Here is a 213127-nt window from a genome sequence, read left to right as displayed (position 1 = left end):
CTCCAGCAGCGGCAGGGGCGCGCCTCGGCCGCTGCCGGTGCCCGCGCGGACACGCCGACGCCGCCGCCCGCCCCGCAGGGGGTCGGTGGCGGCGTCGGACCTGCCGTTCGGGAGGGTCACGGCTCGAGGAACCCGGCCCCGGTCAGGACCTTCCGGCCCTCGGCGGACCGCACCAGCGCGATGAACGCCTCGGCGGCGTCGGCGCTCTGGGCGTCCTTGAGCCGGACGATCGGGTAGTCGTTGACGGCGTCGGCGGACTCGGGGAATTCCACGCCCTTCACCTTGCCATCTGCCGCGCGCACATCGGTCTTGTAGACGACGGCGGCGTCGGCCTCCTTCAGCTCGACCTTCGTCAGCGCGGCCTTGACGTCCTGCTCGTAGGAGACGGGGGTGAGCTTCAGCCCGCTCGCGCCGAGGGCCTTCTGCGCGGCCGCGCCACAGGGCACCTCCTTGTCGCACAGCACGACCTTCAGGCCCGACCTGGTGAGGTCCTTCAGAGAGGTGATCCTGTCGGGGTTGCCCGGCGGGGTCGCGATCTCCAGCTGGTTGCGGACGAAGGTCGCGGGCGTGCCCGACGCGTCGCCCGCGTCCGTCACGATCGCCATCGTCTTGGGGCTGGCCGAGGCGAACACGTCCGCGGGAGCACCGCCGGTGATGCTCGCGGCGAGGGAGTCGCTGCCGCCGAAGCTGAAGGTGACGGTGGTGCCGGGGTGCTCCTTCTCGAACCGCTTCCCCAGGGTCGTGAAGCTCTCCTTCAGTGACGCGGCCGCGAAGACGGTCACCGTCCCGGTCACCTTCCCCGACGACGAGGCGTCCGACGACGAGGCGTCCGACGACGAGGCGGACCCGGAGGAGTCCTGCTTCGCCGACGAGGAACCGTCGGGGGACGAGCAGGCGCTCAGCGCCAGCAGCACGGTCGCCCCCAGCGCGACCGCGCGCGCCGCTCGACGGGTCCGGGGCACGGTACGGGTCGTCACGGGTCCACTCCCTCTGGTTCTGATGGGCATCAGCATACTGTCGCAGATGCCATGATGATGGCGCCCACAGGAGGGCAGAGGCAGTCTGTTGTCCCTGTTGGGGTTGCATGTGCGGAGGCGAGAGGCGCCGTGTCGGATGTGGTCGGCGCGGGACGCGCGACCGTGGGCGGGCGCGGTTTTCCCCAGCTCGCGCCCTTGCCGGAGTGCCCGTGTGGGCCATCAGAAGATTTCTGGCGAACCGGGGGCAACCATCCGTCCCGTCCGAGGGTCACATCAAGTGTGAGCAAAGCGCTCCAAGGACCCAAGGGGGAAATATGCGAAAGATCCGCAATGTCGCGACCGTCGGCGCCTTAGCGGCACTGGCGGTGGGCGCCGGGACGGCGTTCAGCACGACCGCCTCCGCCGCACCCAACGTCACCCCGCAGGGCGTCTGCGGCAGCAGCTACAAGACGGTCAACTCCGCGCCCATCGGGACGCTGGGCACCGTCTACCTGACGTACAACTCCAAGAACGGCAAGAACTGCGTCGCGACGATCCGCACCAACCCGGGCACCTACAAGAACATGTCCACGTACATCTACGTCCCCGCCACGGACGAGTACGACGAGGACTACGGCAGCTACACGTCGTTCGCCGGGCCGGCCTACGTCTACGGCAAGGGCTACTGCGTGAGCTGGGGCGGCAACATCGACAACGTGTACGTGACGGTGGACAACTCCAACTGCGCGTCCCTGAAGGAGCACCGGACCACCGAGGTCCGCTGATCCACCTGACCGACCGTCCGAGAGTTCCCGCACCGCCCCCTCCCGTGGTCCGACGTCGCCGGGGAGGGAGTTCTGAGCCGCAGGCGGTGCGGGTTCTCCCGGAGGGGCACGACCCACCGATGAGCGTGCGCGTCCTTCACGGCCCGCTCGCGCCACCGGCCGCCGCCGAATATCGGGTGCGCGGCCGGCGGCGTACAGGGGAAACTCCTCGGCATGGTCGACATGGGCATGTTCAGGGACGAGGTCGCGGGCTGGGCGGCCGACGGCTCCGGCCGGGCGGCGGGGGAGCTCGCGGAACTCCTGGGGGTGCACACGGCGGTCCTGCTGGAAGGGCTGAGCGACCTCGCCGCCGTCGAGGCGCTGGCCGCCCGGCGGGAGCGCGACCTCGCGGGCGAGGGGGTGTGCGTGCTGTCCATGGGCGGGGCGATGAGCGTCGGACGCTACGCGGGGATCCTCGGAGCGCCGGGCCTCGGCCTGCGTCTGATCGGGCTGTGCGACGAGCGGGAGAAGCCCTTCTACGACCGGGGCCTCGACCCGGCCTGGACACCCCGCCCGAGCGTCCACGTCTGCGCGGCGGACCTGGAGGACGAGCTGATCCGCGCGCTCGGCACGGCGCGCGTCGAGCAGATCGTCCAGGAAGCGGGCGAACTGCGTGCCTGGCAGACCTTCGTACGACAGCCCGCCCAGCACGGCCGCTCCCGGCACCAGCAGCTGCGCCGCTTCCTCGGTACGAAGAAGGGCCGCAAGATCCGCTACGGCCGCCTCCTCGTCGAGGCCCTCGCCCCCGAGCAGGTGCCCGCCCCCCTGGACGACCTCTTCGCCGACCTGTGACTTCTCCCACCCGCTCTTGCCGGAACCGGGAACGCTTCCCTACGTTCGGTCGCATGTCCCACCACGGCCACGCCCTCCCCGGTGAACCGGACGGACCCGCCACGGCGAGCGATCCCGCCGCGGGACGTCCGGGCGTCCCCCCGACGACCGACCTGGTCCTCGACCTGAGTGCCCACGAAATGCTCCGGCGCGCGCACGTCCTGGACGCCCTCGGCGCGGACTGGGACCCCGTGGCCGCGCTGCGCGGCGAGGAGGCGGCGTACGAGCTGCTGTACTCCGGCCTCGACGCGGAGCAGCAGCGTGTGTACGACGACCTGGTCGCGGCCGGTGTGCTGCCCCGGAGAGGCGGTGGCCGTGCTGCCGCTTGACCCGCAGGCCGACATCGGCCGTCGTGCCTGGGTCGCCTGCCCGAACTGCGACGACCGGCGCGGATGCGACACCTGTGAGCAGGGCCGTACCTGCTCCGAGCACTGGCGCTACCTGCTCTCCAACGTCGGCAGCCTGCTGCATCTGCAGTGCCGGTCGTGCACCCACATCTGGACGCACGAGACCCATTTCGGTGCCACCCGCTCCCCGTGGGAGCGCATCACCAGCGGCCTGCGGCGACACTGACCGGGCGCGTACGGCGGCCGATCCGGTGAGCCCGGCCGTCGCGGGCGCGGGCCGGTGAGGCCGGACGGCCGATGGGCGCTCGCTTTCGGATGACCTCACCGTCTGTCGCCGGGAGCGGCGGGCCGCCGGGGCCGAGGATCTCGGTCGGCGGACATCCCTGCCTGCCTCGTCCGCCCGGAGGCAGCCGTGCACATCCTGCTCCTAGCCAGCGCGTTCAACAGTCTCACCCAGCGCACCCACGCCGAACTGCGCGATCGCGGCCACACCGTGGCCGTCGAACTCGCCCTGCCCGACAGCCCGTTGCCGGATCTCGTGCGACGGCACGCACCGGAGCTCGTCGTCGCGCCGATGCTGAGGACGGCGATCCCCGAAGAGGTGTGGAGGGCCTGCACCTGTCTGATCGTCCATCCCGGACCCGTCGGCGACCGGGGACCGTCCTCCCTGGACTGGGCGATCCACGACGGCGCCGACGCGTGGGGTGTCACCGTCCTGCAGGCCGAGGAGGAGATGGACGCCGGCGCCGTGTGGGCCTGCGTGGCGTGCCGGATTCCGCCGGTCTCCAAGAGCGAGCTGTACCGCGGTGAGATCGCCGACGCCGCGATCGAGGCCGTCATGCTCGCGGTGGAGCGCTTCGCCGGGGGCACCTACACACCGCGCGAGCAGGACACGACAGGTATGGCCGCCGCCCGCTCCGGTGAGTCCGACGCCCGCCCGGTACCGCGGACGCGGCCGTACCTCGACCAGAGCGTCCGGCGGATCGACTGGGCCGGGGACTCCACCGAGGACGTCCTGCGCAAGCTGCGCGCGGCAGACTCGCAGCCCGGTGTGCTGGACGAGCTGCTGGGCGGTGAGTGGTACCTGCACGGCGGGCACCCCGAGGGCGAGCTGCGCGGACGGCCGGGCGAGCTGCTGGCGACCCGGGCCGGGGCGGTCTGCCGGGCCACCGGGGACGGCGCGGTGTGGATCCCTGAACTGAGACCCCGGCGCGAACCGGGGCAGCCGCCGACCTTCAGGCTGCCCGCCGTACGGGCCCTCGGGGACCGGCTGCCCCCGCTGCCCGAACACACCCTGCCCCGGCTCCCCTGGGCAGGGGACGACCGGACCTGGTCCGACATCCGCTACCGGGAGGACGGGCGCGTCGGGTTCCTGTCGTTCTCCTTCCCCGGCGGCGCCATGAGCACGGAGCAGTGCCGCCGGCTGCTGGACGCCTACCGGGAGGCGTGCGCGCGGCCCACGTCGGTTCTGGTGCTGGGCGGCGAACGGGACTTCTTCTCCAACGGGATCCATCTCAACGTCATCGAGGCCGCCCCCGACCCCGCCGCCGAGTCCTGGGCGAACATCAACGCCATCGACGATCTGGTCGAGGCGGTCCTCACGACGACGGACCGCCTGGTGGTCGCCGCGGTCGCGGGCAACGCGGCGGCAGGGGGCGTCATGCTCGCCCTGGCGGCCGACGAGGTCTGGTGCCGGTCGGGAGCCGTGCTGAACCCGCACTACCGGCTGATGGGCCTGTACGGCTCGGAGTACTGGACCTGCACGCTGCCGCGCCGGGTCGGTGCCGCCACGGCAGAACGGCTCATGCGTGAGGCCCTGCCGGTCAGCTCGGCGAGCGCGCTGCGCCTCGGCCTCGTCGACCGGATCCTCGACCGTGCTCCCGACGGGTTCGCGCGGGAGGTGGCGGCGCTGGCCGGGCGTCTGGCCTCGCTCCCGGCGACGGAGACACGGATCGCCGCGAAGAAGACGGAGCTGGACCGGCTGGAGAGCACGACGCCGTTGGCCCGGTTCCGCGCCGAGGAGCTGGCCCGGATGCGCCGTACCTTCGACGACCCGGCCGCCCCCTACCACGCGCTGCGCCGCGCCTTCGTCCACAAGGAGCGGCCGGCGTGCACCCCGCCACACCTCGGTCCCGCCCCGGTTGCGTGAACCGGCCCGATCGGCAGTGGCATCGGCGTCACCGGAACGGCCCCCGTCGGCATCCCATCGCGGCCGTACGGCTGCTACGAAGAGGAGCGAAGGCCGAAAAAGAGGCTTTCATCCCTTACCTCCCCAGGAGGCGGTCCCATGACTGAGGCGACGCCGGCAACGGTCGATGCCGCGAACGCGGGCGGCGCACCCGCCGACGAGGCGCCCACGATCCACATTCTCTGGATCAACGCGGGCCTGAGCTGCGACGGTGACTCGGTCGCGCTGACGGCGGCCATGCAGCCCAGCATCGAGGAGATCGTGCTCGGTGCACTGCCAGGGCTGCCGAAGATCGCCGTGCACTGGCCGCTCATCGACTTCGAGTGCGGCCCGATCGGCGGCTCGGACACGTTCATCGAGTGGTTCTTCAAGGGGGAGCGGGGCGAGATCGACCCGTTCGTCCTGGTCGTCGAGGGCTCCATCCCCAACGAGGCGATCAAGCCCGAGGGCTACTGGTGCGGCTTCGGCGACAACCCGGAGACCGGTCAGCCGATCACCACCAGCGAGTGGATCGACCGGCTCGCCCCGAAGGCGCTGGCGGTCGTCGCCATCGGCACCTGCGCCACCTACGGCGGCATCCACGCCATGGCCGGCAACCCGACCGGCGCGATGGGCGTGCCGGACTACCTCGGCTGGGACTGGAAGTCCCACGCCGGTATCCCCATCGTGTGCGTCCCGGGCTGCCCCATCCAGCCCGACAACTTCTCCGAGACGCTCACCTACCTGCTCTACCAGGCCGCCGGCTCCGCGCCGATGATCCCGCTGGACGACAAGCTGCGTCCCACCTGGCTGTTCGGGGCCACCGTCCACGAGGGCTGCGACCGCGCGGGCTACTACGAACAGGGCCAGTTCGCCCTGTCGTACGACTCGCCCACCTGCCTGGTCAAGCTCGGCTGCTGGGGCCCGGTCGTCAAGTGCAACGTGCCCAAGCGCGGCTGGATGAACGGCATCGGCGGCTGCCCCAACGTCGGCGGCATCTGCATCGCCTGCACGATGCCCGGGTTCCCCGACAAGTTCATGCCGTTCATGGACGAACCCCCCGGCGCCAAGTTGTCCAGCGGCGCCAGCGGCGCGTACGGCGCCGTCGTCCGCAAACTGCGGTCCATCACCGCCAGAACCGTGGACAAGGAGCCCAAGTGGCGCCGTACCGGAGACAAGATCACCACCGGATACCGGCCCCCGTGGTGAGCAGCCGCCGCATGTAGTCCGCACCGGCTTCGCGCACCCCTACCCCAAACCTCCCGCGCAGTGACGCAACGAAGGGCACGCACACTGATGGCACCGAAGACGACGACGGCCGGCGACGGCAGTGGCCTGGTGGAGATGGCCTGGGACCCGATCACCCGGATCGTGGGCTCCCTGGGCATCCACACGAAGATCGACTTCAAGCAGAAGCGGGTCGCGGAGTGCTACAGCACGTCGTCGGTCTTCCGCGGCTACAGCGTCTTCATGCGCGGCAAGGACCCCCGCGACGCCCACTTCATCACCAGCCGCATCTGCGGCATCTGCGGCGACAACCACGCCACCTGCTCGGTGTACGCGCAGAACATGGCGTACGGCGTGAAGCCCCCGCACCTCGGCGAGTGGATCATCAACCTCGGTGAGTCGGCGGAGTACATGTTCGACCACAACATCTTCCAGGAGAACCTGGTCGGGGTCGACTACTGCGAGAAGATGGTCAAGGAGACCAACCCCGGCGTCCTCGAACTCGCCGAACGCACCGAGGCCCCGCACGCCGCCGAGCACGGCTACCGCACGATCGCCGACATCATGCGCTCGCTCAACCCCCTGGAGGGCGAGTTCTACCGCGAGGCGCTCCAGGTGAGCCGCTACACCCGCGAGATGTTCTGCCTGATGGAGGGCCGCCATGTGCACCCCTCCACGCTCTACCCGGGCGGCGTCGGCACCATCGCCTCCGTCCAGCTGTTCACGGACTACATGAGCCGCCTCATGCGGTACGTCGAGTTCATGAAGCGCGTCGTGCCCCTGCACGACGACCTGTTCGACTTCTTCTACGAGGCCCTGCCCGGGTACGAGGAAGTGGGCCGCCGCCGGGTCATGCTCGGCTGCTGGGGCGCGCTCAACGACCCCGAGCACTGCGACTTCACCTACGCCAACATGACGGACTGGGGACGGAAGATGTTCGTCACCCCCGGTGTCGTCGTGGACGGCAAACTGGTCACCAACGACCTCACCGAGATCAACCTCGGCATCCGCATCCTGCTCGGCAGCTCCTACTACGAGGACTGGCAGGGCCAGGAGCAGTTCGTCACCCACGACCCGCTCGGCAACCCCGTGGACCCGCGCCACCCGTGGAACCAGCACACCATCCCGGCCCCGCAGAAGCGGAACTTCGACGACAAGTACAGCTGGGTCATGTCCCCGCGCTGGTTCGACGGCAAGGACCACCTCGCCCTGGACACCGGCGGCGGCCCCATCGCCCGCCTGTGGTCCACCGCCCTGTCCGGGCTCGTCGACATCGGCTACATCAAGGCCACCGGCCACAGCGTGGTCATCAACCTGCCCCGTACCATGACCAAGCCGGAGACCACCTTCGAGTGGAAGATCCCGAAGTGGTCCAACGCCCTGGAACGCAACCGCGCCCGTACCTACTTCCAGGCCTACGCCGCGGCCGTCGCCCTGCACTGCGCGGAGAAGGGCCTGGCGGAGGTCCGTGCCGGACGCACCCAGACCTGGGAGAAGTTCGAGGTCCCGGACCAGGGCATCGGCGTCGGCTTCACCGAGGCCGTCCGCGGCGTCCTCTCCCACCACATGGTGATCCGCGACGGCAAGATCGCCAACTACCACCCGTACCCGCCGACCCCCTGGAACGCCAGCACCCGCGACACCTTCGGCACACCCGGCCCGTACGAGGACGCCGTGCAGAACACACCCATCTTCGAGGAGAACACCCCGGAGAACTTCAAGGGCATCGACATCATGCGCGCCGTCCGCAGCTTCGACCCCTGTCTGCCCTGCGGCGTCCACATGTACGTCGGCGGCGGCAAGACGGTGAAGTCGATGCACGTGCCCACCGGCCTGAGCGGACTGGGCGGATGAGCGCGCCGACGACGGCCCGGCCCGTCGACGCCGAACAGACCGGACGCCGCGTCGAGGAGGTGCTCGACCGGCTCACCACGAGCGGCGACCCCGCCGCAGCCGAGGCGGCCGAGGAACTCGTGCGCTCCCTCATGGACTTCTACGGCGCCGGCCTGGCCCGCATCCTCCACCTGCTGTCCTCCGCGCCCGGTGAGCCGTCGGCGGGACTGCTCGGGGACGAGGTCGTCGCGAGCCTGCTCGTCCTGCACGACCTGCACCCCGAGGACCGCGACACCCGCATCGCCCGCGCCCTCGACAGCGTCCGCGAACACACCCTGGACGTCGTGGACTTCGACGAGGACAGCGGCACGCTGCGGGTCCGCGCCCGGGAGAGCGGCGGCTGCGGTTGCGGCTCCGGAGCGGACGCCCGGCAGGCGGCCGAGGCGGCACTCGCCTGCTTCGCCCCCGAAGTGCGGGCCGTCGACGTCCAGGCCGCACCCGCCGGGCCCACACTCCTGCAGATCAGCACGGCACCCACGGGGGCCCGATGACCGCGACCGTCACCGGTCTGAAGAGGTTCCTGACAGCACGCCCGCCCCGGCCCGAGCGGTGCGAACTGTGCGCGGTGGCCGTCCCCGGCGACCACCGCCACCTCGTCGACACCGACAAACGCGCCCTCGTGTGCGCCTGCGCCCCCTGCGCGCTGCTGATGGAACAACCGGGCGCCGCCGCGGGCCGCTTCCGCACGGTCCCGGCCCGCTACCTCACCGACCCCGGCCACCAGCTGGACGACACCGCGTGGGAGGCGCTGCAGATCCCCGTCGGCGTCGCCTTCCTCTTCCGCAACGCCGTGCTCGACCGGCTGGTCGCCCTCTACCCCAGTCCGGCCGGCGCCACCGAGAGCGAACTCGCACCGGACACCTGGGCCGCCGTCCTCGGCGACAGCCGGCTCGCCGCACTCCTCGAACCCGACGTGGAGGCCCTGTTGCTGCACCGCACCGACGGCCGCTGCGAGACCTACCTCGTCCCGATCGACATCTGCTACGAGCTCGTCGGCCGCATGCGCCTGTCGTGGCAGGGCTTCGACGGCGGAGCCGAGGCCCGTAGCGCCCTGGACGCGTTCTTCGCGGACGTCACCCGCCGCGCCCGGCCCGTGGACGTCACACCGGACGCGGCCCAAAACCCGCGGCATCCGGCACGGACGGCGGTGCGCCCGTGACCGAGTTCTCCTTCGCCTGCACCGGCGTCCGCGCCGACCGGTACGCCGCCGGACCCACCCTCGTCTTCCGGCTGCGCGTCACCGCCGCCGGCAACGCGCCCGTGCACGCGGTCGCCCTGCGCTGCCAGATCCGCATCGAGCCCGCCCGCCGCGGCTACGAGCCCGCCGAGGCCGCCGGTCTGACGGACCTCTTCGGCGACCGCTCCCGCTGGGGCAGCACCCTCCAGCCGGTGCAGTTCGCCCAGGTGTCCGTCATGGTCCCGAGCTTCACCGGAGAGATCGAGACCGACGTCGTCGTGCCCTGCACCTACGACATGGAGATCGCCGCCACCCGCTACCTCACCGCCCTCACCGACGGCGAGGTCCCCCTGCTGATGCTGTTCTCCGGCACGGCGTTCACCGGAGCCGGCGGCTTCCGCGTGGAACCGGTCCCGTGGGACCAGGAGGCGGCCTTCCGGATGCCGGTCACCGTCTGGCGGGAGATGGTCGAGCAGCACTTCCCCGGCTGCGGCTGGATCCGGCTGCCCCGCGACACCATGGACGCCCTCCTCGACTACCGCTCACGGCACGCGCTGCCCTCCTGGGAGGCGACCCTCGAGGCCCTGCTCGACGAGAGCGCCGCCGAACCGCCCGCGCACGACCCGCTGCGCGCCCTCACCGGCACCACCGGAAGGACCGACTCGTGACCCTGACCGCGTTCGCCGCCGAGACCGAGGAGCGGTTCGCCCTCGCGCGCCAGGTGGCCGACGCCGTCCTCTTCGAGGGCTACGTCCTCTACCCCTACCGCGCCTCGTCGGCCAAGAACCGGCTGCGCTGGCAGTTCGGGGTGCTCGTGCCGCCCGGCTGGGGTGCCGACTGCGAGGAGCACGACTTCCAGCACACCGAGTGCCTGATGGAACCGAAGGCGGGCGCGACCCTCTCCGTCGAGGTGCGCTTCCTGCACGCCCGGCGGCGCACGGTGCAGCGGGCGTGCCCGGACGGCGGCTTCGACACCGTCACCGAACTCGACCTGGACGACCGGGTGCTGGTGCCCTGGGACGAGGGGTTCGAGGAACGCGTCGAGGTGATCGCGCCGGTGGACGCCCTCCTCGGCGACGGCGTCACCCATCCCTTCCGGCTCCCGGCGAGGGAGGACACCGCACCCGTCCTCGACGCGGCGGGCCGTACCGTCGGCCGGCTGCTCCGCCGGAGCGAGGCGGTCAGCGGGACGGTGCGGCTGTCCGCCCGTGAACTCGACGGCCCCTACCGGACCCTGCGGCTGACCGCCGTCGTGGAGAACACCAGCGACTGGACCCCGCCCGAGGGCCGCGCCGCCGACCGGGACGCGGCGCTGCCGCACTCCCTGGTGGCCACCCATCTGCTCATGGCCCTCAGCGCCGGATCGTTCCTGTCGATGACCGATCCCCCCGAGTGGGCGAAGGGTGCGGTCGCCGCCTGCCGCAACCTGCACACCTGGCCCGTGCTCGCCGGTGAACCCGGCCGGGCCGACCTGGTGCTGTCCTCGCCGATCATCCTGGAGGACCATCCGGCCATCGCCCCGGAGAGCCCCGGCGCGCTCTACGACGCCACCGAGATCGACGAGATCCTCGCGCTGCGCACCGCCGCCCTCACCGACGAGGAGAAACGCGAGGCCCGCGGCACCGACGAACGCGCGGCGGCCGTGATCGAGCTGGCGGAGTCGATGCCGGCCGAGGTGCTGGAGCGGCTGCACGGGGCGGTGCGCAGCGTGCGGGAGGTGACCGGCCCCGGCCGCCCCGCCGATCCGGGCGTCGGCTTCCCCGACGAGTTCGGGGTGGGGCGTCCCGACACCCCCTGGTGGGACCCGGCGAGCGACGCCGGCTTCGCCCCGGAGCGGGACCACGTGGTCGTCGACGGCCGCCCGGTGGGCCGGGGCAGCCGGGTCGAACTGCACCCGGGCCTGCGGCGCACCGACGCACAGGACATCTTCCTGCGCGGCCGCACCGCCACCGTCGAGGCCGTTCTGCACGACGTCGACGGCGGCGTGCACCTGGCGGTCACGGTCGAGGGCGACCCCGGCGCCGACATCCGCCGCGAGCAGGGCCGCTTCCTGTACTTCCAGCCCGACGAGATCACACCGCTGGAGGACGGTTCATGAACGCCTCCGCGCGGCCCGGCCCCAGAACCCTGGTCGCCGGCATCGGCAACATCTTCCTCGGCGACGACGGCTTCGGTGTCGAGACCGTACGGCGGCTCGCCGCGCTCGGACTGCCCGCCCACGTGGAGACCGCGGACATCGGGGTGCGGGGCGTCCACCTCGCCTACCAGCTCCTCGACGGCTACGACACCCTCGTCCTCGTGGACGCCACGGCGCGGGGCGGAGCCCCCGGCACGCTGTACGTGATCGAACACGAGGCCGCGGGCCCGGATCCGGAGCCGCCGGCACCTGCCCTGGACGGTCACCGGATGACCCCCGACACCGTCCTGGCCCTGCTGGCGACCCTGTGCGCCGGCACCGACGGCGACCCACCGCGCCGCGTCCTGGTGGTCGGATGCGAACCGGCCTCGGTGGAGGAGGGCATCGGCCTCAGCGCGCCGGTGTCCGACGCCGTGCCTGAGGCGGTCCGCCTGATCGAAGAACTGCTGCGGGACGACGAGCCGTCCGCGGCGCAGGCCTCAACCGCTGAGGCCTCGACATGAGGAGAACGGGATGAAGAAGATCGTCATCGGGGGAGCGGCCCTCGCCGCCGTGGTCGTCCTCGCCGCCGAGGTGCTGCCGGACGTCCGGCGCTATCTGCGGATCCGGCGCATGTGAGAAGCGTGGGGAGCGCGGGCTCCCGAGCGGTTGGGTCGAACGGTGTACCCGCCGGCCGGTCACGGCGTGCCGGGCCGTTCGACCCGGCTCCACCCCCCTCTAATGAACCCCGGTGCGAGGCAGGCAGCCGGCGGAAGGACGAGAGCCCATGCACGAGATGTCCGTCGCGCTGGCCGTCGTCGACCAGGTCGCCGAGGCCGCCGACCGGGCCGGGGACGTCACGGCGGTGCGCACGGTACGGCTCCGGGTGGGCGAACTCGCCGGTGTCGTACCCGACGCCCTCGCCTTCAGCTTCGAACTGGCCTGCGCCGGAACCCTGTTGGAAGGCGCCGAACTGGCCACCGAGACGGTACCGGGGCGGGCCCGCTGCACCCCCTGCGCCCACGAATGGGCCGTCGGCATGCCGCCCCGGCTGACCTGCCCGGCGTGCGGCGGAACACGGACCGACCTGCTCGCGGGCCGGGAACTGCAGATCGTCGACGTGCGCTGGGAGAACGACAGAAGCACGCACCCGCCCACCCGCGAACCGATCTCCGAGGAGCGCTGAACCATGTGTCGTGTCACGGACCTGCGCCAGGCCGTACTCGCGAAGAACGACGCGAGCGCCCGGGAGCTGCGCTCGTGTCTCGCCGCCCGGGGCACGGCGGTCGTGAACCTGCTGTCCAGCCCGGGCAGCGGAAAGACCGCGCTGCTGGAGCAGGAACTGCTGCGGGCACGTGAACGGTCCGTTCCCGTCGCGGCGCTCAGCGCCGATCTCGCCACCGAGAACGACGCGGTCCGCCTGGCGCGGTCGGGTGTCCCGGTCAAACAGGTGCTCACCGACGGCCTGTGCCATCTGGAGGCGGGCATGCTCGCCGGCCACCTGGACGGATGGCTGCCCGACGGCACGCGGCTGCTGTTCGTGGAGAACGTCGGCAACCTGGTCTGTCCCGCCACCTACGACCTGGGGGAGACCTTGAGGGTCGCCCTGGCCTCCGTGACGGAGGGAGAGGACAAGCCGCTGAAGTACCCCACCGCCTTCGGGCTCGCGCACCTGGTCGTCGTCACGAAGACCGACTTGGCGGAGGCGGTCGAGTTCGACGAGGTCGCGTTCCGCGCGCACGTGGAACAGGTCAACCCGGGAGTCGAGATCGTCATGACCTCGGCACGCCGGGGGCGGGGGATCGGCGCTCTGCTCGACCGGGCGATGGCGGCCGCGGACGGCGCCCCCGTCCACACGCCGGTCATGGCCGGCCAGCCCCGCACCCCCGGGCACGTCCACCCCCACGAGCACACCCACGCCCACGACGACGGTCACGCCCACGCGCGTCCGGAGGCCGACGGCGCCATGGCCCACACCCACCCGTGAGCGGTCCGCAGACCCCGTCCGCCGTCGCCGGACCCGCTCCGCTGCGCCGCCGGATCGTCGTGCGGGGAGTGGTGCAGGGCGTGGGCTTCCGCCCCTACCTGTACGGCCTCGCCACCGAACTCGCCCTGGCCGGACACGTGACCAACACCGCGGAGGGCGTCGTCGTGGAGGTCGAGGGCGCCGCCTCGGCCGTGGCCCGGTTCTGCGACCGGATCGCCGCCCAGGCACCGCCGCTCGCCCGAGTCGAGTCCGTCGAGCACCGCGAGATGCCCGCCGTCGGCGACGGCACCCCGTTCACCATCCTCGCCTCCCGCGGCGGCGGCCCGGCCCGCACCCTGGTCTCCCCGGACTCCGCCACCTGCGCCGACTGCCTCACCGAACTGGCCGACCCGGCGGACCGGCGCCACCGCCACCCGTTCGTCAACTGCACCCACTGCGGCCCGCGCTTCACGATCGTCACCGGTGTGCCCTACGACCGGGCCGCCACGACCATGGCCGGCTTCCCGATGTGCCCCGACTGCGCCCGCGAGTACGCCGACCCCGCCGACCGGCGCTTCCACGCGCAGCCCGTCGCCTGCCCGGCCTGCGGACCGAGACTGCGGCTGATCGCCGGACCACGGCCGAGGCTCGCCGCGGGCGACGGGGCGGACCCGGTCGGCGCGGCGCGCGCCCTGCTCGCGCGGGGCGCGATCCTCGCCGTGAAGGGCCTGGGCGGCTACCACCTGGCATGCGACGCCACGAACCGGACGGCCGTCGCCCTGCTACGGCGCCGGAAGGCACGCGGCGACAAGCCGTTCGCCGTCATGGCGCGGACGGCGGACGACGTCCGGCACCTCGTACGACTGAGTGCCGAGGAGCGCAGGCTGCTCGAAGACGCGGCGCGGCCGGTCGTTCTGGTCAGGCGTCTTCCGGACCCCTCCGGAGAGCCCCGGCCGGCCGAGGAGGTCGCGCCCGGCAGCCCCGACCTCGGCCTGATGCTGCCGTACACCCCCCTGCACCATCTGCTGCTCGGCCTGCCCGGCGATCCGGACGGGCCCCGTCTGCTCGTCATGACCAGCGGCAACGTCTCCGGCGAGCCGATCGTCACCGACGACACCGAGGCGCTGCAGCGGCTCGCGCACCTGGCCGACGCCTGGCTCACCCACGACCGGCCGATCCACGTCCCGTGCGACGACTCCGTGGTCCGGGTCTGCGACGGGCAGCCGCTGGTGATCCGCCGTTCGCGCGGCTACGCCCCGCTGCCGCTGCCCCTCCCGCTGCCCGTGCGGCCCGCCCTCGCGGTCGGCGGAGACCTGAAGAACACGTTCTGCCTGGGCTCGGGCCGCCGCGCCTGGCTGTCGGCGCACATCGGGGACATGGACGACGTCAGCACGCAGCGGGTGTTCGAGCGCGCGGCGGCGCAGTTGGAGTCGATCACCGGGGTGCGGCCCGAGACCCTGGTGTCCGACCGGCATCCCGGTTACCGCTCCGCACACTGGGCCGACCGGAACGCGGCAGACCGGCCCGTCACCCGCGTCCAGCACCATCACGCGCACATCGCCGCCGCGATGGCCGAGCACGGGCTGGACGGCACCCGGCCGGTGATCGGCGTCGCCTTCGACGGCACGGGGCACGGCGACGACGGTGCCGTGTGGGGCGGTGAGTTCCTGCTCGCCGACTACGACCGCTACGTCCGGTTCGGGCACCTCGCCTACGTCCCGCTGCCCGGCGGCGACGCCGCGGTGCGCCGGCCGTACCGGATGGCGCTGGCCCATCTGTGGGCGGCCGGACTCGCCTGGTCCGGCGACCTCCCCTGCGCGGCCGCCTGTCCCTCCGACGAACTCCGGCTCCTGGCACAGCAGTTGGAGCGCGACGTGAACTGTGTTCCCACGTCCAGCATGGGCCGGCTGTTCGACGCGGTGTCCTCGCTGGCCGGTGTGTGCCACCGCGCCGGATACGAGGCGCAGGCCGCCGTCGAGCTGGAGGGCGCGGCCCTGCACGCGCCGGCGGGGGACACCGAGACGTACGTCTTCGCCCTGCGCACGGCCAGAGAGGGCGGGGCCGGGGCCGTACGGGCCGATCCGGCGCCCGTGCTCGCGGCGATCGTCGACGACCTGCGCGCGGGCATCGCGCCGCCCCTGATCGCGGCCCGCTTCCACCGGGCCGTGGCCGCCCTGGTGCGCGCCATGTGCGGACGGGCACGCGAGCGGCGCGGACTGGACACGGTCGCCCTGACGGGAGGCGTGTTCGCCAACACGCTGCTCTCCTCGGCCTGTGCCGCCGGCCTGCGCGAGGAAGGCTTCACGGTCCTGCGGCACCACCTGGTGCCCCCCAACGACGGCGGCCTGGCCCTGGGGCAGTTGATGGTGGCCGCCCGGACCACGGCCGTCGCCCCCGCGCCCGCCGACTGAGCGGCGCGCGACCCACAGCGAGGAGAGGCTCATGTGCCTGGCGGTACCCGGCAGAGTGCTGGACATCGAGGAACGGGAGGGCACCCGGATGGCCACCGTCGACTTCGGCGGTGTGGTCAAGGAGGTGTGCCTGGAGTATCTGCCCGACCTCCAGGTCGGCGAGTACGCCATCGTCCACGTCGGGTTCGCCCTGCAGCGGCTGGACGAGGAGTCGGCGCGGCAGACGCTCGAACTCTTCGCCGAACTCGGCATGCTGCAGGAGGAGTTCGGCGACCCATGGGAGATGGCGGCGGCGGAGGCGGGCATGGACCCGGTGGAAGAGGTGCGCAACCCGTGAAGTACATCGACGAGTTCCAGGACCCGGAGCTGGCACGGCGGCTCCTCGACGACATCCACGCGACGGTGACCAGGCCATGGGCGCTGATGGAGGTGTGCGGAGGACAGACGCACAGCATCATCCGGCACGGCATCGATCAACTGCTCCCGGAAAAGGTCGAGTTGATCCACGGGCCGGGCTGCCCCGTGTGTGTCACCCCGCTGGAGGTCATCGACAAGGCGCTGGAGATCGCCTCCAGGCCGGAGGTGATCTTCTGCTCGTTCGGGGACATGCTGCGCGTGCCCGGCACCGGCCGCGACCTGTTCCAGGTCCGCGGGGAGGGCGGTGACGTGCGGGTCGTCTACTCGCCGCTCGACGCGCTGCGGATCGCACGGCAGAACCCGGACCGCGAGGTGGTGTTCTTCGGCATCGGCTTCGAGACGACGGCGCCCCCCAACGCGATGACGGTCCATCAGGCCCGCAAACAGGGGATCAAGAACTTCAGCATGCTGGTGTCCCACGTCCGCGTGCCCCCGGCCATCGAGGCGATCATGTCCTCGCCGAGCTGCCGGGTGCAGGGCTTCCTCGCGGCCGGGCATGTCTGCAGCGTGATGGGGGTGGGGGAGTACCCGGAGCTGGCGGAGCGTTTCCGCGTACCGATCGTGGTGACGGGCTTCGAGCCGCTGGACATCCTCGAAGGCGTGCGCCGCGCCGTCCACCGGCTGGAACGCGGCGAGCACGGCGTCGACAACGCCTACGCCCGCGCTGTGCGGCCGGAGGGCAACGCGGCCGCCCGGGCGATGCTGGAGGACGTCTTCGAGGTCACCGACCGGGCCTGGCGCGGGATCGGCGTGATCCCGGACAGCGGCTGGCGGTTGGCGTCGAAGTACCGCGACCACGACGCCGAGCACCGCTTCGCCGTCGAGGGCATCCGCACGGTCGAACCCGAGGCGTGCCGCAGCGGAGAAGTCCTCCAGGGGCTCCTCAAGCCGCACGAGTGTGAGGCCTTCGGCACCCTGTGCACCCCCCGCACCCCTCTGGGGGCCACCATGGTGTCCAGCGAGGGTGCCTGCGCGGCGTACTACCTCTACCGGCGCCTGGACATGCCCGCCGCGACCGAGGCCCGGGAGGCGAGCCCCGTTGTCTGACACCACCGATCTCCCCACCCCCGCCGTGCTGGACATCGAGGCGTGGACCTGCCCCGCGCCCGTGCGGGACCGCCCCCGGGTCGTCATGGGCCACGGCGGCGGTGGAGTCCTCTCCGCCGAACTGGTCCAGCAGATCTTCGCGCCCGCCTACGGGGGCGAGGCACTGGCCCAGCTGGGCGACGCGGCCGTCGTCTCCCTGGGCGGCGCACGGCTGGCGTTCTCCACCGACTCCTACGTCGTACGGCCGCTGTTCTTCCCCGGCGGCAGCATCGGCGACCTGGCGGTCAACGGAACCGTCAACGACCTCGCCATGGGCGGCGCCCGCGCCGCCTACCTCTCCTGCGGATTCATCCTGGAGGAGGGCGTCGAGCTGGAGACGGTCACCCGGGTCTCCCGGGCGCTCGGCGAGGCGGCGCGCACCGCCGGTGTGGAGGTGGCCACCGGTGACACCAAGGTGGTCGAGGCGGGCCACGGCGACGGGATCTTCATCAACACGGCGGGCATCGGCCTCGTACCGGCGGGTGTCGATCTGCGGCCGCAACGGGTCGTCCCCGGCGACGTGGTCATCGTCAGCGGTGCCATCGGCGTCCACGGGGTCGCGATCATGAGCGTGCGCGAGGGCCTGGAGTTCGGCGTGGAGATCCAGAGCGACTGCGCGGCTCTCGGCGGCCTCGTCGAGACGATGCTCGCCGTCACCCCCGACCTGCACGTGCTGCGTGACCCCACCCGAGGGGGCCTCGCGGCCGCCCTCAACGAGATCGCGGCCGCCTCCGGCACCGGGGTCGTCATCCGGGAACGCGAGGTGCCGGTTCCGGAGCCCGTGGCCAATGCCTGCGCCATTCTCGGGCTGGACCCGATGTACATCGCCAACGAGGGCAAGCTCGTGGCCTTCGTCCCGCGCGAGCACGCCGACGCCGTTCTGGAGGCGATGCGGGCGCATCCCCTCGGCGCCGACTCCGTGATCATCGGGGAGGCCGTCGAGGCCCATCCCGGCATGGTCGTGGCCCGTACCGGGCTGGGCGGAACACGAGTGGTCGATCAGCCGATCGGTGAGCAGTTGCCGCGGATCTGCTGACACCGCCGCGATGCCGGCCGGCACCTCCTCGACGGCTCCGCCCGTCGAGGAGGCTGTCGTCCGGGCATCGGCAGGCCCTCGCCCTACCGGTGGTCCGACGGTGGTGAGTCCTGGGGGTCCACGCCGGTGGAGGAAGAGGCGTCCCTGGCGCCGCTGGGGCGCTGGGAGCGGCCCCTGCGTCCGGTGTCGCGACGGCCCTTCTCGTCCGCGTCGCCGTATTCCTCGCCCCGTGTTCCGTGACTCTTCGCGGTGTCGCCGGGGACGGACTTCGTCTCCTGCGCCGACTTCGTGCGGCCCCGGCCTCTCTTCTCGGCGTGCTCGGCCGTTCGGAAGGAGCGGGGGGCGCTGGGGTTGTCCTGCTGACGTGTCTCATCCACGTCGGGCGACCAGCCGTGCTGCCCGGTGCCCTCGTGACGGCTCGGGCCCTTTCCGTGCGGAGGCTCGGACGCTCGTGTGTGCTTCGACATGGGCCGACCTGCCTGTTCCTGGTCGATGGGACGCCGGTCGTGGCGTCGTCGCGCTGAACGAAGTACCCCTCTCACGGACATTTAATTCATATCGGCACATATTCGGCAGTCGGGTCGTGCCGGGCGCCGTGACGGGCCGGGCACGATCCGTCAGTCGTGCCGGAGGGCGTTCAGCCGGGCCGCCCGGAGGGTGAGGTGGTCGCGCTCGGCGAGGTTGGGCGCCTTGCGCGCCGCCTCGGCGTACAGCTGTGCCGCCGTCGTCAGGTCGCCGTCGCGTTCGTGGAGGTACGCCGCCACCGCGGTGTGCCGCGGCAGCGAGTCCTCCAGTACGGCGAGCGCCGCCAGCCCGGCACGGGGGCCGTCGGCCTCACCGACGGCCACCGCGCGGTTGAGCCGCACGACCGGACTGTCGGTCAGTCGAACGAGTTCGTCGTACCACTCGACGATCTGCACCCAGTCGGTCTCCCCGGCGGTGGGCGCGTCCGCGTGCAGCGCGGCGATGGCCGCCTGCGCCTGGAACTCGCCCAGCCGGTCACGGGCGAGGGCCGCCTGGAGGATCCCGATGCCCTCGGCGACGGACACGGTGTCCCACCGGCCGCGGTCCTGCTCGGCGAGCGGCACCAGACTGCCGTCGGGCGCGGTACGGGCGGCCCGCCGGGCGTGGTGCAGCAGCATGAGGGCGAGCAGCCCCGCCACCTCGGGGTGGTCGATCGCGGCCGCGAGCTGCCGGGTGAGCCGGACGGCCTCGGCGGCGAGGTCGACGTCCCCGGAGTAGCCCTCGTTGAAGACCAGGTAGAGGACGCGCAACACGGTGGCGACGTCGCCGGGCCGGTCGAGACGCACGGTGGAGACGGTGCGCTTGGCCCGGCTGATGCGCTGCGCCATGGTCGCCTCGGGCACCAGATAGGCCTGCGCGATCTGGCGGGTGGTCAGCCCGCCCACGGCGCGCAGCGTGAGCGCCACCGCCGACGACGGCGTGAGCGAGGGATGGGCGCACAGGAAGTAGAGCTGGAGCGTGTCGTCCGTCCCGGGCGCGGAGCCGGGCGCCGGCTCCTCCTCGACGAGGTTCTCGCGCCGGCGCCGGGCGGCGTCCGCGCGGGTCGCGTCGAGGAACCGGCGCCAGGCCACGGTGATCAGCCAGCCCTTCGCGTCCCGCGGCGGGTCGTCCGGCCAGACGCGGACCGCCTCCGTGAGCGCATCCTGTACGGCGTCCTCGGCCGCCGCGAAGTCTGCTCCGCGGCGGACGAGGACGGCGAGCACACCGGGGGTGAGGCCCCGCAGCAGTGCCTCGTCCATCGATGGGGTCACTCCGTGATGGTGGGCGGAGCGGACAGGAACGGGCGCAGCTCCAGCCACTCGTGGATCGGCTTCCCGCCCGCCCCGGGGGCGGCCGACAACTCCCCGGCCAGCTCCACGGCGCGTTCATGGCTGTCGACGTCGATCACCATCCAGCCGGCGATGAGGTCCTTGGTCTCGGCGAACGGGCCGTCGGTGACCGGCGGACGCCCCTCGCCGTCGTACCGGACCCAGGTCCCCTCGGGGGCGAGCGCCTGGCCGTCCACGAACTCGCCGGTCTTCTCCAGCCGGGCCGCGAAGTCGTTCATGTACTGGATGTGTGCCGAGATCTCCTCCGGTGTCCACTGGTCCATCTGTACGTCGTTCACCGCGGCCGGTGCGCCGCGGTAGTGCTTGAGCAGCAGGTACTTGGCCATCGTGGTTCTCCTTGGTACCGGTGCGCCCATTGTGGTCGCGTTCGCACCGGGGACGGAGCCGGATGCGGGTTCTCGACATCACCGGCCAAGATTTTTTCGGAAACTTCCGAAGGGGCCCGCGGCGGCTTCGGCAGGGAGGCCGTCCGACGTCGGCCGAGGGCCCTGTCCAACCCTGCCGAGTGCCCCGCTCGCGGGCATGTATTCAGCCCCGGGCGGTATCTTTTCGGGGTGGCGCGGATCCCCGGATCAGGCTTTGGTTGTCGGACGACAACTGAGTTAACCTTCACCGAATTTTCTCATCGGGCGGATTCGTGAACTGCGGAAACGTGGGTGATGAGCGGGCCTGTCAGGGCCCGGCGCGGGTTCCGAGTCCTCGGCGCGGGGGCTCTTGGGGAGCGGAACGAGGGTGCGCATGAGCAGCAAGACGATCGAGGTCGCCGACCGGGCGCCCGGCGAGCAGGAGCTACGCCAGCTCCTGGCCGGACTGACCGCCGTCCGGGACGGTGACTTCGGGACCCGGCTGCCGTCCGACGGTGAGGGCCTGCTCGGTGACATCGCCACGGTCTTCAACGGCATGGTGGACCAGCTGTCCGTGTTCACGTCGGAAGTGACACGGGTGGCGCGGGAGGTCGGCACCGAGGGCACCCTCGGCGGTCAGGCCGAGGTGCCGGGCGTCTCCGGCACCTGGGCCGACCTGACCGACTCGGTCAACGCCATGGCGGGCAATCTGACGACCCAGGTGCGTGACATCGCGCAGGTGGCGACCGCAGTCGCCAAGGGCGATCTGTCGCAGAAGATCGACGTACCCGCGCGCGGCGAGATCCTGCAGCTGAAGGAGACCGTCAACACGATGGTCGACCAGCTCTCCGCGTTCGCCGACGAGGTCACGCGCGTCGCCCGTGAGGTCGGCAGCGAGGGACGGCTCGGCGGTCAGGCGCAGGTGCCGGGCGTCGGCGGTGTCTGGCGCGACCTGACCGATTCGGTCAACTTCATGGCGGGTAACCTCACTTCCCAGGTCCGCAACGTCGCCCAGGTCACCACGGCGGTGGCGCAGGGTGATCTGTCGCAGAAGATCACCGTGGACGCGCGCGGCGAGATCCTGGAGTTGAAGAACACCATCAACACGATGGTGGATCAGCTGTCCGGTTTCGCCGACGAGGTCACGCGCGTCGCCCGCGAGGTCGGCACCGAAGGACGGCTCGGCGGGCAGGCGGACGTCCAGGGCGTCAAGGGCACCTGGCGCGACCTCACGGACTCCGTGAACTTCATGGCGGGCAACCTCACCGCGCAGGTCCGCAACGTCGCCCAGGTGGCCACGGCGGTGGCGCAGGGTGATCTGTCGCAGAAGATCACCGTCGATGCGCGGGGCGAGATCCTGGAGTTGAAGAACACCATCAACACGATGGTGGATCAGCTGTCCGGTTTCGCCGACGAGGTCACCCGCGTCGCCCGCGAGGTCGGCACCGAGGGCAACCTCGGCGGACAGGCCATCGTCCGGGGCGCGTCGGGGACCTGGAAGGACCTGACGGACAACGTCAACGTGATGGCGTCGAACCTGACCGGACAGGTTCGCTCGATCGCCCAGGTCGCCACCGCCGTCGCGCGCGGCGACCTCTCCCAGAAGATCACCGTCGAGGCCAAGGGCGAGGTCGCGGCCCTCGCGGACGTCATCAACACCATGGTCGACACGCTCTCCGCGTTCGCCGACGAGGTCACCCGCGTCGCCCGCGAGGTCGGCACCGAGGGACGCCTCGGCGGCCAGGCCCACGTGCCGAACGTCGCGGGCACGTGGAAGGACCTCACCGACAACGTCAACTCCATGGCCAACAACCTCACCGGCCAGGTCCGCAACATCGCCCTGGTGACGACGGCGGTGGCCGGCGGCGACCTGTCGAAGAAGATCGACGTCGACGCCCGCGGCGAGATCCTGGAGCTGAAGACCACCATCAACACGATGGTCGACCAGCTGTCCTCGTTCGCCGCCGAGGTCACCCGCGTCGCCCGCGAGGTCGGCAGCGAGGGCCGGCTCGGCGGCCAGGCCGAGGTCGAGGGCGTCGAGGGCACCTGGAAGCGCCTCACCGAGAACGTCAACGAGCTCGCCGGGAACCTCACCCGCCAGGTCCGCGCGATCGCCGAGGTCACCAGCGCCGTCGCCGAGGGCGACCTGACCCGCTCCATCACCGTGGAGGCGTCGGGCGAGGTCGCCGACCTCAAGGACAACATCAACTCCATGGTGGAGTCCCTGCGGGAGACCACCCGGGCCAACCAGGAACAGGACTGGCTCAAGACCAACCTGGCCCGGATCTCCGGCCTGATGCAGGGCCACCGCGAACTGCCCGTCGTCGCCGAACTCATCATGGACGAGCTCGCGCCCCTCGCCTCCGCCCAGTACGGCGCCTTCTACCTCGCCGAGGACACCGAACGCGGTCCGGAACTGCGGCTGGTGGGCTCCTACGGCTACCCCGACGACACCGACCGGCCCGAGCGCATCCCCGTCGGACGCTCCCTGGTCGGCCAGGCCGCCCGCAACCGCCGCCCCATCAGCGTCGAGGAGCTGCCGCCGAACTACGTGACGATCTCCTCCGGTCTCGGGGAGGCCGTGCCCAGCGCCCTGGTGGTGCTGCCCATCGTGGTCGAGGACCAGGTCCTCGGTGTCATCGAACTGGGCTCCGTCACCCCCTTCACCCAGATCCACCAGGACTTCCTCTCCCAGCTGATGCCGACCATCGGCGTCAACCTCAACACCATCGTGGCCAACGCGCGCACCGACGAGCTGCTGGGGGAGTCCCAGCGGCTCACCGCCGAACTCCAGGCGCGCTCCGAGGAGTTGCAGGTCCAACAGGACGAACTGCAGCGCTCCAACGCCGAACTGGAGGAGAAGGCGTCCCTCCTGGCCTCGCAGAACAGCGACATCGAGGCCAAGAACCTGGAGATCGAGCAGGCCCGGCAGGAACTGGAGACCCGCGCACAGCAGCTGGCGCTGGCGTCGAAGTACAAGTCCGAGTTCCTGGCGAACATGAGCCACGAACTGCGCACCCCGCTCAACAGCCTGCTGATCCTGGCCCAGTTGCTGGCCCAGAACCCCTCCCGCAACCTGACGCCCAAGCAGGTCGAGTACGCGGGCATCATCCACTCGGCGGGCTCGGACCTGCTGCAGCTGATCAACGACATCCTCGACCTGTCCAAGGTCGAGGCGGGCAAGATGGACGTCACCCCCGAACGGGTGCCGCTGCGCAAGCTGCTGGAGTACGTCGAGGCGACGTTCCGCCCCATGACGACGCAGAAAAGCCTGGACTTCACGGTCGCCACCGCGCCGGGCACCCCCGTGGACCTGCTCACCGACGACTCCCGGCTGCGGCAGATCCTGCGCAACCTGCTGTCGAACGCCGTGAAGTTCACCGAACACGGCGGTGTCACCCTGCGTATCGAGCCCGCGGCCGACCGGGAGGTGCCCACCGGCGTCCTGCGCGGCGGCGCCGTCGTGGCCTTCCGGGTGAAGGACACCGGCATCGGCATCCCCCAGCAGCAGCTGGAGACGATCTTCGGAGCCTTCCAGCAGGCCGACGGCACCACCAGCCGCAAGTACGGCGGCACCGGCCTCGGCCTGTCCATCACCCGGGAGATCGCCCATCTGCTCGGCGGCGCCGTCACCGTCGACAGCACGCCCGGCCAGGGCAGCACCTTCACCCTCTACCTGCCCGTCGCCCGCGCGGACTTCGAGGAAGTGCTCGACGGCGGCGGCGCGCTGACGGACCACCCGCACACCGACGGCCGTGAACTGCCCCCGGCCGACCGCCCGGACACGGCCGCTCCCACGGCACACGAACAGCGTCGCCGCCGTCTGCTGGTGGTGGAGGACCGCCCGCGCGGGCTGCTGACCCTCGTCGCCGAACGCGCGGTCGCGGACCTCGCACCCGGCGACGACCCGCCCGGGGCGATCGACATCATCACCGCGATCGGCGCCCAGGAGGCGGCGAGCACGCTGGCCGCCGAACCCTGCCACTGCGTGGTCCTCGAACTCGGCATGCCCGACGGCGAGGGCGCCCGCCTGCTGGAGGCCATGGAGGGCGACTCGGCGCTCGCCAGCGTGCCCGTCCTCGTGCACACCGGTCACCGCGTGGACCTGGCACACGAGCAGACCCTGCGCACCCGCGCCGAGGGCCGCCCGCTGGACTTCCTCTCCAGCCTCGACGAACTGCGCGAACGGATCACCCTGCACCTGTCCGCCGAGGAGCCGGGGGACGTGCTGTCCCTGGTCCGCGCCGACGAGTCCCAGCGCCCTCCCGCGCAGGTCGTCGACGGCGCCTTCCTCGGCCGTACGGTGCTCGTGGTCGACGACGACGCGCGCAACCTCTTCGCGCTGAGCGGCATGCTGGAACTCCACGGCTTCCAGGTCCTGCACGCCGACAACGGCCGCAGGGGGATCGAGATGCTGCTCGCCCACCCGGACATCTCACTGGTGCTGATGGACGTGATGATGCCTGAGATGGACGGGTACTCGGCCACCTCGGAGATCCGCTCCATGCCCCAGTACGCCGAACTGCCCATCATCGCCGTCACCGCCAAGGCCATGCCCGGCGACCAGGAGAAGAGTCTCGCCTCGGGCGCGAACGACTACGTCACCAAGCCGGTCGACACCAACGACCTCATCGGCCGCGTCCGACGCTGGCTGTCCGTATGACGAGGACACCCGCCGCCCCGCGCACCAGCCGACCCCGTGGTGTCCACGGACACCCGAGCCGAGGAACAGGTCGAACGTGAGCACTCCCCATCAGCCGGCCGAGCCGCAGGACACCGGCGCGTCGACGGACGGGCCGTCCGCCGCCGACCCGACGGCGGACGTCGGCCTGCTGTCCGACGACCCCTTCGACATGCTGTCCGTCGCCCGCGACGACCTTCCGGCCGCGACCCGCCCGAAGGAGGGCGAGGAGGCGGAGCAGAGCGGGACGGACGGGACGGAGACGGACGAGAGCGCGGACGACGGCACAGGGCCCTCGTCCCCCGTCGGCCGGCTCGCCGCGACCGTGGAGCGACTGCGCCGCGAGGTGCAGGAGGCCCAGGCGGAGGCCGACGGGCGGGCCCTGATCGAGCTGGCGAAGGGCATCCTCGTCGAGCGGCTCGGCTGCGGGCCCTCGCAGGCGGCACGGCAGCTCACCGAGCTGACCGAACAGGCGGGCGTGACACCCCTCGAATTCGCCGTCGACGTCATCAACCAGGCCGCGCGCGACCGGCTCTCCGAGGTCACGACCACCTTCCTCGCGATCACGGAGGGCCGCGCCGACGCCCCCGACCGGCCGGGGGGCGGCTCCCCGGCCGTACGGCTGCGGACCGCCGAGAGCGGCGCGCTGGCCGCCCACGACGCCCAGGCCGTGGCCGACTCCCTGCTGGAACACGCGCTGACCCCGCTCGGTGCGGAGGCGGTGGCCATCTGGGCGCTGGGTGCCGACGGCTCCCTCACCCTGGCGGGCAGCGCCGGCTTCCCGGCCGCTGAGGCGGCCCGCTGGCGGTACGTCCCGCCGGGGGTCGCCACGGTGGCCCGTCACGGGCTCGGCGAGCGGAGGGGCCACTGGATCGGCTGCCTGTCGGAGACCGGCCTGCCCTCCATCGGCCGGCACCACCACCCCGACGGAGGCCGGGCCGCCGTACCCGCGGGCGCCGGAGGCCGCATCCACGGCGTGCTGGAGATCGTCTGGCCCACCCCGCTGCAGCCCCAGCCCCCGCAGATCGTCCGCCAGATCGAGGCGCTGGCCGAGCTGTGCGCGCACGCCCTGGAGACCTACGTCCCGGACCACGCCGACGGGCAGACCCGGGCCGAGACCAAGCCGGACGTCGCCGAACTGATCCACCTCGCCGACGGTCTGCACGACCCCGCGCTGGTGCTCGTCCCGTACCTGGACGCCACCGGGGAACTCGTCGACTTCCGCATCCAGCACGTCAACAGCCGCTTCCTCGACCCGGCCGGCCGGCCGCGTGGGGTCGTCAACGGAGCCCTGCTCCTGGAGACGTATCCGATGGCCGCCGGCGAGAGCGAGCTGTTCGGGCAGGTCGAGCGCGTCTACGCCACAGGTGAGCCGTTCCGGGCCCGCCGTATGCGGCTCACCTCCCTGGTGGACGAGGTCCCGCTGGCGGCGGTCGCCGACATCAACATCAGCCGGCACGGCGGCAGCGTGCTGCTCATCTGGCGTGTGGAGGACGAGACCGCCCGGCTGGCGAGCCTGCTGCAGCACGCCCAGCGTCTCGGCCGCATCGGGGGCTTCGAGGAGAACCTCCTCACCGGCGAGATCACCTGGAACGGCCAGCTCTACAGCCTCTACGGCAAACCGTCCGTCAGCGGCCCGGTCCCGCTGGAGGACCTGCCCGCCCATGCCCACCCCGACGACGCCGTCGCCATCGGCAGGTTCCTGCGCACCCTGCTGCACCATCGCCGCCCCGCGTCCGCGGCCTTCCGTCTCCAGCGGCCCGACGGCGTCACCCGGCACATCCGCGTCGTGGCCGAACCCGTCCTCGACTCCGACGGCCGGCTGTTCGTGGTCCGCGGCGCCTACCAGGACATCTCCGCCCACCACTGGACGGAGGTCGCCCTCGCCGCCACCCGTGACCAGCTCGCCCATTCCGAGCAGCAGGCGAGCGAACGCGACCGGCTCACCCTCCAGCTCCAGCACGCGATCATGCCGCCGGCCCAGGCACCCCTGGAGGCCCCCGGGCTGCGCGTGGCCGTGCGTTACCGGCCCGCCGAGACCCAGAACCTGGTGGGCGGCGACTGGTACGACGCGGTCGTCCTGCCGTCCGGGCTGGTGCTGCTGTGCGTGGGAGACGTCGCCGGACACGGCATAGAGGCCGCCACCAGCATGGTGGTCCTGCGCAACGCGCTGCGCGGACTCGCCGTGACCGGCGCGGGGCCGGGCCAGCTGCTGTCCTGGCTCAACATGGTGGCCCACCACCTCACGGGAGCGGTCACCGCCACGGCCGTCTGCGGCCTGTACGACCCCGACCGCCACACCCTGCGCTGGGCCAGGGCCGGCCATCTGCCGCCCGTCCTGGTGCGCGCCGGTGAAGCGACACCGCTGCCCTTGGTCAAGGGCCTGCTGCTCGGCGCGCTGCCCGAGGCCACCTACGAGGAGCACGAGGCCCAACTGGCCGTCGACGACACCCTGCTGATGTACACCGACGGCCTGATCGAACGCCGTGACCGGTCCGTGGAGGAATCACTGGCCCAGCTGCTGACGGCCGCGCGCACGGTCCCGCCGACGCTCGACCAGCAACTGGACCGCCTGCTCACCCACAGCAAGTCCGACACGGACGACGACACCTGCCTCGTGGGCGTCCAGGTGGCCTAAGGCCCTTGTACCGCCTGCCGACCGCGACCGCGCGCCCGCACCCGGGCGACGGCCCGGATCCGGACGTTCACGACCTCTCCGCCCGACGGGACGTCTGTGAACGCGAGAGACGGGCACTCGGACCGTACGACGACGGTTTCGAGGACGGTTCGAGGACAGAACGGGGAAGCCGGTGACGATCAAGGCGAAGGGCTGGGCACATTCGTTTCCCGTGTCCGGGGGAGTACGGGCCGGCCGGCGGTGGACACGCAGGACGTTGGAGTCCCTGCCGTGGACCGCCGCCGAGCCGCAGACGGTGGACGCCATCGTTCTCGCGGTGTCCGAACTGCTCACCAACGCCCATGTGCACGCACACAGCGACGCGCGTCTCATCCTCACCTGGGACGGTGAGTGCCTCCAGGTGAGCGTCCACGACGAGGACCCCACACTGCCGCGCCAGCGCAATCCGCAGGCCGGTGAGGTCTCGGGCCGCGGCGTGGGCATCGTACGGATGCTCGCCGACGAGCTGGAGATGACGTGCCAGCGGCACGGCAAGACGGTGTCGGCGTGTTTCCGTCCGGCCGGTACCGGCCGGACGGAGGACGACGGCTGAACGCGGAGGCGACCGGTTCAGTTCGTGGTGAGCATGCCCCGGCGCAGGCGGGTCAGGGTGCGCGAGAGGAGGCGGGAGACATGCATCTGCGAGCAGCCGAGGTGTTCGGCGATCTGGGCCTGGGTGAGTTCCTCGACGAACCGCAGGTGGATGATCCGCCGGTCGCGGTCACCCAGCTCGGCCAGGAGCGGGGCCAGGGCGTGGAAGTCCTCGACGAGCTCCATGCCGGCGTCCTCGCTGCCGATGAAGTCCGCGAGCGCCGCCTCCCCGGTCTCGTCGCCGCCGATGGCGGCGTCGAGGGAGGAGGAGTTGTAGCCGTTCGCGGCCAGGCGCGCCTCGATGACCTCCTCCTCGGAGAGGTTCATCAGCTCGGCCAGTTCCCTGACCGTCGGGCCGCGGCCCAGACGGCTGCTGAGTTCGTCGGTGGCGCGGGCGAGTTCGACACGGGCTTCCTTCAGACGCCGGGGCACATGGACGGCCCAGGAGGTGTCGCGGAAGAACCGCCTGATCTCGCCGACGATGTAGGGGACGGCGAAGGTGGTGAACTCCACCTCGCGCGAGAGCTCGAACCGGTCGATCGCCTTGATCAGGCCGATCATGCCGACCTGGACGATGTCCTCCATCTCGTCCGCGCCCCGGCTGCGGAACCGGCCGGCCGCGTAGCGGACGAGGGAGATGTTCATCTCGATCAGGGTGTTGCGCGCGTACTGGTACTCGCGGGTCCCCTCTTCGAGGACGGTCAGCTGCTCGAAGAACAGCTTCGACAGGGAACGCGCGTCCCGGGGCGCCACCTTCAGCGGATCGGAGACTTCCGGCAGCCGAACGGTGGTGTGACCGACGTTCGTCCCCACAGTCGTTGTCGCCGTCATCCTTGCTTTCCTCTCTCGCTGGTCAGCCGGCCTCCGTCCGTGGACTCGGCCGCCGGCGTGGCGCCTACCCCGTCTGCCCGCGGTCATGCCTGCGTGTTTCGCGAACGTTCCGGGGCATCCGAGGGGTATCCGCACGGGTTATACGATGACGTGTCCGTAGCTCGCTGGGGCAGCCTGAGGCAGGGAGAGAGAACGTGGACGTCTCTCACGGCGCGGACAGGACGGTGCCCGGGTCGTCGCGTGGCGGCGCGGTGCTGGAGATCCGCTCTCTGCCCGGTCGTCCTGGTATTCGTGCTGCTGGAGAAGTCAACGTGATCACCCGATCGTCCTGGGAAGAAGGACTGGAGGGTTTGGCAAGCGTCCACACGGACGTCTCGTTCGTGGAACTGTCCGACCTGATGTCCATCGACGTCGGCGGCGCGGCGGCGCTGGCGGTCACCGCGCAGCGGCTGGACAGCGGCCGCATCGTCGTGGACCGCCCGCCGCCGGAGCTGGAGCGCATCCTGCACATCTTCTGGCCCGGCCATACGAGGATCGAGGTGGCGGCACGATGAGTACGGCCACTTCCGGTGAACGCTTCGTGCACCCGGCGCTGTTCTACCGGGGCCCGGAGCAGTACCTGGCCGGCACGGTGCCGTTCCTGGCGGAGGGTCTGGCCGCCGGAGAGGCCGTCGCGGTCGCCGTTCCCGGCCCCAACCTCGAACGGATCAAGGCAGGGATGGGAGCGAGCGCCGCCGAGGTCGAGTTCCTCGACATGACCCGGGTGGGCCGCAACCCGGGGCGGATCATCCCCGGTGTCCTGCGTGCCTTCGCCGACGCCCATCCGACGCGCCGGGTACGGATCATCGGAGAGCCGATCTGGGCCGGCCGCTCGGCCGCGGAGTACCCGGCGTGCGTCCAGCACGAGGCACTCATCAACGCCGCCTTCCAGGGCCGTGAGGTGACGATCCTCTGCCCGTACGACGCGGACGGCCTGAAGCCGGAGGTGCTCGCCGACGCCCACGCCACGCACCCCGTCGTCATCGACACCGGCGTCGAACGGACCAGCGACGCCTACGATCCCGACCGCGTCGTCGCCCACTACAACCAGCCGCTCGTCCACCCACCCGGGGCCGCGTCCCTGTCCTTCGACGCCGAAGCGCTCCCCGAGGCCCGCACCTTCGCGGTCCGCGAGGCCCGGCAACTGGGCCTCGACGAGGACCGACGGCAGGATCTGATGCTGGCGGTGGCGGAACTGACCACCAACAGCGTGGTGCACGGCGGTGGCACGGGAACCCTGCGGATCTGGGCGGACGGCGAGCAGATCGTCTGCGAGGTCCAGGACCGGGGCCGGCTGACCGATCCGCTGGCCGGCCGTCGGCCACCGGCCCGTGACCAACTGGGCGGGCGAGGACTGATGCTGGTCCACTACGTCGCCGACCTCGTACGCCTCCACACCGCGCCGGACGGCACCACGGTCCGCTTCCACCTCCACCGCTGACGGACCCGCCCCGTCAGCCGCGACCGCCCCGTCCACCTCGCCCACGCCGGGCGGGGATAGGGTGCGCGGATGTCATCGATCAGGCAGTTCCAGGTCACCTTCGACTGCGCGGAGCCCGAGCGCCTGGCTCGCTTCTGGTGCGAGGTGCTCGGGTACGAAGTACCGTCCCCGCCGCAGGGATTCGGCACATGGGACGAATTCCACCACTCCCGGTCCCCGGAGGACCGGGGCTCCTGGTTCGCCTGCGGCGACCCCTCGGGTGTCGGCCCGCGACTGTACTTCCAGCGTGTTCCCGAGGGCAAGATCGCCAAGAACCGGGTCCATCTCGACGTGCGGGTCGGCACCGGACTCGTGGGTGAGGAACGCCTGGCCACGCTGGAGGCCGAGTGCACGCGCCTGCTCGCGCTGGGCGCGGTCCGTGTGCGGCTCCTGTACGACGGCACCGATGCGTGCATCGTGATGCAGGACCTCGAGGGCAACGAGTTCTGTCTCGACTGAGTTCTTCCTCGCCTACCCGGCCGCCCCTTCCGTGAGGGGAACCTCCCAGGGACAGGGGCCGGTGCCCTCCGTCCACGAGCGAAGGGCCTCCCCGTCCACGCAGACGATCCCGCACTGTTCGGCGTACTCCAGGGCCGGCGCGGTGAAGTCGCTGGTGGTGACCAGTGCGGCCACGTCGGCCTCGTGGACGGTGAAGCAGGTACCGCCGAAGCGCTGCAGATCCTGGGAGCCGACCCGGTGCGAAGCGCCGTACTGCTTGCACTGGATGACGATCCGGCTCCCGTCGGGTGCCGCGGCGACCACATCGGCGCCGAGGTCCCCTGCCCCGCCCACGACCTCGACGGCGGTGCAGCCGTCGCGTTCGCAGAGGGCGGCGACCGCCTCCTCGAACTCCTCGGGTGTCAGGGCGTCGTAGTCGGCATCGACGGTGTCGTCGGCGGCCGGGCGCGGACGGGGAACCGTCAGCGCCTCGGTCTCGGCTCCGGCCCGGGCTTCGGCCTCGGCCTCCAGACAGGCGGCGGCTTCCCTCGCCGCACGGTCGAGTGCCCCCGCCGCTCGGCGTGCCGCGCTCGCCACGTGCCACCGGCGCCGCAGACGCAGGGAACCCACGACACCCGCGACAGCCACCACGACCAGGACGAACACCCAGGCAGGGCGCCGCTCCAGAGCGCCGGCCACCGTGTGGACCGCGAAGCCCACCATGCTGACGACCATGGCGAGAAGGACGAAGAACAGGGCGGTGGTGCGGAGGTCGAACCCTCGTCGGCGGTTCGCAGGCGCTGTACGTCGCGTGGGTGTGGTCACGGCATGCCCCCTCGTAGGACCGATGAGAAGATCAACTCACCGTGTGCCCAAGATCGAGAAGTTCACCGTCCCGCCGCCGCACCGGGCGACGGCGGGTGCTCCGCCGGCCTCGTTTCCGAGTCAACTCAGCGTCCATATACGGATGGTGTCGCCGGTGTCGGAGACGGTGTACCAGGTGCCGTCACCGAGTGCCCTCGGCGGGCCGGACACCGGCTCGGGGTAGACGACCCGGTCGCCCAGGCCCGTCCGGGTCAGGTCGATGAGCCAGTGCCGGCCCTCTCCGTGCTGCTCGTCGCTCTCGACCGTCCCGGCGATCGCGGTCGCCTCGTCGACGAAGCCTCCCTCGTAGTCCCAGAAGGCCTCGGTCTCGGTCTCGATCTCCTCGTCGTCCGCGCCGGTGTCCGTGTCGGGGTGCCCCGGAACGGCCTCGGCGCTCAGCTCGGACCGCGCCGAACCGTCGGCCACCGCGTGCACGGCGAGGGTGTCCTGATCATGGGACACCGTCAGGAGACGGTCGCCGCACGGGCTCACCGCCATGAGGATCCTGTCCTCGCCCCCGTCCTCCTCCTCGAAGTACGAGACGCGGAGCGTCCGGCCGTCCCAGCGTCCCCATCGCAGCCGGGAGCCGTCCTGGCCCTCACCGATGGACAGGCCCATCTGCGCGGGATCCGGATGCGGTACATGGACCGATCCGGCGGCCGTCGCCCGTGCGTCCGCCCGCGCCAGCACATGCCCTTGGGCGGCGTCGACGACCAGCCACTCCTCCGCCGGCGGCTCGGTCGCTTCCTCGTGGTCCTCGGCCAGGGGTCCGAGGACATGAACCCAGACCACGGTTCCGTCCGACGAGAACGCGGCCGATCCGCTGTTCGCGTACCGGTGGTCGCCGCTGTCGGCGTACTCGTCGTACGACTGGTGCCTCTCGTGCGGCTCACGGCCGGAACCGGCCCAGCAGCGGTGCCGGATCTCCCATTTCACAGCGCCGGTCCGGTCCACCGCCCGCACCGCGTCGACCCCGGTGAAGACGGCCACGCCGAGGTCCGGGGACACGGCGCACCCACCGAACCGGCGGGGCCAGGGCGCCGGAAAGCGGATCGGCGCGGACCCGTCGGACCCGTCTGCCGACTGATCCAGGACCAGCGCCACCAGCTCGGTGTCGCCGCGCTGCACCAGCAGCCGCCTCCCCGGCCACTGCTCCACATACGGGGCCCCGGCCTCGGCGGGGTCGAGCGGGGCGGCGTGCGTGGCGACGGGACGAGCCGATGCGGTCACGGGTTCTCCGACGTACGAAGGGATCTTGCGGACACCCTACGAGGGGGTACCGACAACGCGTTCGCTCGGGCGGAACGCATCGCTGGAGACCCGCTCCGCCGTGAGAACCTTGCCCTGATCATGATCGGCGTCGAGCCCGGAGTGTGGGACATGACCGTGAACCGGCCGGGGCTGCCCGGGGATCTGCCGTCGGCGGAGGTGCTGTGGGCGCGCTGGGCGCTCATCGCCGTGCTGGAGGCCCGTACGGCGGACGAGCGTGCGGGGGGCCACCGCACGGGAACCTGGGTGGACGGCGAAGGGCTCCACCTGGACGACGCCGGCTGTACGTGGTGGGGCTTCGCACGGCGGGGCGCGGACCGGTACGTGCTCTTCGGCGAGGACGAGTCGAGTGCGGTCAAGTGGCACAGGCCGCCGGTCGACATGCTCGGCGACGCCCCCGAATGGCTCCCGCACGAGCGGCTGCGGGACCTGCTGGACGGGTACGAACTGGGCTGCGTCTACTGGTACGAGAAGGGCACCTGGGCCCGTGCCCCGTACCCCTCCACGCTGGACGACGACGGGCTCGACTGCGGCATGAGCCGCTTCGTCGACAGGAAGGACGTCCTGCGGGTGATCGCCGACGAGGACCACGGCGCCGTGCCGGCCCACCACGCCGAGACCCTGCTGGAACACGCCGAGACCTACCGGCTGACGCCGGACGTCCTGCTCTCCCTGGTCACCGGGCCCGGCTGCGCGGAACAGGCCCGTCCCGCGATGCTCAGGGCGCTGGAGGCGGCGGGCCTGCACCGCCCGTAGACCTGCGGTCCTCGCGGTGCAGCGTCCCTTGCCGTCGGCGCCGTGCATGAGGGAGGATCCGATGTCCGCCGGGCCACGGTGATCAGGCGGGCACGCCGTTGGAGGGCTGCGGTCATGCGCTGGGGAGAGCCCGGGTGGACGGACGACATGGCATGGAGGAGACGGTTCGGTCTCGCCATGGTGGCCGTAGGCGCGTCGATCATGCTGCTGGTGCCGCTGGCGCGATGGCACGTGCAGGCGGAGTCGTCGAGCCCGTCGGAGCGGTCGGACGCCAGGCCCGACCTGGTGACCGGCGCGCAGGGCGCCTTTCCCGCTCCTCTCGGAACGACGGCGCCCCTCGCGCCGGACCACGTCGCCCGGCCCACGACGACCAACGACGCCATGGTGCACGGGCTGGGCATCAGGGCGACGGACACCGGTGTGCGTGCCGTGAACCTGCGAACGGGCAAGCAGTACTGGCGTTATGAGCGCCGGAGCAAGGGCGTCTGGTACCCGTGGGTCGAGGTGTCGGAACGTACCGTGGTGGTCTGGTTCTCCGACGGGAGAATCACCGCCGTCGACCTGCGGACGGGCAAGCCGCTGTGGCACAAGCGGAGTCGGCTCGCCGTGAGCGAGCGGACCAGGCTCGGCCGGATCGTCGGCGGGCAGGTGGTCACCGAAGTGCCGGGCGGCGTGAGCGCCTTCGCCGAGCGCGACGGCCGGACTCTGTGGACGGCACGGCCGCGCGGCTCTCGCGGTGACGGCACGTGCGACGAGACGCCCGTGAGGGCCGTGCACGCGTTTCCCGATCATCTGAGTACCGTCATGGTGAGCTGCGACACCCTGACCACCAGGAAGCAGCGCATCGATCCCGACGAGGAGTCGCCGGAGATCGAGGTCGACGCCGACAAGAGTTTTGGCATCCTGCTCGGTGTCGACAACCGTACCGGCGACGTCCTCTGGCAGCGGCGCTCCGGTGCCGACGAGGAGTTCGGCAAGGGCGACGACAACACGCTGGTGGCCCTCGATCCGTACGGGTCCACGCCGCGCATCGACCTGCTCGACGTGGACCGCGCGGGTGCGTCCCGGCGCGCCGGCATCACCGTGAAGGAGGAGTGGCTGAGTGCCGCCGGCGACGGCGTCGTGGTGTCGACCATCGACCCGGAGGTCTACGCGTTCGACTCGAACACCCTCCTGAGCGTCCACGACACACAGGACGGGCGCCTGCTGTGGAAGCTGCCCGCCCCGTCCCGTCAGGTGTACGGCCACCCCGTGGTGGCCGACGGCCGGGTGTACGTCGTACGGCAGGCGGACCTCGTCTATGGAGACGTGCACGATCTGTCCGACGCCGACCTGCTCGTTCTCGACGCGCGTACCGGACGTCCGCTGCACACCGTGCGGCTGCCCGCCTTGGCCAAGCCGAAGAAGGCCGGCAGCAGTACCGTCCTGGATCTCCATGTCGGCGACGGGGTTGTCCGCGTCAGGTGGGCGGGCGGGGAGAAGGACCTGTTCCTGGTCACGGACCGACCGCTTCGGCCGGTTCCTCGGCTCCCCGGCTGATCGGTCTCCCGCCTCCTCGGATCAGAGGGGAGCACGTGTGGTGAGGTCCTCCTCCGTGATGGCGCGTACCACCCGGCAGGGGGTCCCCATGGCGACGGTCATCGGGGGAACGTCGCGGCTGACGACGCTTCCGGCGCCGATGACCGACCCGTAGCCGATGCGGACGCCGGGCAGGACCACGGCATTGCTGCCGATCCACACCTTGTCCTCGATCACGATCGGTTCGGAGAACCGCCCGAAGTCGGTGCGTCGGGAGGGATGCACCGGGTGGCCCGTCGTGGTCAGCGTGACGCTGGGAGCGATCATGACGTCGTCGCCTATGCGGATGTCGACGTCGTCGACGAACGTCAGGTTCACGTTCCCGAAGAAGTCGTCGCCGATGTGTACGTTGCTGCCGAACCCGGCGTGGAACGGCGGCAGCAGCACCGTGCGCTCGCCGACCGAGGCGAAGATCGCGACGAGGAGCGAGCGCCGCTCGTCCGTCGCGCTCGGTGGAGTGTGGTTGTACTCGAAGATCTGCTCCGTACGGCGCCGAGGGGCCTGAAAGGCCGCTTCCGACTCGGTGTAGACGAGCCCCTTGGCGATCCGGGCCAGGACTTCTTCCTCGTGCGAGTCCGTCACAACGGGACGCTCCCTCGGTCGACTTGCCGGGTACGGACCCTACGCGGCCGGCTCGATCAGGGGGAAGCGGCCAGGGCCGGCCCCTCCGGCGCGCGCCGAGGTCGGTGGACGTCACGGGCGAGCCGTTCGACCCGGGCGTGCAGGTCCTCGACGTGGTGCTCCGACTCAGGCTTCATGAGAACGCTGCGCAGGATGCGGGCGCCGTCGCTGTCCGCGGTGATCTTGGGGTGCCGTGCGGTGAAGGCCTCGCGGTCGGCCCTGAAGGTGCTGAGGAAGACGGGGTCGGGGCCGGTCATGCCGTCGGTCAGGATGCGGGCGGAAGCCTCGTCGACGGCGGTCAGGGTGGCCGGGTCGGCGGTGGGGAAGTAGCTGACGATGTCCAGCTCGGGCCGCTGGTAGAGCGCGAGGTGGTCGGACTCGTCGATGAGCCGTGCCCAGTCCAGCGCCGCGCGCCGGCCGGCCGCCAGGACCTGTCCGAGGCCGGCCGGTGTGGGCGGGAGCAGCTGGAAGGTGAGCCACAGGGCGGCGGCCGAGGCGCCGGCGCGTGAGCACTCCAGGCTGATCTCGCCGAGATGGAGGTCGGCCGAGGTGAAGTAGGTGTAGGGCGAGTCGTGGAGGTAGAAGCGGCCGACCTCGGGATCGCGGAAGAGGACGGCGCCGCAGCCGTAGGGCTGGAGGCCGTGCTTGTGGGGGTCGACCACGAGGGAGTCGGCCCGGGCGATGGCCCGCCAGGGCTCGGGGGGCAGTCCCGCGGGGCCGTCGGCGCCGGCGAGGAGGGTGAAGAACCCGCCGTACGCGGCGTCGACGTGGACCCGGACGCCGTGGCGTCGGGCGAGGGGAAGGATCTCGTGGACGGGGTCGACGGCACCCAGTCCGGTGGTGCCGGTGGTGACGACGACGGTGCCGACCTCCCCGGTGCGCAGGACGTCCTCCAGTGCGCCGAGGTCCATACGGCCCCGCTCGTCGGTGGGCACGGGACGACCCTGCATGCCGAGGACGTGGCCCATGCGGCTGTGGGTGTAGTGGGCGTCGGCGCTGTACGCGATCCCCCGGCCGGGGTGGAGTTCGCGGGCCACGAACAGGGCTTCGAGGTTGGCGATCGTGCCGCTGGTGGTGAGGTGGCCCAGGTGGGTGTCGAAGCCGAACATCGCCGCCAGCTGCCCGACGACCTCCCGTTCCATCGCCGCGGTGGCGGGGCCGCCGTCCAGGGCGTGGTTGTTGGGGTTGATCAGCATCGCCGTGAGGTAGCCGACCACGGCCGCGGGGTGCGGCGGCTTGAGCATCTGGCCCGCGTAGTGCGGGTGGAAGAAGGGGTAGTTGTCCTTGAGGCGTCCGGTGAACCGGGTGAAGGCCTCGGCGAAGCGGTCGTCGTCCACCTGGAGGGACGGGTGGGGCTGGTAGGGGCCGAAGGTGTCGGCCCAGTCCTGTATCGCCTGGGCGGCTCGGCCCAGCCAGTGCTGCAGGTCCATCGACTCCATTGACGTCCCTCTCACGGTCGCTCTCGGGGTGCTGGGGTGTGGGGGAGAATTTAGTTGACTAAGCAGCGATTGACTAGTCAGCAATTGAAGCGACAGTGGATGATCAAGCAGTAGGTGATCCGGCAGTAGGTGACCAGTAGACTCGCGACGATGAACGACACACCCGAGCCGAACGCTGCGGCGGCGGCCGCACGGGCCGCCAACAGCGGGCTCGTGCGGGACTTCGGCCTGCTGATCAAGTCCGCGACCCGTATGGAACAGCGGATCGATGCCGCGCTGCGCCGCGAGTGCGGCATCAGCCACACCATGCTGGAGGTGCTCATCCGGCTGTGCCGACGGCCCGGAGAGGAAGTCTCGCAGCGGCAGCTGGCCGACGACCTCACCCTCACCAGCAGCGGCACGACCCGCTTGATCGACCGGATGGAGGGGGCCGGCCTGGTCCGCCGTGTGCCTGCGCCCGGCGACCGGCGGGTGGCCCTGGTGGAGCCGACCACCGAGGGCCGTACGACCTTCCTCCGGGGCGCCGCCGTCCACGCCCGCGTGGTGGAGGAGTTCTTCGTGAGGCCACTGGCCGCCGCGGACTACACCCGGCTGACCGGCGCCCTGAGCGAGATCGACCGGGCGCTGCGCGAGGCCACCGACTGACAGGGCGGTCGCGAGGGCGTCCGCGCCCCCGCCTTGCCCGAGGGAGGGGACCGCTGGCGGACCGGTGGCGACGGGACGGCGTGCGAAGGTCGACCACGCGTGGCCCGCACGTGACGACGACCGCGCCCCGGGCGGCGGACGGCCGGAACGCCGGGCGGCGGGCCCCGGCGGGCGGCGGGTGCCCGGTGGCCGGCAGCCGGAAGGCGCCGTTGATCCACTCGTCGTCTGCCGCGTAGGTTCGCTCGCATGACGAACGTACGGATCGGTGTGATGCACGACCGGGACTGGGCCCCGGAGGGACTGCCCGACTTCGCCCGGCGGGCCGAGGCGCTCGGTGTGGACGACCTGTGGGTGGTGGAGGACCTCGGCTGGAACGGCGGTGTGTCCGCGGCGGCTGTGGCCCTGGGGGCGACGCGGCGCCTGCGGGTGGGCATCGGTATCGCCCCGGCCCCGTTGCGCAGCCCGGCACTGCTGGCGATGGAACTGGCTACGCTGGCGCGGGTGTTCCCCGGGCGACTGGTCGCCGGCATCGGGCACGGTGTGCGGGAGTGGATGGCCCAGGTCGGCGTCGCACCCCGCTCCCCCCTGGCCCTGCTGGAGGAGACGATCACCTCCGTGCGCGCGCTGCTGCGCGGTGAGCGTGTCGACCTGGCCGGACGTGAAGTGCGGCTGGACGGAGTGAAGTTGGTGCATCCGCCGGCCGAGGTGCCGCCGGTCGTCGCGGGGGTCGTGCGCGCCCGCTCCCTCGAACTGTCCGGCCGGGTCGCCGACGGCACGCTGATCGCCGAGGGCCACGGTCCGCGCGATCTCGAACGCATCCGCGAGCTGACCGCCAAGGGCGCCACCGGCGACCACACCCTGACGGTCTTCGCCTTCGCCTGCGTCGGTGACGACCCCGACGCGGTGGCCCGCACCCTGCACCCCCATACCGAGGGCCACGGTGCCTGGCTGGGCCGCCCCCAGGAGGAGGTCTTCACCGTCTCCGGCGACGCCGCCGGTGCCGCCGCCGGGATCCGTGAACTCGCTGAGGCCGGCGCGGACACGGTCGTCCTGCGCTTCGTGGGCGAGAACCCGCTCGGGCAGCTGGAGGCCGTACTGACGGCCCGGTGATCATTGTCGGCCCGAGACGCCACGGCCGGGTGACCTTCCCCGGGCCGCACACGAGGCGAGGCGCACGTCCGGTACGCCGACCGTGAGGCGGGGTCCGGCCCGATGTCCCGGGCCGGACCTCCGGTACCGAACGGTCAGCGTTCGGGGGCGACCGGAGGGGTGTCCGTGCTGTCCGTGCTCTCCTGCCCCGGGTCGTTCTCCTGGCCCTGGTTCTCGTCGTCCTGGGGCCCGGCGGCGGGGCGTGAAGCCTTGGCGCCCACCTTGAAACGCTCCAGTGTGCGCGTCAGTTGCTGGAACGCGGACATCGCCGGCGCCCCGGACGGCCGGTGCGGCGCGGGAGCGGCCTCGGCGGCCTCCCGATAGGCGGCGAGCGCCTCGTGGGCACGCTCGGTCGCCTCCCGGTACAGGTCCCGGGACTCCGTCATGACCCTGAGCGCCTCGGCGTACGAGGCCACGCGTTGCCGTTCCCGAATCAGCTCCTCCTCCAGCGTGAGGACGTGCCAGTCCTTGCGCAGCGCGGAGAGGGCGTCACCGGCCCCGTCCGGCAGCGGCCGGAGCAGGGAGTCGAACCGCGACACCGCCGCGACGAGGTCGGCCGGCTCGGAACCGTCCAGGAACACCGTCCGTACGGTGAAGTCCTCCGCGTCGTACCCGGACGGGGCCGGGGAACCGGGCAGCACCGCCGCGCCGCCGCGCGGAACCTCCACGCCGAACTCCCGCAGCGCCCAGTTCACGACCCGCAGCTGATGCGGCGCGGCCCGGTGCTCGACGATCCGGTGCCGCAGGCTCGGCGGCAGCCACCGTGCCAGGGGCAGCCGACCGCGCTCGTCGGTGGTCATGGCCTCGTGGACCACGACATGCACGCCCCAGCCGCTGCGCCCGGAGTCCCTGAGCACACGGCGTACGTCCTTGTCGTCCTCGGGCAGGGCGTTGATCCTGCTCAGCGACAGGCCCGTCGCGGCGTCGTGGTCCCAGTCGCCGTACTCCGGCCAGAACCGGGTGACGGGGGACGGCCACGCCGGGTCCCACGGCTGTTCCGCCTCCGCGAGGAGGGTCCACTCCCGCCCGCCGCCCGCGTCGGCCGCGAGGCCGAGTCGGGCACGTACGGTCACCTCCTCGGCCACCCGCCAACGGGCCTCGAAGACCCGCTCCGACGCGTCGCCGTCGGCGTCCGGCACTTCCAGGAAGTCGTCGATGACTTCACTGTCCTTGAGCTGTCGCAGGGTGCGGCGGAGTACGTCCTCCGCGTCGGGCCCGACATGGCGGCCGCGAGCCGGCCACACCGTCGGAGGAGTCGTGGGACGAGCTGGGGAAGTCGGCATGAGTCCATCGGGGAGCAGGGGCACCTGTGCGTACACCAGTATCGTCACCGCGATACGCCGAGATCACCCGGGGTCCCGCCCGGCCGCCCCTTGTGCCGCGCACACTGCCCTGCGGAGGGCGAACGCTGCCCGCCCTCCGGGCCAGGAGGTGTGCTCCGACCAGGAACGCGCGCCCGGAGACCCACGGCGGCCGTGGTCGTTTCGCCCGTCAGTTCGTCGCGTCCGACAGGGTGGAGCGCGCCCGCCGGGTTGACCGGGGCCTTGCTGGCGATCGGCCGCGGCCGGCGCCGGTACGCGCACGGCGGGCCGCGGGATCGCCACCCCTCCGCGTATCGTGCGAGGGCACCGTCCTCGCCCCTGCCGGGCGAGGCTGACGCCGACCGGAAGGCATGCTGCACATGACCGGGCAACGCGATCGCTGGGCGGAACTGACCGGCGGACGGGCCGGAGAGGAGTACGCGCGGCGTTTCGCCCGGCTCGCCGAGTCGGGCCAGGACGTCCACGGCGAGGCGGCTTTCTGCACCACGCTGCTGGACTCCCCGGCCCGGGTACTCGACGCCGGCTGCGGCACCGGCAGGATCGCGATCCGGCTCGCCGAGCTGGGCCACGCGTGCACCGGCGTGGACGTGGACCCGTCGATGCTGGCCGTGGCCCGGCGCAACGCCCCCGCACAGGAATGGCTGCTGGGCGATCTGGCCCGCCTCGACACCCTCGGCCTGAAGCAGGACTTCGACCTCGTCCTCGCCGCCGGAAACGTCATCCCTCTGTTGGCTCCCGGCACCGAACCGGCCGTCGTCCGGCAGTTGGCGGCCGCACTGCGTCCCGGTGGACTGCTGGTCACGGGCATGGGTCTCGACGCGGCACACCTGCCCCTGCCCGAACCACCGCTGACACTGGGGGATTTCGACCACTGGTGCGCCGAGGCCGGCCTGACTCTGCAGCAGCGCTTCTCCACCTGGAGCGCCGAACCCTACGCCGACGGCTGCGGCTACGCGGTGAGCGTGCACGCCCGTCCCACCACCTGAGTCCGGTGCGTGCCCCTCCGCGCCCGGCGCAACGGCGGAGGCCTGGTCCCTGCGGGCTTTGGCGCGTTCTCCTCGTCGGCCGGGCAGCGGGCGGCACTAGAGTGCGACGGTGACTGCTCTGCCGCAGGACCGGACTCCACCGATCAGCGACGAGGACCGCGACACCGCCGTGCGGCGCGTCCAGGAGGCGTACGCCGAAGGACACTTCTCGCACGACGAACTGGAGGAACGCCTCCACCAGGTTCTCACCGTCACCACGCACGGCGCACTGGACGCGGCCCTGGCCTCGCTCCCGGAAGGGAGAGCGGCGACCACGTCCACGATCGCCGCCGCGAGTGGACGGATTCGGCGGCGGGGCGGGTGGCGGGTTCCCCGGTTCCTGAAGGTCGAGTCCGCATTCGGCAGGGTACGGCTGGATCTGTCCCGGGCGGTCATCGAGCACGCGGTGGTCGACATCGAGCTGCAACTCGGCACCGGCGGGGCCAGGATCACTGTTCCTCGCGACGCGGTCGTCGACCTCGAGGATCTGCGCACCGGGTGGAAGGACTCGCGCTACAGGCCTCCGCGGCGTTCCACCGGCGACGGGCCGCTGATCCGGATCTCCGGGACCATGGGGTTCGGACGGTTGAGGATCCGCCACGCACGACGCTGAGCCGTCGATTCCCTTCGGGGTCGCGTCACGTACATCTCCCACTGTCCTGTCGGGGGGCCGGGGGGCCGGGGGGCAACCCCCGGGCCCGCACCCAGGAGTGCAGCCGCTGCGCGTGCGGTGCCGCAGCCGGGCGGTCAGGGGGCCTGGCGCGAGGGGGTGCTGAAGGGGACGGGGATGTCGTGCGCCCGGAGAGCCTCGGTGTAGCGGGTCAGCAGGTCGTCCATGCCGGACAGGAGGATGGCTGCCGCCTCGCGGGCCTCGCCGATGTCGCCCTGGTCGCAGGCTTCCACGATGTCGGCGACGTCGGAGCGGATGATCGACAGGGAGTCGCCCTGGATCAGTACGCCCGGGTAGCGGCGCTGGGGGAGACGGACGACCGCGTCGTTGCCCGGGTCCGTGAACAGTTCAGCCTCGATACGTTCCATCCGGTCATCCAATCGCACTCTGTCGGGTGTCGGGTGTCGGGTGTCGGGTGTCGGGTGTCGGCGTCGGTGTCGACACCGGTGCCGGCGGCTGACGGCCGTCGGGGTCCGGGGGCCGCCGCGACGACGGCCGGGAGCGGCCCGGGGCCAGAGGGGTCACAGCTTCGTCCCATACCCTCAGGCGTGAGGATGGTGACGTCGGATGCCACCACGGACCCACATCGAGGAGGCGGCGGTGTTCGGAAGGGGCACGCGGTTGTTCGCGGGTGCCGTGGCCGTGGCCTGTGTGGCGCTCGTCGGTCCGAGCGCCCCTGGTGACGGCCTCTTCGTCAGGTCGCTTCCCGCGGACGCCGTCAAGCAGGTCCACCCGGACCGCGTCATGACGTGGAACATCTGCAACCCCTGCGACGAGAGCAACGTCGACCGGGCCGCGGAGATCGCCGCGGTGGCGCCCCAGGTCATCGGCCTGCAGGAGGCGTGCGTGCGCGACGTGGAGAGGATCCGGGAGTATCTGGAGACCTTCCACGGCCTCGTGTACCACGTCGAGTACGGCTCGGTTCTCGGGAGTTGGAGCCGGTGCGGGGGAGCGCCGTGGCGCCCGGGAGGCTTCGGGCAGGCCATCCTGTCGGCGGCGCCGTTGACGGACCGGGTCGGCGTGGAGTACCCGGAGGGCGGGTCGGAGGACCGTGGGTACATGGCGGTCACCGCGATGGTGGACGGTCAGCCGGTGCGGGTCTTCAACACGCACCTCGCCCAGCGGCGCCAGGAGGCGATCCGTGCGGACCAGATCGACGTGCTGGCCGAGGAGGTGGCCCGGTACGACCGCGCGATCGTACTGGGTGACTTCAACGCCGTGCCGGACGCTGCCGAACTGGCCCCGATGTGGAAGGTGGCCACGGACGCGGACACCGCGTGCCGACCCCCGTCCCGAGGGGAGTGCGGTCTGACCACCGACTGGCAGAGCAAGTTCGACTACGTTTTCCTTCGGGGTGTCTTGCCGCTGGCCCAGCGGGTGCGGCTCTCCGAGTCCTCGGACCACAATCTGGTGTACGCCGACGTGGACCCGACCTGAGCCGGTGTGACGGTCGTGGGAGCCGTCGGGCTGCCGAGGAGGCTTCGGGGACAGCCGCCGCTCTCAACGTCGGCATCAAGCCGCTGCCGACTGGCCGGCGATCACCGGGTCCGTCTGTGCTCCCACCTCAACTCCGTTTGCCCACAGGTGACTTGACGTCATCGCGTCGGGCGGCAGGGTCAGGTGTGCGACCAGTCGGAGCAGCGGAACGGTGCTGAAGTGTCAGGAGGGGTGGGCCGCAGAACCCCTCCCCGGACCGGTGACGCCGTTCTGCCGGTCGAACACGAACCGGTCCCGGTCCTCCCATTGCTCCCATCAATGGCATGGACCCGCCAAATATGCCCGGCGTGACTCTCCCGACGTTTCCGTTCATCCGGCCGGTTCGCGCCCGCCGAGCGGGTGACGGACGCCTCGCCCGCCGACGTCGGCCGGCCTCTGTACGAAGCCGTCCGGCACTCCTGACCACGCCTGCGGGAGACGTCCGCGGCGACGGCCGAGTCGGCACGCACCACGGTCGGGCAGGGACGCAAGCGGTAAACCGGACCGGCCGAAAAGAGGGACCCCGCACAGCGGTGAGCAGAGCGGCTGATCTGAGGCTGTTTCGCATGTTCCCGCCCCGCCTAGGTTCGCTGTGCTCCGCACACTGATCGGTCATTCCGTCAGAAACACGCACTCCGACGACTGTCGAAGGAGAAGTTCGTGCGCAGTCTCAGACACTCCATACTTCCGCTGGCCGCGGCCACCGTCCTCGCCCTGATCGGTGCCGGGACGGCCGAAGCGGCACCCGCCCTGGCCGAGGCCCGAACCGGGATCGACGCCCGTGCCGCCGCCGGGAACGACACGACCAGCGTCGACCGGACCGCACGGCTGTCCAACGGGGCCGCGGTCGATTCGGCGAAGGACGCCGCGGCGCTGGCGCGTTACTGGACACCGGAACGGATGGCGAAGGCCATCTCGCTCGACAAGGTGGCCACCACCCCGCGGAAGGGCCTCTCCGAGCCGGCCGGGCCCACCGGGGCGCCCGGCACCGTTCCGTCCGCCCCCGCGCGCTCCAGCGCCGCGTCCACGCGTATCAACGAATCCGCCGCGGTGGGCAAGGTGTTCTTCACCAATCCCAGCAACGGCGGCACGTACGCGTGTTCCGCGAGTGCGCTCAACAGCGGTTCGAAGCAGATGGTCGTCACGGCCGGGCACTGCGTCCACGGCGGCAGTGGCGGCACATGGATGACGAACTGGGTCTATGTGCCGCGCTACCGCTCCGGAGCCCGTCCGTTCGGCACGTTCGCCGCCAAGCAGATGCGCACGTTCAACGCCTGGATCAACAGCAGCGACCTCAGGCGTGACGTCGCGATGGTGACCACCTGGCCGCTGAACGGCAACAAGGTCGTCAATGTCACCGGCGGACACGGAATGAGCTGGAACTTCTCCCGCACGCAGCCCATCACCATCCTGGGCTACCCCGGGAACTTCGACAGCGGGGAACTCCAGTGGGCGTGCACGGGCACGACACGCGCGGCCGCCGATGGAGGCATCGAGCTCCAGTGCAACTTCGGCGGCGGCTCCAGCGGTGGGCCGTGGCTTCGGGAGTTCAACGACTCCAACGGTCTCGGATCCGTCAACGGAGTGATGAGCACCGTCACTTCGACCGGCTGGAACGAGGCAGCCTACTTCGATGACGCGGTCAAGGCGATGTACGACGCCCAGGGCGGCGTCACCTGACAGACCGCACACCCGACCCGACCCCGCACAGTGGACGAGGAGCCCTTCCATGCGTCGCAGCAACCTGAGCCGCTGGGCAGTGGCCGCCGCACTCGTCGCCGCCGTCGTGGCGGTGGCGGCCTGGCGCACCGCGGCCACCGCCTCGGAATCCGAGTCCCGGCCGGACCCGGGAACGACGGCCAACGAAGTACGGCAGGACCCGGAGGGGCTCCGCGACTACTGGACGCCCGAGCGCATGCGTGAAGCCGAGGACGCGCCCATGCCGAAGCGCGACTGAGGGCGGGCCGGTCCGCGACCGGCACGGCACCAGGGTCGCGGGGAGGCGAGGGCGACCTCACCTCCCCGCGATCCGGGGCCAGTTGGCATGATTCTCCCCGCGCGCACACCCCGAGCCGCACCTGCTCGGAGACCGAACCCGGCTACCGTTGCTCCTCATGACAGTCACCGAGTCGGACATCACCGAGGACCTGATCCGGGATCTGCTGCGCGAGCAGTGTCCCGACCTGGCGGATCTTCCCCTGAAGCTCGGAGCACTCGGCTGGGACAACCAGGTGTGGCGGCTCGGCGACGACCTCGGCGTCCGGCTTCCGTGGGCGACACAGACCGCGGACGCGCTGCTCCACAAGGAACACAGGTGGCTGCCCGGCCTCGCCCCGAATCTTCCTCTGCCGATACCGGTGCCCCAGCGCCTCGGCGAGCCGTCCGAACGTTTTCCGCGCCCCTGGCTCGTCACCACCTGGGTCCCCGGCGATCCCGCCGACCACGCCCCCGCCACCCGCACCCCGGACGCCGCCGTCGCCCTCGCCGCCTTCCTCACCGCCCTCCACCACCCCGCCCCCGACGGAGCGCCCGACGGCCGGGACCGCGGTGGCCCGCTGGCCGGCACCGCCGAGAACCTCACCCGGGGACTCGCCTCGGCCACCGAGCTGGGGCTGATCGCGAACCCGGACGCCGTCCGTGCCGTCTGGGAGGACGCCGCGGCCGCACCCGAGTGGACAGGCCCGGGACTCTGGCTCCACGGCGACCTGCACGCGGCCAACATCCTCACCAGGAACGGCACCTTCTGCGGTGTGATCGACTTCGGCGACCTCTTCGCCGGCGACCCGGCCTGCGACCTCGCCGCCGCCTGGACCCTGCTGCCGGACGGTGCCGTCGACCTCTTCCACCAGGCCTACCGGCCGGCCCCGGACGCCGCGACCCTGCGCCGCGCCCGCGGCTGGGCGGTGCTGCGTGCCCTCGGCGGCATCCACATCGGACACGCCGGAGTCCACGGCCGCCCCGGGGGCAAGGCCACCTGGGGTCCACCCGCCCACGCCGCACTGCGACGCCTCACCGCGTCGGCCTGAGCCGCAGGAACACCCACCGGCTCCTCGGAGTCCGTTGCGCGGCACGGCGGATGACGGCTGCGCGTCGTCGGCGGCCGGAGGTCTGTCCCGGCGATACGGGGGCACACGGACGTCACCCGTACGAAAGGAACCGCTCCATGCTGGGTATAGCCGCGGCAGTACTGTTCTTCTTCGCCTTCCTGATCGACGCAGCCGAGATCTCGACGAACGACGTCTTCTCCTCCACGAACGTCATGCTCCTCGGCCTGATGCTCCTGGCCCTGCACGTCGCGGGCATCGGGAGTGGCTGGTCCGGCCGCAGACGCTGACGGAGTGTGAGCCCCGGGGTGGGAGCGGACGCGACGGCGTCCCGCTGCCACCCCGACGCCTGTCCGGACAGACGGTACGGGCGTTCGTGGCCGATGGCCGATGGCCGATGGCGCAAGGCTTTTTGCGGGTGCGGGGCCGGTGATTCCGGGAGGGACGGGGGTACACGGGCGGCATGCCACCGACGAATGATCACCTCCTGCCCTCGCGGGCCGTGCGACAGCTGCGCCGGATCCGCGCGTTCTACGCGACGGCCGTCTCCGTGTGGGCGGCCTTGGCCGCCTGGGAGGGGTGGCAGCATCCCGGCAGCCGGCCCATGTGGGTGTCCGTGCTCCTGTTGGTGGTCTTCACCGGGCTCCTCTCCGTGACCTCCCTGTGGCTGTGGCGGCACCAGTCGGCCGTCGCCACTGCCGCGGGCGAGTCCACCCGTCGTACCGCTCCGAGGAGGATCGCTCGCGCGGAGGGAGCCGCCTAGGTTCCGGTAGGTCCAGGGCGGGTGGGGGGTGTCGCACGTCAGGCCGCCTGGCACGTGAGGCGGCGACGGCGCCGATCACCGGGCCGTGACCCCCTGCCACGGCTCCCCGGCGCGCTCGGCCCATGCGCCGGCCGCCTCCGGGCGGCCGGTGAGCAGCAGGAGCTGGGCCGCGATCGGACCGCGGACCTCCTCGCCGCTCCCGCGCGTCCACTCGATGTCGGTGGCGACGAGCCGGGCCCTCGGCAGGGGCCAGGGACGGGGCGGCATCCGCATGGTCCACACACGGTCGGCGGCGTCACGGGCGGCGGCCAGGGGCATTGGACGGGTCCGGCCGAGCGCGAGCGCGATGTCCTGGCCGTGGACGAGGAGGTCGATCAGCGGCTCCCGAGGAGACGTGGTGGGCGCCAGGCGGCGGGACCCGACGATCGAGCGGAGGTTGGCGACGATCTCGGCCACGGGCAGCGATCCCTCGCGCACGGCCGAATCGTGGATGAGACGGTTCCAGTTGCCGCGGGCCCGGATCATCTCGCGTACGACCTGTCCGTACGAGAAGCGCGCCGCGATGGTCAGATGCGCGGCCACGTCCCGCACGCGCCAGTCCCCGCACCCGGTGCGTGTCTCCCACTCCGTGGGGCTCAGGCCCTCCAGCAGATCGGCCAGGCTCGTCCGTTCCTGGTCGACGATCCGCCAGAGCTCGTCGGTCTTCAGTGCTGCACCCACGGTGATCACCCACTCAAGTGGTAAGATTCTCTGACTAAAGTAGTCAGTGTGTCTGACCAATGTCAAGGAGGGGGAGCGTGGGTGTCGACGAGACCGAGGGAGGTGGGCCGGTCATGGTGAGGGCCGACGAACCCAACACGGGCGTTCTGCTGTTCCTGCCGTACAGGGCTCTGGAGAACCGGGTCTTCGCCGCGCTCGCCGAGGCCGGGTTCGACGACTTCACGCCCGCCCAGGCGCGGGTCATGCAACGCATCGGCCCCCACGGCACCCGCCTCACCGAACTCGCGGAACAGGCCCAGATCACCAAACAGACGGCGGGCTTCCTCGTCGATCAGCTGGAGAAGGCGGGCTATGTCACCCGGGTCGCCGATCCGACCGACAGGCGGGCCAGGCTGGTGTGCGGTGCGGCCAAGGCGAGGGCGGCCAAGGAGGTCGCCGACGCGGTGGTCGCCGAGGTGGAGAGGGAGTGGGAGGAGCACCTCGGCAAGCGGCGGACGAAGCAGCTCCGGGAGGCCCTGCTTCTGCTGCGGGAGATCACGGATCCGTGGCGTTAGGGCCGTCGTCCGGCGGCCCTCAGAATGGTGCGATGGATCATCACTTCGTAGGCATCCCGGAGTTGAGCGGCGTTCCGCGCGTCGCGGTCGTCATCGACGTCATGCGCGCCTTCACCGTGGCCGCCTGGGCCTTCTCGCGCGGCGTCGAGAAAGTCGTCCTGGCCCCGACCGAGAACGAGGCACTCGCCCTGAAGCAACGCCACCCGGGCTGGCTGGCGTTGAAGGACGGGGCACCGGCGGCGGGCTTCGACGCGGTGAACTCGCCCGGCCTGCTCAGGACACGGGACTTCACCGGGCGCACGCTGGTGCAGAAGACGACGGCGGGAACCGTGGGCGCGCTGGCCGTCGCGAACGCACCGCTGGTCCTGTGCGCGAGTTTCGTCGTGGCCGGGCCGACCGCGCGGTTCCTGCGGGACAAGGACATGGGCCCGGTGACGTTCGTCGTCACCGGAGAGGACGGCCGGGCCGACGAGGACCTGGCCTGTGCCGAATACATCGGCCGGCGGATGGTCGAAGACGACGTCGCGCCGGATCCCTACCTACGCCGCGCGAGGAACTCCCGTGCCGCGGCCGACCTCGCCGCCGGTCTGCGGAGCGGCTGGCACCCGGACGACGTCGATCTCTGTCTGGACGTCGACCGGTTCTCCTTCGCGATGATGGCCGGCCGGGAGGAGCGACTGACGGTGCTCCGACCCGTCGTCGCCCCACCCCTCCCATGACACCCTTTACCTCGCGGGGGGTTGGGCATCCCGGGCGGGCTCGGGCCCGGCGGCGCACACCATGGCGGTCACGGCAGCCGGTAGACGGCCTCGCCCGGGTCCGGCCTGACGATGACCCCGTCCTCGGCCAGGGCGCGGAGCTGAGTGCGGGCCGCCTTCTCCGCCGCCTCCCGGTCCTTCGGCTCGTGTCCGGCCACCCGCAGGGCCAGCACGGCACGTCGCGTGTCCCACGTGCCCCCCAGCGCCCGAATCACCGCGGCGAGCGACTGCTTGTGCGTCAGCGGTGTGTCGGTCATCGCATCTCCCCCTCCGGAATCGGTCACAGCATGGCACGGCGAAGCGGCGCCCGCACGGGCCGGTGACCGTGCGGGAGCCGCGCCGAGTATCTCCACCCGACCGCTCAGGACCGCTTCTCGAGGTCCTTCACCGACGTCGGCCCCAACTGCTTGGCACTGGCGTACTCCGGCATCGTCATGGGCTTGTCGAACAGGAAGAACGATTGGTTCGTGCCGGCCGTGAACTCCGTGTACGCGCCCGTCGTGGCGTCGAAACCGTAGTAGGCGTTGCAGGTCGAACCGGAGGTGTACGTGCCGTCCATGCCGGGCTGGGCGAGGACCGCGATGCCCTCGGAGGAGGACTCCACCTTCTCCGTCGGCGTGAGCATCTTGCAACGCGGCACCGGCAAGGCCTTCATGATGAAGCTTTGCCGCTGCCGGCCGCCGGTACCGAAGGCGCCCTGCCCGCGCCGGATGCCCGGCGCTCCCCGCTGTCCGCTCTGCGGTAACAGCTGTTACCATGCCGTCATGGCGAAGAAGCAGCTGGGCGCGCGGGTGGACGAGGATGTGGCGGACCTCGCCAAGCGGCGTGCCGCCGACCTGGGACTGAGCATCGGGGACTATCTGGCCCGGCTGGTGCACGAGGACGCCAGTGGCCTGCGCGCCCGTGGGGTGGAGGCGGCCGCCCGCTTCCTGGCCGAGCACCAGGCGGTCTTCGACGAGGCCGAGGAAGCGGAGCAGGCACCTCGGGGAGCGCGCGCCGCCTGATGGAGCTGCATATCGACGTTCCCTGGATCCTGCAGGTCGCCGAGGCCGCCGGGGCGAACGATCCGGCGCCCGACGACTACGGCGTCCCGATCTCGGCCGTCGCCCGCCACCGTGCCGAGCTGTTCGAGCAGCCCGTCTACGACGGCCGCTACGCCAAGGCCGCCGCCCTGGTGCACACCCTCGGACGGTGCCGCTGGCTGGAGCGGTCCAACATGGCCGTCGCCGCCGCCACCGGCGTCATGTACCTCGAAGCCGCGGGGATAACGGTCAAGCCCGCGCGCGAGGACGCCGTCGCCCTCAAGGACCTGCTCCTCGACCCCACCTGTACGGCCGGCAAGATCGCCGACCTGCTGCGGACCTGGCCCACGGCCACCTGACAGGGCGCGACCGCGGCGCCTGCGCCGGCCACGGCGCGGGCGGGCTGCCACTGACGCCCGAGGACCCGTGCGAGACCGTACGGCCGCGCAGAGAGGGACGGACCCCCGCGGCTCGCCGGGGTCCGTCCAGGGTGTGGTTCGTCAGTGCCGGAAGACGTCCTTCGTCTTCTCCTTGGCCTGGCGGGCATCGCCCTTCGCCTGGCCGCCGCGGCCTTCGGTCTCCATCTGCTCGTTGCCCAGGGCGCGGCCCGCCGCTTCCTTGGCCTTGCCCTTGATCGTTTCCTTCTTCGCCTTGGCCTTCTGCTCTCGTGCCACCGTTCATCACTCCCTGACAGGTCTGACCTCGGTGTCACTACGGCAAGTAGCCCTCAGCCCGGCGGCCAAACGCCCACGGCGGGGCGCCTTCGGCCTCGGCGCGTGTCCGAGGGCACCCGGGCTGTCCGGCCCGATGCTGTTCGGTCGGCGGCACGCGGCGCGCGAAGGAGCACTCGTGGCCGCGCTGAGCTCGCTGCTCGCCGGGGTGGCCGCGGCCCCGGGCGGACCGGACGTGCCCGCCGACGCCGAGGAGACCGTGCTCGATGTGCCCGGCCGGCTCGCCGACGGGCGCACGGGAGGGCGGCCGGTCCCCGACGCCCGCCGCTCCTTCCGGCGGAGGACTGCATCGACCGGCATCTGCGCGACCCCGGTCTCGGAGCGCGGAGGTGGCGGGGGCGGTGGGGGTCTCGGTACGGCAGCCGGGGAGGGTTCTCGCTTCCATCGGCAGGTCTCCGGCACGGCACATCACCGAACGGCGCCTGGCGGCGGCACGCCGGGAACTCACCGGTCCCGAGAGACCACGATCGCCGACATCACACACCGCTGGGGGTTCTCCAGCCAGGCCCATTTCGCCCGGTTCTTCCGCTCCCGGTTCGGTGCCGCTCCGGCGAGGCCCCCGTGCGGCGGCGGGGTCGCCGACGCGTCCGGACCGCCCGCCCGGCGCCCTCGGGGGTCCCGGCCGTCCTCTCTGGCCGGGCGCCTCGGGCCCGTACGGTCCACGTCACCCGCCCGCGGTGTCCTCGGCCTCCCAGCGCAGCAGGTCGCCCGGCTGGCAGTCGAGCACCTCGCACAGCGCGGCGAGCGTCGCGAAGCGGACCGCCTTGGCGCGGCCGTTCTTGAGCACCGCCAGGTTGGCCGGTGTGATCCCCACGCGGTCCGCCAGCTCCCCCACGGACATCTTCCGCCTGGCCAGCATCACGTCGATGTCGACGGTGATGGGCATCAGATCACCTCGTCCAGCTCGGCCTGCATCCGCGTGGCCGCGACGTCGCGCGCGACGGCCTGGGCGAGCAGCATCCGCAGGACCAGCACCAGGAGCGCGACCCCGAGGATGGCCACGCCGACACCGGCCATGATGACGGTGACGCCCGGGTCCTCCCGCTGGCCCGGCGCGTTCAGGGCCGTGACGGCGAACCACATCAGCGAAGCGGCCACGATCGCTCCGATCACGGCGTCCACGTACCGGAAGGCGGCGTGGGAGAACACGGTGCCGCGGCGCACCATCGTCACCAGCCGCCAGACGCAGACCAGGACGACCTGGGCCGCCACCATGCCCAGGACCGTGATCACGCGCAGCGGGGTCAGCGGGAGCGATCCGTCCTCCGGGTCGTTGCCGCTGACCAGCGTCCACACCATCGACACCTGTACGAACACGGTGCCGACGAGCACCACCACGAGCACGGCGCGCAGCGCACCCACGGTCAGCTTTCCCATGACCTGTCCTTCCATCGAGTTGCGATGGGAATCTATCGAATCTCGATAGGTTGGGCAAGGGTGGGAGAGGGGATCCGGGATGTCGCCGCCGTCAGGGTGCGGTGACGCGGGCGTTGACCCGTCGCATCCAGTCGCGGTCGGTGTGCCACACGGGGTGGTGCGGGGCCGCGTCGGAGGTCAGGACGACGCCCTGGAAGCCCGCGGCGAGGCAGCGGTCGACGACGAACGCGGCGATGTCATTGCCGACGGCGTCCTCCTCGAAGCGGGTCAGCAGCGGGATGTACCCCACGACCCCCTCGCCGAGGACGGCCGGGATGCCGCGGCGGGCGGCGAACTCGGCGACGGGGTCGACCCACGAGGCCGGCGTCTCCCGCATGGCCTGCCGGTGTGCGGCGTAGTTCTCGTAGAGCCACAGGTCCCAGCGGTCGGGGTCGACCCGGTCGTGCGCGTAGAACAGTTCGCGCGGGATGCCGGTGGCGGCCAGGCGCCAGGGCTCGTCGGGCTGGAAGTCGGCGAGGGCGGGTGCGTCGGGGCGCAGCATGGCGGCCAGTTCGGGGGTGGGCCAGATGGTCGTCCCGGGGGCGGCTTCGGTGCCGCGGCCGAGTCCGACCGCCCCGTACAGCGATGGGCGCCCTCGCCGTCGGCTCACCCCTGGTCGGGGACGCGGCCGACGGTGGCGACCTGGAGCCACTGCGCGCCCGCGCGGCCGAGTTCCGCGAGGTGACCGGGGGAGAGGCGCCGTGACGGCACCGGCAGACCTGAACGGCCCGAGGTCGTCGCGTTCGGCGAGACGATGGCGGCTTCCGCGCCCACGGCGCACTACGGCTCGGCGGCAGCCTCGGACTGTCCGTCGCGGGCGCCGAGTCCAACGTCGCCATCGGCCTCGCCCGGCTCGGACACCGGGTGAGCTGGGCCGGCCGGGTCGGCGCCGACGAACTCGGCGCGCTCGTCCTGCGCACCCTGCGCGCCGAGGGCGTCGACACCGGCCACGCGAGCACGGACGACACCGGCCGCCTCACGGGACTGCTGATCACCGAACCCCGCATCGGCACGCTCACCCGGGTCCAGCCACTACCGTGCCGGATCCGCAGGGTCGGCCCTCACCCCGGCCGAGGTCCTGCCCGCACTGACTCCGGGCCCTCGCATCCTGCATCTGACCGGCATCACACCGGCGCTCAGCGCGCCGGCGGCCGAGGCGGGCCGGCTAGCGAAGTGTGTCGAGCGTGCGGATGACGTCCTCGGCGTCGGTGTCCGGGTTGACGAAGGCCAGGCGCAGCACCGTGGCGCCGTTCCACAGCGTCGGCACGCACAGCATCGTGCCCGTCTCGGCGGCCCGGGCGGACCAGGCCGCGTACTCGCTCGGACTCCAGCCCGGCCGGTCGAAGAGGACGACGGACAGCTCGGGCTCGAGGGCCAGCCGCAGGTGATCGGCGGCGCGCACGGCATCGGCGACCAGACGGCTGGTGGTGAGCGTCCGCTCCACGGCGTGCGTGTACCGGTCGGTGCCGTGGACGGCCAGGCTGAACCAGAACGGCAGACCACGGGCCCGGCGGCTCAGGTGCAGGGCCAGGTCCGCCGGGTTGTGGGCATCGCGGTCGATGGCGTCCAGATAGCTCGCCGACTGACTGTGCGCGGCGCGAGCCGTGGCCGGGTCCCGGTAGAGCAGTGCGCAGCAGTCGTAGGGCGCGAACAGCCACTTGTGCGGATCGACGATGAAACTGTCGGCCCGCTCGACGCCGGTGTAGAGATGCCGCACGCTGGGCGCCGCCAGGCCGGCTCCGCCGTAGGCGCCGTCCACGTGGAGCCACACCTGGTGGCGTTCGCAGGCGTCGGCGATGCCGTCGAGGTCGTCGATCAGTCCGGCGTTGGTGGTCCCCGCCGTCGCCACCACGGCGAAGACACCGGTGGCGGACTCCAGAACCGCGTTCACGGCGGATCCGGTGAGGCGACCCCGCCCGTCCACGGGCGCGGTGACGATCTCCACGTCCATCGCGCGGGCGGCGGACGCGACGGAGGAGTGGGCGCTGTCGGCGCACACGATCTTCCAGCCGTCCGTCGGCCGGCCCTGCGCGGCCAGGGCGGCGGCTCGGGCGGTGATGAGGGCCGAGAGATTGCCCAGGGTGCCCCCGCTGACGAAGCATCCTGCCGCGGTGCCGGGCCATCCGAGGAGCCGGGTGAGCCAGTGCAGCGCCTCGTTCTCGGCGTGGATGGCGCCGGCCCCGGACTCCCAGGTTCCCGCGAAGATGTTCGCCGCTCCGGTGACCGCCTCGAAGGCGAGGGCGGCACGCGTGGGCGCCGCCGGGATGTACGCGAGGTTCGTCGGCCCGTTCTGGGCGCGGGTGGCGGGTGCCAGGACCTGGTCGAACAGTCTGAGCACCGCGGATCCGCCCATGCCCCGGGGGGTGATGGCCGCGCCGGCCGCGACGGCTAGGTCCCTGGCGGGGCGGGCGCTCGCCACCGGATCGGGAGCCTGCATGATGCGCCGCCACGCGTAGCCCATGGCGGTCGCCACGACCTCGTCCTCATCGCCCCACAGCCGGTTGTCGACCAGGGGCGCCGCGTGTGTCGGGCTGCTTTCACTCTGAGCTTTTTGCATGGCGAGAACCTAGAAACAGGCTTCTTACTGCGCAATATGTGGCATAAATATTGCGCAGAATGCTCAATCTGATCTGCCAGCCGTGTGCGACGATGGGCATCATGCGACCCGCCGACACGCTCGACGCTCTCGACGCCCGGATCCTCCTCGCGCTCGACGCGGATCCACGGGCCACGACGCTGGCCCTGGCCGACCGGCTCGGTCTGGCGCGCAACACCGTGCACGCCCGCCTCAAGCGGCTCGAGGAAAGCGGCCTGCTGAAGGAGCCCAGCAGGCGCGTGGACCCCGCGGCTCTCGGCTATCCGCTGCTGGCGCTGATCACGATGTCGATCAGCCAGCGGGTGGGCGCGCCCACCAGAGAGGCGATCCTCCGCATCCCCGAGGTGGTCGAGCTGCTCGTCACGACCGGTGACGGCGACCTGCTCGCCCGGGTCGTCGCCCGCGACACCGAGGACCTGCACCGCATCACGAACCTGGTGCTCGAAGCGCCCGGTGTCGTCCGCTCCAACACCACGATCGTCCTGCTGGAGGTACAGCCGCACAGCGTCCGTTCCCTGCTGCGGCGCCACGCCGGCACCTGACCTCCCGCGCCCGCGGGCGGCAGCGGCCCGCCCGTGGCCGCTGTGGTCCCCTCCGTGGCCGCAACGGTCAGTTCCCGGCCGCCGTGCGCTGCGTAGGTTCCCACTCCAGGAGCATCGGAGAAGGGAGCGAAGCGGTGAATGAGGACCAGGACGACACATGCGTGATCGGTGCGGGACCCGCGGGACTGGCGGTCGCGAGGGCACTGGCCGAGCGGGACCTCCCGTACACGCACATCGAGCGCCATACGGGCCCCGGCGGCCTGTGGGACATCGACAACCCGGGCAGCCCGATGTACGAGTCGGCCCACTTCATCTCCAGCAAGACCCTGTCCGGCTTCGGCGGCTTTCCGATGCCGGACCACTTCGCCGACTACCCGCCGCACCGGCAGATCCTGTCGTACCTGACGTCGTTCGCCGAGGCCTACGGACTCCGTGACCGGATCGAGTTCGGCACCGAGGTCCGCGGCGTCGACAAGAACCCGGACGGCGGCTGGACCGTCACCCGGGCCGACGGCCGCGCCAGTACGCACCGGCAGGTCGTCGTGTGCACGGGCGCGCAGTGGCACCCCAACGTCCCCGAGCTGCCCGGCGACTTCAGCGGCGAGATCCGGCACACGGTCACCTACCGCAGCAGCGCCGAACTGCGGGGCAAGCGGGTGCTGGTGGTCGGCGCCGGCAACTCCGGACTGGACATCGCCTGCGACGCGGCGCGCTCCGCCGACCACGCGGCGATCAGCATGCGCCGCGGCTACTGGTTCATCCCCAAGCACCTGTTCGGCAGGCCGGTGGACACCATCGCCGCCGGCGGACCCCACCTCCCGATGTGGCTGCAGCAGAAGCTGTTCGGCGGCCTGCTGCGACTGCTCAACGGCGACCCGCGCAGGCTCGGTCTGCAGAGGCCGGACCACAAACTGTTCGAGACGCACCCGGCCCTCAACTCGCTGCTGATCCACCACCTCCAGCACGGGGACATCACGGCCCGGCCGGGCATCGCGCGCACCGAAGGCCGCACGGTCCGCTTCACCGACGGCACCAGCGACGAGTTCGACCTGATCCTGCTGGCCACGGGATACGTCCACAAGGTCCCGGTCGCGCAGACGTACTTCGGCGACGAGCAGCACCCCGACCTCTACCTGTCCTCCTTCTCCCGCGAGCACGAGGGCCTGTTCGGCGTCGGCTTCGTCGAGACCAACTCCGGGGCCTACCAGCTGTTCGACAGCCAGGCCCAGCTGATCGCCTCCTTCATCCGGGACGCCCGGGCCGGACTGCCGACCGCCGAGCGCTTCGCCCGCAGCATCCGCGGAGACCGGCCGGACCTGTCCGGCGGACTGCGGTTCGTCGACTCGCCCCGCCACACCGGCTACGTCCACAGCGAGGCCTTCGTGAAGTACCTCGGCAAGGTGGCCGGGGACATGGGCTGGCGCACCGCGGGCCGTCCGCCCCGGGCCGCCTCCGACCGGCAGGAAGCGGTGGCGGCATGACGTACGACTTCCACGACAAGGTCATCCTCGTGACGGGCGGGGCCGGCGGCATCGGCAGCGCCCTGTGCCACCGCTTCGCCGCGGGCGGCGCGAGCCTCCTCGTCGTCGACATCGACCGGGCGCGGGCCGAGCGGACCGCCGCCGAGCTGCCCGGGACCGGCCACGCCGGGCTGGGTTGCGACCTGCTGGACGCCGCCGCCGTACGGCGCCTGTTCGACGGCGTCGCGGCCACCCACGGCCGGGTCGACGTCCTCGTGAACAACCTGGGCATGACCAGTGCCGAACGGTTCGACGTGCGCAGTGTCGAGAGCATCGAGCGGGAGATCGACGTCAACCTGGTCGCCCCGCTGGTCACGACCCGGCTCGCCGTCCCGCTGCTGCGGGCCTCAGCCGACCCCCGGGTGGTCACCACCGTCTCCCTGGGCGGGATCTTCCCGCTGGGCGAGACACCGATCTACACCGCCTCCAAGTTCGGGCTGCGCGGCGCGATGCTCGCCATCGGGCTCGACCTGCGGGGCAAAGGCATCCAGGCCGGTTCGGTGCTTCCGTCGGCGACCGACACGCGGATGCTCCGGCAGGAGGCCGTCGACGGCGGGAACTCCCTGCAGTTCCAGGACACGCCCCAGCAGCCCGCCGATGTCGTCAGGGCGGTCGTGAGCCTGCTGGACAAGCCCCGCCTGGAGTCCTACGTCAGAACGGGCGAGTCCTGGCTGGTCCGGTTCGCGATGCTGGCGCCCAACCTGCTGCCCCGGATCTTCCCGCTGTTCCGCAAGCGGGGCGAGCGGGGCATGGCCCGGTATCTGGAGGACCTGCGCCGCAGAGGGCTGGCCCGCCAGGTCGCCGGCGGCCGCTGGGAACTGGTGGAGGAAGCGTGAGCGGCCCGCGGACCACCGGCGTCGAGGCCGGCCTCGACATCGTCAGTCCCACGACGGGCGAACGCATCACGACCGTGCCGGCGGCGAGCGAGCAGGACGTCGTGCTCGCGGCCGAGCGGGCGCACCAGGTGTTCGCGAGCGGTGTCTGGTCCGGCCGGTCCCCGCGCGAGCGGGCCGCCGTGCTCCTGAGCCTGGCCGACCTCATGGAACGCGACGCCGAAACCCTGGCCCGCCTGGACTGCGAGGACGCGGGCAAACCCCTCACCGAGTGCCGCACGGGCGACGTGCCCTCGGCGATCGAGTCGATCCGCTGGTTCGCCGAGGCCGCCGACAAGGTCTTCGGCCGCGTCGCTCCCACCGGCCCCGGCAGCCTGGGCCTGGTGAGCCGGGAACCGGTCGGAGTGGCCGCCGCGATCCTGCCCTGGAACTACCCGCTGGCCATGGCCGCCTGGAAGGTCGGCCCCGCGCTCGCCGCGGGCAACTCCCTCCTGCTCAAACCCGCCGAGGCCACACCGCGCTCCACCCTGCGCCTGGCCGCCCTGGCGGCCGAGGCCGGCCTGCCCGACGACGTCCTCACCGTGCTGACCGGCCACGGCTCCGTCACCGGCAGGGCGCTCGCCCGCGACCCGCTGGTGCGCGCCCTGTCCTTCACCGGCTCCACCGCCACCGGACGCCGCGTCCTGGCCGACGCGGCGGAGACCAACTTCAAGCGGGTCTCCCTGGAGATGGGCGGCAAGAGCCCCCAGATTCTCCTGCCCGACGCGCTCGACTACGGCGACGAACTGTTCGACCACATGATCGAGGCCGCGTTCCTGACCATGGGGCAGAACTGCACCGCCGGCTCCCGCGTCCTGGTCCACCACAGCATCGCCGAGGAGGTGCTGGACCGGTTCACCGCCGCCGCGCGGAGCCTCACCATCGGCGACCCCGCCGACGCCCGCACCCAGGTGGGGCCGCTCATCAGCCGGGCCGCGCTCGACCGGGTCGCGGCGGCGGTGGACGCGGCCCGGTCCGCCGGAGCCCGCATCCACACCGGCGGCCTGCCGCACGGTCTGCCGCCGCACGGCGCCTACTTTCCGCCGACCGTGGTCAGCCGGGCCCCGGCGGGCAGTGCCGTGCTCACCGAGGAACTGTTCGGGCCCGTCGTCACCGTCCAGACCTTCTCCACCGAGGACGAGGCGGCGGGGCTCGCCAATGCCACCGAGTACGGGCTCGCCGCCTCCGTGTGGACCCGCGACCTCGACGCCGCGTTCCGGCTCGCGCGGCGGATCGAGGCCGGGGTGGTCTCCGTCAACGCCTACAGCGAAGGTGACATCACCACGCCCTTCGGCGGCTGGAAACAGTCCGGGTTCGGCGGCGCGGAGAAGTCCACCGACGCGTTCGCGCAGTGGACCAGGGAGAAGACCGTCTGGATCCGCACACGCTGAGGGGCCAGGGCCCTGTCGCCGCGATGCCTCACACGCTGAAGCGCCAGGGCCCTATCGCTGCGACGCCTCGCGCAGCCGGGCCGGGGTCACTCCGTGCCAGCGGTGCACCGCCCGCCGCAGCGCGCGCACGTCGGAGAACCCGGCCCGCCGGGCGACGTCCCGCAAGGTGAGTTCGGGGCGGCGCAGCAACTGCTCCACCCTCTCGCGGCGCACCCCGTCGACGACCGCCTCGTACGTCGTGCCGCACTCGGCAAGCCGACGGCGCAGCGTGCGCTCGCTGGAGGCGTGGCGCCGGGCCTGCTCGACGAAGGACGGCACGTCGGGCAGGCTCTGCGCGATCGAGATCTCCAGCACCTCCAGCAGGTCCTGCTGATCGCGCCGCGCCGCCACCTGCTCGCCCAGGAGTTCCACGACGGCCGTGTAGGTGGCCCGGTCGCGGCCCGGCATCGGCCGCGCGGCCCAGGCAGAGGGGAACACCAGCCGGTTCCCCGCCGCGCCAAAACGCAGCGGACAGCGGAACAGCGCGGTGAAGGGACCGGTGTCGGGCGGGGCAGGGAAGGCGAACTCCACACTCCGCGGGGCGAATTCCGCTCCGGAGCTCAGCCGCGTGAGGGCGACGACACTGGCGAAGGCCTCCTCGGCCAGGAAGACGGCGACGGGCGGATCGAGGGCGGGATCGGGCAGTTCGGCCCGCAGCACATAACCGGCCTCCTCCGCCTCGGCCGACCAGACCACCATCGCCCCGGACAGGTTCTGGAACCGCACGCCCGTCTCGATGGCCTCCCGCAGCGTGTCGGCGGCCATCTGGGCGAACCCCAGCAGCCCCCACGACGTCAGATGCTGCGCGGCGCCGACCCGCAGCCCCAGATGAGCGTCACCGGTGAGTTCCAGCGCACGCCGGATGACGGCACTGCCCTGCCGGTAGGAGACCCGCAGCGCCGCCGAACGCATCATCTCCTCGTCCAGCCCGACCCGGACCAGCTCGGGCCGCAGATCGACCCCGTACCCGTCGGTGACCGGGGTGAGGCAGCGCAGGATGTTCGGCGGAATCGTCGCCGAGGTACTGCGGCTGGTTCCCGGTGACTGCGCCGGGGTGGGGCTGGGAGGCATGGCGTTCCTTGGAACCGGGTGTCACTCGATGGGCACACATCTGAGCACACATTGAAGTGCTCTCCCGGCTGGAGCCGGGAGATTCCTGCTTACCTCGCGGTAGCGGGCTTGACGCGCTGCGCGCGCCTGACGACTGTCCTTCCGGCAGCAGGGACGAGCGCAGTACGACAGCCACGTCCGCCGGTACCTGTGGGGCGGACACTTCTGGTCCGGTTCCTACTTCGCCGGATCGTGCGGCGGGGCACCCCTGACCGTTGTCAAGCAGTACATCGAGAACCAGCAGCGTCCCGTCTGACCGTCACCCCGGAAACACCGAGCACTCCGGCGCTGCCCGCCTCCGGGCCAAGGACGGCCTTCACCCCCGCCCCGAAGGACGGAGCACCGGCCACGATCAGAGGTGGAAGGGTTCTCTCCCGACGCCACGCGGGCGGGGGTGCGGTCCCGAAGCCGTGCCGGGAAACCTTGGACGCCCCGGACGCTCCCGTCTAGGGTTTTGATCATGTTCAAGTCAGGGGTGGGTTTTCTCGCGTTGTTCGGGCTCGGCTGGTGGCTGCTCGGATCGAGCGCGTTCGCGGGGGTGGTGCGGCCGGTTCTGGTCGTCGTCGGCTGTGTCGTCGCGGTGGGGCTGATGTTCGCCGCACGGCGCTTCCTTCCGGCGTCGGCAGGAGGGCCGTTCCCCGCAGGGCGGCGTCGGCGCTTCAACCAGATCAACGGGCTGCAGTGGCTGCTGATCGTCGCCGTCGCCTTGGTCTGCGGTCAGGCCGGGACGCCGGTGCTCATTCCTCCGCTGGTCGCCGTGATCGTCGGGCTCCACTTCCTGCCGCTGGCGGTGGTGTTCGGGCAGCCCCGACTCCGCGTACCCGCGGCCCTGTTGGTCGCTTCCGGGGCCGCGGGCACGATCGTCTGGCTCGCGGACGGTCCGGACGAGACGGTGCGGCTGGTCGTGGGCCTCGCCTCCGCGCTCTCCCTGTGGGCCATGGCGGCATGGACCGTGGCGGGGGCGGCATCCGCCGCCGAACGGGGAGTGGAGAAGGCGGAGTCCGACGGCGCGTGAGGTCAACGTCCTATTCCGCCCGCACGGACACCGAGCGTACCCGTCGACGTGGGCGCCCTGCTTCCCGGAGACCCGCCGACGCGCTCCTGGTGGGGCTCCACCACCGAAGTGCAACACGGAGAAGCCGAGTTGGCGCGCCGCCGGGGGGCGGATCAGGAGCCGCCCCTTGCGCAGGGCTCCGCCCGACGCGCCCGGCGCACGAAATGGCTCCCTCAGCTCAACTGCCGAACGGAGGGAGCCTCGCGCTGATGGGCTCCCGGGAACCGACCTCCGCGTACCAGCGAGGCTACTCCTGCCTCGGGGGCGGCGCGGAGAGGGGTGACCGGGAGATGCGAGCAGGCGGGGTTTGTGGGTAAGAGTGGTGTTGTCGTCCGTGCCTCTGTCCCGGAGGGTGCCGTTCGGACGGGGACCGAAGCCGCCAGGGGAGCGTGATAACGATGGAGGTCCCGCACAGCAGCCGTCCCGAGCCGGCTGAAGTGCGCCATCCGCAGGAGCCGGATGATTCCGCCACCAGGATCAGCAACCTGCAGCGGGACAACGACCACCTGCAAACGGCCATCACGTCGCATGCCGTGATCGATCAGGCGATCGGGGTGATCATCGCTCTCGGTGGACTGCGTCCGCAGCAGGGTTTCGACGTTCTCAGGGACGTCTCCCAGCACACCAACATCAAACTGCGCGAGATCGCCGGTCTCGTCGTCGACTGGGCGCTCACCCGGCACATGTCCGACGAGGTCCACAAAGCGCTCGACGCGGCGCTGACGAGGGCACAGTCGGCCGCAGCGCGCGCGGCTCCGAGTGACGCGACTGCCGGCAGCGGAGATGAGCGGATGACGGACGACGGCCTGCCCGGTTCTTGACGCCGGGCTCCCGCACGGTACGGGTGAGGGCGGGGGCCGTCACGTTCCCCGTCCTCACGCCTTCCACGTTACGCCGTGCGCGCGGCCACCTCCGTCTCCGGCCACCTCCGGCCCCTGCCACCGGCGCCTCCGGCCGCCTCCGTCACGCCGGACCGCCGCAGCGTGACCGTCGCGCACGGCCGCCGCCCCGCAGTCCGTCTCGCGGGGGCATCCGGTACCCACCGGTACAGAGACGGTTTGCCGTCTCGACCGGCGGTCACCGGCGATGTGTCGTCGAATTCCCCGAAGGGTTGAGCGTCTGTCGCCGTGTCTCCACCATTTCCCTGTCACAGGTGCCCGGAGGCACGGTCCCGGGCCTCACCACCGCGGAAGCGAGTCGAGCATGGTGCGTGTCCGTTCCTCCCTGGCGGAGCTGCCCTCCTACGTCCCGGGCCGCAAACTGCCCGGCGCGGTCGTGCTGGCCAGCAACGAGACCCCGTACGGGCTGCTGCCGGGCGTCGCCGGCAGGCTCGCCGAACTGGCCGGTGGTGTGTCGCGCTATCCCGACCTGAGCGCCACCCGCCTCGTGCGGGCCGTCGCCGACCACCACGGAGTCGACCCCGAGCGGATCGCCGTCGGCGCCGGCTCCTCCGAGGTCTGCGGTCAGCTGTTGCACGCGGTCGTCGGAGTCGGCGACGAGGCCGTCTTCGGCTGGCGGTCCTTCGAGGCGTACCCGATCCTCACGGCCGTGGCCGGCGGTACGGCCGTGACCGTGCCGCTGCGCGACCACGCGCTCGACCTCGACGCCATGGCGGCGGCGATCACCTCCCGGACCCGGCTGGTCTTCGTCTGCAACCCCAACAACCCCACCTCCACCGCGGTCGGTGAGCGGGCCCTGCGCGGCTTCGTCGACCGCGTGCCCGAGGACGTCCTGGTGGTCGTCGACGAGGCGTACCGGGAGTACGCCGACCCGGCGCTGGTGCCCGACGCCCTGGCCCTCTTCGGCGACCGCCCCAACGTCGTGGTGCTGCGCACCTTCTCCAAGGCCTACGGGCTGGCCGGCCTGCGCGCCGGATACTGTGTCGCGCCGGCTGAGATCGCGGCCCATGTGCGCAAGACCCAGGTGCCGTTCAGTGTCAGCGCGCTCGCGCAGGAAGCCGCCGTCGTCGCCCTCGGCGAGCGCGCCGAGGTCGCCCGCCGCGCCGCGCTGACCGCCGCCGAGCGGGGGCGGGTGACCGGCCGGCTGCGCGACCTCGGCTTCGAAGTCCCCGACTCCCAGGCCAACTTCGTGTGGCTGCCGCTCGCCGACGACAGCGCCGACTTCGCCCTGCACTGTCTGGACGGACGGGTCGTGGTCCGCCCGTTCCCGGGGGAGGGCGTCCGGGTGACGATCGGGCTGCCGGAGGAGAACGACACCCTTCTCGCCCTCGCCGCGGCGTGGAGAGGCTGACGGCCGTGGGCCCCTCCGCCTACGAGCGGCACCGGGCGCTGCTCCACGACGTCGTCCGAGCCATGGCGGCCGGTGAGTGCCGTCTGCCCTTCACGGCGGCGACCGGACAGGACGCCGCCGACGCGGGCATGCGCTCGACCCGGACGGCCGCGAAGGTCTTCGCCTCCCTGCTGGGCCGGCCCTTCGACCTCGACCAGCCGGGTGAACTGGGCCGGGTGGCCACAGAGTTCTCCCCGTACGGGATCGCCATGGGCGTCGGCTATCCGCACTGCGATCCCGCGACCCTGGTGGCGGCGGCCACGAGGGCGACGGCGGGCTGGCGCGCCGCCGGTCCGGCCGAACGCGCCGGTCTGGCCGTGGAGATACTGCGCCGGCTCAACACCCGCAGCCATGAACTGGCCCTCGCGGTGCACCACACGACCGGTCAGCCGCCGGGGGCGGCGTTCCGGGCCGCCGGGCCGCGTGCCCAGGACCGTGCCCTGGAGGCGGTGGCCCAGGCCTTCGCCGAGTCGGAGCGGGTTCCCGCCGACCTGCGCTGGGAGAGCGTCCGGGGGCGGCGGGGACGGCCGCTGGAGATGCGGGGCACCTGCACGCTGGTGCCCCGGGGGGTGTCCCTGCTCATCGGCTGCGCCGACTATCCGCTCTGGAACGGCTACCCGGGCCTCTTCGCCAGCCTGGTGACCGGAAATCCCGTGATCGTGGCCCCGCACCCGAGGGCCGTGCTGCCGCTGGCGATCACCGTGCGCGTCGCCCGGCAGGTGCTGGAGGAGGCCGGTCACTCCCCGGACATCGTGACCCTCGCGGTGGCCCCGCCCGAGGAGCGGCTGCACCGGCGGCTGGCCACGGACCCGGCCGTGCGGATCGTCGACTTCACCGGGTCGTCGCGGTTCGCCGACTGGCTGGAGCAGAACGCCCGCCAGGCCGTCGTGTTCGCGCAGCGGACCGGCCCGAACACGGTCGTCGTCGACTCCACCGACGACTACCGCTCCCTCGTGCGCGGGCTCGCGTCCTCCCTGTGCCGGTGCAACGGCCGGCTCCGCACCACTCCGCAGAACCTCCTGGCGCCGGCGGCGGGCATCGCGACCGACGAGGGACCCAAGAGTCTGCGGGACCTCGGAGTCGACCTCGGCGAGGCGGTGGACCGGCTGCTCGGGCACCCCGCGCGGGTGGCCAGGCTGGTGGGAGCGATCACCGACGGCACGGTGGCGGCGGAACTGGAGACGGCCGCACGGTACGGCACGGTGGTCCATGCCTCGCAGGCGTTGCGTCATCCCGACCATCCGCACGCCGACGTCCGCAGCCCGCTGCTCGTCCGGCTGCGGGCGCGGGACGAACGGGTCTACGCCCGGGAGTGGCCGGGGCCGGTGGCCTTCCTGGTGGGCACCGACTCCACCGCGCACAGCCTGGAGCTGTTCCGCCGTACCGTGGGCCGGCACGGCGCGCTGTACGCGGCGGTGCACTCGACCGATCCGCTGGTGCTGGCGGTCGCCGAGGCGGCTGCGCTGGACGCCGGCGCGCATCTGGTGCAGAACCTCGCGGACGACCTTCCCGCCGACCCCTCCTCGGCCGCTTCGGACCTCCCTGTCGGGGGCGCGCACTTCGTCACCGGCCGGTTCCGCGTCGTACGGTCCCGGCGGCACGTGGCCGCGGCGGCGTGACCGGCGCGGTCAGGCACCCCAGTCGGCCCCGCGGCCCCGCACCTCGTCGAAGACCAGCCAGGTGCGGGTGGACCGCACGCCCGCGATCGCCTGGATGTTCTCCAGCACGATCCGGCGCAGCAGCGCGTTGTCGGGCGTGCGGACGAGGGCGAGCACGTCGAAGTCCCCGGTGACGAGGGCGACGTGCTCGATGTAGGGGATCTCGCGCAGCTCGCGCGAGATGTCCCGCCAGGCGTTCTGCTCGATCGACATCGTGACGTACGCGCTGGTGCCGAGCCCGGCCCGCTGCGGGTTCAGCTGGGCGGTGAAGCCGGTGACGACCTCGTCGGCCAGCAGCCTGCCGATCCGCGTGTAGGCGTTGGCGCGGGAGATGTGCACCTGGTCGGCGAGGGCCCGGACCGACACCCGGCCGTCCTTGAGCAGCCGGGCCAGGATCTGCCGGTCGACGGCGTCGAGCGGGACAGGGGCGGCAGTTCGTCCGGTCTCCTGGACCGGCGCGGGGAATTCCTCGGACACATTGCTCTCCCGGAACGTTGGATCCGGCAGTTCATCGCCGGTTCCGCCGAAGTATTGAACACATATTCCGCAGTAGCGACCATTCTCCCGTCAAGTGTCCAGAGAAAGCGAGCGACCTCCATGTCCGTGAAGAGCCTCCGACAGACGGTCCAGGGCCTCCTGCCGTCGCTCACCCCGGTGCGGTTCGTGGCCGAGGACGGCACGCCGGTGGCCAGGCCGCCGGCGGCGTACGCGGAGCCCGGGGTCGAGGTCCTGCGCGAGGCGCACCGGCGGATGGTGCTGGGACGCCGGTTCGACACCCAGGCGACCGCGCTCACCAAGCAGGGGCGCCTCGCGGTGTACCCCTCCAGCCGGGGGCAGGAGGCCTGCCAGGTCGGAGCCGCGCTGGCGCTGCGCCCGGACGACTGGCTCTTCCCGACCTACCGGGACTCCGTCGCCCTGGTCACCCGTGGCATCGACCCCGTCGAGGTGCTGACCCTGCTGCGCGGCGACTGGCACTGCGGCTACGACCCCGCCGCCACCCGCACCGCGCCTCAGTGCACCCCGCTGGCCACCCAGGTCCTGCACGCCACCGGCATGGCGGAGTCCCTGCGCCGCACGGGCGAGGACGGCGTGGCCATGGCCCTGATCGGAGACGGCGCCACCAGCGAGGGCGACTTCCACGAGGCGCTGAACTTCGCGGCGGTCTTCCGCGCGCCGGTCGTCTTCTTCGTCCAGAACAACAAGTACGCCATCTCCGTCCCGCTGGCCCGGCAGAGCGCGGCACCCGCGCTCGCCTACAAGGGTGTCGGCCACGGGGTGCGCTCCGAACAGGTCGACGGCAACGACCCGGTCGCCGTCCTGGCCGTACTGACCGAGGCCGTCGCCCACGCCCGTGCCGGCCACGGCCCGGTCCTCGTCGAGGCGCACACCTACCGCATGGACGCCCACACCAACGCCGACGACGCCACCCGCTACCGGGACGCCGACGAGGTCGAGCAGTGGCGGGCCGCCGACCCGATCAGCCGGCTGGAGACCTACTTGCGGGCGCGCGGCGTGCTCACCGACCGGGACGTCGCGGCGGTGGCGGAGGAGGCGGAGGCGCTGGCCGCGGAGCTGCGCGCCGGGATGAACGCCGAGACCGTCACCGACCCGCTGGAGCTGTTCGACCACGTCTACGCCGAGCCCACCCCGCAGCTGCGCGAACAGCGTGCCCTGCTGGCGGCCGAACTGGCCGAGAGTGCCGAGAGCGCCGACGGCGCCACCCCGTACGCACAGGAGGACCGACCGGCATGACCGAAGTGACCATGGCGCAGGCGCTGAACACCGCGCTGCGCGACGCGCTGAGCGAGGACGAGCGAGTGCTGGTCTTCGGTGAGGACGTCGGCCCGCTCGGCGGTGTCTTCCGGATCACCGACGGGCTGACCCGTGACTTCGGCGAGGAGCGCTGCTTCGACACCCCGCTGGCCGAGGCCGGCATCGTGGGGCTGGCCGTCGGCATGGCGATGGGCGGCTTCCGGCCCGTCGTCGAGATGCAGTTCGACGCCTTCGCCTACCCGGCGTTCGAACAGATCGCCTCGCACGTCGCCAAGCTGCGCAACCGCACCCGGGGACGGCTCACCCTGCCGATGGTCATCCGCATCCCCTACGCGGGCGGCATCGGCGGGGTCGAGCACCACTGCGACTCCAGCGAGGCGTACTACGCGCACACCCCCGGCCTGAAGGTCGTCACCCCAGCGACGGCCGAGGACGCGTACTGGCTGCTGCGGGACGCCGTGGCCGACCCCGACCCGGTGGTCTTCCTGGAGCCGAAGAAGCTGTACTGGTCGAAGGAGGACGCCGATCTCCGGCGCCGCGCAGCCCTGCCCTTCGGCCGTGCGGCGATCCGGCGGGAGGGCCGCGACGCCACGCTCGTCGCCTACGGCCCGTCGGTCCCGGTCGCCCTGGCCGCCGCCGAGGCGGCGGCGGCCGAGGGCATCGACCTGGAGGTCGTCGACCTGCGGACCCTCGTCCCCTTCGACGACGAGACCGTCACCGCCTCCGTACGCCGCACCGGGCGCTGCCTGGTCGTCCAGGAGGCCCAGGGCTTCGCCGGCGTCGGAGCGGAGATCGCCGCACGCGTGCAGGAGCGCTGCTTCCACTCCCTGGCCGCGCCCGTCCTGCGGGTGACCGGCTTCGACATCCCCTACCCGCCGCCCAAGCTGGAGCACGCCCACCTGCCCGGCGTCGACCGCATTCTCGACGCCGTCGACCGCCTCCAGTTCACCGACGACCCGGACGTCCGGCACCTCGGCCTGCCGAAGGGAGCGGCCGCATGACCACCTCGACCCACACCGAACAGCTGTTCCGCCTCCCTGACCTCGGCGAGGGCCTCACCGACGCCGAGATCGTCGAGTGGAAGGTCGCCGTCGGCGACACCGTGACGATCGACCAGATCGTGGTCGAGGTCGAGACCGCCAAGGCGGCTGTCGAGGTACCGGTCCCGTACGCGGGCAGGGTGCTGCGCCTGCACGCGGAGGCGGGCACGCCACTGGCGGTGGGGGAGCCGCTGATCACGGTGGGCGCGGTGGCCTCCGGCGGCAACGGCGGCCGGGGCCCGGGCCCGGACGGCCGGTCCGCCTCCGGACCCACCCCGAAAACCGCCGGGCCCGGCCCGGCGAACAGGGCAGGGGAGCGGGGCGCGACGGCTGCCGGTCGGCCGGACACCCGGGAGGAAGGGGCCCGAGCGGAAGCGGGGAGGCCGGACTGCGCCGCGGCGGAGCGGTACCGGGAGGAGGAGCAGGCGGGCTCCGGCAACGTCCTGATCGGCTACGGCACCGGCCACGGCCCGGCCCCGCGCCGCCGACGCAGGCGACCGGACCCGTCGCCGGCCACCGGGGCCGAGGCCGCCTGGGTCTCAGCCGCCGGCGCCGCGGCCACCGGAGCCCCAGCCGTCGGGGCGCCGCTCGCCGCGCGTGCCGGGCTTCCCGGGGACGGCGATACGGCCGTCCATGGCCCGACATCCGCGGCCGTCCCGACGGGGGAAGACGTGCCTGCGCCGGCCGACGGTGCCACGCGGCGGGCCGCGCCCCTCGCCCTCTCACCCCTCGTCCGCAGGATGGCCCGGGACCACGGGATCGACCTCACGGAGCTGACGCCCTCCGGTCCGGCCGGGATCGTGCTGCGCCGGGACGTGGAGCAGGCCGTCGAGTCGGCCCGGCGGACCGCGCCCGGCCCTACGCCCGCACCAGCTCCCGAACCTCGGCAGAACCCCGCACCCACGGGCCCCGTACGCATCCCCCTGCGCGGGCTGCGCCGTACGGTCGCCGACAAGCTCGCCCGCAGCCGTACCGAGATCCCCGACGCCACCACCTGGGTCGACGTGGACGCCACCGGACTGCTGCGGGCGAAGAGGGAACTGGGCGCGGCTCGACCGGGCGGCGGCATCGGCCTGCTCGCCCTGCTGGCCCGCATCTGCGTCGCCGGACTGGCCCGCTACCCGGAGCTGAACTCCACCGTCGACACCGAGCGTCGCGAGATCGTCCGCTTCGACGAGGTGCACCTGGGCTTCGCCGCCCAGACCGACCGCGGCCTGATGGTGCCCGTCGTCCGCGACGCCCACCGCCTGACGACGCTCCAACTGGCGGCGGAACTGGCCAGGTCGACGGAACTCGCCCGAGGCGGCAACCTCCCGCCGTCGGCGCTCACCGGAGGCACCTTCACCCTCAACAACTACGGGGTGTTCGGTGTCGACGGATCGACACCCATCATCAACCACCCGGAGGCGGCCCTCCTCGGCGTGGGCCGCATCGTCGACAAGCCGTGGGTCGTGGACGGAGAACTGACCGTCCGCAAGGTCACCCAGCTGTCGCTCAGCTTCGACCACCGCGTGTGCGACGGCGGTGTGGCCGGCGGCTTCCTGCGCTACGTCGCCGACTGCGTGGAACGCCCGTCGATCCTGCTCGCCGACCTCTGACGGGCCTCCCTTCCCCCTTCCCCCTTCTCCCTCCCTCTGCCACCCCGCCGCCACATCTCCGCGAAGGAGCCCGCCCATGCCCGACGAGGTCTATCTGATCGACGGCGCCCGCACCCCGCTGGGCCGCCACCGAGGAGCCCTGGCCTCCGTCCGCCCCGACGACCTGGCCGCGCTCGTCGTCCGCGAGGCGGTACGGCGCACAGCGATCCCGGCCGAGGCCGTCGACGAGGTGATCCTCGGCGCCGCCAACCAGGCCGGCGAGGACAACCGCAACGTGGCCCGGATGGCGGCGCTGCTGGCCGGGCTGCCGCACACCGTGCCCGGATACACCGTCAACCGGCTGTGCGCGTCCGGCCTGACGGCCGTGGCGTCCGCCGCCCAGACCGTACGGGCGGGCGAGGCCGACCTGGTCGTGGCGGGCGGAGTGGAGTCGATGACCCGCGCACCCTGGGTGATGGCCAAGCCCGGCACGCCCTGGTCCCGGCCAGGCGAGGTGCACGACACCCCGCTCGGCTGGCGGTTCACCAACCCGCGCTTCCCCGCCGACACCACCCTGTCGATGGGTGAGACCGCCGAGGAACTCGCCGCCCTGGACGGCATCACCCGATTCGAGGCGGACGCCTTCGCGCTGCGCAGCCACCGCCGGGCCGTCGCCGCCCAGCAGGCGGGCCGTCTCGACCGGGAGATCGTCCCCGTGCCGGTGCCCGACGGCGAGGTCACCCGGGACGAAGGTCCCCGGCCGTCCACCTCACTGGAGCGGCTGAGCGGGCTGCGTACCTCCTTCCGCGGCGACGGGATCGTCACCGCGGGCAACTCCTCGCCGCTGTCCGACGGGGCGGCCGCTCTGGTGGTGGCGAGCGGGGCGGCGGTCGAACGGTACGGCCTCACGCCACGGGCCCGTGTCGTCACCGCAGCCTCGGCCGGGGTCGAGCCCCGTCTCATGGGGCTCGGCCCGGTGCCGGCCACCGCCAAGGCGCTGGACCGGGCCGGCTGGGACATCGGCGACCTGGACGCGATCGAGGTGAACGAGGCGTTCGCCGCCCAGGTACTGGCGGTGGTGCGCAGACTGAAGGTCGACGAGGACCGGGTCAACGCCGACGGCGGCGCGATCGCCCTCGGGCACCCGCTCGGCTGCTCCGGCGCCCGGATCGCGCTCACCCTGCTCGGCCGGCTGGAGCGCGAGGACGGCCGCCGTGGCCTGGCGACCATGTGCGTGGGTGTCGGGATGGGTGTGTCGCTGCTGGTGGAGCGCGTATGAGCACCGCGGCCTCGTACGACACTCTCCTCGTCGAGGAACACACGGACCGGATCGTGGTCACCCTGCACCGGCCCGAGGCCCGCAACGCTCTCGACGCCCGCATGATCACCGAACTCCACCAGCTGTGCGAGGAGTTGGAGCGCAACCCGCGTCTGCTGCTGCTCGCCGGGCACGGCGGGGTCTTCGCCGGCGGCGCCGACATCGCCGAACTGCGCGAACGGGGCCGCGACGAGGCCCTCCAGGGCATCAACAGCCGCCTCTTCGAACGGGTTCGCAGACTGCCCCTGCCCACCGTGGCCGCCGTCGACGGCTGGGCGCTCGGCGGGGGCGCGGAACTGGCCTACGCCTGTGACATACGGATCGCCGGCCCCGGCGCGGTGTTCGGGAACCCCGAACCGGGCCTGGGCATCCTCGCCGCCGCCGGGGCCTGCTGGCGGCTCGCGGAACTCGTCGGCGAGTCGGTGGCCAAGCAGGTGCTGCTCGCCGGCCGGAACCTGGACGCGAGTGCCGCGCTCGCCTGCGGGCTGGTCATGGACGTCGTACCGGCCGAGCGGCTGACCGCCGAGGCACACGCCCTGCTCGACCGCATGGCCCGTGCCTCCGCGCTCGCCCTGCGGCTGACCAAGCTCGTCACGGACGCCCCCGGCGCCCACCCGGTCGCCGACGACCTCGCCCAGGCCGTGCTGTTCGAGGGCCGGGACAAGCAGGAACGCATGACGCGCTTCCTGGAGAAGAAGGGAGGCTGGTCATGACCTCGGCAGAGTCTGCGGCACCCGCCGTCGTGGGAGTGATCGGCGGTGGCCGGATGGGTGCCGGGATCGCGCAGTCCTTCGCCGCCGCCGGATCGTCGGTGGTGGTCGTGGAACAGGACGCCGACGCCACGGACGCCGCTCTGGCACGCATCGCCGCCGGCCTGCGGCGGGCCGGCGGCGAGGAGGCCGGGCCCCGGGTCACCGCGGTCGCCTCGGTGACCGAACTGCCGCGCGACGCCGACCTCGTCGTCGAGGCGGTTCCGGAGGACGCGGCACTCAAGGCCCGCCTGCTCGCCGCCGCCGAACAGGCCGTGGGGGAGTGGTGCGTGCTCGCCAGCAACACCAGCGCCCTGTCGGTCACCGACCTCGCGGCGTCCCTGCGACACCCCGGACGGTTCCTGGGCATGCACTTCTTCAACCCCGTGCCGGTCTCCGCCCTGATCGAACTCGTCGTGGCGCCCGACACCACCGGCGACACCCTGGAGTCCGCCGTCCGCTGGACCAGGGCCCTCGGCAAACAGGAGGTGGTCGTCGGCGATTCACCCGGCTTCGCCAGCAGTCGCCTGGGGCTCGCCCTCGGCCTGGAGGCGATCCGCATGGTGGAGGAGGGCGTCGCCGCCCCGGACGCCATCGACAGCGCCATGACCCTGGGCTACAAGCACCCCACCGGCCCCCTGCGCCTGACCGACCTGGTGGGACTCGACGTACGCCTGGCCATCGCCGAACATCTGCACGCCACCCTCGGTGAACGCTTCGCGCCGCCCAGGCTGCTGCGGGAGAAGGTCGCCCGCGGTGAACTCGGCCGCAAGAGCGGACAGGGGTTCTACTCGTGGCCGTGACCGGCACTCCGCTGAGGGTGTGGGACGGGTTATGGTGCGGGCTTGCCTCGCGGTCGACCGTGACACCGCCCGAGAAGAGACCCATGAACGCCGTATCGCCGTACGCCATTGTGACGGCCGTGCGACTCAAGGAGGATCAGGAGCTGCGCTGCAGAGCCCTGGCGTCGTCCGTACGCTCGGCCGTCCTCGGCTGCGTGGACCAGTAGGCGGCGGCATGGGCCAGTGCCCGGCCCTCCAGCAGGGTGACCATCCGCTCGAAAAGGCGGACGGCGGCAGGGCCGCTCCAGTCCCCGGGCAGCACCTCGCGCGGCAGTCCGGGGTCGCGGAACGGTAGCTTGCGCCAGTGGTCGACGACCGCGAGATAGGTGACGAAGGCGTGGTTGCCGTCGATGACGGCAGCCTCGCCCAGGAGGTCCGCCTCCCCTTCGTACTGGTCGATGAACTCCCGGTAGCGGCGGTCGATCTCGTCGAGGTCCCAGCCGCCGCGGACCATGGCCGTCAGATCCTGTCCGGCGACGTAGTCGCCGACGAAGACGGCGCACTGCTCGGTGAGGTCCAGTTCGGCGATGGCACGCTGGGCCGCCGGGAGCATCCGCGCCGGCGCGATCCAGACCGCCGATCCGATGTTGCCGAAGCCGAGCGAGGTGAGGTGGGCGGTGAGCTGGTGTCGCAGGGCACGGGCGGACTCGGGGACGGAGAAGTTCACGAAGCACCAGCCGTCGCCGAGATCGGCGGGCTGCCGTGCGTGCCAGATGACCTCGTCACCGGCGACGAGTGCCTCCAGAGCGGCCGGGGTCAGGGTGTAGCCGCGCATGCCCGCGCGGCTCTCCGAGACCAGCCAGCCCCGCTTCTTGAGCCGGAAGACCGCCGTGCGGACGCTGGGCGCGTCCAGCCCCAGATCTGTCAGCAGTTCGACCGTGCCGGCGATGGGCATCCAGTTGCCCATCTTGCGGACGACGGCGCCGAGGAAGCTCACGAGCACTGTCCGGGAACGACGGGCGGCCGCCGAGGGCCGGTCGCCTTTGATCGTACTCATTCCAGTGAGTATGCCGGACGGTCGTCCGGTCACCGGACCGGCCCGGTCAGCGCGGCGACCCACTCCTTCGGCCACGGGGTGCTCGCGGCACCACCGTGGTGGTCCCCGCCGACATGGACGGTCACATAACGGCCGTGCGCGGCCCGGCCGCGCGGGCGGCCGCGGAACTCCTCGCCCCAGACCTCGAAGGCGAAGGTCATCGAACTGGTGCCGATCCGTACCGGCTCCACCACCGTGCACACGTCCTGGCCGAAGAACATTGGCGCGTCGAAGTCCACCTCGTAGCGCACGCGCGGCGCGACCGGGAAGTAGCCGTGCAGGCCGAGCCCGTCCATGAGAGACGCCTCCGCGGCCTCCACGAAACGTACGACCGTGCTGTTGTGGTAGATCCCGGCCGCGTCGGTGTCGATCCACTCGATCCGGGTCCGGTGGACGCCGACCGGACTGCCGGCCCGGAGCGAGGTGGTCACGCGGACTCCGCGCCGGAGGCGGGGGTCCACCGCAGGTGCACCTCGGCGGCGGCTCCCGCACGCAGCAGCGACAGCCGTGGCGCGACCTTGTCGGTGCGGGAGGAGGGCGGCCTGCGGCGGCCCGCCGACCACTGCACCGGCCACCGCGCGCCGGGCCCGCGGTACTCCTGCTCCGCGGCGGCCTGCAGCGTCCACTGCGGGTTGTAGAGGTGGGTGCGCCCCAGCGCGCACAGGTCGGCCCGCCCGGCGAGCAGGATCGAGTTCACGTCGTCGTAGGACGAGATGGCACCGACCGCGATCACCGGCACTCCCGCAGGCCCCGCCACCCTGTGCCGGATCCTGTCGGCGAACGGGGTCTGGTACGAGCGGCCGTACGCGGGCTGTTCGTCCTTGGCGACCTGCCCGGAGGAGACGTCGATGGCGGCCGCGCCGTGCGCGATGAACGCGCGGGCGATGTCCACGGCGTCGTCCTCGGTGTTGCCGTCCGGCATCCAGTCGGTCGCCGAGATGCGCACGGTGACCGGGACGGAGGACGGGACCGCCCGGCGCACCGCGTCGAAGACCTCCAGCGGGAACCGCAGCCGGTGCTCCAGGGGGCCGCCGTACGCGTCGGTGCGCCTGTTGGCGACGGGAGAGAGGAAGGAAGAGAGCAGGTAGCCGTGGGCGGCGTGCACCTCGATGAGGTCGAAACCGGCCTCCACCCCGCGCCGGGCGGCACGGGTGAAGTCCGCGACCACCTTGTCCAGGTCCGCGCGGGTGGCCTCGCGGGGGACATGGCACCCGGCGCCGTACGGCAGCGCCGAGGGGCCGATCACGTCCCAGTTGCCGTCCTCCAGCGGCTCGTCGATGCCCTCCCACATGAGCTTGGTCGAGCCCTTGCGGCCCGAGTGGCCGAGCTGCAGACCGATCTTCCCGGTCGTGCGCTCGTGCACGAAGCCGGTGACCCGGCGCCAGGCGTCGCGCTGTTCGTCGGACCACAGCCCCGGGCAGCCCGGGGTGATCCGCCCCTCCGGGGACACGCAGACCATCTCGCTCATCACCAGCCCGGCACCACCCAGGGCCTTGGAGCCCAGGTGCACCAGATGGAAGTCACCGGGGACGCCGGAGTCGCAGGAGTACATGTCCATGGGGGAGACGATGATCCGGTTCTCCAGTTCGAGCGGACCGATCCGGACCGGCTGGAACATCGCCGGCGCCACCTCGGGCGCCCGCTGGTGCCGGGCGAACTCCTCCTCCATCAGCGCGGCGAACCCGGCGTCGCGTTCCCTGAGGCTGTCGAAGGTGATGCGCCGCGAGCGGGTGAGCAGGTTGAAGACGAACTGCGCCGGCTCCTGACCGGCGTACATGCCGATGTTCTCGAACCACTCCAGCGACGCCTGGGCGGCCCGCTGGGCCGACTCGACGACGGGTTTGCGCTCGCTCTGGTAGGCGGCGAGCGACTCGGCCACCGTCGGGTGCTCGTGCAGGCAGGCCGCCAGGGCGAGAGCGTCCTCCATGGCCAGCTTGGTGCCCGAGCCGATCGAGAAGTGGGCGGTGTGGGCGGCGTCGCCGAGCAGGACCACATTGCCGTCGTACCAGCGCTCGTTACGGACCGTCGTGAAGTTGAGCCACTTGGAGTTGTTGGTGAGGATCCGGTGGCCCTTCAGCTCGTCGGCGAAGATCTCCCCGATCCGCGCGACCGCGTGCTCGTCGGAGATGCCGGGCGGGAGCACCTGGTCCGCCGTCCGGTCGAGGCCGGCGCGCCGCCAGACGTCCTCGTGCATCTCCACGATGAAGGTCGAACCCGTGGCGGAGTAGGGGTATCCATGGATCTGCATGGTGCCCCACCGCGTCTGCTTGACGAAGAACTGGAACGCCTCGAAGACGAGGTCGGTACCCAGCCAGATGTACTTGTTGCGCCGCGTGTCCAGTGACGGTCCGAAGACGTCGGCGTACTTCGTGCGGACGGCGGAGTTGAGGCCGTCGGCGGCCAGGACCAGGTCGTGGGACGCCCGCAGCTCGTCCACGTCGGGCGCCTCGGTCCGGTAGTGGACGGTGACGCCGAGTTCGGCGGCCCGCCGCTGCAGGATCTGCAGCAGCTCCTTGCGGCTCATCGCCGCGAAGCCCTGGCCGCCGACGGTGAAGCGGTGGCCGTCGAACTCGACGTCGATGTCCGTCCAGCGGGCGAAGCGGCTCTCCATCGCGGCGTGCACGGTGTCGTCGGCGTTGTCGATGCCGCCCAGGGTCTCGTCGGAGAAGACGACCCCGAAGCCGAAGGTGTCGTCGGGCGCGTTGCGCTCCCAGACGGTGACCTCGTGCGCCGGGTCCAGCTGCTTCATCAGGGCCGCGAAGTACAGCCCGCCCGGGCCGCCGCCGACGATGGCGATCCTCATGCTCGCTCCTCCAGGAGCCGACGGAGCTTGAAATGCTGCAACTTGCCGCTGGGATTGCGCGGCAGGGCCTCCACGAAGCGCACCTCACGGGGGTACTTGTACGGCGCGATCTGCTGCTTCACGTGGTCCTGGATGTCCTTCGCCCGCACGGAGTCGCCGACGACCCCGTCACGAAGTACGACGAACGCGCAGACGATCGCGCCGCGTTCGGTGTCGGGCGCCCCGACGACCGCCGCCTCGACGACGTCCGGATGCGTGTCGATGGCGGCCTCGACCTCGGGCCCGGCGATGTTGTAGCCGGACGACACGATCAGGCTGTCGTTGCGCGCCCGGTACCAGAAGTAGCCGTCCTGGTCACGGAGGAAGGTGTCGCCGGTGACGTTCCAGCCGTTGACGACGTAGCCGTCCTGACGTTCGTCGTCGAGGTAGCGGCAGCCGACCGGGCCGATCACCCCGAGCAGGCCCTCGGCTCCGGGGCCCAGCTCCTCGCCGTCCGGTCCGAGGATCGCCGCGCGGTAGCCCGGTACGGGCCTGCCGGTCGCCCCGGGACGGATGTCGTCGCCGTCCGCCGAGATGAAGATGTGGAGCATCTCCGTGGCGCCGATCCCGTCGATGACCCGGATGCCGAGCCGGTCGCGCAGTTCCTCCCACAGACCCTGCGGGATGTGCTCGCCGGCGCTGACCGCCCGGCGCAGTCCGGTCAGCCGCGTCACCTTCCCGGCCGCGAGGATCTGCTTGTAGGCGGTCGGAGCGGTGGCCAGGACGCTCACCCCGTGCTCGGCCACGAGATCGGCGAGCCGCGGCGGCGGCAGGGGCTCGGTGAGGAAGGCGCAGGCGCCCGCCCGGAGGGTGAAGACGACCAGCATGCCGAGGCCGAAGGTGAAGGCGAGCGGGGCGGTGCAGGCGACCAGGTCGTCGGAGCGCAGCCGGAGCGTGTGCCGGCCGAAGGTGTTGTCGATCGACAGGACGTCGCGGTGGAAATGAGTGGTGATCTTGGGGAGACCGGTGGTGCCCGAGGTCGGTCCGAACAGTGCGACGTCGTCCGCGGCGGTGTCGACCGCCGAGAAGCGGCCCGGCTTCCGCCCGGCCCGCTCGGTCAGGTCGTCGGCCGTGCCGCCGCCGCACGGCACGACGGTCAGTTCCGGTGCGGCCGTGTCCCGCACCGTGAGCACGTCGTCCAGGAATCGGTGGTCCACCAGGGCCACGGCGGGCCGCGTCTTCGCCACGATCGGTGCCAGCTCGCGGGCCCGCAGCGCGGTCATGACGGCGACGGCTATCCCGCCCGCCCTGAGCACGCCCAGCCAGGCGGCGACGGCCCAGGGCGTGTTGGGGGAGCGCAGCAGCACGCGGTTGCCGGGCACCAGACCGAGATCCTCGGTGAGCACCTGGGCGACCTGGGCGGCGTGCCGCCCCAGCTCACCGTAGCTCCAGACCTCACCGTCGGGCGTGCGCAGCGCGGGCCGGTCGGGGCCGAAGGCGGCGGCCGGACGGTCGATCAACTCGACGGCGGCGTTGAGGCGTTCGGGGTACTGGAGGTGGTCCGTGGTGAACTCCAGCACCGGCCACCGCCCGGCCCCGGGGAGGTGGTCACGGGCGAAGGTGTCGAGGTGTCCCGAGGGCGAGAGGGTCATGCCGGTCCCTCCTCGGACAGGGGGCGCGCGGCGCGGAGACCGGCGGCGCGGATCATTCCTTCCTGGGCGACGGTCGCCAGGTGGGTGCCGTCCGGGGTGAAGAACCGGCCCGAGCCGAGACCGCGTCCGCCGTCGGCCGCGACCGCCTGCTGCGTGTACAGCAGCCAGCCGTCCGTCACACCCGCACGCGGCGCCCGGTGGAACCACATCGCGTGGTCGAGGCTGGCGGTGACCAGGCCCTGCCGCGCCCACGGCAGGCCGAGGACTCGCAGGACGGGCTCCAGGATCGTGTAGTCGCAGACGTACGCGAGGGCGGCCTTGTCACGCTGCCCGTCGGTGAGCCCGTCCACCGGCCGGAGGGCGTCGAACGGCTTGACCCAGACCGCCTGGTGCGGCTCCCGGGCACCCTCGATGTCGAGGTAGACCGGGCCCGGTACATGCCGCATGTCGAATCCCCGGCCCTCCGCCCAGTAGAGCTGGGAGTCCGCGGTCATCGTGCCCCCGGTGCGCCCCGCGAGGCATTCCGCGGAGCTGGGCAGCTCCTCGGGGTCGGGCAGGTCCGTACCCAGCCAGTCGGGGACGGCGCTGGTGTGGGTTCCGCCGGGCTCGCCGGCCGCGAAGTTCGCCAGGCAGACGTAGAGCGTCCTGCCGTTCTGGTAGCCGCGCACCTGCCGGGTCGCGTAACCGCGGCCGTCACGCAACAGCTCCACCTCGTAGCGCACGTCGGCGCCGATGTCGGCGGGGCGCATGAAGTAGGAGTGCATGGAGTGCAGCGTCTTGCCGTCGTCGACGGACCTCATGGCCGCGGCGGCGGCCTGGGCGACCAGGTCGCCGCCGTACGCCTTGGGCCACGGGCAGGGCTGGGTGACCGCGGTGAAGGCCAGGTCGAAGCGCTCGGCCTCGGCGGGGGTCAGGGTGACGGCGGCGGTGAAGACGTCCGAGGTGGTGTCGGTCATCAGGGGCGGTCCGTCCAGTCGCGCAGGTCGGTGTCGTCGACCTGGGGGAGGTTGACCACGATGTTCTCCGGAGTCCGGGTCGTCATCCAGGTCAGCGGCCTGTTGCGGTCAAGGTTGCACTCGACGTGGGGCAGGAACGGCGGGACGAAGACCCAGTCGCCCTCCGACATGTCGATGTAGTCCTCGAACTTGGCGCCGAAGTAGATCCGTGCCCGGCCGGAGAGCACGTAGCCGCCGGTCTCGGCCTCGCCGTGGTGGTGGGGCACGGAACGGTAGCCGCCGTCGTTGTGGACCTTGCCGAACCAGATCCTGGTCGCCGGGGTGTGCTGGATGCTGACCCCCGAGATCCGGGTGGCACCGGCGGACTGTCCGGTGTCCCCGGGCTCCGCACCGGCCCGCGTTACGACGGGTACGACCAGTCCGCCGGCGGTGGCGTACATCGAGTTGTCGCCGTCGAGCACGTACTGCCCGGGGACGGGCCGCACCGGCATGGACCGACCCGGGAGGGACTGACCTGGGACGAACTGATCGGGATCGGGGTTCACGCGGTCTCCTGGTCGGTTGCGACGGGCAAGAGAAGGAAGGCGGGAGGAGGGGGAGGGGGGAGAGAAGGCGTCAGTCGGTGAAGCGGACGGTGTTGCGGAGGGTGCCGATACCGGCGATCTCGGTCTCCACGACATCGCCGTCGCGGAGGAAGCGCTGGGGCGTCCGGGCCACCCCGACCCCGCCGGGCGTGCCCGTGAGCACGAGGTCCCCGGGCCGCAGCACGGTGAAGGCGGAGATGTACGCGAGCAGGTCGGCGGCATCGAACACCAGCGTCCCGGTGGTGTCACGCTGGACCTGTTCGCCGTTGACGCGGCACACCACGTCCAGGCCGGCGGCGGGGTCGATCTCCTCCGGTGTCACGACCACGGGACCCAGAGGAGTGGAAGCGTCCCATGCCTTGCCCTGGAACCACTCCGGGGTGCGGTACTGCCAGTCGCGTACGGAGATGTCGTTCGCCACCGTGTAGCCGACGATGCCGGCGAGCGCGGTCTCCCGGTCCGCGCGCCGCAGGGTCGCGCCGACCACGACGGCGAGTTCGGCCTCCCAGTCGACCTGGAGACCTCTCGGCAGGACGATGTCTGCGTCGGGGCCGGTGAGGGTGTCGGCGTACTTGGCAAAGAGGGTGGGGTGGGCCGGCATTTCCCGGCCCGTCTCCCGGATGTGTTCCGCGTAGTTCAGCCCGCAGCAGATCACTTTGCCCGGAGCGGGCAGCGGGAGCACCGGGACGGCGGCACCGAGCACGTCACCGGCCAGGTCCGCGAACCGTTGCGGTGGCGTGGAGGTCAGCAGTGCCGACAGGTCGGGGGCGGGGAGCGCTCGCCACGTGCCTCCGTGGAGGACCGCGGCGCTCGTACCCGCTGGGTGGGAGACGGTCGAAAGACGCATGGGTGATCCCTCTCCGGGTCTGCTCCGACCCTCGGGGTATTTCATTATTTCTACGACCGTCAGTGTCGTGTCAATAGATGCTACGGTGACGTGGCAGGCAGCCAGCCACGGCAACGTTCCGCAGGAGCTTTCTATGGCGACCCACTCGGCCCCGGTTCCGATCAATCCCGCGTCCCTGCCCGAGCCCAGCGGTTACTCCCACGGGACGCTCAGCGGCAACACGCTCCATCTGGGCGGCCAGACCGCCCTCGACCGCAACATGCGGATCGTCCCCGGCGGCATCGTGGAGCAGTTCCGGCAGGCATTCGCCAACGTCCTCGCCACGCTGTCGGAAGCGGGCGGCATCCCTGGGGACCTGGTGAGCATCACGATCTTCCTGACCGACATCCCCGACTACCAGGCGCACGGCAAGGAGATCGGCAAGGTGTGGCGGGAACTGGCGGGCCCCGTCTATCCCGCGATGGCCGGCATCGGCACCACGGCACTGTGGCAGCCCGAGGCCCTGATCGAGATCGTCGGAGTCGCGGTCATCCCCGACGAGCGCCTGGTGCGGCCCGGGGCAGCGTGAACTCCCCCTGTGGCGCGGCGCCTCGGCTCCGCGGTGACGGTGCGACGCGGGGTGCGGCGGAGTGACGGCCGCCGCTCCCGCCCGGGGTCACGCTCTCCGAGGCCGCCCTCGGAAGGGGGACGGCCGCTCCGGTCCCGGTCCCGGGATCGGAGCGGCCGCGTGACACGTCCGGCGCGAGGGGGCGCTCAGTTCACGTTGGCCGCGCTCCAGGCCGCCGCCACCGTGCCGTACTCGGTGCTGTCCGCGTCGTAGAGGTCACGGGCCGCGTTCAGGGTGGCCGTCCGGGCTTCGGCGTAGTCCGTCGCGGACGTCATGTAGACGGCCACCTCTGCCCGCGCTGCCCGGTGCCGCATCCCCCTTCGCTCCGCCCGTGGCCGTCGGCCCGACGGGCCCGTGGGCCGCGGAGGCCACGGCCTCCGCGGCCCCATGAGGCGGTCGAGGTGTCAGAGCATCAGCAGCAGGCGTGTGTTCGCCACGAGCTTGCGGTTCACGCTGGTGCTCTGCACGAAGATCGTGAAGTCGTCGTTGTGGTCCGGCTTGACGCGGACTTCCGTGTTCGGCAGGCCGAGCAGGGCCCGGGCCTCGGGCCCCGTGTACACGCGGTCCGTCTTCTTCTCCAGCACCGCTATCTGCTTGCGTGCCTGGACCTTCTCCGACTTGCTCAGCTGGTAGAAGGCGCCCCCGGTGCGGTAGGTGTGCCCGCATTCGACGACCCAGTCCCGGATCGCCGCGTCCCGGGCCACCGGGATGAGCTGGTACTTCGACGCGTCCACCGGCGTGAGGCCGGCCGCCTGGATGGTCTCCTTGTTGACGGCCTCCGCGCCGGTGGAGAACACCGCACGCGACCCCCGGATGCCCTGGGTGCGGCCCACCATGAAGTTCTCGGTGGCCTGCCGGATGACCTGCCCGGCCTCCTCCAGCCCCTGCGTGCTCGTGGCGTCCCAGATGGCGATGTTGTCCTTCGGGAAACCGCACTGCATGGCTTCGCGCTTGCCCATCTGGTCCGGCACCAGGACGGCGAGCGTCCAGTTGTCGTCCTGGGTCGCGATCATCCCGGCGACGGCCTGGACCAGTTCACGCGGGTTCCTGGCCGGGGCGTCCGGGCAGCGATGGCTCGCGTTCTCCTGTCCGTCGGTCAGGACGAACGTCAGGAAGCTGTGGTCGCCGTACAGTTGGGCCGTCTGCGCCAGCTCCCGCTGCGACTTCAGCGCCGCCGCCAGCAGGGCGGTCATCCCGCCGGCCCGGTACAGCTGCTTCAGGGACGGCATCCGCAGCACGTCCTTGTCGTAGATGACGCACTCCACCTTGTCCGAGAAGACGTACACCGTCACCCGGGTCTCCTGGTCCAGTTCCCCCGACCGGCGGGCAAGGTAGGCGATCTGCTGGTCGGCGACCTCCACGACCTTGCGGCTCAGGTGCGACATGGACGAACTGGCATCCAGCACGAGAGCGACGTGGTTGATGTAGTTCTGGCTTCCGGACATGAAGGATCCCCCAATTTGCCGGCCTGCTGGCTTCCCGACCTGATGTTTCTACTCTCTCACCCACCACTGACAATCGATCTTGATCGCAGTGCGGTGGCGAGGCGAACGTCCAGCAGGTGGGGCGCAGTTGGCGAGGGCGCCGCCCCCGCGTCCCGGCTACTCGACCTGTGCCCGCCGCCACTCCACTTCCCCGGCCGTCATCGGGGCGTGGACGCGGTACACGTCGCCGACCCGCAGGCCGTCCGGCGTGCTGTGCTCGGCATGGGCCCCTATGACGGTGACGGCGACGCGGGAGTCCGGCTGCCAGAAGGTCCGGAAATCCGGGGCGGACGCGGGTATCGACGGGACCTCCCTCAGGGGGACACCGCGGCGCACCAGCAGATGCCGCAGCTTCTCGAACCGGAGTCTGCGGGCGAACCGTCCGTACCGGGTGCGAAGCGTGTCGTCGGCGAGGGTGCGGTTCCGGTGCGCGAGCCGGTGCACCTGCAGGCTGAAGTGGTGGCCCGACCAGGGGTCGTCCACGGATGCGCGGCCCCAGTAGAACTCGGTCAGTCCGTAGTCACGGCACATGTTGTGGTCGCTGAAGGTGTTCTCGGCGAAGTCCTGCCCCAGGACCTCGGCGACCTGCTCGGGAGAGGCCGCGGGACCGGCCCCGAGGATGGTGCCGGTGGTGACGACGTCCACGTAGAACGCCAGGGAATGCGGTGTCAATGGCTGTTCCTCGCTGGGGTGTGCTCCGGCATGAGTGAGGGGCGCCGTCCCCACAGGGGGTGATCTCCCGTACGCACCGCACGGGCGTCCGCACCGCACGGGGACCGCTGGGGCCGCCGACCCGGCGAAGACCTTACTGCACCGGTCGCTCCGGGATCTCCTGAGTTATGAGCGACCGGTTCCCTGCTGAGCTTGCGTGCGGAAACCGATCGGTTTACTGTCATGGAAACCGATCGGTTTCCGACTGTGGAGGAACACATGACCGCATTGAAGGGCGCCCACGTCCTCGTCACCGGCGGCAGCCGCGGCATAGGCAAGGCCCTGGTGGAGGAGCTCTATGCGCGCGGCGCCGGCAAGGTCTACGCCACGGCCCGCGACCCGCGCGACGTGACGCACGCCGACGCGGTCCCGCTGGCTCTGGAGGTCACCGACCCGGCTTCCGTGGCGGCGGCCGCCGAGCGGGCGCAGGACGTCACCGTGCTGATCAACAACGCCGGCGCCTCGGTCGGCGCGTCGTTCCTGGACTCCCCGGTGGAGGACGTACGCCGGGAGTTCGAGACCAACTTCTACGGCCCGCTCCTGGTCACCCGCGCCCTGGTGCCGGTGATCGAGCGCAACGGCGGCGGCCACCTCCTCAACGTGCACTCCGTGCTCTCCTGGATCGCCCTCGGCGGCTCCTACAGTGCCTCCAAGGCGGCCCTGTGGTCGCAGACCAACTCCCTGCGCCTGGAGCTGCACCCGCGCGGCATCGCCGTCACCGGACTGCATGTCGGCTACGTGGACACCGACCTCGCGGCCGGCGTCGACGCACCCAAGTCCGACCCCCGCGACATCGCCGCACTCGCCCTCGACGGCGTCGAGGCGGGCGCGTACGAGGTGCTCGCCGACGACATCTCACGGCAGGTCAAGGCGGGCCTGGCCGGCGACCTGGCAGGGCTCTACGCCCAGCTGGCGAAGTGACCCGGCGAGCGGCAGGAGCCGGCGAGATGTCCAGCCACGAGTCACGCCCCACCATCGAGATCCCGGGGACCACCAGCCACTCCATCGCCCCGCGCGCGGGAGGGCACGGCCACGAGGGAGCACTGCGCTACCTCAGGGCCGGCACCGGCGCACCCCTCGTCCTGCTGCACACCGTACGCACCCAGGCCGAGCACTTCCGCCACCTCATCCCGCTCGTCGCGGAGCACTACACCGTGTACGCCCTCGACCTGCCGGGGATGGGCCACTCCGAGATCGTGCCCGGGGCGTCCTACGACGAGCCGGCCATGCGCGCCGGTGTCCGCCGGCTCCTCACCGGACTCGACCTCCACGATGTGACCCTGGCGGGGGAGTCCATGGGGGCGGTGCTCGCCCTGACCACCGCGGCCGACCTCCCGGAGCGGGTACGGCGTGTCGTCGCGGTCAACTCCTACGACTTCCGTGGTGGGATCGCCCGGTCCGGCCTCCTCGCCCGTGTGGTGGTGAGCGGAGTGCTGGCGCCCGGGCTGGGCCCGCTGATCGCGGGAGTGGAGCCGAGGTCCGCCCTCGGCAGGATCCTCCGGGGCGGCCTCGGCGACCGGAGCGCACTGCGGGAGGACTACGTGGACGAACTCCTCCGGGTCGGCGGCCGCCCCGGCTACCCGTCCGTCGCCCGAGCCGTGTACCAGGCCCTGCCCACCCTCATCGCGGCCCGCTCGCGCTACCCCGAGGTCAAGGCACCTGTGCACCTCGTCTACGGCGAGCATGACTGGTCCCGGCCCTCGGACCGGGCGGCGAACCAGCGGCTGCTGCCGGACGCCGCCTTCACGCAGGTGCCGCGGGCGGGCCACTTCCTCGCCCTCGAACGGCCCGACGTACTGGCCGACTTGCTGAACGCGGTGGCGTGACAGCTCGGCCCCGTTGATGCCGCTGCCGCACTTGCCTACCAGGAAGGCAGGGGATGACTTTCCATGTAGGAAAGTCAAATGGGGAGGGCACGGGGGAACATGAGCGCACCGATCGATGCCGAACAGGCATGGCAGGACCTGCAGCGCATCCGTGTGCCGCAGGAGCGGGTGTACGACGAGGTCGAGCGGTCCGCCGCCGGCAGTTCGGGGTCTTTGTGGGCCACGGCCGCGCTCATGTGGCTGCTTCTGGCCGCTCTGGGCCTGGACCTGCCCGGCTGGGGCGTGGGGATGGCCATGGCGGTCTACGTCGCCCTGCTGAGTGCCGTGGCCGTGCTCCACAACCGGCGCAGCAGGGTGCGCCTGCACCACACCCGGTGCACACGACGGATGTTCGCCTCATTCGTCGCGGGGGCGGTGGTGACCGGCGGGACGGTCCTGTTGTCCGGCCGGCTGGTCGACTCGCTGCCGCCGATGCACGCCGGTCTGATCCAGGCCACGGTCTCGGCGACGGTCTTCGTGCTGTTCGTCGGGCCGACGAGCCGCTGGGCCGCCGGGTCGGCGCGGGACCGCCGGACGTCGGCGACGGACACGGAAGCGGCCGACGCGGAGGCGGACCGATGAGCACCCCCGCCGGCTTCGACGAACTGATCCACCCTGCCACCCGGCTCTCGGTCGTCGCGCTGCTCGCCGCCACCGAATGGGCGGACTTCGCGTTCGTACGCGACAGCCTCTCGCTCAGCGACTCCGCGCTCTCCAAGCAGCTGCACACCCTGCAGGAAGCGGGATACCTGGAGCTTCACAAGGAAGGCGGCGGACGCAAGCGGCGCACCAGAGTGCGGCTGACGGACCACGGCCGCACCGCGTTCGAAGGGCACGTCTGCGCACTGCGGTCGATCGTCGAGGGTGCCACCGGTCCTGCCGCCTCCACCGAGGCACCGCCCTCACGGCGGCAGACCTCGGAGGCAGCACGATGACACCGACACGCGCACCCCGCCGGCCTGTCGTCCGTGCACGCGACGTGACGATGACCTACGGGGACATCGACGTCCTCCACGGTGTCGACCTGGACGTCCACCGCGGTGAGGTCCTCGCGCTCCTCGGCCCCAACGGCGCGGGGAAGACCACCACGGTCGAGATCCTGGAGGGTTTCCGGCGGCGCTCCACCGGCGAGGTGAGCGTCCTGGGTGCGGACCCGGAGCGGGGCGACGACGCGTGGCGCGGCCGGATCGGACTGGTCCTGCAGTCCTGGCGCGACCACCGTCGCTGGCGGGTCGCCGAGCTGCTCACCCACTTCGCCACGTACTACCCCGACCCTCGTGACCCGGCCGAACTACTGGCCCTGGTCGGTCTGGCCGAGCAGGCCGGCCGGCAGGTCGACCGGCTGTCCGGCGGCCAGCGCCGACGACTGGACGTCGCGCTCGGCATCGTCGGCCGCCCCGAGCTCCTCTTCCTGGACGAGCCGACCACCGGCTTCGATCCCCAGGCGCGGCACGAGTTCCACGGCCTGGTCGAACGGCTGGCCCGCGACGAGGGTGCAACCTGCTCGTGGACTGGCCCGTCTACCTCGCGCCGTGGATCGACGACCTCGTTCCCGGCAGTGCGCAGGCAGCCATGCATGGCGCAGGCGTGATCGAGATCGTGGCCGGGATCGCCGTCGCGCTCGCTCCCCGCTTCGGGGCCTGGCTGGTGGCCGGCTGGCTGGTCGGCATCATCGTCAACCTCCTGACGGTCCCCGGCCACTACGACATCGCACTGCGCGACTTCGGCCTCCTCCTGGCCGCGGTCGCCCTCGCACGGCTTGCCGAGCGCTATCACCGCGCACGGCGGCATGGTCCCGGCGCGACCGCCGTCGAGTGACGTGCCCGGTGCGAGGAAGCCGCGTCGGACGCGCGGACCGCCCAGGCCCATCTGGGCGGGGGCGGGGCGATCTGCCGACGACAGCGAGCGCCCCCGTCTGCCGACGGGGGCGCTCGCGTCCTTCACTTGTTTCACTTCCGGGGGGTGCTCCCCACCACGCCTCCGCCTCCGCCTTCGCGGCCCGTCAGGCGTGAGCGTGCCCGCGCCGGTGTCCGCGGTTCGTGAACAGCCGGTACAGCGCGAGGAGGATGACGGACCCGACAATGGCCGCGATCCAGGTGGAAAGATCGAAGAAGCCGTCGATCGAGTCGACTCCGAATATCACCTTGCCGAGGAATCCTCCGAGCAGACCTCCGGCGATACCGATGAGCATGGTGACGATGATTCCACCCGGGTCCTTGCCCGGCATGAGCGCCTTGGCCACAGCCCCGGCGAGCAGACCGATAGCTATCCACGCGATGATGCTCATGGCAGTGATTCTCCCTTGCGTTCGATTCGCCAGACGTGTTTCCAAGGAAGGCGCCGTCAAACGGAAGTCATCGCCAGTTCCTCGGGTGCGCTGCCCGGGGATGGGGCTGGAGGCGGTCCGACCGCGATGATCACCCGCCTTCCCGTGACCTCTCCGGCCGCCCATTTTGTTCGAATCATTGGGAACGCGCACCGGAGATTCCACACCACTCCGTCCGCTCGCATGAAAGTCTTCTTTCGGGGGACGAGCAGATCCCATTGACGGTGTTCGTCACTCGAACCGAAAGGCCGATCAAGGCTTTCCCGAAGAAGGGGGCGACCGCAGGCAGTACATTCGCGGACGCAGGAAAGGGGCACGCTTCGGCGTCGCGTAGCAAGGCCGGGCGGGCTGTGGCTCCTGCCGGCCTCGTCAGTCGCCGGCCTCCGCCGTGTCGGGGGCCGCGCTCATGGGGATCCAGCCCTGCGGGTTCCGGTACCAGTACTGCGTCAGCCCCTCGATGCTGGTGGTGCGGAACGGACGGCCGTGGTCGTCGATCTGCACGGTGCCGGTGCGACCCTGGGAGGACCAGTCGAGTTCGAGGTACCAGTCGCAGGTACAGGACTCGGTCTGCGCGGAGACCAGCAGGACCTCGGGCTTCCGCAGGGACACCTGATAGGGGAAGCCGATCGCGGGACCCGGCCTGTCCGGGTCGTTGCTCGGCACGGAACGGGCCAGCGGCCGGCCCTCGTCGAGGTCCACGGAGAAGTGGCGGGGGATGAGGATGGCGCCGCAGCCTTCGTACGTGGAGTAGGCGATGCCCCGGTCGGCGGCGGGCATGCTGCGGTCGACCACGCGGACACGCAGCGCCTCCAGCACGACGGCGCCGGAGCCGCGTCCCTGCACCGAGATCCGCAGATCGGTGGTGCGCCCGTGCACCGCCCCCTGGGACGCGGCCCACACCGCGGCGTCCGTCGGGGACGGCGGCGGTGGGACCTGCTGCGGGGGCTTGGCGATGACGTAGTCATGGGCGCACTCGTGCTGCCAGAGCTGGGAGTCGGCCGTCCAGGTGAGGGGGACCTTCGGCGGGAGCGGGTCGGCGCTCGCCCGGGTCCTCTGCGAGCCGCCCTCGCCGCGCGGGGCCGGCTCCGAGGGCTCCGGTGTGGTGCGGGCGGATGCCGGCGAATCGTGATCACCGGCGGGGGGCGCGGCAGCGGATCGCGGGCCGCCGTCGCGGTGCGGGGCCGAGACGGGGAGCTTCGGTGCGGTGCGGGCGGAAGCCGACGCCTCGCCGTCACCCGAGGGGTGTCCGGCGGCGGATGAGGCGAGGCCGGCGAACGTGAGGGCCAGTGAGGCGGCCAGTGCCAGCGACCGCGCGGGCCGGCGCCGGGGGCGCCCGGCACGCGGCTGCCTCTCGGCCGGTGCGGCAGGCTCGGGTGCCCTGCCCGCCGGATCGCTGTCGGGCGCGCGTGCGGCGGAGGCGGCAGCAGCGGTGTCGTGGGGCGCCGAGGTCGCGGTGCGGGGGCCGTGAGGCGCGGAGCCGGCGGCGGCCGCATGCGTGGTGTCGCCGGGCTCGGATGCGGCCGATGCCGTGGCGCGGGTGGCGCGGGTGGCGCGGGTGGCGCGGGTGGCGCGGGTGGCGCGGGTGGCGCGGGGCGGGGGTGTCCTCCGCCCTTCGGATGCGCGTGAGCGTTGCCGCGCCGCGACGGCCAGGATCCACCGGCGGTGCAACTCCACGCGTTCCTGGGGGGAGGCTCCGCAGAGCGCGGCGAACCGTTCGATCCCGTTGAAGTCCGTGGGAACGACCTCCCCCGCGCAGTAGCGGTGCAGCGTGGAGGCATGCATGCCCAGTCGCCGGGCCAGCACCGCGTAGCTGCGGTCCGTGCGCTCCTTCAGGCGCGTCAGCAGGAGCGCCAGCTCCGCTATGTCGTCGTGGATTGCATCCATGTCGTCGTACTCGCATCCATCCGTGTGCCCGTGCCGTCGTGTCCTGATCCGGGACGGCTTCCAGGCACTCTCCCTACCTGTACGCCCGAGCGGCAGGGACGGTTGCACGGCTGCGCCCGTCCTCTCGTCACAACCGCCCCCACCGGCAGTCGTGTGGGAGCCATGCCTGCCTCTCCGGCCGCGTCCGGCGCCCTCCGTCGGTGCTCGGTCAGGCGCCGAGCAGGGCGGTCTCCAGCTGGCGGCCTCAGCGCTGGGCGGCGGCCACGCACTCCTGCGTCCTGGGGCTCCAGGCGTCGCCGCGGTCCGACGACCTGTTCGGCGGCGACCGCGCCGGTGAAGTCACGGACCGGTACGGCGACCGAGTACAGGCCCGGTTCGGCCTCCTCGTCGACGACGGAGTGGCCGCGTCGCCGGTCAGTGCCAGCCGGCGCAGGAAGTCGTCCGGGTCGGCTCTCGGATGCGGTGTGTCGGTGCAGGCATCCGCCACCGGGCCGCAGACGGTCAAGGACAGGGCCGACGCCGCGGCGAAGCACCGCCCGGGTGGCAGCGGCAGCGACGCCAAGGCCACCGTCGCCGCCTGCTCCCAGAAGGTCCTCGGGGTCGCGGCCACGAAGGAGCCCGCGGACGGCAAGGTCGCCAGGTACCTCCTGCTCACCGTCCAGAACGCCGGCGACTAGAAGTGCAACCTCTACCGCTACCCCCTCGTAAGGCTCGGCGCCGGTCGCAACACGCCACGGCTCGCGTGATCAAGGAAAGCGATGCGCCCCCGGGGGGTACCTGTCACTCTCGCTCCGGGTCGGAGGCGTATGCCGCTCTGCTCGTCAACGGCCCCATGGACGAATACGAGGCCAAGAGCATCACGCTCAGCCTCCAGCGGAGCAAGGCCGGCAGCACCCGCGGGCAAGCCGATCGACGTCCCCATGCCCGTCCCGACGCTGTACGCCAATGACGTCCAGCGTGTCACCTACTGGACGACCGCTTCCGCTTCCGGTTGCGCCCTGGGTGGATCATGCCGCGGTGACGGACCCCGACCGGAACGGCTCCCCAGCGGCCGACCGGACGCTCCCGGTCCCGCTGCATGCGTGATCGGTAGACGCGTCCGCGTTCCGGGGTTTCCGTTCACCCGCCGACTGACGATCAGCGAAAGTTTCGTTGTGTCCATCGACCGTGAGTTCCTGCCCGGCGTCCACAGTGACGGGCGTCACGGAGTGGCTGTCACGTCGCCCGAGCCGGGCAGCCCGTCGACGTCGGCGGAACAGCGCTGCTGGCCTTGCCGCGTTCGAGTCGTCTGGTGTAGGCAGCGGGCAGTACGGCCGCCGCACTCGATGGCCGGCCGAGGTGAGGAGATACCGATGGGGTTCCAGGAGCGGTGGCAGAGCAGGCAGGACGAGCTTGCGGCTCGTGCGGAGGTCCGGGAGACCGCTGCTGTCGAGCAATGGAACGAGTTCGTGGAGCGGTTCCAGGGCCCCATCCTCGAACAGGCCCGCCTGGCTTTCGAACGCGGTGACGGCTGGTTCGAGACGGAGATCGACCAGCGCAGCTCAGGGAGCCTGAACCCCTACGGCAATACCGGACTGGACCTGGGCTCCCCGGCCGTGGCCAAGATCAAGCCGGACCAGAGCGCCGCGCCCCCCTCGCCGCGCAGCGACCTGCTCTCGCGCATCGAGGATGTCGGCTGGAAGCTGCACACCGCTCAGTACATCCACGTACAGCTGGGCGAGGAGTCGCGCGACAAGTGGCTGTCGTCGGGGCAACGCGTGGCGATCAAGGGGAAAATCGTCGGAATGTACCTGTTCGAGAGGGTGGCGCCGGCTCGCTGACCCCGAGGGTGCGCAGCGGCGCGTGAGCGGCTCGCGTCCGGGGTCGCCTCGCCGTGCGCCCGGCCCGGTGTTCACCGCTGCAAGGTGCTCGCCGCATCTGCGGCCCTGAGGAGGGCTGACCGAACTCCCTGCCGGTGACTGGATGCGGTCACCGGCAGTCGTGTTGTCTCGCGTCCCGCGCTCGGTCGACCGCGGAAGGAGCGCGCGGCGATTCGAAAAATTCGGCGTCGTTCACGAATCTTGCGTGAAGTATTGACGTCGGCTGTCGGTTCCCTATGATCCGATTGATCGACACTTCGCCCCTTGTTCGATATCACGCACGCGCCGGGCCTGCCCGCTCGCAGAGTGGGGCACTTCCGGGCGCGCGACCGCTGAAAGGCCGAGCCGCAGGGAGTACGTCGCTCATGGATATGTCATGCACGTGCCATTCCTGTACGCGTACTCCCGGTCGTCCGCACGCCCTGCGGTCATCACCGCGACCAGCTCCGCAAGACAGTCCGGACAGCCCGCTCCGACGGGACCGGCCGGAACCCCTCACTCGAGAATCAAGAGGTCGTCATGCGTAAAGCGAACTTCACCCGTAAACGTCTGTCCATGGTCCTGGCCGCCTCGGTCGCGGCCCTGGTCTCGACAGCGGCGTCGCTCGTCGCCAACCCCGCTCAGGCGGCCACCAACGCGTGCTCCCTTCCGTCGACGTACCGGTGGACCTCGACGGGCCCGTTGGCGCAGCCGGCGAACGGGTGGCGCTCGGTGAAGGACTTCACCACCGTGAGGTACAACGGAAAGCACCTGGTCTACGCGTCGAACGTGTCGGGAGACTCCTACGGCTCGATGCGGTTCAGTCCCTTCACGAACTGGTCGGACATGGCCTCGGCCGGCCAGGCCGGCATGAACCAGGCCGCGGTGGCGCCCACGCTGTTCTACTTCGCACCCAAGAACGTCTGGGTGCTGGCATACCAGTGGGGTGCGTGGCCCTTCATCTACCGCACGTCGAGCGACCCCACCAACCCCAACGGCTGGTCCGCGCCGAAGCCGCTGTTCACCGGCAGCATCTCCGGCTCCGGCACCGGTCCGATCGACCAGACCCTGATCGCCGACGGCCAGAACATGTACCTGTTCTTCGCCGGGGACAACGGCAAGATCTACCGGGCGAGCATGCCGCTCGGGAACTTCCCGGGCAGCTTCGGCTCGTCGTACACGACGATCATGAGTGACACGACGAAGAACCTGTTCGAGGCGCCGCAGGTCTACAAGGTCCAGGGGCAGAACCAGTACCTCATGATCGTCGAGGCGCGGGGCGCGACCGAGCAGCGGTTCTTCCGCTCGTTCACGGCCTCCAGCCTGAACGGTCCGTGGACCCCGCAGGCCGCCAGCGAGAACAACCCCTTCGCCGGCAAGGCCAACAGCGGCGCCACCTGGACCAACGACATCAGCCACGGCGACCTGGTCCGCAGCAACCCCGACCAGACCATGACCATCGACCCCTGCAACCTGCAGCTGCTCTACCAGGGGAAGTCCCCCTCCGCGAGCGGCCCCTACAACCAACTGCCCTGGCGGCCCGGTGTCCTCACCCTGCGGCGCTGATCCGTCCCGTCCAGGACGTCGATGAACGAGTGCCTGACCGGTTCATCCACGTCAGGCACTCTCCGTCCGCTCAACCATGGTGTGTGGCTGCGCAGATGCTCCGGGACACGCGGGGCGGGACGTCGGTGACGCGCGTCCACGCTCGTGAAAGCAGGATGCTCGCGCGGGCATCGTCGGGAGCGTGCGGCCCATGTCGAGTCCGGAGTCAGACAGGGGTGGAGGCTTGCGGTCACACCGTCAGCCCCCTGAACCACTGAGCTCGTATCCTCCCGTCACGCCGCTTCTCGCGGTGGGACGCGTGGTGCTCGGGGCCGGCCGCGGTGACGAGACGACCCTCTCGTGCCTCTCCTCACCTCGGAGCCACTCGATGCCCCTGCCGCTGTATCTGCTCGCCGTGGCGGTCTTCGCCATGGGTACCTCGGAGTCCATGCCGGCCGTCCTGTTGCCGGACATCGCCTCGGATCTCGACGTCGCGATCGGGACGACGGGCATCCTCACCTCGCGTTCGCCGTCGGCTTGGTAGTCGGCGCCCCCTGGTGGCCGCGCTCGCCCGCACCTGGCCCCAGCGCACCGGCCTTCTCGGGTTCGTCCTCGCCTGCGCGGCAGCCCACGTAGTGGGTGCCCTCACCCCGAGCTTTCCCGTCCTGGTCGCCACCGGGTGGTCGCCGCGCTCGCGAACGCGGGGTTCCTCGCCGTGGCCCTGACGGCCGCCGCCACGCTGGTCCCGCCCGACAGGAAGGGCCGCGCGCCGACCGTGCTGCCGTCGGGGACGACGGTGGCCACGATCGCCGGCGTTCCTGGCGGGTCGCTGCTCGGGACGTGGCTCGGCCGGCGTGCCACGTTCTGGGCTGTCGCCGCTCTCTGCCTGCCGGCCGCTCTCGGCATCCTGAAGGGCATCCCGGCAGGAGGTCACGAGACCGTGGCGACCGGCACACCGGCCCTGCGAGCGGAACCCGCCAGCTCACCAGGCAGCCGCTGATCCTGGTGATGCTGCTCGGCGCGCTGGTCAACGCTGACACCTTCGCCGGCCTCACCTTCCTCGCTCCCCTGGTGACGGACAGCGCCGGACCGGGCGAGCTGTGGATCCCCGTCACCCTGGTGCTGTTCGGTGCGGGCTCCTTCGTAGGCGTCACCGTCGCCGGGCGGCTGCCCGACCGACATCCCGGTCCTGTCATCGCCGTCGGCGGCGCGTAGTCGCTCATCGGCTGGCCGGCCCTGGCGCTGCCGGCCGACGAGCCGGTCGCCCTGTGCGTCCTCGTGTTCGTCCAGGGCGCGTTGTCGTTCGCGGTGGGCGGCACCCTGATCACACGCGTCCTCCACGAGGCCGCGGGAGCCCCCCACCATGGCCGGCTCGTATGCGACCGCCGCACTCACCATGGGTGCCGCGGTCGGCCCCGTCATCGCCGCGGCCACCCTCGGCACCAGTGCCGGGCCCCCGGGCCGCTCTGGGCGAGCGGACTGCTCGTGGCGGTCGCGCTGCTCACCGCGGTTGCCCGCTTCACCGCCATCACGGCCGGCCGGAGCGCAGAGGTGTCCCGGTGACAAGCGTCGAACGCAGGGGCCGACACTGCTTCAGGTCAACGTGGTTGTGCGGCGCGCCCGGGGAGCGCCTTGTGCGCCGACGCCGCGATCATCCGCCTCCCAGGGCGCCCCGGGCGCCGGCAACTGCGCGGCGTTCGGCGAATTACCATGTGGGGGCGTGTGCGCATCGGTGCGGGGGAGGACGTCGTGGCCGTCTACGAGCTCAGGAACCGTCTGGTCGTCGGCATCGCCTCCAGTGCCTTGTTCGACCTGGCGGAGGCGGACTCCGTCTTCCGCGATCAGGGTGAAGACGCCTATCGCTCCTACCAGGAGGAGCACGTGGACGACACGCTCGGGAAGGGGGTCGCCTTCCCCTTCATCCGCAGGCTGTTGTCCCTGAACGACCTCTCACCCGAGGACCCGCTGGTCGAGGTCATCATCCTGTCCCGCAACGATCCCGACACCGGACTGCGGGTCATGCGGTCGATCCAGAGCCACAACCTGCCGATCAGCCGGGCGATCTTCATGCAGGGCCGTTCGCCGTACCGCTTCATGCCTGCCCTGAACATGTCGCTGTTCCTGTCCGCGAACGAGGACGACGTCCGCGAGGCCGTCGCGCTCGGGCTGCCCGCCGGGCGCGTGATCGGTCCGGCCGTGGCGGATATGGGCGACGACCAGGATCTGCGGATCGCCTTCGACTTCGACGGAGTCCTGGCCGACGATGCTTCGGAACAGGTCTACCAGGCCGACGGCATCGAGGGCTTCCGCTTCCACGAGACGGCGAACGCCGCCACCCCGCACGACCCGGGCCCGCTGCGTGACTTCCTCGCAGGCGTGAACACGCTCCAGCGGCGGGAGGAGGAGCGACGGGCAGGGGACGCCGGCTACACGAGCCGCGTCCACGTCTCCCTCGTCACGGCCCGCGACGCACCCGCCCACGAACGGTCGGTGCGCAGCCTGAAGAACTGGGGCGTGACCGTCAACAACGCCTTCTTCCTCGGCGGCATAGACAAGAGCGCGATCATGGAAATTCTGAGGCCCCACATCTTCTTCGACGACCAGGTGGGCCACCTGACCGGCACCGCCCGCAGCACACCCAGCGTGCATGTGCCGTTCGGCAAGATCAACGCACCGGACGGTCCGATGCCTGGACAACCGCAGCCCTGAGCCTCGGCCCCGGCGCGCGACCTCCACGCCTTGGCCGCCGAGGTCCCGCGCCGGGGCTGAGACCCTTGTCCCACCGTCGATTCGGCGGCGATCATGGCCGCGTGCATCAGCGCGAGAGACTCCACGAACTGCTCCCGAGCGCCGGACTGACGGTCGTCGAGGACATGCGCCCGGGAAGCCTGTTCCCGCCGGAGGCCTGCTGGCGCATCGCCCGAGGGGTCGCTGCGCCGGACGGTGCCGAGCGGGAGACGCTCGACGCCGGGTGGTGGCGCCGACTCGCGGACGCCGACGGCGAGTTCCTGGTGGCCGTCCTCGGACACAGGATCGGCGGCAACGATGCGTGGTGGACCCGCGTCCGTTACGACGGCGTCGGTGTGCCGGGGCTGACCGGGGACCCCGGGTTCGTGGCGCTCTCCCTCGACGGGCGGGTGCTGCTCGCGGAGGTGCCCGGCGCGGACGGCTCCCGGGTGACCGCGCTGGACCGGCTGCCCGAGCGGCTGGAGGAGGCCGCCGCGGCCGCCGGGCGCGAGACGGAGGCCGAGCGCGCCGACGTGTGGGCAGCGGTGCCCGGCCGGCCCGCGTGGCCCCTGCACTGGGCCGAGGGCATCGGGTCCAATCCGGCCGCGCCGGACGACCTGCTGATCCGGCTGCTGGATGTCACGAACGGCTTCCTGCACAGCTGCGAGCGGCCCGCCGTTCTCGACGCCGCCGTCTCACACCCCGATCCACGGGTGCGCGCGAGGACAGCCGACACCTTCCGGCCCAGGCTCACGTCCGATCAGTGGATTCGCCTCGTCCGCGCCGAACCCTCGCCGAGCCGGCGCGTGCTCTGGGCCGAGCATGCCTGCGAGTGGGGTGCCGAACTCCCCGAGGACCTGTACGAGGAGTTCCTCACCGGCCCGTCCCGCGCTCTGGCCGCCGCGTTTCCGGGACTCCACGCCAAGCATCTCCCGAGCCTCGCGGCCGATGACGATCCCCGGGTGCGGGCGGCTGTCTGCGCCCGGTGGGACGACCTGGCCGCGCCCCTGCGGGAGCGGCTGCTGGCCGACACCGACGACACGGTGCGTACGGCGGCGCTGCTCGCCCACCACACGGGCGTCCCCATGCCGCGCGAGATCTTCGCCGCGCTGCCCGACCCGCGCCGGGCGCTCGAACGGTGCCGCCTCGCACCCGAGTTGGAGGCGGAGCTGGTGCGGGACGCGGAGGCGCAGGCCCGCCGGGCCCTGGCCGCCAACCCCGGTCTGAGCGCCCACGGAGTCGCCGTACTGGCGGAGGACCCGCAGGATGACATCCGCTCCGCGGTGGCGGTGCGCCCCGACCTGACCGAGGAGCAACGTGCCGCGGTGCGCCACGACTTCGACCCGAGGCTGATGTCCCACACCCTGCCGTGGGTGCGCGACCTGCACGGTGACGCCGACGCGATGCGCCGTCTCTCCGCGTCGTCCCACCCGCTGGTCCGCCGCAGTGTGGCGCGGGCCCGGCACCTCCCGCCGGATGTGGTGAAGCTCCTGGCACGGGACGAGGACCGTGCGGTTCGTCTGTTCCTCGCCGAATCGTGCGACGACGCGCCGGCGGACCTGCTGCTGGAGGTCTGGCGCTGGTGGGACGGCAGCTTCACCCACCCCGGCCGCCCCCGCAGCCACCCCAACTTCCCCCGTACGGGCCTGCTGCGCCACGCAGGCGACCTCAGCGGGCGAATGCGCCGCCTGGCCCTGGACGACCCGGAGTCGACACCAGCAGACGTCGCACGTCTGGCACGGGACCCCGAAGCAGAGGTGCGCCGCCGCGCGGCTGAGGACCCCCGGCTGTCACCGGCCGACGCGGTGCGGCTCCTGAACGACCCCGAGTCCTCCATCCGCGACGACGCGACGCGCAACCCCGGGCTGCCCGCCCGTGTCCTGGCCGGGCTGCTGCACGACCGCGACACGGCACGCACGGCGGTCACCAACCCGGCGATCCCGGTCCCCGTCCTGTACCGCATCCTGGCCGCGGCCGCCGTGGCAGCTCCGTGACCGACGGGCGATCGGACGGGGGGCTTGAGGAAGCACACGTGCGGCACCGGCCGAGGCGGCAAAAAGGGTTCGCGACGTCGGTCGAGCGGATGACAGGGTGCGGTGCATGGCACCCCAGTACGAGATCCGCGCGGACTACGACGCCGACACGATCGTCGTCCATCAGGCATACGCGCCCGCCATAGCCGACGCGGCGCTGCGAGCCGGCCGCTTCGTGGCGCCGTTCTCGTTCCGCCGGATGACATGGATCAAGCCCTCGTTCCTGTGGCTCATGCACCGCAGCAACTGGGCTCGCAAACCCGGCCAGGAGCGCGTGCTCGCCGTGCGGATGCCCCGGCAGGGCTGGGAGGAGGCCCTGTCCCGGGCCGTGCTCACCACCGCCGATCCGGCAGATGTCGCCCGGGCGGCCGTACACGTGCAGTGGGACCCGGAACGCTCGTCGCGCGGAGCGGCCCTGAACCACTACAGCATTCAGGTCGGCATAGGCCGCGACCTCATCCGCACGTTCAACGACGACTGGATCGTCAGCCTCACGGACCTCACGCCCCAGGTCCGCAAAGCCGCGGCACTGACGCAGACAGGACACGCCACCAAGGCCCGGCGGCTGTTCCCCGTGGAGCGGGTGTATCCCCTGCCGCAGCACCTGGAACGCCTCCTGTCCCCGGGCGGATGACGACCGGCCGCCGGGGGGAGTGGCTGCCCCCGCCGCTCCCAGGGCTCCCAGCCCTTGCCCAACCGGCCTACTCGCCCGCCTGCGGCATGGCCGCCCGCTGATCGAGCCTGCGCAGTGCCATGTCTCCCCACTGGAGGTTGTCCCGTTCGAAGGACATCCCGCGCAGCAGGGTGAGGTAGGGGCCGATACGTTCCGCCTCGGCGAAGTACGCCTCCTCCGAGCGCCCGTCGAGGAGACGCAGACGGAGTCTCTCGTAGCGGGCGAGCTTGGCCGTCGCCCACTCCATGCGCTCGGTGACGGCGTGCCGTACGGCATCGAGGTCGCCCGCGTCCAGACACTGCACCTTCACCAGCAACTCGTCCCGGATCACCGCAGGTTTGCCCAGGGGCTCGGCGGTGTAGGCGCGGACGGCCTCCCGCCCCGCCTCCGTCAACGAGTACAACCGCTTGTTGGGACGGCGTTCCTGTTCGACCACACGGGCCGTGACCAGCCCGTCCGTCTCCATACGGTCCAGCTCTCGATAGAGCTGCTGAGGTGTCGACATCCAGAAGTTGGCGACCGTAGCGTCGAACGCCTTCGCGAGGTCGTACCCGGACGCCTCGCCCTCCAACAGTGCGGCCATGACCGCGTTCCGCAGTGCCATGGGCACACACGCTAACAGCAAGAGTGACTGATCAACGACATGAGTGTGACTCGTCCTCTTCCTATCCCCCTTCCCATGGACAGAGGCTGAGTCCAGCCTCTAGCCTCCTTCTCAGATATTCAATTAATTGTCTATAGGAGGCAGGCTCATGCACCCCTTCCGCAAGGCTGTCGAGAGCGACGACATGGACGCGGTGGCCGCTCTGCTGGCGGACGACGTCGTCTTCACCAGCCCGGTCGCCTTCCAGCCGTATGCGGGCAAGGCGATCACCGCCGCCATCCTGCGCGGGGTCGCCCGCGTCTTCGAGGACTTCACCTACGTCCGCGAGATCGCCAACCCCGACGGGCGCGACCATGCCCTCGTCTTCACCGCCACCGTCGCCGGCAAGAAGCTCCAGGGCTGCGACTTCCTGCACTTCGACGCACAGGGCCGCATCGACGAGTTCACGGTGATGGTGCGTCCGCTGTCGGCCGCGATGGCGCTGTCCGAGGCGATGGGTGCCCAGTTCGACCGGATCGCCAAGGAGGCGGCCGGCGAGTGACCCGCGGCGACCGGCCGCGGCGTGGCGACAGCGGGGGCGGGTGACACCCGCCCGACCGCCTGACGCTGCCCCTGGCCCGTCCGGACCACCGGCGTCGTTCTCGCGCAACGGCGTCGGCGTCGGTGTCGTCGACCGCGTACCGGTGCGGTCCCGCCGCGTCGGATTCGAGTCGAGATGCTCGTCCCCCGAACCGTCCGGCCCGCCGCGTGCCGAAGGCGCCGAGCGCCTCGATCGCCCGACGTGACCGGAGGGCCGACGCGGGTGTCGTGGACTGCACGTCTGTGGCCCCGGTCGGCGACACGCCGGCCGTCGAGCGGCCTCTCGGCTTCGGCGAACGGGCGCGGCGGGTCGTACGGGACCCGGCACCGCGCGGAGGAGGCGGCCATGGCCGGAAGGACCAGTCCGGCGGCCCCCGGACGGGGCCGAATGCTGACGCTCCGGTACAGATCTGGTAGGAGGAGACGGTGTACCCCGTTCCTGGACTCTGTTCCGTTCTGTACCGTTTCGTTCCGTGACGGACGGGCCTGTTCGCTCGCCCCGTCACCGTCGACCTGGTTCCGTCCTGGTTCCGCGTATGTGCGCAGAAGGAGAACTGTCGTGAGCGAACTTCCCGACCCGGCCGAGGCCGACCGCGCCCTGAAGGCCAAGCACAGGGCGATGTGGGCGCAGGGTGACTACCCCGCCGTGGCCGCCGAGATCATCCCCGAACTGGGTCCGATCCTGGTCGAGGCGTGCGGGCTGCGCGGCGGGAGCGGCCAGGGTGCTTCCGGCGCGGGAGGGCAGGCCGCGCGGGTGCTGGACGTGGCGGCCGGTTCCGGCAACGCGGCGATCCCCGCGGCGCTGGCCGGCGCGAGCGTGGTGGCGAGCGATCTGGCTCCGGAGCTGTTCGAGGCCGGACGGCGGCTCGCGGCGGAGCGGGGCGTCGAGGTGGAGTGGCGACAGGCCGACGCGGAGGCGTTGCCGTTCGAGGACGACGCGTTCGACACGGTCCTGTCCTGCGTCGGGGTCATGTTCGCCCCGCACCACCAGGCCGCCGCCGACGAACTGGTCCGCGTCTGCCGTCCTGGAGGCACGATCGGCCTGCTCAGCTGGACGCCCGAGGGCTTCCTCGGCCAGATGCTCGCCACCATGAAGCCCTACATGCCGCCGCCCCCGCCCGGTGCGCAGCCCCCGCCCCTGTGGGGGGACGAGGCGCACGTCCGCGCGCTGCTCGGCGATCGGGTCACGGACGTCGAGGCACGCAAGCAGACGGTGCTGGTCGACCGTTTCAAGAGCCCCGAGGAGTTCCGCGACTACTTCAAGGCGCGGTACGGTCCGACCATCGCGGCCTACCGGGCCGTCGCCGACGACCCAGCCCGCACGGCCGCACTGGACCGGGACCTCGCCGAACTCGCCCAGCGGCACGACCAAGGGGCGGGCAGCACGGTCATGGAGTGGGAGTACCTGCTGTTCACCGCCCGCACGGTGTGACCGTCTGACGACACGTGAGAATGAGCGCCGCGGCGGTCCCAGGGCCGTCGCGGCATCCGTCCAAGCGCCGCCCTTGTCTTGACCGAATCCAGTGCCTGGTACATGGTCTCGGTGGTGAACCGATAGGCCCGGCGCAGCCGTTCGAGACAGGGCGAGGCTTCCCTCGGCTCGAAGCATGCGTGGAAGTCGGGCGCGGAGCCCGTCCGTGCGCGGTCCGTCGTACGCCGCCTCCCTGATGACGCGCTGCCGCACGGGATACTCGGCGGGCTCGTCCTGGGATTCCCGCGGTGCCGGCATGGCTTCGCCGGCCGTTTTCCCCCTTGGAATCCGTCGCGCAATCCCTGGTGAAGCGGATCGTCGAGCCTGCTAGTCTTCGGCGTCTTGTCGCACACTCGTGCGCATACATCACGCCATTCACCACATCTGTTTTATGGGGGAATCCTGTCATGGCTCAGTCATCTCCACCTCCGTCAGGCGGCAACCCGTTCGCCCAGCAGCCCGCCGACGCCAATCCGTACGCACAGCAGCCCACCGCCGCCAATCCCTACGCGCAGCAGCCCACCGACGGCAACCCGTTCGCCCAGCAGCCCGGTGCCGCTGTGCCTCCCCCGGCCCCGTTCGCACCCCCGGTCGCGCAGGCCCGCAACAACCTCGCTCTGGGCCTGGTCGTCGCCGTCGTCACGGCTCTGGTCACTGCCGGTGTCTACGGCGGGATCATCGGCGCGACCGAGTACCAGATCGGCTACGCGGCCGTCGGTGTCGGCTTCGTCATCGGCTTCGCGTCGGGCAGGATCGGCGGCCCCAACCCGGTCCTGCCGGTGGTCAGCGCACTGCTGTCGCTGGGCGCGGTCTACCTGGGCCAGCTCATCGGCATCGCGATGATCGGAGCTGACGAAGTCGGTGTCTCCGCCACCTCGCTGTTCGTTGACCACTTCGACGTGCTGACCGAGGGTTGGAGCGAGACGGCGAGCCCGATGACCTTCCTGTTCCTCGCCCTCGGAGCGTTCGCCGCGTTCTCGGGCGCGAAGAAGGCTGCCGCCCGATAGCGGGACGTAAGCCGCGTGAGATCGCACCCCGTGCGCGAGTCCGCGCAGACGTGAAGGCTTCCTTCCGCTTCAAGTGATGCCGTACGCCACGTCGGACCGAGCAGTTTCGCCCCGCTGAGTGACTCAGCGGGGCGAAGTTCTTCCCGGTCGAGGAAGGTCAGGAGTCCCGGTCGGCCGGGATCCGCAGGCTCACTTCGTAGCCGCCTTCCGGGGTGGGACCCGATCGGAAGGTGCCGTCGAGGAGTTCGGCGCGCTCTCCGAGGCCGATCAGGCCCTGCCGGGAGCCGGGGAGGGGGAGTGACGGGCGGGTGGGTGGAGTGTTGGTGATGGTCACACCGAAGGTGGCGCGGTCGTCGGCGCTCCAGAGCCGTACGGTCGCACGGGCACCCGGGGCGTGTTTGCGGACGTTGGTGAGGGCCTCCTGGACGGTGCGGTAGAGGGTGCGCTGTGCGGTGGTGCCCACCTCCGGCGGGAGTTCGCCGGTCAGTTCGGTCTCGATGCCGCTGCTCGCGACGAGTTTGTGCAGGTCGGCGAGGGTGGGCTGCGGGGTGAGTTCCGTGGTCCGGCCCCCGGAGGCGCGCAGCAGGGTGACCATGTGCCGCAGTTCGTCGAGTGTGTCGACGCTCAGGGAACGGATGGTCTGCGCGCCCTCCCTGAACGCGGGGTCGGTGGCGGCGACCTGGAGGGCGCCGGCCTGGACGGCGATCAGGCTGACCTGGTGGGAGACGACGTCATGCATCTCTCGGGCGAGCTGGGCGCGTTCTTGCGCGAGCACGGCCTGGGAGTGCAGCAGGCGCTCGTGCTCGCGCGCCTCCTCGATCTCGACGATACGGCGGGCCAGGTCCCGGCGGGCCTGCACGAGCTGACCGAGCAGGACCGGGGCCGCGGCGGTGGCGAGCGTGTAGAAGAAATAGACCAGGGTCCAGGCGCGGTCGTGCGCGCTGAGGTCGTCCAGCGGCCATGGGGTGGCGGAGGCAACCGCGAACATCACGGCGCAGGAGACGAGCAGGCGGCGGTCACGGGAGCGTTCGGCAAGCGTGAAGAGGGCGGCGAACGGGGCGAACACGACGTCCAGCATGAGGCTGGCGGGAAGGGTGAGAAGGAAGACCGGAAGGGGGAAACGCCGACGCACCACGAGGGCGGCGCACGCCAGCGCGGCCATGCCCTGGGAGACGGGGGTGGAGTCCCCCAGGGAGAACACGACGTCCACGACGGCGATCGCGACGACCACGAGGTCGAGCACCGGATCCGGGATCCGTGCCCACCAGGCCCTGGCCGCGGTCATCGCCCGGGTCCCGACGACCGCCGCCCACCGTCGAGCAGCCCCGCCCGCTGGGCGAGCAGGGCCGCCTGCACCCTGCTGGCCACCCGCAGCTTGCTGAGGATCGCGCTGACATGGTCCTTGACCGTGCCCGCGCTGAGATGAACGAGCGTACCGATCTCCGAGTTGGACAGCCCCTCCGCGACCAGCACCAGAACCTCGCGCTCGCGTTCCGTGAGCCGGCCGATGCGGGCGGCGTCCTCGTCGTCGACGGCCGCGGCTCCCGGATGGCTCTGCCAGACGGCACGGGATGCCTTCGGTGACATCACGACCCCGCCCGCGGCCAGGGTTCGTACGAGCTGGGCGAGTTGGTCGGGCTCGGTGTCCTTGAGCAGGAAACCGGCCGCACCCGAGCGCAGCGCGGTGAGGATGTACTCGTCGGCGTCGAAGGTCGTCAGCATGGCCACCACCGGCGGCTTGGGAAGGGCCCGCAGCTGCCCCAGCACGGTCAGCCCGTCCACGTCCGGCATGCGGATGTCCAGCAGCACCACGTCGGGAGCTTCCCGCCGTACGGTGTCGACCGCCTCGGCGCCGACCGCGGTCGCGACGACGTCGATGTCGGCTGCCGCGTTCAGGATGAGTTTGAAGCCGGAGCGCACCAGCGCCTCGTCGTCGACCACCATGACCCGGATCACGTGCGCTCCGCCTCGTCGTAGTTGTGCGTACGCCGCGGGCCGTACGTCGCTGCTGATTGTCACAGGATCGACGGTAGAACGGGAATCACCCGCGGGGACGGGCCCGACGGACACTCCCGCCACCTGGGGGGTGCGTTCCCGTCGTACGGGGGAGTCGAGGCTGCCTGCCGCTGGAGATCACCCGTCGAGGCCCGGGTCGACCCTGACGCCCAGTGCGTCCTCCGCGCGAGACCGCAGGCCCTGACTTCCCTGGCCGCAAGCCTCCGACGCGGGAACGGAGGTGCCTTCGCCTGCCTTCTAGGCTGGAGCCGTGGACAACAGGCTCACGCACGAGGGAAGCGTCTTCATCAACCTCCGGCTCTACGCCCCAGATCCGAAGGATCACGGGTTTCGGTGGATAGACATCAAGCGGTTCGGGCTCGCTGCGGTCTCCCCGGACGTCGCGGACTCCGGGGATGCTGCGGTCTCGTGGACGACTCGGGGCTGCTTGCCGCACTCATCGGGCATGAGCGGTTCCGTGACGACTATGCAGGTGGGGGAGTGCTGCCGGACGGGGCTCGGCACGGGCCGTACTGGCTACGAGTGATCACCCCCGACCTCGACGAGCTGGTCAGTGAGGAGCATGCCGCTCGGATACTGCGGGAGTGGGTGGAGCCCCTCCTGGAGGTGTCCACCGAGCTGGAGTCCGACATGCGGCGCGAGGTTTTCGACCGCTTGGCGGTGGCCGATGCGCTCTACCACCTCAGCGAGCTGGGCGATGAGGCGCTTCATGACTGGGGGCGTGTGCACGACTGTTTCCACGAACTCGTGCTCATCGACCGGTCGGCGGGGCAACTCACCCTCGTCGTCGCGGCCGACGACTGAGCGAACCTGCTCGGGATGGGGTCGGTATGTGTGACGCACATAGGGGAGGACGGGGGACCGCACCGGGCAGCCACTACCGGAGGTGCGTCGCCGTCGCGCTACCGTTGATCACCGTCTCATCAGAGGCCAGGAGCTCATGACCGACGCGAACTCGGCCTGCGTCACCTTGCTGGTGCTCTACTCGCCCAGGCTTGAGGAATGCCGGCCCTTCTACCAGGGGCTCGGCCTGAGATTCACGGCGGAGCGACACGGTCAGGGGCCCGCGCACCATGCGGCCGTCCTGGGCGACGGCGTGGTCCTCGAGCTCTATCCGGCTCGCCCGGGCCGGCAGACCGACGCACCGCGTCTGGGCCTGGCGCGTTCTGGCTGTTCGGCCCCTGGGTCGTGGACCGGCTGGGCCGCTCGGTGAGCCGCCTGGCCGAGCGACCCGCCACGCTGCTTGCCGCCCGCCGCCTCAGCGACGACCCGCGCGCGGCCTGGCGCACCGTCAGCGGGCTGGTGCTGGCGGGGTTCGTGGCCGGGTTCTTCTCCATCAGCACGCTGAGCGCCGAGAGCGCGAGTCATCGGGGACAGGTCGCCGTGATCACCGCGAACGCCGCCGACGCCCGGAATGCGGCCACCGAGGCCCGCACGCTCCTGCGCGAGACGGGAGTGACGGCGACCGTAGCCGTGACGGGCGACAGCGACTACGAGAGCCTGCCCGGCGGCGTCCACGGCGTGACCGCCCAGGTCTCCGGCGGGCAGGCAACCATCGACACGGCCGTCACCGCACTGACCCCCCTCGGGTCGGGCAGGTATCCGCTCACGCAGGAGTACGTGTCCGCCGCCGACGACACCATCACCGCCCGTGTCGCCACCGTCAGCACCGCGACCCTGGTCGTGAGCTTCCTGGTCGCCGCAGCCGCCGCGGGCCTCACCTCGGCCGCGAACGTCCTGGACCGGCGCCGGGTGTACGGCCTGCTGAGGCTCGCCGGGACCCCCCGCTGAAGGTGCTGGACAGTGCCCGGACACGGGAGACCGTCATCCCGTTGGCCGTGCCGGCCGGCGGCACCACGGCGATGGGCGCCTTCGGTGCCATGCAGCTCAACAAGCTGGCGGGCACCACGATGAACACCTCCGGTGCCGTGCACCTGGTCATCTGCGGGGCTGTAGGCGCCCTTGCCATGATCGCCGCGATCGCCGGCAGCAGGCCGCTGCTGCGGAAGGTGACGGCGGGCCCGGTACGGACGGCAGACTGACCCCGCCCTCGCGAAGCCACCTCGCTCCGCGAGTGGCCCTGCCCCACACAGCGCCGCCCGCCGCCGCCCCGGCGACGGGGACCGGCGGCGGCCGCATCACTCCGCACGGCATGACGAAGAACGCGTTCGGGCCGGGCGGGGCCGGGCCGACGGCTCAGCAGGCGATGACGTACCAGACCGGGGTCCAGAACACGTCGTTCTTGGCGGGAGCGTCGATGGAGAACATCCAGGTGCCGTTCGCGTCGTAGAAGTGCGCCCTGGTTCCCGGGGTCTGGTTGTTGTGGAGGGAGCCCCAGCCCACGAGGTTGGGCAGGGTGTACGTCGTACTGCACACGGTGTAGTCGAATCTGTTGCCGTTCCCGCCCTTTCCGCACACGTAGTAGTAGGCGCAGTTCAGCGGGGCGGCGAGCGTTCCGGCCCCGGCCTCACCCGGTACGACGGCGTTCTTCATCTGGGCCGCCGTCAGCGACGGCTGACGGGCTTCCTCGGACGTGAGGATGCCGGTGGCCGCCGCGACTCGGCCGGTGTGGGCGGCGGCCGTACCGTCGAGCCCGAACGTCGAGGTCGCGATCGCCGCTGCCGCGAACAGCGTCGCCGTCAACTTGCGTACGTTCATGTGAAGTTCCCTCCCTCTACCGTCAACTCCCGCTCCAGGTAAGGCGGTCGACGGGCCTTCACCTTCGGACACCGAGGCCGAACAGACAACCCCTGAGCACGTGACGCGACTGTCGGGCGAGCACTGGAGGGACACCACGGACGAACAGGAGCGCACCGCAGGCCGGGTACCGCTGCGTGCCGGACCACGTCAAGGGGCCGTCCCGGACCGTCGATCGGCATGCCCGGCGACTCACGAACCGGGCGTTGTCGGCTCGCATTGTCGGGCGGTGAGGCGGTGTACGCCTCCTCGAAGACCTTAAAAGGTGAATTACCTTCTTTTGTGCGAGATTGGTGCTTTGTGGGGGCAATCGAATCCGCGGCGTGCAGCGTACGGAGTGCAACGTACGGCGCGCGGCCCCGATCGAGGGCCGCTGAGCGCGGTACACACCCGCCGTCGGCCGCTGTGCGGCACACATCCCCAGGTGGAACGAGGTGACAGCGGTGAACGCGTCCTACCAGAACGGAAGCCCGAGATTCCTCAGCAAGCCGAAGATGCCGAAGCTGGACAGCGGCCTGCCCAGCATCGTCTACGCCCAGGCCTCACCCCGCTCCATCGGAGGGACCTCGCTCTTCGAAGCAGGGCCCGCCACCGAGCGTACGGCGCAGTCGGTCCAGTCGGAGGTTCGCGTGGTGGAGGAGGCCGCGCGGCAACTGCGTGAGGCCGGGTTCACGGTGTTCCGCGAGGCCGGACGTGCCCGGGGCGGCCCGGCCGAACTCGCACCGGAGGCGACACTCAACATATCCGGGCCTCCCGACCTCTACGAGCGCGCCTTCCACTGCTCGCTGCAGCCCGAGGAACGGCCGGTGCTCAAGGAGCACCAGCGGGAAGATCTCGCCACGTTCGTGGAGTGCCCCCAGACCGACATGCCGGGTTTCATCGACACGGCGGACACCGACTTCGCCAACGTCCTGGAGGGGGTCGCGATCGAGGAGCCTCGATTCTTCTTCGCGACCGCGCTGGCACCCACCACGGACTACTGGCACCTGGATGTCCCGGGCGACGTATCGCTGGGCTGCAACGCCGACAAGGCCCATCGCGCCGGCGTCACCGGCAAGAACGTCAAGGTGGTCATGACCGACTCGGGGCACTTCGCGCACCCGTTCTTCTCGGCGCGCGGCTACCGGGTGAGGCCCGTGGAGCTGGGGCCGGGCGCCACCGCGCCGGCCGACGACGAGAGCGGGCACGGCACCGCCGAATCCGCCAACATCTTCGCCGTCGCGCCGGACGTGGACTTCACGATGGTCAAGATGAGCTTCTTCAACACCATCGGGGCCTTCAACAGGGCCGTCGCGCTGAACCCCCAGGTGATCAGCAACAGCTGGGGGTCGAGCAAGCGGCGCCCCAACGAGTTTAGCGCGGCGGACCAGGTGATGGCCGCCGCGGTCGCGGTGGCCGTCGCCGCCGGCATCGTCGTGGTCTTCTCCGCGGGCAACAGCCATTTCGGCTTTCCAGGGCAGCATCCCGACGTCATCTCCGCCGGTGGGGTCTTCATGTCGCCCGACGGGGCCCTGCGCGCGTCGGACTACTCCAGCGGCTTCGCCAGTGAGATCTTCCCCGGCCGCAATGCGCCCGACCTGTGCGGTCTCGTCGGCATGCTGCCCAGGGCCGCCTACATCCTGCTCCCGGTCCAGCCGAACGACGACATCGACCGCGACCTCGCCGGGGACAACCATCCCGACGGGGACGAGACCCTGGCCGACGACGGCTGGGCCGCCATCAGCGGGACCTCCGCCGCCGCTCCCCAGATCGCCGGTGTCTGCGCTCTGGTGAAGGAAGCCGCCCCCCACCTGAACCCGGCCCAGGTCCGGGACGTCCTGCGCAGCACGGCCCGTGATGTGGCCGCGGGCCGCTGCTTCCTCCGGCCGGGTATGGGGCACTTCGCTGTCCCGGGCCCCGACCTGGCGACGGGAACGGGTCTTGTCGACGCGCAGGCCGCCGTCACACGCGCCCGCCTGCTGTAGCGGCCCGCGCCGTGTCCAAGGGCCGACAGCAGGACCTCCTGTCCGCGCTGGTCGTCCTCCGTTCGGCAGGGGAGGAGGCGACCACGGACGGACTGACCGCCGACCGCGTCCACCGGTTCGTCCCCTCCCCGGATGCCGTCCGGACCGTCAGCCGCTGGTTCACCGCGCGGGGTTTCGAGGTCGGTGACGCGGTAGGCATCTCCTTCGCGCTCACCGGCCCTCGTTCCCTGTTCCACGACACCTTCGGACTCCCGGAGGACGCCCCTCGACCGACGGCGCTCCCCACCGACGCCCTGCCCGGGGACGTGGCCCGGTATGTCAGCGAGATCACCTTCGCCGCGCCCCCGGACTTCGGCCCGGCCCACCCCTGAGAACTCGGAGACACCCGCGGTCCACACCACCGGCCCCCACCCCGTGTCCTGCGACCGGTGGGTGACGCACCGCGCCCTGCACGGCGACCGCGGCACACCAACAGGAGGCACCTGTGGCACAGATACGCATAGCGACGTTCAACCTGGAGAACTTCGACGAGCCGGCCCCGGACAAGCCCCCGTCGCTGGCCGACCGGATCGCGCTGATGAAGCCGCAGATCACTCGGCTGCGGGCGGACATCGCCTGCTTCCAGGAGGTGCACGGTCAGGAACGTCCCGGCCAGCCGCGTGACCTGCTCGCGCTGAAGGAGCTGCTGGCCGGGACCAACCTCGACGGCGCGTCCCTGACCAGCACCAAGCCCGCGAACGACGCGGTCTTCGACCTGCGCAACCTGGTCATCGCCACCCACCTGCCGGTCATCAAGCACCAGCAGCTGAAGAACGACCTGGTCAACGAGCCGCGCTACCAACGGCTCACCGCGAAGCCCCCGGACGCCGCGCCGGTCGCCATCGGCATCGAGCGCCCGATCCTGCACGCGCAGATCGACATCGACCACGAGGCGCCCGGCCGACTGCTGCACATCATCAACGTGCACCTCAAGTCCAAGCTCCCCAGCGACATCCCGGGGCAGCTCACCGGCCCCTTCATGGACATCTGGCGCAGCGCCGACAGCTGGGCCGAGGGCAGCTTCCTGTCGTCCATGAAGCGCATGAGCCAGGCCCTGGAAGTCAGACGGCTCGTCGACCAGATCCTCGACGACGACCCGGAGGCGCGCATCATCGTCGCCGGCGACTTCAACGCGGAGCCCGAGGAAGTACCGGTCCTGGCCATCTGCGGCAATGTCGAGGACACCAACAACGGCGACCTCGCCACCCGGGTCCTCGTCCCCATCGAGCACACGATCCCCAACGAGGCCCGCTACACCCTCTTCCACCACGGCCGTGGCCAGATGATCGACCACATGCTCGTCACCCGCAACCTGCTCGCCCACTACCGCGGCTCGGAGATCCACAACGAGATCCTCCACGACGACTCCATCGCCTTCGCCACCGACGTCAAGTATCCAGAGTCCGACCACGCCCCCGTCGTGGCCGCCTTCGACTTCGACTGACGCCCCGAGGTGGCGGGGAGGAAGGGCCGACCCGGCGTCAACGGCGCCGGGTCAGCGGGGGCGTGATCCGTCGGCCGGCTCCATGTAGAACACGTAGCCGATCAACTGCTGCAGGTCGACGTTCTCCACGCCCATCTGGGCGCCGCCGGTACGGTGGTCCCGGATGTTGGTCCGTATGTTGTCGAAGATCCGGCCGAAGCGGGCGGCTTCGGACGTGCCCCGAATGATCATGACGAGTGCCTGACTCGGCGCCGCCCTGCCGTTCTGGCTCTGCAGGTGTGTGGTGGCCCTGCCCAGCTGCTGCAGGGCGTTGTCGAGGCGGGGCCCGTTGATCTGGAGGTTGCTGCGGCTGCCCTGATCACCGGCGTTGCCGGAGAAGTTGGTGCAACTGCCGTTCCACGGGAGCGCCGTGGAACGGATGCCGAGCAACTCGTCGAACCTGGCGCGCCGGTCCTCGGTGAAGACGTAGCGGCCGCCGCCCTGCCCGGCCTGGTAGAAACCGGCCAGGTACAGGTCGTTGTTGATTTCATCGAGGGCGTCCCGGAAGAGGTCGTGGCCGGTGACGCGGTTCCTCACGTGGGTGAGTCGGTCGGCGAACAGCGACGACCGAGGAGTGAGCCCCGTGCGGGGCGGGTCGCCTCGACGCCGGTTCCGGGCATCTGGCAGGGGTTGCCTGTCGGGCCCCTGGCCCTGGCCCTAACCTCACAGCGCACAGTGCGTGCCCCGTCACCTGGAGCAACCTCGGCGGGCCCGATCGCGGCCGCCCGACGCCCCGGGTCACGTCGTCACCGCGACCCGGGGCTCGGGATCAGTCAGCGAGGAAGCCGCCGACCGCAGCTAGTTCCGGTACCGGAACACGATCCGGCCGCGCGCCAGGTCGTACGGCGGCAGCTCCACCAGCACCCGGTCCTCCAGCATGATCTTGATGTAGTTCTTGCGGATCTTCCCGCTGATGTGCGCCAGCACCTGGTGGCCGTTCTCCAGCTCCACCGTGAACATGGCGCTGCGCAGGCACTCGACGACCCTGCCCTCGACTTCGACGACGTTCCTGTTCCTCGTCATCGCACCAGCTCCAGGTTGCTGCTCATCCGCCGGGCACCGATGCTCTCGAACAGCGCCGAGGCCGCCCGGTTGGACTCCTGCACCTCGGTCCACGCCTCGGCGAACCCGGAGTGGTGCAGCGTCCCCAGCGAGTGGGCGAGCAGCGCCCGCGCGATACCGCGACGCTGCTCGCCGGCCCGGACCGCGAGCAGTCCGACACGCGGCCGGATCGGGATGACCACCCGGATCAGCCCCAGGTAGCGGTCCGGTGTCGCGGCCACCGCGTACTTGGACGGGTCGACGACGCTGTCGCCGTCCGGGAACGGAATCACCTCCGCGGGCATCGACTGCCACCCGGCACCCGCCCCGACTTCGTCCCGGACGGCACGGTCCACCGCCCGCAGCAGACTCTCGTCCGCCTGCCCGGCAGGCACGATCGAGACGCCGGAGGGCGGCCGGACGGTCCGCAGCCCCGTGACCCGTGGGTCGGTCGGCACGGCGTACTCCCACTCACGGCGCCGGACGGCGAAGCCGGCCCGCCGCCAGCGAGCCGTCAGCTCGACGTCGGCTTCGTCGACCACCGTGTGCAGAGGTGCCGGCAGTTCCGCCAGCAGGGCCTGGGCGAGCCGGTCGAAGGCGGTGTCGTGCCAGGCGTCGATGCTGACGAACAGGCGTCCGTCGGCCCGGTGCTGCGCATGCCCGCGGCCGACCACCACGTCGTCGTCCAGCGCATGCCATTGCCTGTCCGCGACACGCGTGATCATCACCGCGTCGTCGCTCAGGCCGGATGGGAAAGGCTTTGTGTTCATCGGAGTCTCCCTCCAGGAGTGCCTCGATCTCAGGCGCTCCTGGCGACACCGAACGTCAGCCGCCGGACCGTGACGAATCGAGGGAGCACCCACGGGTAACTGTGTTCACGGGGACTCACCTCCTACGACGACTTCACGGTCCGCCGAGAAAGTATCAGCTGGACGCTACGGCGCTCAAAGCCTTTTGCGGGTACGTCCCATGCTCTACGGCCGGCGCGACAGATCGCGTTGGTACCAGGTACCCGGCTTACCGTCCAGGTGGGCCGGATCGGCCGGTCCGACCAAGACGAACCCGGCCTTGACCAGGACCTTCCGAGAAGCGGCATTCTCATGGGAGGTCGCGGCCCGCAGCGTGCGCAGTCCGTGCCGTGACGCCGCGAGCAGACACAGCTGCCGAACGGTCGCGGTGGCCACCCCACGCCCGGTGACGTGCTGCGCGACCCGGTAGCCCAGCTCCGCGGTGCCGTCGTCGATGTCGACCAGGTTGAACCTGCCCAGTACCGTGCCGTCCTCGGCGAGAAGCACATGGAAAGCGCAGACGCCGGCTTCCTGCTCGGCCAGCAGGGCGGTGTACCGGTCGGTGAACCGGTCGAAGAAGTCGTCGCCGCGATCGGGGACCGACGCGGCGAAGTAGGCGCGGTTCGCTCGCTCGAAGGCCAGGACCGCCGGGGCATGAACAGGATGCAGCTGCTCCAACTCGGGCATGGCCCGAATGTATCCGGCCGGTGCGGCGAGGCCACCCGAGTTCTCGCGGGCGGCAGTCGGGGAGCCCGGCCGTGCCGCGCAGCGCTCTCCCGCCGGACTTTCCCGGTGACCTTCGCGGGGGCTTCCTCAGCCGGCGACGCGAGCAGCGTCGAGGCCGGCGAGGATCCGGTCCACGGTCTGGTCGGGTGTCTGATGGGACGTGTTCAGCCAGAGCCCGCGGCGGGGCGTCTCCTGGCGCAGCGCGTGGTCGAGGACGTCGATCGTCCAGGCGACGCCGTAGCCGCTCTTGCGGCGGCCTGCCTCGCGCAGGGCGACCGCCTCGGCCGAGGGAGCGAGGACGACCAGATACAGGGGCCTCGTCGTCACGGCGTCGAGGAAGGCGTCCAGGTACTCGCCGAGAACGACGTCCTGGACGACGACGGTCCACCCCGCCCCCGCGTACAGGTCCGCGACTGCGGCTGATGCCTGGTGGCGCAGTCGCAGTTGTGCCGTGGCCTCTGCGGTCGGCTCGGGCGTGAACTCCTCACGACCGCAGACGACCATCCGCCGGAAGCCGTCTCCGCGCAGGTGCACGGAACGGGGGAGCCGCTCGGCCAGCGACTGGGCGACGGTGGACTTCCCGGACGCCATGACACCCGTGACCAGCACGACTGCGGAGCTGAGCTCGTGCACGGCAGGCCCCCGTCGTGATGCACCAGAGTCGTCGATCACCCATGCTGCCACGCTCGTCGTCCCCGGCCGTGGCTCGGCGCTGATCCGTGACGACTCCGCGAGCAGGCGGCGGCCCGTCACGTCGGCGGTCCGCCCCGAGTCGGAGCAGACCGCCGGGCTCTCGGCCTCGGTTGTCGGACACCTCCGCACACCGCCGGAGTGAGCCTCGCGCGAGGGGCCCAGGAGGATGGGCCCCGCTCGATCACGCCGTGACGTCGAGAGGCGCTCGTGGCGGGTGGGGCGGGCGGGTCAGCGCAGTCCGGCGAAGAGATCGTTCTCGGGCAGAGCCGCACCGGTGGGGTCCTGGACGCGTACGAACGTCTCCATGCCCATGAACTCGCCGAACCGCACCTTGCCCATCTTGAGGAAGAAGATGTTCTCGCCCTGACTGGCGTGCGCGGCCAGCGAGTCGAACTTCTGGCCACTGAACGCGGTGGTGTCCACCCATGTGGTGATCTCGTCGTCGGGGAGGCCGATCTTGGCCATCGCGGCGACCTCGGCAGGATCGGGCTCCGGCATCTCGGGATGGAACTCGCGCATGATCTCGCCGAACCGCTGCATCATCGAGCGGGGCATCGTGGTCCAGTACACCTTCGGTGTCAGCTCCGTCATCTCCAGCGCCGCCATCGTGATGCGGTGGGCCTGGATGTGGTCGGGGTGGCCGTAGAAGCCGTTCTCGTCGTAGGTGACGACCACGTCAGGGCGGTACTGCCGCATGAGGTCCGCGAGCCGGGCCGCGCCTTCCTCGACGGGGGTCTGCCAGAAGGATCCGGGTGCGTCGTTGCTCGGCCAGCCCATCATTCCGGAGTCGGCGTAGTCCAGCGTCTCCAGATCACTGATCTTCAGGACCTCGCAACTCGCCTCGAGTTCCTGACGGCGCATCGAGGCGACGGCCGAGGGATCGTGTCCGGGAGCGCCGGGCTTGACACCGCCCGGTCCGTCACCGCATCCGCCGTCGGTACACGTCACGAGAACCGTCCGGACGCCCTCGGCCGCGTACCGCGCGAGGACCCCTCCGGTTCCGGTGGCCTCGTCGTCGGGGTGCGCGTGCACTGCCATCAGCGTCAAGGGCCGGTCAGCCATGAATAAAATCCCTCTGCAGACATACGAATGGGTCCGAGTGCGCGGCGGACGTGCCTCGACTCTCGTCGATCTAACCGCGACGGCCGTACCGGCTGTTCCCGGCACGGCCGCTTGTTTGAGGCGGCTTCGCGCGCGATCCCGACAGGCCCGGCCGATGGCTCGGGGTCCGCGGTGGTTCCGAGACACCGCGAGGCCGTCAGCCGCTCGCCGCGGCCTTCTTGATCGCTTCGCGGATCCGGGAGTACGTCCCGCAGCGGCAGACGTTCTCGATGCGGTCGATGTCCGCGTCGGTCGGGTGGGGGGTCTTCTTCAGCAGGGCCACCGCGGTCATGATCTGACCCGGCTGGCAGAAACCGCACTGCGCCACATCGCGGTCGAGCCATGCCTTTTGCACCGGGTGCAGTTTGTTCCCGTCGGCCAGCCCCTCGATCGTGGTGACCGCACGGTCCGCGCAGTCGGCGACCGGAACGACACAGGGCTGGATCTCCCCGCCGTCGAGGTGGCTCGTGCAGGCGCGGCAGACGCCGACGCCGCAGCCGTACTTGGGGCCGGTGACGTTCAGCATGTCCCGCAGGACCCACAGCAGCGGCATGTCGGCCGGCGCGTCGACCGTGACCGGCTTCCCGTTGAGGAGGAAGGAGTAGGAGGGCATCGGTACCTTCTCGGAGTTCGGCTCAGAAGTCGAGCGGGAAGCGGCGGGGCCTGGTGCCGGTCGCCCGGGCGTAGGCGTTGGCCACGGCGCCCGCCGCCGCGGGAACACCGAGTTCACCCGCCCCGCCCGGCTCCCGTCGGGAGGGCATGATGTGCGCCTCGAAGCGCAACGGGGCGTGTCGCTGGCGGGCGTACCGGAAGTCCTCGTAGCTGCTCTCGCGGACGGCGCCCCGGTCGATGTGCAGCCCGGCGTGCAGGATGGTGGAGATGCCGTCGATCGCGGTGCCCATGAGCTGGGCCTCCAGCCCACCGGGGTTGACGGCCGTTCCGACGTCGGCCGCCATCACCGCCTTGGTCACCCGGGGGTTCTTCGGATCGGTGGCGTCGATCTCGACCAGACAGGCCACGCACGAGCCGTACTCCTCGTGGACGGCGACCCCCTGTGCGCGGCCGGCCGGCAGGGGCCGGCCCCACCTGCCGGCGTCGGCCACCTTGTCGAGGACGGCCTTGACGGCCTTGCTCCTGAGCGTGGTGCGCCGGAAGGCTACCGGGTCCTTGCCCAGGCTCCGCGCGACCTCGTCGACGACGATCTCCTCCGCCGTCCGCATCGTCCCGGAGTCCACCGACCGCCACGCGCCGAGAGGGATCGCCAGCTCGACCGAGCCCCAATCCCCGGTGACACGACCGAAGTTGTACAGGCCGCTGTCGCTGGGCAGGGGACCGGCGGCGCGGGTGACAGCCTCGGTGACCCGGCCCTGGACGGGCCCCTGGGCACGTCCCTGAGCGGAGGGTGCTTCCCCTTCGTACGCCTCGCTCACGGAGGCCATGGTGTGGGTGAACGCCACCACCCTGCCCCGTGCGTGGCTGGCCCGGATCCGGTGGTGGCTGGCCGGGCGCATCCTGCCGTGCCGGATGTCGTCGGCACGGCTCCACATCAGTTTGACCGGCAGGTGTGCCGCCTTGGAGATGAGGGCGGCCTCCATCGCGGCATCGTGGTTGAGTCTCCGCCCGAAGGAGCCGCCGCCCCGGACGACATGGACCTTCACCTTCGACGGGGACAGTCCGACCGCCGAGGCGATGGTGTCCCGCGCGTCCATCGGACTCTGGGAGGAGAACCAGATCTCCGCGCGGGACGCGCGGACGTCCGCCACCGCGGTCAGCACCTCCATCGGGGCGTGGCTGACGAAGGCGAACTCGAACTCGGCCTCCGTCTGCTTGGAGCCGCGCGGCGGGGTGCCGAGCCTGGGTACGGCGGCCCGCAGCCGTGAGCGGATCGCGGCGTCGGAGAGCGGCACGAGAGGGCCCGGAGCCCAGGTGATCCGCAGGGCGTCCCTCGCCGCGAAGGCGTGATGGAAGGACTCCGCCACCACGGCGACCCCGCCGGCGACCTCGACCACCGCGTGGACGCCCGGCATGGCCCGCGCGGCCCGGGAGTCGACCGAGAGGGCCTTCCCGCCGAGCGTCGGCGGCCGGGCCACCACGGTCGGCTTCGCCCCGGCCACGGTCAGGTCGCCGGTGTAGTCGGCCTTGCCGGTGACGATGTCCCGGGCATCGATCCGGGGCGTCGCCTTTCCGATCACCCGGTGCCGGGAGGCCGGCTTGGGTTTGGCCGACACGGCCGGCCGGCTGATCCCCGCGGCGCTCGCGGTCAGCGAGCCGAAGGTGGCCTTACGGCCGTCCGGGGCGACGACCTCCGTGTTCCGCGTCCGCAGGGTCCGCGCGGGGACCTTCCAGCGCCTGGCCGCCGCGGTCACCAGCTTGGCGCGCGCCAGGGCGGCCAGTTCGCGGGCCGGGCCGTACAGCGAACTCACCGAACTCGAGCCGCCGGTGAACTGGTTGCCCCGCGCACGGGCGTCGGCGAGCGGGATCTCGACGTCGGCGAGCCGGGCGTCGAGTTCTTCGGCGATCATCATGGCGACCGCGGTGGTGACACCCTGGCCGACCTCGACGCGCGGCAGCCGGACGACGACCTTGTTGGCCTTGGTGACCTGGAGAACCAGCATCTCCTCGTCGGCGCCGGTCACCAGGACGTCGGACGGCCGCCGCGTGGCGTCGGCGGAGGGCTCGGCGCCTTCCGCCGGTGCCGCGTCACAGCCCAGCGGCGCGGCCACGGTCAAGGTGGATGCCGCGAGCGAGTACACGACGAACCTGCGGCGGGACAACTGACGCGCCAACGAACGCCCCTCTCCGAGTATCCCCGTGCTTCGACTGGTTTGAGGGTCCGGCGCCCTTCGGGGTTGCCTGCGGGAGCAGAACTGCCGAAAAGAGTGCTGTGTCGAGCCGGAGCCCGGGCGCGGGGCGGTGGGGTGTGCGTCGGGGGAGAACGAGGCGCGGCCGTCGTGCGGTTGCTCGGCCAGGGTGAGGCCGCGGAAGAAGACGCCTTCGGGGGGGCAGCCCAGTGGTCAGGGCGGACGACCCGTGCACTCCGTCGGTCGAGAGCACCTCGGGTGCTGCGTAAGGGCATCGAGCACCGCACGCCGACCGCGGACGCCGCGTGGTCGAACAGGCGGAGATGAGGGCGGCCCGTTCCAGCGGCGCCTGGCGTACCTGCCTGGACGAGATCAGGAAGCAATGGGACGCCCGCGCCGGCGGACACCGTGGACGGCGCGCAGGCACGACGTGCGGTGTACGAGCGCCGGGCGGGCCAACGGCCCGGCCCGACCTGCCGGTCACAGCGGCCTGGCGGGGCAGCCTCGAGGCTCAGTCCCCGTGCTCGCTGATCGCGTACACCCTGCCCTCGTCGTCGCCCACGTAGACCGTGCCGTCGGCCACGGCCGGCGCGGACCCGGCCGAGGCGGTCGTGATCGCGTTCCAGTTCGTGTCGCCCGTGCCCGCGTCGACCGCGTACACGTGGTCGCCGTTGACCACGTACACGACGCCTTTCGACACCACCGGGGCATAGGGGGTGCCGTAGCCGACGGAGGTGCTCTGCCACTTGCGGCGGCCGCTCGCCGCGTCCAGGGCCATCAGCTCGCCCTCCCCGGAGGCGTAGACGGTGTCGCCGGCGACCGCGGGAGCGGAGCCCTGCCAGTCGCCGCTGGCGACGGACCACTTCTCCGCGCCGGTCGCCGCCTCCAGGGCGTAGAGCGTCTCGTCCCGGCTGCCGACGTAGAGCGTGTCACCCGACAGGACGGGTGCCGACTCGATCCAGTCACGGGTGGGATACGTCCACTTCTTGTCGCCGGTGGCGGCGTCCAGCGCGTACACCTTGCTGTCGCCGCTGCCTATGTAGACGGTGCCGCGCGCCACCACCGGGCGGGTCTCGACGGCGCCCTCGGTGCGGTATGACCACTTCTTGGCGCCGGTCCGGGCGTCCAGCGCGTACACCTGGGCGTCACCGCTGCCGACATACACCGTGCCGCCGGCTTCGACCGGTGTGGACTCGACGCCGGCCCCGGTGGTGTAGGCCCACTTCTTGTCGCCGGTGGCGGCGTCCAGGGCGTACACCTTGCCGTCGCGGCTGCCGACGTAGACGGTGCCGTCCGACACGAACGGCGAGGCCTCGATCGCCTCGCCGGTGCGGTACGCCCACTTCTTGTCGCCGGTGGCCGCGTCCAGCGCGTACACCTTGCGGTCGTTGCTGGTCACGTAGACCGTGTCGCCCGACACCACGGGCGCCGACTTGACGGCTCCGGTGGTGGCGAAGGTCCACCGGTTGCCGCCGACGGGGGAGTCCTCGGTGTCACCGCTGTACAGGCGGGAGAAGCTCGACATGAGGGCCACTCCGCCGACAGTGAGACCCGCGACCACGACAGCGGCAGCCAGGCCGCCCCCCAGCACCGCGGCCCACGGGCGGGCACGGCGCCCTCCCGGCCCGACGGTGACCGACACGGACAACGGGTCGGCGAAGGGGTTGCCACCGGGCGGCGGGGGTGAGCCCGGGGCGGTCTGCGTGGCCCACGCCCAAGTTCCGGACGTCACGGAGTCGGCTGCGGTACGCCCCTGGGGCGAAGCGGCCCACGTAGGTGCGGTCGGGGAGGTCGGCGCGGTCGGTGTGAAGGCGGCGACGGTGTGGACGGCGGTGGGCACGCCTTCGTCGACCGCCGGGCCACGCACGGCCGATCCGTCCGGCGCTCCGGGCGGACCCGGTCGGCGGGGCCGTGAGGCGGTGGCGGGCCGGGTCACCGCGGCCGGACCGGCGGGCACCGTCGCGGCGGCCCGCCCGGACTGCGAGGAGGCCGGCAGGGCGGCCCGCAGCCGGTCACGGACCTCGTCCGCCGTGGCCGGACGGTCGTCGGGGTCCTTCGCCAGCATCTCCAGCACCAGCGCGTCCACCGCCGGTCCCGGCCCCGACCGCACCCGGCTGGGAGCGGGCGGCACCTGCTGCAGGTGGGCCACCAGCAGAGCGGCGGTGTCCAGATCCCCGAACAGCCGCTCACCGGTGAGGAGTTCGTACAGCACGCAACCCAGCGCATACAGGTCCGCCCGGCCGTCACCCGCCCGCCCGGACAGCCGCTCCGGCGGCATGTAGGCCACGGTCCCCACCACGGCGCTGCTCGCCGTGGTCGTGGCCGCGTAGCGCGCGATGCCGAAGTCGAGGATCTTGAGCAGACCCGCGTCGGTGAGCATCAGGTTCGCGGGCTTGAGGTCGCGGTGCACGATCCCCGCGGCATGGGCGGCGGCCAGGGCGTCCGCCGCCTGGGCGGTCCAGCCCAGTGCGTCCGCGACCGGCGGCGGGCCGTCCTTGCGGAGCACGGTCGACAGATCCCGCCCCGAAAGCATCTCCATGACCAGGAACAGCGTGCCGTCCGTGTCCTCGCCCAGGTCGTGGACGGTGACGATGCCGGGATGGTTCAGGCCACCGGCCGTCCGCGCCTCGCGGAAGAACAGCCGCGTCCCCTCACCGCCCTCCAGATGGGGCCGGAGGAGCTTGACCGCCACCCGTCGCTGTATTCGGGTGTCGTGCGCGACCCAGACCTCGCCCATTCCCCCGCGCCCCAGCAACACCTCCAACTCGTAACGACCCGCCAGCATTCGCCCCGTCATGACGCTCCCTCACGCACCCGACAACCCTGCGACCCCCCTGTGCGGCACGGGGCCACGCAGGACACGCGGGCGATCGTAATGCCCCGCCCGCCCGCTCACGGCCCATGGATCGGCGCCCGCGGAAACCGCCCGCCACGAAACCGGACACATGCGTGCGCACCGGTGCGGGGCCAGAGGTGAGGGACGTTCGATCCCGTCACTGTCTCCGTTGCGTGACCCTCGAGGCAGGGTGTCCGACGCCGTTCGCTCACTCCTGCCTGAACGAAGGCACGTTGCGGGACATCACCGGTGTGGTCAACCCTCGGACACCTCTTCTCGTCCTACGTGACGCGTGAGGCGCCTGGGACCGACGGGATGTCTGCGCACAGGTTTTGAGGAGAGGACCATTGATGCGTGCCCGGCGAATAGGTGTGACCGCCGTGGCGGTGCTGGCGGCCCTGGCGGGTTCGCCCGGACCGGTACAGGCCGAACAGCCGCACCCATCCCGGTCGTTGAGCGCGACGGACCACGGTCCGCTGCCGCCGGGATGGCGGATCGACGGGGCGGGTGGGGCGAATGAACTGGTCTGGCGTGCGCCGAAGGCCGTGCCCCTGGGGGATGCGCGGGTCGAGTTCCGTACCGGGGACCGGCTGCTCGGCGTCCCGGAACAGGCGAGCGACGGGCGGACCTTCCGGCTCGACCTCGGCCGGGCACTGCCCGAGCGGCTGACGGACCTGCAAGTGACGGCTGCGGGGCGGCGACTGGACGCGGCGGCGGACCAGACGCACGGGTCCGGATCGGGCGCGGCACGGATGCCCGCACACACACCCATGTCGGCGAACGGCGTCGATCCGGGCAAGCCCGGCCGCTACCGTCCCACGGTCACCGGGAATTACCACCTCGACCCGCTGCGTCTGCCCGGGTACGCCACCCCGGTGGAGATGACCGCCCGGGTGGTGGCGCCGAAGGGCGCCACCGGGAGTCGGCCGCTGGCCCTGTTCCTGCACGGTCGCCACGACACCTGCTACAAGCCGGGCTCCGAGGACGACGTGGCCCGCGACTGGCCCTGCGCGAAAGGCTACAAGCCGATCCCGAGCCACCTGGGCTATCTGCGCGACCAGCGACTGCTGGCCTCCCAGGGCTATGTGACGGTGTCGATCTCGGCGAACGGCATCAACGCCCAGGACGGGGAGACCGAGGACGCCGGCGCGCAGGCGCGTTCCTCGCTGGTACGGCAGCACCTCGCCCGCTGGGCCGACTGGAGCGCCCGGCGGTCCACCGCTCCGGCCGTCGTGCGCCGGGCGCCGAAGGCCGACCTGTCCCGGGTCCTGCTCGTCGGCCACTCGCGCGGCGGCGAGGGTGTCAACCGGGCCGTCATGGACAGCCTCTACCCGCCGCCGGCCGCCGAGGACGGCTACCGGGGCCCGGTGCGCTGGAAGGTGCGCGGAACGGTGCTCATCGCACCGACGATCTTCGGCCAGAACCCGGTCGCCGACGTGCCGTCCGTGACGCTGCTGCCGGGCTGCGACGGCGACGTGTCCGACCTGCAGGGCGAGAACTTCGTCGACGGGACGCGCGGGACCGGGCGGGGCGCGGCCCTGCACAGCGCGGTCTACATGGTCGGCGCCAACCACAACTACTTCAACAGCGAGTGGACTCCGGGCCAAGCCGTCGCACCGGCCTTCGACGACTTCGCGACCGACCCGGAGGAACCGGACCCGGTGTGCACTCCGGGCGCCGCGACCCGGCTGAGCGCCGCCCGGCAGCACCGGGCGGGAGCCACGTACATCGCCGCCGCGGCCCGGCTTTTTGTCGCGGGGGACGATCGGGTGCGCCCACTGCTCGACGGTTCCGGTAAGCGGGCCCCCTCCGCGGACCCGGCCCGGGTGCTGACCCACGCGGTCGGCGGCCGCCGTGGCGGCGGCTTCCTGCCGGACGGCGGGGTGAAGGTGAAGGGCGCCCGGCTGTGTGCGGCGGTGGACCCCGACCCGGCGGCGGCCTGTCTGCACCCGAAGACGGCCGGATCGTCACCGCACTTCGCGTCGTGGGAGACGGAACGGGAGGTCGGGCGCGGCGCGGTCGCCCTGAAGTGGTCCAGGCCGGGCACCACCGCGCGGATCACCACGGCCGAGCCGATCTCCCTTCGCGGCTCCCAGAAACTCGCGCTGCGGGTCTTGGTACCGCCGAACACGACCGGCACGAAGGTGGACGTGTCCGTCACCGACTCCTCCCACCGCCGGGTGACGCTGGGCCGGATCCGGGTGGACGGGCTCCCCGGCTCCGCGAACACCGCCTCCTACTGGGCCCAGGAGCTGCGCGTCCCGCTGTCGGCGGCGAAACGGGCGGGGCTCGATCTCAGGCAGGTCACATCGCTTGAGCTGACCCCCCGTTCGCGGTCCGGGCGGGCCTGGCTGATGGACGCGTGGGGCTGGGCGCCCGGCACCGTTGCGACGGGGGCGACGGCACTGCCGCGGGTCGACGTGGGCCGCACCCTGGTCAAGGAGGGCGACGCGGGCACCCGTACCTACCGGATCCCGGTGCAGGTCTCCGGGCGCGGCAGTGGGCAGGTCCGCGTGTACGTCCTCGCCCCGGAGGGCGGGCGGACCGAGACGCGCCTGGTGACCGTACGACCCGGCAGCGACACGGTCGACGTGCCGGTCGAGGTGAAGGGCGACACGGTCTACGGCGACGACACGGAGCACGACATCGCCGTCAAAGCCGTCCGGGGCGCCGTCGTCGGCAAGTACCGGGGCGGCCTCACCGTCCAGAACGACGACCCCGAGCCGGTGATCACCCTGTCGCCGGTCGCGGACCGGGTGACCGAGGGAGGGACACTGACCTGGCGGTTGTCCGTGGACGTGCCCGCGGCGGCGGACATGTGGCATCCGGTGCGGGTGCTTGCGGCCGCGGAGGGCGCCGAGCTGTCCACCAAGGACGTGGACCCGCGGTGGCTCGCGGAGCAGTCCGGTGACGCGTCCGACCCCGAGCGGCCGCTGTCCGACGCGCATCTGTGGGTGTGGGTGCACATCCCGCCCGGGAGCGCCGCCGTGGACTTCGTCGTGCCCATCGTCCACGACCGGGTGGCCGAGCCGACCGAATCGATGCGGCTCGCGCTGACCGACAGACATGCCGAGCCGCTGCCCGACAGGCCGGTGCTGACGGGGACGGTGCTCGACCAGGAGTAGGCACGACAGGTACGGGGCTGAGGGAAGCCTCAACCGCGGGGTCCGGCCCGGCCGGACCCCGCACGAACTCCAGGCACGCACCCGCCTGGGCTTTCGGCCGACCGGTTACGCGGGGGTCTGCACCGGCCGCTGTTCTCGCGCCGTGCGACATCACGGAGGGACCACCCATGTTCGACCACATCGGCGGGTTGCGGCCGGAGGAAGCCGCCCGATGGACCGCGCTCGCCGAGCAATGCCGGCCCGTGCTCGCGAACGACGGGATGGAGGCCGTCCAACATCTGCTGGCCGAGCGCGGCTTGGGCATTCTCCCGCCGGTCGCGATCACCCGGGCCCTGCTCGGTTGGGCAGAGACACCGCTGGGCACCGCCACCGAGATCGTGACCACGAGCGCCGCTCGGGCGGCCACCGACGACGCCGACTGAGGGCACCCCGGCGAACCCCCACTGAAGGGCACGCCCACGACGCGCACCGAAGGCCCGCGCATCGCGTGCGCATGCCCCGCCGCCGCACGGAGAAGCCTTCCACGCGCGTCCGGCCCGGTCGCGGAGGCCGGGATCCCGGTCCTGGCCGACGAGTTCCTGACCGAAGCCGTGGTGGGGCGCCTCGTCGGCGAGCGTGAACCCGAAGTGCTCGTGGATCCTGCGGGCGGACGCCAGGTTGTCGGTGGTCCACGGGGTCACGCGCCGGTAGCCGGCCGCCGACGAACACCGCCCGCTGCTGGCGGGTGGGCGGCCACCCATGGGGGTTCGCGGTGACACGACGTCGAGGACTCACGCTCACCCGGCACCGTCGGTGTCCGCGATGCCGCCGACCGCTGCCATGCCGACGTTCTTCGCCGGCACGTCGAGTGGGCCGAGCGGGTCGGCGGCAGGGGCGGGGCCGATGCGCCCGTGCTGCCGGTGCCGGTCAGCGCCGACGTCGGCACGGTCGCTCATCAGGTTCTCCTCGCCGCCCTGGGCCGGGGGTCGACATGGATCTTGGGACCGGGCCCCGCGTCCGCCGGACGCCGGCCGGCGAGGACGGGGCCGACCTCGTCCAGGCCCACGGTGGCCGCGATGAGCGGGCGGGGGTCGACCGTCCTGTCGGCGTACGCGCGGATGGTGGCGTCGAGGCCGGGGGAGGCGGACAGGATGCCGACCGCGGTGACGTCCTTGAGGACGAGGGTGCGGGTGTCGACGCGGCTGGGCTCGCCGGCCAGCCCGATGTACACGAGCCGTCCGCCCGGCTCGACGAGTTCCAGTGCTCTGGCGGGCAGCGGGGCCGCGTTGGTGGCGTCGACGATCGCGTCGAAGGGCAGGCCGGGGACCGAGTCCTCCGTCCAGCCGTGCTCGAAGCCCAGCTGCCGGGCGAAGGCCAGGGAGGTCTCGGTGGCGCCCATCAGATGGACCTCGGCTCCGGCGGCGCGCAGGAACATCGCCACCAGCAGCCCGATCGTGCCCGGGCCCAGGACCAGGGCACGGTCGCCGGGGCCCGGGGCGGCCGCCCGCGCGGCGCGCAGAGCGTTGCCGCCGGGCTCCACCAGCGCGCCGAGGGCGTCGTCGACCACGTCGGGCAGCGCGTGCAACGACGAGACGGGTACGGCGAGTCGCTCGGCCAGCGCACCCGCCCGGCCACCGCGGATACCGACCTCCTGACGCTGCTCGCACACGTGCTGACGGCCGCGCAGACAGCGGCGACAGGCGCCGCACCCGAGCATGGTGTCGCCCATGACCCGGCGACCGACCCAGCCGGGGTCGACGTCGTCGCCGACGGCCGCGACCCGGCCGGCCCACTCATGGCCCAGCCGCATCGGGTAGGCGGCGTGCCCCTGGCGCAGGTAGGCCATCTCGCCGCTGAAGAACTCCAGGTCGGTACCGCACACGCCGACCCGCGCCACGTCGACCACGACCTCGCCGGGCCCGGCCACCGGTGCGGGCAGCTCCCGCACCTCGTACTGCCCGGGGCCGGTCAGCACGAAGGCGCGTACGGGAGCACCCTTCACCGGGGGGCCAGGACGTGCTGGCGCTGGGTGCCGAGACGGTCGATGCCCAGTTCCATCACGTCACCGGGCTGGAGGTAGACGGGCGGGGTGAGGCCCAGGCCGACGCCGGGCGGGGTGCCGGTGTTGATGAGGTCGCCGGGCTCCAGGACGAGGAACTGGCTGAGGTAGTGCACGATGAAGTACGGGTCGAAGATCATCGTCTTGGTGCTGCCGGTCTGCCGGCGTACCCCGTTGACGTCCAGCCACATGCCGAGGTCCAGGACGTCGTCGATCTCGTCGGTGGTGGCGAGCCAGGGGCCCGCAGGGTTGAAGGTCTCGGCGGACTTGCCCTTGGCCCACTGCCCGCCGCGCTCCAGCTGGAAGGCGCGCTCGCTGACGTCGTTGACGACGACGTATCCGGCGATGGCGTCCCGGGCCGCCTCCACCGAGTCGAGGTAGCCGGTCCGGCGCCCGATGACGATGCCGAGCTCGACCTCCCAGTCGGTCTTCGTGGAGCCACGCGGGATACGGACGGCGTCACAGGGGCCGACCAGGGTGTTGGGCGACTTGGTGAACAGGATCGGCTCGTCGGGCACGGGCATACCGCTCTCGGCCGCGTGGTCACGGTAGTTGAGGCCGATGCACAGGATCTGGTGGGGGCGGGCGAACGGGGCGCCGACGCGCTCCCCGGCGAACCGCTCCACCCGGCCGGCGGCCGTCCGCTCGGCCACGACGGGGCGGACGCGGTCGATGCCGCCCGATCCGAAGAACTCCTCGTCGAAGTCCGTGACGACGTCGGAAAGGTCGACGTACGTCTCGTCGTCGATGCGGGCGACGGGCTTCTCGGCGCCCGGGGCGCCGATGCGCATGAGGTACACGGGTCTGTCTCCAGGGGTGGTGCGGAACGATGGGCGAGGTGAGGTGACGTGGGGCAGGGAGCAGGGAGCAGGGAGCAGGGAGCAGGGCGCAGGGAGCAGGGGGCAGGGGGCAGGTGGGTCAGGCGTGGGGTGCGGCGAGCGGGCCGAGCAGGGCGCGGATCTCCTCGTACCCGTTGACCAGCTCGGCCAGGGGGGTCCGGTAGGCGAGCGCGCTGACGCTCACCGCCCCGGAGGGGGTCGTGGGCGAGGTGAGGTACACGGGCACGGCGAGGCAGTTGACGCCGGTCTCGTTCTCCTGGTCGTCGCAGGCGTATCCCTGTTCGGCCGCGGCCTCCAGTGCGCGGTGCAGATCGGCGGCGGTGCACAGCGACCGGGGAGTGCGGCGCTCCAGCGAGAGGCCGCCGATCCATGTCTCGACCTCCTCCAGGGACGTCAACTCGCGGGCCAGCAGCAGTTTTCCGACCGCCGTGGTGTGGGCCGCGTTGCGGCCGCCGATGGTCGACGTCAGCTTCGCGGCGCCGGAGGGCGGGTCGACCTTGGCCCGGTAGACGACCTCCCGGCCGTCCAGGACCGCGTAGTGCGCCGTCTCGCCGAACCGCTCCGCCAGCGCCCGCAGCGCCGGGCGGACCCGGACGTGGTCGGGGCGGGCCTCGTGGTGGGCGAACGCCATGCGCAGGAACTCGTCCCCGAGCACATAGCGGCTGCCCGCGTCCTGATCGGCGAGGCCCGCCCGCCGCAGGGCCCCGAGCGCGCGGTGCACGGTCGGCTTCGGGCTGCCGATCGCGCGGGTCAGCTCGTCCAGGCCCACCCCGTCGGGGTGGCGCGCGAGCTCCTTGAGGACGGCGAGTACCCGGTCCGAGCCGACGAGACGGCCGCCGTCGGTGCTGGCCGCGCCGTCCTCGGCAGGGTCTGTCGATCCATCGGATGTCTGCATATGCTTCATGGCGTTCCAAAACTTAGATCGTCATACCGATTATCGGAAGCGGTGCCGGGATGCCTCTACGCAGCGCACAGTGGTACGCGGGCCAGGACCGCAACGCCTACATCCACCGGGCGTGGATGCGGCGGGGCGTGCCGGACGACGCGTTCACCGGCCGGCCGCAGATCGCCATCGCCAACACCGCCTCCGACCTGACGCCCTGCAACGCGCACCTCGACGAGGTCGCGGCCTCGGTCCGCAACGGCGTGTACGAGGCCGGCGGGATCCCGCTGGACCTGCCGGTGGTGTCGCTGGGGGAGACGAACGTGCGGCCCACGGCCATGCTGTGGCGGAACATGGCCGCGATGGCCACGGAGGAGATGCTGCGGGCGAACCCCATCGACGGGGTGGTGCTGCTGGGCGGCTGCGACAAGACCATCCCCTCGCTGCTGATGGCCGCCGCGTCGGTCGATCTCCCCGCGGTCGTCGTCCCCGGCGGACCGATGCTCAACGGCACCTTCCGCGGGGGCCTGCTGGGCTGCGGCACCGGGGTGTGGCAGCTGTCGGAGGAGGTACGCGCGGGCACCCTCTCGCAGGAGCAGTTCGTCCGCTCCGAGTCGTCGATGATCCGCAGCCGTGGCCACTGCAACACCATGGGCACCGCCTCCACGATGGCCCTGGTCGCGGAGGCGCTGGGCACGGTGATCCCCGGAGTGGCCGGGACCCCCGCCCCCGACAGCCGGTTGCTGGAGGCCGCGCACCACACCGGGCGGCTGGCCGTCGACATGGTCGCCGGTGACCGGCGGCCTGGCACCTTCCTGACCAAGGCGTCCTTCCACAACGCGATCGTCGCGCTCGCCGCCGTCGGCGGCTCCACCAACGCCGTCGTCCACCTCTTGGCCATCGCCGGCCGGCTCGGCATCCCGCTCACGCTGGACGACTTCGACCGCATCGGCTCCCGCGTGCCGGTCCTGGTCGACCTCCAGCCCGCCGGCCGGTTCCTCATGGAGGACTTCCATCGCGCGGGCGGGCTGCTCGCGGTCCTGCGGGAAGTGCGCGACCTGCTCGACTCCGACGCGCTGACCGTCACCGGCACACCGCTGGCCGACTACCTCGACGACGCCCCGATCTGGGACCCCGAGGTCATCCGCACCCGCGCCGAACCGCTGGTCGCCGAGGGCGGCATCGCCGTCCTGCGCGGCAACCTCGCCCCCGACGGCGCGCTGATCAAGCCGGCCGCCGCCTCGCCACACCTCCTCCGGCACCGGGGGAGGGCCGTCGTGTTCGACTCCATCGAGGACTTCCGCGCCCGCGTCGACGACCCCGACCTCGATGTGGACGCCGACTCCGTCCTGGTCCTGCGCGGCTGCGGCCCCAAGGGCTACCCGGGCATGCCCGAGGTCTCCAACATGCCCCTGCCGAAGAAGCTCCTCGAACAGGGCGTCCGTGACATGGTCCGCGTCTGCGACGGCCGGATGAGCGGCACCGCCTACGGCACGGTCGTCCTGCACGTGGCGCCCGAGGCCGCGGCGGGCGGCCCCCTCGCGCTCGTCCGCACCGGCGACGTCATCAGCCTCGACGTCGAGGCCCGCCGCATCGACGTCGACGTCCCCGCCGACGAACTCGCCGCCCGCAAGCCCGCCCCGGCCACCGTCGACGGCTTCGCCGCCCCCCGGCGGGGTTGGGAACGCCTCTACGTCGACCACGTCCTGCAGGCCGACACCGGCGCCGACCTGGACTTCCTGGTCGGCTCCAGCGGCTCCGAGGTGACCCGTGAGTCGCACTGAACGCGCCGGTGAACTCCTCGCCGCCCAGGCCCTCTCCCACCTCCCAGACGCCCCCGTGCCGCAGATCAGGTCCGTTGGGGACCTGATCCAGCCCTAGGTGTATTGCCCTGTGAAGTTGGGGACGCGGCTGGCGGCCTTCTCGTCCGCGTGGACTTCGCTGTAGGCGAGGCGGCTGTGGGCGTCGACCGCGGAGTGGATGAAGTCGAAGCCCATGCTGCTGCGGCGGGCTCGGCCGGCCTGGCGGCCCAGCACCTTGTGCCCGCCGCCGTCGGGGATGCGGCCGAGTTTCTTGACGTCGACGTGGATGAGTTCGCCGGGCCGGTCGCGTTCGTAGCGGCGGATGATCTGGCCGGTGGGCCGGTCCAGGTGGGCCAGGCGGTTCAGGCCGTGGCGGACCAGGATCCGGTGCACGGTCGAGGCGGGCAGGCCCAGGACCGGTCCGAGCCGTGCGGGACCGATCTTGCGGGCCTGTCGCAGGTGACATACCCGCGCCTCGACGGTGGCCGCCGTGCGGTGCGGGGTCGTCCGTGGCCTGCTGGAGCGGTCGGCGAGCCCGGCCTCGCCCTCGGACCGCCAGCGGCGGATCCATTTGCGGGCTGTGGCTCGTGAGATGCCCATCTCGGCGGCGACGTGCGCGACGGGGCGGCCGCAGCGGACACGCTCGACGAGCAACCGCCTGCCGTGAACGGTCAGCAGGGCATTACGGTGGGACACGAAGACCTCCGCGCGGTGAAGACTCGACACCTCCACCACACCGGAGGTCTTCGCCATGATCAAGCCCGGCCGGTGTCAACAACGCTCGTGATCAATACACCTAGGGGCTGTCGTCAAACCTCGGCCAACGACCACCAGGATCTGAACTGGTCGAGCCGTCGCCAGCAGCGGTTGCGTCGCGCGTCCCGGGAGGTCTGCAGTCAGAGAGGTGTGTCAGAGTCTGCGCATGCTCGAGATCGTGGTGAAGACGGAGAACTGGGAGCGGCACGTCCGTGTGTCCGCCGAGGAGCTGGCTGGGTTGGTCCGGCGAATCGGTGGTGACGGTGACCTGTTCCTGGTGGTCCAGCGCATACCCGACCTGCCTGACGTCTTCGCCCAGGTCTGGCACAAGGCCGGTGGTGACTACACGCTGGAGTACCGCGACGGTGCCGCTGACCGGCACTTCCAGGCGATGGCCGACGGGCCTGAGGTCGTGATTGCGGCGATGACCGGCTGGGCCCGCCGGGAGACCGGATGGGACGGTGGCCTGGGCTGGTCGTTGCTGGACATGGGCCCCGCCCGGGAGGTGCCGCCGCTCGACCTCGACGAAGATGAGCGCGCAGAATTGGAGAAGCGCGTCCGCGAGGTGCTGGTCGGCGGCTATGCCTCGCGCGCCGAACTGGCCGAACTTGCTGAGGAGTTCCTGGTCACCAAGGACCGCCGGCCGGTCTCGCGCGAGCAGGCGGGGGTGCTGGCCGACCGGTTGTGGCTGGAGCGGGTCGCGGAGCAAGCCGTATGGCAGGGCGAGACCGATCCTGAGCGGCTCACCCGCGCGTTCACCGCCCTGCAGGAGGCCGGTATCACCGCCCGCGAGAACTTCACCTGTTGCCGTAGCTGCGGCCAGTCCGAGATCGGCGACGAAGGCGGGCCCAACGCCCGCGGCTTCGTCTATTTCCACACTCAGTGCACGGACTCCGCCGCAGCCGGCCACGGACTGATGCTCCTCTACGGCGGCTTCGACGACTCGTCCGAGACCACTGCAGCCATCGGCCACGAGGTCGTGGCTGCCCTCGAAGCAGTCGGCCTCCACACCGAGTGGGATCATGACCCCGGCCGGGCCATCACCGTCACCCCCTTGGACTGGCGCCGCCGCCTGGTCGGCTAGGGACCAGCGTCGAAGATCACACCCACATGAGGAGTGAGGCGAGGGTGACGGCTGCCTGATGGCACTCGGCGGTCTTGTCGTCTATCTGGCTACGCTCGGCCCCGACCTGCTCGAGCACCAGGTCCAGATTCGCCAGCGTGGTCCGGACCTGGAGTTCGTGGTCGTCCGCACCGACGAAGTTGCCGTCACGGTCATGTGACAGCTGACCGGACACGTACACCGTGTCACCGACCTGGGTGGTCTGGCTGTATCCGTACGACGACTCCCACGGCATTCCGAAACCGAACGTCTTCGCCTGAGAACCCATGCATCCCACTCCCTCGAAAGCAGCGCGCCGGGCCCTGCCGATCGGAGAAAGGCCCTTGCAGGCGGAAGTTGCAGGTTCGTACGAACGACGCTTGCCCAGCAGTGCAGTCGCAGTGTTCTCTGCGTGCACCGTGTGACGGCAGCAGGTTCACGCAGGGTGTCAAGCGGTGTCAGCGGCTTCGGCCCTTCCGGGTGAACATCGACGAACTCCCCGCCGGCTTTGGTGTGGTGACCATATTTACTGAGCCGCGGAATGCGGATGTGAGGGCAGCACCGCCGTGCGCGTGCGATATCGAACGTCAGGAGTTCTTGTGGACCCGGCAGTCATGGACGTCACCCGGCAGGCTTTCCTGTCGTCCTATCCCGAGGAGATCGAGGATCTCGACGCGGCCCTGGAGCGGTTGGAGCGTCAGGGCCGTTCCCGTGCGCGGCCGCCGGTCGGCATGGGGGTCGACATGCTGCCGCTGGCCGACTACGTGCTTCCGGCGGTCGCAGCGCTGTTCGGCGCGGTGGGCGGCGCTCTCGCGGAGCAGACCGCCATGGTGCTGAGCGACAAGACCAGGGCGGGACTGGCACGGCTGCGTGGCCACACGCAAGGCCCCTTCGACCCGTTGGTCCCGGAGCAGGAGGAGGAGGTCCGTGCCGCGGTCGTCCTGATGCTTCGGGGAAAGGTCACCCCCGAGGAGGCTGACACGCTGGGGCTGGCCGTGGTCGGTGCGTTGCGCCTGCGCAGCGGTAGCCACAGCGACAGTGGCGGCAGCGGCAGCGGCAGCGGCGGCGACGGCGGCAGCGGCGGCGGCGACGGCGGCAGCGGCGGCAGGCGTGACTGAGACGGCATGGGCCGATACGAGAACAGCAGCGGGCCGCGCGCGTCCGCACCAGCTCACCTCACCGACCCGCGGGCACTACCTGCTGCTGATGGTCGTCATGGCGGTCGCCGGGATCACCGCCGGTGCGCTCGTCTTCAACGAGGTGCACGGCACGGCGTGGCTCCAGGCGCAGCTCAGATGTGCGCAGTCCATAGGACCGCTGCCCGACGATCCACAGGAGCAGCTGCGACTCCAGTTGGACTTCCTCTACTGCATGGCCCCTGCGGAGCGGCAGCGGGCCGCGTCCGGGCTCGCGGGCGGCGCGGCGATCGTCGCGCTCGGACTGATGCTGACCTGGTGGCTGCCGCGTCGGCTGATCCGCCGGATCGGACCACTGACCGCCCCTCCGCCGCACTGGCGGTCGCCGGGCCCGCCGGTACTGCTCGGCCGGCCCGAGCTCGTCGAGCCGTTCACTGTCCAGTACCTCGGGACACCGCACATCGTCATGCCGCGCGGCGCGCGGCGCCGACCCGAGGCGGAGATCGCGGCGGTGTTGCGGCACGAGAGCGCGCACGTCGCCGCCGGCGACGTGCGCCTGGTGTGGCTGGTTCGCGGGCTGCGAAGGGCCCTGCCGATCGTCGCCGTGCTACCGATGCTCGTGACCACGATCGCGGCTCTCGCCGGGCATGACCGCTCGGTGCTCGGCACCTTGACCAGCTGGGTCTGGCTGGACTACGCCGCCCGGGTCGGCCTGTTGGCCGTGGCCGCGTGGATCATCGGGGCACGCGTCGGCCGAGCCCGGGAACACGAGGCGGACGCCCATGCGGCGGCGGACGGAGCGGGCCCCGGTCTGACCGCCATGCTGGAGAGGGCCAAGGCCCGGCCACGTCTGCTGCGTGAGCGCCTGGCCGGGACACATCCCACCCCGCGGCAACGACTGGCCCACCTGGGCAACCGGACACCACCGGCGGTGCTCGGCCGCCTTGACGAGCTGGTCGCCGGAGTCCTCGCGGTGACCGTGCTCACGGCCGCCTACCAGGTGACCACGCCGGCGTTCACCGCCACGCCCGTCGCCGGCTGGACCCAGGCGATCGACGCCACCCTGGCCGGCGCACTGCTTGCGGTGGCGTGCGGTCCGGCCTGGTGGCATCAGCCGCCCCCGGACTCGAGGGCGCCCTGGTGGCACCGTGCGGGCGCCTATGTGACGGTCCCGTCGGCCGTGCCGGCCGGGCTGTACATCGGAGTCAACCGCACCGGCGCCACGAGCGGTGGCCCGTACGGCACCTGGTGGGTGCTGCTCACCCTGACTCTGGCGACCGCCGGGGCGACCGTGATCTGCGTGTCGCTGGCCCGGGCGTGGTGGCGTGCCGGCGGTGTGGGCGGCTGGGTCGTGCCGACGCTGGTGACCACGACCCTGTACGGATGCGCGTTCTGGGTCGGCACAACCTCATCCCTCTCCGTGTGGTTGGCGCAACCGTCCGACTATCTGATCCTCGCGACCGAGGCGGTCTGGGCCGGACCACTCGCAGTCTGCGCCGCCCTGGGCTGCGTGTTCGCGTGGCGTCTCCAGAGGACCGCGGCGGCGGGGACCGTCATGCCTGGGACCGTGGAGCCGGGGACCGTGGTGCCGCGGATCCCCCCTCTGATCGTCCTGCTCTCCGCCGGCGCCGCGGCAGCGGCGGCCTGCACGGTACGTCTGCGGACGGTGGCGCCCGTCGAGGCGGACGAGAAGGCCGCGGTCCAACTGCTCGACATGTGGTCGGCGTCCGCGGCCGGTGTGGCCGTGCTCCTGGCCCTCCTCGTCGCCGGAGCCGGATCCGTGCCCGACCTCCTGCGAGCGGCGCCACCGGCCACCGCGCTCGCCTTCGTGGCGATCTACATCCGGTGGGCGAGCACCTGGAGCGACCCCCTCGAAACGGCCCGTCGCTTCCTGGTGACGCCGCTTGCGGTGCTGGCTGTGTCCGTCCTCCTCGTCGCCGCGTTCATCCCCCTGCTGCCGGCCCGAGCCCGACCGCCGCATCGAACGGTCCTGTACCTGCTTCCCCCGCTGTCGGCCGGGATCGCCGCGGCCCTCACCGCGTTGCTGATCCACTATGCGGGTCTGCTGGAGTACCGCGTCCTTCTCTCCTTCGGATGACCGGCGGTGATCGTTCCACCTTTCCCCCTCGCGCGGCGATTGAGTGCGTCCGACCCGTATCCACCCCGCACTCACGGGGCATGGGTCAACAAGTGGGTCGACAAGCGGGAACAGGAGCCCCGGACGCGAGCGCTCAGGCAGGAGCGCCGAGGAACGGACGAGCACGCCAAGCGCCGGGCGGAGACGTCCGGCACCACGACGTCCACGGGAAGAGAGACAGAGGATGGTCCAAGCGGAACCCGAACCCCAGAGCATCGGCGTCCCGGCCGAGTCCACCCCGGGCGAGACCAGGGTGGCGGCGACACCGGTCACCGTGCGCAGACTCGTCGCGCTCGGGTACGACGTGGTGGTCGAACCGGGGGCGGGGGCCTCGTCCCGCTTCTCCGACGCGGCCTACGAGGAGGCCGGCGCCCGGCTCGGCGACCCCTGGGCGGCGGAGATCGTGCTCAAGGTGAACGGCCCCGCCACCGAGGAGATCGGCCGGCTGCGCGACGGGGCGACCCTCATCGCGCTGATCGGCCCGGCCCACAACGCGGAGCTGCTCGACGAACTGGCCCGGCGGCCGATCACCGTCCTCGCCATGGACGCCGTGCCCCGCATCTCCCGGGCACAGTCGCTGGACGTCCTCAGCTCGATGGCGAACATCGCCGGATACCGGGCCGTCGTCGAGGCCGCGCACGTCTTCGGACGCTTCTTCACCGGCCAGGTGACCGCCGCCGGCAAGGTGCCGCCCGCCAAGGTCCTGGTAGCCGGCGCCGGGGTCGCCGGGCTCGCGGCGATCGGCGCGGCCCGCAGCCTCGGCGCCGTCGTCCGGGCCACCGACCCCCGGCCCGAGGTCGCCGAGCAGGTCCGCTCCCTGGGCGGCGAGTTCCTCACCGTCTCCGCCGCGCAGGACGTCGGTACCGACGGCTACGCCAAGGCCACCTCGGACGACTACAACCGGCTCGCCTCACGGCTGTACGCCGAGCAGACGGCCGACGTCGACATCGTCATCACCACCGCGCTCCTCCCGGGCCGTCCGGCGCCTCGGCTCATCACCGCCGAGGACGTCGCGCGCATGAAGCCCGGCAGCGTCATCGTCGACATGGCGGCCGCCCAGGGCGGCAACGTCGAGGGCACCGTCGCCGGCAGGGCCGTCGTCACCGACAACGACGTGACGATCATCGGCTACACCGACCTGCCCGGCCGACTGCCCGCCCAGGCATCGCAGCTCTACGGCACCAACCTCGTCAACCTGATGAAGCTGCTCACCCCCGGCAAGGACGGCCGACTCGTCCTCGACCTCGACGACGTCGTACAGCGCTCCATGACCGTGGTCCGTGACGGGGAGAGGACCTGGCCCCCGCCCCCGGTGCAGGTGTCCGCCGCGCCGGCCCCCGCCATGGCCCCGGAGCCCGCGACGCCGTCCCCTTCCGAGGCAACGACGGCGAAGCCGGCCCGCCCGGCCCGGTCCGCCTACGCGCTCGTCGGCGCCGGAGCGCTCGCCCTGTTCCTGGTGACCGCCTTCTCGCCGAGCGAACTCATCGGCCACTTCACGGTGTTCGTGCTGGCCATCGTCATCGGCTTCTACGTCATCGGCCAGGTGCACCACGCGCTCCACACCCCGTTGATGTCGGTCACCAACGCCATCTCCGGGATCGTCGTGGTCGGCGCACTGCTGCAGATCGGGCACGGGAACACCGCCGTCACCGTGCTGTCGTTCGCCGCGATCCTGCTCGCGAGCATCAACATCTTCGGCGGATTCGCCGTCACCCGCCGCATGCTCGGCATGTTCTCGAAGGGCTGATCAGCGTTGACCATTGTCACGGCCGCAGAAGCCGCCTACGTCGTCGCCGCGCTGCTGTTCATCCTCAGCCTCGCGGGGCTGTCCCGGCACCGGACGTCCCGCTCGGGAGTCGTCTGGGGCATCACGGGCATGGTCATCGCCCTGACCGCCACCGTCGGGCTGGCCTCCCGGAGCGTCACCGCCACCGGCCTCGCACTGATCGCCGTGGCCACGGTCCTCGGCGCCGCCATCGGACTGTGGCGCGCCCGGGTCGTGGCGATGACCGGCATGCCCGAGCTGATCGCCATCATGCACAGCCTCGTCGGCCTCGCGGCCGCTCTCGTGGGCTGGAACGGCTACCTCGACGTCGACCCCGACCTCAGCGGTTCGCTGCTGGGCATCCACCACGCCGAGGTGTTCATCGGCGTGTTCATCGGCGCCGTCACCTTCACCGGCTCGGTCGTCGCGTACCTGAAGCTCTCGGCACGCATCGACTCCCGACCCCTCACGCTGCCCGGCAAGCACGTACTCAACGTGAGCGCCCTCGTCGCCTTCGTCGTGCTCACCGTCGCCTTCGTGGCCCGCCCGGGCATGGGCCTGCTCATCGCCGTCACCGTGATCGCGCTCGCCCTCGGCGCGCACCTGGTCGCCTCCATCGGCGGCGGTGACATGCCGGTGGTCGTCTCCATGCTCAACAGCTACTCCGGCTGGGCCGCGGCGGCCTCCGGTTTCCTCCTCGCCAACAACCTGCTCATCGTCACCGGCGCGCTCGTCGGCTCCTCCGGCGCCTACCTCTCGTACATCATGTGCAAGGCGATGAACCGCTCCTTCCTCTCAGTGATCGCCGGCGGCTTCGGGGCCCCGGCCCCGGCCGACGACGGCGAGCAGGGCGAGCACCGGGAGATCAACGCCGAGGAGACCGCGCAACTGCTGCACGACGCCTCCTCGGTGATCATCACGCCCGGCTACGGCATGGCGGTGGCCCAGGCCCAGTACCCGGTGGCCGAACTGGCGCGCAGGCTCCGTGAGCGGGGTGTCGAGGTGCGCTTCGGCATCCATCCCGTCGCCGGCCGGCTACCCGGACACATGAACGTGCTGCTCGCCGAGGCCCACGTGCCCTACGACATCGTCCTCGAGATGGACGAGATCAACGACGACTTCCCCGCCACCTCGGTCGTCCTCGTCATCGGCGCCAACGACACCGTCAACCCGGCCGCCATCGACAACCCCGCCAGCCCCATCGCCGGTATGCCCGTGCTGCACGTGTGGGAGGCCGCGAACGTCGTGGTCTTCAAGCGGTCCATGGCCGTCGGCTACGCGGGCGTGCAGAACCCGCTGTTCTTCCGCGAGAACACCCAGATGTTGTTCGGTGACGCCAAGCAGCGGGTGGAGGACATCCTGCGCGGCCTCGACGCCCTCGACACCCCGGTCCCGGAGATGGCCGGCACGTCACGCTGAACCGCCGGACCGAGGGGGGCGATCCGTCGTCCCGGACGGTACGCCGTCCGGGGCACGCCGCTTCGTGCGGGTGAAGGGCGCGCCACCATCCGGACGTCGTCCGTGTGGCGTGCTGTCGGCCCGGGTGCGCGTGGTGTGCGCTGAGGCCCTCGGGACGCTCACGCGAGAAGGAGACACACGCATGTTCGGACAGACACAGGCGTTCAGCGGCTTCGCGGTCGACGACCTCGACGAGGCCCGCAGGTTCTACGGGGAGACGCTGGGGCTGCGGGTGGAGGAGACCGGGGAGGGCGAGATGCGGACGCTGATCCTCACCCTCGGCAGTGGCGCGCGCGTCTTCGTCTACCCGAAGGAGACGCACACACCCGCGACGTTCACGCTCCTCAACTTCCCGGTGGACGACATCGGGTCCGCCGTGGACGAACTGGAGCGGCGCGGCGTGAGCCTCGAGCTCTATCCCGGGTTCGACCACGACGAGAAGGGCATCGTCCGGGTCGGCGACGGCGGCCCCGCGGCGATCGCGTGGTTCACCGACCCGGCCGGGAACGTCCTCTCCGTGCTCCAGGAGAACTGACGCACGCGGTGACGGGTCAACGGCCGAACCGTCGTCAGGGACGGGACCGGCCGTTCCGCCAGGATCGTGGGCGGTTCGCCCACGGGGTGCACCTGGCCTGGATCGGCCGTACGGCCGAGGGATTGCCTACGGCCGGGACGGATGGCCGGCCGTACGGCCGAGGCGGGTGCCTGTACCGACGGGAGAGGTTGGGTCCGCAACCCACCTCTCTCCACCAGGAGCATCCATGGCACGCAAGCCACTCATCACCACCGGCGTCGCGGCGGCCGCGCTGGCCGTCGGCGGTGGAGCCCTCACCTACGCGATGAGCGGTACGGAGTCGATCAACAGGCTCGACGAGTCCACGACGGTGACTGGACGGCCAGAAGGCGCTCAGCGGGAGAGCCGTCACCGGCCGCACCGCGTCGAAGTACAGTCCGCTGCCGTGGATCGGCGCCGACACGGACATCGTGAAGTGCCCCGACCTCAAGGCGGTGGCCGGCACCGAGGTGGCGTGCCTCGCGAAGGACGGCGACGGCAAGGACCTGTCCGTCCCGGTCACCGTCGTCGAGGCCGACGACTCCAGCACACCTGGACGTTCGAACGCGCCTAGGGCCCTTCTGACGGATCTCCGCGGCGTCGCGACGCCCGGCACGCCCTCTCGCCGCACCGGGCGAAAGCCCCACGTACGTCCAGTACGAGGTCTTCCGCCCGGCACGCCGAGAGCACGCACCGAACACCGCTCCTTCTCCCACGGAGATCCGCCAGAAGGGCCCTGGCGGCGATCGGAACGTCAGGCCGCCTCCGTATTTTTCAGTGCTGGTCAGGGCCTGCTGAACAACTTCCCGACCCTGCAGAGTCGGTGTCGGCCGATGGCACGCCCCCGTGCCCTCGGCTCCTTGGCAGGCGGCCCCGAGTCCCCGTCCCCCCCGGCGGCTCGGGGCCGCCTCTCGCCTCGCGTACGCGACGTCGTACGGACCACGTACCGACCACGGGGAAGGGACCTTCCTTTGCAGAGCGAACACCAGCGGACGAGAAGGCGAAGGCGCGGACAGGGCGGAACGGTGTTCGGCCTGGTCTCCGCGCTCGTCCTGGCCGGCCTCACCGCGACCGTGACAGGCGCTTTCGCGGCACCCTCCGCTCCGGCCGACCCGCCCGCCGGCCCTCCGGGCGGCCCCGACAGGCCCAGCGCGCACGTGACGCTGCTGACCGGTGACACCGTGGCCCTGGACCGCGGTGGCCGGGTGGTCGAGGTGCGGCCGGGCACGGGCCGTGACGGGATCGGGTACTCGGTACGGCGGTTCGCCGGGCACACCTACGTCGTTCCGCGCGACGCGACGAGACTGCTGGGCAGTGGCAGGCTGGACCGCCGCCTGTTCGACGTCACGCAACTGGTCGAGGACGGCTACGACGACGCACATCGGCGGCGGGTCCCGCTGATCGTCTCCTACCAGGGCTCCAGCCGTGCGCAGCAGGGCGCCAGGGATGCCCTCTCGGCGGCCGAGGCGGATGTCACGCACCGGCTGCAGGCCATCCGGGGCGATGCACTGACCGCGGACAAGTCGGACGCGGAGAAGGTGTGGCAGGCGCTGACCGACTCCGCGGGCAGCCGTACCGCCGCGACCACCGCCCCCGGTATCGGCCGGGTGTGGCTGGACGGCCGGGTCAGGACCAGCGCGCGGGACGCCGCCCCGGACCCGCGCGGAGGGGCCGCCCAGATCGGTGCCCCGGCGGCCTGGAAGGCGGGCTACGACGGCCGGGGCGTCAAGGTCGCCGTCCTGGACACCGGCGTCGACGCCACCCACCCGGACCTGAAGGGCAGGATCGCCAGGGCCAAGGACTTCACCGGCTCCGGCTCCGCCGACGACAGGCAGGGCCATGGCACCCATGTCGCGTCCACCATCGCCGGCTCCGGCGCGAAAAGCGGCGGGAAGTACAAAGGCGTGGCGCCCGGGGCGGAACTGCTCGTCGGGAAGGTCCTGGACGACACGGGCTTCGGCGAGGACTCGGACATCATCGCCGGTATGCAGTGGGCCGTGGCGCAGGGCGCCAGGGTCGTGAACATGAGCCTCGGTGACGCCGACATGCCGGGCGTCGACCCCCTGGAGAAGGCCGTCGACGACCTGTCGGCCTCCTCCCGCACCCTGTTCGTGATCGCCGCCGGCAACTCGGGCCCCTCGGACAGCACGCTCGGCTCACCCGGGTCGGCCGCCGCGGCCCTGACGGTGGGAGCCGTCGACCGTGACGACAAGCTCGCCTCCTGGTCCAGCCGCGGCCCCACCGCCGACGGTCGCCTGAAGCCGGACATCGCCGGGCCCGGCGTCGACATCATCGCCGCGAAGGCCGCCCACGGCTCCGAGGGCAACGACGAGGCACCCGGGTACGTGTCGATGTCCGGCACCTCCATGGCCACCCCGCACACGGCCGGTGCCGCCGCCATCCTCGCGCAGCAGCATCCCGGCTGGACCGGCGAGCGGCTCAAGTCCGCTCTCACCGCCTCGGCGAAGACGCTGAGCGGCGTCACCGCCCACGACGTCGGCACCGGCCGGGTCGACCTGACCAGGGCGCTCGACGCCACCGTCGCCGGCGAGCCGACCTCGGTCGACTTCGGCGCTGCGAACCCGTGGCCGCACGACGACGACACCCCGGTCACCCGGACGGTCGGCTATCGCAACGACGGCACCCACCCGGTCACCCTGGATCTGGTCGTCACCGTGAGCGGCCCTGACGGCAAGCCCGCACCGACCGGCATGGTCATCGTGTCGCCCGCCCGGCTGACCGTCCCGCCGGGCGGCACCGCGAACGCGACGATCACGGCCGACACCCGAATCGGCGACGCCGACGGCGTCTACTCCGGCGTCGTCACCGCGACCGGTGACGGGCAGCGCGTGCGCACCGCACTCGCGCTCGACCGGGAGGTCGAGACCCACACGCTGACTCTGGTCACCACCCGCCGGGACGGCAAGCGCGACAACGAGCCCGATGCCCTGGTGGCCGGCCTGGACACGGGCAGGCAGTTCGCCCCCTACGACGACGGCAAGGCACGCAACGGCACGGTCACCCTGCGGCTGCCCAGGGGGCGCTACGCCGTCAACGCCCTGGCCACCGACCCCGCCGACCGCACCGCCCAGCTGGTCGCCCCCCACATCATGCTCGACCACGACACCACCGTCGCCCTCGACGGGCGCAAGGCCAAGCCGGTGAAGGTGACCGCTCCGGACCGCCGGGCCACCCTGCGCGACGGACAGGTCGTGTTCGCCGCCCGCGGCGGCAAGCCGGCCTACGACCTCTCCGTCGCCACCGGCCTCGACACCAAGGGCACCTTCCTCGCCCAGGTCGGCCCGAGCGCTCCCGCGGGCTCCTTCATCGCGCAGGTCGGCGGTGTCTGGCAGCGCACCGCGACCTCACCCGCGTACCACCTGATCACCACCCGTACCGGCGGTTTCTTCGACGGCCTGACCCGTACCTACGCCTCCACACGCGGCATGTCCCGGGTGAACACCTCCGTCGCCACCGCCCTGTCCGGGGCGACGACCGCGCCGAGCACCACGTGGAGCACACCGGGCTGGCCGGCTCTGGACCGGGCGACGTCGCTCCTCGAAGGGCCGCGGCGCGCGGCACCCACCGCGTCGGTCGTGCAGTACCTGTCCACCGACCACCGGCTGCGCTGGATCCTCGGCGCACGGACGCAGAACGGTACGGACGGCGAGGGCCTGGTCGCCTTCGCCACCCCGCGCCGTTTCGAGCCGGACCGTACCTACCGCGTCACCCTGGACAGCGGCGTCCAGGGCCCGATCGTGACCCCCACGCAGCTCGTGGGCGGTCTGCGGATCGGCCGCAGCTACACGGTGTGCGTGCCGATGTTCTCGGACGGGGCCGGCGACTTCTCCTACTCCCGGCAGGTCCAGATACGGACCCGGCTCACCTCCGGCAGCAAGGTCATAGGCGACTTCACGGGGGACACGTGCCCCCACGTGTACTCCAACCTGCGGGCCACGACGGCTCGCTACAAGCTGTCGATCACCGCCGACCGCAGCAAGGGCTACCGGATCAGTGACCACGTCGAGGGCGTGTGGACGTTCACGTCGGCGAACACGCCCGAGACCCGGGTCGTCGTCTGGCCGCTGTCCGTCGTCCGGTTCCACCCGAAACTGAGCCTGACCGGCACGGCCCGAGCGGGCGCCCGCATCACCGTCCCGCTGTCGCTGCAGGGCCCGGCAGCGGCCAAGGGGCACCTGAAGTCGCTGACGGTGAAGGTGTCGTACGACCGCGGACGGACCTGGAAGTCGGTCACCGTGCACGGCATCGCCGACGGCAAGCCTTACCTCACCCTTACCAACCCGAAGAAGCCCGGCACCGTCTCCCTGAGGACAGCGCTCGTCGACACCGCCGGGAACACCTACGACGGCACGATCCGCAACGCCTACCGCACCGCCCGGTAACAGGCGGCACCCCGGCGGTGGTGGCCCGGCCACCACCGCCGCACGCACCACCGCTCGACCAGCTCCTCGCACACGAACGGAACCACCATGCCCGCACACCGCCGCCGGCGTATGACCCGCCGCGATGTCCTGCTCAGAACCGCCGCCGGCGGACTCGTCCTCGGCGGTGGCGCCGCGGTCTCCGGCCCGCTGCTCGCCACCGCCGACGCTGCCGGCGGCACCTTCGGATACCGCGACGACGGGCGGGCCTACGTCATCGACACCGGCGCCGGCCTGGTCCTCAAGATCGACCGCCGCAACGGCGACCTGACCTCCCTGGTCTACCGGGGCACCGAGTACCAGGGCTACGGCAACCGGAACTCACACGTCGAAACCGGTCTGGGCGCCTCGTCGGTGAGCATCCGCAAGGCCGCCGACACCGTCCTGGTCACCGTCGTCCACGGCACGATGCACCACTACTACGCCGCCCGCCGCGGCGAGAACAACGTCTACATGTGGACGAACAAGGCGGACGCCTCCATCACCGCCACCCGCTACATCGTCCGCGTCAGGCCCGGCCTGTTCCCCAACGACGCGCCCGATTCCTGGGACGCGCGCACGGACACCCTGATCGAGGCGCAGGACATCCGCCGCGAACCGAAGGGCAACACCCGCTCCAAGCACTACTCCAACCAGCGCGTCATCGACTACAGCCACGTCGGCTGGAGCGACGGCAAGGTCGGTATGTGGATGGTCCGCAGCAATCACGAGAAGGCGTCCGGCGGACCGTTCTACCGCTCGCTCATGCGTCACCACTACGAGGACGGCGCCGGCCTGTACGAGATCCTCTACTACGGCGAGAACCAGACGGAGCCGATGCGCTTCGGCCTCCAGGGTCCGTACGTCCTCGCCTTCACCGACGGTGGCGCGCCTGCCCGGTCCCTGAGCCACGACGTCATCGACACCTCGTGGGTGGACGGTCTGGGCCTGGTCGGCTGGGTCGGCCGCGGCGGTCGCGGGCGGGTCGCCGGTGTCGGTATCAGTGGTCGCGACGAGGGCACGGTGTACACCGTCGGATTCGCCGCCTCCGACGCCCAGTACTGGGCGAAGACCGACCCGGCCACCGGCCGTTTCCAGTCGCCCTCCATGCTGCCGGGCACGTACAAGCTCACCGTCTACAAGGACGAACTCGCCGTGCACACGGCGTCCGTCACCGTCACGGCCGGGAGGACGACGGCCCTGCACACGATGAGGATCACCGCGGACCCGGGACGGCGGCCCGCGATCTGGCGCGTCGGCGACTGGACCGGCACACCGCGCGGCTTCCGCAACGCCTCCCTGATGACCACGATGCACCCCTCCGACGCCCGGGCCAGACCATGGGCCCCCGGCGTCCACACCGTGGGCTCCTCGTCCCCGGCGGACTTCCCCTGCTACCAGTGGGCGGACATCAACAACAGACGGAAGATCCGTTTCCGGCTGACGCGGGACCAGCTGGCCTCCGGCCACACACTCAACATCGGGATCACCACCGCGTTCGCCAAGGGCAGGCCCCGGATCACGGTCAACGACTGGGTCTCGGCCGTGCCCGCCCCCGCCGCTGAACCCACGACCCGCTCGCTCACCGTCGGCTCCTACCGTGGCAACAACCACACCTACAGCTACGCGATCCCGGCGAGCGCCTGGGTGAGGTCGGCGGACGCCTACCAGGAGCTGACGATCGACATCGTCAGTGGCTCCGGCGGCACCGCCTTCCTCAGCCCCGGAGTGTCGTACGACGTCATCGAGCTGGTGCCCTGAGCCCGATGTGTCCTGGGACTCATCGAGTGGGACGGGATTGCTGCCGGACGGGCGAAAAACGTAAGTTGAGCGCCCGCTCTTGTGTTTGAGGTTCGAAGGGTGTCACCTGGTGGGTCGTCGCGAGAAGCCGGTTGACCCCGACGCCGGTCCGGTGCAGCGCCTCGCGCACGAGCTGCGCCTGCTGAGGGAGAAGGCCGGAAAGCCGCCGTACCGGGAGATGGCGCGGCGGGCCGGCTACTCCACGACCGCGCTGTCGCAGGCAGCGGCCGGTGACCAGCTGCCGACCCCGGCGGTGGTGCGCGCCTACGCGGAAGCACTCGACGCCGACCCCGAGGAGTGGGAGGCCCGCTGGCGGGAGGCGGACACCGAGCTGCGTGCTCCCGCGGCCGACGAGCGCGCGCCGTTCCGAGGTCTGGCCCGCTTCGAACCGGCCGACAGCGACCTGTTCTTCGGCCGGAAGGCCCTGATCGGGGACCTGCTGGACCTGGCCCGCGCACACCGGTTCGCGGCGGTGTTCGGACCCTCCGGCAGCGGCAAGTCCTCGCTGCTGCGCGCCGGGCTCGTCCCGCAGCTGCGGGAGGGCGAGGGCGACGGACGCCCGGCGGTGATCCGGGTCCTCACCCCCGGCGAGCGGCCCGCGCACACCCACGCGAAGGCGCTCGTCCCGAAGGGCGGCGAGTCGGACACCTGGGTGATCGTCGACCAGTTCGAGGAGCTGTTCACCCTCTGCCACGACCGGAAGGAACGGGACCGCTTCCTGGACGCGCTGCTCGTCGCGCGCCGGCCGGAGAGCCGTCTGCGGGTGGTCGTCGCGGTGCGCGGCGACTTCTACGGCCACTGTGCCGAGCACCGGGAGCTCGCGGAGGCGGTCGGGCACGCGAGTCTGCTGGTCGGGCCGATGAGCGCGGACGAGCTCCGCGAGGTCGTCACCGGCCCCGCCGGCACGGCGGGGCTCAACGTGGAACGTGCGCTGACCGCGCGGATCGTCGAGGAGGCCGGAGACCGGCCGGGGGCGCTGCCGATGCTCTCGCACGCGCTGCTGGAGACCTGGCGCCGTCGACGGGGCCGCACGCTGACGCTGGCCGGGTACGAGGAGTCGGGAGGTGTCCGCGGAGCGATCGCCGCCACCGCCGAGCAGGTCTACGGCGGCCTGGACGAGGGTCATGCCCGCAGGGCACGGCGCATCCTGCTCCGGCTGATCGCCCCGGGCGACCGCACGGCCGACACCCGCCGCCCGGCCTCCCGCTCCGAGCTGGGCCCCGGTGCGCCGGACGTCCTGGAGCGCCTTGCCGCTGCCCGCCTGGTCACGCTGGACGGCGACACCGTCGAACTCGCCCACGAGGCCCTGATCACCGGCTGGCCGCGCCTCGCGGGCTGGATCGAGGAGAGCCGGGAGCGGCTGCGCACCCAGCGGAGCCTCGGCGAGGCCGCCCGCGCCTGGGAGGAACTGGACCGTGACACCGGCGCGCTGTACCGGGGGGCACGGCTGGCCCGCGCCGAGGAGCTGTTCGGCACGCGGCGGAAGACGGAGGAGGACGACGACCTCACCGGGCCGGAGCGGGCCTTTCTGACCGCGTCGGCCACGGCCCGTGACACCGAGCGGGACGCCGGGACGCGCGCCGCCCGGCGCACCCGTGCCCTCGCTGTCGGTCTCTGCGTGTTCCTCGTCCTCGCGCTGACCGCGGGACTGGTCGCCTGGCAGCGCGACCGGCTCAGCGAGGAGGAGGCCGCCAAGGCCGCCGCCCGCCGCCTGGCCACCGTCGCCGAGAGCCTGCGCGCCACCGACCCCCGCACCGCGTCCCTGCTCGGCGCCGCCGCGTGGCGGATCGCCCCGCTCACCGAATCCCGCTCGGCCCTGCTGGGCGCGCTCGCGCAGCCGGAACGGGACGCCTTCACCGATCCGCAGACCGGACGGGACGTCGGACGCTTCCTCACCGACCAGGGCCGCACCCTGCTCAGGGTCGACGGCTCCCATGTCACCAGCTGGAGCGTGGCCGAGCACCGCCGCACCGGCAGCTACCACCTGCCGGCCGGCACCGAGGCGTACGGCGCCGGCACCGACGCCCGGTTCCTCCTGCTGACCTCCGCCGACAGCGACATGCTGTGGAACCTCCCCGAGGGGAGGTCCGCCGCCGATCTGGGCGACACGGAGTTCGCTGCGAGCGCGCCCGACGGCGAGGCCTACCTCACCCGGCCGTTCGATCGCCCGGGCCGGCTGGAGGTGCGCCGGACGGACGACGGCCACGTCCTCTTCACCACCGACGCCGCCCGCGTCCTCACCACGGCCGCCCTCGGCCCCGGCGGACACCTGGCCGCGTTCTGCCCCGCCGACGGCCCGCCACAGGTGTGGGACACCGCGCACGGCAAGCGACTGCCCGGCGACTGGGCCACGGCGGACGGAACCGTCTGCGGCACCGGCTCGGGAGCGGACGGCGGGGAGCGCCTGCTGCGCCTCAGCCCGGACGGCAGACGGCTGGCCGCGGTCCATGGCACGGCGGTGACCGTCTGGGACGTCCGGGGTGGACGGGTCGTCGCCGACTTCACCAGCGGTGGCTCCACCGGCTTCACGCAGGCCGATCTCTCTCCCGACGGGGAGTTCCTCGCCACGGCCGACGACCATGAGATCGCCGTATGGGCGCTCGCCTCGGGCGGCGGGCTGGTCTTCCACCGGCCGCTGGCCGGCGCGGAGGTCAGTGCCCTGACATGGGTACCGGACCACGGCCGCCGCAGCCTGCGCTACCTGGACCGCGCCACCGTCAGCAGCCTCGACCTGACCGACCGCCTCACCACCACCTGGCAGAACCCCCCGGCCGACGCCACGCTCCTCGCCCCGGACGGCACCACCCTCGCCACCGTCACCCGCGCCGGCAAGGGCTACCGTCTCGAACTGCGCTCCACCGGCACTCCCGCCGGCCCCGTCCGGCGCACGCTCGGCCCCCTGCCGAGCGCCACCGGCGACGAGACACCTCTTCTCGCCTTCAGCCCGGACGGCCGCGCCCTCGCCGTCGCCGACACCACGTCCTCGGGCGGCTCGCTGAGACAGCGCTACACCCTGTGGAACGTCCGGGACCGCACGGTCCGTACGGTCCTCACCACCTCCGGAGCGGCCGACCGCCCCGTCTCCTCGATCGCTCTGGGACCCGCCGGGCGCATGCTGCTGGCCGCGCGCTCCGCGGGCGGCAGCAGCATGGCGGAGGTCTGGGACACGCGAACCCACCGCACGTCCCGCACCCTGCACGGCCTGTCCGGGCCGGCGTCGGCCGTGCGACCGGACGGACGGCTTCTCGTCGACTCCGGCGACATGTACGCCGACCTCCCCACCGGCAAGGTCTCCGGCTGGGCACTCGCCGACGGCCGGCAGGTCACCGCGCTCGCCTTCACACCCGACGGCACCCGACTCGCCGTCGGTGACACCACCGGGCACGTGACCCTCTGGGACGGCGACCTGCGGCGCACCACAGGCGTCCTGACCGGCACCGCCGACACGGTCCCGAGCGGCCCGACCGAGGCCGTGGGCGCGCTCGCCTTCTCCTCCGACGGCCGCACCCTCGCCGTCGGGGGCTCGGAGGGCACCCTCCGGCTGTGGGACACCGCCGGCCAGCGGATCCTCGGCGGGGACCTGCCCACACCGGGGGACGAGATCCGCTCGCTCGCCTTCAGCCAGGACGACGGCACGCTCTACGCCGCCGGGCCGAACGTGCTGCTGCAACGCCACCGCATCGCCCCCGAAGCGGCCGTCCGCGCCATCTGCGAACGGGCGGGCGGCGGACTGACCCGGCCCCTGTGGCAGAGGTACGTCCCCGACGCGCCGTACCGGCGGATCTGCCCGCCGACGCACTGACCGACAGAGGAACGAGCGCCCGGAGCCGACCACGGAATTGTTCACAGCGACCCGGGGCTCGCTGAAAAACGCCCGTGACCAGCACGATCGGAACACAACGGCCGTCCGCGTCCTCCCACGCGACGGCCGCCCGGCGTCCGGTCCGTGACGCGCGGAAGGTCCCCTCTCCTCAGGTTCTGGTCACATGCGTTCTCGCACCCTGTTCCCCGCCCTCCTGCTGCTCGGCTCGCTCACCTCGGCCTGCGCGATCGGCACCTCCGAGTCTCCGGCCACGGCACCGGACGGCGCCCGGCCCGGCTCGTCACCCGCCCCGGTCCGCACGGTCGACCCGTCGAAGATCAAGGGCCTGGAGATGGTGGGCGACAGCAGCGAGAACAGCTCCTGCCCCTTCTCCACCAGCTACCCGGACGTTCCGGGAGCGGAGGCGATGACGGCCGCGATGAAGAAGGACGTGGAGCAGCGCCTGGCGAGCTTCCGCTCGGGGGCGTGCGAGACGGGCCCCGACGGCGCGGAGAACCGCGAGCTCAACATCAGCCACCAGTTCCTGGTGGCCTCCGGGGACGTGCTCGGCGTCCGCCTCACCACCCAGGACCACAGCTCCGTGACGGACGGACGATCCGACACGGTCTACTGGTACGACGGCAGGGCCGGCGCCCACCGCACACCGCTCGGGCTCGTCGCCGAAGGTTCCCGGGACGCCTTGACCACCGAACTCAAGGAACGGCTCGAAGGACGGGAGGGCGTGGACGCCACCGACCTGGACGACACGTTCTCCGACGTTGCTTCCCGCATCTCCGTTCTGGACGACATGGACTTCACCGCCGACGGCGGGCTGCGGGTGACCTTCGACCGCGGTGAGGCGGGGGTCCCGGCCGCCGGTCGCATCTCGGTGGTCCTGCCCAGGGAGACGATCACCCCGTGGCTGTCCGGCTTCGGCGAGCGCGCCCAGCGGCAGACCATGCGCCCCGGCCCCTCACTCGACCTCGGCGCGCCCCATGAGCCCGCCCCGGCCGTCCCCACCCACACCGCGTCCGGCGACGACGACACCGACTGCAGGAAGGTCACGTGCATCGCCCTGACCTTCGACGACGGACCCGCCGCCCCCGAGACCGCGAACCTGCTGACCCACCTCGCCCGGTACAAGGCCCGCGTCACGTTCTTCACGGTCGGCCAGAACGTCGCCGCCCACCCCGACCTCGTCCGAGCCGAGGCCAGGGCCGGTCACGAGATCGGCAACCACTCCTGGAACCACCCCGACCTCACCAGGCTCACCCCACGCCAGGTCGCCTCCCAGCTCAGCCGCACCAGCGCCGCCATCAGGGCGGCCACCGGCAAGGCGCCCACCCTCTTCCGCCCGCCCTACGGCGCCGTCAACCACACGGTCAAGACCGTGACGACCCTCTCGCCGGTGCTGTGGGACGTCGACACCGAGGACTGGAAGTACCGCGACCCCGCCAGGGTGGCCCGGACCGTCATCGACAAGGCCCAGCCCAACGATGTCGTGCTCCTGCACGACATCCACCCCACCTCGGTCGCGGCCGTCCCCGAGATCCTGCGGACGCTGAGCGCCCGCGGCTACCACTTCGTCACCGTCAGCCATCTGCGCGCCACGCTGTGACCCGTCGTGTCGTGGGTCGCCCGCGCCTGTCGCTCGCGACCCACGCCCTGTTCCCAGGCCCAGGCGGCGATCTCCACCCGGTTACGGGCGTCGATCTTCTGCTGGGCGCAGAAGCGCCGCCGCCCGCGGCGACGCGCCGGGCTCGCCCATGTGGCGAATCACAGCCGTGAGTACCAGCGAGCCACCCGCGGCGAGCAGGGCACGTACCCGCCCGTTCGGCCGACGGGCGGTCCACAACGGTGCCAGGCAGGCGAGCGGGGCCGGACACCATCGTCAGCAAGGTCGGCCAGCGGTGGCCCGGCGCCCCGCCGGCGAACGCGTCCAGCAGCCACAGCAGGCCGAGGAAGATCCACCCTGCAGCGATCGGAGTCCGGCGGAACAATGGAATTTCGGGGTTCTGCCCCGCAGGATACGGAAGCGGTGCGTCCCGACGGACTCGGCGGCCGACGCCCGGCAGGCGCAACCGGCCGTCCGGCCGAGACGGCCGGCCCCCGAGCGCCTGGTGGACGGCATGAACCCGCTGAACACCGCTTCCCCCGCCTCTTGGGGAGGCCGGCCTCACCAAGAGGCCGTGGTTCCGGACGCCGCCCGCAGCAGGGAGACGCTCATCCCGGACACGGGTCGAGCGACGGGGGTGGGCGTCGCGCCCGGCGTCACTCAGCCCGGTCGGTCTCCCGCGCGCACCAGACCGGTCTCGTAGGCGACGACGACCAGCTGCGCCCGGTCGCGGGCGCCGAGTTTGGTCATCGCCCGGTTGGCGTGGGTCTTGACGGTGACCGGGGTGACGAAGAGGCGTTCGGCGATCTCGTCGTTGGACAGGCCGGATCCCACCAGCGTCAGCACTTCCCGCTCCCGCGGAGTCAGCGTGGCCAGCCGCCGGGGGTCGACGAGGTCGCCGGGGGAAGGAGCGGCCAGGACACGGGCGATGAGACCCTTGGTGGCGGCCGGGGACAGCAGCGCCTCGCCGGCCGCCACGAGCCGGACCGCGTCGAGCAGATGCGCCGGCTCGACCCCCTTGCCGAGGAAGCCGCTGGCGCCTGCCCGCAGGGCCTCGACGACGAGTTCGTCCTCCTCGAACGTGGTCAGGACGAGGACCTTGACCCCGGCCAGGTCCTCGTCCTGACCGATCAGCCGCGTGGCCTCGATACCGTCGACCTCGGGCATGCGGATGTCCATCACCACGACCTCGGCGCGCTCCGACCGGGCCAGCCGCACCGCTTCCCGCCCGTTGGCGGCCTCCCCGACGACCTCCATGTCGGGCTGGGCGTCGATGAGTAGGCGGAACGTGCCCCGGAGCAGGGCCTGGTCGTCGGCGAGCAGGACGCGAATGGGCATGGATGAACTTTTCTCACGGAGTGTCAGACAGGGGTGGGGAGCGAGAGCGGCAGTTCGGCGACCACCCGGAAGCCGCCTTCGGGCCGCGGCCCGGCCGTCACGGTACCGCCGATGGCGGTGGCCCGTTCGTGCATTCCCATGAGTCCATGGCCGGTTCCCGCGCCCTTCGGCGCGCCCGGCGGCCCGTCGTCGGTGACGGTGACCCGGAGTGAGTGGACTCCGTGGTCCAGAACCACCGTGGTCCGGGTCGCGGAGGCGTGCTTGTGGGTGTTGGTGAGTGCTTCCTGGACGATCCGGTAGGCGGTCAGTTCGGTCGCGGGCGCCAGAGGCGACGGATCGCCGGTACGGGTCACCCGCACGGAGAGTCCACTTGTCCGGAACCCGCTGACGAGGGCGTCGAGATCGGCGAGGCGGGGGATGGGCGCACGAGAACCGGGCGCGTCGTCATGCTGCCGCAACAGCCCGACGGTGGCCCGCAGTTCGTCCAGCGCCGCCCGGCTGTTGTCCTTGATGTGGGCCAGTGCCTCGTAGGCCTGTTCCGGGTTGGCGCGCATGAGGTGATGGGCAACCCCCGCCTGGGCGTTGACCAGGGTGATGTGGTGGGCGACCACGTCGTGCAGGTCGCGCGCGATGCGTACGCGCTCCTCGGCCACCCGGCGCCGGGCCTCCTCCTCGCGCGTGCGCTCGGCGTGCTCCGCGCGCTCCCTGGCCGCTGCGAGGTGCTGACGGCGGCTGAGGACGGCGCGGCCGATCGCCGTGGCCGCGATCGCGGCGTCGAGGCGCAGCAGGCCGGCTCCGCCCACCAGGGACTCCATGTGCGTGGCCGCGTAGACGCCCGTGATCGCAACGGCCGCGGTGAAGCCGACGATCCATGCGGTGCGTCGACTGCAGTGGAGGGCGAGCGTGTACAGGGCGACCAAGGTCGCCGCCGGGGTCGGCGAGATGTGCGAAGCGACGGCCATCAGCGTGAGGTCGCCCGCCAGGGTGAAGAGGGCCACCCCCAGGGGCCAGCGGCTGCGGAAGGCCAACGGCACGCACGACAGCGCCGTCCACACCACCTCGTCCCAGCGTGGCTCGTGCCAGCCGGAGTCTCCGACGGCGGTCGCCGCGGCGGCGATCAGGATCAGAGGAACCGCGGGCAGCGCGTCTTTGATCCGATCATGACGAGACAGCCAGTGTCGCCACACCATGGGCAGTTCCATTCCCTCACTCTAGGCAGCGCGGGCCGGCGGAAGGCGGGAGGGCCCCACGCTCCGCCGGCCCGCCGTGCGATGCCGGTCTGTCGTGCGGCGCGGCCCGCGTGCGGTGCCGGTCCCGCGTGTGTCGTCGGTCCAACGGGGTGTCGTCGGTCAGGTGGCCAGACCGGCGGCTTCCGGTTCACGCACCGGCTGCCGCGGAGGGGCCGGCTCGTCGGCGGGGCCTTCGACGGACACGTTCGGCAGTGCCCTGTCCAGCCGTCGGGGCAGCCACCAGTTCGCCCTGCCGCACAGGTGCATGAGGGCGGGGACGACGATCATGCGGATCAGCAGGGCGTCCGCGGCGACCGCGACCGCGAGACTGACCCCGAACTCGGAGATCACCCGCATGCCGCCGAACACGAAGGAGCCGAAGACACAGACCATGATGGTGGCGGCCACGGCGATGACCTTGCCGGTCTCGGCCTGCCCGACCCGGATCGCGCGATTGCTGTCCCCGGTGTGGGCCCACTCCTCACGCATCCGGCTGACCAGGAAGACCTGGTAGTCCATGGACAGACCGAACATGATGCCGACGACCAGGATCGGTACGAACGACTCGATCGGACCGGCGGACCCGAGTCCCAGGAGCCCGGCGCCATAGCCGTACTGGAAGACGACCACGATGGCGCCGAAGGCCACGCCGATGCTGAGAATGTTCAGCAGCGCGCCGACCGCCGGAATGAGCAGGCTGCGGAAGGCGACGGCCAGCAGTAGGAAGCCGAGCGCGGCGATCACCAGGACGAAGAGGGGGAGCTTGCCCATCAGGACCGAGGCGAAGTCGTCGTTGCTCGCGGTGACACCGCCGACGTAGACCTTCATCGACGTGCCTCGCTCGGCGCGCGGGATCACGTCGTCACGCAGGTGATGGATCAGGTCGGACGTCGCCGCCGACTGCGGGGAGGTCGTCGGGACCACGGAGACCACACCGACGCTCTGACCGCCCTTCGTGGGCGCGGCGCCGGCACTGGCCACCCCGTCGACCTCACCGAGCGCGGTGACCAGTTGTGCCGCGGCTGCCTTGTCGGTGGAGGTGGGGGCCTGGACGGCCAGGACGAGCGGTCCGTTGAAACCGGGCCCGAAACCGTCCGCGATCATGTCGTACGCCTGGCGGTTCGTCGAGGTCGTGGGCAGGTTGCCGTCGTCGGACGCGCCCAGCCGCAGGGACAGGGTCGGGAACGCGAGTGCCGTCAGTACGGTCAGGGCGACGAGACCCAGCGTCCTGGGCCGGGCCTGGACGCCCTCGGCCCACCGGCTCCACACCCCGGCCCGTCCCGCGGAACGGGTCCACGTCCGTCCGGCCGTCGTCGCGCGCTCCCTGCGGCTGAGGACGCGCGGACCGATCAGTCCGAGCATGGCCGGCAGCAGGGTGAGGGCGGCCAGGACGGTCAGTACCACGGTGACGGCGGCGCCGATCGCCATGCCGTTGATGATGCCGACGTTCAGGGTGAGCATGCCGAGCAGTGCGACGACGACGGTGAGCCCGGCGAACACCACGGCGCGGCCGGAGGTGTTGAGGGACTTGGCGACCGAGTCGGCCACACTCATGCCGGACATGAGGTTGCCCCGGTGCCGGTTGACGATGAAGAGGGCGTAGTCGATGCCCACACCCAGACCGATCAGTGAGCCGAGCGTCAGCGTGGTGTCGGAGAGGGTGATGACGTGGCTGAGCAGGATGACCGTGACCGCCGACGTACCCACGCCGACGATGGCCGTGATGATGGGCAGCGCCGCCACCCACACCGCCCGGAAGACGAACAGCAGGACGATGAAGGCCAGGATGACGCCCATCGCGTCGGCGACGGCGTTCGGCTCCGGGTTGACGGTGAACGCCTGCCCGTTGAGGGCGATGTGCAGGCTGTCCGTCCCCGGTTCGGTGGCCAGGTCCTTCACATGCTCGATCCGGGCGTCCGAGACGTCCTCGTCGAAGGCGACCGTCGCGTAGGCCGTCCTGCCGTCCTCGCTGATCTGCCTCTTGCCCGCGGGTGTGTAGGGGCTGGTCACCGCGGCGACGCCCGGAGCGTCGGCGATGTCCTTCAGCGTGGCGGTCATCGCCTGCTCGGCCGTCGGCTCGGTGACCTTGCCGTCGTTCAGCTGCCAGACCACCCGGCCGCTCTTGCCCGCGGCGCTGTCGGACGCCTGCCGCAACAGGGCCGTGGCCCGGGCCGAGTCGGTGTCCTGGGAGATCGGGCTGTTGCCGAAGGCGCTGCCGGCGGCACCGACCCCGGCGCCCAGGACGAGCAACAGGCCCACCCACACCAGGACGACGGCGAGCCGGTGCCCATGGCACCAGCGGGCGAGAGAGGACATGGGTGTGCCTTTCCAGGGGAATGCAGGTGACCGGGCCGTTGATCACGACCCACCCTCACGCTCGCATTTCCCGGCCCTCGCGTCGTCGGCCGTCCGCAGACATTCCCGTGTACTGCGGACGCAGCAGGTATCCGTGGCGGCATCGGTCCGCGCCCGCCGCGGATGCCGGGCCGAGGGCACGACGGTGGGCCGCGAGACGGGACGGGCCCTGCCGGGCGGCCGCATGGGGGTGATCGCGAGGGGCTGTGCTGTGACTGCCGCAATCGCAGCGGAGTGGTCGACGAGGAGAGGGGCGAAGTGGCGGATCTGCGCAGCCGAACGGCCCCAGCAGATATGAACCCGCTGGAGCCGGTGCCGTGGGGCCGTGGTTCAGCGGGCGTCCTGACGTGCGCGCTGCCGCGCCCGTGGTCGCGAGAGCTGAGCTCGGCGTCGAGTGTCTCCTGGGCCACGCACATGGCGCCGGCGTAGACGGTCCTGCAGTCACAATGCTCACGTGGCTGAACGTGTGCGAGTCCGGGCGATCAATGACGACGAGGGGCAGTGGCCCTTGCGCTTCACCTCTGAGGAGTCTTCCGACGGCGTCTTCGAACAGACTTTCCTCCTCGGTGACATTCCTGGCGTGCTGTGGACTCCACGAGGTGCCGGCAGGACTCGCCCTCTGATCGCCATGGGGCATGGCGGCGGCCAGCACAAGAAGGCCCCTGACATGGTGGATCGTGCGCGCCGATTCGTGGGTGAGTGCGGTTTCGCCGTGGTGGCGGTCGATGCGCCCAGTCACGGTGACCGCCCGAATCATGAGGAGTTCACCCGGATCGCGACGGAGTACGAGGCCCGGCTTGACGCCGGTGAGGGGCTGGCCCCGCTGATCGCCAGTTTCCAGGCACTCGTCGTCCGCCAGATCGTGCCGGAATGGCAGGCAGTCCTCGGCGCGGTCCAGAAACTCAGCCATGTCGGTACTGGCCCAGTCGGCTACTGGGGTCTGTCGCTGGGCTGTGTGATCGGCGTCCCGCTCATTGCCGCCGAGCCCCGGGTTCGGGCGGCGGTGCTGGGTCTGGGCGGTGCTGAGGTCTCGGCCGAGGCCGCCACGCAGACGACCGTTCCCGTGGAGTTCCTCATGCAGTGGGACGACGAACGAGTGCCGCGGCCCCAGAGCCTGGCACTGTTCGACGCATTCGCCTCCACCGAGAAGACGCTGCACGCCAACCCCGGCAAGCACGGTGAGGTTCCGGCTTTCGAGAGAGACAGCACGCTGCGGTTCTTCGCCCGGCACCTTGGCTGATACGGCCGTTCAGGGGTCTGAGCCATGACATCGCCGGGGCGAACGGTGTCCGACGCGGCACTTGCTACCGGGCGGCGGCTCCCGACCCCCACCACGGGACCTTATCGCCGACGTCGTACATGGCGAAGAAGTTCCTGACAGCGGTCTTCTCTGCGGCATCCGGCTGGTCGTTGGTGCACTCCGAGCCGGCCCAGCCTCCCGACATCACCTTGGAGCACGGGCTGCCGGGCCCCAGATCCGGCAGGGACAGGATGTGTCCCAGTTCGTGGACGACGATACGAGAAGGCTTGTACAACTGGGCGTCCCCGACCTCCAGGTACACCCAACCCCGTCCCGCGCCCTTGATGTTGACATGCGATTGGACGCCCTTGGCCGTCTTGTACTCCATGACCCGCAGCGCCGCCGGGGTGTCCTGTTCGACGAACTTGATGGTGGGGACGGCCTTGTTCCATATCGCGATGGCCTCGCGGGACGCGTCCGTGTACGAGCCGGCCAACAGGAGGTCGATGGGGATGACCTCAGGTTCCGGCTCGGCCGCGCCGGCCGGCGTGGTGGTGCCCAGCAGCGCACCGCCCGCCAGGGTCACCGTCGACAGGAACTGCCATGTTCGGGCCACAGATATGCCTCCGTTCCGTTGTGGAACGAGGCTAGGGATGCCCCATGAGGCTCTCAACACACCTTTGCGCCTCTTCGAAGGGTGGCCGATATAGGCGCTCCCTCCATCCGTGCGCGGTGCGCGCCGCCGGACGACAGCTTCTGGGAGTCGGATCGGGTGTCCGTCATTCCGGCAGTACCGCCCGCGCGGTGCCGCTGAGACGCAGCGCGACGAGCAGTTGTTCGCGTCGGCCGCGGGGGCGAGGACCGTCTCGACGGACGGCTTTCGCCCGCGCGGCGCGCCTGCCCGGCGCAGCTCGCGAACGCCGCGGGTGCGGAAGCACGGTCCGGGCAGGAGTTCCCGCCGGTCGAGGGCTCGGCGACCCCCGAGGGAGAACGCGAGCGCGCCGGCATCCTCGCAGCCCTGCCGTGGCTCCCCTCCGGCACACCATCACCGACGGCGCTCGTTGGTCCGGCCGGCCGTCACGCCACCCAGGCTGCTACTGCCAGACGTACCAACGGCAGTGGTACATACCCGCGTCGTCCCAAAACTGTCTGCTCGTTGGGTCACGCCGCGTGCCGCACAGTGGACGCCATACCCCACCGACAGCCCGGTGAGGCGGCTGTCGATCGTGCTCCATCCCCATGCCGCCGCACTCCTCCCCAGCCGACGGGCGGCGTCGCCCGCTACGACGAACGTGTCCCGAGATGCCGCCCCGACCGCCGCCTCGGGAACGTGGCAGCCACGGCGCCGCCCGGCGCGACTGTCCCCACCACCAGTCGCCCACGCCCCCCACCAAGGAGGTTCCTCTTGTCCCGCCGTTTCCTCTTCGTCCTCGGCAGCCACCGCCGCGACGGGAACACCGAGTTGCTCGCGCGCCGGGCGGCCGCGCGACTGCCCGCCGACTGCGACCAGAAGTGGATCTCGCTCGCCGAGCACCCGCTGCCCGACTACGACGATCTGCGGCACGGCGTGGGGCGCACCACGTGGCCCGAGGAGGGCAGCAACCTCGTGCGACTCTACGAGGCCACTCTCGCCGCGACGGACATCGTCATCGCCTCACCGGTCTGCTGGTTCTCGCTGCCCTCACGCACCAAGCGTTACCTCGACCACTGGACGGCCTGGCTGTACGCCCCGGGTGTCGATTTCGGCGCGGCCATGGCCGGGCGCACCCTGTGGGCCGTCACCACCTCCGCCGGTGACCCCAGCAGGGTTGCCGAGCCGCTGGTCGGCACCCTCAACAACCTGGCCGCTTACATGCGGATGCACTTCGGTGGCGTCCTGCACGGCAACGGCACCGCACCGGGTGAGGTCCTGCAGGACACCGACGCGCTGGCGCACGCCAAGACGTTCTTCGCCCAGTACGCGCCGCCCGCCCGCTTCCCGGACAGTTTCGCGCGGCCCGAGCCCGACACGGAATCCGCCGCATAACCGCCCGCGGCACCTTGCATACCGGCACCCGTCCTCCGCCGACCGAGAGAGTCATCATGCCCATCGAACCGCCCGAGTCGACAGTCGCCCCACCCGAGGGGTCTGTCGCCCTCACTTCACCCGACCCGTCCCGGCGTACGTTCATCGCGACCACCACCGTCGTCGGCGGTGCGGTCGTCGCGGGCGGCCTGGCCACGGGGCCGTCCGTGTTCGGGGCGGAGCCTGCGGCGGCCGCGAAGGCGGCACCCACCAGCCGCGTGACGCTGACCGTCAACGGCAAGCGCCACACCCTCACGGTCGACAACCGCACCTCGCTGCTGGACCTGCTGCGCGAACACCTCGACCTGACCGGTTCCAAGAAGGGCTGCAACGCCGGTGCCTGCGGCGCCTGCACAGTCCTGGTCGACGGCCGCCGGGTCAACTCCTGCCTGACCCTCGCCGTCCGGCTGGACGGCGCCGAGGTCACCACCATCGAGGGCCTGGCCAAGGGCGAACGGCTGCACCCGCTGCAGCAGGCGTTCATCGACCAGGACGCCTTCCAGTGCGGCTACTGCACCCCCGGCCAGATCATGTCCGGCGTCGGCTGCATCGAGGAGGGGCATGCCGGCTCACCGGAGGAGATCCGGGAGTTCATGAGCGGGAACATCTGCCGCTGCGGCTGCTACGTGAAGATCGTGCGGGCGGTCGAGCAGACCGCCGACCGGAAGTGAGGACCGATGTATCCCTTCTCCTTCACGAAGGTGGCGACCACCCGCCAGGCTCTCGACGCGGGCCGCGCCGGCGGGCGCTACATCGCCGGCGGCACCACTCTGGTCGACCTGATGCGTGAGACCGTCGAACGCCCGAGCACGATCGTCGACATCAGCGGTCTGCCGCTGCGCGACATCATGGTCACCCGGCGCGGGGGCCTGCGCATCGGCGCGCTGGTGCGGATGTCCGAGGCCGCCGCCCACCGGGGCGTGCGTGCGCTGTACCCGGTGATCTCGCAGGCGCTGGAGCTGAGCGCGTCGGCGCAGCTGCGCAACATGGCGACCATCGGTGGCAACATCATGCAGCGCACCCGCTGCACCTACTTCCGCGACGTGAGTGCTGCCTGCAACAAGCGTGAGCCGGGATCGGGTTGCGCGGCCCTGCACGGTGTCAACCGCACCCACGCGATCCTCGGCACCACCGACGACTGCGTGGCCACCCACCCCTCCGACGTCGCCGTGGCGTTCACCGCGCTGGAGGCGACGGTGCATCTGCTCGGTCCGGCGGGGGAGCGCAGCGTGCCCTTCGCCGACTTCCTGCACAAGCCCGGCAGCACCCCGAACCACGAACAGGCCGTGCGCAAAGGCGAGTTGATCACCGCGGTCGAGATTCCGTCCTTCCCACGGCCGCTCAGGTCGGGCTATCTGAAAGTGCGCGACCGGCAGTCGTACGAGTTCGCACTCACCTCGGCGGCCGTCGCGCTGTACATCCGCGGCGGAGTGATCCACGAGGCCAGGGTCGCTGCCGGGGGAGTGGGCACCGTGCCGTGGAAACTGCCCGCCGTCGAACAGGCGCTCATCGGGCGGCGGCCGTCCGAGGCTCTGTGGACCAGGGCCGCCGAGCGGGCGGCGGACGGGGCCAGGCCCCTCCGGCACAACCGCTTCAAGGTCGAGTTGCTGAAACGGACCGTCGAGCGCCAACTGCGCGTCGTAGGAGGTGGCAAGTGAGCCGACAGCCGCAGGCAGCCGTCGGAGCGCCGCTGTCCCGGGTGGACGGACGGCTGAAGGTGACCGGTCGGGCCAAGTACGCCGCCGAGCACGACATCGACGGTGTCGTGCACGCCGTCGTCGTGGACAGCACCATCGCGCACGGCCGCGTCACCGGCATCGACACCCGCGCCGCGGAGGCCCAGCCCGGAGTCCTCGGCGTCATCAGTCACCTCGACAAACCCGCGCTGGTCTACCGCGACAACCCGGGCGCCTGGCTGGACCCGTTCGTCGGGGAACGGCTGCACGTCTTCCAGGACGACAAGGTCCGCTTCTTCGGGCAGCCCGTCGCCGTGGTCGTCGCCCACACCCTGGAAGTCGCCCAGCACGCTGCAGACCTGGTGAAGATCTCCTACGACGTCGAGCAGCCGTCGACCGACATGGCGGCGCCCGAAGCCAGGGAGAACGACCCCCTGCCCCAGCAGAACTACAGGCGAGGCGACCCCGACGAGGCGTTGGCCTCGGCCGAGGTGAAGGTGGAGAGCACCTATCGGCTCGCCCGCAACCACCACAACGCGATGGAGCCGCACGCCACCATCGCCCGCTGGAACGGTGCGAAGCTCACCGTGTGGGACAAGACCCAGTGGACGCTGGGCGCCCGGGACGAACTGGCCGCCGTGTTCGGCATCCCCGCGGGCGACGTCCGCGTGATCTCGCCGTTCGTCGGCGGCGCGTTCGGCAACGCGCTGCGCACCTGGCCGCACACCACCCTCGCGGCCCTCGCCGCCCGCCAGATCCGCCGCCCGGTCAAACTGGCCCTGACCCGCGAGCAGCTGTACTACGGGGTGGGCTACCGGCCCGCCTACGAGTACAGGCTGGGCCTGGGCAGCACCCGGGGCGGACGGCTGACCGCCGCGGTCCACCACATACGGGGCGAGACGTCCTCGTACGAGAACTACGGCGAGGGCGTGATGACCCCGGGGCAGATGTTCTACGCCACGCCCCACGTCCGCCAGACGTACCGGACCGTCCCGCTGGACGTGAACACTCCGACGTTCATGCGGGGCCCCGGCTGGTCCAGCGCCGCCTTCGCCCTCGAGTCGACCCTGGACGAACTCGCCCACAAGCTCGGCATCGACCCGATCGAGCTGCGGCTGCGCAACGAACCACAGGAGGACCCCTCCAACGGGCTGCCGTTCTCCACCCGGCGGCTGCGCGAGTGCCTGCGGGCCGGAGCCCGCGAGTTCGGCTGGCACAGGCGCAACCCCAAGCCCCGCTCCCGGCGGGACGGCGACTGGCTGATCGGCACGGGCATGGCCGGGGGTGTCTACGACACCCTGCGCATGCAGTCCGCCGCCCGCGTCCGGCTGGATGCCGACGGCACGGCTCTCGTCCAGGCGTCGACCAGCGACATGGGCCCCGGCACCTACACCTCGATGACCCAGGTCGCCGCCGACGCCCTCGGCCTGACGATGCGCGCGGTCCGCTTCGAGCTCGGCGACTCCACCTTCCCGGCATCCCCGCCGCACGGCGGCTCGCAGACGATGGCCGGCGTCGGGTCCGCCGTCCAGGACGGCTGCGACAAGCTGCGCCGGCAGGCGATCGAGCTGGCCGTCGACGACGAGCGCTCACCGCTGCACGGCGTCGACGCCGACGAGGTCGTGGTCCGCGGCGGACGGCTGCACGTGAAGGGCGACACCGCGCGCGGCGAGACCTACCGGCAGCTGCTGACCCGCAACGGCCGGACCCACCTCGAGGCGACCGGGACCTTCGCCCCGACCGGGGACGACCGGTTCTCCATGTACGCCTACAGCGCGGTCTTCGCCGAAGTGGCCGTCGACCGGCGGCTCGGCCTGGTGCGGATGCGCAGGATGCTCGGCGTCTACGACGTCGGACGGATCATCAACCCCAAGCTCGCCGACAGCCAGGCCCTCGGCGCCATGGTGGGCGGCATCGGGCAGGCCCTGCTGGAACACACGGCCACCGATCACCGCGACGGCCGGATCGTCAACGCCAACCTCGCCGACTACCTCGTACCCGTCAACGCCGACATCCCCGGCCTCAAGGCGATCTATCTGGACGGGGAGGACCTCCACGCCGACCCCATCGGCGTCAAGGGCCTGGGCGAGATCGTGAAGGTCGGCGTCGCGCCCGCCATCGCCAACGCGGTCTTCCACGCCACCGGAAAGCGTGTCCGTGAACTGCCCATCACCGCCGAAGCCCTGATGTGACCCCAGGGTGGCCGAAGGGGCCCCTCCGGCCACCCGTACGGGGTCCTGAGAGCCGCCCACCGAACGGCCCGCCGCCGCGCCCCCACTCCCCCAGTAGGCGCGGCGGTGGGTTCCCAACCCTCACAGGAGTCCCAGCCATGCTGAACATCGCGGACACGCTGTACCGCTGGTGCCGCGAAGCCCGCCCCTTCGCCCTGGCCACCGTCATCGAGGTGAGCGGCAGCGCACCCCTGCCCCCCGGCACCGCACTGGCCGTGGACACCGACGGCAACGCGGTCGGCAGCATCTCCGGAGGATGCGTGGAAGGGGCCGTCTACGAACTGTGCGAGCAGGTGCTGGAATCGGACGAGACCCCGGTACGGGCCTCGTTCGGCTACTCCGACGACGACGCCTTCGCCGTGGGACTGACCTGCGGCGGCGAGCTGACGGTCCTGGTCCAGCGGATCGACCCCACCGACCAGCCCCACCTCGCCAACACCCTGGAGCAGGCGTCGGACGGTGTGCCCCTCTCCGTGGCACAGGTGGTCGACGGGCCGCCGCGTCTCGTCGGCCGCACCCTCTCCGTCCTCGGGGGCGGCAGCGCGTACGACGGGACACTGGGCAGCCGGCGGACGGACCATACGGTGGCCGACCGGGTGCGCGCGCTGCTGCGGGCAGGCCGGACCGCCCGCGTCGAAGTCGGCGGCGACGCCGACACCTGCCCGGAGAAGCTGACGCTCCTGGTCCACACCCAGGCGCCGCAGCCCCGCATGCTGATCTTCGGCGCCGTCGACTTCGCCGCCGCCCTCAGCCAGGCGGGCCACTTCCTCGGCTACCGCGTCACCGTCTGCGACGCCCGCCCCGTCTTCGCCACCGCCGAGCGCTTCCCGCACGCCGACGAGGTCGTCGCCGACTGGCCCCACCGCTACCTGGAGAGCGCCGAGGTGGACGCGCGTACGGTGATCTGCGTCCTCACCCACGACGCCAAGTTCGACATCCCCCTGCTCCGCTCGGCCCTCGGTCTCCCGGTCGGCTACGTCGGCGCGATGGGCTCCCGCCGCACCCACGAACACCGTCTGGAACGGCTGCGCGAGGCAGGCGTGCCCGCGGAGCACCTCGCCCGCCTGCGTTCACCGATCGGGCTCGACCTCGGCGCCCACACCGCCGAGGAGACGGCGATCTCCATCACCGCCGAGATCATCGCCCACACCAACCGAGGCACCGGCCTGCCCCTGTCGCGCGTCCCCGGTCCGATCCATGGCCGCGTCCCCGCGGACGAGGCGCCGGCGCCGTCCGAGCTCCTGGCCGTATGAGGGTCCATGTGCTCATCGACACCTACGGAGGAGAGAGGACCCCGGCGTGACCCACCCTCAGCGCACCGGCTCCGCCTCCCAACTGGCCAGCATCCGCAGGGCCTCCTCCGAGCGGGTTCCGGGCTCGGCGTGGTAGGTGACCAGCCGCATGGGGGCGCCCCCGGGGAGCGCCATGGGCTCATGGACGAGGTCGAACTCTCCCACCAGCGGGTGCCGCATCCGTACGGTCTCGCCGACGGTCCCACAGCTCACCTCGTGCCGCGCCCACAGCTGCCGGAACTCCTCGCTCTTGTGCGACAACTCCTGGATCAGCGCGGAGAGGTGCGGATCCCCGGGGCTCTTGCCGGCGTTCATGCGCAACACTCTCGCGATCCTCGGAGCGGTGCCGTCCGGATCGGCGAACCTCTTGCGCGCCTCGGACGAGAGGAAGGCCAGGCGGGCAATATTGCGTTCCTCGGGTGGCAACAGGCCCCAATCACCGAAGACAGCGGTGGCGAGGCGGTTCCACGCCACGATGTTCAGGCCCCTGTCGACGACGTAGGCGGGCACCCCTAGCGCGTCGAGCAGGTGCTGCACGCTGGGCCGCAGTCGCCGGGGCGGGGGCGAGGCCTGCGTCTCGCTCTGCCGCTCGGGCTGGGCCAGCCGTACCAGATGTTCCCGCTCCTCCTCGTTCAGGCGAAGGGCGCGGGCGATGGCGTCCAGCACCTCGGCCGACATGGTTTCGCCGTACCCCTGCTCCAGGCGCGCGTAGTACGCGTACGAGACGCCCGCCAACTGCGCCAGCTCCTCGCGTCGCAGTCCGGGGACCCGCCGCCGGCCGTAGGAGGGCAGGCTCACGTCCTCGGGCTTGAGCCGGGCTCTGCGGGAGCGCAGGAAGTCCCTCAGCTCGGTACGCCGGTCGAGTCCGGACGTCCCCTGGTCACCGGGCGCCACATCTGAAGACATCTCTGCCCTCCGGTTGTCACACGTGCCTCGCTGGTGCGGAGCAGCGTACAACATCGACCCCACGAATCGTCTTGATACTCAGTCTCAGAATGAGGTACGGTCTCGGTATAAGACTTCACTTCGAACGGGAGCGTTTCTCGTGAGCAAGATCTGGTTCATCACCGGTTCCTCGCGCGGCTTCGGCCGCGAGTTCGTCACCGCGGCCCTGGAGCGCGGCGACAAGGTCGCGGCCACCGCCCGCGACACCGACTCCCTGGCGGACCTGGTGGCCGCGCACGGGGCGGCGATCCTTCCCCTGTCCCTGGACGTCACCGACAAGGCAGCCGTCGCCGCGGCCGTGCGGCGGGCGCACGAGCACTTCGGCCGCCTGGACGTCGTCGTCAACAACGCCGGGTACGGACTGTTCGGCACGGTCGAGGAGTCGACGGAACAGCAGGTCCGCGACCAGATGGAGACCAACTTCTTCGGCGCCCTGTGGGTCACCCAGGCCGTCCTGCCCCTCCTGCGGGCCCAGGGCGGTGGTCACATCGTGCAGATCTCCAGCGTCGGCGGTGTCACGGCCTTCCCCAACCTCGGCATCTACAACGCCTCCAAGTGGGCCCTGGAGGCCATGAGCGAGGGCCTCGCCCAGGAGGTCGCCGGATTCGGCATCAAGGTCACCCTCGTCGAGCCCGGCGGCTTCGCCACCGACTGGGGCGGCTCGTCGGGCACCTTCGCCGAGCAACTGCCCGCCTACGACGACCTGCGCACGGCCCTCGCCGCCTACTGGAGCACCGTCCAGCCCGGCGACCCGGCTGCCACCGGCGCGGCCCTGCTGAAGGTCGTGGACGCCGACAATCCGCCCCTGCGGGTCTTCTTCGGTGCCTCCCCGCTCCAGCTCGTCCCGCAGGTCTACGCCGAGCGGCTCAAGACCTGGGAGGAATGGGCGGACGTCGCCGTCGAGGCCCAGGGCGGCGCCGCGTAACCGTCGGGTCGGGCGCAGGCGCCGGCCCAGGCCGGAGCCTGCGCCCGCCGCGGCAGCCACGGCACGTCCCTCTCGGTGCCGAACGCGTGCCGGTGACTGCCTGTTCTGATACTCGGTATCAAAGTGAGCCCTTGATGTACCCTGCGGGCATGTCTGAAACCGCCCGCAGCGCCGACCGCACCGCACGCAAGCCACCCGGTCTTCGTGAGCGCATGCGTGCGACGGTTCAGGCGGAAGTGGTCGAGGTGGCGCACCGTCTCTTCACCGAGCAGGGGTTCGACCGCACCACCGTCGACCAGATCGCCGCCGAGGTGGGCCTGTCGCGCGCCAGCCTGTTCCGGTACTTCGGAACCAAGGAAGACATCGTCCTGGGACGCCTGGAGGAATCCGGCCGCCAGATCGCGGCGGAGCTCGCCGCCCGCCCCGACGGCGAGCACCCCTGGGAGGCATTGCGCCGGGCCTTCGACGTCCTCACGCGCAGCAACGAGGCGGCGCCGCGCGAGCAGGTGCTCAGCTATCTGCGCATGCTCCAGGAGGCCCCGTCACTGCGTGCCCGGCACCACGAGAAGCAGCTGGGCTGGCAGAGCGGGCTGGTGCCGGAGGTCGCCCGGCGGCTGGGGGCCGACCCCGACCAACCCGAGGACGTCAGGCCCCGGGCACTGGCCGCGGCCGCGCTCGCCTGCCTGGATGTGGCTTCCACGGCCTGGGTGGCGTGTGAGGGCACTGTCCCGCTGGCCGCCCTGCTCGACCGGGCGATGGGCGCGTTCGAGAAGTAGCCCGGTCCCGGAGCCCGGTCGCGGCCCACGTACTGCCGGTACCGGCTTTCGGCCGGTCTGGTAGGCCGTAGAAGAGGTGCGCGGACGGCTGTACGGGCTGGGGGCGTGGCAGGACCGGGACCGGAAGGAACATGCTCGGGAAGATCCTCATGCGCACCCGCGCCCGGCTCCGTGCCGACCTTGGCGAGGCCCGCCAGGGTGACCAGCGCCCGGGCCGATAGCGGAAGAACGTGAGGTGGGAGTCGGAGGAGCCGTGTCAGCGGCCGTGCAGCCCGGTGATGGGGACCGGGCTCGGGGAGCGCCGGCGGGTCGGAAATGATGGACGTCATGACTGATGGGCAGTACTCCCGGCTTGCCACCGAGCACCTTCCCGGTGGTCTCGCCGAGCGCTGGACAGCACTTCTGCGCCCGTGCGCCCGCCTGCGCCGAGCCGAAACCGGCGAGCGGGTCGTCGCCGTGTTCGGTGGGGCCCCGGAGCTTCCGTCAGGAACCGACTGGCCGGAGTGGCCCGGACGCGGTCCCCTGTCGTTCGTCGCCTCGGTGCGGTGTGCCGCGCTGCCCCGCGACGGACTGGCCGAGGAGTTCCCCCGGGACGGAACCCTGCTCTTCTTCGCCATCGACGGTCAGGTGGACGAGGACGCCTTCGTGTCCGTCGACGACCCCGAGACCTGGGCCGGAGCCCAGGTGCTGTACATCCCGCAGCACACCCCGGCCGTACCGGCCGACACGCCCTCCGCGCTGGAGACGTTCCCGCGCGTGGAACTTGGAGCGGACCCCGGGCGAAGTGCCCCGGACCTGTGGCTGCCGCAGGCCCGGCGAGCCCTGCTCGGCGACACTCGGCCCTGGCCCCACCCCCGCGACACACCGGCCGAGCTCAAAGCGTTCGTCCGCGCCTTCGGGCGGCTGCGCACCCGGATCGGCCACCAGATCGGCGGCCATGCCGTGCCCGTCCAGGGTTCGGTGGAGTACGAGATCGCGAACACCGCGAGCGGGGGCAGGTATGCGTGGGGCGACGGGCCGCTGGACGAGGAAGCCGAACGCTGGGTTCCGCTCGCCCAGTTCGGCAGCGACAGCGCCGCGAAGACGACCTGGGGCGACGAGGGCGCCCTCTACTGGCTCATCCGCCCTGAAGACCTTGCCGCCCACCGATTCGACCGGGCTCGGCTCGTGGTGCAGGGCTAGCTCGGCGGACTGAACAGCGTGATGCCGGCGCGCCGGCTCGGGGGGTCGAGGGTCATTCCGGGGGCTGGGGGAGTCTGGCGGCCACGGCGTCGAGGACCCAGTCCAGCCCGGTCGCGAAGGATGTCCCGGCGTCCACGTCCGTGCCGTCGTGCACGGCCTTGGCCAGCGCCGGGAAGCGGCCGGTGGCCAGCATCCTCGTCACGTGCGGGCCGTTGGCGCGCTGCCAGTCGTGCTTGGACAGGCCGGTGGCGCGTTCGGCCCGCAGGTTCGCGATCTCGCGCCTGATCGCGCCGGTGACGTAGGAGCTGACGGTCTCCACGGCGCGCATGACCGTGTCGATGTCCGCGTGGCCGTCGAGGGCGGCCAGCGTTGCCTCGGTCACGGCGAGGCCGTTCGGGCCGAGTGCCGGGCGGCCGCCGAGCAGGTCGGCCAGCCATTCGTGGCGAAGTGCGGTCCGTCGGGTCCGGTGGGCGAGGACGGTCAGCGCCTCCCGCCAGTCACGGGGCCGGTCCTCGGGGAGGATCTCGGCCTGGACCTCGTCCACCATGAGGTCGAACAGTTCCTCCTTGGTGGAGATGAACCCGTACAACCGCATGGGGCCGGCGTCCAAGCGGGCGGCGACCTTGCGCAGCGACACTGCCTCCAGCCCGCCCTCGTCTGCCAGCGCGACGGCGGCGGCGACGATCCGCTGCCGGTCGAGCGGCACCGGGCGGCTGGGCGGCTCCGGGCGGTCCCACACAGTCATGACCACATCGTACTGTTGCCTGACGGCGTATCGAGTCAATACAGTGTATCGACATGAGACATCGCATCGCCGTCGTCGGAAGTGGTCCCGCCGGCCTGACCCTCGCCCGCGTCCTGCACCGCCACGGCCATCCCGTCGCCCTCTTCGAGCGCGACGCCGGCCCTGACGCCCGCCCACCGGGCGGCACACTGGACATGCACGAAGGGCTGGGCCAACTCGCGCTCGACAAGGCAGGGTTGCTGCCGGAGTTCCAGGCGCTGTCCCGCCCCGAGGGACAGGCCATGCGCATCCTGGACACGGCAGGGACGACCCTGCGCGAGTGGGTGCCCCGCCCGGACGAGCGGGCCAATCCCGAGATCGACCGCGGCCAACTCCGTGACCTGCTGACCGGCCCTCTCGACGTCCTCTGGGGGCGGAGCGTGACACATGTGGTCTCGGGGATCGGGGACGGCACGGTGGTCCATTTCGCGGACGGGCGGCGGGAGACGTACGACCTCGTCGTCGGCGCGGACGGTGCCTGGTCCCGGGTCCGCCCGGCCCTCTCGTCGGTGACACCGCACTACACCGGCGTCACCTCGGTCGAGACCTCCCTGGACGACGTCGACACGCGGTACCCGGACCTCGCCCGGCTGATCGGGGACGGTTCCCTGGGTGTGTTCGGGGTGAACCGAGCTCTCGTCGCCCAGCGCAACAGCGGCGGCCACGTCAAGGTGTCCGCCCAGTTCCGCGCCCCGCTGGACCGGTTCACCGACCTGGAGCAGACCGAGGTGGAAGCCGCGCGATCGACCCTGCTGGCCCTGTTCGACGGCTGGGCCCCTCCCGTCCTCGAACTCCTGCGCCACGGCACCGCTTTCGCCCACCGCCCCATCCATGCGCTGCCCGTCTCCCACACGTGGCCCCATGTCCCAGGGGTGACGCTCCTGGGCGACGCCGCCCATCTGATGCCCCCGCTGGGGGCGGGCGCGAACCTCGCGATGTTGGACGGCGCCGAACTCGCCGAGTCGATCGCGTCCGCCCCCGGCCCTGGAGAGCTGGACGAGGCCGTGCGAGGCTTCGAGCAACGGATGTGGGCCCGGGCCGCCACATGGTCGAAGATCACGACGGCCGGCCTGGAACGCCTCGTGAGCCCGGACCCCGCCCAGGCCCTCGCCCTCTTCGACCAGGTCCAGCCATCCTGACGGACCGGCACGAGAGGGGAGCCGGCACTGACGAGGTCGTCTCGACGCAGCCCGCCTCGGCCGGGATCGACGCGGTCTTCCCTTCCCCGGCCGGTGACACAGCGCCGAGCGACACCCACGGCAGGTCGGATGTTCTCGTGCGCCGCTTCCACTGATGGCCTCTGGCCGTTGTCCGCCTGGCGCGGCACACGGCTGCTCAGCAGCGGACGTTGAGCGAGTGTCAGGTCCATCATGCCTGTTCGGAGGGGTATCTCGGTAGGACGCAGCGCACGCCTGTTTGTTCTTGTGGCCGTTGTTGCCGCGCGTCAGACTCGTCGTCATCCACTCCTCGGCCAACGCGCCGGCAACCGTTCTCGGCTGCCGGCGCGGTCGCCGTGCTGTCTCACCGTGTGACGTGCACGGGCGGGGAGTGGCGCGAGGAGGGGGATCGATGGATCAGGACATGATCGTGCTGGCAAGGGTCAAACTGCTGAGCGCCAACCGGCGGGTGGTGCGCGGTGCCGAGGGGCTGTGGATCTACCGTCTTCTGACACAGGTCGAGCCGGAGACGTACGGGTCGAAGCTGGCGTACGTCCTGGTGGAGGTGAGCATGTCGCCCCTGCTGCGTGAGTTGCCCGAGCGACGGTCGGCCCTCCTGGAGGAGGCCGTGCAGGTCGCGAAGGCCCTCGACACGTCGAACCCCTACCGGGCGATGGTGCTGGCGAGGGCCCTGACCGCCACAGAGCGCGAACGGGGGGACGCTCCGGGGCCGCCGCAACAACGCGCATGACCGTGTGCGGTATCGGGCGCCGGCTGTCAGCTCTCGTTGGCCGTGGAAGAGGCCTGGCTGTTCACCGGCGCCCGCCGCAGCGTGTCCACCAGGGTCTCGACCACCTCCGAGATCACCAATCCTGCCAGCGCGGCCACGCCGAGACGATTACCTCTGAAGTGAGGCAAGCGTCCTGCCAAGATTCACTTTCGATACACGCCCTAGCTGCAGCGCGGCGTGTGCGGACATCCGGAACATGCGGGGTTTCCTTCCGCAGCAGTAAATGAGGTGCCGGAACCAGGGGCGCTTCCCTAACCTCGACCGCATGCGTCACGAATCCTCCCTGCTGAACGTCATCGATGTGGAAGCCACCTGCTGGGACGGACAGCCGCCGCCCGGCTCCGTGAGCGAGATCATCGAGATCGGCCTCACGGTGGTGGACGTGCCGGCCGGGCGCCGTGTGTCCCGGCACCGCATCCTGGTCCGCCCCGTCCGGTCGGCGGTGAGCGACTTCTGCACGGAACTGACCGGACTCACGCAAGCCGAGGTGGACCGGGGCGTCACCTTCGCCGAGGCCTGCCGGATTCTCGTCGAGGAGTATGGGGCAGGGGAGCGCCCCTGGGTGAGCTGGGGCGAGTACGACCGCCGGCAGTTCGCGCGGCAGAGTCAGGCCGACGGGGTGGCGTACCCGTTCGGCTATCCGACCGAGCGCACCCACACCAATGCCAAGGCCGTGTTCACCGAGGCGTACGGGCTGCGCAGGAAACCCGGCATGGCCCACGCTCTGCAGATCGCCGGACTGCCGCTGGAAGGGCGCCATCACCGAGGTGAGGACGACGCGTGGAACATTGCCGCACTCGTCCTCGATCTGATGGGCCGACAGGCATGGCCGACGAGGGCCACAGCCGTCTAGGGACTGTCCGATGGGTCGTGTGAGCTGATCAGGGCCGGTGGCTTGGGCGCAGATGAGCTTCTCCGAAGGCACTGTGGTCGGGCTCGTCGGCACTGAGGGGCTCGTCGATGGCGGCCCCGATGCCCACGGACAGGATGTTCTCCACGGTCGACTCCTCCCGACGCACAGCGCCGCCAGGCTACGGAAGCGACCGGAGGCGCCGCACTCGCTGAGCCCTCCTGGATCCTTGCTGCGCCCGTGAAGAGGCCGCCGCGGCCAGGTGCGCCACGGCCCATGCCGGTGAGACGCCCGGGCATCCGGGATCGTGGTGCGTGATCCCGGATGCCCGTCTGGACCCCCTCCGTCACGCCGGACCCGCCCCGGCCTTCCTGACGTGCAGCACATGGCCGTCCAGGGGCAGTGGTTGCCGGCCCACCAGCGTGAGACCGGCGTCGGCGAACAGGTCGCCGTAGTGGCCGATCTGCCGCTCGCGCCCGCCGACGTTGCACATCATGTGAAGATCCCAGGCGGTCGCCAGCGAGGCCGAGCCGTCGGACGGCAGTACGCGTTCGACGACGAGCAGATCGGCGTGATCGGGCATCGCACCGGCACAGTGGCGCAGGATCGCGCGGCAGCGTTCGTCGTCCCAGTCGTGCAGGACCCGGGACAGGAGGTAGACGTCACCGCCCTCGGGCACGTCCGCGAAGTCACCCGCAAGGAAGGCGCATCGAGCCCCCAGCCCAGCCTCCGCCAGGCGCAGGCGAGCGGCCTCGACCGCGTGCGGACGCTCCAGCAGCACTCCGTTCAGCCGGGGATGGGCGGCGAGGACACGGCCGATCAACTCCCCGTTGCCTCCCGCCACATCGACCACCGTGGCCCCGGCGGGAGCCTCGGCCGCGGCGGTGAGCGCCGGATGCGTGGGGACCGGGTCGAACATCGCGGCCCCGGCGGCCATGGAACGGTCGAAGAGTTCCGCGAGGTGGGGGTCGCGGGCGAAATGATCGAAGTGGTTCTCGCCGAAGAGATGCTCGAAGCCGACCTGGCCCGTGCGCACGGTGTGACCGAGTGCGGCGAAGGACGCGTAGAACGGGCCGCCGTACATCAGCGCCAGCGCCCGCATCGACCCCGGCGCTCCGGCCCGCAGCAGTGCGCCCACCTCGGTGAGGCGGAAGCCGTCGCGGCCCTCCGTCACCGCGCCCAGCATCGCCAGATAGCGCAGCAGCGTCGCCAGGTTCCGCGGCCGCGCACCGACCTCCCGGGCCAGCTCCTCGACGCCGGTCCCGCGCTCGATCTCCATGGCGTCGGGCACCCCGAGCTGGGCGAAGACAGTCAGTGCCTGGGTCGTCCATGCGCCGGTCAGCAGGCGCAGGAGCGTTTCGGCAGGCTGCCGGGCCCGGTGCTCGTCGAGATGTGCGGCGAGCACGTCCCGGTGGTCGCCGGGGACGTACAGCTCCACGCGCCGATACCCGACCTTGGCCTCTGCGGCGGCACCGAAATAGAAGACCGTGCCGTTCTCGTGCGGGTTGTAGCCACCGCCGTCCGGGGTCGCCCCATAGCGCGCGAAGGTCGCACACAGGCCGCGCAACACCAGCGAACTGGGCGAGGCGACGTCGAAGGCGACGTGTGTCTCGTGCTTGTGTTCACGCTCGTACGCGGCGACCGCGTCCAGCCCCGATCCCGGCGCCACGGTCAGCGCGAAGACCTCGACCGTACGGCGTTCCCCGTCCACGCCGACCACGCCGGGGCGCAGGATGCCGACGTCCAGTTCGGCCACCGGCCGCCGATGCCGTACGGCAAGCCGTTCGCGTACGACGACACTCGGCCGCGGCGGCGCGACCGCGTCCAGCCCGCAGCCCGTCAGCAGGGCGCGCAACTCGGCCTCGTCCGAGGGGAAGAGGAGCAGGGCGGCATGGGAGAAGCGGCAGTGTTCCACGAGCGTGCGCAGCTCCGGACCGTCGAGCCCGGGGAACAGCAGCGGAAGCAGGGCGGCGGTGTCCTGCTCCTTGACGAAGTCGACCGTCGCGAGCAGCCGGGACGTGTCGTCCGACAACGTCGTGATCATTGTGGGAACTCTCATTCAGTACACGCGGTACACGTAGGGAGAACAAGACGGAGGGATGGGGATGGGCATGGGGTCGGGGTCGGGGTGAAAAAGAGGAGAGACCTCACACGCCGACGTAGTGCTCGGCGAACCAGTCCTGGTGGCTGCGCGAAGTCCGCAGCGAGGCGATGCGGGAACGCCGCAGGGAGTCGTGGAACAGGGAAGCGCCGCGCCCCGCCCCGCCGTTCGACGTGCTGTCATGTGACGGGCTGCCGGACGAGCCGTCCGGCGAGCCGTTCGCCCCGTGCAGCAGCCGGATCATCCAGTGCGAGAACTCCTGCGCACGCCAGAGGTACGCCAGACACCGTGCGGAGTAGGCGTCGAGCCCCGCGGCATCGCCGTGGACGAGAGCGGAGACGAGCGCCCCGGCGAGGATCTCCGCTTCCAGGACCGCGAGATTGGCACCCTTGGCCGCGGAAGGACTGACGAGGCCGGCGGCGTCGCCTGCAAGGAACAGCGAGCCGTGCCGCAGTGGTTCGAGCACGTCGGACTCCAGGTCGACGACGCTCCGCTGCACGATACGGCCACGGTTCAGCGGGCCGTACTCACTGCCGCGCATCCGCAGCTCCAGCTCGTCCCAGATCCGTTCCTCGGACCAGGCATCGGCAGGGGTTCCGCGTTCGCACTGCAGGTAGTAGCGCGTGATGTCGGTGGTCCGTGCCATGTGTCCGGCGAAGCCCCGCTCGTGCACCGCGTAGCAGACGGCGTCCAGACTCGGCGGCGCTTCGGCGAGAAGCCCGAGCCAGGTCACACCGTGGTCGCAGTGGTACCGGCGCACCGCATCGGGGGGCAGCGACCGCCGTGCCGCTCCGTGCCGCCCGTCGCACCCGGCCACGTACCGCGCCTGCCATCGGCCGGGCCGCCCGTCCGCGGCGCGTACGGTCACGGAGGGCCGATCGGTGTCGGCGTCGAGGACCGCCACGGCCTCGGTGCCGAAGTCGACCCGTCCTCCGGAGGTCAGGAACCGGCTCAACAGGTCGGCGACCAGGAGCTGTTGCGGATACACGGTATGGCGCTCACCGCGCCCGAGCCCACCGTAGTCCAGCCGGAACCGGCCGTCCGCGCTGCGGAACTCGCACACGCTGTGTGCCTGCCCGCGCTGCCGCAACCCGTCTGCCAGCCCGTGCCGTTCCAGGATCCGCACGGTGTGGGCCGCCAGGAACCCGGCGCGCGCCCGTGTCTGGACGTACGCCTGCTCGGCACGTTCCAGAACCACACAGTCGACGCCGCTGTTCTGCAGGAGATTCCCGAGCACGAGCCCGGCCGGTCCGGCTCCGAGGATGATCACATCGGTCGCATTCCGGGTTTGTTTGTCTGTCACGAAAGGGGATGGTAGGTCCCATGAAGTGACTTACTTGACATAAATCACCTGAATGGGAAGGGCCGTAGCAGTGAGGTGGGGCGCTCGCCGCGAGGTGACGCGCCGTCCCGCTGGACGCGCGCGGCCCTGGGAGTTCCTCGCGACCGCCCTGGAGTCGCTTGACGCCGAACTGGACGCCGGCGCGCCCGAGTCGGGGGCCGAGCGCCGGGGCGCACGGCGACACAATCAGCCGGTCGTGGCGGTCTGATCAGTCTGATCAGGGTGTCGGCACGATCCGGCGGGTGTCACGTCACCGGTCGCGCCGTGTGCCGGACGGCTGGAGGAGCTGGTCCACGGGCGCGTAGTCATCGGTGAGCGGTCGGGCGTCGCCGATCCAGGAGGTGAGTTCGGCGCCGGTGGTGATCCTCCAGCCGGTGCGCCGGGCGTCCAGCGCCTCCTGCGCCGCGCGCAGGTCGACGGGCCGGTCGGAGGCGAGCACCACCAGATTGCCGCCCTCGGGAGTGGCCGTCGGGTCACGGCCGATGTCGACCGGGGAACCGACGAGGGCGACCTGGTCGAACGTCTCGCGGAGGGTGGCCACTTCGGCACGTGCGAAGTCCAGGCCCCCGTGGTCGATGAGGTTGGCGACGTACACGCCGTCCCCGTCGAGCACCCTTCGTACGTCGGTCATCGCCTCCACCGTGGTCAGGTGCCACGGCACGCTGACGCCCCCGAAGGCGTCGCCGACGACGAGATCCCGGCTGCCGTCCTCCAGCCGCCGCAGGCCGAGCCTGCCGTCCTCGACGCGTACGTCGATCCCGGAAGCGGCTTCCGGCGCGAGACCGAAGCGCTCACGGTCGATGCGCACGACTCCGCTGTCGATCTCCGACACGAGGCTGCGCGTCCCGGGCCGCGTGGCGGCGAGGTAACGGGGAAAGGTGAGTCCGCCTCCGCCCAGATGGTGGGCGGCGAGGGGCTCACCGTCGGGGAAGGCGGAGTCGACCACCGACGCGAGAGCCCGCACGTACGTGAACTCCAGAAAGGTCGGATCGTCGAGGTCGACGTAGGAGTGCCGCACGCCGTCCAGCACGAGCGTGCGGCCGCTGCCACGGTCGGGGTCCGCGACGACCCGCGCGCAGTGGTACCTGGTCTCGGCATCGCAGCCACCGGGTGCGACCGTGGTGGCGAGGCCGCCGGCGACAACGACGACCGTCAGGGCAGGAGTTCCCCTCCACCCGCGCGTGCGCCACTCGACCAGCGCCGCACCCACCACCAGCAGCGCGCCCAGGCCGATCAGGATGCCGCTGACCGGCAACCGCGCCACCAGCACGAAGCCGGTGAGAACGGTGCCGACGATGGCGCCGACGGTGCCGACTCCGGACAGCCGGCCGACGACCGTGCCGGTCTCGGCGAGGCTGGTGAGACGCAGCTTCGTCACGATCGGCGTCACCGCGGAGAGCAGTGCGCCCGGCACGAGGATCGTCAGCGACGCGATCAACAGCAGCAGCGCGGGCGCCCATTCCGCGGTGGTGCGCAGCACGGCGGGGGTGAGCGCGACGACCGCTCCCGACAGCCCGAGCGAGGGGCCCAGCAGCCTCCGGGGATCGAGTTGGTCGGCGATGAGCCCGCCGAGCCAGGAACCGACGGCGATCGCCGTGAGGGCGATACCGATCACGATGGTGCTGGTCTCCAGCGTGAGTCCGAGATAGGGGGCCAACAGCCGCAGGGCGACGATCTCGACCACCAGTACCGCGGCCGAGGACCCGAACACCAGCGCGGCAGCGGCCCGCGAACCCAGGCCGTGACCACGAGGGTTGCCTTCAGCGACAGGTAAGGACGACGATCCGCTCACGGCCGCCATCCTCGCACGGGCCTCCTCGCGCGGGCCGAGCAGTCCGGTCGTGGGCGGTCACCGGTCTCTGGTCAGTACTCCGTCGACTCCAGGATGCGGTCGAGCGTCCGGCGTCCCAATCCGCTCATCGTGGGATTGCTCTCGACGTAGTACCAGACCAGGCCCACCGCCTGTTCGAACGCCCATGCCTTGCCGCGCTCCCATTCCAGCTCGTCACAGTCCAGTGCCCGCCGAAGTGTCTCCCGGGGCCCCGGCCGCAACAGGTGCCAGGCACTGATGAGATCCAGCGCCGGGTCGGCCGGGCCGAAGCCGCCGGTGTCGAGCACGCCGCCGAGCCGGTCTCCCGCGACCAGGACGTTGCCGGGAATCAGGTCACCGTGGCTCATCACGTCGGGACTCCGGCGTGGCAACGCCCGAAAATGGCTCCACGCCCGGCGCAGCCGGGGCACGTCGAGCAGTCCCTCGCTCTGTGTGAAGCACGTCGCCATCCAGGCGTCATGGCGCGTGAGAACGCCGCCACGGTTGTCGCCGTCGAAGAGGCGCCCCCCTGTGTCGGCCTCCCGCAGGGCCGAGATGAAGGCCGCGAGGTCCTCGGCGAAGGCGTTCGACCCGCTCGCGTCGGCATCGGAGGCGACCGTTCCCGACAACCACGTCTGGACCGACCAGGGCATGGGGTATCCCGCGCCGGGCTTTCCCAGGGCGACCGGCTCCGGAGCGGGGAACCGGGATATTCGTGCCAGCTCCGCGCTCGCCCGGGCTTCCCGTTCGAGGATCGCCGACGCCTCGGCGGCATCGGCCGGACGGAGCGGGAAACGTGCGGAGAGGTCGTTGCCGATACGGAAGATGGCGTTGACCGTCCCGGTCGACGCCAGTAGCCGGATCTCCCTGCCGCTCCACTGAGGGAACTGCTCCGCGACCAGGGTCGCGACGGTGTCGGTGGTCACGTCCAGCTGGTCCTCGTGCATGGTCATCTCCGCGGTCCCTTCCCCTGATCCGATGCGATATGCCGGAAGCGCAGACCGGATCGACGGTGGGACAGCCGGTACGCGTACGCCAGGGTCAAGCCCGGCCACCCCCGCTGGGAGCAGGACAGCCGCCCCGGGCGGTTGCCGTGGACCGGCCGGGCGAAGGGGCACCGCTGCGTGGCTTCTGCCGCCGTCGGACCTTCAGCCGGTGCCACCAGGGCTGCGGATCATCCGGCTCCACAGGTGCGTCCGGCAGTGCCGAAAAGACGTCGGCCTTCGCATGCCAGCCGCGGAACACGCTCCGGAACATCACGTGGGGCTCGTGCGGTACAGGTCCCCTCGAAGTCGTCATCGTGCTCTCCATTCCGTGCCGTGAACGTTAACGTGACCGTTAACGGGATTGTTGCCCAGGGGAGCCGACGCCGTCAACGCCTGTGCTGGGCCGGCGATGGCGCGGCAGGTCGGTGAACCTGGTTGACTTGCGCACAGGGCGACACAGGAACAGAAGTGAGTGGGCGGCGTGGCCGGACAGCGGGAAACGGAAGACCAGCGCGCGCGGGGCGCGAGAACTGTCAAGCGCGTCACGCTCCGCGACGTCGCTCAGGCGGCGGGCGTGTCCCATCAGACCGTCTCCCGGGCGATCAACGGCAAGGGGGAGATCGATCCGAAGACCCAGCAACGCGTGCTCGATGTCGCACGGCAGTTGCGGTACCGGCCCAGCCGGTTCGGCCGGGGGCTGGTCCGCCAGGACGTCGTGTCCGTCGGCCTCATCGTCCCCGACGTCGTGAACCCCTTCTTCCCGGAGTTCGTGGCGGGAGTGATCGCGGCCGCGGACGAACGGGACTGGCAGGTGCTCGTGGCCAGCACCGAGAACGACCGGTCCCGGGAACTGGCACTGGTCCGCTCACTCGGCCGGCAGGTGGACGCCCTTGTCGGCTACATCAGCCAACCCGATGCGCAGCTCGAACCGTATGTGGGCACGGTGCCGCTGGTTCTGGTCGATCGCGGGCTGGATACGTCGAGACACGCGCTGGTCCACATCGACACCGCGGCCGGGATCCGGGCCGGGCTCGCGCACCTGATCGGCCTGGGGCACCGCCGGATCGGCCTGATCGACTGTGAGTGCGTGACCGCCCCGATGGTGCGGCACCGCACCTTCCTGGAAGTCGTCGGCGAACACGCGCTGCCCGTCGACGAGGGCTGGATCGTCATGGGGGAGCAGTCCCCGGCCGGGGGCTCCGCCGCGTTCGAGGCGCTGTACGTAGCCCACCCGGACCTCACCGCCGTGGTCGCCTTCAACGACCTGGTCGCGCTCGGCGCGCTCCGGGCCACCCGCCGGCTCGGCGTCCGCGTACCGGACGACTGCGCACTGGTCGGCTACGACGGGCTCAGCGTCGTCGACCTCGTCGACCCCCCACTGACCACCCTGCACCTCGACAAGCGACGGCTGGGCGAACTGGCCATCCACCAAGTCGACCGGCTCCTCGCGGGCGAACTGCCGCCCCCGATCGTCCTGACACCGACCTTGGATGCCCGCGGCACGACGTGACCCGCCTTTCGCCTCGATCCCTCTGCGGGGTTCGACCGCCGGGCGCCCCGGTGGTTCGTCAGTGAGCGCCTGGTGGGGCCGTCCGCGGACGGCCCCACCACCGACTTGAGGATGCCGCGGAGCATCCGGGGTCAGACGGAGGCCGCCTGACCCGCCGACGTGACCTCCGCCCGCGTCTCCTCCTCGTACGCGGCGATCGACTCCAGCAGCGGAGCCTCGCCGCGGGCGACCCGGCTCAGGGTCTTCGTCAGCGCGGCGGCGTCGCGCAGGGGGGTGTTGGCGCCGGTGCCGTAGGAAGGGCGGCATGCCGTGGATGGCGTCGCCGAGCAGGGTGACCCGGCTGGTGTGCCACGGGTCGGCCGGCTCCAGGTGAACGTACCGCCACGGGGAAGACGGTCGACCGGTCGGCGCGCTCCACCAGGTGCGGGCGCCGGCGGGCATGATGCCGATCCCGACCGTGAGCTTCGTCGTCGAGGCCAGGACGGTGGCGGCCTGCGCGACACCGCCACGCCAGCCGAGGTCCTCCACCACCCAGACCTGGTCGAACCGCAGTCCCTCGGCACGCCGGACATAGGGCAGCACCTGGCCGACGGGAAGGTCCAGGGGCAGCATGACACCGACACTGCCGCGGGCGGGACGCGCGGGGGACTCGGACATCGGGGGCTCCTTCGGTCGGCCGAGGGCTCTTGGACCGGCCGTGGCGACCGGGGGAGAGGAGAGGGAGAGGAGAGCTGGTGCGGCACGGGTGTCAGGGACCGCGCCGCACAAGCGGTCAGTGGGTGTGGGCTGCCATGTCGCGCTCGCGGGCGCGGCCGGCCGCGCTCTCGCCGCGGCGGACGATGACGGGGGCGGTACGCAGGACACGGGCGCCCCCAGCGGTGGTCACGCACAGCAGGCCCAGCAGCACGAAGGCGTGGTCGAGGGCGTGAGGTGGGTCAGCCGGCCGATCACGGCGGGCCCGGCGAGCATGCCGACGTACCCGAGCCCGGCGACGCGGGACATGTTCGCCCCGGCGGCGGAGGGGTCGGCGGGTCCTGCCGCGCTGAACAGCTGAGGAACGCAGCCGGACAGGCCCAGGCCGAACAGCGGGGGCCGGTGAACACGACCGGTACCGACGGGCCGAGGATCACGAGGGTGATGCCGACGGCGGCCGCGGCCGCGCCGTACCGCAGGATCCCCATGGAACCGAACCGGGTGACGAAGCGGTCGGCGAGCAGCCGGCCGACGGTCATGGCCGCGGCGAACGTGCCGTAGGCGAAGGCCGCCGTGCCGGCCGACGCACCGAGGGCGTCCTTGAGGTGCAGGGTGCTCCAGTCGTTGGCGGCGCCCTCGCACAGCATGACCATCAGCGCCAGGACGGCCGGCATCCAGACCCGGCCCGTGGTGCCGCGCCCGGCGGCCGGTGACGCCTCGGTCTCCCGCACGGGGTCCGGGCTCTCGACGGCGGGGGCGGCGGGCAGCAGGGCGCGGGTTCGGGGAAGGCGCTCTAGCCGTTCCACGTGGTGACGACCGGGTGTGTCCTGGGCGACGGTGACTTCCTGATGACCTCCCAGGAGATCGCCCTGAGCGTCACCGCCGGCGCACCGGTGATCTTCGTCGTCCAGAACAACGCGGGCTACATGTCGATCCGCGGCGGTCAGCGCAAGCAGACCTCGCGGCACATCGGCACGGAGTTCTCCCACCCCGACGGCTCGCCGTACAGCCCCGACTTCGCGGCCATGGGCCGTGCCTTCGGGGTCGAGTCGTGGAAGGTGAACGACGCCGCGTCCCTGGAGCCGACGCTGCTCAAGGCCGTCCAGTCGGGAGCACCCGCCCTGATCGAGGTCCCCACGGACCGCGACGCCGCGGGCCCCTGGGTGCCGGGCTGGTGGAACTTCCCGATCCCGGCCTACATCACGGACGAGCGCCAGGACGAGTACGACCGCATCAGGGCCACCGAGCAACACCTCTGAGACAGCCCCGCGCCACCGTGCCGACCACCGCCCGTGCAGCCGAGACCCGGCCGCACGGGCGGCTCGCATGACCGGGTTGCCCTGTGTCGCCGGATCGACCGCTCGACCGCTCCCCCTCGCATGGGGTACCTACGGACTCATCACGCGCACAGACCCGTCTCCCAGGGCCACCTGGAGTCCCGGCCCGCTTCGATGAGCGGGATCAGCCGGAACGCGGCGTCGCTCAGGCCGCCGAAGGTGTGGTGGTGCGGGCCGGACGGGGCGTGGGCCGGGGCGTAGCCGGCCAGATTCCAGGTGTAGACGGGGACGCGGAAAGGGATCGCCCGCAGCGGGTTGGACCACTGACCGGCCCCGGTCTGTTCGTCGGTGACCATGACCACCCGGTCGTGACGGGCGTAGTTCCGCCTGAGTGCCGCGGCCGTGTGCGTGCCGCCGAGGTCATGGAAGCGATCCAGCACACGCAGTACGGGCTCACCCGGGGCGAGTTCCACGCGACGGCTGTCCGACCCGAACTCCACCAGGTCGGCGCACTCCGCCCGCAGCGCCAACGACGTACCGAAAATGGCCGCCGAATCCGCACGGTTGAGCTGAGTGTGCTCGCCGGGGCGGTCGAACATCGAGCCCGATCGGTCCACCAGGATCAGTGTGCGGCCCGGCAGTGCGGGGACGTTGGCGAGGGAGTGGCCTAGGGCCGTCTCCAGAGCCTCCTCCCAGCGGGGCGACGACACGTTGCGATAGGCGGCCAGATACCGGAACGGGAACTGCCGGGATCTGCGCACCGCGTCCGGGGAGGAGATTCGCGCGGCGACCTCGGCGGCCACCCGGTCGCTCACGCCGGCGAGGTCGAGGTTGCGCAGGTTGCGTACGAGGGCCATCGCCCCCATCGACGGGATCAGTGCCTCCCACACCGCCGCGTCGAGCGGCCCCTGTAGCCAGCCTGCCACCGACTCCCAGGTCATCCCGGCCGCGTTCAGCCGTTCAGCGCCACCCGGCGCGGTGACCAGGGCACGCCGTTCCTCGACCGGCACGGCCATCAGTTCCCGGTGTGCGGTGAGCAGCGTCTCGCCGGGCGGGGGAAGGGCACGGTCGGGGCGGTGGCGGCGATCGATCGCGTACTTGAACAGGGGGCCCTGCCACGGACGTCCGGGGTCGGGGGAGGGGTGGGTGAGTTCGATGACATCGGCGAAGCGGTAGGGGTGTGAGGCGGTGTCGTACTTGAGGAGTGCGCGACCGGTGTACAGACGCCGGACGGCGTCGGCGACTCCGCGCTTGAGCGGCTGCGGGAGTCCGCGTCCGTGCCGTGAGATCCAGTACGCCAGCAACTCACCTGGCTCGTCGGCCCGTTGCAGGACGGCGGACACGGCCTGCCGTGAGAAGCCGACGGCCCCCGCGTCCAGCCTGGCCCGCACGAACTCGGCGGCGCCCACGAGGGATGCGGTGCGCATATGGGCCTCGGTGCGCAGCCAGCCCAGCAGGCCGAGAGTCCACTCCGGATCGCTGACGGCGAGCATGCGCACCAGCTGCTCGTAGCGCTCGTCGCGGGCGGCGGCGTCCTCGTAGAAGGTGTGATGGCCGACCATGTTGGCCACGGCCAACAGGAAGAGTTCCATCTTGGGCGGGCGGGCGTACGCGGTGCCACCCTGGTGGGTGAGGCGGTGGAGTCGGTGCGCGGACGGCCGGCGCGGGCCCGGTGCGCCGGCGGACGGCGGGAGCAGCCACCGGCCATGGGTGGAGAGCGACGAAGTCGCTCCGCCGGCGGTCAGGCCCGGTATCTCCGCCTGGATCTCGTTCCTGGCTTCGGACTTGGCTCGCTGACGGTTGAAATGGGGCATGCAGAAGGTCCCTTGGGAGACGTTCCTGGAAGAAGGAGAGACGCCTTCCGAGATCAGTAGTGGCACCGGGGTGGTGTTGCGATCTCAGACAGGAAGTAACCGGGGCACAGCGCATCGGAAGGCGTCAGGCACGGACGCTAGTCGATGCGGTGAGCGGTCGCACGCCATTTACTGCCGCCCTCCGCCCGCTCCTCTTGCCTTGTCGCTCCTCACGTTCTTGATCTGGTCATAGCCGTTTCCGGTGGCGACCAGGGTCCAGTGCTGGTTCGCACCGTTGTTGTCGGACCACTGGACGATGCCCGCGCCGTCCGTGGTGAGCCCGTCCTTGACGTCCAGCAGCTTGCCGGTGTCCTGGCTGACGATCTCGTAACTCCCGACACCCACCGGGACAAACCGCCAGCGCTGGTTCTGCGCTCCGCCGTCGGTCCAGTGGATGATGTTCGCTCCGTCGGAGTTCGATCCACCGGAGATGTCGACCGCCTTGCCGCTGCTCTTGTTGAGCATCTTGCAGAAGCCGTTCTTGGCGGGGAACGCGATGTGGGCGAAGGCGTCCAGCGCGCAGACCGTGTTGGAGGAGGACGCCTTCTTCGTTCCGGTGCACACGATTCTGATCGTGTGGGGGCTGCGTCGCCCTCGCCAGGTTCGGCAGCGCCTGCTGTCCTGATCACCCGCGGCCCGATCGACCAGCAACTGGGGAAGATCGTCGGCCTCACCCCGGTACATGAACTCCGCAAGGCGTTCCGACTGCTGGTCGCGGTACTCGCGGTCGCGGACGAACGGCGTCGCGAGCGCTTCTGCTCCGGCGGATGCGGTCATTGGTGGCACAACCTGCTTGTGACCGGCGGGCGATGACGAGTCCCCGCGCCGCTGTTCCCTGCCCCTGGACTCCATATGCGGCAACACAGGCTGAGGGCAGTCATGGGTCGACCATGGGGCAGATGAACCTCCGGGATCGGCCACCACACAGCAGAGGGCAGTGTCTCCCTCCACCTCTCATCCGTCGCACTCACGGCTGAGCCCGAAAGGTCACCCCTCGGCAGAGCAGGAAGGCCTCAGTGGCTGCGGGGCGCGTACATGATCACGGCCATGCCTGCGAGGCACACCAGGGCTCCGACGACGTCGTATCGGTCGGGGCGGTAGCCGTCGGCGACCATGCCCCAGGCGATCGACCCGGCTACGAAGATCCCGCCGTACGCGGCGAGGACGCGTCCGAAGTTGTCGTCGGTCTGCCAGGTGGCCACGAGCCCGTACAGGCCGAGGGCGATGACGCCGGCGCCGATCCAGACCCAGCCCCTGTGCTCGCGGATGCCCTGCCACACCAGCCAGGCGCCGCCGATCTCGCAGAGGGCGGCGACGGCGAACAGGGCAAGGGAGCGAGCGACGGTCATACCGAGGGACCCTACCGGCGGCCCGCGCCGCCGATCTTCAGCGGGGCCAGATCCAGGTCACCCGGCAGGGCCGCATGGACCACATGCTCCTCCCGGTCGAGGCCCGCCCGCACACGCCACCCGACCGCCGCGACACCGCGGCCACGGCCCTCACTCGCGCGATCAAGGACAGCGTCGGCGTCACGGTCGAGGTGCAGCTCGTCGACCCCGACACCCTGGAACGCTCGGTCGGCAAACTCAAGCGCGTCAAGGACCTGCGCGACAGCCCGAGCCGACGATGCCCGGTCCCCCGCGCCGGCGACCGCGCAGGAGCGAGAGGGCGCCGGCGCGGGGACGCCTCGAATGCGGCATGGCGAATCGCAAGCCGCACGGTGAACCGGAGCAGCCACGACCGCCGGCAACCCGGAGCAGCGACGGACCGTCGGCAGGCCGGGCCAGGGGCGGACCGTCGGCGGGCCGGGCCAGGGGCGGTAAGTACCCTGATCGACCATGGCTCGGTACCCGGGCAAGGTGGGGTGGGGAACATGCACGTGAACAGCAAGGGTGTGAGAGCGAATGCGGCAATCGCCGTGGCAGTCCTCCTGGTGAGCGTCGCCGTGGCCGTCTGGCAGGCGTTCGGGGACGACATCTCGGCGGCCGGAACAGACTCGGCAACCGTGTTGCCCGGGACCGCTCCCGTGCGGGGCGAGCGGGTCCCGGGGGACTTCGACGGCGACGGCCAGAAGGACCTCGCCGTGGTCGAGAACACCGGGACCGCCACCGACGAGCGGCATCACATCCGTGTCCTGTACGGGCCGTTCACTCGCGAGGGGGAGCCACGTCGCACAGGGGAGGCCCGCCCCAACCCGATCTTCGAGGCCGGCCTCGTCACCAGCGACACCAGCTTCTCGCTCACCGCAGGCGACGCGGACGGCGACCGCGCCACCGACCTCGTCGTCACCTCCCACCTGGACGGCGAGCAGGAACCGTCCGTCCTGCTGCACGGAGGAGGCGAGGCCGGCGGATTCGACCCGCGCGCACGGTACTTGCGGACCGGAAGCTCCGTGGCGTTCGGGGACTTCGACGGCGACGGCAAGGGTGACATCGCCGTCGGCGACAGCGGTGGCCGCAACAACGAGCCGGAAGCGGATCCCCAGGACCCCACGGTCCACGACACCGTCACGGTCTACTACGGCGGCGACCGCCCCGATGAGCGCCTGGAACCCGGAACGAACGGGAGCTATTCCACGGCGGATGTCGACCATGACGGACAGGACGAGCTGCTCATCTCCTCCGAGGGGGGCGTCGAGGTCCTGCGAGGGAGCACCGCCGGGCTGGTCGTCAAGGACGGCAGCGGGGGTGTGCAGGGCTGGACCGTCGGCGCCGCGATCACGGCTGCCGCCGGCGCGGTGCTGCTGGCTGTCGGATACCGGCGCAGGAAGGCGTCGTCCCGTTCAGGGTCGCCGTCGAAGGCCCCGTGGTGGGCTCGCTTCGAGGGCGAGCCCCGGCCCCCGGCGGGCCAATGAGCAACCCCAGTGCGTCTTTTGGCTACTTCCTGCCCCGGAACTGCCCGCATCCAGGCGTTCCCGCATGATCGATGCATGCTGATCGAACTGGTGTAGGTCGCGGGTTTTCCCGGCGCGCCGTTGCTGGCCGATGTCCGAACCGGATGCGGGCACATCGGAGTCCGCTGGTGCGGGGACCGGGCCGCGGAACCCGGTGAGTACCACGTCGAGTGGAGCATCGACGAGGACATCGTCTGGGGGCGGAACGCCGAGCCGGCTGCCGGTATCGGTCCTGGGCTCCGGACCGGCGGGCACTGCGTCGTGTTGCGAGGACGGTTGATGCTCACGGAGGACGGCGCCGCTCTGCTGGACCTGGACGGCTCCGCGGTTCTGCTGGACCTCGCTGAGCCGCTGCCCGCCGGTGTTGCCGGTACTTGGGTCGAACTCTTCGTCGACCGCTACAACGTGGCGCTCTACCCCTACACACTCTGACGAGGGGACAGTCTCCGGCTGTCTGCTCCACGGCAGATCACTGCGACCGCTCGACCCATTCCCGTACGGAGAGTGCGCTCTCCATGCGGGAGGCGATGTCCGTTCTCGCTGCCGCGTCCAGTGTCTCCGGCAGTGCTTGGAAAGTGGCGGGCAGTACGTCGAGCAGGCTCAACACCTCCTCGCCGGTCCGGACCGTGAGCAACAGTTGGCAGCGCCACTGCGGCGACACCTCCGGCCGGTGGTGGAGCCGATGCTCCATCGCCGGAAAGAGATAATGCACCGCCGTGGCCTCGGCGTGATGCCGCAGCCAGTCGACCGGGAGCCGCTGGCTGAACCCCGACCGCTCCGCTTCCTCCTCCAGCAGCAGGAGCCGCTCGGTGTCGATAACCCGGATCGTCCGCGGCAGCGCTGCAGTCATGCCGGGATCATGCCACCAGGTGACGGCGATGAGGCCACCTCGCTCCCCGCCGGCCGGGACCACGGTCGCGTTCGGAGAGACGATCGGCCGCTTCCAGCACAACAAGTTCCGGATAGCCGAGCTGGTCACCCGTGTGGAGGTGACCCAGGCGTACGTCGATCAGTGCGTCCTGGCGCACACGCGCGGCAAGCTTACCCACGTGGACGCGGCCAAGGCCAAGTGGTGGGCCGCCGGGACGCAGAACGCCGTACTGGACGAGTGCGTCCAACTGCACGGCGGCTACGGCTACATGAACGAGTACCGCATCGCACGCGCCTGGCGGGACGCCCGCGCGACGAAGATCTGGGCCGGGTGAGACGTTCTTCTTCGACGCGGATACCCGCCACCCCGCTTCCGCGGAAGCGGTCGGCGCCGGATCACTCTTCGCGCTCGCACCGGGCAGGGGACTGCTGGCCCACCGGGAGGCAGGCGGAAACCTCCACACGTACGCGCAGCTGAAAGCGCCCCGGGACTGGTTCGCCGACCTCGACACCACCGATATCGCTGCCCTCACCGCACGGGTGGCCAAGGAGTTCGACGGCTGGGCTCCCGAACTCACCGCGCTGATGACCGACAGCGACACCCCGCCGGCCCTGCGCCCGGTCTTCACCCTGCCGGCCGGACACCACTGGGACCGCGTACGGGGCGTGACCCTGCTCGGCGATGCCGCCCACCTCCGCGCACCGAACGGCGAGGGCGCCAACTCGGCCATGCGGGACGGCGCGGAACTCGGCCGGGCCCTCGCCCGGCACCCCGGCGATGTGGAGACCGCGCTCGCCACGCACGAACAGACCATGTTCGCCCACGCCGCCGATCTGGAAGCGGACGACGACGGCTTCTACCAGCTCATGATCGACGACCGTGCACCGCACAGCGTGCCCGCCCAGATGACCGGCGTTCTACAGGGCGCGTGACGCTGATCTCCACGTGCAACGACCCGCAGCCGTACGAGGCTTGCGGGGGTGGGGTCGTAGGACCGAATGCCAAGGTTCTCCTCTACGACGGTAGGGGCCTTCCGCGTGGCACCCCGGGGGAGGGGTGCCGGCATCGTCACCGCGCCCGAGCTCACGCAGACCCGCTGCGGCGGCTCCTCAGCCACCACGCGCCGCCGCCGAGCACGAGGACGGCGGCACCGATACCGAGGGGCACGGCCATCGGCATGCCGTCGTCGTCCTTGGTGTCGGCCGCCGCCGGTTCTGTCGACGACTTCTCGGCAGCGGGTTCGTCGGACGGCGTGGCCGTTGTGGGAGCGGGGGCGGTCGGTTCCGGCGTGGGGCTGGGACTCACGGGCTTCGCGCCGGGGGCGGCGGCCTTGAGCTCCAGTCGGGGTGCGGGATGGCCGTGCCCGTGCCCGTCGCCCTCTGCCTCATCCTCCAGTTCGATCCAGCGGTCGACCTTGCCGTCGCTGTAGGTCTGGAGCGTCTTGAAGACCAGCTCCTTCGCGTCCGGCAGCTGCCGGACGGTCACGACGTACTCGGCGTCCTCGCCCACCGCGAGCTTCGGCCCCGAGACGCTGTAACCCCGCTCGGTGGGGGTGAACTTCCAGTTCTCGGGGCCTTCCTCGTAGGTGAGGTCCTGCGGGGTGATGCCCTTGGGGAGGATCACCTCCAGCTTGGTGATGCCGGCCGATGCGGACTCCGACTCGGCGGAGAAGGTCAGTTCGACGTTCTGGCCGAGGGCACGGGCGCCGTCCGCCTGGACTTCGGAGTGGGCCGCCGCCGGGGCCGCCGTGGCGACAGCGACAGTGAAAGCGAGTGCGGAGAGGGTGCCGGAAAGGCGCAGGCTGCGTACCAGCGTCGGTCGGTGCACTGAGAACTCCCAAGGTCGATGGTGTGGGGACTGCGTTCAGTTCCTGCTCTGGTTCGACGGCGCCCCGGTGGGCGCGCCCAGGCCGTGATCGACGCACCTCGCTTCTCGCGCCCGTCTCCCGCCGAGGATGCAGGGCACCGGCATCCGGCTCGGCGCGCGCAGAGCAGCGCGAGGGTCACGGTGGAACGGGTGAGGCTCGCTGGGCCGGACGGCCCGCGGGCCGTCCGGCCGGGCGCGGTGTGCGCCGCCGGGCCGATTTGCCCGAGGCGTGGAGTCGACGCCCGTCGTCTCCGTGTACGGCCAAGGGTGGCTGGCTGTCGTCAGGCGACAGCGGTCCTCATGGGTGGGCCCCGAGTGGTGATGGCGTGGGTGAGCAGGAGACGCCGCGGCATGCGGTCCGAACGCGCCCGCTCGGCGCGGATGCGCGGCCGGCTCGGCGGTGCGGGCAGCCGGAGGATGAGGTGCAGCGGTGCGACAAGCCGTGCGGCGAAAGCCCGCAGAACGCGGAACGCGGCTCGCTCGCCGAGGGCGAGCCACAGACCACAGAGCAGCGCGGCCAGCAGATGGACGGCGAGCATGCCGGCGGAGGACACGCCGCCCATGCCGTGGTCCAGAGAATGCGTGACCCCCATGTGGTCCATCGGGCCCATGGAGTGCGTCGCACCCACCCCATGGACCATGGACGTCAAGGACGTCGACAGGGCACCGTGCCCCGCGTGCAGGCCGGACGGCGATCCGCACAGTGCGTAGCCCAACCACTGCTCGACGAGCGATGTGCCTCCCGAAGCCCGGGAGTTGACGACGGCCTGTGCGAGAGAGAACGACACATGGAGCACCGCCTGGGCGGCGACCACGCAGGAGCCGACCAGGACCGGTCCGCGCTCCCGCCGGGCCAGCAGCCAGCCCGTCCCGCCGGCCACTGCCGACCCCGCGGCCATGGCCCACCAGGGCACCGCGGTCCCCGACATCATGACGTGCCCCAGGGAGGCGAGCAGCACGCAGACGGCCGCGAACACAGCAGCCCTGAGCGTGCGAGAACACCACCCTGCAGTCATGACGCTTCATCCTCACAGTCCGGGTCACACGCGTCACGGAAGGGTACGGAACTTCCCCCGGAGTCCCACTCAATTCGGCCATGGTGATCCACACCACAGTGACAGGCGAGTGGCCATCTGGCTGTTGCTGTCGCAAGGGTGACGCTCACGAGGGCAGGGCCAGGTCGATACCTAGAGGCCAGGCGCTCCGATGCCGTACAGGCCGCTGCCGTCGGGGAACCAGGTGAGGTGGGTTGAGGTGTTCGGCCTAGAGTGACGGTGATGTCGCGGGTGGGGGTATCCCTGGAGGATGCGGTATCCCGATGGGGGTGGCCTGACCGCGAAGCAGCGGGCCCGGCTGGAACAAGTGCGGTTCGAGGTTGCCGAGTTATTCGCGCAAGGGGTGAAACCGTCGCAGGTCGCGCGGTGGTTGCGGGTCTCACGCAAGTCCGCCTGTGCCTGGCGGGACGGTGTGTAAAGGAACTGCGGTCCAAGGGCCCTCCGGGCGTCCGTCACGGATGAAGCCCGAGTGGCGGGCCTGGCTGGCCGTCCGCTTCCGGACCTACACCCCCGACCTCAACCCGGCCGAGGGCGTGCGGGCACACCTGAAGAACAGCCTGGGCAACCTCACCCCGTGCAGCATCGATTCCCTCGTTGTGCTGGTCCGCACCCGCCTCAAACGGATGCAGTACCGGCCGGACCTCCTCGACGGATTCATCGCCGAGACCGGACTGATCGCGACGCCGCCATGACGTCACCCCAACCGAAAACCTCAGTAGTCGCTCGACAGCATGGCTGTCACCCGCCGCCCCGCAGTGCGGCGACCGCGTGACCGACTAGGAAGATGCCCACCACCGCCACGAAGCCTGGGATCGCGAGGATGAGGACCATGATCAGCGTGTCCTGGAGGCTGACGCCCACCCTTGCATAACCGGGTCGCGCGGGGTCGTAGGTGAGTTCGATCGGGTCCGTGCCACTGCCGGTTGTCTGGTACGTGTAGCTCTGGCCGGTGACCGTCGTGTACGTGTACACCCGCCACTTGTTGGTGTAGTGCGAGAACTGGGCCACGACGGTGACGCCGCGCCGTTTCAGTCGCCAGTCCGCCACCTGTGCCCGGCCCCCGGCATAGATTATGAAACACCCGGCGTACAGCGCGACCGAACCGCCGAGCAGTGCAGCCACCTTTCCCCCGCCCCCGGCCACGCCCACGGCCGCCACCAGCCCGGCATAGAACAGGGCGCCCACCGCAGCGACCAGCCTGCCTCCGGAGAGCCACCCCTCGCGGCCCGGCAGCGGACGCACGTCCACCAGCGACAGACCGTCCACGGGTTCGGCGTCACCGTCGGGCGTCGGCAGCAACCGACCGACCGCCTGCCCGAACGCGGCAGCGCCCGCCTCCGAGACCCCCTCGACGCGGTAGACCACCGCCTCGGCTCCACCCCACAGTTCGATCTCGATGGCGCGCCCCTCGACCCGTACCTCCGCCATCGCTTCCAACGGTATGCGGAGCTCCTCGGCGGACCTCCGAAGTACCACCACCTGACCATCCAGGCGGAGCGCCGTACGCCTTTTTCCTCGCAGAACCAACGCGGCAGCCGTGGTCGCCATCCCCGTAACTCCCCCCTTGACAGTCAGAAGCAGAAGACGGTCAGCCGACTGCGGGCCGCGATCAGCTCGAGCATTGCTGCATCAACGGGCCCGCCAAGTTGTTGGTGTGCCGCGTCCGGCAACGAAGGGAGGTCCTTCTCCCGAAGGCCTTCCTGGGGCATCGCTCTGCGACCTGCGGCAGCGTCACCCTTGAGCGAATAGCCGGGCGGCCTCGAACGCCACCTGCTCCCGCTGAGCCCTCATGACACCCCCACCAGCGAGGTCATCGTCACCCTAGCCGAAAACCTCAGCAGCAGTGCCGCATCGGGGAGAGCACCGGGTCCTCGGCCAGTGTGCGGTGGGAAGGCTGCCGCTTCGCCGGGCTGGACGGTATCGGCGGGAACCGGGCCGAATGGCAGCATCATCGCGACCGGATCCGACTCCCACCGCCTTGCCACCACCCGAGCCCGGGCCGCAGAACCTACCAGGCCGGCTGACGCATCCGCGGACCACGCCTCTCGGCGGCTCACCGCCCGCATAGGCAGCGAGCCGCCATCAGCGGGAAACGCCCGCCAGGCAGACACACGAGCGCTCGCTCTGAGCGACAACATTGCTGACACGGCATCGCCGGACTGGCGAAGCGTCAGCGCTGCTGCATGCCGAGCTGGTTCGCGGCGGCATCCACGGTCTGCGCGAGCAGGACGGCAATGGTCATCGGTCCAACGCCACCGGGAACCGGAGTGATCAGACGAGCTCGAGTGAGGGCGGTGTCGTAGTCCACGTCACCGACGTTGCCCGGGTTGTAGCCGGCGTCGATCACGACCGCGCCAGGCTTGATGTCCTCACCGCGGATCAGCTGAGGCCGTCCCACGGCTGCTACCACGACATCCGCTTCCCCGACGATCGCCGACAGGTCGGCCGTGTGGGAGTGGCAGTACGTCACCGTCGCGTCCTTGGCGAGCAGGAGCATCCCGGCCGGTTTGCCGAGAATCGCGCTGCGACCCACCACGACGGCGTGCCTGCCCGCGAGTTCGACGTCGTACGCTTCCAGCAACCGCATGATCCCGCCCGGAGTGCAGGACACGAAGCCCGGCAGCGCGAAGCTCATCGCGGCGAAGGAATGCATCGTGACCCCGTCGACGTCCTTCTCCGGAGCGATGGCCTCGAACGCCGCTCGCTCGTCGATGTGCGGGCCGCAGGGGTGCTGCAACAGGATCCCGTGCACTTCCGGATCGCTGGACAGGCCCGCGAGGGAATCGATCAGTTCGGCGGTCGTGGTGGTGGCGGGCAGACCGATATGCCGGGACCGGATGCCCGCCTTCGCGCAGCGCGCTCGTTTCATGCGGACGTACGTGGCCGACGCGGGATCCTCTCCCACCAGTACCGTTGCCAGGCAAGGACTGGTCCCCGCGCGTCGTGAGATCTCCGCCGCCTTGGCGGCAGCCTCACCGACGATGCGTTTGGCGAGGTTGGTGCCTTCCATGAGCTGGGCCGTCCGAGTCGCGGACATCGTTGCCCTCCAGGCGTTGCTGACCACTCGCCCAGGCGCACGGCAACGACGTCTCGTCAGACCGCTCCCCGGTGGTGCTCCACCTCAGCGCCAGTCACGGCCCACGCTGAACTGTAGTAGACGGAGCATGCTCACACTCGCAACGTCCTTGGCCGGGAGCGACCTGCGGCGTCATGTCACGTGCACATTCCAGGCGCGTCCATTCGCCGGATGCCTCCCGCACCCACAGACAGGCGCTGATGCTGGAGGTGCAGGAAGCCACAGGTCGGATGTGCCAGGCAAAGGAGAAGCGCGGGGCGGCGGCTTCGGATGTCGTGGCCGTCGCCCCCTGAAGGCTTCTCGTACCTCAGGGGCAGGGTTTTGCGAGCGATGGCGCCCTGTCAGGAACGTGTGCGCGCGGTCCGCCTCCGTCCACGGCGGGAGGGGGCGGCGGTGCCACCGATCAGGGCCAGGGCCGTTTTCTCGGTTTTCTGAGCGGCTGCCCGAGTGCCCAAGCCGCCGTCCTCGTCCGTGTCGGGCTCGGGCGCACGGCGGGCCGCCCACCGGTCGATGCCCACGTTGAGCAACAGGCACACGGCGCCCCAGCCCACGCTCGTCGCCAGGTGGCCGCCGATGCCGGCACCGTCGAAGTAGACCGCGGCGTGGACCACGTCGACCACGTCGACCACGTCGACCACGTCGACCACGTCGACCACGTCGACCACGTCGACCGCGGCGGGCAGCGGCAGGACGTCGTTCAGGTCGCGGAAGACCTCGGGGACCATGTACAGGGAGATGGCTTGTCGATTCCCGACCTCGTCGAGGCGCTCGGTCTCGCGTCCTCCACGCTCAACCGCCAGACCGCCGCGCTCCTCAAGAACGGCCTGGTCGAGCGTACGGTCGATCCCAGCGGCAGTATCGTGCACAAGTTCCGCATCACCGAGGAGGGGATCGGCCGACTCAGGGCGGAGCGGGACGAACGGCATCCGGCCTGGACGAGACCCTCGGTGCCTGGACGACGGAGCGCCTCGACCGCTTCATCGGCGATCTGGAGCAGTTCAACACCGACATCGAGCGGATGACCGGTCGGCCATGGCCCCGGACGGGCCGTCCAACGGACTGAGCCTGCCGCGCCGCTCGCGGGGGGCGCGGAAGACGGTCACGTCATGCAGGAGCGACCACCCCGAAGCCCGCAGCGATGCCGTATGTTCGCGACACCGCCATCGGGCCTCAGAGGCTGGCACGCACATGACCGGTCATCAGTATCACGCGATGACCCCGGTGTTGATTCCCGAGTTCGTTGCGCGGGTGTCGTGGGTCGTGCTTGGCTCGCCCGATGAACCTTCTGTTGACGGCGAGTGGTCTGCGTAACGAGACGCTGCGGGATGCGCTGCGGGAGATGCTGGGCAGGCCGTTCGGATCGGCGAACGTCGTGTACGTTCCCACGGCGTCCGTCGCCGAGCCGGGGGACCACAAGTGGTTGGTCGCGGACATGAACCGGCTGTGCGGCCTGGGCTGGCGGGAGTTCGACGTCCTGGAGCTGAACGGCCTGCCCCGGCAGACGGTGCTCGAGCGACTGCTGCACGCCGACGTCATCTACGCCGGGGGCGGCAACCAGTACCACCTCGCGCGCAGCATCACCGGCAACGGCCTGGCCGACGGCTTCCTGGAGGCCCTCGAGAGTCGGGTCTACGTCGGGTTCAGCGCCGGATCGATGATCTTCAGCCGTCATCTCACCGGACGCTCCGCCGACGTCATCGGGGACACCAAGGACCTCAATGTGCTAGGCGCGACGATCGTGGAGCCCCCGTTCGGCCTCTTCGACTGGTACCTCAAGCCGCACCTGTATTCGGCGGACTTCCCCGAGCGGGACGATGCCTGGGCCGATCGCATCGCCGAGCGCGCCGACTTCCCGATCTACTTCATCGACGACGAGACGGCGGTTCGCGTCAGGGACGGCAAGATGGATGTCGTTTCCGAAGGCCGGTGGCGGTTCCATCCGTGACCCCATACGCGCGGTGGGCGCCCCGGACAGGGCAGTGCGGCCCCCCCCGGGGGAGCCACGGCTGCTGCGGGTCCTCGTCCCCGCTGTTGTGATCGTGAGTCTGGTCCCGGACGTCATGGTCGGCGTCACCGACAGCCGGCCCGGCACCAGCTGGGGAGCCGCCGTCGCCTTGATGGTCATGCACGTCGTGGTCGCCGCGGTTGCCGTCCCCGCCTTCCGGCGACTCCTGCCCCTCCCCCCCGCTGCCCGGGCGTGATCATGGGCCCCCATCGGGGTGCAGGCCCGCACCGCGGTCGTACGGCACCCACTGGGTTCCGTACGACCCTGCGGGCCCGGGTTCGCAGCCACGTTGACGTTGTGCGGATCCGCCTGCGGCGGGCATGACGACGAACCCACCCTCTGCAGCCCCGACCCAGGAGGTTGGGCGGGGAGCCGCTACTGCCCCGCCTCAACGGGGTCGGACCTCGGGTATCGCACAGCGAGGGCCGCGATGTCGTCGTTCAGTCGTCCGCCGCTGAAGCGGAGCAGGTCTTGATGCAGTCGGCTGAGCAGCCCGTGGGGTGAAGCGACCGCCGGGTTCTGCTCGCGCATCCAGTCCTGCAGGGGGAAGAACTCGCCGCCGTGATCCCGGGTCTCCGTCACGCCGTCGGTGTAGAGCAGGAGTTGATCGCCCGGGGCGAAGGGCACGGTGTCGGTCCGGTAGTTGTCCTGGACGAGTGCCGCGAGGTTGAGAGGCGGCGAGGGCTCACTGGGCTCCAGGACGTACGTCTCGCCCCGGTGCACGAGCAGCGGTGGCGGGTGCCCGCAGTTGAGGAGTGTGACATGGCCGCCGCCGCGCGGGATCTCGACGAGCAGAGCGGTGGCGAACCGCTCCGGCAGGTCCTGGGAGGGGTGGGCGGCGCTGTGCCGGCCGATGCTGGTCTCCAGACGCCGGATGACGCTCGTCAGATCGGGTTCGTCGTGTGCCGCCTCCCGGAAGCAGCTGATCAGCGCGGAGGCCGCACCCACTGCGGACAGGCCCTTGCCCCGTACGTCCCCCAGGAGCAGCCGGACGCCGTGAGGTGTCTCGGCCGCCTCGTAGAAGTCACCGCCGATCCGCGCCTGGGCCTGCGCCGCGACGTACAGTGATTCGATCTCGATGCCTCCCAGATGGCTCGGCAGCGGTCGGAACAGGACCTGCTGGGCGGTGTCGGCCACGAGTCGGATCTGGAGAAGGGTCTCCTCCCGCCGGAGCCGGACATGGCTCGCGTAGGCGGCCGCCAGGGTGACGGCGGCGATCGCAGCCGCCGTGTAGGGAGTCCCCAGGTCGCTGTAGACGAGGCCCAGGCCCAGCATGATCAGTGCGCAGAACCCCCCCAGGAGGATCGTGGGCAGCACGGGCCACATCGAGGCGGCCAGGGCGGGCGCGGCAGGCAGCAGACGGCTGATGGCGATGCCTCTCGGTGTCGCGAACGCCAGCGCGCCGATGAGGAGGGTGAGGATCACCGGTGACAGTCGGACAGCGTCCCATCGGTCACCGTACGGACGACCGCGTCGCTGTCGCCTCAAAGTAGGCACGAAATGAATCGTAACTACAACAAAGCGGATATGGAGCCAGGCGGGAATGCATGTTCATGCCGGGCTTGCTGCCGTGATCGCTGGACCCGGCGCACACGGACAACGTTCGCCGACGAGCAGCCCGACAGTCAGGACAGGGGCTGGGCGAGATCGCGCGGCTGTTCCGGCCTTGGCCTGCGCTGCCCCGATTCGTCAGGTACAGGACACGCCTGATCGAGCAGCGTCGACGACGGCGGATGCGGATGCGGACGTGCCACGTTGGCAACCGCCCGGCCGCGCTCGCCACCAGGAGACGTTGTCGGGCCGCCGGCCACGGTGGGCGCGGTCACCGGCGGCGGCAGCAGAATTCGGCATGAGTAGGACGAGGGAAGGCGCGGGAGACGATGTCGAACCCCGCTCGACGGAGCATGCCCTCGACGATCCACGCATAGGTGGAGAACTCCTCCCTGACATGGGTTTCGAAGTCGGTTCTGGTGAATCCCTCGCCGTCCGGGCGGCCCGCGGCAGCGATCCAATCCCGCAGATGTGTCTCTGCGCTGGAGGCCTCGAAACTGAAGATCACGTCCCACAGGTAGAAGAACCCGCCGGCGCGAAGCATCTCGGCCGCGTTGACCAGCGCCTGCTGTTTCCAGAAGTCCGGGAGCTGGTGCAGGGCCGACTTCGTGGTCACCACGTCGGCGAGAGGGCCCTGGTGGGTGTAGTCGAGAAAACCGGCGTGGTGCCATTGCGGGGCCACATCGAACCGATCGGCCCGCGCCTTGGCAAAGGCCAGCATTTCCGCGGATACGTCCACGCCGTGTGCGACGGCCCCGCGCCGTGCGGCCTGGACGGTCAGTGAGCCGGTACCGCACGCGAGATCGATCAGCCGGGTGCCATCGGTGACGCCAAGACGGTCGAGTAACGCATCGTCAGCCAGCGGATCCGTACCCTGGTTGCGGTCGTAGGCAGCGACCGCGGCTCTGCTGCCCAGGTCGATGCCGACAGGCGCATATTCGGAGAAGTACCAGGCAGGAAGAGAACGTGCGGGATCGCTTCGTGGCATGTCCCGTTTGTAGACTCGCCACAGGCCTTACGGCAACAGCAACTTACGCACCATGGCATTGCGAAAGGTGAAAGGTGCAGGACCACGACCAGTACCGGCTCTTTCTCCACCTCGCGGAAACGCTCAGCTTCACCCGCACCGCAGCCGACTGCCATGTCAGCCCTGCCACGCTCTCCCGCACCGTGCAGCGCCTCGAGGCCGTCACCGGACATCACCTCCTCGACCGTGGCCCTCACGGGGTGTCCCTGACCACGCACGGCCGCGCCTTCCGCCAGTACGCAGCCGAAGCCCTGGACCTCTGGGCCCGCTACCGCAGCGACGGCACCGCAGTCGACGAAGTCGACGGACACCTACGGGTGTTCGCCTCCGTCACCGCATGCCACACCCTTCTGCCCGAACTGCTCACCCCTCTGCGCGCCGCCCACCCGCGCGTGACCGTCTCCTTACGCACCGGCGACGCCGCTGCCGCCCTCGCCCTGCTCGACCAGGGCGAGGCCGATCTTGCCGTCGCGGCCCTCCCCGCCCGGATCCCCGCCACCGTGCTCGCCCGCCAGATCACACAGACCCCGCTCGTCCTCGTCCAGACCGGGTCCCCGCCGGCCCACCAGGAGTTCACCGCCGCCGAGGAGCCCTTCGTCCTGCCACGCCAGGGACTCGTACGTGCGGCCGCAGACCAGTGGTTCCGAGACCTGGGAATCCATCCGCACATCGCCGCCGAAACCGACGGCCATGAAGCGCTGCTCACCTTGGTCGCCCTGGGATACGGCACGGGCATCATCCCCGAACTCGTCCTCCAGCACAGCGGGCTCCACGCGAGACTTCGACAGGTGGCCATCTCATCCGCACCCGACCATCTCACCATCGCCGTCTGCATCCGACGGGCCGACATACACCGCCCCTTGGTCGCCGCAGCCTGGGCGGCCACCCAGCCGGACACAGCGGACCGCTTGCCACAGCGGTGAGGGGGGTCCGCCTGCATGCACGCAAGAGGCCCTGCACGTGAGGGGGAGGGCGTCTACGCTTGGACGTGCGTTCTGCTCGGTACGGATCCGCGAGCTTCGAAGACGCATGCGGCGGAGATGCCCAGGCGCTCGATAACGGCGAGTTCACCCTGGACGAGCAACTGGTCCAGCTACTCACAGGCGAGGAGTAGCCGTGCCGCGGCGCCGGGAGGCCCGGCCGCTGGCCGAGTACTACCGCGACCTGGTCCGCGTCGCCCTGATGGAAGCACGCCCCGCGGGCCTGCACACCTACCAGCTCATGGCCGCCACCCGCCTGACCCGCTCGCAGATCGGCCGTGGCATCCGGCACGTCCGCGACGTCGTCGCCGCCGAGAACCTGACCCCGATCACCTGGACCCGACGCGACGGGTTCATGTTCTCCGACGACCCTGCGGACTGGATCGAGTACGACAAGCGCCAGTTCCGGCAGATCCTCGGCCGCCTCACCCAGGTGATCACGGGCACGCTCGACCCGCACCTGGCCCGCTACCCCGACGACGAATGGGCCCAGCTCGCCACCGCCCAGCTCACCGGCGTCCGCGCCACCCTCGCCCAGCTCGCCAAATAGCCCCCTCCCCCAATCACCTCTGCCGAGCCCGCCATGCCCGCTACCACGCGTCGCCGCCGCTACCCGCCCGACACCTCCATCGCCGAATGGGCTCTCCTGGAACCCCTGCTGCCTATCCCGGCCTGCCAGACCAAGACCGGCGGCCACCCGGAGAAGTGGCCCAGGCGGGAGAGCGTCGACGGCATCCGCTACATCGTCGACAACGGCGCGAAATGGCGGGCCCTGCCTGCGGATTTCCCACCCTGGGAGACCGTCTACGGATTCTTCTGGAGGTGGAACCGGGCCGGAGTCGTCACCTACATCCGTGACCAGCTCCGCCGCCGGATCCGTACCGGCAAGGGCCGCTGCCCCCACCCGGTGACGCTGATCGTGGACTCCCAGTCGGTCAAGGGAGCCTCCACCGTCGGCCGCAACAGCCGCGGCTGCGACGCCGCGAAAAAGATCAACGGCCGCAAACGACATATCACCGTCGACACACTCGGCCTGCCCGTAATGATCACGGTGACGCCCGCCGACATCCAGGACCGCGACGCCGCCCGCGATGTCTTCTGGCGGCTGCGCCTCACCCAGCCGCAGATCACCCAGATCTGGGCCGACCGCGGCTACGCCGGCGACCTCGTGGACTGGGCCCGCGAACGCCTCTGGCTCACCCTGCGCATCGTCTCCCGGCCCAAAGGCACCAAGGGCTTCGTCGTGCTGCCCCGCCGCTGGAAAGTCGAGCGCACGATCGGCTGGTGCATGAACGCCCGCCGCAACGCACGCGACTACGAACGCCTGCCCCAGCACTCCGAAGCACACCTGAACTGGGCACTCATCACCATGATGACCAGGCGCCTCACCCGCAAGAGCCCCCGAACGAGTCAGTGGACCCGGAAGACGCCGACAGCTGGATGACGGTGGTCCTACTCGGCGCCAGCCTTCGACCTGTCGTCCGTCCCGTGCTGACGCCGCCTCTTATTGACCCAGTCGTGTATGGCCGCGATGAGTGCGTCGGAGGGCGTGCGCCCTGCGGCCTCGATGAGCGCTACGAATCACTAGCTAGGACACCAGCAGCGCAGGCTGCCGCCGGACGACGCTGACCACCGAGTCTTCAGCCGTACTGGCTGAAGAGCGCTTGAAGGTACTCCTCCAAGCGCTGGGCGAGAACGGCTGATGTCAGATCTTCCCTCCCGAGTTCCCGCCAGGGCTCGGCGACCTTCTCCGCGTCCGGTGCGAAGGCCAGCGCATCCAGCACACGCCAGTACAGGTGATCAGCAGGGTCGTCGCTGAGCGTTCCACCGGCTGCGACGTAGTGATCCGCAAGCCGCATTCCGACGGGCACTCCGTGAAGCAGAACAAGCGCAGTGGAGCAGTGGGCCACGTCCAGGTCAGCGGGCCCCCACGACGTCTCCACCCAGTCCACGACACCCGTGATCGTCAGATCGGCTCCTTCTCCAGCGAAGAGCACGTTCCCGGGATGGAAGTCCCGGTGCAGGAAGCGAGGCCGGTAGGCTGGCGGCGGCTGTCGGATCACCTCCACGGCACGCTGCCACACTTCCGGCTGTTTCGAGTTCTCGGGAAGCCGCACCCGCTCTGGGCTGGTCCACGCCTGATAGGTGCGCGGCCGGGCTCCTTCTGGAACGAGCACCCCGTGGATCGCCACCAACTGCCGGGCCAGGAGTTCTGTTTTCCGCTCGATGTCCTCCCCGCCCAGTCTGAGACTCCCTGGAAGCAACGACATCAGCAGCGACGGATGGTCGCAGTGCTCCGCTGCCGCGTCAACGCCATGAAGACGAGCGGCCGGCACGTTCGTGTCCGCGAGCAGACGGAGGATGTCCGCTTCCCGCGTCAGCAGTCCCAGGGCGTGCCTTACGAAGAACGGTTTGACGAAAGACCGCAGCACGAGGGAATACGGCTCACCTTCCCCCTCAACATCGAGGCGACGCATCTGCGATGTCCAGCCTCCTCGCAGCGCTGCCACAGCACAGACCCGGTCCCCAGGACGAAGACTCCGCTCCACCCATACACGAGTCCTGGACCCGCCTAGGTCATCGATGTCAGTCTCGACAACCGCCGCGCTCTCGCCCTCAGCCATGCCGACAGCCTAATGATCACGAACGGGCGGCCTGAGGCGAACCTTCAAAAACACCTACTCAGCGTCAACGCCTTCTACACCGACGGCGGGCTGCGCAACTGGTACGTGAACTTCGAACGCCCCACCGTCCGTACCGGCGACGGCTTCGACACCTTCGACCTCACCGTGGACCTGGTCGTCGACCGCGACCTGACCAACTGGCAGTGGAAGGACGAGGACGAGTACGCGCACGTACGGCGGCTCGGCATCGTCACCGACACCGACACCGACACCGAGCACCGGGCCGTGGAGGCGGCCCGCGAGGAAGTCCTCACGATGCTCGCCGAACGAGGCGGCCCCTTCGGCGACGCCGCCGCATGGTCGGCCTGGCGATGGAACCCGACCTGGCCCGCCCCGCGACTGCCGCGACCCACGGCGGCCGTGCGCGGAGCTGCACCGGCAGCCGGCTGAACCGCTGGTCGAGCAGCGAGGAATGTTGGTGCGCCGGACGTGGGCGTCGGCTCCCACCGCACGCGGTGCGCGGGTGGGAGCCGGGCAGCGGGCCGGTCCCGGCCCGGACCGGAACGGCTCAGATCAGCGCGTTCTTGTAGAAGATGCTGGAGCGCCGGTCGCCCTCCACACCGGTGGCGAAACCGATGAAGAGGCGGGCCTCACCGCCGTCGGTGCGGTAGATCGCCAGACCCTCGGGCTCGCGGTGGTGCAGTGTGGAGCCGGCCTTGGTGAGGACGGGCCCCTGCTTCACGGTGCCTGTGTTGATGTCGATGCTGGTGACGTGTGTGTTGCCGTCGCCGTTGGGAGTGCCGTCGCCGGGGTACGCGTCACCCGTCAGGTAGTACATGTACGAGCCGTACAACGCGTAGCCCTGCGGTGTGCCGGAGATCGTCGGCTGCTTGAAGTCGACCAGCGGTGAGCCGAAGTTGCCCGTCTCGAACGCGGAGAGGGGGTACACGGCGATGCGCTTGCCGGAGCTGGTGTGGTAGCGCACGATCATGCGCTGGTAGACCGGGTCGACGGAGCAGGTGTACTCGGTGGCTCCCGCGATCGGCCGGTATGCGGCCGAGGCGGCCGGTGAGCTCAGCGTGGTGCCGGCGGTGTAGGTGACCGGGGTGAGCGCGGTGCCGTAGCCGCTGCTGTTCGCGGCGCACTCGATCCACAACTCGGTACCGGAACCGCTCGGCAGCGCGGCGAACGCGACGCCGTGACCGAAGCCGTTGAGGTGCATGTACGAGATGTAGTTCCCGTCGAAGTCCATCTTGTTGATGCACAGGTCACCGGCGGACTCGGAGCTGCCACTCCGCTTGGTCGCCACGAAGAGGAACTTGTTCACCCAGTCGAAGGCGAAGCTCTGCTGGACCCGCGCACCGTGGGTGTCCTTGGACCGGAACAGGTCGTACGACGGCTCCGTGAGATCGAACCGCTTGGTGCCGGCCACCGCCGCGGAAGCCGTCTGCGCGCCGGCGCCCAGCCCCAGCGCGGCGAGCGAGGCGCCGGCGCCGGCGCGTATGAGGCCGCGGCGGGAGAAGGGGAATCCGGGGGTGTGGTTCATGGGGGGACTCCTGAGCATGGTGGGGTAGAGGGCAGAAGTGCGTGATGCTATCTCCTGGGCCGGCCCGCACCCCGGCTCGGGCGGGGTCCGTCACAACTGCGGCACCGGACCGGCACAACCGGTGTCCCCGCACGCAGATGAGGACAGGTCAGCCGCACACCTCGCACGTGGTGATGCAGGCCGGCGCGTCCACGGCGTCGTCCAGGAAGACGGTGAAACGCGGCAACCGTTGTGCACTCTCGATGGTCGAACGACCGGATGTGAACAACCGGCATCCCCTCATCCGACTCCTGGAGTATGCGTGCCTCTTCGCACCAGCCGTCGTACGAGCCCCGGCACCACCGCTCGTACGGGCAGTCGCACGGTCGCGTGCCGCGCGGCCGCCACGCTGCTGGCCGCCCCGCTCGCCGTCGCCGCTCCGGCCGCCGCGGTCCCGAAGGCACCGACCGCCGATTTCAACGGCGACGGTTTCGGCGACCTCGCGACCGCCGCGCCCGAGGCCACCGTCTCCGGTGTCGAGTTCGCCGGTTACGTCGCCTCGTCCTCGGCTCCTCGGCGGGCGCCGACACCGCGCACCCCCTGATCGTGTCGCAGGCCCTGCCGACACATTCCAGCGCGGGTGACGTGACGGGTGACGGTTACCCCGACATCGCAGTCGGCGTCCCCGGCGAGGACATCGGCTCCATACGCGACGCCGGTTCGGTCGTCCTACTGAAGGGTGGCGCCTCCGGGCTGAGCGGCACCGATGCCCAAGCCTTCGACCGGTCCGACTCCGGGGTACCCGGGGCCTCCGAGGCCGGTGACGAGTTCGGTGGCAACGTCGCGCTGCTCGACGTGAACGCCAACGACCGCGCCGACCTCGCCGTCGCCGCGCCCAAGGAGGACGGTACGTACGAGAACTCCGGCGCGGTGTGGCTGTTCCGGGGCTCCAAGGCCGGGCTGAGCACGAACAACATCACCTCGTTCGGGCCCTCGGCCCTGGGGGCGCCGCAGGAGGGCCGCTCTTCGGCCGTGCGTTCGCCAAGTAGGGCACGTTCTAAGGGCGCTGTCGGGGCTGGTCTGCCACGGCGGCGGTGAGACGTGCCGTGAGATCCACGACCGCGGCACGCAGTTCGTCGCCGCCCTCGACGCGGAAGGCGAACGGCAGCCTCGCCAGCCATTCCTGCGCGTACATGGCTGGATTGCGTGTGCTTCCGACCAGCACGCATCCATCCCCCAAGGGTGCAAGCCGCCCCATCGGCGGCCGGACCCAGGGGGCGACATCGGCCGGCGGCAGGTCGAACACCACGCGGGTGGAGAACTCCCACCCGAGACCCAGGTTCTCCTCCAGTACCGCCACCGGATCGAGCCCCTCGGGCGGTTCGAACCCGTCGCCGGTCCGCCGAACCGAACGGATCCGATCGGCCCGGTACGTGCGGATCGCGTCCGCGCGGTAGGAATGGCACAGCAGGTACCAGCGGCCGTGACGGACGACGAGCGACCAGGGATCCGCCTCCGCCTCCCACTCGCTGCCGTGCTCGGTGCGATACGTGATCAACACCCGGTCCCGGTCCGCGACGGCAGCGACGAGCTCGCTGGTGATGGCCGGATCGGGGCGGGTCGCGTACGGGTCCGGTGCGGCCGACGCGTACTCCCGCAGCATTGCCGCATGGTGCCCGACGCTGTCCGGCAGAGCCTTGACGACGTTGCCCAGGGCGGTGCCGACCAGGTCATCGGCGCCGGCCGCGCTCGGCTGGCCGCTGAGTACGGCCATCACCAGGCCGAGGGCCTCGGCCTGCGTGAAATGGACGGGAGGCAGCCGCGTCCCGCGCCCCAGCCGGTATCCGCCGTGCGGCCCACGGGCCGACTCCACGGGGATGCCGGCCTCGCGAAGTATCCCGACGTAGCGGCGCGCGGCTCGCTCCGTGACACCCAGCCGTACGGCGAGGTCGTCGGCCGTCGTACCGGGGCGGCCCTGGATGATCTCCAGGGTGCGCAGTGCTCGCGCGGTGGGGCTGAGATCGTTCGGCACGGTAGCAGGCTAATGCGTTCAATGAGCCGCGGAGTCAGAAGTGTGCGTTGGGATGCGCCGGCCCCGTGGGGCGAGGGTGGCCGGGGCTGTTCCTGGCTGTGACCGCCGACGGACTTCGCCCCAGGACGCTGGGACGCTCGCCGAAGAAACCGGCAGTAGATCGTCCGGATCTCCTCCTACGGTGACATCCGTACAGCAGAAGAAGGGGAACTGATCATGAACGTCATGCTTGTCGGCGGCCTGTGGCTGAACGGGTCCGTGTGGGGCCCTGTCGCGTCCGAGCTGGAGGCGCTCGGCCACCGTCCTGTGCCGCTGACCCTCCCTGGCCAGGGGGACGGCTCGTCGTCCGCCACGCTCGACGACCAGGTGGAGGCGGTGCTCGCCGCGGTGGACGCGGTGCCCGGCCGGGTCATGGTGGTGGGGCATTCCGCCGCCTGCACGCTCGCCTGGCTGGCCGCCGACCGGCGGCCGGAGCGGCTGGCCAAGGTCGCTCTCATCGGCGGCTTCCCGTCCTCCCATGGCCAGCCGTACGCCGACTTCTTCGAGGTGAGGAACGGCGTCATGCCTTTCCCGGGCTGGGGCCCGTTCGAGGGGCCGGACGCCGCGGACCTCGACGACGAGACCAGGCGGGAGCTGGCGGCTGCCGCGATTCCGGTGCCGCAGGCAGTGGCCCAGGGTGTGGTGCGGCTGGAGGACGCTCGGCGGTTCGACGTTCCGGTCCTGGTCGTGTGCCCGGAGTTCACGCCCGCGCAGGCTCAGGAGTGTATCGAGGCCGGTGATGTTCCGGAGCTCGCCCGGGCCAAGCAGGTGGACTTCGCCGATATCGACTCAGGACACTGGCCCATGGTCACCAAGCCTGCCGAGCTGGCCCGGATCCTGGCTGCGGCGGCAGGCGCCGCCTGACGGTCGAGGTGCCGCCGGCGGACCGGGAGGCCACGGTCAGCGTCACAGGCCGCCAGCCTGACGTGCTGTCCGTCCGGCCCGCTCGGCGCGGTGGGCGGTCCGCTGCTGTGGCCGGAGCACGAGCCATGGCCGACCTGCACCCGGTCGCACGAGGTGTACGAGGTGGTCGAACTGAAGGCCGTACGCGAGGCCCATCAGGGCGTCATGATGTTCCCGTGACGAACAGTGCAGAGCTGCAGCCTGCCCGGATAGTCGGCTATGACACTGGCCCCCTCGCGTACCGGGCCGGGCTCCTCGACGCACCGCTCTTCTGGCTGGGGCACCTCTCCTCGTGTGTCCAGAGCGAGGAGGCCGAGGAGCTGCTGTTCGGCGCGGACCATGACGCGGCCGAAGATTTCCAGCGGCGGCTGTGGGAGCGGGGGGAGTGGCCGGCGTTCACGGTTCCGCTCGCTGCTGATCACCGTCTCCACGTGGTCCACCACACCGTCCCGGACGACACCGGAACCGACTACCTCCTCCACCACCCCGACTGGGACCAGGCCCTACTCCTCGCCAGGGATGACGGGCACTTCATGGGGCCGGGCCTGTCCTGGCCCGAACTCGTGGCGGCAGCCGACAACGTGCTGCCCGGCGGCAGCACCACAGATCCGCACTCCCGCCTGCTGCTCCTGTTGCCCGCGTTCGGCGACGACGCCGTACCCGACGACGCTGTCGGCCGCCTGGCGGATGCGCTGCACGCCCGCACCACCGTGGAAGACCCCGAGGCCCTCGCCTCCGCTCTCCTGGAGGATCAAGGGGCTGCCGGCCCGGCGCGCTGGACGACAGCCGGGTTCGGTTTCTCCGTGAACGACGGCGAGTACTCCTTCCGCAACCCCGCAAACTCCTTCGCCCTGTCTCCCGAGCGCCTGGCTCGGGTGGCCACCGCACTGGCGCCTTGACCCACTGACCCCGCACGTTCGTGCACACCCGGGCCCCCTCGGCAGACGACCGACTCCATCGAGGCGACGGTGTCGGCCGCCGCCTTTGCCCCTCGGGCACCCGCGAGGCTGTCGATCGTGCGGTCATGGGGTGCGGTGCCTGATGGGCAGAGGTATGACTGACACGTGGCCCGGCGGAACAGGCACAGGTCCTTTCCTACGCTGCTGCCGGAAGGAGTGTCCGGTATGCCTGAGCGAGAGAGCCGGGCCGGGAGCGGTCGGCAGGGGGACGGTGTCACCGCCGCGCCCGGGGGACTGCTCGATCTGCTGAAGGTCGCCGCCCTGGTCCTGGGCAGCGACGGCCGGATCGTGCTGTGGAGCCCCGAGGCCGAGTCGCTGCTCGGCTACTGCGCGAGCGAGGCGCTCGGCCAGGACGCGGGCGCGCTGCTGGTGGCACCGGAGAACAGGTCACGGGCCCGCGAGCTGTTCCGGCACGTACGCACCGGGGCACGCTGGGCCGGCGTCTTCCCGATGCGGCACAGACGCGGGTGGACGCGCCGCGTGGAATTCCGCACCATGCAACTGCGCGACGCACACGGCGACATCCATGCCCTGGGCCTCGGCATCGACGCGGAGACCGTACGGACCGTGGAGCGGGATCTGGCGCTCTCCCACATTCTGATCAACCAGTCGCCGGTGGGCATCGCGGTGTTCGACCCGGACCTGCGGTGGGTGCGCGTCAACCCGTCGCTGGAGCGCATCAACGGTGTTCCGGAGGAGGCGGTGCTGGGCCGCCGTGTCGGCGAGGTGCTGCCGACGCTCGACGTCCAGGCCATCGAGGCGCGGATGCGGCAGGTCCTCGAAACGGGTGAGCCGTTGCTGGACCGGCAGACTATCGGCCGGACCGCCGCGGACAGCCAGGACCACGCATACTCGGAGTCTTATCACCGGCTGGAGGACTCCAGCGGGCGCGTGCTGGGCCTGGCGATGGCGATCCTCGACATCTCCGAACGGCAGCGGGCGTCCGCCGAGGTGCAGCAGGCGCGGGAACGTCTGGCGGTGATCGCCGATGCCGGCGCTCGCATCGGCACCACGCTGGACCTGCGCCGTACGGCACAGGAACTCGCGGACGTCACCGTTCCGCAGCTCGCCGACCTCGCGGCCGTCGACGTACTCGACTCGGCCGCCGGCCACGGCGGCACGGGCGGCGTACGGCCGGGCGACCCTGCGGCCTTCCAGGCGCTGGCCCTGACGGCGGGCCGTCCCGCCGACGCCTTCAAGGCCGCGGAGGGGGCGGACGAGCCGGCGTCGTACACCTCGCCCCAGGTGATCACCCAGTGCGTACGGCAGGCACGGCCCATCCTCCTGCGCCATGTGAACGCCAGGACGCTGCGGCGGGTCGCCCGGGACGACGCGGCCGCAGACCGGCTGCACCGGGCCGGCGTCCACTCCTACCTGGCCGTTCCTCTGGTGGCCCGGGGAGAGGTGCTGGGCACGCTCAGCCTGTACCGGACGGCCGACCACCAGCCGTTCGACGACCAGGACCTCACCCTCGCCACCGAACTGGCCGCACGCGCCGCCATCTGCATCGACAACGCCCGACTGTACGGGCGCGAACGCGCCACCGCGCTCACCCTCCAGCGCAGCATCCTCCCCCGGGAACCACCGCGGCCCGCCGGGATGGAGGTGGCCTCCCGGTATCTGCCCGCGGTGAGCGAGGTGGGCGGGGACTGGTTCGACGTGCTGCCGCTCAGGGACGGCAAGGTCGGCCTCGTCGTCGGTGACGTCATGGGCAAGGGCGTCCAGGCCGCGGCGATCATGGGGCAGCTCCGCACCGCCACCCGCGCCCTGGCCCGGCTCGACCTGCCCGCGGCGGAGCTGCTGTCCCACCTCGACGACATCGCCACCTCGCTCGGCGACGCCGACACGCTGGCCACCTGCCTCTACGTCGTCTGCGACCCCCGGCGCGGCCTGTGCGAGATCTCCCGCGCCGGCCACCTCCCGCCCGTCCTGGTGGACCCGGACGGGACGGCCGTGCTCCTGGACATCGCAGCCGGAGTACCCCTGGGGGTGGGAGGTGTGCCCTTCACCTCCAGTCGGCGAGAACTCCCGGAAGGGGCGGTACTCGCCCTGTTCACCGACGGACTCGTGGAATCCCGCACCGCCCCCATCGACACCGGACTGAACACCTTGCGCCGCCTCCTTGAGGACACCCGTCCCTCCCTGGAGGAAACGTGCGACATCCTGCTCGACACCCTGAACCGGGAACCCGACGACGACGTCGCACTCCTCCTCGCCCGACGCGCCGACCCGCCGATCTGACACGCCACACCGCCGACTCTCGTCCGGCCCGCCCATCGCCCTCGCCAGCAGCCTCGGATGATCAGTGTCGCTCAGGCCGCGGGAGGTCCTGCGCGCACCAGATCGTCTTGCCGTTGGTGGTGTGCCGGGTGCCCCACCCCTGGGTGAGCTGGGCGACGAGCAGCAGTCCCCGGCCGCCCTCGTCGAAGTCACGCGCTCGGCGCAGGTGCGGTGCGGTGTTGCTGGCGTCGGAGACCTCGCAGATCAGGGAGGCATCGCGAATCAGGCGCAGCCTGATCGGCGGCTCGCCGTATCGGATGGCGTTGGTGACCAGCTCGCTGACGACCAGCTCGGTGACGAACGCCGCTTCCTCCAGGCCCCAGGCGTCCACCTGGTCGACGGCGAGCTTCCTTGCGCGCGGCACTTCAGCGGCGTCGGGTTCGATGTCCCAGTCGGCGACGTGGTGGGGATCCAGGGCGTGCGTGCGAGCGAGCAGCAGCGCCGCGTCGTCGGTGCGGTGTGCGGGGAGCATCGCGTCGACGACGGTGTCGCACAGGGCCTCCAGTGAGGTGGCCGAGTGGTCAAGGACTCGCTGCAGTTCGTTGGTCCGCTGGTCGACGTCGCGCGCGCGGCTCTCCATCAGTCCGTCGGTGTAGAGGGCGAGCAGGCTGCCTTCGGTCAGTTCGAGCTCGGTGGCCTCGAAGGGCAGACCACCGATGCCGAGCGGCGGTCCGGGGTGGCCGGGCACGGGTGTCCTGGTGCCGTCCGGGGAGATGATCAGCGGCAGGGGATGGCCGGCACTCGCCAGCGTGAGGCGCCGAGAGACGGGGTCGTAGACGGTGTACAGGCAGGTGGCGCCGGTTTCGCCGGTCTGCTGGAACGGGCCGGTGGGCCGACCGTCGGCGGTGAGGTGGAGGACCAGGTCGTCCAGGTGGGTCAGGAGTTCGTCCGGCGGCAGGTCGACGTCGGCGAGGGTGCGGACGGCCGTACGCAGCCGGCCCATGCTCGCCGAGGCGTGCAGGCCGTGGCCGACGACATCGCCGACGACCAGCGCGACCCGGGCACTGGACAGCGGAATGACGTCGAACCAGTCGCCGCCCACCTCCGTGTCGGTGCCGGCGGGCAGGTAGCGGGAGGCCACCGCGACCGCCTCCTGGTGCGGCAGTCCCTGCGGCAGCAGACTGCGTTGCAGGGTCAGCGCGGTCGTGCGTTCGCGTGAGAAGCGGCGGGCGTTGTCGACGGCGACCGCTGCCTTGGCGGTGAGCTCCTCGGCGAGGATCAGGTCGTCGGCGGTGAAGGCCTCGGGCCGGTCCAGGCGGGAGAAGGCGACGACGCCGAGCAGCGCGCCGCGGGCCCGGAGCGGCACGGTGATCCGGCCGGTCAGCCCGTCCGCGGCGATGGACGCGTCGATCATCGGATTGCCCGGTGGCCAGTGCGCAGGATCGGCGGCGAGACCGGGCCCGAAGGCCCATTCGCCGCCCTGGCCGGGCTCGGCGGCGAGCTCGACCGCGGACCTGCCGGTGGCCATGCAGCGGGCTGCGACGGAATCGGCAGGGTGACTGACCGGCACAGGAGGCCCCGGAGCCCGGTCGGTGTCCTCCTTCGCGCTGTGCCGGGCGGCACGGCTGAGCACGATGGGCCTGCCGGAGGTGAGCGCGGGCACGGAAGGGGGTTCCTCGCCGCGCAGCACCTCGTCGAAGAGATCCACGGTGACGAGGTCGACGAATCCCGGCACCGGGGTCCCGGCCAGTTCCTGGGCGGTGCCGACCACGTCGAGGGTCCGGCCGATGCCGCCGCTGGCCTCGTTGAGCAGGAGCAGGCGCTGCCGAGCCCAGTACTCGGCGCTCATGTCGAAGCCCCAGTTGGCCACCGCGCGCACCCTGCCCGCGGCATCCCGGACCGGCCATATGCTGGTGGCCCAGGCATTGGCGTAGTCGCTGCCGCGTGGGCGGAAGACGGTGATGAGACGCGTGGCCCTGCCGGTTCTCGCCACTTCGGCCAGAGCGTCGGTGTAGGGCTTGTCGTCTCTTTCGGGAAAGAGCGTGCGGTCGAACTCGGGGAGCACCTCGCGGTACTTCTTACCGAGCACCTGTTCCTCGGAGTGCGCTATGACCCGGCCCGAGGAGGCGTTGATCCACAGGAACCGCAGCTCAGGGTCGTAGACACCCAGAGCGAACGGAGACTGCTCGAAGGCCCGGTCGGCGATCACCGGGCGGCGTCCCCACCGCTGGACGGTCATCACCTGGCCCAGTGTCCGCCCGTCGGGGCCGAACAGCGGGTGAGCCGTTACCACGGCGTCCACCGTGGAGCCGTCCCGGTGACGCAGAAGGACGAACCCCGTGGGGTCGGGGCCGGCACCGTAACCCTGGGGGAAGCCGGGCGGGGCTGGATCGACCAGCAGATCGGTCACGGGGTGTCCGACCAGATCCTCCGCCGTCCAGCCCAACAGCAGCCGGCCCCCCTCGCTCCAGCCGCTCACCCTGCCGTCGGGGTCCACCACGGCAACGGCCGTGGACGCGTCCTGCTTGTCGGCCATCTCCACCCGCCACGCCTCCGTCCGCACAGCCACGCCCGTCAGGGCTGGTTTCCAGCGGCCGATTCCAGCCTAGATCGGCCCCCGCTCCACGGCGCTCCGACGCGGTCCGGGGACCTCGCTGGCGCGGGCGGGCCCGTCCGTGAGCGGGTGGCCCGCCGCTCGACGAGGTCAGCCCGTCCGGTGGCCGTCAGACGCCGGCCGACCACGGTGCCGGCGACCCAGCGCCGTAGATGGCGTCGCGGTGCCACTGCGGCGGAGGCGAGGGCGCGGATCGGCCGCGTGAACGGTCCCTGGCCGCGGCGTGATCCCCGGCGCGATCCCGGGTCCGGACCGCTCGGTGTGACGGCCCCCCGATGTCCGACGCGAGGAATACGCGCCGCTGCGTCATGTCCGTCAGCCCGCTCGCCACACATCGAGTGCCGTGAGAGCCACGTGGAGTTCGGTGCGCTGCTCGCCAGATTCGAGGTCACGGGCGAGGAGACGCTCGATCGTGCGCAGACGTTGGTACAGGGTCTCGCGGGAGAGGCCGCCCCGGCGAGCCGCGGTCGTCTTGTTGCCGGCCGCGTCGAGGTAGTGGCGCATGGTCGTCAGCAGGTCGGTGCCGTGCTGGGTGTCGTGGTCGATGAGCCGCCCGAGCTGCCGTTCGGTGTACTCCTGGATCCGGGCGTCCGCACGGAGGGCGTACAGCAGGCGGCGCAGACCGATGTCCGACAGCTCGTGGAACGAGCGCTCCGGCGGGAGGGGCTGGTGAGGTGGGGTGGCTTCGGCGACCCGGGCCGCCTCGCCGAACGAGCGGGCGGCGCCGATGAGGTCCGTGACCTCGGAGCCGACACTCACGACTGCCCCCGGGGCCAGGCTCAGCACCGTGCCGGACAGACGCTCGACGATGGGGCGCCAGGTCTGGGAAGCGCGCAGGGCCAGCAGGATGCCGAGGCGGTCGGGGGCCAGTTCGCCGACGAGGGCGGCCACGCCCGCCGTTCTCAGCTCCTGCAACAGACGGGACTCGACCTCGGTTCCCCCTTCCCTCGCGCGCAGGTCCACCGAGATGGCGACGAAGTGGCGTCGATCGGTCGGCAGGCCCAGTGCGGAGCAGCGGGCGCGGGCGTCCTCCGCGGAGCGGTGGCGCTGCTCCACCAGGTCGCGCAGGGCGTTCCGGTGCGCAGTGCGTTCCCATGGAGTGGGGTGGATGAGTTGCGCGACGGTCAGCGCCATCGCGGTCCTCTCCAGCAGGATGACGTCCTCCGGTCCGAACGCTGCCGCCTCGGTGCGCGCCGGGAGCATGGCCACGCGGCCCCAGCGCTCGCCCTGGTACTCGACGGAGGCGGTGAGCCAGCCCTCCGGACCACCGACCGCCGTGCTGTCGCCGGGGCCGGTCGCCCTGGAGCGCTGTTCCCAGTCGGCGAGTGCTTCCTCGACGGAGAGCCCGGACGGCTCACAGATCAGGGCCTGGTGCACCAGGTTCTCCAGGACGACCGTGCGCCCACTCATCTCCGCCGCCGCCCGCACCATGTCCTCCGGACCGGCACCGCGCAGGGTCAGGGCGGTGAACGCCTCATGGATGCGCTGTGTGCGGCGCATCGCCTCCGCCTGGTTGCCGAGCAGCAGCGCGTGCACGACCTGGGTGACCTCCAGGAAGTTGACGTCCTCGGTCAGGGTGACGAGGGGCAGGCCGCGGCGGCGGCAGGCGTCGACGAGGCTGTCGGGTGGGCGGTGGTAGCGGCGTACGAGTTCGATGACCAGGGCCGCTGCCCCGATGTCCGCGAGTTCGTCGACATACCGGCGTACGCCGGCCGCGTCCTGCGGCAGGGGCATTCCGGTGGTGAGGACGAGTTCACCGCCTTTGAGGAACGACGCGGGGTCGGTCAGCTCGGTGATGTGGACCCACCGGACAGGCCGGTCCAGGTGCGGCACGCCGGTGACGACGTGGGGCCGTCCGGCGGCCAGGACGGGCAGTGCCAGGACATCGGCCACGGTGAGCGGACGGGTCGGCCCCTGACCGGCCGGGTCGGCGTCGTTCACGGTCTCTCCAAGGGTTTCCTGCTCGCGGCCCGTAGCCCGGGGGAGTGCCCGGCCACTGTGGCAAGCGTCTCTGACCTGCGCAAGAGCGGGCCCGCGGGTGATCGGTGCCCGGCACGCCCCCGGTCAGGCTGACACAACGTCCGGATGTCGCCTCCCGGCCGGACAGATCGCGCGTTGGCGCACCCCTGCTCCGCCGAGATGCTCGGAAGACCGCAGCATTCCGCAGCAGACCGAACACCGAGGCCCGGGAGACGTACATGACTGCACTGTCGCCGCACCTTCGCCAGGCCACGCCCGTGGTGGCGGCTCGTGGTGAGGGCGTCCACCTCTT

The 213127-nt window shown here is 71.3% G+C and carries 197 protein-coding genes, 13 pseudogenes and 1 riboswitch; of the genes and pseudogenes, 130 read left to right on the top strand and 80 right to left on the bottom strand.

Features of this window, described 5'->3' with window-relative positions:
- Positions 1-116: 116 nt before the first annotated feature.
- The gene (gene modA / locus ACFU5F_RS04065) at positions 117-977 is read right to left on the bottom strand and encodes a molybdate ABC transporter substrate-binding protein (protein WP_383881570.1); all 861 of its coding nucleotides are present in this window, start codon (positions 975-977) and stop codon (positions 117-119) included.
- A gap of 314 nt (positions 978-1291) precedes the next feature.
- Here modA and ACFU5F_RS04060 point away from each other — a divergent pair, with 314 nt between their 5' ends.
- From ACFU5F_RS04060 to hypE, 19 genes are all read left to right on the top strand, one after another.
- Positions 1292-1741 carry a spore-associated protein gene (locus ACFU5F_RS04060; protein WP_383881567.1) on the top strand — a complete coding sequence of 150 codons (450 nt, stop codon included), beginning with the start codon at positions 1292-1294 and terminating at the stop codon, positions 1739-1741.
- Between the two features lie 213 nt (positions 1742-1954).
- Positions 1955-2572: a TOPRIM nucleotidyl transferase/hydrolase domain-containing protein gene (locus tag ACFU5F_RS04055; protein WP_383881564.1), complete on the top strand. Its 618-nt coding sequence runs from the start codon at positions 1955-1957 to the stop codon at positions 2570-2572.
- Between the two features lie 53 nt (positions 2573-2625).
- Entirely contained in the window at positions 2626-2940 is a 315-nt protein-coding gene (locus ACFU5F_RS04050) for a DUF6400 family protein (protein WP_383881561.1), read from the top strand.
- Positions 2927-3184 carry a hypothetical protein gene (locus tag ACFU5F_RS04045; protein WP_046915656.1) on the top strand — a complete coding sequence of 86 codons (258 nt, stop codon included), beginning with the start codon at positions 2927-2929 and terminating at the stop codon, positions 3182-3184. The genes ACFU5F_RS04050 and ACFU5F_RS04045 overlap by 14 nt, the downstream gene beginning before the upstream one ends.
- Before the next feature lie 186 nt (positions 3185-3370).
- Positions 3371-5107, top strand: coding sequence for an enoyl-CoA hydratase-related protein (locus tag ACFU5F_RS04040; protein WP_383881557.1), 1737 nt, complete (start codon positions 3371-3373; stop codon positions 5105-5107).
- 138 nt (positions 5108-5245) lie between these two features.
- Entirely contained in the window at positions 5246-6334 is a 1089-nt protein-coding gene (locus ACFU5F_RS04035; RefSeq protein ID WP_383881554.1) for a hydrogenase expression protein HypE, read from the top strand.
- Positions 6335-6421: 87 nt separating this feature from the next.
- Positions 6422-8206, top strand: coding sequence for a nickel-dependent hydrogenase large subunit (locus ACFU5F_RS04030; RefSeq protein WP_383881551.1), 1785 nt, complete (start codon positions 6422-6424; stop codon positions 8204-8206).
- Positions 8203-8736, top strand: coding sequence for a hypothetical protein (locus tag ACFU5F_RS04025; RefSeq protein ID WP_383881548.1), 534 nt, complete (start codon positions 8203-8205; stop codon positions 8734-8736). The genes ACFU5F_RS04030 and ACFU5F_RS04025 overlap by 4 nt, the downstream gene beginning before the upstream one ends.
- Complete coding sequence (locus ACFU5F_RS04020) at positions 8733-9404, top strand: DUF5947 family protein (protein ID WP_383881545.1); 672 nt, start codon at positions 8733-8735, stop codon at positions 9402-9404. The genes ACFU5F_RS04025 and ACFU5F_RS04020 overlap by 4 nt, the downstream gene beginning before the upstream one ends.
- Positions 9401-10090 carry a DUF6084 family protein gene (locus ACFU5F_RS04015; RefSeq protein ID WP_383881542.1) on the top strand — a complete coding sequence of 230 codons (690 nt, stop codon included), beginning with the start codon at positions 9401-9403 and terminating at the stop codon, positions 10088-10090. The genes ACFU5F_RS04020 and ACFU5F_RS04015 overlap by 4 nt, the downstream gene beginning before the upstream one ends.
- Entirely contained in the window at positions 10087-11520 is a 1434-nt protein-coding gene (locus ACFU5F_RS04010; RefSeq protein ID WP_383881539.1) for a hypothetical protein, read from the top strand. Before ACFU5F_RS04015 ends, ACFU5F_RS04010 begins: the two co-directional genes overlap by 4 nt.
- Positions 11517-12062: a hydrogenase maturation protease gene (locus ACFU5F_RS04005; protein ID WP_383881536.1), complete on the top strand. Its 546-nt coding sequence runs from the start codon at positions 11517-11519 to the stop codon at positions 12060-12062. The genes ACFU5F_RS04010 and ACFU5F_RS04005 overlap by 4 nt, the downstream gene beginning before the upstream one ends.
- A 10-nt stretch (positions 12063-12072) precedes the next feature.
- The gene (locus ACFU5F_RS04000) at positions 12073-12177 is read left to right on the top strand and encodes a DUF6893 family small protein (RefSeq protein WP_020114735.1); all 105 of its coding nucleotides are present in this window, start codon (positions 12073-12075) and stop codon (positions 12175-12177) included.
- Positions 12178-12325: 148 nt separating this feature from the next.
- Positions 12326-12724 (top strand): hydrogenase maturation nickel metallochaperone HypA, encoded by a 399-nt coding sequence (locus ACFU5F_RS03995; RefSeq protein WP_383881532.1) that lies wholly within the window; start codon positions 12326-12328, stop codon positions 12722-12724.
- A 3-nt stretch (positions 12725-12727) separates the two neighbouring features.
- A complete protein-coding gene (gene hypB, locus ACFU5F_RS03990; RefSeq protein ID WP_383881529.1) occupies positions 12728-13525 on the top strand; it encodes a hydrogenase nickel incorporation protein HypB in 798 nt (265 codons plus the stop codon).
- On the top strand, positions 13522-15915 hold the full coding sequence (gene hypF / locus ACFU5F_RS03985) for a carbamoyltransferase HypF (RefSeq protein WP_383881526.1): 2394 nt from the start codon (positions 13522-13524) through the stop codon (positions 15913-15915). Before hypB ends, hypF begins: the two co-directional genes overlap by 4 nt.
- A gap of 31 nt (positions 15916-15946) precedes the next feature.
- Complete coding sequence (locus tag ACFU5F_RS03980) at positions 15947-16252, top strand: HypC/HybG/HupF family hydrogenase formation chaperone (protein WP_078580274.1); 306 nt, start codon at positions 15947-15949, stop codon at positions 16250-16252.
- On the top strand, positions 16249-17379 hold the full coding sequence (gene hypD / locus ACFU5F_RS03975; protein WP_383881523.1) for a hydrogenase formation protein HypD: 1131 nt from the start codon (positions 16249-16251) through the stop codon (positions 17377-17379). Before ACFU5F_RS03980 ends, hypD begins: the two co-directional genes overlap by 4 nt.
- Complete coding sequence (hypE, locus tag ACFU5F_RS03970; RefSeq protein WP_383881520.1) at positions 17372-18454, top strand: hydrogenase expression/formation protein HypE; 1083 nt, start codon at positions 17372-17374, stop codon at positions 18452-18454. Before hypD ends, hypE begins: the two co-directional genes overlap by 8 nt.
- Before the next feature lie 83 nt (positions 18455-18537).
- On the opposite strand, the gene ACFU5F_RS03965 is transcribed toward hypE, so the two are convergent.
- From ACFU5F_RS03965 to ACFU5F_RS03955, 3 genes are all read right to left on the bottom strand, one after another.
- On the bottom strand, positions 18538-18921 hold the full coding sequence (locus ACFU5F_RS03965; RefSeq protein WP_383881518.1) for a hypothetical protein: 384 nt from the start codon (positions 18919-18921) through the stop codon (positions 18538-18540).
- A 150-nt stretch (positions 18922-19071) separates the two neighbouring features.
- Entirely contained in the window at positions 19072-20217 is a 1146-nt protein-coding gene (locus ACFU5F_RS03960) for an RNA polymerase sigma factor (RefSeq protein ID WP_383881600.1), read from the bottom strand.
- An 8-nt stretch (positions 20218-20225) separates the two neighbouring features.
- Positions 20226-20633, bottom strand: coding sequence for a YciI family protein (locus ACFU5F_RS03955; protein ID WP_059078743.1), 408 nt, complete (start codon positions 20631-20633; stop codon positions 20226-20228).
- Between the two features lie 412 nt (positions 20634-21045).
- Between ACFU5F_RS03955 and ACFU5F_RS03950 the strand changes: the two genes are divergently transcribed.
- The 3 genes from ACFU5F_RS03950 (at position 21046) to ACFU5F_RS03940 (ending at position 28562) form a co-directional block, all read left to right on the top strand.
- A complete protein-coding gene (locus ACFU5F_RS03950) occupies positions 21046-25314 on the top strand; it encodes a HAMP domain-containing protein (protein WP_383881514.1) in 4269 nt (1422 codons plus the stop codon).
- Between the two features lie 76 nt (positions 25315-25390).
- Positions 25391-27970, top strand: a complete 2580-nt coding sequence (locus tag ACFU5F_RS03945; protein ID WP_383881510.1) for a SpoIIE family protein phosphatase — start codon at positions 25391-25393, stop codon at positions 27968-27970.
- Positions 27971-28142: 172 nt separating this feature from the next.
- Positions 28143-28562, top strand: coding sequence for an ATP-binding protein (locus ACFU5F_RS03940; protein WP_383881507.1), 420 nt, complete (start codon positions 28143-28145; stop codon positions 28560-28562).
- Positions 28563-28579: 17 nt separating this feature from the next.
- On the opposite strand, the gene ACFU5F_RS03935 is transcribed toward ACFU5F_RS03940, so the two are convergent.
- Positions 28580-29431: an RNA polymerase sigma factor SigF gene (locus ACFU5F_RS03935; protein WP_383881504.1), complete on the bottom strand. Its 852-nt coding sequence runs from the start codon at positions 29429-29431 to the stop codon at positions 28580-28582.
- A gap of 350 nt (positions 29432-29781) precedes the next feature.
- On the opposite strand from ACFU5F_RS03935, the gene ACFU5F_RS03930 reads away from it, so the two are divergent.
- The 3 genes from ACFU5F_RS03930 (at position 29782) to ACFU5F_RS03920 (ending at position 31409) form a co-directional block, all read left to right on the top strand.
- On the top strand, positions 29782-29985 hold the full coding sequence (locus ACFU5F_RS03930) for a hypothetical protein (RefSeq protein WP_383881501.1): 204 nt from the start codon (positions 29782-29784) through the stop codon (positions 29983-29985).
- Entirely contained in the window at positions 29982-30911 is a 930-nt protein-coding gene (locus ACFU5F_RS03925; RefSeq protein ID WP_383881498.1) for an anti-sigma factor RsbA family regulatory protein, read from the top strand. Before ACFU5F_RS03930 ends, ACFU5F_RS03925 begins: the two co-directional genes overlap by 4 nt.
- Before the next feature lie 69 nt (positions 30912-30980).
- Positions 30981-31409 carry a VOC family protein gene (locus ACFU5F_RS03920; protein WP_383881495.1) on the top strand — a complete coding sequence of 143 codons (429 nt, stop codon included), beginning with the start codon at positions 30981-30983 and terminating at the stop codon, positions 31407-31409.
- Positions 31410-31421: 12 nt separating this feature from the next.
- Here ACFU5F_RS03920 and ACFU5F_RS03915 read toward each other — a convergent pair whose 3' ends face one another.
- Together ACFU5F_RS03915 and ACFU5F_RS03910 are read right to left on the bottom strand one after the other, a co-directional pair.
- Positions 31422-32213 (bottom strand): restriction endonuclease, encoded by a 792-nt coding sequence (locus tag ACFU5F_RS03915; RefSeq protein WP_383881492.1) that lies wholly within the window; start codon positions 32211-32213, stop codon positions 31422-31424.
- Positions 32214-32333: 120 nt separating this feature from the next.
- Positions 32334-33482 carry a hypothetical protein gene (locus tag ACFU5F_RS03910; protein ID WP_383881489.1) on the bottom strand — a complete coding sequence of 383 codons (1149 nt, stop codon included), beginning with the start codon at positions 33480-33482 and terminating at the stop codon, positions 32334-32336.
- A gap of 120 nt (positions 33483-33602) precedes the next feature.
- On the opposite strand from ACFU5F_RS03910, the gene ACFU5F_RS03905 reads away from it, so the two are divergent.
- Both ACFU5F_RS03905 and ACFU5F_RS03900 read left to right on the top strand, forming a co-directional pair.
- The gene (locus tag ACFU5F_RS03905) at positions 33603-34277 is read left to right on the top strand and encodes a hypothetical protein (RefSeq protein ID WP_383881487.1); all 675 of its coding nucleotides are present in this window, start codon (positions 33603-33605) and stop codon (positions 34275-34277) included.
- Positions 34278-34424: 147 nt separating this feature from the next.
- Positions 34425-35816: a PQQ-binding-like beta-propeller repeat protein gene (locus ACFU5F_RS03900; RefSeq protein WP_383881484.1), complete on the top strand. Its 1392-nt coding sequence runs from the start codon at positions 34425-34427 to the stop codon at positions 35814-35816.
- Positions 35817-35837: 21 nt separating this feature from the next.
- Here ACFU5F_RS03900 and ACFU5F_RS03895 read toward each other — a convergent pair whose 3' ends face one another.
- Complete coding sequence (locus tag ACFU5F_RS03895; protein ID WP_383881481.1) at positions 35838-36437, bottom strand: sugar O-acetyltransferase; 600 nt, start codon at positions 36435-36437, stop codon at positions 35838-35840.
- Positions 36438-36493: 56 nt separating this feature from the next.
- Complete coding sequence (locus ACFU5F_RS03890) at positions 36494-37906, bottom strand: pyridoxal phosphate-dependent decarboxylase family protein (RefSeq protein WP_383881597.1); 1413 nt, start codon at positions 37904-37906, stop codon at positions 36494-36496.
- A 159-nt stretch (positions 37907-38065) separates the two neighbouring features.
- Between ACFU5F_RS03890 and ACFU5F_RS03885 the strand changes: the two genes are divergently transcribed.
- Both ACFU5F_RS03885 and ACFU5F_RS03880 read left to right on the top strand, forming a co-directional pair.
- On the top strand, positions 38066-38560 hold the full coding sequence (locus tag ACFU5F_RS03885; protein WP_383881478.1) for a MarR family winged helix-turn-helix transcriptional regulator: 495 nt from the start codon (positions 38066-38068) through the stop codon (positions 38558-38560).
- Between the two features lie 246 nt (positions 38561-38806).
- On the top strand, positions 38807-39670 hold the full coding sequence (locus ACFU5F_RS03880; RefSeq protein ID WP_383881475.1) for an LLM class flavin-dependent oxidoreductase: 864 nt from the start codon (positions 38807-38809) through the stop codon (positions 39668-39670).
- Between the two features lie 134 nt (positions 39671-39804).
- On the opposite strand, the gene ACFU5F_RS03875 is transcribed toward ACFU5F_RS03880, so the two are convergent.
- A complete protein-coding gene (locus ACFU5F_RS03875; RefSeq protein ID WP_383881594.1) occupies positions 39805-40953 on the bottom strand; it encodes a hypothetical protein in 1149 nt (382 codons plus the stop codon).
- Between the two features lie 437 nt (positions 40954-41390).
- Here ACFU5F_RS03875 and ACFU5F_RS03870 point away from each other — a divergent pair, with 437 nt between their 5' ends.
- The gene (locus ACFU5F_RS03870) at positions 41391-42017 is read left to right on the top strand and encodes a class I SAM-dependent methyltransferase (protein ID WP_383881472.1); all 627 of its coding nucleotides are present in this window, start codon (positions 41391-41393) and stop codon (positions 42015-42017) included.
- Positions 42018-42126: 109 nt separating this feature from the next.
- The gene (locus ACFU5F_RS03865) at positions 42127-42669 is read left to right on the top strand and encodes a DUF1707 domain-containing protein (protein ID WP_383881469.1); all 543 of its coding nucleotides are present in this window, start codon (positions 42127-42129) and stop codon (positions 42667-42669) included.
- A 134-nt stretch (positions 42670-42803) separates the two neighbouring features.
- Here ACFU5F_RS03865 and ACFU5F_RS03860 read toward each other — a convergent pair whose 3' ends face one another.
- On the bottom strand, positions 42804-43094 hold the full coding sequence (locus tag ACFU5F_RS03860) for a DUF6959 family protein (RefSeq protein ID WP_383881467.1): 291 nt from the start codon (positions 43092-43094) through the stop codon (positions 42804-42806).
- Positions 43095-43293: 199 nt separating this feature from the next.
- On the opposite strand from ACFU5F_RS03860, the gene ACFU5F_RS03855 reads away from it, so the two are divergent.
- The 6 genes from ACFU5F_RS03855 to ACFU5F_RS03830 all read left to right on the top strand — a co-directional run bounded on the left by ACFU5F_RS03855 (position 43294) and on the right by ACFU5F_RS03830 (position 48009).
- Positions 43294-44163 carry an endonuclease/exonuclease/phosphatase family protein gene (locus ACFU5F_RS03855; protein WP_383881464.1) on the top strand — a complete coding sequence of 290 codons (870 nt, stop codon included), beginning with the start codon at positions 43294-43296 and terminating at the stop codon, positions 44161-44163.
- Between the two features lie 699 nt (positions 44164-44862).
- Positions 44863-45882: a trypsin-like serine peptidase gene (locus tag ACFU5F_RS03850; RefSeq protein WP_383881462.1), complete on the top strand. Its 1020-nt coding sequence runs from the start codon at positions 44863-44865 to the stop codon at positions 45880-45882.
- Between the two features lie 49 nt (positions 45883-45931).
- Positions 45932-46159 (top strand): hypothetical protein, encoded by a 228-nt coding sequence (locus ACFU5F_RS03845; protein WP_383881460.1) that lies wholly within the window; start codon positions 45932-45934, stop codon positions 46157-46159.
- A 157-nt stretch (positions 46160-46316) separates the two neighbouring features.
- Complete coding sequence (locus tag ACFU5F_RS03840; protein WP_383881457.1) at positions 46317-47228, top strand: aminoglycoside phosphotransferase family protein; 912 nt, start codon at positions 46317-46319, stop codon at positions 47226-47228.
- A 137-nt stretch (positions 47229-47365) separates the two neighbouring features.
- Positions 47366-47536 carry a hypothetical protein gene (locus tag ACFU5F_RS03835; RefSeq protein WP_383881455.1) on the top strand — a complete coding sequence of 57 codons (171 nt, stop codon included), beginning with the start codon at positions 47366-47368 and terminating at the stop codon, positions 47534-47536.
- Positions 47537-47709: 173 nt separating this feature from the next.
- A complete protein-coding gene (locus tag ACFU5F_RS03830; protein ID WP_383881452.1) occupies positions 47710-48009 on the top strand; it encodes a hypothetical protein in 300 nt (99 codons plus the stop codon).
- A 75-nt stretch (positions 48010-48084) separates the two neighbouring features.
- On the opposite strand, the gene ACFU5F_RS03825 is transcribed toward ACFU5F_RS03830, so the two are convergent.
- Positions 48085-48738 (bottom strand): maleylpyruvate isomerase family mycothiol-dependent enzyme, encoded by a 654-nt coding sequence (locus ACFU5F_RS03825; RefSeq protein ID WP_383881449.1) that lies wholly within the window; start codon positions 48736-48738, stop codon positions 48085-48087.
- A 104-nt stretch (positions 48739-48842) separates the two neighbouring features.
- Here ACFU5F_RS03825 and ACFU5F_RS03820 point away from each other — a divergent pair, with 104 nt between their 5' ends.
- On the top strand, positions 48843-49283 hold the full coding sequence (locus ACFU5F_RS03820; RefSeq protein WP_383881591.1) for a MarR family winged helix-turn-helix transcriptional regulator: 441 nt from the start codon (positions 48843-48845) through the stop codon (positions 49281-49283).
- 32 nt (positions 49284-49315) lie between these two features.
- Positions 49316-50002 (top strand): 2-phosphosulfolactate phosphatase, encoded by a 687-nt coding sequence (locus ACFU5F_RS03815; protein ID WP_383881446.1) that lies wholly within the window; start codon positions 49316-49318, stop codon positions 50000-50002.
- Positions 50003-50070: 68 nt separating this feature from the next.
- On the opposite strand, the gene ACFU5F_RS03810 is transcribed toward ACFU5F_RS03815, so the two are convergent.
- Both ACFU5F_RS03810 and ACFU5F_RS03805 read right to left on the bottom strand, forming a co-directional pair.
- Positions 50071-50298 carry a hypothetical protein gene (locus ACFU5F_RS03810; RefSeq protein ID WP_383881443.1) on the bottom strand — a complete coding sequence of 76 codons (228 nt, stop codon included), beginning with the start codon at positions 50296-50298 and terminating at the stop codon, positions 50071-50073.
- Positions 50299-50402: 104 nt separating this feature from the next.
- Entirely contained in the window at positions 50403-50687 is a 285-nt protein-coding gene (locus ACFU5F_RS03805; RefSeq protein WP_383881440.1) for a hypothetical protein, read from the bottom strand.
- Positions 50688-50805: 118 nt separating this feature from the next.
- Between ACFU5F_RS03805 and ACFU5F_RS03800 the strand changes: the two genes are divergently transcribed.
- Positions 50806-51045: a hypothetical protein gene (locus ACFU5F_RS03800; protein WP_383881437.1), complete on the top strand. Its 240-nt coding sequence runs from the start codon at positions 50806-50808 to the stop codon at positions 51043-51045.
- The gene (locus ACFU5F_RS03795) at positions 51045-51422 is read left to right on the top strand and encodes a fic family toxin-antitoxin system, toxin component (RefSeq protein WP_383881434.1); all 378 of its coding nucleotides are present in this window, start codon (positions 51045-51047) and stop codon (positions 51420-51422) included. The genes ACFU5F_RS03800 and ACFU5F_RS03795 overlap by 1 nt, the downstream gene beginning before the upstream one ends.
- A 141-nt stretch (positions 51423-51563) precedes the next feature.
- Here ACFU5F_RS03795 and ACFU5F_RS03790 read toward each other — a convergent pair whose 3' ends face one another.
- The 4 genes from ACFU5F_RS03790 to ACFU5F_RS03775 all read right to left on the bottom strand — a co-directional run bounded on the left by ACFU5F_RS03790 (position 51564) and on the right by ACFU5F_RS03775 (position 53820).
- The gene (locus ACFU5F_RS03790) at positions 51564-51737 is read right to left on the bottom strand and encodes a CsbD family protein (RefSeq protein WP_383881431.1); all 174 of its coding nucleotides are present in this window, start codon (positions 51735-51737) and stop codon (positions 51564-51566) included.
- Positions 51738-52458: 721 nt separating this feature from the next.
- Positions 52459-52680 carry a helix-turn-helix transcriptional regulator gene (locus ACFU5F_RS03785; RefSeq protein ID WP_318807719.1) on the bottom strand — a complete coding sequence of 74 codons (222 nt, stop codon included), beginning with the start codon at positions 52678-52680 and terminating at the stop codon, positions 52459-52461.
- On the bottom strand, positions 52680-53171 hold the full coding sequence (locus tag ACFU5F_RS03780) for a DUF2975 domain-containing protein (protein ID WP_383881427.1): 492 nt from the start codon (positions 53169-53171) through the stop codon (positions 52680-52682). The genes ACFU5F_RS03785 and ACFU5F_RS03780 overlap by 1 nt, the downstream gene beginning before the upstream one ends.
- Positions 53172-53262: 91 nt before the next feature.
- Positions 53263-53820, bottom strand: a complete 558-nt coding sequence (locus ACFU5F_RS03775) for a hypothetical protein (protein WP_383881602.1) — start codon at positions 53818-53820, stop codon at positions 53263-53265.
- Here ACFU5F_RS03775 and ACFU5F_RS03770 point away from each other — a divergent pair.
- Both ACFU5F_RS03770 and ACFU5F_RS03765 read left to right on the top strand, forming a co-directional pair.
- Positions 53802-53915 (top strand): annotated as a pseudogene (locus ACFU5F_RS03770) (aldolase); the annotation flags it as partial. The gene ACFU5F_RS03775 and the pseudogene ACFU5F_RS03770 overlap by 19 nt on opposite strands.
- Before the next feature lie 49 nt (positions 53916-53964).
- Positions 53965-54369, top strand: a pseudogene (locus ACFU5F_RS03765) (PfkB family carbohydrate kinase); the annotation flags it as partial.
- A 6-nt stretch (positions 54370-54375) separates the two neighbouring features.
- Here the strand turns inward: ACFU5F_RS03765 and ACFU5F_RS03760 are convergent.
- Complete coding sequence (locus ACFU5F_RS03760) at positions 54376-55767, bottom strand: pyridoxal phosphate-dependent decarboxylase family protein (RefSeq protein WP_383881425.1); 1392 nt, start codon at positions 55765-55767, stop codon at positions 54376-54378.
- Between the two features lie 101 nt (positions 55768-55868).
- Between ACFU5F_RS03760 and ACFU5F_RS03755 the strand changes: the two genes are divergently transcribed.
- The 4 genes from ACFU5F_RS03755 (at position 55869) to ACFU5F_RS03740 (ending at position 60131) form a co-directional block, all read left to right on the top strand.
- The gene (locus ACFU5F_RS03755) at positions 55869-56348 is read left to right on the top strand and encodes an Lrp/AsnC family transcriptional regulator (protein ID WP_383881422.1); all 480 of its coding nucleotides are present in this window, start codon (positions 55869-55871) and stop codon (positions 56346-56348) included.
- Between the two features lie 134 nt (positions 56349-56482).
- Positions 56483-57829: a flavin-containing monooxygenase gene (locus tag ACFU5F_RS03750; protein ID WP_383881419.1), complete on the top strand. Its 1347-nt coding sequence runs from the start codon at positions 56483-56485 to the stop codon at positions 57827-57829.
- Positions 57826-58704, top strand: a complete 879-nt coding sequence (locus ACFU5F_RS03745) for an SDR family NAD(P)-dependent oxidoreductase (RefSeq protein WP_383881416.1) — start codon at positions 57826-57828, stop codon at positions 58702-58704. Before ACFU5F_RS03750 ends, ACFU5F_RS03745 begins: the two co-directional genes overlap by 4 nt.
- Entirely contained in the window at positions 58701-60131 is a 1431-nt protein-coding gene (locus ACFU5F_RS03740) for an aldehyde dehydrogenase family protein (protein ID WP_383881413.1), read from the top strand. The genes ACFU5F_RS03745 and ACFU5F_RS03740 overlap by 4 nt, the downstream gene beginning before the upstream one ends.
- A gap of 51 nt (positions 60132-60182) precedes the next feature.
- On the opposite strand, the gene ACFU5F_RS03735 is transcribed toward ACFU5F_RS03740, so the two are convergent.
- Positions 60183-61241 (bottom strand): AraC family transcriptional regulator, encoded by a 1059-nt coding sequence (locus ACFU5F_RS03735; protein WP_383881410.1) that lies wholly within the window; start codon positions 61239-61241, stop codon positions 60183-60185.
- Between the two features lie 154 nt (positions 61242-61395).
- Between ACFU5F_RS03735 and ACFU5F_RS03730 the strand changes: the two are divergent.
- The 5 genes and pseudogenes from ACFU5F_RS03730 to ACFU5F_RS03710 form a co-directional block, all read left to right on the top strand.
- Positions 61396-61536: pseudogene (locus tag ACFU5F_RS03730) on the top strand (transposase); the annotation flags it as partial.
- Positions 61537-61740: 204 nt separating this feature from the next.
- Positions 61741-62295: a hypothetical protein gene (locus ACFU5F_RS03725; protein ID WP_383881407.1), complete on the top strand. Its 555-nt coding sequence runs from the start codon at positions 61741-61743 to the stop codon at positions 62293-62295.
- A 437-nt stretch (positions 62296-62732) separates the two neighbouring features.
- A complete protein-coding gene (locus ACFU5F_RS03720) occupies positions 62733-63155 on the top strand; it encodes an ANTAR domain-containing protein (RefSeq protein ID WP_383881404.1) in 423 nt (140 codons plus the stop codon).
- Positions 63156-63537: 382 nt separating this feature from the next.
- On the top strand, positions 63538-64584 hold the full coding sequence (locus ACFU5F_RS03715; protein WP_383881401.1) for a histidinol-phosphate transaminase: 1047 nt from the start codon (positions 63538-63540) through the stop codon (positions 64582-64584).
- Positions 64572-66242: an aldehyde dehydrogenase family protein gene (locus ACFU5F_RS03710; RefSeq protein ID WP_383881398.1), complete on the top strand. Its 1671-nt coding sequence runs from the start codon at positions 64572-64574 to the stop codon at positions 66240-66242. Before ACFU5F_RS03715 ends, ACFU5F_RS03710 begins: the two co-directional genes overlap by 13 nt.
- Positions 66243-66251: 9 nt before the next feature.
- Here ACFU5F_RS03710 and ACFU5F_RS03705 read toward each other — a convergent pair whose 3' ends face one another.
- A complete protein-coding gene (locus tag ACFU5F_RS03705) occupies positions 66252-66758 on the bottom strand; it encodes an Lrp/AsnC family transcriptional regulator (RefSeq protein ID WP_383881396.1) in 507 nt (168 codons plus the stop codon).
- 120 nt (positions 66759-66878) lie between these two features.
- On the opposite strand from ACFU5F_RS03705, the gene pdhA reads away from it, so the two are divergent.
- The 6 genes from pdhA (at position 66879) to ACFU5F_RS03675 (ending at position 73541) form a co-directional block, all read left to right on the top strand.
- On the top strand, positions 66879-68033 hold the full coding sequence (pdhA, locus tag ACFU5F_RS03700) for a pyruvate dehydrogenase (acetyl-transferring) E1 component subunit alpha (RefSeq protein ID WP_383881394.1): 1155 nt from the start codon (positions 66879-66881) through the stop codon (positions 68031-68033).
- Positions 68030-69055, top strand: a complete 1026-nt coding sequence (locus tag ACFU5F_RS03695; protein WP_383881392.1) for an alpha-ketoacid dehydrogenase subunit beta — start codon at positions 68030-68032, stop codon at positions 69053-69055. The genes pdhA and ACFU5F_RS03695 overlap by 4 nt, the downstream gene beginning before the upstream one ends.
- The gene (locus ACFU5F_RS03690) at positions 69052-70692 is read left to right on the top strand and encodes a dihydrolipoamide acetyltransferase family protein (protein ID WP_383881389.1); all 1641 of its coding nucleotides are present in this window, start codon (positions 69052-69054) and stop codon (positions 70690-70692) included. The genes ACFU5F_RS03695 and ACFU5F_RS03690 overlap by 4 nt, the downstream gene beginning before the upstream one ends.
- Before the next feature lie 76 nt (positions 70693-70768).
- The gene (locus ACFU5F_RS03685) at positions 70769-71950 is read left to right on the top strand and encodes a thiolase family protein (RefSeq protein ID WP_383881386.1); all 1182 of its coding nucleotides are present in this window, start codon (positions 70769-70771) and stop codon (positions 71948-71950) included.
- Positions 71947-72702, top strand: a complete 756-nt coding sequence (locus ACFU5F_RS03680) for an enoyl-CoA hydratase/isomerase family protein (protein ID WP_383881382.1) — start codon at positions 71947-71949, stop codon at positions 72700-72702. Before ACFU5F_RS03685 ends, ACFU5F_RS03680 begins: the two co-directional genes overlap by 4 nt.
- Complete coding sequence (locus ACFU5F_RS03675; RefSeq protein ID WP_383881379.1) at positions 72699-73541, top strand: 3-hydroxyacyl-CoA dehydrogenase family protein; 843 nt, start codon at positions 72699-72701, stop codon at positions 73539-73541. The genes ACFU5F_RS03680 and ACFU5F_RS03675 overlap by 4 nt, the downstream gene beginning before the upstream one ends.
- Positions 73542-73677: 136 nt before the next feature.
- Here ACFU5F_RS03675 and ACFU5F_RS03670 read toward each other — a convergent pair whose 3' ends face one another.
- The 7 genes from ACFU5F_RS03670 to ACFU5F_RS03640 all read right to left on the bottom strand — a co-directional run bounded on the left by ACFU5F_RS03670 (position 73678) and on the right by ACFU5F_RS03640 (position 81437).
- Positions 73678-74577 carry a PaaX family transcriptional regulator C-terminal domain-containing protein gene (locus tag ACFU5F_RS03670; protein WP_383881376.1) on the bottom strand — a complete coding sequence of 300 codons (900 nt, stop codon included), beginning with the start codon at positions 74575-74577 and terminating at the stop codon, positions 73678-73680.
- A gap of 29 nt (positions 74578-74606) precedes the next feature.
- Positions 74607-75047, bottom strand: a complete 441-nt coding sequence (locus ACFU5F_RS03665; RefSeq protein WP_383881373.1) for an acyl-CoA thioesterase — start codon at positions 75045-75047, stop codon at positions 74607-74609.
- The gene (locus ACFU5F_RS03660; protein WP_383881370.1) at positions 75044-77419 is read right to left on the bottom strand and encodes a bifunctional salicylyl-CoA 5-hydroxylase/oxidoreductase; all 2376 of its coding nucleotides are present in this window, start codon (positions 77417-77419) and stop codon (positions 75044-75046) included. The genes ACFU5F_RS03665 and ACFU5F_RS03660 overlap by 4 nt, the downstream gene beginning before the upstream one ends.
- On the bottom strand, positions 77416-79050 hold the full coding sequence (locus ACFU5F_RS03655; protein WP_383881367.1) for an AMP-binding protein: 1635 nt from the start codon (positions 79048-79050) through the stop codon (positions 77416-77418). Before ACFU5F_RS03655 ends, ACFU5F_RS03660 begins: the two co-directional genes overlap by 4 nt.
- Positions 79047-80006, bottom strand: a complete 960-nt coding sequence (locus ACFU5F_RS03650; protein WP_383881364.1) for an acyl-CoA thioesterase — start codon at positions 80004-80006, stop codon at positions 79047-79049. The genes ACFU5F_RS03655 and ACFU5F_RS03650 overlap by 4 nt, the downstream gene beginning before the upstream one ends.
- Complete coding sequence (locus ACFU5F_RS03645) at positions 80006-80497, bottom strand: cupin domain-containing protein (RefSeq protein ID WP_383881361.1); 492 nt, start codon at positions 80495-80497, stop codon at positions 80006-80008. The genes ACFU5F_RS03650 and ACFU5F_RS03645 overlap by 1 nt, the downstream gene beginning before the upstream one ends.
- Positions 80498-80621: 124 nt before the next feature.
- On the bottom strand, positions 80622-81437 hold the full coding sequence (locus tag ACFU5F_RS03640) for a fumarylacetoacetate hydrolase family protein (RefSeq protein WP_383881359.1): 816 nt from the start codon (positions 81435-81437) through the stop codon (positions 80622-80624).
- A 133-nt stretch (positions 81438-81570) separates the two neighbouring features.
- Here ACFU5F_RS03640 and ACFU5F_RS03635 point away from each other — a divergent pair, with 133 nt between their 5' ends.
- Positions 81571-82005, top strand: a complete 435-nt coding sequence (locus ACFU5F_RS03635) for a RidA family protein (RefSeq protein WP_383881357.1) — start codon at positions 81571-81573, stop codon at positions 82003-82005.
- Between the two features lie 185 nt (positions 82006-82190).
- Here the strand turns inward: ACFU5F_RS03635 and ACFU5F_RS03630 are convergent.
- The 3 genes and pseudogenes from ACFU5F_RS03630 to ACFU5F_RS03620 form a co-directional block, all read right to left on the bottom strand.
- Positions 82191-82331 (bottom strand): annotated as a pseudogene (locus ACFU5F_RS03630) (M4 family metallopeptidase); the annotation flags it as partial.
- A gap of 117 nt (positions 82332-82448) precedes the next feature.
- Positions 82449-83489: a vWA domain-containing protein gene (locus tag ACFU5F_RS03625; RefSeq protein WP_383881355.1), complete on the bottom strand. Its 1041-nt coding sequence runs from the start codon at positions 83487-83489 to the stop codon at positions 82449-82451.
- 156 nt (positions 83490-83645) lie between these two features.
- Positions 83646-84200 carry a hypothetical protein gene (locus tag ACFU5F_RS03620; RefSeq protein ID WP_383881352.1) on the bottom strand — a complete coding sequence of 185 codons (555 nt, stop codon included), beginning with the start codon at positions 84198-84200 and terminating at the stop codon, positions 83646-83648.
- A 258-nt stretch (positions 84201-84458) separates the two neighbouring features.
- On the opposite strand from ACFU5F_RS03620, the gene ACFU5F_RS03615 reads away from it, so the two are divergent.
- The 6 genes and pseudogenes from ACFU5F_RS03615 to ACFU5F_RS03590 all read left to right on the top strand — a co-directional run.
- On the top strand, positions 84459-85160 hold the full coding sequence (locus ACFU5F_RS03615; RefSeq protein WP_383881349.1) for an SDR family oxidoreductase: 702 nt from the start codon (positions 84459-84461) through the stop codon (positions 85158-85160).
- Positions 85161-85186: 26 nt separating this feature from the next.
- Complete coding sequence (locus tag ACFU5F_RS03610; RefSeq protein WP_383881346.1) at positions 85187-86065, top strand: alpha/beta fold hydrolase; 879 nt, start codon at positions 85187-85189, stop codon at positions 86063-86065.
- 99 nt (positions 86066-86164) lie between these two features.
- Positions 86165-86686 carry a hypothetical protein gene (locus ACFU5F_RS03605; RefSeq protein ID WP_383881344.1) on the top strand — a complete coding sequence of 174 codons (522 nt, stop codon included), beginning with the start codon at positions 86165-86167 and terminating at the stop codon, positions 86684-86686.
- On the top strand, positions 86683-87039 hold the full coding sequence (locus ACFU5F_RS03600) for a transcriptional regulator (protein WP_383881341.1): 357 nt from the start codon (positions 86683-86685) through the stop codon (positions 87037-87039). Before ACFU5F_RS03605 ends, ACFU5F_RS03600 begins: the two co-directional genes overlap by 4 nt.
- A pseudogene (locus tag ACFU5F_RS03595) lies at positions 87036-87605 on the top strand (ABC transporter ATP-binding protein); the annotation flags it as partial. The gene ACFU5F_RS03600 and the pseudogene ACFU5F_RS03595, both read left to right, overlap by 4 nt.
- Positions 87578-87922, top strand: a pseudogene (locus ACFU5F_RS03590) (hypothetical protein); the annotation flags it as partial. The pseudogenes ACFU5F_RS03595 and ACFU5F_RS03590, both read left to right, overlap by 28 nt.
- Positions 87923-88106: 184 nt before the next feature.
- On the opposite strand, the gene ACFU5F_RS03585 reads toward ACFU5F_RS03590, so the two are convergent.
- Together ACFU5F_RS03585 and ACFU5F_RS03580 are read right to left on the bottom strand one after the other, a co-directional pair.
- Entirely contained in the window at positions 88107-88391 is a 285-nt protein-coding gene (locus tag ACFU5F_RS03585) for a GlsB/YeaQ/YmgE family stress response membrane protein (protein ID WP_383881338.1), read from the bottom strand.
- A gap of 408 nt (positions 88392-88799) precedes the next feature.
- Complete coding sequence (locus ACFU5F_RS03580) at positions 88800-90314, bottom strand: helix-turn-helix domain-containing protein (protein WP_383881335.1); 1515 nt, start codon at positions 90312-90314, stop codon at positions 88800-88802.
- Between the two features lie 200 nt (positions 90315-90514).
- Here ACFU5F_RS03580 and ACFU5F_RS03575 point away from each other — a divergent pair, with 200 nt between their 5' ends.
- From ACFU5F_RS03575 to ACFU5F_RS03545, 7 genes and pseudogenes are all read left to right on the top strand, one after another.
- Positions 90515-90991 carry a hypothetical protein gene (locus tag ACFU5F_RS03575; RefSeq protein ID WP_383881332.1) on the top strand — a complete coding sequence of 159 codons (477 nt, stop codon included), beginning with the start codon at positions 90515-90517 and terminating at the stop codon, positions 90989-90991.
- A gap of 675 nt (positions 90992-91666) precedes the next feature.
- A complete protein-coding gene (locus ACFU5F_RS03570) occupies positions 91667-92134 on the top strand; it encodes a hypothetical protein (RefSeq protein WP_383881329.1) in 468 nt (155 codons plus the stop codon).
- Between the two features lie 678 nt (positions 92135-92812).
- Positions 92813-93718: pseudogene (locus tag ACFU5F_RS03565) on the top strand (non-reducing end alpha-L-arabinofuranosidase family hydrolase); the annotation flags it as partial.
- 367 nt (positions 93719-94085) lie between these two features.
- Positions 94086-95260: pseudogene (locus ACFU5F_RS03560) on the top strand (Cmx/CmrA family chloramphenicol efflux MFS transporter).
- Between the two features lie 186 nt (positions 95261-95446).
- A complete protein-coding gene (locus ACFU5F_RS03555) occupies positions 95447-96406 on the top strand; it encodes a 5'-nucleotidase (protein WP_383881588.1) in 960 nt (319 codons plus the stop codon).
- A 101-nt stretch (positions 96407-96507) separates the two neighbouring features.
- Positions 96508-98418 (top strand): hypothetical protein, encoded by a 1911-nt coding sequence (locus tag ACFU5F_RS03550; RefSeq protein WP_383881326.1) that lies wholly within the window; start codon positions 96508-96510, stop codon positions 98416-98418.
- 106 nt (positions 98419-98524) lie between these two features.
- The gene (locus ACFU5F_RS03545; protein ID WP_383881323.1) at positions 98525-99091 is read left to right on the top strand and encodes a DUF4291 domain-containing protein; all 567 of its coding nucleotides are present in this window, start codon (positions 98525-98527) and stop codon (positions 99089-99091) included.
- 67 nt (positions 99092-99158) lie between these two features.
- On the opposite strand, the gene ACFU5F_RS03540 is transcribed toward ACFU5F_RS03545, so the two are convergent.
- Positions 99159-99734 (bottom strand): PadR family transcriptional regulator, encoded by a 576-nt coding sequence (locus ACFU5F_RS03540; RefSeq protein WP_383881320.1) that lies wholly within the window; start codon positions 99732-99734, stop codon positions 99159-99161.
- Positions 99735-99882: 148 nt separating this feature from the next.
- Between ACFU5F_RS03540 and ACFU5F_RS03535 the strand changes: the two genes are divergently transcribed.
- The 3 genes from ACFU5F_RS03535 to ACFU5F_RS03525 all read left to right on the top strand — a co-directional run bounded on the left by ACFU5F_RS03535 (position 99883) and on the right by ACFU5F_RS03525 (position 102791).
- The gene (locus ACFU5F_RS03535; RefSeq protein ID WP_383881317.1) at positions 99883-100275 is read left to right on the top strand and encodes a nuclear transport factor 2 family protein; all 393 of its coding nucleotides are present in this window, start codon (positions 99883-99885) and stop codon (positions 100273-100275) included.
- Positions 100276-100872: 597 nt separating this feature from the next.
- Positions 100873-101745 (top strand): class I SAM-dependent methyltransferase, encoded by an 873-nt coding sequence (locus tag ACFU5F_RS03530; protein WP_383881314.1) that lies wholly within the window; start codon positions 100873-100875, stop codon positions 101743-101745.
- Between the two features lie 446 nt (positions 101746-102191).
- Complete coding sequence (locus ACFU5F_RS03525; protein ID WP_383881311.1) at positions 102192-102791, top strand: hypothetical protein; 600 nt, start codon at positions 102192-102194, stop codon at positions 102789-102791.
- A 157-nt stretch (positions 102792-102948) separates the two neighbouring features.
- Here ACFU5F_RS03525 and ACFU5F_RS03520 read toward each other — a convergent pair whose 3' ends face one another.
- Together ACFU5F_RS03520 and ACFU5F_RS03515 are read right to left on the bottom strand one after the other, a co-directional pair.
- Positions 102949-104076 (bottom strand): sensor histidine kinase, encoded by a 1128-nt coding sequence (locus ACFU5F_RS03520; RefSeq protein ID WP_383881308.1) that lies wholly within the window; start codon positions 104074-104076, stop codon positions 102949-102951.
- Complete coding sequence (locus tag ACFU5F_RS03515) at positions 104073-104735, bottom strand: response regulator (protein WP_383881585.1); 663 nt, start codon at positions 104733-104735, stop codon at positions 104073-104075. Before ACFU5F_RS03515 ends, ACFU5F_RS03520 begins: the two co-directional genes overlap by 4 nt.
- 480 nt (positions 104736-105215) lie before the next feature.
- On the opposite strand from ACFU5F_RS03515, the gene ACFU5F_RS03510 reads away from it, so the two are divergent.
- The 4 genes from ACFU5F_RS03510 (at position 105216) to ACFU5F_RS03495 (ending at position 106849) form a co-directional block, all read left to right on the top strand.
- On the top strand, positions 105216-105611 hold the full coding sequence (locus ACFU5F_RS03510) for a hypothetical protein (RefSeq protein ID WP_383881305.1): 396 nt from the start codon (positions 105216-105218) through the stop codon (positions 105609-105611).
- Between the two features lie 136 nt (positions 105612-105747).
- Positions 105748-106020, top strand: a complete 273-nt coding sequence (locus tag ACFU5F_RS03505) for a glyoxalase/bleomycin resistance/dioxygenase family protein (protein WP_383881302.1) — start codon at positions 105748-105750, stop codon at positions 106018-106020.
- Positions 106017-106598: a hypothetical protein gene (locus tag ACFU5F_RS03500; RefSeq protein ID WP_383881299.1), complete on the top strand. Its 582-nt coding sequence runs from the start codon at positions 106017-106019 to the stop codon at positions 106596-106598. The genes ACFU5F_RS03505 and ACFU5F_RS03500 overlap by 4 nt, the downstream gene beginning before the upstream one ends.
- A 2-nt stretch (positions 106599-106600) precedes the next feature.
- Complete coding sequence (locus ACFU5F_RS03495) at positions 106601-106849, top strand: hypothetical protein (RefSeq protein WP_383881296.1); 249 nt, start codon at positions 106601-106603, stop codon at positions 106847-106849.
- A 154-nt stretch (positions 106850-107003) separates the two neighbouring features.
- Here ACFU5F_RS03495 and ACFU5F_RS03490 read toward each other — a convergent pair whose 3' ends face one another.
- The gene (locus ACFU5F_RS03490; protein ID WP_383881293.1) at positions 107004-107465 is read right to left on the bottom strand and encodes a hypothetical protein; all 462 of its coding nucleotides are present in this window, start codon (positions 107463-107465) and stop codon (positions 107004-107006) included.
- Positions 107466-107947: 482 nt separating this feature from the next.
- Here ACFU5F_RS03490 and ACFU5F_RS03485 point away from each other — a divergent pair, with 482 nt between their 5' ends.
- The 3 genes from ACFU5F_RS03485 (at position 107948) to ACFU5F_RS03475 (ending at position 110951) form a co-directional block, all read left to right on the top strand.
- Positions 107948-109468: a S8 family serine peptidase gene (locus ACFU5F_RS03485; protein ID WP_383881291.1), complete on the top strand. Its 1521-nt coding sequence runs from the start codon at positions 107948-107950 to the stop codon at positions 109466-109468.
- Between the two features lie 11 nt (positions 109469-109479).
- Positions 109480-109839, top strand: coding sequence for a hypothetical protein (locus ACFU5F_RS03480; protein WP_383881286.1), 360 nt, complete (start codon positions 109480-109482; stop codon positions 109837-109839).
- Between the two features lie 113 nt (positions 109840-109952).
- A complete protein-coding gene (locus ACFU5F_RS03475) occupies positions 109953-110951 on the top strand; it encodes an endonuclease/exonuclease/phosphatase family protein (protein ID WP_383881283.1) in 999 nt (332 codons plus the stop codon).
- Between the two features lie 51 nt (positions 110952-111002).
- On the opposite strand, the gene ACFU5F_RS03470 is transcribed toward ACFU5F_RS03475, so the two are convergent.
- The 9 genes from ACFU5F_RS03470 to ACFU5F_RS03430 form a co-directional block, all read right to left on the bottom strand.
- Positions 111003-111527, bottom strand: coding sequence for a ribosome-inactivating family protein (locus ACFU5F_RS03470; protein WP_383881280.1), 525 nt, complete (start codon positions 111525-111527; stop codon positions 111003-111005).
- A gap of 261 nt (positions 111528-111788) precedes the next feature.
- Positions 111789-112013 carry a translation initiation factor IF-1 gene (gene infA / locus ACFU5F_RS03465; RefSeq protein ID WP_383881277.1) on the bottom strand — a complete coding sequence of 75 codons (225 nt, stop codon included), beginning with the start codon at positions 112011-112013 and terminating at the stop codon, positions 111789-111791.
- Complete coding sequence (locus ACFU5F_RS03460) at positions 112010-112801, bottom strand: GNAT family N-acetyltransferase (RefSeq protein ID WP_383881275.1); 792 nt, start codon at positions 112799-112801, stop codon at positions 112010-112012. Before ACFU5F_RS03460 ends, infA begins: the two co-directional genes overlap by 4 nt.
- Positions 112802-113005: 204 nt before the next feature.
- The gene (locus tag ACFU5F_RS03455) at positions 113006-113506 is read right to left on the bottom strand and encodes a GNAT family N-acetyltransferase (RefSeq protein WP_383881273.1); all 501 of its coding nucleotides are present in this window, start codon (positions 113504-113506) and stop codon (positions 113006-113008) included.
- Positions 113507-113632: 126 nt separating this feature from the next.
- Complete coding sequence (locus tag ACFU5F_RS03450; RefSeq protein WP_383881271.1) at positions 113633-114178, bottom strand: AAA family ATPase; 546 nt, start codon at positions 114176-114178, stop codon at positions 113633-113635.
- Positions 114179-114466: 288 nt separating this feature from the next.
- Entirely contained in the window at positions 114467-115300 is an 834-nt protein-coding gene (locus tag ACFU5F_RS03445; RefSeq protein ID WP_383881268.1) for a PIG-L family deacetylase, read from the bottom strand.
- Positions 115301-115496: 196 nt separating this feature from the next.
- Entirely contained in the window at positions 115497-115952 is a 456-nt protein-coding gene (locus ACFU5F_RS03440; protein ID WP_383881265.1) for a (2Fe-2S)-binding protein, read from the bottom strand.
- A 22-nt stretch (positions 115953-115974) separates the two neighbouring features.
- Entirely contained in the window at positions 115975-118125 is a 2151-nt protein-coding gene (locus ACFU5F_RS03435; RefSeq protein ID WP_383881263.1) for a molybdopterin cofactor-binding domain-containing protein, read from the bottom strand.
- A 526-nt stretch (positions 118126-118651) separates the two neighbouring features.
- A complete protein-coding gene (locus ACFU5F_RS03430) occupies positions 118652-120937 on the bottom strand; it encodes a PQQ-binding-like beta-propeller repeat protein (RefSeq protein WP_383881260.1) in 2286 nt (761 codons plus the stop codon).
- A gap of 389 nt (positions 120938-121326) precedes the next feature.
- Here ACFU5F_RS03430 and ACFU5F_RS03425 point away from each other — a divergent pair, with 389 nt between their 5' ends.
- Both ACFU5F_RS03425 and ACFU5F_RS03420 read left to right on the top strand, forming a co-directional pair.
- Positions 121327-124101: an alpha/beta hydrolase family protein gene (locus tag ACFU5F_RS03425; RefSeq protein WP_383881257.1), complete on the top strand. Its 2775-nt coding sequence runs from the start codon at positions 121327-121329 to the stop codon at positions 124099-124101.
- A gap of 167 nt (positions 124102-124268) precedes the next feature.
- Positions 124269-124523 (top strand): hypothetical protein, encoded by a 255-nt coding sequence (locus tag ACFU5F_RS03420; protein WP_383881254.1) that lies wholly within the window; start codon positions 124269-124271, stop codon positions 124521-124523.
- A 354-nt stretch (positions 124524-124877) separates the two neighbouring features.
- Here ACFU5F_RS03420 and ACFU5F_RS03415 read toward each other — a convergent pair whose 3' ends face one another.
- The 4 genes from ACFU5F_RS03415 to ACFU5F_RS03400 all read right to left on the bottom strand — a co-directional run bounded on the left by ACFU5F_RS03415 (position 124878) and on the right by ACFU5F_RS03400 (position 127882).
- Positions 124878-125036 (bottom strand): hypothetical protein, encoded by a 159-nt coding sequence (locus ACFU5F_RS03415; protein WP_383881252.1) that lies wholly within the window; start codon positions 125034-125036, stop codon positions 124878-124880.
- Positions 125036-126082, bottom strand: coding sequence for a zinc-binding dehydrogenase (locus tag ACFU5F_RS03410; RefSeq protein WP_383881249.1), 1047 nt, complete (start codon positions 126080-126082; stop codon positions 125036-125038). Before ACFU5F_RS03410 ends, ACFU5F_RS03415 begins: the two co-directional genes overlap by 1 nt.
- The gene (locus ACFU5F_RS03405; protein WP_383881247.1) at positions 126079-126939 is read right to left on the bottom strand and encodes a fumarylacetoacetate hydrolase family protein; all 861 of its coding nucleotides are present in this window, start codon (positions 126937-126939) and stop codon (positions 126079-126081) included. The genes ACFU5F_RS03410 and ACFU5F_RS03405 overlap by 4 nt, the downstream gene beginning before the upstream one ends.
- 118 nt (positions 126940-127057) lie before the next feature.
- On the bottom strand, positions 127058-127882 hold the full coding sequence (locus ACFU5F_RS03400; protein WP_383881244.1) for an IclR family transcriptional regulator: 825 nt from the start codon (positions 127880-127882) through the stop codon (positions 127058-127060).
- A gap of 50 nt (positions 127883-127932) precedes the next feature.
- On the opposite strand from ACFU5F_RS03400, the gene ACFU5F_RS03395 reads away from it, so the two are divergent.
- Positions 127933-129645, top strand: a complete 1713-nt coding sequence (locus ACFU5F_RS03395) for an IlvD/Edd family dehydratase (protein WP_383881241.1) — start codon at positions 127933-127935, stop codon at positions 129643-129645.
- A 135-nt stretch (positions 129646-129780) separates the two neighbouring features.
- On the opposite strand, the pseudogene ACFU5F_RS03390 reads toward ACFU5F_RS03395, so the two are convergent.
- A pseudogene (locus tag ACFU5F_RS03390) lies at positions 129781-130359 on the bottom strand (helix-turn-helix domain-containing protein); the annotation flags it as partial.
- Positions 130360-130585: 226 nt separating this feature from the next.
- Here ACFU5F_RS03390 and ACFU5F_RS03385 point away from each other — a divergent pair.
- Positions 130586-131503, top strand: coding sequence for a DUF6891 domain-containing protein (locus ACFU5F_RS03385; RefSeq protein ID WP_383881238.1), 918 nt, complete (start codon positions 130586-130588; stop codon positions 131501-131503).
- A 16-nt stretch (positions 131504-131519) separates the two neighbouring features.
- Here the strand turns inward: ACFU5F_RS03385 and ACFU5F_RS03380 are convergent, their stop codons facing one another.
- Positions 131520-131810 carry a RidA family protein gene (locus ACFU5F_RS03380; protein WP_383881235.1) on the bottom strand — a complete coding sequence of 97 codons (291 nt, stop codon included), beginning with the start codon at positions 131808-131810 and terminating at the stop codon, positions 131520-131522.
- A 310-nt stretch (positions 131811-132120) separates the two neighbouring features.
- Here ACFU5F_RS03380 and ACFU5F_RS03375 point away from each other — a divergent pair, with 310 nt between their 5' ends.
- The 9 genes from ACFU5F_RS03375 (at position 132121) to ACFU5F_RS03335 (ending at position 150211) form a co-directional block, all read left to right on the top strand.
- Positions 132121-132639, top strand: a complete 519-nt coding sequence (locus tag ACFU5F_RS03375; RefSeq protein ID WP_383881232.1) for a hypothetical protein — start codon at positions 132121-132123, stop codon at positions 132637-132639.
- Positions 132632-134755, top strand: a complete 2124-nt coding sequence (locus ACFU5F_RS03370) for a M48 family metalloprotease (protein WP_383881229.1) — start codon at positions 132632-132634, stop codon at positions 134753-134755. Before ACFU5F_RS03375 ends, ACFU5F_RS03370 begins: the two co-directional genes overlap by 8 nt.
- 223 nt (positions 134756-134978) lie before the next feature.
- Positions 134979-136541 carry a Re/Si-specific NAD(P)(+) transhydrogenase subunit alpha gene (locus tag ACFU5F_RS03365; RefSeq protein WP_383881226.1) on the top strand — a complete coding sequence of 521 codons (1563 nt, stop codon included), beginning with the start codon at positions 134979-134981 and terminating at the stop codon, positions 136539-136541.
- Between the two features lie 6 nt (positions 136542-136547).
- Positions 136548-137978 carry a Re/Si-specific NAD(P)(+) transhydrogenase subunit beta gene (pntB, locus tag ACFU5F_RS03360; RefSeq protein ID WP_383881223.1) on the top strand — a complete coding sequence of 477 codons (1431 nt, stop codon included), beginning with the start codon at positions 136548-136550 and terminating at the stop codon, positions 137976-137978.
- 181 nt (positions 137979-138159) lie between these two features.
- Positions 138160-138552 carry a VOC family protein gene (locus ACFU5F_RS03355; protein ID WP_383881220.1) on the top strand — a complete coding sequence of 131 codons (393 nt, stop codon included), beginning with the start codon at positions 138160-138162 and terminating at the stop codon, positions 138550-138552.
- Between the two features lie 1043 nt (positions 138553-139595).
- Entirely contained in the window at positions 139596-142973 is a 3378-nt protein-coding gene (locus tag ACFU5F_RS03350; RefSeq protein WP_383881218.1) for a S8 family serine peptidase, read from the top strand.
- Between the two features lie 87 nt (positions 142974-143060).
- Positions 143061-144752, top strand: coding sequence for a rhamnogalacturonan lyase B N-terminal domain-containing protein (locus ACFU5F_RS03345; RefSeq protein WP_383881215.1), 1692 nt, complete (start codon positions 143061-143063; stop codon positions 144750-144752).
- A 109-nt stretch (positions 144753-144861) separates the two neighbouring features.
- Positions 144862-148593, top strand: coding sequence for a helix-turn-helix domain-containing protein (locus ACFU5F_RS03340; RefSeq protein WP_383881212.1), 3732 nt, complete (start codon positions 144862-144864; stop codon positions 148591-148593).
- 184 nt (positions 148594-148777) lie between these two features.
- On the top strand, positions 148778-150211 hold the full coding sequence (locus ACFU5F_RS03335) for a polysaccharide deacetylase family protein (protein WP_383881209.1): 1434 nt from the start codon (positions 148778-148780) through the stop codon (positions 150209-150211).
- Between the two features lie 657 nt (positions 150212-150868).
- On the opposite strand, the gene ACFU5F_RS03330 is transcribed toward ACFU5F_RS03335, so the two are convergent.
- The 3 genes from ACFU5F_RS03330 to ACFU5F_RS03320 form a co-directional block, all read right to left on the bottom strand.
- Complete coding sequence (locus ACFU5F_RS03330; protein ID WP_383881207.1) at positions 150869-151546, bottom strand: response regulator; 678 nt, start codon at positions 151544-151546, stop codon at positions 150869-150871.
- A gap of 23 nt (positions 151547-151569) precedes the next feature.
- Positions 151570-152748 (bottom strand): sensor histidine kinase, encoded by a 1179-nt coding sequence (locus ACFU5F_RS03325; RefSeq protein ID WP_383881204.1) that lies wholly within the window; start codon positions 152746-152748, stop codon positions 151570-151572.
- Positions 152749-152895: 147 nt separating this feature from the next.
- Positions 152896-155091, bottom strand: coding sequence for an MMPL family transporter (locus ACFU5F_RS03320; protein WP_383881201.1), 2196 nt, complete (start codon positions 155089-155091; stop codon positions 152896-152898).
- Positions 155092-155638: 547 nt separating this feature from the next.
- Between ACFU5F_RS03320 and ACFU5F_RS03315 the strand changes: the two genes are divergently transcribed.
- Positions 155639-156370, top strand: coding sequence for a dienelactone hydrolase family protein (locus ACFU5F_RS03315; protein WP_383881582.1), 732 nt, complete (start codon positions 155639-155641; stop codon positions 156368-156370).
- A 64-nt stretch (positions 156371-156434) separates the two neighbouring features.
- Here the strand turns inward: ACFU5F_RS03315 and ACFU5F_RS03310 are convergent, their stop codons facing one another.
- Entirely contained in the window at positions 156435-156986 is a 552-nt protein-coding gene (locus ACFU5F_RS03310) for a snapalysin family zinc-dependent metalloprotease (RefSeq protein ID WP_383881198.1), read from the bottom strand.
- A gap of 789 nt (positions 156987-157775) precedes the next feature.
- Between ACFU5F_RS03310 and ACFU5F_RS03305 the strand changes: the two genes are divergently transcribed.
- From ACFU5F_RS03305 to ACFU5F_RS03285, 5 genes are all read left to right on the top strand, one after another.
- Entirely contained in the window at positions 157776-158396 is a 621-nt protein-coding gene (locus tag ACFU5F_RS03305; RefSeq protein WP_383881195.1) for a flavodoxin family protein, read from the top strand.
- A 56-nt stretch (positions 158397-158452) separates the two neighbouring features.
- Positions 158453-159106: a (2Fe-2S)-binding protein gene (locus ACFU5F_RS03300; protein ID WP_383881192.1), complete on the top strand. Its 654-nt coding sequence runs from the start codon at positions 158453-158455 to the stop codon at positions 159104-159106.
- 6 nt (positions 159107-159112) lie between these two features.
- Positions 159113-160093 (top strand): FAD binding domain-containing protein, encoded by a 981-nt coding sequence (locus tag ACFU5F_RS03295; RefSeq protein ID WP_383881189.1) that lies wholly within the window; start codon positions 159113-159115, stop codon positions 160091-160093.
- Positions 160090-162303, top strand: coding sequence for a xanthine dehydrogenase family protein molybdopterin-binding subunit (locus tag ACFU5F_RS03290; protein ID WP_383881187.1), 2214 nt, complete (start codon positions 160090-160092; stop codon positions 162301-162303). Before ACFU5F_RS03295 ends, ACFU5F_RS03290 begins: the two co-directional genes overlap by 4 nt.
- 137 nt (positions 162304-162440) lie before the next feature.
- On the top strand, positions 162441-163595 hold the full coding sequence (locus ACFU5F_RS03285) for an XdhC family protein (RefSeq protein ID WP_383881184.1): 1155 nt from the start codon (positions 162441-162443) through the stop codon (positions 163593-163595).
- A 57-nt stretch (positions 163596-163652) separates the two neighbouring features.
- Here ACFU5F_RS03285 and ACFU5F_RS03280 read toward each other — a convergent pair whose 3' ends face one another.
- The gene (locus ACFU5F_RS03280) at positions 163653-164540 is read right to left on the bottom strand and encodes a helix-turn-helix domain-containing protein (protein WP_383881181.1); all 888 of its coding nucleotides are present in this window, start codon (positions 164538-164540) and stop codon (positions 163653-163655) included.
- A gap of 139 nt (positions 164541-164679) precedes the next feature.
- On the opposite strand from ACFU5F_RS03280, the gene ACFU5F_RS03275 reads away from it, so the two are divergent.
- From ACFU5F_RS03275 to ACFU5F_RS03265, 3 genes are all read left to right on the top strand, one after another.
- Positions 164680-165504 carry an SDR family oxidoreductase gene (locus tag ACFU5F_RS03275; RefSeq protein WP_383881178.1) on the top strand — a complete coding sequence of 275 codons (825 nt, stop codon included), beginning with the start codon at positions 164680-164682 and terminating at the stop codon, positions 165502-165504.
- 149 nt (positions 165505-165653) lie between these two features.
- Entirely contained in the window at positions 165654-166280 is a 627-nt protein-coding gene (locus ACFU5F_RS03270; RefSeq protein WP_383881176.1) for a TetR family transcriptional regulator, read from the top strand.
- Between the two features lie 327 nt (positions 166281-166607).
- The gene (locus ACFU5F_RS03265; RefSeq protein ID WP_383881173.1) at positions 166608-167462 is read left to right on the top strand and encodes a YwqG family protein; all 855 of its coding nucleotides are present in this window, start codon (positions 166608-166610) and stop codon (positions 167460-167462) included.
- Positions 167463-167514: 52 nt separating this feature from the next.
- On the opposite strand, the gene ACFU5F_RS03260 is transcribed toward ACFU5F_RS03265, so the two are convergent.
- A complete protein-coding gene (locus ACFU5F_RS03260) occupies positions 167515-168207 on the bottom strand; it encodes a TetR/AcrR family transcriptional regulator (RefSeq protein WP_383881170.1) in 693 nt (230 codons plus the stop codon).
- 53 nt (positions 168208-168260) lie between these two features.
- On the opposite strand from ACFU5F_RS03260, the gene ACFU5F_RS03255 reads away from it, so the two are divergent.
- From ACFU5F_RS03255 to ACFU5F_RS03245, 3 genes are all read left to right on the top strand, one after another.
- Complete coding sequence (locus tag ACFU5F_RS03255; protein WP_383881167.1) at positions 168261-169385, top strand: FAD-dependent oxidoreductase; 1125 nt, start codon at positions 168261-168263, stop codon at positions 169383-169385.
- Between the two features lie 430 nt (positions 169386-169815).
- Positions 169816-170154 (top strand): hypothetical protein, encoded by a 339-nt coding sequence (locus ACFU5F_RS03250; protein ID WP_383881164.1) that lies wholly within the window; start codon positions 169816-169818, stop codon positions 170152-170154.
- A gap of 304 nt (positions 170155-170458) precedes the next feature.
- Positions 170459-171046 (top strand): exonuclease domain-containing protein, encoded by a 588-nt coding sequence (locus ACFU5F_RS03245; protein ID WP_383881162.1) that lies wholly within the window; start codon positions 170459-170461, stop codon positions 171044-171046.
- 343 nt (positions 171047-171389) lie between these two features.
- On the opposite strand, the gene ACFU5F_RS03240 is transcribed toward ACFU5F_RS03245, so the two are convergent.
- The 4 genes from ACFU5F_RS03240 to ACFU5F_RS03225 form a co-directional block, all read right to left on the bottom strand.
- Positions 171390-173087 carry a methyltransferase gene (locus tag ACFU5F_RS03240; RefSeq protein ID WP_383881160.1) on the bottom strand — a complete coding sequence of 566 codons (1698 nt, stop codon included), beginning with the start codon at positions 173085-173087 and terminating at the stop codon, positions 171390-171392.
- Between the two features lie 103 nt (positions 173088-173190).
- The gene (locus ACFU5F_RS03235; protein WP_383881157.1) at positions 173191-174447 is read right to left on the bottom strand and encodes a 4-hydroxybenzoate 3-monooxygenase; all 1257 of its coding nucleotides are present in this window, start codon (positions 174445-174447) and stop codon (positions 173191-173193) included.
- A 289-nt stretch (positions 174448-174736) separates the two neighbouring features.
- Positions 174737-176287, bottom strand: coding sequence for a fused MFS/spermidine synthase (locus tag ACFU5F_RS03230; protein ID WP_383881154.1), 1551 nt, complete (start codon positions 176285-176287; stop codon positions 174737-174739).
- 62 nt (positions 176288-176349) lie between these two features.
- Positions 176350-177249, bottom strand: a complete 900-nt coding sequence (locus ACFU5F_RS03225) for an aminoglycoside phosphotransferase family protein (protein WP_383881151.1) — start codon at positions 177247-177249, stop codon at positions 176350-176352.
- Positions 177250-177754: 505 nt separating this feature from the next.
- Between ACFU5F_RS03225 and ACFU5F_RS03220 the strand changes: the two genes are divergently transcribed.
- A complete protein-coding gene (locus tag ACFU5F_RS03220; RefSeq protein WP_383881148.1) occupies positions 177755-178792 on the top strand; it encodes a LacI family DNA-binding transcriptional regulator in 1038 nt (345 codons plus the stop codon).
- Between the two features lie 423 nt (positions 178793-179215).
- On the opposite strand, the pseudogene ACFU5F_RS03215 reads toward ACFU5F_RS03220, so the two are convergent.
- Together ACFU5F_RS03215 and ACFU5F_RS03210 are read right to left on the bottom strand one after the other, a co-directional pair.
- Positions 179216-179449 (bottom strand): annotated as a pseudogene (locus tag ACFU5F_RS03215) (LLM class flavin-dependent oxidoreductase); the annotation flags it as partial.
- 115 nt (positions 179450-179564) lie between these two features.
- Positions 179565-180273 (bottom strand): annotated as a pseudogene (locus tag ACFU5F_RS03210) (MFS transporter); the annotation flags it as partial.
- A gap of 18 nt (positions 180274-180291) precedes the next feature.
- Between ACFU5F_RS03210 and ACFU5F_RS03205 the strand changes: the two are divergent.
- Complete coding sequence (locus tag ACFU5F_RS03205) at positions 180292-180744, top strand: thiamine pyrophosphate-dependent enzyme (RefSeq protein ID WP_383881146.1); 453 nt, start codon at positions 180292-180294, stop codon at positions 180742-180744.
- A gap of 140 nt (positions 180745-180884) precedes the next feature.
- On the opposite strand, the gene ACFU5F_RS03200 is transcribed toward ACFU5F_RS03205, so the two are convergent.
- Both ACFU5F_RS03200 and ACFU5F_RS03195 read right to left on the bottom strand, forming a co-directional pair.
- Positions 180885-182576, bottom strand: a complete 1692-nt coding sequence (locus ACFU5F_RS03200; RefSeq protein WP_383881143.1) for a TROVE domain-containing protein — start codon at positions 182574-182576, stop codon at positions 180885-180887.
- 168 nt (positions 182577-182744) lie between these two features.
- Positions 182745-183299, bottom strand: a complete 555-nt coding sequence (locus tag ACFU5F_RS03195) for an RICIN domain-containing protein (protein WP_383881140.1) — start codon at positions 183297-183299, stop codon at positions 182745-182747.
- Between ACFU5F_RS03195 and ACFU5F_RS03190 the strand changes: the two genes are divergently transcribed.
- Complete coding sequence (locus tag ACFU5F_RS03190; RefSeq protein WP_383881137.1) at positions 183192-183428, top strand: DUF5958 family protein; 237 nt, start codon at positions 183192-183194, stop codon at positions 183426-183428. The genes ACFU5F_RS03195 and ACFU5F_RS03190 overlap by 108 nt on opposite strands.
- Before the next feature lie 200 nt (positions 183429-183628).
- Here the strand turns inward: ACFU5F_RS03190 and ACFU5F_RS03185 are convergent, their stop codons facing one another.
- Positions 183629-183964: a YnfA family protein gene (locus ACFU5F_RS03185; RefSeq protein WP_383881134.1), complete on the bottom strand. Its 336-nt coding sequence runs from the start codon at positions 183962-183964 to the stop codon at positions 183629-183631.
- 74 nt (positions 183965-184038) lie between these two features.
- Here ACFU5F_RS03185 and ACFU5F_RS03180 point away from each other — a divergent pair.
- The 3 genes and pseudogenes from ACFU5F_RS03180 to ACFU5F_RS03170 form a co-directional block, all read left to right on the top strand.
- Positions 184039-184164, top strand: a pseudogene (locus tag ACFU5F_RS03180) (hypothetical protein); the annotation flags it as partial.
- Between the two features lie 369 nt (positions 184165-184533).
- Complete coding sequence (locus tag ACFU5F_RS03175) at positions 184534-185469, top strand: FG-GAP repeat domain-containing protein (RefSeq protein ID WP_383881579.1); 936 nt, start codon at positions 184534-184536, stop codon at positions 185467-185469.
- Positions 185470-185787: 318 nt separating this feature from the next.
- Complete coding sequence (locus tag ACFU5F_RS03170) at positions 185788-185940, top strand: hypothetical protein (protein WP_383881131.1); 153 nt, start codon at positions 185788-185790, stop codon at positions 185938-185940.
- Between the two features lie 37 nt (positions 185941-185977).
- Here ACFU5F_RS03170 and ACFU5F_RS03165 read toward each other — a convergent pair whose 3' ends face one another.
- On the bottom strand, positions 185978-186358 hold the full coding sequence (locus ACFU5F_RS03165) for a hypothetical protein (RefSeq protein WP_383881128.1): 381 nt from the start codon (positions 186356-186358) through the stop codon (positions 185978-185980).
- On the opposite strand from ACFU5F_RS03165, the gene ACFU5F_RS03160 reads away from it, so the two are divergent.
- Both ACFU5F_RS03160 and ACFU5F_RS03155 read left to right on the top strand, forming a co-directional pair.
- Positions 186357-186713 (top strand): acyl-CoA dehydrogenase family protein, encoded by a 357-nt coding sequence (locus ACFU5F_RS03160; protein WP_383881125.1) that lies wholly within the window; start codon positions 186357-186359, stop codon positions 186711-186713. The two genes, ACFU5F_RS03165 and ACFU5F_RS03160, sit on opposite strands and share 2 nt — an antisense overlap.
- Positions 186712-187311, top strand: a pseudogene (locus ACFU5F_RS03155) (FAD-dependent oxidoreductase); the annotation flags it as partial. The gene ACFU5F_RS03160 and the pseudogene ACFU5F_RS03155, both read left to right, overlap by 2 nt.
- A gap of 151 nt (positions 187312-187462) precedes the next feature.
- Here the strand turns inward: ACFU5F_RS03155 and ACFU5F_RS03150 are convergent.
- Both ACFU5F_RS03150 and ACFU5F_RS03145 read right to left on the bottom strand, forming a co-directional pair.
- Positions 187463-188206: a DUF1775 domain-containing protein gene (locus ACFU5F_RS03150; protein ID WP_383881122.1), complete on the bottom strand. Its 744-nt coding sequence runs from the start codon at positions 188204-188206 to the stop codon at positions 187463-187465.
- Positions 188207-188526: 320 nt separating this feature from the next.
- Positions 188527-189261, bottom strand: a complete 735-nt coding sequence (locus ACFU5F_RS03145; protein ID WP_383881119.1) for a hypothetical protein — start codon at positions 189259-189261, stop codon at positions 188527-188529.
- Between the two features lie 289 nt (positions 189262-189550).
- On the opposite strand from ACFU5F_RS03145, the gene ACFU5F_RS03140 reads away from it, so the two are divergent.
- Both ACFU5F_RS03140 and ACFU5F_RS03135 read left to right on the top strand, forming a co-directional pair.
- A complete protein-coding gene (locus ACFU5F_RS03140; protein ID WP_383881116.1) occupies positions 189551-189718 on the top strand; it encodes a helix-turn-helix domain-containing protein in 168 nt (55 codons plus the stop codon).
- A 40-nt stretch (positions 189719-189758) separates the two neighbouring features.
- Entirely contained in the window at positions 189759-189992 is a 234-nt protein-coding gene (locus tag ACFU5F_RS03135) for a transposase (RefSeq protein ID WP_383881113.1), read from the top strand.
- A 46-nt stretch (positions 189993-190038) separates the two neighbouring features.
- On the opposite strand, the gene ACFU5F_RS03130 is transcribed toward ACFU5F_RS03135, so the two are convergent.
- The 3 genes from ACFU5F_RS03130 to ACFU5F_RS03120 all read right to left on the bottom strand — a co-directional run bounded on the left by ACFU5F_RS03130 (position 190039) and on the right by ACFU5F_RS03120 (position 193101).
- Positions 190039-190728, bottom strand: a complete 690-nt coding sequence (locus ACFU5F_RS03130) for a hypothetical protein (RefSeq protein ID WP_383881111.1) — start codon at positions 190726-190728, stop codon at positions 190039-190041.
- Between the two features lie 742 nt (positions 190729-191470).
- Entirely contained in the window at positions 191471-192337 is an 867-nt protein-coding gene (locus ACFU5F_RS03125; protein WP_383881576.1) for a bifunctional 5,10-methylenetetrahydrofolate dehydrogenase/5,10-methenyltetrahydrofolate cyclohydrolase, read from the bottom strand.
- A gap of 22 nt (positions 192338-192359) precedes the next feature.
- Positions 192360-192445, bottom strand: a riboswitch (ZMP/ZTP riboswitch).
- A gap of 272 nt (positions 192446-192717) precedes the next feature.
- Positions 192718-193101, bottom strand: a complete 384-nt coding sequence (locus ACFU5F_RS03120; RefSeq protein WP_383881109.1) for a hypothetical protein — start codon at positions 193099-193101, stop codon at positions 192718-192720.
- Positions 193102-193116: 15 nt separating this feature from the next.
- On the opposite strand from ACFU5F_RS03120, the gene ACFU5F_RS03115 reads away from it, so the two are divergent.
- The 3 genes from ACFU5F_RS03115 to ACFU5F_RS03105 all read left to right on the top strand — a co-directional run bounded on the left by ACFU5F_RS03115 (position 193117) and on the right by ACFU5F_RS03105 (position 194577).
- Entirely contained in the window at positions 193117-193398 is a 282-nt protein-coding gene (locus ACFU5F_RS03115) for a MarR family transcriptional regulator (RefSeq protein WP_383881106.1), read from the top strand.
- Between the two features lie 254 nt (positions 193399-193652).
- Positions 193653-194321 (top strand): Type 1 glutamine amidotransferase-like domain-containing protein, encoded by a 669-nt coding sequence (locus tag ACFU5F_RS03110; RefSeq protein ID WP_383881103.1) that lies wholly within the window; start codon positions 193653-193655, stop codon positions 194319-194321.
- A 94-nt stretch (positions 194322-194415) separates the two neighbouring features.
- The gene (locus ACFU5F_RS03105; protein WP_383881099.1) at positions 194416-194577 is read left to right on the top strand and encodes a hypothetical protein; all 162 of its coding nucleotides are present in this window, start codon (positions 194416-194418) and stop codon (positions 194575-194577) included.
- 179 nt (positions 194578-194756) lie between these two features.
- On the opposite strand, the gene ACFU5F_RS03100 is transcribed toward ACFU5F_RS03105, so the two are convergent.
- Positions 194757-195806: a PP2C family protein-serine/threonine phosphatase gene (locus ACFU5F_RS03100; protein ID WP_383881096.1), complete on the bottom strand. Its 1050-nt coding sequence runs from the start codon at positions 195804-195806 to the stop codon at positions 194757-194759.
- A gap of 397 nt (positions 195807-196203) precedes the next feature.
- Entirely contained in the window at positions 196204-196920 is a 717-nt protein-coding gene (locus ACFU5F_RS03095; RefSeq protein WP_383881094.1) for a class I SAM-dependent methyltransferase, read from the bottom strand.
- A 74-nt stretch (positions 196921-196994) separates the two neighbouring features.
- On the opposite strand from ACFU5F_RS03095, the gene ilvY reads away from it, so the two are divergent.
- The 3 genes from ilvY to ACFU5F_RS03080 all read left to right on the top strand — a co-directional run bounded on the left by ilvY (position 196995) and on the right by ACFU5F_RS03080 (position 199383).
- The gene (gene ilvY / locus ACFU5F_RS03090; protein WP_383881092.1) at positions 196995-197882 is read left to right on the top strand and encodes an HTH-type transcriptional activator IlvY; all 888 of its coding nucleotides are present in this window, start codon (positions 196995-196997) and stop codon (positions 197880-197882) included.
- A 193-nt stretch (positions 197883-198075) separates the two neighbouring features.
- Positions 198076-198489, top strand: coding sequence for a hypothetical protein (locus ACFU5F_RS03085; protein WP_383881089.1), 414 nt, complete (start codon positions 198076-198078; stop codon positions 198487-198489).
- 33 nt (positions 198490-198522) lie between these two features.
- Complete coding sequence (locus ACFU5F_RS03080; RefSeq protein WP_383881087.1) at positions 198523-199383, top strand: IS5 family transposase; 861 nt, start codon at positions 198523-198525, stop codon at positions 199381-199383.
- 196 nt (positions 199384-199579) lie between these two features.
- Here ACFU5F_RS03080 and ACFU5F_RS03075 read toward each other — a convergent pair whose 3' ends face one another.
- Positions 199580-200563, bottom strand: coding sequence for a phosphotransferase family protein (locus ACFU5F_RS03075; RefSeq protein WP_383881084.1), 984 nt, complete (start codon positions 200561-200563; stop codon positions 199580-199582).
- 12 nt (positions 200564-200575) lie between these two features.
- Between ACFU5F_RS03075 and ACFU5F_RS03070 the strand changes: the two genes are divergently transcribed.
- Positions 200576-201013 (top strand): DUF402 domain-containing protein, encoded by a 438-nt coding sequence (locus tag ACFU5F_RS03070; RefSeq protein WP_383881081.1) that lies wholly within the window; start codon positions 200576-200578, stop codon positions 201011-201013.
- A 118-nt stretch (positions 201014-201131) separates the two neighbouring features.
- Here the strand turns inward: ACFU5F_RS03070 and ACFU5F_RS03065 are convergent, their stop codons facing one another.
- Positions 201132-202109 carry a teichoic acid biosynthesis protein C gene (locus ACFU5F_RS03065; protein WP_383881078.1) on the bottom strand — a complete coding sequence of 326 codons (978 nt, stop codon included), beginning with the start codon at positions 202107-202109 and terminating at the stop codon, positions 201132-201134.
- A 301-nt stretch (positions 202110-202410) separates the two neighbouring features.
- On the opposite strand from ACFU5F_RS03065, the gene ACFU5F_RS03060 reads away from it, so the two are divergent.
- A complete protein-coding gene (locus ACFU5F_RS03060; RefSeq protein WP_383881075.1) occupies positions 202411-202692 on the top strand; it encodes an FG-GAP repeat protein in 282 nt (93 codons plus the stop codon).
- Positions 202693-202694: 2 nt separating this feature from the next.
- Positions 202695-203186, top strand: coding sequence for an FG-GAP repeat protein (locus ACFU5F_RS03055; protein ID WP_383881071.1), 492 nt, complete (start codon positions 202695-202697; stop codon positions 203184-203186).
- Here ACFU5F_RS03055 and ACFU5F_RS03050 read toward each other — a convergent pair.
- Entirely contained in the window at positions 203146-204120 is a 975-nt protein-coding gene (locus ACFU5F_RS03050) for a helix-turn-helix transcriptional regulator (protein ID WP_383881069.1), read from the bottom strand. The two genes, ACFU5F_RS03055 and ACFU5F_RS03050, sit on opposite strands and share 41 nt — an antisense overlap.
- A gap of 216 nt (positions 204121-204336) precedes the next feature.
- Between ACFU5F_RS03050 and ACFU5F_RS03045 the strand changes: the two genes are divergently transcribed.
- The 4 genes from ACFU5F_RS03045 to ACFU5F_RS03030 all read left to right on the top strand — a co-directional run bounded on the left by ACFU5F_RS03045 (position 204337) and on the right by ACFU5F_RS03030 (position 208262).
- Positions 204337-205023, top strand: coding sequence for an alpha/beta fold hydrolase (locus tag ACFU5F_RS03045; protein WP_383881067.1), 687 nt, complete (start codon positions 204337-204339; stop codon positions 205021-205023).
- A gap of 90 nt (positions 205024-205113) precedes the next feature.
- The gene (locus tag ACFU5F_RS03040) at positions 205114-205242 is read left to right on the top strand and encodes a hypothetical protein (protein ID WP_383881064.1); all 129 of its coding nucleotides are present in this window, start codon (positions 205114-205116) and stop codon (positions 205240-205242) included.
- Positions 205239-205961 (top strand): hypothetical protein, encoded by a 723-nt coding sequence (locus tag ACFU5F_RS03035; RefSeq protein ID WP_383881061.1) that lies wholly within the window; start codon positions 205239-205241, stop codon positions 205959-205961. The genes ACFU5F_RS03040 and ACFU5F_RS03035 overlap by 4 nt, the downstream gene beginning before the upstream one ends.
- Positions 205962-206186: 225 nt before the next feature.
- Positions 206187-208262, top strand: a complete 2076-nt coding sequence (locus ACFU5F_RS03030; protein WP_383881059.1) for a SpoIIE family protein phosphatase — start codon at positions 206187-206189, stop codon at positions 208260-208262.
- Positions 208263-208323: 61 nt separating this feature from the next.
- Here ACFU5F_RS03030 and ACFU5F_RS03025 read toward each other — a convergent pair whose 3' ends face one another.
- Together ACFU5F_RS03025 and ACFU5F_RS03020 are read right to left on the bottom strand one after the other, a co-directional pair.
- Positions 208324-210777 (bottom strand): SpoIIE family protein phosphatase, encoded by a 2454-nt coding sequence (locus ACFU5F_RS03025; protein ID WP_383881573.1) that lies wholly within the window; start codon positions 210775-210777, stop codon positions 208324-208326.
- Positions 210778-211170: 393 nt separating this feature from the next.
- Complete coding sequence (locus ACFU5F_RS03020; protein WP_383881056.1) at positions 211171-212796, bottom strand: PucR family transcriptional regulator; 1626 nt, start codon at positions 212794-212796, stop codon at positions 211171-211173.
- Positions 212797-213127 lie beyond the last annotated feature (331 nt).

The organism is Streptomyces sp. NPDC057438, assembly GCF_042802995.1.
Taxonomy (GTDB): domain Bacteria; phylum Actinomycetota; class Actinomycetes; order Streptomycetales; family Streptomycetaceae; genus Streptomyces.
Note: the sequence above shows the minus strand (reverse complement) of the source record. Positions and strands in the feature narration are given on the sequence as shown.

What these genes read in the sequence shown, in the direction of transcription:
- ACFU5F_RS04060 (WP_383881567.1), top strand. Translation starts at nt 1,292, where the DNA reads ATGCGAAAGATCCGCAATGTCGCGACCGTCGGCGCCTTAGCGGCACTG.
- ACFU5F_RS04055 (WP_383881564.1), top strand. Translation starts at nt 1,955, where the DNA reads ATGGTCGACATGGGCATGTTCAGGGACGAGGTCGCGGGCTGGGCGGCC.
- ACFU5F_RS04050 (WP_383881561.1), top strand. Translation starts at nt 2,626, where the DNA reads ATGTCCCACCACGGCCACGCCCTCCCCGGTGAACCGGACGGACCCGCC.
- ACFU5F_RS04035 (WP_383881554.1), top strand. Translation starts at nt 5,246, where the DNA reads ATGACTGAGGCGACGCCGGCAACGGTCGATGCCGCGAACGCGGGCGGC.
- ACFU5F_RS04030 (WP_383881551.1), top strand. Translation starts at nt 6,422, where the DNA reads ATGGCACCGAAGACGACGACGGCCGGCGACGGCAGTGGCCTGGTGGAG.
- ACFU5F_RS04025 (WP_383881548.1), top strand. Translation starts at nt 8,203, where the DNA reads ATGAGCGCGCCGACGACGGCCCGGCCCGTCGACGCCGAACAGACCGGA.
- ACFU5F_RS04020 (WP_383881545.1), top strand. Translation starts at nt 8,733, where the DNA reads ATGACCGCGACCGTCACCGGTCTGAAGAGGTTCCTGACAGCACGCCCG.
- ACFU5F_RS04005 (WP_383881536.1), top strand. Translation starts at nt 11,517, where the DNA reads ATGAACGCCTCCGCGCGGCCCGGCCCCAGAACCCTGGTCGCCGGCATC.
- ACFU5F_RS04000 (WP_020114735.1), top strand. Translation starts at nt 12,073, where the DNA reads ATGAAGAAGATCGTCATCGGGGGAGCGGCCCTCGCCGCCGTGGTCGTC.
- ACFU5F_RS03995 (WP_383881532.1), top strand. Translation starts at nt 12,326, where the DNA reads ATGCACGAGATGTCCGTCGCGCTGGCCGTCGTCGACCAGGTCGCCGAG.
- hypB (WP_383881529.1), top strand. Translation starts at nt 12,728, where the DNA reads ATGTGTCGTGTCACGGACCTGCGCCAGGCCGTACTCGCGAAGAACGAC.
- ACFU5F_RS03980 (WP_078580274.1), top strand. Translation starts at nt 15,947, where the DNA reads ATGTGCCTGGCGGTACCCGGCAGAGTGCTGGACATCGAGGAACGGGAG.
- ACFU5F_RS03965 (WP_383881518.1), bottom strand. Translation starts at nt 18,921, where the DNA reads ATGTCGAAGCACACACGAGCGTCCGAGCCTCCGCACGGAAAGGGCCCG.
- ACFU5F_RS03960 (WP_383881600.1), bottom strand. Translation starts at nt 20,217, where the DNA reads ATGGACGAGGCACTGCTGCGGGGCCTCACCCCCGGTGTGCTCGCCGTC.
- ACFU5F_RS03955 (WP_059078743.1), bottom strand. Translation starts at nt 20,633, where the DNA reads ATGGCCAAGTACCTGCTGCTCAAGCACTACCGCGGCGCACCGGCCGCG.
- ACFU5F_RS03950 (WP_383881514.1), top strand. Translation starts at nt 21,046, where the DNA reads ATGAGCAGCAAGACGATCGAGGTCGCCGACCGGGCGCCCGGCGAGCAG.
- ACFU5F_RS03935 (WP_383881504.1), bottom strand. Translation starts at nt 29,431, where the DNA reads ATGACGGCGACAACGACTGTGGGGACGAACGTCGGTCACACCACCGTT.
- ACFU5F_RS03925 (WP_383881498.1), top strand. Translation starts at nt 29,982, where the DNA reads ATGAGTACGGCCACTTCCGGTGAACGCTTCGTGCACCCGGCGCTGTTC.
- ACFU5F_RS03920 (WP_383881495.1), top strand. Translation starts at nt 30,981, where the DNA reads ATGTCATCGATCAGGCAGTTCCAGGTCACCTTCGACTGCGCGGAGCCC.
- ACFU5F_RS03905 (WP_383881487.1), top strand. Translation starts at nt 33,603, where the DNA reads ATGATCGGCGTCGAGCCCGGAGTGTGGGACATGACCGTGAACCGGCCG.
- ACFU5F_RS03900 (WP_383881484.1), top strand. Translation starts at nt 34,425, where the DNA reads ATGGCATGGAGGAGACGGTTCGGTCTCGCCATGGTGGCCGTAGGCGCG.
- ACFU5F_RS03890 (WP_383881597.1), bottom strand. Translation starts at nt 37,906, where the DNA reads ATGGACCTGCAGCACTGGCTGGGCCGAGCCGCCCAGGCGATACAGGAC.
- ACFU5F_RS03885 (WP_383881478.1), top strand. Translation starts at nt 38,066, where the DNA reads ATGAACGACACACCCGAGCCGAACGCTGCGGCGGCGGCCGCACGGGCC.
- ACFU5F_RS03880 (WP_383881475.1), top strand. Translation starts at nt 38,807, where the DNA reads ATGACGAACGTACGGATCGGTGTGATGCACGACCGGGACTGGGCCCCG.
- ACFU5F_RS03870 (WP_383881472.1), top strand. Translation starts at nt 41,391, where the DNA reads ATGACCGGGCAACGCGATCGCTGGGCGGAACTGACCGGCGGACGGGCC.
- ACFU5F_RS03860 (WP_383881467.1), bottom strand. Translation starts at nt 43,094, where the DNA reads ATGGAACGTATCGAGGCTGAACTGTTCACGGACCCGGGCAACGACGCG.
- ACFU5F_RS03855 (WP_383881464.1), top strand. Translation starts at nt 43,294, where the DNA reads ATGCCACCACGGACCCACATCGAGGAGGCGGCGGTGTTCGGAAGGGGC.
- ACFU5F_RS03845 (WP_383881460.1), top strand. Translation starts at nt 45,932, where the DNA reads ATGCGTCGCAGCAACCTGAGCCGCTGGGCAGTGGCCGCCGCACTCGTC.
- ACFU5F_RS03840 (WP_383881457.1), top strand. Translation starts at nt 46,317, where the DNA reads ATGACAGTCACCGAGTCGGACATCACCGAGGACCTGATCCGGGATCTG.
- ACFU5F_RS03835 (WP_383881455.1), top strand. Translation starts at nt 47,366, where the DNA reads ATGCTGGGTATAGCCGCGGCAGTACTGTTCTTCTTCGCCTTCCTGATC.
- ACFU5F_RS03830 (WP_383881452.1), top strand. Translation starts at nt 47,710, where the DNA reads ATGCCACCGACGAATGATCACCTCCTGCCCTCGCGGGCCGTGCGACAG.
- ACFU5F_RS03820 (WP_383881591.1), top strand. Translation starts at nt 48,843, where the DNA reads ATGGTGAGGGCCGACGAACCCAACACGGGCGTTCTGCTGTTCCTGCCG.
- ACFU5F_RS03815 (WP_383881446.1), top strand. Translation starts at nt 49,316, where the DNA reads ATGGATCATCACTTCGTAGGCATCCCGGAGTTGAGCGGCGTTCCGCGC.
- ACFU5F_RS03810 (WP_383881443.1), bottom strand. Translation starts at nt 50,298, where the DNA reads ATGACCGACACACCGCTGACGCACAAGCAGTCGCTCGCCGCGGTGATT.
- ACFU5F_RS03800 (WP_383881437.1), top strand. Translation starts at nt 50,806, where the DNA reads ATGGCGAAGAAGCAGCTGGGCGCGCGGGTGGACGAGGATGTGGCGGAC.
- ACFU5F_RS03795 (WP_383881434.1), top strand. Translation starts at nt 51,045, where the DNA reads ATGGAGCTGCATATCGACGTTCCCTGGATCCTGCAGGTCGCCGAGGCC.
- ACFU5F_RS03785 (WP_318807719.1), bottom strand. Translation starts at nt 52,680, where the DNA reads ATGCCCATCACCGTCGACATCGACGTGATGCTGGCCAGGCGGAAGATG.
- ACFU5F_RS03780 (WP_383881427.1), bottom strand. Translation starts at nt 53,171, where the DNA reads ATGGGAAAGCTGACCGTGGGTGCGCTGCGCGCCGTGCTCGTGGTGGTG.
- ACFU5F_RS03760 (WP_383881425.1), bottom strand. Translation starts at nt 55,767, where the DNA reads ATGCAAAAAGCTCAGAGTGAAAGCAGCCCGACACACGCGGCGCCCCTG.
- ACFU5F_RS03755 (WP_383881422.1), top strand. Translation starts at nt 55,869, where the DNA reads ATGCGACCCGCCGACACGCTCGACGCTCTCGACGCCCGGATCCTCCTC.
- ACFU5F_RS03745 (WP_383881416.1), top strand. Translation starts at nt 57,826, where the DNA reads ATGACGTACGACTTCCACGACAAGGTCATCCTCGTGACGGGCGGGGCC.
- ACFU5F_RS03735 (WP_383881410.1), bottom strand. Translation starts at nt 61,241, where the DNA reads ATGCCTCCCAGCCCCACCCCGGCGCAGTCACCGGGAACCAGCCGCAGT.
- ACFU5F_RS03725 (WP_383881407.1), top strand. Translation starts at nt 61,741, where the DNA reads ATGTTCAAGTCAGGGGTGGGTTTTCTCGCGTTGTTCGGGCTCGGCTGG.
- ACFU5F_RS03720 (WP_383881404.1), top strand. Translation starts at nt 62,733, where the DNA reads ATGGAGGTCCCGCACAGCAGCCGTCCCGAGCCGGCTGAAGTGCGCCAT.
- ACFU5F_RS03715 (WP_383881401.1), top strand. Translation starts at nt 63,538, where the DNA reads ATGGTGCGTGTCCGTTCCTCCCTGGCGGAGCTGCCCTCCTACGTCCCG.
- pdhA (WP_383881394.1), top strand. Translation starts at nt 66,879, where the DNA reads ATGTCCGTGAAGAGCCTCCGACAGACGGTCCAGGGCCTCCTGCCGTCG.
- ACFU5F_RS03695 (WP_383881392.1), top strand. Translation starts at nt 68,030, where the DNA reads ATGACCGAAGTGACCATGGCGCAGGCGCTGAACACCGCGCTGCGCGAC.
- ACFU5F_RS03690 (WP_383881389.1), top strand. Translation starts at nt 69,052, where the DNA reads ATGACCACCTCGACCCACACCGAACAGCTGTTCCGCCTCCCTGACCTC.
- ACFU5F_RS03685 (WP_383881386.1), top strand. Translation starts at nt 70,769, where the DNA reads ATGCCCGACGAGGTCTATCTGATCGACGGCGCCCGCACCCCGCTGGGC.
- ACFU5F_RS03680 (WP_383881382.1), top strand. Translation starts at nt 71,947, where the DNA reads ATGAGCACCGCGGCCTCGTACGACACTCTCCTCGTCGAGGAACACACG.
- ACFU5F_RS03675 (WP_383881379.1), top strand. Translation starts at nt 72,699, where the DNA reads ATGACCTCGGCAGAGTCTGCGGCACCCGCCGTCGTGGGAGTGATCGGC.
- ACFU5F_RS03670 (WP_383881376.1), bottom strand. Translation starts at nt 74,577, where the DNA reads ATGAGTACGATCAAAGGCGACCGGCCCTCGGCGGCCGCCCGTCGTTCC.
- ACFU5F_RS03660 (WP_383881370.1), bottom strand. Translation starts at nt 77,419, where the DNA reads ATGAGGATCGCCATCGTCGGCGGCGGCCCGGGCGGGCTGTACTTCGCG.
- ACFU5F_RS03655 (WP_383881367.1), bottom strand. Translation starts at nt 79,050, where the DNA reads ATGACCCTCTCGCCCTCGGGACACCTCGACACCTTCGCCCGTGACCAC.
- ACFU5F_RS03650 (WP_383881364.1), bottom strand. Translation starts at nt 80,006, where the DNA reads ATGACCGACACCACCTCGGACGTCTTCACCGCCGCCGTCACCCTGACC.
- ACFU5F_RS03645 (WP_383881361.1), bottom strand. Translation starts at nt 80,497, where the DNA reads ATGCCGGTGCGGCCCGTCCCCGGGCAGTACGTGCTCGACGGCGACAAC.
- ACFU5F_RS03640 (WP_383881359.1), bottom strand. Translation starts at nt 81,437, where the DNA reads ATGCGTCTTTCGACCGTCTCCCACCCAGCGGGTACGAGCGCCGCGGTC.
- ACFU5F_RS03635 (WP_383881357.1), top strand. Translation starts at nt 81,571, where the DNA reads ATGGCGACCCACTCGGCCCCGGTTCCGATCAATCCCGCGTCCCTGCCC.
- ACFU5F_RS03625 (WP_383881355.1), bottom strand. Translation starts at nt 83,489, where the DNA reads ATGTCCGGAAGCCAGAACTACATCAACCACGTCGCTCTCGTGCTGGAT.
- ACFU5F_RS03615 (WP_383881349.1), top strand. Translation starts at nt 84,459, where the DNA reads ATGACCGCATTGAAGGGCGCCCACGTCCTCGTCACCGGCGGCAGCCGC.
- ACFU5F_RS03610 (WP_383881346.1), top strand. Translation starts at nt 85,187, where the DNA reads ATGTCCAGCCACGAGTCACGCCCCACCATCGAGATCCCGGGGACCACC.
- ACFU5F_RS03605 (WP_383881344.1), top strand. Translation starts at nt 86,165, where the DNA reads ATGAGCGCACCGATCGATGCCGAACAGGCATGGCAGGACCTGCAGCGC.
- ACFU5F_RS03600 (WP_383881341.1), top strand. Translation starts at nt 86,683, where the DNA reads ATGAGCACCCCCGCCGGCTTCGACGAACTGATCCACCCTGCCACCCGG.
- ACFU5F_RS03585 (WP_383881338.1), bottom strand. Translation starts at nt 88,391, where the DNA reads ATGAGCATCATCGCGTGGATAGCTATCGGTCTGCTCGCCGGGGCTGTG.
- ACFU5F_RS03580 (WP_383881335.1), bottom strand. Translation starts at nt 90,314, where the DNA reads ATGGATGCAATCCACGACGACATAGCGGAGCTGGCGCTCCTGCTGACG.
- ACFU5F_RS03570 (WP_383881329.1), top strand. Translation starts at nt 91,667, where the DNA reads ATGGGGTTCCAGGAGCGGTGGCAGAGCAGGCAGGACGAGCTTGCGGCT.
- ACFU5F_RS03545 (WP_383881323.1), top strand. Translation starts at nt 98,525, where the DNA reads ATGGCACCCCAGTACGAGATCCGCGCGGACTACGACGCCGACACGATC.
- ACFU5F_RS03540 (WP_383881320.1), bottom strand. Translation starts at nt 99,734, where the DNA reads ATGGCACTGCGGAACGCGGTCATGGCCGCACTGTTGGAGGGCGAGGCG.
- ACFU5F_RS03535 (WP_383881317.1), top strand. Translation starts at nt 99,883, where the DNA reads ATGCACCCCTTCCGCAAGGCTGTCGAGAGCGACGACATGGACGCGGTG.
- ACFU5F_RS03525 (WP_383881311.1), top strand. Translation starts at nt 102,192, where the DNA reads ATGGCTCAGTCATCTCCACCTCCGTCAGGCGGCAACCCGTTCGCCCAG.
- ACFU5F_RS03520 (WP_383881308.1), bottom strand. Translation starts at nt 104,076, where the DNA reads ATGACCGCGGCCAGGGCCTGGTGGGCACGGATCCCGGATCCGGTGCTC.
- ACFU5F_RS03515 (WP_383881585.1), bottom strand. Translation starts at nt 104,735, where the DNA reads ATGGTGGTCGACGACGAGGCGCTGGTGCGCTCCGGCTTCAAACTCATC.
- ACFU5F_RS03505 (WP_383881302.1), top strand. Translation starts at nt 105,748, where the DNA reads ATGACCGACGCGAACTCGGCCTGCGTCACCTTGCTGGTGCTCTACTCG.
- ACFU5F_RS03490 (WP_383881293.1), bottom strand. Translation starts at nt 107,465, where the DNA reads ATGAACGTACGCAAGTTGACGGCGACGCTGTTCGCGGCAGCGGCGATC.
- infA (WP_383881277.1), bottom strand. Translation starts at nt 112,013, where the DNA reads ATGACGAGGAACAGGAACGTCGTCGAAGTCGAGGGCAGGGTCGTCGAG.
- ACFU5F_RS03460 (WP_383881275.1), bottom strand. Translation starts at nt 112,801, where the DNA reads ATGAACACAAAGCCTTTCCCATCCGGCCTGAGCGACGACGCGGTGATG.
- ACFU5F_RS03455 (WP_383881273.1), bottom strand. Translation starts at nt 113,506, where the DNA reads ATGCCCGAGTTGGAGCAGCTGCATCCTGTTCATGCCCCGGCGGTCCTG.
- ACFU5F_RS03445 (WP_383881268.1), bottom strand. Translation starts at nt 115,300, where the DNA reads ATGGCTGACCGGCCCTTGACGCTGATGGCAGTGCACGCGCACCCCGAC.
- ACFU5F_RS03440 (WP_383881265.1), bottom strand. Translation starts at nt 115,952, where the DNA reads ATGCCCTCCTACTCCTTCCTCCTCAACGGGAAGCCGGTCACGGTCGAC.
- ACFU5F_RS03430 (WP_383881260.1), bottom strand. Translation starts at nt 120,937, where the DNA reads ATGACGGGGCGAATGCTGGCGGGTCGTTACGAGTTGGAGGTGTTGCTG.
- ACFU5F_RS03425 (WP_383881257.1), top strand. Translation starts at nt 121,327, where the DNA reads ATGCGTGCCCGGCGAATAGGTGTGACCGCCGTGGCGGTGCTGGCGGCC.
- ACFU5F_RS03420 (WP_383881254.1), top strand. Translation starts at nt 124,269, where the DNA reads ATGTTCGACCACATCGGCGGGTTGCGGCCGGAGGAAGCCGCCCGATGG.
- ACFU5F_RS03415 (WP_383881252.1), bottom strand. Translation starts at nt 125,036, where the DNA reads ATGAGCGACCGTGCCGACGTCGGCGCTGACCGGCACCGGCAGCACGGG.
- ACFU5F_RS03400 (WP_383881244.1), bottom strand. Translation starts at nt 127,882, where the DNA reads ATGAAGCATATGCAGACATCCGATGGATCGACAGACCCTGCCGAGGAC.
- ACFU5F_RS03395 (WP_383881241.1), top strand. Translation starts at nt 127,933, where the DNA reads ATGCCTCTACGCAGCGCACAGTGGTACGCGGGCCAGGACCGCAACGCC.
- ACFU5F_RS03385 (WP_383881238.1), top strand. Translation starts at nt 130,586, where the DNA reads ATGCTCGAGATCGTGGTGAAGACGGAGAACTGGGAGCGGCACGTCCGT.
- ACFU5F_RS03380 (WP_383881235.1), bottom strand. Translation starts at nt 131,810, where the DNA reads ATGGGTTCTCAGGCGAAGACGTTCGGTTTCGGAATGCCGTGGGAGTCG.
- ACFU5F_RS03365 (WP_383881226.1), top strand. Translation starts at nt 134,979, where the DNA reads ATGGTCCAAGCGGAACCCGAACCCCAGAGCATCGGCGTCCCGGCCGAG.
- ACFU5F_RS03355 (WP_383881220.1), top strand. Translation starts at nt 138,160, where the DNA reads ATGTTCGGACAGACACAGGCGTTCAGCGGCTTCGCGGTCGACGACCTC.
- ACFU5F_RS03345 (WP_383881215.1), top strand. Translation starts at nt 143,061, where the DNA reads ATGCCCGCACACCGCCGCCGGCGTATGACCCGCCGCGATGTCCTGCTC.
- ACFU5F_RS03335 (WP_383881209.1), top strand. Translation starts at nt 148,778, where the DNA reads ATGCGTTCTCGCACCCTGTTCCCCGCCCTCCTGCTGCTCGGCTCGCTC.
- ACFU5F_RS03330 (WP_383881207.1), bottom strand. Translation starts at nt 151,546, where the DNA reads ATGCCCATTCGCGTCCTGCTCGCCGACGACCAGGCCCTGCTCCGGGGC.
- ACFU5F_RS03325 (WP_383881204.1), bottom strand. Translation starts at nt 152,748, where the DNA reads ATGGAACTGCCCATGGTGTGGCGACACTGGCTGTCTCGTCATGATCGG.
- ACFU5F_RS03320 (WP_383881201.1), bottom strand. Translation starts at nt 155,091, where the DNA reads ATGTCCTCTCTCGCCCGCTGGTGCCATGGGCACCGGCTCGCCGTCGTC.
- ACFU5F_RS03300 (WP_383881192.1), top strand. Translation starts at nt 158,453, where the DNA reads ATGCCCATCGAACCGCCCGAGTCGACAGTCGCCCCACCCGAGGGGTCT.
- ACFU5F_RS03295 (WP_383881189.1), top strand. Translation starts at nt 159,113, where the DNA reads ATGTATCCCTTCTCCTTCACGAAGGTGGCGACCACCCGCCAGGCTCTC.
- ACFU5F_RS03285 (WP_383881184.1), top strand. Translation starts at nt 162,441, where the DNA reads ATGCTGAACATCGCGGACACGCTGTACCGCTGGTGCCGCGAAGCCCGC.
- ACFU5F_RS03280 (WP_383881181.1), bottom strand. Translation starts at nt 164,540, where the DNA reads ATGTCTTCAGATGTGGCGCCCGGTGACCAGGGGACGTCCGGACTCGAC.
- ACFU5F_RS03270 (WP_383881176.1), top strand. Translation starts at nt 165,654, where the DNA reads ATGTCTGAAACCGCCCGCAGCGCCGACCGCACCGCACGCAAGCCACCC.
- ACFU5F_RS03265 (WP_383881173.1), top strand. Translation starts at nt 166,608, where the DNA reads ATGACTGATGGGCAGTACTCCCGGCTTGCCACCGAGCACCTTCCCGGT.
- ACFU5F_RS03260 (WP_383881170.1), bottom strand. Translation starts at nt 168,207, where the DNA reads ATGACTGTGTGGGACCGCCCGGAGCCGCCCAGCCGCCCGGTGCCGCTC.
- ACFU5F_RS03255 (WP_383881167.1), top strand. Translation starts at nt 168,261, where the DNA reads ATGAGACATCGCATCGCCGTCGTCGGAAGTGGTCCCGCCGGCCTGACC.
- ACFU5F_RS03250 (WP_383881164.1), top strand. Translation starts at nt 169,816, where the DNA reads ATGGATCAGGACATGATCGTGCTGGCAAGGGTCAAACTGCTGAGCGCC.
- ACFU5F_RS03245 (WP_383881162.1), top strand. Translation starts at nt 170,459, where the DNA reads ATGCGTCACGAATCCTCCCTGCTGAACGTCATCGATGTGGAAGCCACC.
- ACFU5F_RS03240 (WP_383881160.1), bottom strand. Translation starts at nt 173,087, where the DNA reads ATGATCACGACGTTGTCGGACGACACGTCCCGGCTGCTCGCGACGGTC.
- ACFU5F_RS03230 (WP_383881154.1), bottom strand. Translation starts at nt 176,287, where the DNA reads ATGGCGGCCGTGAGCGGATCGTCGTCCTTACCTGTCGCTGAAGGCAAC.
- ACFU5F_RS03225 (WP_383881151.1), bottom strand. Translation starts at nt 177,249, where the DNA reads ATGACCATGCACGAGGACCAGCTGGACGTGACCACCGACACCGTCGCG.
- ACFU5F_RS03200 (WP_383881143.1), bottom strand. Translation starts at nt 182,576, where the DNA reads ATGCCCCATTTCAACCGTCAGCGAGCCAAGTCCGAAGCCAGGAACGAG.
- ACFU5F_RS03195 (WP_383881140.1), bottom strand. Translation starts at nt 183,299, where the DNA reads ATGTACCGGGGTGAGGCCGACGATCTTCCCCAGTTGCTGGTCGATCGG.
- ACFU5F_RS03185 (WP_383881134.1), bottom strand. Translation starts at nt 183,964, where the DNA reads ATGACCGTCGCTCGCTCCCTTGCCCTGTTCGCCGTCGCCGCCCTCTGC.
- ACFU5F_RS03170 (WP_383881131.1), top strand. Translation starts at nt 185,788, where the DNA reads ATGCTCACGGAGGACGGCGCCGCTCTGCTGGACCTGGACGGCTCCGCG.
- ACFU5F_RS03160 (WP_383881125.1), top strand. Translation starts at nt 186,357, where the DNA reads ATGCCGGGATCATGCCACCAGGTGACGGCGATGAGGCCACCTCGCTCC.
- ACFU5F_RS03165 (WP_383881128.1), bottom strand. Translation starts at nt 186,358, where the DNA reads ATGACTGCAGCGCTGCCGCGGACGATCCGGGTTATCGACACCGAGCGG.
- ACFU5F_RS03145 (WP_383881119.1), bottom strand. Translation starts at nt 189,261, where the DNA reads ATGACTGCAGGGTGGTGTTCTCGCACGCTCAGGGCTGCTGTGTTCGCG.
- ACFU5F_RS03140 (WP_383881116.1), top strand. Translation starts at nt 189,551, where the DNA reads ATGCGGTATCCCGATGGGGGTGGCCTGACCGCGAAGCAGCGGGCCCGG.
- ACFU5F_RS03135 (WP_383881113.1), top strand. Translation starts at nt 189,759, where the DNA reads ATGAAGCCCGAGTGGCGGGCCTGGCTGGCCGTCCGCTTCCGGACCTAC.
- ACFU5F_RS03130 (WP_383881111.1), bottom strand. Translation starts at nt 190,728, where the DNA reads ATGGCGGAGGTACGGGTCGAGGGGCGCGCCATCGAGATCGAACTGTGG.
- ACFU5F_RS03125 (WP_383881576.1), bottom strand. Translation starts at nt 192,337, where the DNA reads ATGTCCGCGACTCGGACGGCCCAGCTCATGGAAGGCACCAACCTCGCC.
- ACFU5F_RS03120 (WP_383881109.1), bottom strand. Translation starts at nt 193,101, where the DNA reads ATGGTCCCCGAGGTCTTCCGCGACCTGAACGACGTCCTGCCGCTGCCC.
- ACFU5F_RS03110 (WP_383881103.1), top strand. Translation starts at nt 193,653, where the DNA reads ATGAACCTTCTGTTGACGGCGAGTGGTCTGCGTAACGAGACGCTGCGG.
- ACFU5F_RS03095 (WP_383881094.1), bottom strand. Translation starts at nt 196,920, where the DNA reads ATGCCACGAAGCGATCCCGCACGTTCTCTTCCTGCCTGGTACTTCTCC.
- ACFU5F_RS03080 (WP_383881087.1), top strand. Translation starts at nt 198,523, where the DNA reads ATGCCCGCTACCACGCGTCGCCGCCGCTACCCGCCCGACACCTCCATC.
- ACFU5F_RS03075 (WP_383881084.1), bottom strand. Translation starts at nt 200,563, where the DNA reads ATGGCTGAGGGCGAGAGCGCGGCGGTTGTCGAGACTGACATCGATGAC.
- ACFU5F_RS03070 (WP_383881081.1), top strand. Translation starts at nt 200,576, where the DNA reads ATGATCACGAACGGGCGGCCTGAGGCGAACCTTCAAAAACACCTACTC.
- ACFU5F_RS03065 (WP_383881078.1), bottom strand. Translation starts at nt 202,109, where the DNA reads ATGAACCACACCCCCGGATTCCCCTTCTCCCGCCGCGGCCTCATACGC.
- ACFU5F_RS03045 (WP_383881067.1), top strand. Translation starts at nt 204,337, where the DNA reads ATGAACGTCATGCTTGTCGGCGGCCTGTGGCTGAACGGGTCCGTGTGG.
- ACFU5F_RS03030 (WP_383881059.1), top strand. Translation starts at nt 206,187, where the DNA reads ATGCCTGAGCGAGAGAGCCGGGCCGGGAGCGGTCGGCAGGGGGACGGT.
- ACFU5F_RS03025 (WP_383881573.1), bottom strand. Translation starts at nt 210,777, where the DNA reads ATGGCCGACAAGCAGGACGCGTCCACGGCCGTTGCCGTGGTGGACCCC.